The 225,480-nt window shown below is 70.7% G+C and carries 200 protein-coding genes, 1 tRNA gene, 1 pseudogene and 1 riboswitch (1 of these 203 only partly in view); of the genes and pseudogenes, 96 read left to right on the top strand and 106 right to left on the bottom strand.

The window, feature by feature from the left end:
- Window positions 1–533: 533 nt before the first annotated feature.
- On the bottom strand, window positions 534–1,946 hold the full coding sequence (locus RBJ65_RS06080; RefSeq protein ID WP_306321782.1) for a cation:dicarboxylate symporter family transporter: 1,413 nt from the start codon (window positions 1,944–1,946) through the stop codon (window positions 534–536).
- Between the two features lie 153 nt (window positions 1,947–2,099).
- On the opposite strand from RBJ65_RS06080, the gene RBJ65_RS06075 reads away from it, so the two are divergent.
- Complete coding sequence (locus tag RBJ65_RS06075) at window positions 2,100–3,869, top strand: ATP-binding protein (RefSeq protein WP_306321783.1); 1,770 nt, start codon at window positions 2,100–2,102, stop codon at window positions 3,867–3,869.
- Complete coding sequence (locus RBJ65_RS06070; protein ID WP_306321784.1) at window positions 3,866–4,549, top strand: response regulator; 684 nt, start codon at window positions 3,866–3,868, stop codon at window positions 4,547–4,549. Before RBJ65_RS06075 ends, RBJ65_RS06070 begins: the two co-directional genes overlap by 4 nt.
- Before the next feature lie 17 nt (window positions 4,550–4,566).
- Here the strand turns inward: RBJ65_RS06070 and RBJ65_RS06065 are convergent, their stop codons facing one another.
- The gene (locus RBJ65_RS06065; protein WP_306321785.1) at window positions 4,567–5,631 is read right to left on the bottom strand and encodes a YncE family protein; all 1,065 of its coding nucleotides are present in this window, start codon (window positions 5,629–5,631) and stop codon (window positions 4,567–4,569) included.
- A 172-nt stretch (window positions 5,632–5,803) separates the two neighbouring features.
- Here RBJ65_RS06065 and RBJ65_RS06060 point away from each other — a divergent pair, with 172 nt between their 5' ends.
- The 4 genes from RBJ65_RS06060 (at window position 5,804) to RBJ65_RS06045 (ending at window position 9,677) form a co-directional block, all read left to right on the top strand.
- Complete coding sequence (locus RBJ65_RS06060; protein ID WP_306321786.1) at window positions 5,804–7,195, top strand: extracellular solute-binding protein; 1,392 nt, start codon at window positions 5,804–5,806, stop codon at window positions 7,193–7,195.
- A gap of 98 nt (window positions 7,196–7,293) precedes the next feature.
- A complete protein-coding gene (locus RBJ65_RS06055) occupies window positions 7,294–8,103 on the top strand; it encodes a carbohydrate ABC transporter permease (protein WP_306321897.1) in 810 nt (269 codons plus the stop codon).
- Window positions 8,104–8,105: 2 nt separating this feature from the next.
- Window positions 8,106–8,930 (top strand): carbohydrate ABC transporter permease, encoded by an 825-nt coding sequence (locus RBJ65_RS06050; RefSeq protein WP_306321787.1) that lies wholly within the window; start codon window positions 8,106–8,108, stop codon window positions 8,928–8,930.
- A gap of 39 nt (window positions 8,931–8,969) precedes the next feature.
- Window positions 8,970–9,677, top strand: a complete 708-nt coding sequence (locus tag RBJ65_RS06045) for a helix-turn-helix domain-containing protein (protein WP_372341383.1) — start codon at window positions 8,970–8,972, stop codon at window positions 9,675–9,677.
- A 213-nt stretch (window positions 9,678–9,890) separates the two neighbouring features.
- On the opposite strand, the gene RBJ65_RS06040 is transcribed toward RBJ65_RS06045, so the two are convergent.
- Window positions 9,891–10,916, bottom strand: a complete 1,026-nt coding sequence (locus RBJ65_RS06040; RefSeq protein WP_306321789.1) for an ATP-dependent 6-phosphofructokinase — start codon at window positions 10,914–10,916, stop codon at window positions 9,891–9,893.
- Window positions 10,917–11,231: 315 nt separating this feature from the next.
- Between RBJ65_RS06040 and pta the strand changes: the two genes are divergently transcribed.
- From pta to pyk, 3 genes are all read left to right on the top strand, one after another.
- Window positions 11,232–13,307, top strand: coding sequence for a phosphate acetyltransferase (pta, locus tag RBJ65_RS06035; RefSeq protein WP_306321790.1), 2,076 nt, complete (start codon window positions 11,232–11,234; stop codon window positions 13,305–13,307).
- Window positions 13,308–13,353: 46 nt separating this feature from the next.
- Window positions 13,354–14,580 carry an acetate kinase gene (locus tag RBJ65_RS06030; RefSeq protein WP_306321791.1) on the top strand — a complete coding sequence of 409 codons (1,227 nt, stop codon included), beginning with the start codon at window positions 13,354–13,356 and terminating at the stop codon, window positions 14,578–14,580.
- 74 nt (window positions 14,581–14,654) lie between these two features.
- Complete coding sequence (gene pyk, locus RBJ65_RS06025; RefSeq protein ID WP_306321792.1) at window positions 14,655–16,085, top strand: pyruvate kinase; 1,431 nt, start codon at window positions 14,655–14,657, stop codon at window positions 16,083–16,085.
- 74 nt (window positions 16,086–16,159) lie between these two features.
- Here the strand turns inward: pyk and RBJ65_RS06020 are convergent, their stop codons facing one another.
- The 4 genes from RBJ65_RS06020 to RBJ65_RS06005 form a co-directional block, all read right to left on the bottom strand.
- Entirely contained in the window at window positions 16,160–17,335 is a 1,176-nt protein-coding gene (locus RBJ65_RS06020; protein ID WP_306321793.1) for a hypothetical protein, read from the bottom strand.
- A 106-nt stretch (window positions 17,336–17,441) separates the two neighbouring features.
- Window positions 17,442–18,008, bottom strand: coding sequence for a DUF6114 domain-containing protein (locus RBJ65_RS06015; protein ID WP_306321794.1), 567 nt, complete (start codon window positions 18,006–18,008; stop codon window positions 17,442–17,444).
- Window positions 18,009–18,162: 154 nt separating this feature from the next.
- Entirely contained in the window at window positions 18,163–18,780 is a 618-nt protein-coding gene (locus RBJ65_RS06010) for a DUF6230 family protein (RefSeq protein ID WP_306321795.1), read from the bottom strand.
- Window positions 18,781–19,425: 645 nt separating this feature from the next.
- Window positions 19,426–20,397 (bottom strand): tetratricopeptide repeat protein, encoded by a 972-nt coding sequence (locus tag RBJ65_RS06005; protein ID WP_306321796.1) that lies wholly within the window; start codon window positions 20,395–20,397, stop codon window positions 19,426–19,428.
- A gap of 311 nt (window positions 20,398–20,708) precedes the next feature.
- Here RBJ65_RS06005 and RBJ65_RS06000 point away from each other — a divergent pair, with 311 nt between their 5' ends.
- Together RBJ65_RS06000 and RBJ65_RS05995 are read left to right on the top strand one after the other, a co-directional pair.
- Window positions 20,709–21,344 carry a TetR/AcrR family transcriptional regulator gene (locus tag RBJ65_RS06000; RefSeq protein ID WP_306321797.1) on the top strand — a complete coding sequence of 212 codons (636 nt, stop codon included), beginning with the start codon at window positions 20,709–20,711 and terminating at the stop codon, window positions 21,342–21,344.
- Between the two features lie 235 nt (window positions 21,345–21,579).
- Entirely contained in the window at window positions 21,580–23,256 is a 1,677-nt protein-coding gene (locus RBJ65_RS05995; RefSeq protein ID WP_372341384.1) for a hypothetical protein, read from the top strand.
- Between the two features lie 6 nt (window positions 23,257–23,262).
- Here RBJ65_RS05995 and RBJ65_RS05990 read toward each other — a convergent pair whose 3' ends face one another.
- Window positions 23,263–24,357 (bottom strand): alpha/beta fold hydrolase, encoded by a 1,095-nt coding sequence (locus RBJ65_RS05990; protein WP_306321799.1) that lies wholly within the window; start codon window positions 24,355–24,357, stop codon window positions 23,263–23,265.
- A gap of 118 nt (window positions 24,358–24,475) precedes the next feature.
- The gene (locus RBJ65_RS05985; protein WP_306321898.1) at window positions 24,476–25,390 is read right to left on the bottom strand and encodes a GDP-mannose 4,6-dehydratase; all 915 of its coding nucleotides are present in this window, start codon (window positions 25,388–25,390) and stop codon (window positions 24,476–24,478) included.
- 184 nt (window positions 25,391–25,574) lie between these two features.
- Between RBJ65_RS05985 and RBJ65_RS05980 the strand changes: the two are divergent.
- Window positions 25,575–26,504 (top strand): annotated as a pseudogene (locus RBJ65_RS05980) (sensor histidine kinase); the annotation flags it as partial.
- 21 nt (window positions 26,505–26,525) lie between these two features.
- Here the strand turns inward: RBJ65_RS05980 and RBJ65_RS05975 are convergent.
- Window positions 26,526–28,235, bottom strand: coding sequence for a methylmalonyl-CoA mutase (locus RBJ65_RS05975; RefSeq protein WP_306321899.1), 1,710 nt, complete (start codon window positions 28,233–28,235; stop codon window positions 26,526–26,528).
- A 143-nt stretch (window positions 28,236–28,378) separates the two neighbouring features.
- Between RBJ65_RS05975 and RBJ65_RS05970 the strand changes: the two genes are divergently transcribed.
- Window positions 28,379–28,723 carry a DUF3817 domain-containing protein gene (locus tag RBJ65_RS05970; protein ID WP_306321800.1) on the top strand — a complete coding sequence of 115 codons (345 nt, stop codon included), beginning with the start codon at window positions 28,379–28,381 and terminating at the stop codon, window positions 28,721–28,723.
- A 44-nt stretch (window positions 28,724–28,767) separates the two neighbouring features.
- On the opposite strand, the gene RBJ65_RS05965 is transcribed toward RBJ65_RS05970, so the two are convergent.
- The 3 genes from RBJ65_RS05965 to RBJ65_RS05955 form a co-directional block, all read right to left on the bottom strand.
- The gene (locus RBJ65_RS05965; protein ID WP_306321801.1) at window positions 28,768–29,247 is read right to left on the bottom strand and encodes a hypothetical protein; all 480 of its coding nucleotides are present in this window, start codon (window positions 29,245–29,247) and stop codon (window positions 28,768–28,770) included.
- 163 nt (window positions 29,248–29,410) lie between these two features.
- A complete protein-coding gene (locus tag RBJ65_RS05960; RefSeq protein ID WP_306321802.1) occupies window positions 29,411–29,920 on the bottom strand; it encodes a MarR family winged helix-turn-helix transcriptional regulator in 510 nt (169 codons plus the stop codon).
- Between the two features lie 21 nt (window positions 29,921–29,941).
- On the bottom strand, window positions 29,942–31,369 hold the full coding sequence (locus RBJ65_RS05955) for an MFS transporter (RefSeq protein WP_306321803.1): 1,428 nt from the start codon (window positions 31,367–31,369) through the stop codon (window positions 29,942–29,944).
- Window positions 31,370–31,450: 81 nt separating this feature from the next.
- On the opposite strand from RBJ65_RS05955, the gene RBJ65_RS05950 reads away from it, so the two are divergent.
- Window positions 31,451–32,443 carry a DUF5937 family protein gene (locus RBJ65_RS05950; RefSeq protein WP_306321804.1) on the top strand — a complete coding sequence of 331 codons (993 nt, stop codon included), beginning with the start codon at window positions 31,451–31,453 and terminating at the stop codon, window positions 32,441–32,443.
- Window positions 32,444–32,570: 127 nt separating this feature from the next.
- Window positions 32,571–33,662 (top strand): glycoside hydrolase family 6 protein, encoded by a 1,092-nt coding sequence (locus RBJ65_RS05945; RefSeq protein ID WP_306321805.1) that lies wholly within the window; start codon window positions 32,571–32,573, stop codon window positions 33,660–33,662.
- Window positions 33,663–33,714: 52 nt separating this feature from the next.
- On the opposite strand, the gene RBJ65_RS05940 is transcribed toward RBJ65_RS05945, so the two are convergent.
- The 4 genes from RBJ65_RS05940 to RBJ65_RS05925 all read right to left on the bottom strand — a co-directional run bounded on the left by RBJ65_RS05940 (window position 33,715) and on the right by RBJ65_RS05925 (window position 38,184).
- Window positions 33,715–35,670, bottom strand: coding sequence for a kelch motif-containing protein (locus RBJ65_RS05940; RefSeq protein WP_306321900.1), 1,956 nt, complete (start codon window positions 35,668–35,670; stop codon window positions 33,715–33,717).
- Window positions 35,671–35,679: 9 nt separating this feature from the next.
- Window positions 35,680–37,446: a cellulose synthase catalytic subunit gene (locus RBJ65_RS05935; RefSeq protein WP_306321806.1), complete on the bottom strand. Its 1,767-nt coding sequence runs from the start codon at window positions 37,444–37,446 to the stop codon at window positions 35,680–35,682.
- A gap of 103 nt (window positions 37,447–37,549) precedes the next feature.
- The gene (locus RBJ65_RS05930; protein WP_306321807.1) at window positions 37,550–37,843 is read right to left on the bottom strand and encodes an MTH1187 family thiamine-binding protein; all 294 of its coding nucleotides are present in this window, start codon (window positions 37,841–37,843) and stop codon (window positions 37,550–37,552) included.
- A complete protein-coding gene (locus tag RBJ65_RS05925) occupies window positions 37,840–38,184 on the bottom strand; it encodes a DUF3817 domain-containing protein (RefSeq protein ID WP_306321808.1) in 345 nt (114 codons plus the stop codon). Before RBJ65_RS05925 ends, RBJ65_RS05930 begins: the two co-directional genes overlap by 4 nt.
- Before the next feature lie 129 nt (window positions 38,185–38,313).
- Here RBJ65_RS05925 and RBJ65_RS05920 point away from each other — a divergent pair, with 129 nt between their 5' ends.
- The 4 genes from RBJ65_RS05920 to RBJ65_RS05905 all read left to right on the top strand — a co-directional run bounded on the left by RBJ65_RS05920 (window position 38,314) and on the right by RBJ65_RS05905 (window position 40,986).
- The gene (locus RBJ65_RS05920) at window positions 38,314–38,952 is read left to right on the top strand and encodes an AIM24 family protein (RefSeq protein WP_372341380.1); all 639 of its coding nucleotides are present in this window, start codon (window positions 38,314–38,316) and stop codon (window positions 38,950–38,952) included.
- 8 nt (window positions 38,953–38,960) lie between these two features.
- Window positions 38,961–39,614 carry an AIM24 family protein gene (locus RBJ65_RS05915; protein ID WP_306321901.1) on the top strand — a complete coding sequence of 218 codons (654 nt, stop codon included), beginning with the start codon at window positions 38,961–38,963 and terminating at the stop codon, window positions 39,612–39,614.
- Between the two features lie 11 nt (window positions 39,615–39,625).
- Entirely contained in the window at window positions 39,626–40,387 is a 762-nt protein-coding gene (locus RBJ65_RS05910; RefSeq protein WP_306321902.1) for an AIM24 family protein, read from the top strand.
- A gap of 122 nt (window positions 40,388–40,509) precedes the next feature.
- Entirely contained in the window at window positions 40,510–40,986 is a 477-nt protein-coding gene (locus tag RBJ65_RS05905; protein WP_306321810.1) for a MarR family winged helix-turn-helix transcriptional regulator, read from the top strand.
- A gap of 1 nt (window position 40,987) precedes the next feature.
- Here the strand turns inward: RBJ65_RS05905 and RBJ65_RS05900 are convergent, their stop codons facing one another.
- Together RBJ65_RS05900 and RBJ65_RS05895 are read right to left on the bottom strand one after the other, a co-directional pair.
- Window positions 40,988–42,400 carry a cell wall metabolism sensor histidine kinase WalK gene (locus RBJ65_RS05900; protein ID WP_306321811.1) on the bottom strand — a complete coding sequence of 471 codons (1,413 nt, stop codon included), beginning with the start codon at window positions 42,398–42,400 and terminating at the stop codon, window positions 40,988–40,990.
- The gene (locus tag RBJ65_RS05895) at window positions 42,397–43,068 is read right to left on the bottom strand and encodes a response regulator transcription factor (RefSeq protein ID WP_306321812.1); all 672 of its coding nucleotides are present in this window, start codon (window positions 43,066–43,068) and stop codon (window positions 42,397–42,399) included. Before RBJ65_RS05895 ends, RBJ65_RS05900 begins: the two co-directional genes overlap by 4 nt.
- A 120-nt stretch (window positions 43,069–43,188) precedes the next feature.
- On the opposite strand from RBJ65_RS05895, the gene RBJ65_RS05890 reads away from it, so the two are divergent.
- Complete coding sequence (locus RBJ65_RS05890) at window positions 43,189–43,833, top strand: PepSY domain-containing protein (RefSeq protein WP_306321813.1); 645 nt, start codon at window positions 43,189–43,191, stop codon at window positions 43,831–43,833.
- 114 nt (window positions 43,834–43,947) lie between these two features.
- Here RBJ65_RS05890 and RBJ65_RS05885 read toward each other — a convergent pair whose 3' ends face one another.
- From RBJ65_RS05885 to RBJ65_RS05875, 3 genes are all read right to left on the bottom strand, one after another.
- Window positions 43,948–45,171: an MFS transporter gene (locus RBJ65_RS05885; RefSeq protein WP_306321814.1), complete on the bottom strand. Its 1,224-nt coding sequence runs from the start codon at window positions 45,169–45,171 to the stop codon at window positions 43,948–43,950.
- Between the two features lie 171 nt (window positions 45,172–45,342).
- The gene (gene meaB / locus RBJ65_RS05880) at window positions 45,343–46,299 is read right to left on the bottom strand and encodes a methylmalonyl Co-A mutase-associated GTPase MeaB (protein ID WP_306321815.1); all 957 of its coding nucleotides are present in this window, start codon (window positions 46,297–46,299) and stop codon (window positions 45,343–45,345) included.
- Window positions 46,300–46,362: 63 nt separating this feature from the next.
- Entirely contained in the window at window positions 46,363–47,574 is a 1,212-nt protein-coding gene (locus RBJ65_RS05875) for an acetyl-CoA C-acetyltransferase (RefSeq protein WP_306321816.1), read from the bottom strand.
- Window positions 47,575–47,713: 139 nt separating this feature from the next.
- On the opposite strand from RBJ65_RS05875, the gene mce reads away from it, so the two are divergent.
- The 8 genes from mce (at window position 47,714) to RBJ65_RS05835 (ending at window position 58,442) form a co-directional block, all read left to right on the top strand.
- Window positions 47,714–48,154, top strand: a complete 441-nt coding sequence (mce, locus tag RBJ65_RS05870; RefSeq protein ID WP_306321817.1) for a methylmalonyl-CoA epimerase — start codon at window positions 47,714–47,716, stop codon at window positions 48,152–48,154.
- A 242-nt stretch (window positions 48,155–48,396) separates the two neighbouring features.
- Window positions 48,397–52,473 carry a polarized growth protein Scy gene (scy, locus tag RBJ65_RS05865; RefSeq protein WP_306321818.1) on the top strand — a complete coding sequence of 1,359 codons (4,077 nt, stop codon included), beginning with the start codon at window positions 48,397–48,399 and terminating at the stop codon, window positions 52,471–52,473.
- Window positions 52,474–52,666: 193 nt separating this feature from the next.
- Window positions 52,667–53,602, top strand: coding sequence for a cellulose-binding protein (locus RBJ65_RS05860; RefSeq protein ID WP_306321819.1), 936 nt, complete (start codon window positions 52,667–52,669; stop codon window positions 53,600–53,602).
- Window positions 53,603–53,833: 231 nt separating this feature from the next.
- Complete coding sequence (locus tag RBJ65_RS05855) at window positions 53,834–54,835, top strand: ABC transporter ATP-binding protein (RefSeq protein ID WP_306321820.1); 1,002 nt, start codon at window positions 53,834–53,836, stop codon at window positions 54,833–54,835.
- A 1-nt stretch (window position 54,836) separates the two neighbouring features.
- Entirely contained in the window at window positions 54,837–55,607 is a 771-nt protein-coding gene (locus RBJ65_RS05850; RefSeq protein WP_306321821.1) for an ABC transporter permease subunit, read from the top strand.
- Window positions 55,608–55,618: 11 nt separating this feature from the next.
- Complete coding sequence (locus RBJ65_RS05845; RefSeq protein ID WP_306321822.1) at window positions 55,619–56,332, top strand: hypothetical protein; 714 nt, start codon at window positions 55,619–55,621, stop codon at window positions 56,330–56,332.
- A 113-nt stretch (window positions 56,333–56,445) separates the two neighbouring features.
- A complete protein-coding gene (locus RBJ65_RS05840; protein WP_306321823.1) occupies window positions 56,446–57,579 on the top strand; it encodes an ABC transporter ATP-binding protein in 1,134 nt (377 codons plus the stop codon).
- On the top strand, window positions 57,576–58,442 hold the full coding sequence (locus RBJ65_RS05835; protein WP_306321824.1) for an ABC transporter permease subunit: 867 nt from the start codon (window positions 57,576–57,578) through the stop codon (window positions 58,440–58,442). Before RBJ65_RS05840 ends, RBJ65_RS05835 begins: the two co-directional genes overlap by 4 nt.
- Window positions 58,443–58,498: 56 nt before the next feature.
- On the opposite strand, the gene RBJ65_RS05830 is transcribed toward RBJ65_RS05835, so the two are convergent.
- Window positions 58,499–58,840 (bottom strand): ATP/GTP-binding protein, encoded by a 342-nt coding sequence (locus RBJ65_RS05830; RefSeq protein ID WP_306321825.1) that lies wholly within the window; start codon window positions 58,838–58,840, stop codon window positions 58,499–58,501.
- A gap of 211 nt (window positions 58,841–59,051) precedes the next feature.
- On the opposite strand from RBJ65_RS05830, the gene RBJ65_RS05825 reads away from it, so the two are divergent.
- Complete coding sequence (locus RBJ65_RS05825) at window positions 59,052–60,086, top strand: LLM class flavin-dependent oxidoreductase (RefSeq protein ID WP_306321826.1); 1,035 nt, start codon at window positions 59,052–59,054, stop codon at window positions 60,084–60,086.
- A 101-nt stretch (window positions 60,087–60,187) separates the two neighbouring features.
- On the opposite strand, the gene RBJ65_RS05820 is transcribed toward RBJ65_RS05825, so the two are convergent.
- Entirely contained in the window at window positions 60,188–60,580 is a 393-nt protein-coding gene (locus RBJ65_RS05820) for an SCO5389 family protein (RefSeq protein ID WP_306321827.1), read from the bottom strand.
- 272 nt (window positions 60,581–60,852) lie between these two features.
- Between RBJ65_RS05820 and nucS the strand changes: the two genes are divergently transcribed.
- Window positions 60,853–61,524, top strand: a complete 672-nt coding sequence (nucS, locus tag RBJ65_RS05815) for an endonuclease NucS (protein WP_306321828.1) — start codon at window positions 60,853–60,855, stop codon at window positions 61,522–61,524.
- Window positions 61,525–61,681: 157 nt separating this feature from the next.
- Here nucS and RBJ65_RS05810 read toward each other — a convergent pair whose 3' ends face one another.
- The 4 genes from RBJ65_RS05810 to RBJ65_RS05795 all read right to left on the bottom strand — a co-directional run bounded on the left by RBJ65_RS05810 (window position 61,682) and on the right by RBJ65_RS05795 (window position 66,685).
- Window positions 61,682–64,216, bottom strand: coding sequence for an ATP-binding protein (locus tag RBJ65_RS05810; RefSeq protein WP_306321829.1), 2,535 nt, complete (start codon window positions 64,214–64,216; stop codon window positions 61,682–61,684).
- A 249-nt stretch (window positions 64,217–64,465) separates the two neighbouring features.
- On the bottom strand, window positions 64,466–64,789 hold the full coding sequence (locus RBJ65_RS05805) for an STAS domain-containing protein (protein ID WP_306321830.1): 324 nt from the start codon (window positions 64,787–64,789) through the stop codon (window positions 64,466–64,468).
- Window positions 64,790–65,009: 220 nt separating this feature from the next.
- The gene (locus RBJ65_RS05800) at window positions 65,010–65,861 is read right to left on the bottom strand and encodes a 3-hydroxyacyl-CoA dehydrogenase family protein (protein WP_306321831.1); all 852 of its coding nucleotides are present in this window, start codon (window positions 65,859–65,861) and stop codon (window positions 65,010–65,012) included.
- 185 nt (window positions 65,862–66,046) lie between these two features.
- Complete coding sequence (locus RBJ65_RS05795) at window positions 66,047–66,685, bottom strand: TetR/AcrR family transcriptional regulator (protein ID WP_306321832.1); 639 nt, start codon at window positions 66,683–66,685, stop codon at window positions 66,047–66,049.
- An 82-nt stretch (window positions 66,686–66,767) separates the two neighbouring features.
- Between RBJ65_RS05795 and RBJ65_RS05790 the strand changes: the two genes are divergently transcribed.
- The 3 genes from RBJ65_RS05790 to RBJ65_RS05780 are packed head-to-tail and all read left to right on the top strand — an operon-like array spanning window position 66,768 to window position 68,897.
- Window positions 66,768–67,550, top strand: a complete 783-nt coding sequence (locus RBJ65_RS05790; RefSeq protein ID WP_306321833.1) for an ABC transporter ATP-binding protein — start codon at window positions 66,768–66,770, stop codon at window positions 67,548–67,550.
- Between the two features lie 5 nt (window positions 67,551–67,555).
- On the top strand, window positions 67,556–68,311 hold the full coding sequence (locus tag RBJ65_RS05785) for an ABC transporter permease (protein WP_306321903.1): 756 nt from the start codon (window positions 67,556–67,558) through the stop codon (window positions 68,309–68,311).
- A gap of 13 nt (window positions 68,312–68,324) precedes the next feature.
- Window positions 68,325–68,897, top strand: a complete 573-nt coding sequence (locus RBJ65_RS05780; RefSeq protein ID WP_306321834.1) for a cob(I)yrinic acid a,c-diamide adenosyltransferase — start codon at window positions 68,325–68,327, stop codon at window positions 68,895–68,897.
- Window positions 68,898–68,918: 21 nt separating this feature from the next.
- Here the strand turns inward: RBJ65_RS05780 and RBJ65_RS05775 are convergent, their stop codons facing one another.
- Window positions 68,919–69,470 carry a hypothetical protein gene (locus RBJ65_RS05775; RefSeq protein ID WP_306321904.1) on the bottom strand — a complete coding sequence of 184 codons (552 nt, stop codon included), beginning with the start codon at window positions 69,468–69,470 and terminating at the stop codon, window positions 68,919–68,921.
- Window positions 69,471–69,609: 139 nt separating this feature from the next.
- On the opposite strand from RBJ65_RS05775, the gene RBJ65_RS05770 reads away from it, so the two are divergent.
- The 3 genes from RBJ65_RS05770 to RBJ65_RS05760 all read left to right on the top strand — a co-directional run bounded on the left by RBJ65_RS05770 (window position 69,610) and on the right by RBJ65_RS05760 (window position 73,439).
- Complete coding sequence (locus RBJ65_RS05770; RefSeq protein ID WP_306321835.1) at window positions 69,610–70,785, top strand: sensor histidine kinase; 1,176 nt, start codon at window positions 69,610–69,612, stop codon at window positions 70,783–70,785.
- On the top strand, window positions 70,782–71,429 hold the full coding sequence (locus tag RBJ65_RS05765; protein ID WP_306321905.1) for a response regulator transcription factor: 648 nt from the start codon (window positions 70,782–70,784) through the stop codon (window positions 71,427–71,429). The genes RBJ65_RS05770 and RBJ65_RS05765 overlap by 4 nt, the downstream gene beginning before the upstream one ends.
- 147 nt (window positions 71,430–71,576) lie before the next feature.
- The gene (locus RBJ65_RS05760) at window positions 71,577–73,439 is read left to right on the top strand and encodes a glycoside hydrolase family 18 chitinase (RefSeq protein WP_306321906.1); all 1,863 of its coding nucleotides are present in this window, start codon (window positions 71,577–71,579) and stop codon (window positions 73,437–73,439) included.
- A 75-nt stretch (window positions 73,440–73,514) separates the two neighbouring features.
- On the opposite strand, the gene RBJ65_RS05755 is transcribed toward RBJ65_RS05760, so the two are convergent.
- From RBJ65_RS05755 to RBJ65_RS05635, 25 genes are all read right to left on the bottom strand, one after another.
- Window positions 73,515–73,970 (bottom strand): DUF2550 domain-containing protein, encoded by a 456-nt coding sequence (locus RBJ65_RS05755; RefSeq protein ID WP_306321836.1) that lies wholly within the window; start codon window positions 73,968–73,970, stop codon window positions 73,515–73,517.
- Window positions 73,971–74,103: 133 nt separating this feature from the next.
- Window positions 74,104–74,478, bottom strand: coding sequence for a F0F1 ATP synthase subunit epsilon (locus tag RBJ65_RS05750; protein WP_306321837.1), 375 nt, complete (start codon window positions 74,476–74,478; stop codon window positions 74,104–74,106).
- 116 nt (window positions 74,479–74,594) lie between these two features.
- The gene (atpD, locus tag RBJ65_RS05745; protein ID WP_306321838.1) at window positions 74,595–76,031 is read right to left on the bottom strand and encodes a F0F1 ATP synthase subunit beta; all 1,437 of its coding nucleotides are present in this window, start codon (window positions 76,029–76,031) and stop codon (window positions 74,595–74,597) included.
- The gene (locus RBJ65_RS05740) at window positions 76,031–76,957 is read right to left on the bottom strand and encodes a F0F1 ATP synthase subunit gamma (RefSeq protein WP_306321839.1); all 927 of its coding nucleotides are present in this window, start codon (window positions 76,955–76,957) and stop codon (window positions 76,031–76,033) included. The genes atpD and RBJ65_RS05740 overlap by 1 nt, the downstream gene beginning before the upstream one ends.
- Window positions 76,958–76,978: 21 nt before the next feature.
- Window positions 76,979–78,568: a F0F1 ATP synthase subunit alpha gene (gene atpA, locus RBJ65_RS05735; RefSeq protein WP_306321840.1), complete on the bottom strand. Its 1,590-nt coding sequence runs from the start codon at window positions 78,566–78,568 to the stop codon at window positions 76,979–76,981.
- A 120-nt stretch (window positions 78,569–78,688) separates the two neighbouring features.
- Window positions 78,689–79,510, bottom strand: a complete 822-nt coding sequence (locus RBJ65_RS05730) for a F0F1 ATP synthase subunit delta (protein ID WP_306321841.1) — start codon at window positions 79,508–79,510, stop codon at window positions 78,689–78,691.
- Window positions 79,507–80,055 carry a F0F1 ATP synthase subunit B gene (locus tag RBJ65_RS05725; RefSeq protein ID WP_306321842.1) on the bottom strand — a complete coding sequence of 183 codons (549 nt, stop codon included), beginning with the start codon at window positions 80,053–80,055 and terminating at the stop codon, window positions 79,507–79,509. The genes RBJ65_RS05730 and RBJ65_RS05725 overlap by 4 nt, the downstream gene beginning before the upstream one ends.
- A 41-nt stretch (window positions 80,056–80,096) precedes the next feature.
- Entirely contained in the window at window positions 80,097–80,336 is a 240-nt protein-coding gene (atpE, locus tag RBJ65_RS05720; protein ID WP_306321843.1) for an ATP synthase F0 subunit C, read from the bottom strand.
- Between the two features lie 77 nt (window positions 80,337–80,413).
- Window positions 80,414–81,184: a F0F1 ATP synthase subunit A gene (gene atpB / locus RBJ65_RS05715; protein WP_306321907.1), complete on the bottom strand. Its 771-nt coding sequence runs from the start codon at window positions 81,182–81,184 to the stop codon at window positions 80,414–80,416.
- 273 nt (window positions 81,185–81,457) lie between these two features.
- Window positions 81,458–81,916 carry a hypothetical protein gene (locus RBJ65_RS05710; protein ID WP_306321844.1) on the bottom strand — a complete coding sequence of 153 codons (459 nt, stop codon included), beginning with the start codon at window positions 81,914–81,916 and terminating at the stop codon, window positions 81,458–81,460.
- A 271-nt stretch (window positions 81,917–82,187) separates the two neighbouring features.
- Window positions 82,188–83,522, bottom strand: a complete 1,335-nt coding sequence (locus RBJ65_RS05705) for an MraY family glycosyltransferase (protein WP_306321845.1) — start codon at window positions 83,520–83,522, stop codon at window positions 82,188–82,190.
- Between the two features lie 161 nt (window positions 83,523–83,683).
- Window positions 83,684–84,925 carry a serine hydroxymethyltransferase gene (glyA, locus tag RBJ65_RS05700; RefSeq protein ID WP_306321846.1) on the bottom strand — a complete coding sequence of 414 codons (1,242 nt, stop codon included), beginning with the start codon at window positions 84,923–84,925 and terminating at the stop codon, window positions 83,684–83,686.
- A gap of 157 nt (window positions 84,926–85,082) precedes the next feature.
- On the bottom strand, window positions 85,083–85,745 hold the full coding sequence (locus tag RBJ65_RS05695) for a protein-tyrosine-phosphatase (protein WP_306321847.1): 663 nt from the start codon (window positions 85,743–85,745) through the stop codon (window positions 85,083–85,085).
- Window positions 85,742–86,389 carry an L-threonylcarbamoyladenylate synthase gene (locus RBJ65_RS05690; protein ID WP_306321848.1) on the bottom strand — a complete coding sequence of 216 codons (648 nt, stop codon included), beginning with the start codon at window positions 86,387–86,389 and terminating at the stop codon, window positions 85,742–85,744. Before RBJ65_RS05690 ends, RBJ65_RS05695 begins: the two co-directional genes overlap by 4 nt.
- Window positions 86,390–86,505: 116 nt before the next feature.
- Window positions 86,506–87,351, bottom strand: a complete 846-nt coding sequence (prmC, locus tag RBJ65_RS05685; protein ID WP_306321849.1) for a peptide chain release factor N(5)-glutamine methyltransferase — start codon at window positions 87,349–87,351, stop codon at window positions 86,506–86,508.
- Between the two features lie 76 nt (window positions 87,352–87,427).
- Window positions 87,428–88,504, bottom strand: a complete 1,077-nt coding sequence (gene prfA / locus RBJ65_RS05680) for a peptide chain release factor 1 (protein ID WP_306321850.1) — start codon at window positions 88,502–88,504, stop codon at window positions 87,428–87,430.
- A gap of 105 nt (window positions 88,505–88,609) precedes the next feature.
- Window positions 88,610–88,834 (bottom strand): 50S ribosomal protein L31, encoded by a 225-nt coding sequence (gene rpmE / locus RBJ65_RS05675; protein WP_055696813.1) that lies wholly within the window; start codon window positions 88,832–88,834, stop codon window positions 88,610–88,612.
- A gap of 144 nt (window positions 88,835–88,978) precedes the next feature.
- A complete protein-coding gene (locus tag RBJ65_RS05670; protein ID WP_306321851.1) occupies window positions 88,979–90,082 on the bottom strand; it encodes an LCP family protein in 1,104 nt (367 codons plus the stop codon).
- 351 nt (window positions 90,083–90,433) lie between these two features.
- The gene (gene rho, locus RBJ65_RS05665) at window positions 90,434–92,518 is read right to left on the bottom strand and encodes a transcription termination factor Rho (RefSeq protein ID WP_306321852.1); all 2,085 of its coding nucleotides are present in this window, start codon (window positions 92,516–92,518) and stop codon (window positions 90,434–90,436) included.
- A gap of 378 nt (window positions 92,519–92,896) precedes the next feature.
- Window positions 92,897–93,823 carry a homoserine kinase gene (gene thrB, locus RBJ65_RS05660; protein WP_306321853.1) on the bottom strand — a complete coding sequence of 309 codons (927 nt, stop codon included), beginning with the start codon at window positions 93,821–93,823 and terminating at the stop codon, window positions 92,897–92,899.
- Window positions 93,824–94,148: 325 nt separating this feature from the next.
- Window positions 94,149–95,207 (bottom strand): threonine synthase, encoded by a 1,059-nt coding sequence (gene thrC, locus RBJ65_RS05655; protein WP_306321908.1) that lies wholly within the window; start codon window positions 95,205–95,207, stop codon window positions 94,149–94,151.
- 14 nt (window positions 95,208–95,221) lie between these two features.
- Entirely contained in the window at window positions 95,222–96,514 is a 1,293-nt protein-coding gene (locus RBJ65_RS05650) for a homoserine dehydrogenase (RefSeq protein WP_306321854.1), read from the bottom strand.
- 114 nt (window positions 96,515–96,628) lie between these two features.
- On the bottom strand, window positions 96,629–98,023 hold the full coding sequence (gene lysA, locus RBJ65_RS05645; protein ID WP_306321855.1) for a diaminopimelate decarboxylase: 1,395 nt from the start codon (window positions 98,021–98,023) through the stop codon (window positions 96,629–96,631).
- 27 nt (window positions 98,024–98,050) lie between these two features.
- Window positions 98,051–99,118: an ArgS-related anticodon-binding protein NrtL gene (gene nrtL / locus RBJ65_RS05640; protein WP_306321856.1), complete on the bottom strand. Its 1,068-nt coding sequence runs from the start codon at window positions 99,116–99,118 to the stop codon at window positions 98,051–98,053.
- 90 nt (window positions 99,119–99,208) lie between these two features.
- Window positions 99,209–99,733 (bottom strand): response regulator, encoded by a 525-nt coding sequence (locus tag RBJ65_RS05635; RefSeq protein ID WP_372341381.1) that lies wholly within the window; start codon window positions 99,731–99,733, stop codon window positions 99,209–99,211.
- Window positions 99,734–99,847: 114 nt separating this feature from the next.
- On the opposite strand from RBJ65_RS05635, the gene RBJ65_RS05630 reads away from it, so the two are divergent.
- Window positions 99,848–99,919: transfer RNA gene (locus RBJ65_RS05630), tRNA-Arg, on the top strand.
- 78 nt (window positions 99,920–99,997) lie between these two features.
- Here RBJ65_RS05630 and RBJ65_RS05625 read toward each other — a convergent pair.
- The 4 genes from RBJ65_RS05625 to RBJ65_RS05610 are packed head-to-tail and all read right to left on the bottom strand — an operon-like array spanning window position 99,998 to window position 103,803.
- Window positions 99,998–100,459, bottom strand: coding sequence for a MaoC family dehydratase (locus RBJ65_RS05625; protein WP_306321858.1), 462 nt, complete (start codon window positions 100,457–100,459; stop codon window positions 99,998–100,000).
- Window positions 100,460–100,471: 12 nt separating this feature from the next.
- The gene (gene menE, locus RBJ65_RS05620; protein WP_306321859.1) at window positions 100,472–101,986 is read right to left on the bottom strand and encodes an o-succinylbenzoate--CoA ligase; all 1,515 of its coding nucleotides are present in this window, start codon (window positions 101,984–101,986) and stop codon (window positions 100,472–100,474) included.
- A gap of 21 nt (window positions 101,987–102,007) precedes the next feature.
- Entirely contained in the window at window positions 102,008–102,883 is an 876-nt protein-coding gene (locus RBJ65_RS05615; protein WP_306321860.1) for an amidohydrolase family protein, read from the bottom strand.
- 5 nt (window positions 102,884–102,888) lie between these two features.
- The gene (locus tag RBJ65_RS05610; protein WP_306321861.1) at window positions 102,889–103,803 is read right to left on the bottom strand and encodes an SDR family NAD(P)-dependent oxidoreductase; all 915 of its coding nucleotides are present in this window, start codon (window positions 103,801–103,803) and stop codon (window positions 102,889–102,891) included.
- A gap of 172 nt (window positions 103,804–103,975) precedes the next feature.
- On the opposite strand from RBJ65_RS05610, the gene RBJ65_RS05605 reads away from it, so the two are divergent.
- Window positions 103,976–104,440 (top strand): MarR family winged helix-turn-helix transcriptional regulator, encoded by a 465-nt coding sequence (locus tag RBJ65_RS05605; protein ID WP_306321862.1) that lies wholly within the window; start codon window positions 103,976–103,978, stop codon window positions 104,438–104,440.
- A 246-nt stretch (window positions 104,441–104,686) separates the two neighbouring features.
- Window positions 104,687–105,844, top strand: a complete 1,158-nt coding sequence (locus RBJ65_RS05600; protein ID WP_306321863.1) for an acyltransferase family protein — start codon at window positions 104,687–104,689, stop codon at window positions 105,842–105,844.
- A 190-nt stretch (window positions 105,845–106,034) separates the two neighbouring features.
- On the opposite strand, the gene RBJ65_RS05595 is transcribed toward RBJ65_RS05600, so the two are convergent.
- Window positions 106,035–106,970 (bottom strand): Ku protein, encoded by a 936-nt coding sequence (locus RBJ65_RS05595; RefSeq protein WP_306321864.1) that lies wholly within the window; start codon window positions 106,968–106,970, stop codon window positions 106,035–106,037.
- A gap of 50 nt (window positions 106,971–107,020) precedes the next feature.
- Here RBJ65_RS05595 and ligD point away from each other — a divergent pair, with 50 nt between their 5' ends.
- On the top strand, window positions 107,021–107,902 hold the full coding sequence (gene ligD, locus RBJ65_RS05590; RefSeq protein ID WP_306321865.1) for a non-homologous end-joining DNA ligase: 882 nt from the start codon (window positions 107,021–107,023) through the stop codon (window positions 107,900–107,902).
- A 296-nt stretch (window positions 107,903–108,198) separates the two neighbouring features.
- Here ligD and RBJ65_RS05585 read toward each other — a convergent pair whose 3' ends face one another.
- Window positions 108,199–109,002, bottom strand: a complete 804-nt coding sequence (locus RBJ65_RS05585) for an NERD domain-containing protein (protein ID WP_306321866.1) — start codon at window positions 109,000–109,002, stop codon at window positions 108,199–108,201.
- 120 nt (window positions 109,003–109,122) lie between these two features.
- Between RBJ65_RS05585 and RBJ65_RS05580 the strand changes: the two genes are divergently transcribed.
- The 5 genes from RBJ65_RS05580 (at window position 109,123) to RBJ65_RS05560 (ending at window position 114,477) form a co-directional block, all read left to right on the top strand.
- Window positions 109,123–109,818, top strand: a complete 696-nt coding sequence (locus RBJ65_RS05580) for a hypothetical protein (protein ID WP_306321867.1) — start codon at window positions 109,123–109,125, stop codon at window positions 109,816–109,818.
- A gap of 71 nt (window positions 109,819–109,889) precedes the next feature.
- Complete coding sequence (locus RBJ65_RS05575) at window positions 109,890–111,125, top strand: ATP-binding protein (RefSeq protein WP_372341385.1); 1,236 nt, start codon at window positions 109,890–109,892, stop codon at window positions 111,123–111,125.
- 103 nt (window positions 111,126–111,228) lie between these two features.
- A complete protein-coding gene (locus RBJ65_RS05570) occupies window positions 111,229–111,576 on the top strand; it encodes an SH3 domain-containing protein (RefSeq protein WP_306321869.1) in 348 nt (115 codons plus the stop codon).
- Between the two features lie 40 nt (window positions 111,577–111,616).
- Window positions 111,617–113,008 carry an FtsW/RodA/SpoVE family cell cycle protein gene (locus RBJ65_RS05565; protein ID WP_306321870.1) on the top strand — a complete coding sequence of 464 codons (1,392 nt, stop codon included), beginning with the start codon at window positions 111,617–111,619 and terminating at the stop codon, window positions 113,006–113,008.
- Window positions 113,005–114,477: a penicillin-binding protein 2 gene (locus RBJ65_RS05560; protein ID WP_306321871.1), complete on the top strand. Its 1,473-nt coding sequence runs from the start codon at window positions 113,005–113,007 to the stop codon at window positions 114,475–114,477. The genes RBJ65_RS05565 and RBJ65_RS05560 overlap by 4 nt, the downstream gene beginning before the upstream one ends.
- 46 nt (window positions 114,478–114,523) lie before the next feature.
- Here RBJ65_RS05560 and RBJ65_RS05555 read toward each other — a convergent pair whose 3' ends face one another.
- On the bottom strand, window positions 114,524–115,642 hold the full coding sequence (locus RBJ65_RS05555) for a ferritin-like domain-containing protein (RefSeq protein ID WP_306321872.1): 1,119 nt from the start codon (window positions 115,640–115,642) through the stop codon (window positions 114,524–114,526).
- A 157-nt stretch (window positions 115,643–115,799) separates the two neighbouring features.
- Here RBJ65_RS05555 and RBJ65_RS05550 point away from each other — a divergent pair, with 157 nt between their 5' ends.
- The 4 genes from RBJ65_RS05550 to RBJ65_RS05535 all read left to right on the top strand — a co-directional run bounded on the left by RBJ65_RS05550 (window position 115,800) and on the right by RBJ65_RS05535 (window position 119,172).
- Entirely contained in the window at window positions 115,800–116,738 is a 939-nt protein-coding gene (locus RBJ65_RS05550) for a diiron oxygenase (protein WP_306321873.1), read from the top strand.
- Window positions 116,739–116,773: 35 nt separating this feature from the next.
- A complete protein-coding gene (locus RBJ65_RS05545; RefSeq protein WP_306321874.1) occupies window positions 116,774–117,505 on the top strand; it encodes a TetR/AcrR family transcriptional regulator in 732 nt (243 codons plus the stop codon).
- Window positions 117,506–117,566: 61 nt separating this feature from the next.
- Window positions 117,567–117,845, top strand: a complete 279-nt coding sequence (locus tag RBJ65_RS05540) for a hypothetical protein (RefSeq protein WP_306321875.1) — start codon at window positions 117,567–117,569, stop codon at window positions 117,843–117,845.
- A 160-nt stretch (window positions 117,846–118,005) separates the two neighbouring features.
- Entirely contained in the window at window positions 118,006–119,172 is a 1,167-nt protein-coding gene (locus RBJ65_RS05535) for a C40 family peptidase (RefSeq protein ID WP_306321876.1), read from the top strand.
- A gap of 132 nt (window positions 119,173–119,304) precedes the next feature.
- Here RBJ65_RS05535 and RBJ65_RS05530 read toward each other — a convergent pair whose 3' ends face one another.
- The 5 genes from RBJ65_RS05530 to RBJ65_RS05510 all read right to left on the bottom strand — a co-directional run bounded on the left by RBJ65_RS05530 (window position 119,305) and on the right by RBJ65_RS05510 (window position 124,960).
- Window positions 119,305–120,561, bottom strand: coding sequence for a styrene monooxygenase/indole monooxygenase family protein (locus tag RBJ65_RS05530; RefSeq protein ID WP_306321877.1), 1,257 nt, complete (start codon window positions 120,559–120,561; stop codon window positions 119,305–119,307).
- Between the two features lie 101 nt (window positions 120,562–120,662).
- Window positions 120,663–121,292, bottom strand: coding sequence for an ATP/GTP-binding protein (locus tag RBJ65_RS05525; protein ID WP_306321878.1), 630 nt, complete (start codon window positions 121,290–121,292; stop codon window positions 120,663–120,665).
- A complete protein-coding gene (locus RBJ65_RS05520; RefSeq protein WP_306321879.1) occupies window positions 121,273–121,716 on the bottom strand; it encodes a DUF742 domain-containing protein in 444 nt (147 codons plus the stop codon). The genes RBJ65_RS05525 and RBJ65_RS05520 overlap by 20 nt, the downstream gene beginning before the upstream one ends.
- 8 nt (window positions 121,717–121,724) lie before the next feature.
- A complete protein-coding gene (locus RBJ65_RS05515; protein ID WP_306321880.1) occupies window positions 121,725–122,204 on the bottom strand; it encodes a roadblock/LC7 domain-containing protein in 480 nt (159 codons plus the stop codon).
- Window positions 122,201–124,960: a nitrate- and nitrite sensing domain-containing protein gene (locus tag RBJ65_RS05510; RefSeq protein ID WP_306321881.1), complete on the bottom strand. Its 2,760-nt coding sequence runs from the start codon at window positions 124,958–124,960 to the stop codon at window positions 122,201–122,203. The genes RBJ65_RS05515 and RBJ65_RS05510 overlap by 4 nt, the downstream gene beginning before the upstream one ends.
- Before the next feature lie 366 nt (window positions 124,961–125,326).
- On the opposite strand from RBJ65_RS05510, the gene RBJ65_RS05505 reads away from it, so the two are divergent.
- Complete coding sequence (locus RBJ65_RS05505) at window positions 125,327–126,136, top strand: protein phosphatase 2C domain-containing protein (RefSeq protein WP_306321882.1); 810 nt, start codon at window positions 125,327–125,329, stop codon at window positions 126,134–126,136.
- Window positions 126,137–126,195: 59 nt separating this feature from the next.
- On the opposite strand, the gene RBJ65_RS05500 is transcribed toward RBJ65_RS05505, so the two are convergent.
- A complete protein-coding gene (locus RBJ65_RS05500) occupies window positions 126,196–126,654 on the bottom strand; it encodes a MarR family winged helix-turn-helix transcriptional regulator (RefSeq protein ID WP_306321883.1) in 459 nt (152 codons plus the stop codon).
- Between the two features lie 254 nt (window positions 126,655–126,908).
- Here RBJ65_RS05500 and RBJ65_RS05495 point away from each other — a divergent pair, with 254 nt between their 5' ends.
- The gene (locus RBJ65_RS05495; protein WP_306321884.1) at window positions 126,909–127,754 is read left to right on the top strand and encodes a lysozyme; all 846 of its coding nucleotides are present in this window, start codon (window positions 126,909–126,911) and stop codon (window positions 127,752–127,754) included.
- An 84-nt stretch (window positions 127,755–127,838) separates the two neighbouring features.
- On the opposite strand, the gene RBJ65_RS05490 is transcribed toward RBJ65_RS05495, so the two are convergent.
- Window positions 127,839–130,616 (bottom strand): M4 family metallopeptidase, encoded by a 2,778-nt coding sequence (locus RBJ65_RS05490; protein ID WP_306321885.1) that lies wholly within the window; start codon window positions 130,614–130,616, stop codon window positions 127,839–127,841.
- A 202-nt stretch (window positions 130,617–130,818) separates the two neighbouring features.
- Here RBJ65_RS05490 and RBJ65_RS05485 point away from each other — a divergent pair, with 202 nt between their 5' ends.
- Window positions 130,819–131,838 carry a LuxR family transcriptional regulator gene (locus tag RBJ65_RS05485; RefSeq protein WP_306321886.1) on the top strand — a complete coding sequence of 340 codons (1,020 nt, stop codon included), beginning with the start codon at window positions 130,819–130,821 and terminating at the stop codon, window positions 131,836–131,838.
- Window positions 131,839–131,959: 121 nt separating this feature from the next.
- On the opposite strand, the gene lon is transcribed toward RBJ65_RS05485, so the two are convergent.
- Entirely contained in the window at window positions 131,960–134,431 is a 2,472-nt protein-coding gene (gene lon / locus RBJ65_RS05480) for an endopeptidase La (protein ID WP_306321887.1), read from the bottom strand.
- A gap of 169 nt (window positions 134,432–134,600) precedes the next feature.
- Between lon and RBJ65_RS05475 the strand changes: the two genes are divergently transcribed.
- From RBJ65_RS05475 to RBJ65_RS05455, 5 genes are all read left to right on the top strand, one after another.
- Complete coding sequence (locus RBJ65_RS05475; protein WP_306321888.1) at window positions 134,601–135,272, top strand: GNAT family N-acetyltransferase; 672 nt, start codon at window positions 134,601–134,603, stop codon at window positions 135,270–135,272.
- Between the two features lie 125 nt (window positions 135,273–135,397).
- On the top strand, window positions 135,398–136,081 hold the full coding sequence (locus RBJ65_RS05470; RefSeq protein ID WP_306321889.1) for a spermidine synthase: 684 nt from the start codon (window positions 135,398–135,400) through the stop codon (window positions 136,079–136,081).
- A 93-nt stretch (window positions 136,082–136,174) separates the two neighbouring features.
- Window positions 136,175–136,912 carry a response regulator transcription factor gene (locus tag RBJ65_RS05465; protein WP_306321890.1) on the top strand — a complete coding sequence of 246 codons (738 nt, stop codon included), beginning with the start codon at window positions 136,175–136,177 and terminating at the stop codon, window positions 136,910–136,912.
- Complete coding sequence (locus tag RBJ65_RS05460) at window positions 136,909–138,042, top strand: ATP-binding protein (protein WP_372341382.1); 1,134 nt, start codon at window positions 136,909–136,911, stop codon at window positions 138,040–138,042. The genes RBJ65_RS05465 and RBJ65_RS05460 overlap by 4 nt, the downstream gene beginning before the upstream one ends.
- 239 nt (window positions 138,043–138,281) lie before the next feature.
- Entirely contained in the window at window positions 138,282–142,076 is a 3,795-nt protein-coding gene (locus RBJ65_RS05455) for a multifunctional oxoglutarate decarboxylase/oxoglutarate dehydrogenase thiamine pyrophosphate-binding subunit/dihydrolipoyllysine-residue succinyltransferase subunit (protein ID WP_306321891.1), read from the top strand.
- A gap of 84 nt (window positions 142,077–142,160) precedes the next feature.
- Here RBJ65_RS05455 and fxsT read toward each other — a convergent pair whose 3' ends face one another.
- The 8 genes from fxsT to RBJ65_RS05415 form a co-directional block, all read right to left on the bottom strand.
- The gene (gene fxsT / locus RBJ65_RS05450; protein WP_306321892.1) at window positions 142,161–145,172 is read right to left on the bottom strand and encodes an FxSxx-COOH system tetratricopeptide repeat protein; all 3,012 of its coding nucleotides are present in this window, start codon (window positions 145,170–145,172) and stop codon (window positions 142,161–142,163) included.
- A 129-nt stretch (window positions 145,173–145,301) separates the two neighbouring features.
- Window positions 145,302–146,729, bottom strand: coding sequence for an HEXXH motif-containing putative peptide modification protein (locus tag RBJ65_RS05445; protein ID WP_306321893.1), 1,428 nt, complete (start codon window positions 146,727–146,729; stop codon window positions 145,302–145,304).
- On the bottom strand, window positions 146,726–147,889 hold the full coding sequence (locus RBJ65_RS05440; RefSeq protein WP_306332109.1) for an FxsB family cyclophane-forming radical SAM/SPASM peptide maturase: 1,164 nt from the start codon (window positions 147,887–147,889) through the stop codon (window positions 146,726–146,728). The genes RBJ65_RS05445 and RBJ65_RS05440 overlap by 4 nt, the downstream gene beginning before the upstream one ends.
- A gap of 206 nt (window positions 147,890–148,095) precedes the next feature.
- Window positions 148,096–148,347, bottom strand: a complete 252-nt coding sequence (gene fxsA / locus RBJ65_RS05435) for an FxSxx-COOH cyclophane-containing RiPP peptide (protein ID WP_306321895.1) — start codon at window positions 148,345–148,347, stop codon at window positions 148,096–148,098.
- A 40-nt stretch (window positions 148,348–148,387) separates the two neighbouring features.
- A complete protein-coding gene (locus tag RBJ65_RS05430) occupies window positions 148,388–151,810 on the bottom strand; it encodes an SAV_2336 N-terminal domain-related protein (RefSeq protein WP_372342325.1) in 3,423 nt (1,140 codons plus the stop codon).
- 4 nt (window positions 151,811–151,814) lie between these two features.
- A complete protein-coding gene (locus tag RBJ65_RS05425; RefSeq protein WP_306323455.1) occupies window positions 151,815–152,843 on the bottom strand; it encodes a MoxR family ATPase in 1,029 nt (342 codons plus the stop codon).
- Between the two features lie 175 nt (window positions 152,844–153,018).
- A complete protein-coding gene (locus tag RBJ65_RS05420; protein ID WP_306323464.1) occupies window positions 153,019–155,043 on the bottom strand; it encodes a trypsin-like peptidase domain-containing protein in 2,025 nt (674 codons plus the stop codon).
- A gap of 68 nt (window positions 155,044–155,111) precedes the next feature.
- Window positions 155,112–155,558: a CU044_2847 family protein gene (locus RBJ65_RS05415; protein ID WP_306323454.1), complete on the bottom strand. Its 447-nt coding sequence runs from the start codon at window positions 155,556–155,558 to the stop codon at window positions 155,112–155,114.
- A 177-nt stretch (window positions 155,559–155,735) separates the two neighbouring features.
- Between RBJ65_RS05415 and RBJ65_RS05410 the strand changes: the two genes are divergently transcribed.
- Window positions 155,736–155,921, top strand: coding sequence for a DUF6104 family protein (locus tag RBJ65_RS05410; protein WP_010061466.1), 186 nt, complete (start codon window positions 155,736–155,738; stop codon window positions 155,919–155,921).
- Window positions 155,922–156,004: 83 nt separating this feature from the next.
- On the opposite strand, the gene RBJ65_RS05405 is transcribed toward RBJ65_RS05410, so the two are convergent.
- On the bottom strand, window positions 156,005–156,829 hold the full coding sequence (locus RBJ65_RS05405; RefSeq protein ID WP_306323453.1) for a hypothetical protein: 825 nt from the start codon (window positions 156,827–156,829) through the stop codon (window positions 156,005–156,007).
- Between the two features lie 181 nt (window positions 156,830–157,010).
- Between RBJ65_RS05405 and RBJ65_RS05400 the strand changes: the two genes are divergently transcribed.
- The 3 genes from RBJ65_RS05400 (at window position 157,011) to RBJ65_RS05390 (ending at window position 160,569) form a co-directional block, all read left to right on the top strand.
- Window positions 157,011–157,895, top strand: coding sequence for a DUF4097 family beta strand repeat-containing protein (locus RBJ65_RS05400; RefSeq protein ID WP_306323452.1), 885 nt, complete (start codon window positions 157,011–157,013; stop codon window positions 157,893–157,895).
- A 302-nt stretch (window positions 157,896–158,197) separates the two neighbouring features.
- Window positions 158,198–159,607, top strand: coding sequence for an RNA-guided endonuclease IscB (gene iscB / locus RBJ65_RS05395; protein ID WP_306332112.1), 1,410 nt, complete (start codon window positions 158,198–158,200; stop codon window positions 159,605–159,607).
- On the top strand, window positions 159,607–160,569 hold the full coding sequence (locus RBJ65_RS05390; RefSeq protein WP_306323450.1) for a PadR family transcriptional regulator: 963 nt from the start codon (window positions 159,607–159,609) through the stop codon (window positions 160,567–160,569). Before iscB ends, RBJ65_RS05390 begins: the two co-directional genes overlap by 1 nt.
- Before the next feature lie 290 nt (window positions 160,570–160,859).
- Here the strand turns inward: RBJ65_RS05390 and RBJ65_RS05385 are convergent, their stop codons facing one another.
- The 4 genes from RBJ65_RS05385 to RBJ65_RS05370 form a co-directional block, all read right to left on the bottom strand.
- Entirely contained in the window at window positions 160,860–161,411 is a 552-nt protein-coding gene (locus RBJ65_RS05385; RefSeq protein ID WP_306323463.1) for a Clp protease N-terminal domain-containing protein, read from the bottom strand.
- Window positions 161,412–161,413: 2 nt separating this feature from the next.
- The gene (locus RBJ65_RS05380) at window positions 161,414–161,623 is read right to left on the bottom strand and encodes a helix-turn-helix domain-containing protein (RefSeq protein WP_306323449.1); all 210 of its coding nucleotides are present in this window, start codon (window positions 161,621–161,623) and stop codon (window positions 161,414–161,416) included.
- Between the two features lie 103 nt (window positions 161,624–161,726).
- A complete protein-coding gene (locus tag RBJ65_RS05375; protein WP_306323448.1) occupies window positions 161,727–162,689 on the bottom strand; it encodes a zinc-binding dehydrogenase in 963 nt (320 codons plus the stop codon).
- A 222-nt stretch (window positions 162,690–162,911) separates the two neighbouring features.
- Window positions 162,912–164,126, bottom strand: a complete 1,215-nt coding sequence (locus tag RBJ65_RS05370) for an NADP-dependent malic enzyme (protein ID WP_306323447.1) — start codon at window positions 164,124–164,126, stop codon at window positions 162,912–162,914.
- 566 nt (window positions 164,127–164,692) lie between these two features.
- Here RBJ65_RS05370 and RBJ65_RS05365 point away from each other — a divergent pair.
- The 3 genes from RBJ65_RS05365 (at window position 164,693) to RBJ65_RS05355 (ending at window position 167,466) form a co-directional block, all read left to right on the top strand.
- Entirely contained in the window at window positions 164,693–165,649 is a 957-nt protein-coding gene (locus tag RBJ65_RS05365; protein ID WP_306323446.1) for an ABC transporter substrate-binding protein, read from the top strand.
- 105 nt (window positions 165,650–165,754) lie between these two features.
- The gene (locus tag RBJ65_RS05360; RefSeq protein ID WP_306323445.1) at window positions 165,755–166,702 is read left to right on the top strand and encodes an amino acid ABC transporter permease; all 948 of its coding nucleotides are present in this window, start codon (window positions 165,755–165,757) and stop codon (window positions 166,700–166,702) included.
- Between the two features lie 11 nt (window positions 166,703–166,713).
- Window positions 166,714–167,466, top strand: a complete 753-nt coding sequence (locus RBJ65_RS05355; protein WP_306323462.1) for an amino acid ABC transporter ATP-binding protein — start codon at window positions 166,714–166,716, stop codon at window positions 167,464–167,466.
- Window positions 167,467–167,662: 196 nt separating this feature from the next.
- On the opposite strand, the gene RBJ65_RS05350 is transcribed toward RBJ65_RS05355, so the two are convergent.
- Window positions 167,663–168,433, bottom strand: coding sequence for a trans-aconitate 2-methyltransferase (locus RBJ65_RS05350; protein ID WP_306323444.1), 771 nt, complete (start codon window positions 168,431–168,433; stop codon window positions 167,663–167,665).
- A gap of 84 nt (window positions 168,434–168,517) precedes the next feature.
- Here RBJ65_RS05350 and RBJ65_RS05345 point away from each other — a divergent pair, with 84 nt between their 5' ends.
- Entirely contained in the window at window positions 168,518–169,147 is a 630-nt protein-coding gene (locus RBJ65_RS05345) for a CGNR zinc finger domain-containing protein (RefSeq protein WP_306323443.1), read from the top strand.
- On the opposite strand, the gene sodX is transcribed toward RBJ65_RS05345, so the two are convergent.
- Window positions 169,051–169,494 carry a nickel-type superoxide dismutase maturation protease gene (gene sodX / locus RBJ65_RS05340; protein ID WP_306323442.1) on the bottom strand — a complete coding sequence of 148 codons (444 nt, stop codon included), beginning with the start codon at window positions 169,492–169,494 and terminating at the stop codon, window positions 169,051–169,053. The two genes, RBJ65_RS05345 and sodX, sit on opposite strands and share 97 nt — an antisense overlap.
- Before the next feature lie 201 nt (window positions 169,495–169,695).
- Here sodX and sodN point away from each other — a divergent pair, with 201 nt between their 5' ends.
- From sodN to RBJ65_RS05325, 3 genes are all read left to right on the top strand, one after another.
- Window positions 169,696–170,091 carry a superoxide dismutase, Ni gene (gene sodN, locus RBJ65_RS05335; protein WP_306323441.1) on the top strand — a complete coding sequence of 132 codons (396 nt, stop codon included), beginning with the start codon at window positions 169,696–169,698 and terminating at the stop codon, window positions 170,089–170,091.
- 149 nt (window positions 170,092–170,240) lie between these two features.
- Window positions 170,241–171,065: a hypothetical protein gene (locus RBJ65_RS05330; protein ID WP_306323440.1), complete on the top strand. Its 825-nt coding sequence runs from the start codon at window positions 170,241–170,243 to the stop codon at window positions 171,063–171,065.
- A gap of 60 nt (window positions 171,066–171,125) precedes the next feature.
- Window positions 171,126–172,040, top strand: coding sequence for an NAD(P)-dependent oxidoreductase (locus RBJ65_RS05325; protein WP_306323439.1), 915 nt, complete (start codon window positions 171,126–171,128; stop codon window positions 172,038–172,040).
- Between the two features lie 288 nt (window positions 172,041–172,328).
- Here the strand turns inward: RBJ65_RS05325 and RBJ65_RS05320 are convergent, their stop codons facing one another.
- From RBJ65_RS05320 to RBJ65_RS05310, 3 genes are all read right to left on the bottom strand, one after another.
- A complete protein-coding gene (locus RBJ65_RS05320) occupies window positions 172,329–172,928 on the bottom strand; it encodes a GNAT family N-acetyltransferase (RefSeq protein WP_306323438.1) in 600 nt (199 codons plus the stop codon).
- Window positions 172,929–173,190: 262 nt separating this feature from the next.
- Window positions 173,191–174,327, bottom strand: coding sequence for a family 2 encapsulin nanocompartment cargo protein polyprenyl transferase (locus RBJ65_RS05315; RefSeq protein WP_306323437.1), 1,137 nt, complete (start codon window positions 174,325–174,327; stop codon window positions 173,191–173,193).
- A 112-nt stretch (window positions 174,328–174,439) separates the two neighbouring features.
- Window positions 174,440–175,849, bottom strand: coding sequence for a family 2B encapsulin nanocompartment shell protein (locus RBJ65_RS05310; protein ID WP_306323436.1), 1,410 nt, complete (start codon window positions 175,847–175,849; stop codon window positions 174,440–174,442).
- A 220-nt stretch (window positions 175,850–176,069) separates the two neighbouring features.
- On the opposite strand from RBJ65_RS05310, the gene RBJ65_RS05305 reads away from it, so the two are divergent.
- The 3 genes from RBJ65_RS05305 (at window position 176,070) to RBJ65_RS05295 (ending at window position 178,036) form a co-directional block, all read left to right on the top strand.
- On the top strand, window positions 176,070–176,303 hold the full coding sequence (locus tag RBJ65_RS05305) for a hypothetical protein (protein ID WP_306323435.1): 234 nt from the start codon (window positions 176,070–176,072) through the stop codon (window positions 176,301–176,303).
- Between the two features lie 142 nt (window positions 176,304–176,445).
- Window positions 176,446–177,036 (top strand): N-acetylmuramoyl-L-alanine amidase, encoded by a 591-nt coding sequence (locus tag RBJ65_RS05300; RefSeq protein ID WP_306323434.1) that lies wholly within the window; start codon window positions 176,446–176,448, stop codon window positions 177,034–177,036.
- Window positions 177,037–177,163: 127 nt separating this feature from the next.
- Window positions 177,164–178,036: a 1-aminocyclopropane-1-carboxylate deaminase/D-cysteine desulfhydrase gene (locus tag RBJ65_RS05295; RefSeq protein WP_306323461.1), complete on the top strand. Its 873-nt coding sequence runs from the start codon at window positions 177,164–177,166 to the stop codon at window positions 178,034–178,036.
- Here the strand turns inward: RBJ65_RS05295 and RBJ65_RS05290 are convergent.
- Complete coding sequence (locus tag RBJ65_RS05290; RefSeq protein ID WP_306323433.1) at window positions 178,015–179,613, bottom strand: Na+/H+ antiporter; 1,599 nt, start codon at window positions 179,611–179,613, stop codon at window positions 178,015–178,017. The two genes, RBJ65_RS05295 and RBJ65_RS05290, sit on opposite strands and share 22 nt — an antisense overlap.
- A 51-nt stretch (window positions 179,614–179,664) precedes the next feature.
- Here RBJ65_RS05290 and RBJ65_RS05285 point away from each other — a divergent pair, with 51 nt between their 5' ends.
- The 3 genes from RBJ65_RS05285 to RBJ65_RS05275 all read left to right on the top strand — a co-directional run bounded on the left by RBJ65_RS05285 (window position 179,665) and on the right by RBJ65_RS05275 (window position 181,662).
- Complete coding sequence (locus RBJ65_RS05285) at window positions 179,665–179,925, top strand: UBP-type zinc finger domain-containing protein (protein ID WP_306323432.1); 261 nt, start codon at window positions 179,665–179,667, stop codon at window positions 179,923–179,925.
- A gap of 265 nt (window positions 179,926–180,190) precedes the next feature.
- Window positions 180,191–180,604 carry an anti-sigma regulatory factor gene (locus tag RBJ65_RS05280; RefSeq protein ID WP_306323431.1) on the top strand — a complete coding sequence of 138 codons (414 nt, stop codon included), beginning with the start codon at window positions 180,191–180,193 and terminating at the stop codon, window positions 180,602–180,604.
- Entirely contained in the window at window positions 180,601–181,662 is a 1,062-nt protein-coding gene (locus tag RBJ65_RS05275) for an RNA polymerase sigma factor SigF (RefSeq protein ID WP_306323430.1), read from the top strand. Before RBJ65_RS05280 ends, RBJ65_RS05275 begins: the two co-directional genes overlap by 4 nt.
- A 21-nt stretch (window positions 181,663–181,683) precedes the next feature.
- Here RBJ65_RS05275 and RBJ65_RS05270 read toward each other — a convergent pair whose 3' ends face one another.
- Window positions 181,684–182,133 (bottom strand): hypothetical protein, encoded by a 450-nt coding sequence (locus tag RBJ65_RS05270; RefSeq protein WP_306323460.1) that lies wholly within the window; start codon window positions 182,131–182,133, stop codon window positions 181,684–181,686.
- Between the two features lie 139 nt (window positions 182,134–182,272).
- Between RBJ65_RS05270 and RBJ65_RS05265 the strand changes: the two genes are divergently transcribed.
- Window positions 182,273–183,241: a diacylglycerol kinase family protein gene (locus RBJ65_RS05265; protein ID WP_306323429.1), complete on the top strand. Its 969-nt coding sequence runs from the start codon at window positions 182,273–182,275 to the stop codon at window positions 183,239–183,241.
- A 321-nt stretch (window positions 183,242–183,562) separates the two neighbouring features.
- Window positions 183,563–183,820: a WhiB family transcriptional regulator gene (locus RBJ65_RS05260; RefSeq protein ID WP_016639615.1), complete on the top strand. Its 258-nt coding sequence runs from the start codon at window positions 183,563–183,565 to the stop codon at window positions 183,818–183,820.
- 199 nt (window positions 183,821–184,019) lie between these two features.
- Here the strand turns inward: RBJ65_RS05260 and RBJ65_RS05255 are convergent, their stop codons facing one another.
- Both RBJ65_RS05255 and RBJ65_RS05250 read right to left on the bottom strand, forming a co-directional pair.
- Window positions 184,020–185,486, bottom strand: a complete 1,467-nt coding sequence (locus tag RBJ65_RS05255) for a PAS domain-containing sensor histidine kinase (protein ID WP_306323459.1) — start codon at window positions 185,484–185,486, stop codon at window positions 184,020–184,022.
- A 422-nt stretch (window positions 185,487–185,908) separates the two neighbouring features.
- Window positions 185,909–186,985: an SIS domain-containing protein gene (locus RBJ65_RS05250; protein ID WP_306323428.1), complete on the bottom strand. Its 1,077-nt coding sequence runs from the start codon at window positions 186,983–186,985 to the stop codon at window positions 185,909–185,911.
- A gap of 275 nt (window positions 186,986–187,260) precedes the next feature.
- Here RBJ65_RS05250 and nagB point away from each other — a divergent pair, with 275 nt between their 5' ends.
- Entirely contained in the window at window positions 187,261–188,046 is a 786-nt protein-coding gene (gene nagB / locus RBJ65_RS05245) for a glucosamine-6-phosphate deaminase (protein WP_306323427.1), read from the top strand.
- Window positions 188,047–188,310: 264 nt separating this feature from the next.
- On the opposite strand, the gene RBJ65_RS05240 is transcribed toward nagB, so the two are convergent.
- The 4 genes from RBJ65_RS05240 to RBJ65_RS05225 form a co-directional block, all read right to left on the bottom strand.
- Window positions 188,311–189,807 carry a glycoside hydrolase family 3 protein gene (locus RBJ65_RS05240; protein ID WP_306323426.1) on the bottom strand — a complete coding sequence of 499 codons (1,497 nt, stop codon included), beginning with the start codon at window positions 189,805–189,807 and terminating at the stop codon, window positions 188,311–188,313.
- Between the two features lie 9 nt (window positions 189,808–189,816).
- Complete coding sequence (locus tag RBJ65_RS05235; RefSeq protein WP_306323425.1) at window positions 189,817–190,707, bottom strand: carbohydrate ABC transporter permease; 891 nt, start codon at window positions 190,705–190,707, stop codon at window positions 189,817–189,819.
- Entirely contained in the window at window positions 190,704–191,702 is a 999-nt protein-coding gene (locus RBJ65_RS05230) for a carbohydrate ABC transporter permease (RefSeq protein WP_306323424.1), read from the bottom strand. Before RBJ65_RS05230 ends, RBJ65_RS05235 begins: the two co-directional genes overlap by 4 nt.
- A 123-nt stretch (window positions 191,703–191,825) precedes the next feature.
- Window positions 191,826–193,130 (bottom strand): extracellular solute-binding protein, encoded by a 1,305-nt coding sequence (locus RBJ65_RS05225; RefSeq protein ID WP_306323423.1) that lies wholly within the window; start codon window positions 193,128–193,130, stop codon window positions 191,826–191,828.
- 500 nt (window positions 193,131–193,630) lie between these two features.
- Between RBJ65_RS05225 and RBJ65_RS05220 the strand changes: the two genes are divergently transcribed.
- From RBJ65_RS05220 to RBJ65_RS05180, 9 genes are all read left to right on the top strand, one after another.
- Entirely contained in the window at window positions 193,631–195,019 is a 1,389-nt protein-coding gene (locus RBJ65_RS05220; RefSeq protein ID WP_306323422.1) for a nitroreductase family protein, read from the top strand.
- A 5-nt stretch (window positions 195,020–195,024) separates the two neighbouring features.
- The gene (locus tag RBJ65_RS05215; protein WP_306323421.1) at window positions 195,025–196,476 is read left to right on the top strand and encodes a class I adenylate-forming enzyme family protein; all 1,452 of its coding nucleotides are present in this window, start codon (window positions 195,025–195,027) and stop codon (window positions 196,474–196,476) included.
- Between the two features lie 68 nt (window positions 196,477–196,544).
- Window positions 196,545–196,808, top strand: a complete 264-nt coding sequence (locus RBJ65_RS05210) for a phosphopantetheine-binding protein (protein WP_306323420.1) — start codon at window positions 196,545–196,547, stop codon at window positions 196,806–196,808.
- Entirely contained in the window at window positions 196,801–197,580 is a 780-nt protein-coding gene (locus RBJ65_RS05205; protein WP_306323419.1) for a dihydrodipicolinate reductase C-terminal domain-containing protein, read from the top strand. The genes RBJ65_RS05210 and RBJ65_RS05205 overlap by 8 nt, the downstream gene beginning before the upstream one ends.
- Entirely contained in the window at window positions 197,577–198,329 is a 753-nt protein-coding gene (locus RBJ65_RS05200; protein WP_306323418.1) for a class II aldolase/adducin family protein, read from the top strand. Before RBJ65_RS05205 ends, RBJ65_RS05200 begins: the two co-directional genes overlap by 4 nt.
- Window positions 198,311–199,477 carry an acyl-CoA dehydrogenase family protein gene (locus RBJ65_RS05195; protein ID WP_306323417.1) on the top strand — a complete coding sequence of 389 codons (1,167 nt, stop codon included), beginning with the start codon at window positions 198,311–198,313 and terminating at the stop codon, window positions 199,475–199,477. The genes RBJ65_RS05200 and RBJ65_RS05195 overlap by 19 nt, the downstream gene beginning before the upstream one ends.
- Before the next feature lie 82 nt (window positions 199,478–199,559).
- Entirely contained in the window at window positions 199,560–200,954 is a 1,395-nt protein-coding gene (locus RBJ65_RS05190) for a condensation domain-containing protein (RefSeq protein ID WP_306323416.1), read from the top strand.
- Window positions 200,955–200,988: 34 nt separating this feature from the next.
- Complete coding sequence (locus RBJ65_RS05185; protein ID WP_306323415.1) at window positions 200,989–202,170, top strand: polysaccharide deacetylase family protein; 1,182 nt, start codon at window positions 200,989–200,991, stop codon at window positions 202,168–202,170.
- Window positions 202,167–203,459: an MFS transporter gene (locus RBJ65_RS05180; protein WP_306323414.1), complete on the top strand. Its 1,293-nt coding sequence runs from the start codon at window positions 202,167–202,169 to the stop codon at window positions 203,457–203,459. Before RBJ65_RS05185 ends, RBJ65_RS05180 begins: the two co-directional genes overlap by 4 nt.
- On the opposite strand, the gene RBJ65_RS05175 is transcribed toward RBJ65_RS05180, so the two are convergent.
- A complete protein-coding gene (locus RBJ65_RS05175) occupies window positions 203,404–204,144 on the bottom strand; it encodes a 4'-phosphopantetheinyl transferase (RefSeq protein ID WP_306323413.1) in 741 nt (246 codons plus the stop codon). The genes RBJ65_RS05180 and RBJ65_RS05175 overlap by 56 nt on opposite strands.
- A gap of 179 nt (window positions 204,145–204,323) precedes the next feature.
- Between RBJ65_RS05175 and RBJ65_RS05170 the strand changes: the two genes are divergently transcribed.
- The 9 genes from RBJ65_RS05170 to RBJ65_RS05130 all read left to right on the top strand — a co-directional run bounded on the left by RBJ65_RS05170 (window position 204,324) and on the right by RBJ65_RS05130 (window position 214,796).
- Complete coding sequence (locus RBJ65_RS05170) at window positions 204,324–205,088, top strand: GntR family transcriptional regulator (protein WP_306323412.1); 765 nt, start codon at window positions 204,324–204,326, stop codon at window positions 205,086–205,088.
- A gap of 137 nt (window positions 205,089–205,225) precedes the next feature.
- The gene (locus tag RBJ65_RS05165; protein ID WP_306323411.1) at window positions 205,226–207,379 is read left to right on the top strand and encodes a carbon starvation CstA family protein; all 2,154 of its coding nucleotides are present in this window, start codon (window positions 205,226–205,228) and stop codon (window positions 207,377–207,379) included.
- Window positions 207,354–207,551, top strand: a complete 198-nt coding sequence (locus RBJ65_RS05160; protein ID WP_306323458.1) for a YbdD/YjiX family protein — start codon at window positions 207,354–207,356, stop codon at window positions 207,549–207,551. The genes RBJ65_RS05165 and RBJ65_RS05160 overlap by 26 nt, the downstream gene beginning before the upstream one ends.
- A gap of 127 nt (window positions 207,552–207,678) precedes the next feature.
- Window positions 207,679–207,945 (top strand): DUF3311 domain-containing protein, encoded by a 267-nt coding sequence (locus RBJ65_RS05155; RefSeq protein WP_306323410.1) that lies wholly within the window; start codon window positions 207,679–207,681, stop codon window positions 207,943–207,945.
- Window positions 207,942–209,564 (top strand): monocarboxylate uptake permease MctP, encoded by a 1,623-nt coding sequence (gene mctP, locus RBJ65_RS05150; protein ID WP_306323409.1) that lies wholly within the window; start codon window positions 207,942–207,944, stop codon window positions 209,562–209,564. Before RBJ65_RS05155 ends, mctP begins: the two co-directional genes overlap by 4 nt.
- A 103-nt stretch (window positions 209,565–209,667) precedes the next feature.
- Window positions 209,668–210,159 carry a GNAT family N-acetyltransferase gene (locus RBJ65_RS05145; RefSeq protein WP_306323408.1) on the top strand — a complete coding sequence of 164 codons (492 nt, stop codon included), beginning with the start codon at window positions 209,668–209,670 and terminating at the stop codon, window positions 210,157–210,159.
- Between the two features lie 93 nt (window positions 210,160–210,252).
- A riboswitch (cobalamin riboswitch) is annotated at window positions 210,253–210,331 on the top strand.
- Window positions 210,332–210,479: 148 nt separating this feature from the next.
- Window positions 210,480–212,861 carry a ribonucleoside-diphosphate reductase subunit alpha gene (locus RBJ65_RS05140; protein WP_306323407.1) on the top strand — a complete coding sequence of 794 codons (2,382 nt, stop codon included), beginning with the start codon at window positions 210,480–210,482 and terminating at the stop codon, window positions 212,859–212,861.
- Window positions 212,861–213,871: a ribonucleotide-diphosphate reductase subunit beta gene (locus RBJ65_RS05135; RefSeq protein ID WP_306323406.1), complete on the top strand. Its 1,011-nt coding sequence runs from the start codon at window positions 212,861–212,863 to the stop codon at window positions 213,869–213,871. Before RBJ65_RS05140 ends, RBJ65_RS05135 begins: the two co-directional genes overlap by 1 nt.
- Window positions 213,872–213,956: 85 nt before the next feature.
- On the top strand, window positions 213,957–214,796 hold the full coding sequence (locus RBJ65_RS05130) for a bifunctional 2-polyprenyl-6-hydroxyphenol methylase/3-demethylubiquinol 3-O-methyltransferase UbiG (protein ID WP_306323405.1): 840 nt from the start codon (window positions 213,957–213,959) through the stop codon (window positions 214,794–214,796).
- Here the strand turns inward: RBJ65_RS05130 and RBJ65_RS05125 are convergent.
- The gene (locus RBJ65_RS05125) at window positions 214,778–214,942 is read right to left on the bottom strand and encodes a hypothetical protein (RefSeq protein ID WP_306323404.1); all 165 of its coding nucleotides are present in this window, start codon (window positions 214,940–214,942) and stop codon (window positions 214,778–214,780) included. The genes RBJ65_RS05130 and RBJ65_RS05125 overlap by 19 nt on opposite strands.
- A 94-nt stretch (window positions 214,943–215,036) precedes the next feature.
- Here RBJ65_RS05125 and RBJ65_RS05120 point away from each other — a divergent pair, with 94 nt between their 5' ends.
- On the top strand, window positions 215,037–215,999 hold the full coding sequence (locus tag RBJ65_RS05120) for a GlxA family transcriptional regulator (protein WP_306323402.1): 963 nt from the start codon (window positions 215,037–215,039) through the stop codon (window positions 215,997–215,999).
- A 4-nt stretch (window positions 216,000–216,003) separates the two neighbouring features.
- On the opposite strand, the gene RBJ65_RS05115 is transcribed toward RBJ65_RS05120, so the two are convergent.
- The 9 genes from RBJ65_RS05115 to RBJ65_RS05075 all read right to left on the bottom strand — a co-directional run.
- A complete protein-coding gene (locus RBJ65_RS05115; RefSeq protein ID WP_306323401.1) occupies window positions 216,004–217,383 on the bottom strand; it encodes a cytochrome P450 in 1,380 nt (459 codons plus the stop codon).
- Window positions 217,380–218,474 carry a multidrug MFS transporter gene (locus RBJ65_RS05110; RefSeq protein ID WP_306323400.1) on the bottom strand — a complete coding sequence of 365 codons (1,095 nt, stop codon included), beginning with the start codon at window positions 218,472–218,474 and terminating at the stop codon, window positions 217,380–217,382. Before RBJ65_RS05110 ends, RBJ65_RS05115 begins: the two co-directional genes overlap by 4 nt.
- Window positions 218,475–218,855: 381 nt before the next feature.
- A complete protein-coding gene (gene def, locus RBJ65_RS05105; RefSeq protein ID WP_306323399.1) occupies window positions 218,856–219,506 on the bottom strand; it encodes a peptide deformylase in 651 nt (216 codons plus the stop codon).
- 202 nt (window positions 219,507–219,708) lie between these two features.
- Window positions 219,709–220,689, bottom strand: a complete 981-nt coding sequence (locus RBJ65_RS05100) for a tetratricopeptide repeat protein (RefSeq protein WP_306323398.1) — start codon at window positions 220,687–220,689, stop codon at window positions 219,709–219,711.
- Window positions 220,690–220,828: 139 nt separating this feature from the next.
- Complete coding sequence (locus RBJ65_RS05095; RefSeq protein ID WP_372341448.1) at window positions 220,829–222,031, bottom strand: HD-GYP domain-containing protein; 1,203 nt, start codon at window positions 222,029–222,031, stop codon at window positions 220,829–220,831.
- A 421-nt stretch (window positions 222,032–222,452) separates the two neighbouring features.
- Entirely contained in the window at window positions 222,453–223,799 is a 1,347-nt protein-coding gene (locus tag RBJ65_RS05090; protein WP_306323397.1) for an HD-GYP domain-containing protein, read from the bottom strand.
- Between the two features lie 137 nt (window positions 223,800–223,936).
- Window positions 223,937–224,233 carry a mycothiol system anti-sigma-R factor gene (gene rsrA, locus RBJ65_RS05085; protein ID WP_306323396.1) on the bottom strand — a complete coding sequence of 99 codons (297 nt, stop codon included), beginning with the start codon at window positions 224,231–224,233 and terminating at the stop codon, window positions 223,937–223,939.
- Complete coding sequence (gene sigR, locus RBJ65_RS05080) at window positions 224,230–224,913, bottom strand: RNA polymerase sigma factor SigR (RefSeq protein WP_306323395.1); 684 nt, start codon at window positions 224,911–224,913, stop codon at window positions 224,230–224,232. Before sigR ends, rsrA begins: the two co-directional genes overlap by 4 nt.
- Before the next feature lie 244 nt (window positions 224,914–225,157).
- On the bottom strand, window positions 225,158–225,480 hold the 3' portion of the coding sequence (locus RBJ65_RS05075; protein ID WP_306323394.1) for an alpha/beta family hydrolase. Its footprint extends 313 nt past the window's final position; only the last 323 of its 636 coding nucleotides appear in the window; the start codon falls outside the window, past its right edge — the gene reads right to left on this strand; its stop codon occupies window positions 225,158–225,160.

The following is a 225,480-nucleotide window of genomic DNA, read 5'->3' as shown; positions in this document are numbered from 1 at the left end:
TTTTACAAAGGAACCTCGTCTCAGAGAGACGGGGTATCAACATATCTGGCGTTGATTTTTGGCACGCTGTTGAGTTCTCAAGGAACGGACGCTTCCTTTGTACTCACCCTCTCGGGCTTTCCTCCGGGCGCTTCCCTTCGGGATTTCGTGTTTCCGACTCTATCAGACCGTTTCACCGGCCGATTTCCTCGGGGTCTTGCTTCGCTTTCCGGCCTTTCGGCTTTCCGGCGAGTTCGACTCTATCAGATCCTTTCGAGCCTGATTCCCAGTCAGAGGGGTTTGTCTTCGCGGCTGTTGGGCCGTTCCGACGTTCCAAACTTTAGCGGATTCCCGTTCCCGAACCTAATCGGGGGTCAGAATTGAATTCGGGCATGCCGAAATCGATCCCGCTCGGGATGTCGTGCTGAAGGTTTGGTGGGGGTGCCGCCCTGTGGGCAACTCGAAGGACTGTACGCCACGCCCCTCCACGGCACAAAAGCGGGGCCCGGTGCGAGCACATCGCACCGGGCCCCGCCCCTGGGGAACCGCTGGGATCAGGCTCCGACCGGCGACTTCGTCCCGCCGTCGCGCGGCGCCGGAACGTCCGCGTCGGAGTCGGAGTCGGAGGCGGCGTCGGAGTCGCCCGTGTCGAGGAGCGTGCGCTCGTCGAAGGGCTGCTCGCCGGCGAGGACCCGCTTCACACGGTCCCGGTCGACCTCTCCGGTCCACGTACCGATGAGCAACGTAGCGACGGCGTTGCCCGCGAAGTTGGTGAGGGCGCGGGCCTCGCTCATGAAGCGGTCGATGCCGATGATCAGGCCGACGCCGTCGACCAGGCCCGGCTTGTGGGACTGGAGGCCGGAGGCGAGGACGGCGATGCCGGAGCCGGAGACGCCGGCGGCGCCCTTCGACGCGATCATCATGAAGAGGAGCAGGCCGATCTGCTGACCGACGGACATCGGCTGGTCCATGGCGTCGGAGATGAAGAGGGACGCCATGGTCAGGTAGATCATGGTGCCGTCGAGGTTGAAGGAGTAGCCGGTCGGGACGGTGATGCCGACGACCGGGCGGGAGACGCCGAGGTGCTCCATCTTTGCGATGAGGCGCGGGAGCGCCGACTCCGAGGACGACGTCGAGAGGATGAGCAGGAACTCGCGGCCCAGGTACTTGAGCAGCATGAAGACGTTGAAGCCCGTCGCCAGGCGCAGGATCGCCGCGAGGACGATGCCGACGAACAGGGCGCACGTGACGTAGAAGCCGACCATGATCGTGATCAGGGCCTTCAGGGCGTCGAGGCCGGTTTCGCCGATGACGGCCGCCATCGCGCCGAAGGCGCCGACGGGGGCGGCCCACATGATCATGCCGAGGACCCGGAAGACGAGCTTCTGGATGTGCTCGACGCCGCGCAGCACCGGCTCGCCGGAGCGGCCCATGGCCTGGAGCGCGAAGCCGACGAGGAGGGCGACGAGCAGCGTCTGGAGGACCGAGTCGCCGGTGAAGGCGGAGACCATGGTGGTCGGGATGATGCCGAGGATGAAGTCGACGGGGCCTTCGTTGGCCTCTTCGGCGGCCGTGTGGCCCGCGCCCTTCACGGCCTCGGTGAGGTGCATGCCGTCGCCGGGGTGCAGGAAGTTGCCGACGAGCAGGCCGATGGCGAGGGCCACGACCGACATCACGATGAAGTAGCCGAGGGCGAGGCCACCGACCTTGCCGATCTTGGCGGCCTTCCGGACGGAGCCGACGCCGAGGACGATCGTGCAGAAGATGATGGGCGAGATCATCATCTTGATCAGGTTCACGAAGCCCGTGCCGATGGGCTTGAGCTCCTTGGCGAAGTCGGGTGCGATGAAGCCGACGGCTATGCCGAGCAGCACGGCCACGATCACCGCGATGTAGAGATAGTGGGTGCGGTCCCGCTTGGCTGGTGCTGGTGCGGCGGCTGGTCCTGTGGTCTCTGTCCCGGCCACGGGTTCCTCCTGACGACGACGTCGGCGTACAGGTCGTGCGGCTCACGTCCTGCGGATCCCGGAGAATCCTGGCGACTATCTCTCCCCCCGGTGAGGACCGTCACCCTTCCGTTCATTTAGTTCGCGCTTATACGAAGAGGCAGACTGTTCCGCATGCGTCTCCCCCGTCCCCGCAGCCTGGCCGGCCAGCTCTTCGCGATGCAGGTCGTGCTGGTCGCTGTCGTGGTGGCCGGGTGTGCGCTCTTTACGTATGTGAGTGACCGGGGGCAGGCGGAGAGCAGCGCGCGGCGGCAGGCCACGGCGACGGCCACGGCGGTCGCGGACGCGGAGTCGGTGCGCGAGGCGGCCTCGGGGGCCGAGCATCCAACGGCGCGGCTGCAGCCGTACGCACGCGAGGTGCAGCGGCACACCGGCGTCGACTTCGTGACGATCATGGATCCGCACGGGATCCGCTGGACGCACCCCGACGAGCGCCGGATCGGCGAGCGCTACCTCGGGCACATCGGCCCCGCGTTGAAGGGACGTACGTTCTCGGAGACGTACACGGGGACGCTCGGGCCCTCGGTGCGGGTCGTCGCGCCCGTGTACGACGAGGGGCGGCATCGGGTCGTCGGGCTCGTCAGCGCCGGGATCACGATCGACGTGATCACCGAGCGGGCGCAGGAGCAGGTGCTCGCGGTGGCGGGGGTCGCGCTCGCGGCGCTCGTGCTCGGGGGTATTGGTACGTACGTCATCAACGCCCGGCTGCGCCGTCACACCCACGGGATGAACGCCACCGAACTGAGCCGGATGCACGCCTATCACCAGGCCGCGCTGCACGCGGTGCGCGAGGGGCTGCTGATGCTGGACGGGCAGCGGCGGGTCGCGCTCATCAATGACGGGGCGCGGGTACTGCTGGGCGTCGCCGATGGGGAGGATGTCGTGGGGCGGTCGGTCGCCGAGCTGGGGCTGCCCGCGCCGTTGACCGGGGCGTTGCTGGCGGCCGAGCCGAGGGTGGACGAGGTGCATCTGACGGTCGACCGGGTCGTGGTCGTGAATACGTCGCCGGTGGCGAGCGGGGACCGGCGGGGCACCGTCGTGACGCTCAGGGACCACACCGAACTGCAGGCCGTGATGGGCGAGTTGGACTCCGAGCGGGGGTTCACGCGGGCGCTCAGGTCGCAGGCGCACGAGGCGGCGAACCGTTTGCACACGGTCGTCTCGCTGATCGAGCTGGACCGGGCGGACGAGGCGGTGGAGTTCGCGACGGCCGAGTTGGAGCTGGCGCAGGCGCTGACCGATCAGGTCGTGGGCGCGGTGAGCGAGCCGGTGCTCGCGGCGCTGTTGCTGGGGAAGGCGGCGCAGGCCAATGAGCACGGTGTGGAGCTGGTGGTGTCGGCCGATACGCGGATCGACGACGGGCTGCTGCCGCAGGCGCTGGCCGCGCGGGACCTGGTCACGGTCCTTGGCAACCTTGTCGACAACGCGGTCGACGCGGCGCAGGGGGCGCCCGGGGCGAGGGTCACGGTGACCGCGCGGACGGATGCCGATGTCCTGTTGCTGCGGGTCGCGGACACCGGGCCCGGGGTCGACCCGGAACATGTCGACTCCGTCTTCGAACGGGGTTGGTCGACGAAGCCGGTGCCCTCCGGGGGGACGGGTGGGCGGGGGCTCGGCCTGGCGCTGGTGCGGCAGGCCGTGGCCAGGTGTGGTGGCAGCCTTGAGCTTGAGCGGTCGGCGGACGGCGGCGCGGAATTCACGGTTCGCGTGCCCATTGCCCATCGAGCCCCTGCGGCGATTGAGCAGCGGGAGCCGGGGCGGAGCCCCGAGTCCCCAGCCCCGGATGGGGTTACGGCCGCGGGGCTCTGCCCCGGACCCCGCGCCTCAAACGCCGGCGGGGCTGGAATCGCCTCAACCGGCACCGCAGGAAGAGGAACCCCATGACTGACGTCGACCGTCCCATTCGGGTCCTCGTCGTCGAAGACGATCCCGTCGCCGCGGACGCCCACGCGATGTACGTAGGGCGCGTGCCCGGTTTCACGGCCGTGGGGAAGGCGCACTCCGCGGCGGAGGCCAAACGTTTCCTGGACCGCACCCCCGTGGACCTGCTCCTCCTCGACCTGCACCTGCCGGACGGCCACGGTCTCGCGCTCGCCCGGAGCCTCCGCGCCGCCGGGCATCACGCGGACGTCGTCGCGGTGACGTCGGCGCGCGATCTGGCGGTGGTCCGCGAAGGGGTGTCGCTCGGGGTGGTGCAGTACGTGCTGAAACCGTTCACGTTCCCGACGCTGCGCGACCGCCTCGTGCGCTACGCCGAGTACCGCGCGACCACCGGCGAGGCGGCCGGGCAGGACGAGGTCGACCGGGCCCTCGCCACCCTCCGCTCGCCGGCTCCCGCGGCGCTGCCGAAGGGGCTGAGCGCGCCCACCCTGGAGCGGGTCACGAACACGTTGCGGGAGGCGGCGCCCGAGGGCACGACGGCGGCGGCCCTCGCGGAGACGGTCGGCATCTCGCGGATCACGGCCCGCCGGTATCTGGAGCACCTGGTCGACTCCGGGCGCGCGGTGCGCAGTCCGCAGTACGGTCAGGTGGGCCGACCGGAGCTGATCTACACCTGGAAGTAGCCACCCGTGTAAGGGAGTTACCGCACGCGGAACCGCGTCAGCGTGTCCTCGCCCGCCGCACCCGCACCCGACTTGTCGACGACGTACGCCGTGCCGCGCGCGATCTCGACGTGGTTGGGGTTGGCCCCCGTGCTCACCGTTTTGACGACGGCCCCCTTGCGCGGGTCGACGACGGTCGCGGTCGCGTCGGTGCGGTTCACCGAGACGACGCGGCCCGAGCGGTCGTCGGTGGCCACGGAGAGCGTGCCCGCGCCGGTCGGCACGGACTTGGTGACCAGGCCCTTGTCGAGGTCGATGACGGAGACGGTGCCGGCGGTGTTGTCGGCGGTGTACGCCGTGTGGCCGTTCTTGGAGAGGGCCACGGAGATCGGGCCGTCGCCGGTCGGGATGAGGCGCGGCTTCGTGGACTTCCGTGTGACCTCGATCAGTTGGTCGTTGGTGAGGTCGGCGGCGTAGACCGTGCCGGTGCGTTCGTTGACGGTGAGTCCTGTCGGGCCGGCGCCGTCGACGGTGACGCGCTTCTTCTCGGCGAACGTACGGCTGTCGAAGCCGACGACGCTGCCGTCGCCGAAGCCGCTCGCCCAGACCGTGTCGTGCCGCTCGTCCACCACGATCTCGCGGGCGTGGGCGACGTTCGGCAGCGTGGCGAGGTGGGCGCCGTCGCGTTGGCTGTAGACGGCGACCGTGTTGTTGCGGGTGTTGGTGACCCACACGGTGTTGTGCTCGTCGTCGACCGCGATGCCGTAGACCGCCTCGACGGCGCCGGTGGCGGCGTCGGTGACCGGCGGGGTGTACGTCGCCTCGACCTTCAGCGTCCTCGGGTCGAGCTTGGTGAGCGCGGACGTGGTCACCGGAGGGCGGCCCACGGCCGACGTCGTCCAAAGGGCGTGATTCCGCGCCGAGTACGCCGACTGGTAGAGGCCTTTGGTGACAGGCGCGGAGGCGGCGGTCGGGGCGGTGGCCGAGGCCGTGGTCGAGCCGGTGGCGGCGCCCGCGGTGCCGGTGTGCGCCGCTGTGGCGCCCGCGACGAGGGCGACGGTGACGGCGGCGGAACGGCGGAGCCTGGGAGTGATTCGAGGCATGCTGCGTCAATCTCCTTCACGGATGGGGGCGTTGTGGCGCCACCCGAAGATTAACTTAGCTTAGCCTTACCTAAGTAGCGCAACCCATTGACCCTGATCGACTCCGCGCTTACGTTCACGGGCAGCCCCGCGAGGCAACGAAGCCCGCGATGCGCCGTAGGAGGTCGTGCCCGTGCGCCCCACCGCCCCGCTCCTCACCGCCACCGCCACCGTGCTGCTGGCCGCCGCGACGCTCACCGCCTGCGGCGGCGGATCCGGAAGTGACTCGGACACCATCAAGGTCTCCTTCAAGCAGTCCACGGACAACAAGATCAAGGTCATGGACGACTACCTGGCCGCGATGAAGAAGAAGTTCGAGAAGGCGCATCCCGGCAAGAAGGTCGAGTTCGTTCCGATCAAGGCGCCGGACGCGGAGTACTACACCAAGCTCCAGCAGATGCTGCGCTCCCCCAGGACCGCCCCCGACCTGGTCTACGAGGACACGTTCCTCATCAACTCCGACATCGCCAGCGGGTACTTGAAGCCCCTCGACCCGTACCTGTCCAAGTGGCCGGACTGGGGCCAGTTCATCGACACGGCGAAGACCGCGGCGAAGGCCAGGGACGGGAAGACGTACGGCGTCCCGGACGGCACCGACACCCGCGGCCTCTGGTACGACAAGGCGATCCTGAAGAAGGCCGGGATCGCGCTGCCGTGGCAGCCGAAGAACTGGAACGAGGTCCTGGACGCCGCCCGCGCCATCAAGCGGAAGGTCCCCGGCGTCGCCCCGCTGAACGTCTACACCGGAAAACCGGCCGGCGAGGCCTCGACGATGCAGGGCTTCGAGATGCTCCTGTACGGGACCGGGGGCGGGGCCGGAACCGGTGCAGGCGGCGCCGATCCGCTCTACGACAAGGGCTCGGGCAAGTGGGTCACGGGCTCGAAGGCGTTCAAGGACAGCCTGCGGTTCGTGGAGACGGTCTACAAGGAGAAGCTCGGCCCCGGGGTCTCCGACGCCCTCGACCCGAACATCCAGACCGCCGTGCGCGGCGAGATGCTCCCCGAGGGCAGGCTCGGCATCGCCCTCGACGGCTCCTGGCTGCCGCAGGACTGGCTCAAGGGCAGCGGCCACGAGTGGCCCGAGTGGTCGCGGAAGCTGGGCCTCGCGCAGATGCCGACCCAGACCGGTCAGGCGCCCGGCAAGGTCTCCATGTCCGGCGGCTGGACGTGGTCGATCCCGGCCAAGTCCGCCAATCCCGATCTCGCCTTCGACTTCATCAAGACGCTGCAGACGACGGAGAACGCCAAGCGCTGGTACATGGCCAACTCCGGCATCGCGGTCCGCAAGGACGTCGCCGACGACCCGGAGTACCTGAAGGCGCAGCCCGGCACCAAGTTCTTCACGGACCTGGTGCCCAGCACCCACTACCGGCCGGCCTACCCCGCGTACCCGAAGGTCTCCACGGCGATCCAGGAGGCGATGGAGTCGGTGACGACCGGAGACGCCTCGGTCGACGAGGCGGCGGCGACGTACGACGAGCAGGTGAAGGCGGCGACGGACGGGAAGGTCGTCAAGAAGCCGTAGAGACACGGGAGTTGGCAGCCGAGGGAGAGAGAAGCGTCACTGTGAACCGTCGCAGAACCGTCCTCCGGCTCGTACCGATCGCCCCCGCGACCGTCCTCATGGGCCTCTTCCTCGCGGGGCCGATCGCGTACTGCGTCTATATCGCCTTCACCGACCTGCAGTTGACGGGTCAGGCGGAGTCGTCCTTCGTCGGCCTCGACAACTTCACGGCGGCGTTCAAGGACGACGCGTTCCTGAACGCCGTCTGGCTGACGCTCGTCTTCACGTTCCTGTCGTCGATCGTCGGGCAGAACACGCTCGGTCTCGCGCTCGCGGCGCTCATGCAGCGCGCCTCGAAGCCCGCGCGCACCGTCACCGGGGCCGTCGTCGTGGCGGCGTGGGTGCTGCCGGAGGTCGTGGCGGGGTTTCTGCTGTACGCCTTCTTCCGGCGGGAGGGGACGCTCAACGCCATCCTCGACTGGCTCCAACTGCCCTCCCAGAACTGGCTGTTCACGCTGCCCATCCTGGCCGTGTCGTTCGCGAACGTGTGGCGCGGCACCGCCTTCTCGATGCTCGTGTACTCGGCGGCCCTGCGCGAGATCCCGACGGAGGTCACCGAGTCCGCCGAGGTGGACGGCGCGAACGCCTGGCAGCGCCTTTGGCACATCACGCTGCCGATGATCCGCCGCTCCATCGGCACGAATCTGATGCTCAACACCCTGCAGACGCTGTCCGTCTTCGGGCTGATCTGGGTGATGACGCGCGGCGGGCCCGGCAATCACAGCCAGACCCTCCCCCTGTTCATGTACGAGCAGGCCTTCCAGAAGAGCATGATCGGCTACGGCACCGCGGTCGCGCTGCTGCTTCTCGTGGTCGGCTCCCTGTTCTCGCTGGTCTATATGCGGTTGCTGCGGACGGAGGAGGGCTGACGGTGCGCAACAGAACACGTAGGCGTGTCACGGCGGACGCGTCCCTGCTCGTCGTCGCGCTCGCCTTCGCGCTGCCGCTGGCCTGGGTCGTGCTGTCCTCGGTCGACGCGGACGCGAATCTGCGGGTGAAGTGGCCTTCGGCGTTCACGTTCGGGAACTTCGACGACGTGCTCAAGCCCGATGTCACCTTCACGCCGCTCCTCAACTCGCTGATCCTGTGCGGCAGCGCGACGGCCCTCACGGTCGGCTGCGCCGCGCTCGCCGCGTATCCGCTCTCCCGCTACCGCTCGCGCCTGAACAACCCGTTCCTCGCGACGACGCTGTTCGCGACCTGTCTGCCGATCACGGCGGTGATGGTCCCGGTGTACGCGCTGTTCGTGCAGGTCAACCTGATCGACACGATGTCGGGGACGATCTACTTCTTCGCCGCCTCCCAACTCCCGTTCGCCGTATGGCTGATGAAGAACTTCATGGACGGGGTGCCGAAGGAGCTTGAGGAGGCGGCGTGGACGGACGGCGCGAGCACCTTCCAGGGGCTCGTGCGGATCGTGCTGCCGCTGATGGGTCCTGGCGTCGCCGTCGTCACCGTGTATTCGTTCGCGATGATGTGGGGGAACTTCTTCGTCCCGTTCATGCTGCTGCTCTCCCCCGACCAGATGCCGGCCTCGGTGAGCATCAACGACTTCTTCGGCAACCGGGGCACCGTCGTGTACGGGCAGCTCGCCGCGTTCTCGATCATCTACTCGACGCCCGTGGTGCTGCTGTACGTCCTCGTGTCGCGGCGCTTCGGCGGCGGGTTCGCGCTCGGCGGCGCTGTGAAGGGTTGAGCGCGGACGGTAGCCAAACGCCCCGTGACCCCCTACTTTGTGCCCGTGCAGCACGAGGCCACGCCCAACCAGCCGTCACCACCGTTCAACGCCCCCGCCGCCCGGCGCCTGCGTCAAGCGCTCGGGATGGCGCCGGGGCATGTCGCGTACGGCATGCGCGCCTCGTACGGGCTCGCGCACATCACGCCGGACGTCATCGTCGCCTGGGAGAGCGGCGAGGCGGTGCCCGCCGCCGGTGAACTCACCGCGCTCGCCGGGGCGTTGTGGTGCTCCCCCAGCGAACTCATCGGCGCGCCGAGGACCTTGCGCGAGCACCGGCTCGCGCTGGGTCTTGCCCCGGAGGACGTGGCCCGCGCCGTGGGCATGGAGATCCACTCGTATCTGCGGATGGAGGAGACGGGCGACTGGCAGGGCAACGACCGCCAGTCGACCGCGCTCGCCGATACGCTGCGGCTCTCGCCGCGGGCGACGGTGACGGTGACCGGGCGGGATGCCCAGTTGGCGGAGTTGCTGCGGGATGCGGCGCGGACGCGGTGGCAGGGGTCCGTGCGGCCGATCGGGCGGCTTGTGCCGGTGCAGCGGCGGGAGTTGGAGGACGTGCTCCATGAAATGCACCTGGAGTACCAGGCGTTGATGGCGGCGACGTTGAGTTGGGGTGGGGGTGCGTCGCCGGGGGCGGGGGACGCGGGGCGTGAGTTCCTGGAGCGGATCCTGGACGAGTTCTGGTCCCGGATCCGCTCCCGGTAGGCGTCCTCCTGGGCCGCGGGGCTCTGCCCCGGACCCCGCGCCTCAAACGCCGGCGGGGCTGGAAGGATCGGGGCTCCGCCCCGGACCCCGCTGCTCAAACGCCGCAGGGGCTGGAGTTGCCGCCGCCTTGGGCAGTCTGCCGCCTTGGGCGGCAGGGTGGGCAAGGCGGCCCCCGGCGCAGGCCGCACCTGCGGGACGCCTCGACGGCATCCGCTAGAAGACGGACTCCGCCTCGTCCATGCGGTCCTTGGGGACCGTCTTGAGTTCCGTGACGGCCTCGGCGAGCGGCACCATCGTGATGTCCGTGCCGTACAGCGCCGTCATCTTGCCGAACTCGCCGCGGTGCACGGCCTCCACCGCGTGCCAGCCGAAGCGGGTGGCGAGGACGCGGTCGTACGCGGTGGGGGTGCCGCCGCGCTGGACGTGGCCGAGGATGACCGGCCGTGCCTCCTTGCCGAGGCGGCGCTCCAGCTCGTACGCGAGGGCGGTGCCGATGCCCTGGAAGCGCTCGTGGCCGAACTGGTCGATCTCGCCGGTGCCGTAGTCCATGGTGCCCTCGGTGGGGTGCGCGCCCTCGGCGACGCAGACGACGGCGAACTTCTTGCCGCGGGCGAACCGCTCCTCGACCATCTTGACGAGGTCGGCCGGGTCGAAGGGCCGCTCCGGCAGGCAGATGCCGTGGGCGCCGCCGGCCATGCCGGACTCCAGGGCGATCCAGCCCGCGTGCCGGCCCATGACCTCGACGACCATCACGCGCTGGTGGGACTCGGCGGTCGTCTTGAGGCGGTCGATGGCCTCGGTGGCGACGCCGACGGCGGTGTCGAAGCCGAAGGTGCGGTCGGTGGAGGAGATGTCGTTGTCGATCGTCTTCGGGACGCCGACGACCGGGAGGCCCGCGTCCGACAGCATCCGGGCCGCCGTCAGCGTGCCCTCGCCGCCGATCGGGATGAGGGCGTCGAAGCCGATCTCCTCGGCGAGCTGCTTCGCGTTCTCGCAGGCCGCGCGGAAGCGGTCGCGCTCCAGGCGGGAAGAGCCGAGAATGGTGCCGCCGCGGGCGAGGATGCCGCTGACCTCGTTCAGGTCCAGCGGGCGGAAACGTCCGTCGAGGAGCCCCGCATAGCCGTCCTCGAAACCGAGCACCTCGTCGCCGTAGTGCGTGACGGCGCGGTGCACGACCGACCGGATCACGGCGTTCAGGCCAGGACAGTCGCCGCCTGCGGTGAGAACTCCGATACGCATCGTGCTGTGTCTCCTGCTCGCTACTGGTACGTCGGTGAGCGATGTCGATTGTTCCACGCTCCGGAAGGGGCTGCGCTCGCTCGCGGCAGGGAAGGGAGCTTCGGAAGGGGTGTCCTGGGCACTTGGACCCAGGGGGAAAGGCCTTTTGTCCGGCGGGCGACCTAGCCACCGCCGGAGGTATTGTCAAGGGGGCACGGGTTCCATTACGGACCTTTTTTTGACCCGAAAGAGACCGGATCGGCCCGGAAAAGCCGGGTTCGACGGCGTAGGACGACGAAGATCCATGAAGAACCACGAGGGAAACGGAGAGCACGCGTGACGCGCAGCGTGTACGTGACCGGGATCGACCGCGGCGACGGCCGCCAGGTCGTGGAGCTGGGGGTCATGGAGCTCCTGACCCGTCAGGTCGACCGGGTGGGGGTCTTCCGACCGCTCGTCCACGACGGCCCCGACCGGCTCTTCGACCTGCTGCGGGCGCGCTACCGCCTGTCGCAGGACCCGGCGACGGTGTACGGCCTCGACTACCACGAGGCGTCCGCGATCCAGGCCGAGCAGGGCACCGACGAGCTGGTCTCCCGGCTCGTCGACCGCTTCCACGAGGTCGCCAGGGACTACGACGTGGTGCTCGTGCTCGGCACCGACTTCGCGGACACCCAGCTCCCGGACGAGCTGGCGCTCAACGCCCGCCTCGCCAACGAGTTCGGCGCCTCCGTGGTCCCGGTCGTCGGCGGCAAGAAGCAGACCGCCGAGTCGGTGCGCGCCGAGGCCCGCAACGCCTACCGCGCCTACGACGGCCTGGGCTGCGACGTCCTCGCGATGATCGTCAACCGCGTGGTGCCCGCCGACCGCGACGAGATCGCGGACCGGCTCGCCAACCGGCTGCCCGTGCCCTGCTACGTGCTGCCCGACGAGCCCGCGCTCGCGGCGCCGACCGTCGCCCAGATCACGTACGCGCTCGGCGGCAAGGTGCTGCTCGGCGACGACTCGGGGCTCGCGCGCGACGCCCTCGACTTCGTCTTCGGCGGCGCCATGCTGCCGAACTTCCTCAACGCCCTGACCCCGGGCTGCATGGTCGTCACCCCCGGGGACCGCGCGGACCTCGTCGTCGGCGCGCTCGCCGCGCACAACGCCGGCACCCCGCCGATCGCGGGCGTCATCCTCACCCTGAACGAGCGGCCCGGCGAGGCGATCCTCAAGCTCGCCGAGCGCCTCGCGCCCGGCACGCCGGTGATCGCGGTGGCCGGCGGATCCTTCCCCACGGCGGCCGAACTCTTCGCCCTGGAAGGCAAGTTGAACGCGGCGACGCCGCGCAAGGCGGAGACCGCGCTCGGCGTCTTCGAGAAGCACGTCGACACGGCGGGCCTGCTGAAGACGATCCAGGCGCCGTCCTCCGACCGCCTCACGCCGATGATGTTCGAGCACAAGCTCCTTGAGCAGGCCCGCTCGGACAAGCGCCGCGTCGTGCTTCCCGAGGGCACCGAGGAGCGGGTCCTGCGCGCCGCCGACGTGCTGCTTCGGCGCGGCGTCTGCGACCTGACGCTCCTCGGCCCGGTCGAGCAGATCCGCAAGAAGGCCGCGGACCTCGGCGTCGACCTCGCCGACAGCGACATCATCGACCCGCAGACCTCCCCGCTGCGCGAGCGCTTCGCCGACACGTACGCGGCGCTGCGCGCCCACAAGGGCGTCACGCCGGAGCTGGCGAACGACGTGGTCGCGGACGTGAACTACTTCGGCACGCTGATGGTGCAGGAGGGCCTGGCCGACGGCATGGTGTCCGGGTCCGTGCACTCCACGGCCGCGACCATCCGCCCGGCCTTCGAGATCATCAAGACGAAGCCGGACGCCGCGATCGTGTCGTCCGTCTTCTTCATGTGCCTGGCCGACAAGGTCCTCGTCTACGGCGACTGCGCCGTGAACCCGGACCCGAACGCCCAGCAGCTCGCCGACATCGCCACCCAGTCCGCCGGAACCGCCTCCCAGTTCGGTGTCGACCCGCGGATCGCGATGCTGTCGTACTCGACCGGCACCTCCGGCTCGGGCGCCGACGTCGACAAGGTCCGTGAGGCCACGGAGATCGTGAAGGCGGCGCGTCCCGACCTGAAGATCGAGGGGCCGATCCAGTACGACGCCGCGGTCGAGCCGTCCGTCGCGGCCACCAAGCTGCCGGAATCGGAGGTCGCGGGCCAGGCCAGCGTGCTGATCTTCCCGGACCTCAACACCGGGAACAACACGTACAAGGCCGTGCAGCGCTCGGCCGGCGCGATCGCCGTCGGCCCTGTCCTCCAGGGCCTGCGCAAGCCGGTCAACGACCTGTCGCGCGGCGCCCTCGTGCAGGACATCGTGAACACGGTCGTCATCACGGCGATCCAGGCCCAGACCCCGGCCAGCTGACCCCTTGACCCCTTGACCCTTTGAACCTCCACCGAAGGCAGTACCCGTGACCGCGACTCGCATCCTCGTCCTCAACTCCGGCTCCTCGTCGGTGAAGTACCAGCTCCTCGACATGGCGGATCACTCCCGCCTCGCCGTCGGCCTGGTCGAGCGCATCGGTGAGGAGACCTCCCGGCTCAAGCACACGCCGCTCGCCAAGGGCGGTGAGGCACGTGAGCAGAACCGGCCGATCGCCGACCACGAGGAGGCCCTGAAGGCGGTCGCCGAGGAGCTGACCGAGGACGGGCTCGGCCTCGACTCCCCCGAGCTGGCCGCGATCGGCCACCGCGTGGTGCACGGCGGCAAGCTGTTCACGCAGCCGACCGTGATCGACGACGCGGTGCTGAAGGAGGTCGAGCGGCTGATCCCCGTCGCGCCGCTGCACAACCCGGCGAACCTGACCGGCATCCGCACCGCGCAGGCGCTGCGCCCGGACCTGCCGCAGGTCGCCGTCTTCGACACGGCGTTCCACACGACGATGCCGGAGTCGGCGGCGCGGTACGCGATCGACGTGAAGACGGCGGACGAGCACCGCGTCCAGCGCTACGGCTTCCACGGCACCTCGCACGCGTACGTCTCCCGCAAGACGGCCGCGCTGCTGGGCAAGAAGCCGGAGGACGTCAACGTCATCGTGCTGCACCTGGGCAACGGCGCCTCCGCGTCGGCGGTCCGCGCGGGCCAGTGCGTGGAGACGTCGATGGGCCTGACGCCGCTGGAGGGGCTCGTGATGGGTACGCGTTCGGGAGATGTCGACCCGGCCGTCATCTTCCATCTGATGCGCGTTGCCAAGATGTCGGCGGACGAGATCGACGACCTGCTCAACAAGAAGTCCGGCCTCATCGGCCTGTGCGGCGACAACGACATGCGGGAGATCCGCCGCCGCATCGACGAGGGCGACGAGGAGGCGCGGCTCGCCTTCGACATCTACGTACACCGCCTGAAGAAGTACATCGGCTCCTACTACGCGGTGCTCGGCCGGGTGGACGCGATCGCGTTCACGGCCGGGGTAGGCGAGAACGCGGCGCCGGTGCGCGAGGCCGCGGTGGCGGGCCTGGAGGAGCTGGGTCTCGCGGTCGACGGGGAGCTCAATTCCGTACGTTCCGACGAACCGCGGCTCATCTCCCCCGAGTACGCCCGTGTGGCCGTCGCCGTGGTGCCGACCGACGAGGAGCTGGAGATCGCGCAGCAGACCTACGCCCTGGTTCAGAGCGGGGATCAGAACCGCAACGACTGAGCGCACACCCGCCCATTTGTAGATTCCACCAGACGGAATATTCCGTAGCGAAACAAACCGATAGGATCGCCCCCATGCGCCGTTCCAAAATCGTCTGCACGCTGGGCCCCGCCGTCGACTCCGAAGAGCAGCTCGTCTCGCTGATCGAGGCCGGCATGAACGTGGCCCGCTTCAACTTCAGCCACGGCACCCACGCCGAACACCAGGCTCGCTACGACCGTGTTCGCGCCGCCGCCAAGAAGACGGGCCGCGCCGTGGGTGTGCTCGCCGACCTCCAGGGCCCGAAGATCCGCCTGGAGACCTTCGCCGAGGGCCCCGTCGAGCTGGTGCGCGGTGACGAGTTCACCATCACCACCGAGGACGTGCCCGGCGACAAGTCGATCTGCGGCACCACCTACAAGGGGCTGCCCGGCGACGTCTCCAAGGGCGACCAGGTCCTGATCAACGACGGCAACGTCGAGCTGCGCGTCGTCGAGGTCGACGGGCCGCGCGTGAAGACGATCGTCGTCGAGGGCGGTGTCATCTCCGACCACAAGGGCATCAACCTGCCCGGCGCGGCGGTGAACGTCCCGGCCCTGTCCGAGAAGGACATCGAGGACCTGCGCTTCGCCCTGAAGATGGGCTGCGACATGGTCGCCCTGTCCTTCGTGCGCGACGCCAACGACGTCAAGGACGTCCACAAGGTCATGGACGAGGAGGGGCGTCGCGTCCCGGTCGGCGCCAAGGTCGAGAAGCCGCAGGCCGTCGCCAACATGGAGGGCGTCGTCGCGGCGTTCGACTGGATCATGGTGGCCCGTGGTGACCTCGCCGTCGAGTACCCGCTCGAGAAGGTCCCGATGGTGCAGAAGCGCCTCGTGGAGATGTGCCGCCGCAACGCCAAGCCGGTGATCGTCGCGACCCAGATGATGGAGTCGATGATCACCAACTCGCGCCCGACCCGCGCCGAGGCCTCCGACGTCGCGAACGCGATCCTGGACGGTGCCGACGCGGTCATGCTGTCCGCCGAGTCGAGCGTGGGCGCGTACCCGATCGAGACCGTCAAGACGATGTCGAAGATCGTGAAGGCGGCCGAGGAGGAGCTGCTCTCCAAGGGCCTTCAGCCGCTCGTGCCCGGCAAGAAGCCGCGTACGCAGGGTGGTTCGGTGGCCCGCGCCGCGTGCGAGATCGCGGACTTCCTGGGCGGCGAGGCGCTGGTCGCCTTCACCAAGTCCGGTGACACCGCCCGCCGACTGTCCCGCTACCGCGCCGCGCAGCCGATCCTGGCGTTCACCACGGACGAGGAGACCCGCAACCAGCTCTCGCTGAGCTGGGGCGTCGAGTCGCACGTCGTGCCGCACGTGGACAACACGGACGCGATGGTCGAGCTGGTCGACGCCGAGCTGGTGAAGCTGAACCGCTTCAACGACGGCGACACCGTGGTCATCACGGCCGGCTCGCCCCCCGGCGTCCCCGGCACCACCAACATGGTCCGGGTGCACCACCTGGGCGGCGGCGAGCGCGACTGACGCTCCGCGCCGGCCACCTGAGCGCACGACTAAGGGCGCCCCCCGTGGGGGGCGCCCTTAGTGGTTGCGTACGGTCAGCTGTCCTCGACCGTGGTGTGCAGACCGGGCACGTGCAGGTTCCCGCCGAACTGCGAGGCCTGCGTGACCTTGACGTTCGTGAAGAACAGGGTCGGCAGGTTCACCGGCGGCGGGTTCTTGGCGTTGAACGTCAGCGGAATGAGCCCGAGCAGATTGCCCGAGAGCTCCTCCGTGTACATCGTCGTCTTCCCGCCGCGGATGGTGGACGTGGAGCCCTTGTCCGAGCGGATGTGGAAGAACTTCCCGTCGGGGCCCGGGGCGATCTGGTGCAGATCGCCGATGTCCGTGCCCTTGGAGATGACGTACTTCATGACGCGCTTGGTCGACCCGTCGGCCATCCGCACATCCACCAGGCCCTTGTAGTCCGCCCCCTTGAGCAGGAGCGAACTGGCCTCCAGCTTCCAGGTCTTGTCCGGGAGCTGGGCCGGGGTGTCCTCGTCGGCGCCCGACGCGTCCGTGGCCGCGGGGCAGTTCTCCGGCACATCGCCGGAGCCCTGCGGGTCGCCCACGTTCTTGGTCGCGTCCTTGGCCGCGTCCCCCACCTTGTCGGTCGTGTCCTTGACCTTGTCGGTGGTGTCCTTGACCGAGTCCCCGACCTTGTCGGTCGTGTCCTTGACCGAGTCGGACGTGTCCTTGACGGTGTCGTCGACCTTGTCGGTGGTGCCGCTGAGCAGCCCACCCGAGGTCTCCGACTCCGACGGGGACGGAGTCGCGGTCTCCGACTCCTTGTCGTCCGGCGTGAACGCCTTCTTCAGGGCGTCGCCGACGCCCAGCGGGTCCAGCGGGTTCTTGGTCTCGGACTCCGAGGGCGACGGCGAAGCCGTGTCATCGGAGTCGTCACCGGACGCCTTGGACTCGGACTCGGACGGCGAAGGAGTCGGCGTGGCCGCCTTCTTCTTCGTCTCCGCGCTGTCCTTGGAAGCGTCCTCGGACTCCGAGGGGGACGGCTTCGGGGTCGGCTTGGCCGCCTCCTTGGCCTTGTCCTTGGCCTCGTCGGACCCGTCGGCCTTGTCCTCCCGGTTCGACTCCACGGCGTCGGCGCACGCCTTGTAGTCGTCCACGGAGAACTTCGTCGGGTTGTCCTTGGCCGACGCGAGCGTCGGCGTCAGGCCGAGCCCCATCAGCACTGCCGTGGGCATGGCCGCGAGAGCCACCGCCTTGCCCGCGGGCATGTGCATCTTGGTGAACAGATGCTTCTTCGGTGCCGCATGCCGCCGCGCCGCATGCCGCGGCCCGGTTCTCGCACGGGGCTCTGAAGAGCCCTCGTACTGCACCTCGTCAGCCGGCACGGTGCCTCCCGTTCGTCCCGTTGTTCGGGCTCGTCCCTGACACGTCGTCGTTTACGCCCGCGACCTGATAGGTGGCTCCCGCAATCGGTGGCACGACCGGCGCCGCGTCCGGGGACTTGGCGTGGTCACCGCCCTTCTTGGCCGAGTCCTCCTGCTGCTGCTCGCCCGGGGCCCAGGCGATGCCGAGACCACCACCGACGAGCGCGAGCAGGAAACCGATGACGAAGCCGCCGAAGTTCGACACCACGAGGGAGACAAGGGCGAGCAGAATCGCCGCGACGCCCGCGAACACACGGGAGTGCGGCTGGAACCACATCGTCAGGCCGAGCACGACCAGCAAGATGCCGATGATGAGCGAACCGGCACCGGCCGTGGTCGCCATCTTGATCGTCATGTTGCCGATCGCGAGGTTCGCGTACGGGAAGTACATGATCGGGAGGCCGCCGAGGATTGACAGCAGACCGCCCCAGAACGGGCGCTGACCGCGCCACCCTCGGAACGATTGGCGCATCTGACCAAGCTTGGGGCCCAGTCCTGCGTGCGCTTCGGCGCTCATGTCGTACAGCTCCTCGGGAAAGGCGTTGTTCTGTGGTGATGGTGGCTGTCCGGATACGGGCACGGGGACTGTCCCGTCACTGCGAGTGCCCCCGCGCCCGGCCGTTCAGCACATCAAGTGCCAAGCCCCCGGCCCGTACCCGGGCCTGCCGGGCCTAGTAGCACTCGTGCTTGCCCTTCTGGACCTTCATCTTGAGGCCGGAGAGCTTGAAGGTGCCGGCCGTGGTGGCCCACGCACGCTGCTGGACCTTCTCGAAGTGCACCGAGTCGGCCTGCTGCGCGAACGAGTTCGGGTCGGCCTTGTCGCCCTGGTGGATACCGGGGCCCTTCTTGGCGTCACCCGCCGCCACACCGATGTCGATGTTGTTGAAGGTCGCGTCGGCCTTCAGGTCATCGGCGTCGATGTACAGGCTCTTGGCCTCGACGGGCGCGCTCTTGTCCGCGCCTGCCGACAGCCTCATCGAGACGTCGCCGAAGACGGGGACGGGGACAACCACCGACTGGCAGAGGTTGTTGATCGTCGCCGACTTCATGCCGACGACGGCGACCGGGTGGTTACCCGTCTTGCCGGAGTCGACCGCGCCGTACTGGACAAAGCCATCGCCGTCGAGGGAGTCCGCCGTCACCTTGAACGACTGACCCGACACGCTGAACGATGCCGCGAGCGCGCCCTGGGACAGGGCGACACCTATCGCGGCGGTCGCCGCGACGCTCGGCACCATGACTACGGCGAACCGCTTCCATCTGGTTCCGCCACGAATCATGGAATTCATGACTGTTCCTCCTTCTCGGACGTACATCTCCGGCCCTGACTGCCCCGAAAGGCGGCTCAGCCGGGCAGGGATGGGAGAAGTGCTACGTCCTCGGGAAGGAGAGCGCCCGTATCGGAAGTGCTTGGTCTGTTCCGCACCCTGATCACCGGCGATCACCCCCGAGCGACAACCACTGGTCGCACCTGAGCCATCACGCGCAACCTGCCGGACAGGCCCAGCCGGACGGCTGAGACCCCCCTGTCCTTGACCGCCGGCGCTCCCGCTGGTTCGCCGTCGACCGCCCGGTGGGGACCCAAAAACCCCGCCGCGCGATTGGCTGTCGGACGGTGGGGAGAGGACCGAGCGTGCCCGATCGTGGTGCATTCGCGGCGCAGACACAAGGGGGTTCGTTACTCGCGGGTAACGGACGGATAACCGAACACGGACGGAGCGAGTCCGAACAACAACTCAGGGTGCCGTCAAGTGGTTTGCCATAAAGGTTGATTAGGGGACGGAACCGGACAGAAGATCGACTCTGACTTACTCCAAGTAACAGCGGCCGCGATTACCAAGTTTTGGTAAAGCGCGGCCGCTGTGATCCCCTGAAGACAGAACTTTCACTCCGGCATCACAAGCCGCAGTGTTTAACGACTGGTCACTGGCGACTCAGAAGAGAACTCGGGCCAGAGCCGTACGCGCGGTCGTCACGCGTGGATCGTCGCCGCCCACGACCTCGAACAGTTCGAGCAGCCGCAGCCGCGCCGCGTTCCTGTCATCGCCCGCCGTACGGCCCACCGTCTCGACGAGCCGGCCGAAGGCGTCCTCGACGTGCCCGCCGACCAGGTCCAGGTCGGCCGCCGCGATCTGCGCCGGTACGTCACCGGGCTTCTCGGCGGCGTCCCTGCGCACCTGCTGCGGGTCCAGGTTCTGGACGCGCTGGAGGAGCTGGGCCTGGCCGAGGCCGAGCTTGGCCTCGGTGTTGCCCGGGTCGTCGGACAGGACGTTCTTGTACGCCTGCACGGCGCCGTCCAGATCACCGGCGTCCAGCGCCTGTACGGCGGCCTCGAGGAGCGCGTCGTACGGTCCCGCCGGAGCCTCCTCCACGACCGGAGCCTCGCCCTCCGCCCCCGGGTCGACCTGGATGCCGGTGAGCCCGAAGCGCTCCTCGGCGACCTGGATCAACTGGTCGAGAGTGCCGCGAATCTGCTCCTGCGGGGCGGCGCCCTGGAAGAGCGGCAGCGCCTGACCGGCGACAACAGCAAAAACAGCCGGAATCCCCTGGACCCCGAACTGCTGCATCAACATCTGGTTGGCGTCGACGTCGATCTTGGCGAGGACAAAACGGCCGCTGTACTCGGCGGCGAGCCGCTCGAGCAGCGGGCTGAGCTGCTTGCAGGGCTCGCACCACTCGGCCCAGAAGTCGATGACGACGGGCACCTCGGTGGAGCGCTGCAGTACGGCGCTCTCGAAGTCCGCCTCATTGACGTCGATGACGAGGCTCGACGGCGGCACGGCGCCGCCGCCACCGGTACGGGCCTGCTCGGCGCGCGCCTGCTCCGCCTTCGCCTTGGCCTCCTGGGCCGCCTTCACCGCGGCGAGGTCGACGACTCCGCTCATGGACATGTTCCGTGGCTGCATGCGTACAGTCTCCCCCTTCCGCGGACGGTTGTGGGCCGGGTCCGTCTTCGCAGGCCTCCCGCCGGATTGCGAGGCGTACGAAGCGGACTCGGCCAATGACGCGGCGCCGGGTCCCCACCCGGCGCTCATGGTTGCCGCTCGCCCGAACCGCCCGGGGTGCAGAGCCGGACGCTCGTACGAGATCGAGTAGCTTTCGCTACGACTCGTAGCGTAACTGCCACGACCGGGACGCGGGAACCGGCCCCCGGTGATCCACTCGTGATCTGCCTCACGCGATCTTTGAGTGCTACCCGCCGGTATGGTCGATCACCATGCAGAGCCGCACGCCGCCTCCCACCTCCCCCAACGTCCGGACCGGCCGTCCGCGTTCCGCCGCGGCCGACGAGGCGATCCTGGAGGCGACGCGGGCGGGGCTCGTGGAGCTCGGCTGGTCGAAGCTGACGCTCGGCGACGTGGCGGCGCGGGCGGGGGTCGCCAAGACGACGCTGTACCGCCGCTGGCCCGGCAAGAGCGAGCTCGTCGTGGACGCGGTCGCGGTCCTCTTCGACGAGCTCGAACTTCCCGACCGGGGTTCGCTCGCGGCCGATGTGGAGGGCGTGGTCCGCCAGTTCGCCGCGATCCTCGACCGCCCCGAGACGAAGACGGCGCTGATGGCCGTGGTCGCCGAGGCCACGCGGGACGCTCCGCTGCGGGACCGCATCCGCACGTCCATCGTCGACCGCCAAAAACGCCTCGTCCTGGAGGGCCGCGCCCGCGCCGAACGCCGCGGCGAACTCCCCCCGGCCCCCGACCCGGCCGCGGCGGCGGCGACCGCGGACCTCATCTACGACGTGGCGGCGGGCGCGGTGGTGCACCGCACGCTGGTGAGCGCGGAGCCGGCGGACGCGGAGTGGGTGCGGCGGTTCACGGCGTTGTTGTTGGGCGGGTTGGCGGCGGCTTCGGGCTGAGGGCACGCCTGCCGCTGAGCCTCGCCGACCACTCCAAGGGCCCCTGGGGCCACGCCCACACGAGTGATTGGGGTGGGTGTGGCGCGCGCCTGCGGTGGGGGCCGGGCGGGGGCGTTGATACTACCGGCGGTGTCCGGGGTGGACCGCTCGCGAACACCGGCGGTCCGGTCGGCGGCCGTGCCGCGGTCAAGGGGACGGACGACCTGCGGATGTGATGATGAGTCAGCCATTGGCTGTGCGCCAGGGGGTGCGCGGGCTTCTGACGGTTCTGTGTGCGCTCGCCCTGCTCGCAGCGCCCTCTCCCGCGTTCGCCGAGGATCTGCTCGACGAGACCTTCGCCGACGCCTCGACGGCCTCACAGGACTGGCGGGTGTTCGGCAGCGCGGAGGCGGGTGACTGGGCGCCGTGTCTGACGGCCGGGACCGATCGGGCGGGGAAGCCGGTCGGTGGCTGCGCGCCAGGTCAGCAGGCCGTGCCCGAGGGCGGTGATCCGGCCGGGGCGGGCGCGCTGCGGCTGACCGACGCGGACGTGCGCGGGGAGTCGGGGCTCGTGCTCTACGACAAGCCGCTGCCGTTCACCGCCGGGATCGACGTCAGCTTCGACTTCCACAGCTACGCGGGGAATGTGTACAAGGGGCTGGGTGGTGACGGGATCAGCCTCGTGCTCGCCGACGGCGACACCGACGTGACCGGCCCCGGCGCGCAGGGCGGCGGCCTCGGGTACGCGCAGCTCGGCTCCGCGAACGGGCTTCCGGGCGGGTATCTGGGCGTCGGCTTCGACGAGTTCGGCTCGTACGGGAGTGACACCGGTGGCCAGGGGCGGGGGTGCGCCGAGCACCCCTCGGAGGCGCAGAAGCCCGGCGTGATCTCGGTGCGCGGACCCGGTTCCGGGCTCGACGGGTACTGCATGCTGGGTTCGTCGGCCCCGGTCGTCCCGCAGCTCGATGTGCCGTCGGCCGACGCCCGTACCGACCCAGGGGTCGTGCGCAGGGCCCGCGTCGTGGTCGATCCGGCGAACGCCGACGACCCTCACGTAACGGTGTACTACGGGACGCCCGACGCGATGACGCAGGTGCTGCGGGTGCCGTTGCCCGACAATCCGCCCGCCACCTTCAAGTTCGGCTTCGCCGGGTCCACGGCGGCCGCAAGCAACATCCACGAGATCCGGCAGGTGCGGGTCCGCAGCATCGATCCGCTGCCCCGGCTGCGGATCGCCAAGACGCACTCCGGGGGCTTCGAGGCGGGTGGTACGGGCGCCTTCCACCTGCGTACGGATGTGGCTGGGGACGGTGGCCCGGAGAACGCTCCGGTCACCGTCGCGGACCGGCTGCCCGACGGGCTGACGTTGGACGGCGAACCGTCGGGCGAGGGCTGGGACTGTTCCGGCGGCGATCCGGCGGGTGGGCGAGATGTTTCCTGTACGTATGCGGCGGACACCGGTCGTCCGGTCGCCGCCGGGACCGAACTGCCGGAGGTGACGGTTCCCGTGCGGGTGGCCGGGGACGCGGCGGGCGTCCGGACCAATACGGCCACCGTCGACTCCGTCGACAACGCGGGGGCGGAGGCGGACGGGCGGGCCGAGGACACGGTTGTCCTGCGGCCGCGCGGGGAGGGGACGGAGCCGGTGCCGCCGACTCCCACTCCCACTCCCACTCCTACGCCGACGCCGACTCCTACGCCGACTGCGCCAACCCCGGCTCCGTCAACGCCCACACCGGCTACGCCCACACCGTCCGCGCCGACACCGTCCGCGCCGACCGGTCCCGCATCGAAGCCGACCGGCTCGGCGCCGCCCGCCGACGGCTCACGGCTCGCCGACACCGGCACCCCGGCGGCGCTCGGATGGGCCGTCAGCGCCGCGCTGCTGCTGACCGGCACCGCGCTGTGGGTGGCCGCGCGACGCCGCCGGTGAGGCCCGTCAGTCGTTCCAGGCGCAACTGCCCAGCGTGGCACGCTTCTTGGTGACCAGGGCGTCCGCCTCGGTCGCCGGGAGCGCGCGCGTGCGCTTGTCGTGGCAGACGACCGTACGGTCCGAGCGGCCCGCCAGGTCGACCAGGATCTGGTCCCAGTGGCGGTACTGGACGTCGTGGCCGGTGTCGGCGTACGTGCGGGTCTTCACCGGCGCCGTGGCGGGCAGGTTGTCGCGCCACGACTTGAGCGTGCTCGCGGGAACGGTCGTGTCCTTGTCGCCGTGGTACAGGAAGACCGGGGCCTTGAGCTTCGACAGGTCCGGGCCGGGGCGCTCGCAGTACAGCCGCTGCTCGTGGACCTGCGGCGCCGGGTCGGCCTGCTGGCCGCGCTGGTTGTACGTCCGTGCCCCCTCCTCGTACGCCGTGTCCTGGAAGCCGGGGATGGACTTGACCGGGCTGTCGTCGGGGAAGGCCCACCACTTGCGCGGGTCCCTGATCTGGTCCTTGACGGCGGCGGCCATCTGGTCGTCCGTCAGGGCGCAGGACTCGGACTTCGGGCCGTACGGGGGCAGGGCCGCGGCGAGGTGCAGGGCGCTGATCCGCTCGGGGGCCTTGGCGGCGATCTCGGCGGCGTACGGGCCGCCGCCGGATATCGCGATCACCTTGAAGTCGCGTACACCCAGCTTGTCGAGGACTTCGAGGGCGTCCTTGGCGTAGTCGGCCTTGCCGAGCTTGGGGTCGTAATCGGTGTCGCCGAAGCCGTTGCGCTCGACCGTGATCATGCGCAGGCCCAGGTTCTGCCGGGTGGTCTGCATGAAGTCGGTCATGTGGACGGCGCGGGCGCTGGTGCCGGTGCCGCCGATGTAGAGCACGGGGGTGCCGGTGGCCGGTCCTGAGTCCGTGTAGTGCGCGGTGCGGCCGGAGGAGAGCTTCGCGGCGTGGACGTCCGCGCCGAGCGAGTCGAAGCTGTTCTGCACCTTCGGCTCGGCGGGCGGGCTCGCGCTCACCGCGCCGGCGCCGCCGATGGCGATGCCGCCGAGGAGGGCGAGGGCGGCGACGCCGACGGTGGTGGTCGTTCTGCGGGTGAGCGCGGGCAGTGACACGTGTGACTCCTGGGTTGTGCGTGGTACTTGAGGTACTTGACGTGCCCGCGCCTACCCTCCGGCCGGGGGCTGACACCGTGGCGCCCGCCTTGTCCGGGTTCGCCACCCGCTCCCCCTGTCAGACCTGGTAGCGCTCCGGAGCGAAGAGGTGCACGTTGTCGGCCACCCATTCCGACGTCCGCTTCAGGCCCTCCTCCAGTGACACCCGCGGCTCCCAGCCCGCCCAGTCGCGGGCCCGGGAGTTGTCCGAGAGCAGGCGGTGGACCTCGCTGCCGGACGGGCGCAGCCGGCCCGTGTCCGTGACGACCCGCGCGCCGCGGCCGGACGCGGCGATGAGCGCCCGCGCGAGGTCGCCGATGGAGATCTCCCGGGCCCCGGAGTGGAGTTGGGCCAGGATCGTGGGGATCACCGCGCGGGCCGACTGGCGGGGGCCGTAGGTGTTGAAGGGGCGGACGACCGTCACCGGGAGCTCGAAGGCGTGCCAGTGGGACAGGGCCATCATGTCCGCGCCGATCTTCGACGCGGAGTACGGGGACTGCGGCCGCAACGGGTGCGACTCGGAGATCGGGGCCGTGCGCGCCGTGCCGTGGACCTCGCTCGTGGAGGTGTGGACCAGGCGTCGGACGGCGTGCAGGCGGCAGGCCTCCGCGAGGTTCTCCGTGCCGACGACGTTCGTCTGGACGTACGCGCCCGGCGAGTCGTACGAGTACGGGATGCCGATCAGCGCGGCCAGGTGGAAGACCGTGTCGCAGCCCGCGACGGCGTCCGAGACGTGGCCCGGGTCGCGGACGTCGCCCGCCAGGAACTCGACCCGCGGGTCGGCGAGGAGGTGCGCCAGGTGGCCCTTCTCCGCGTACGGCTTGTAGTGGACGAACGCGCGCACCCGCGCACCCGCCGCCAGGAGGAGGTCGACGAGGGGCGATCCGATGAACCCCTCGGCGCCGGTGACCAGGCCGGTGCGGCCCGCCCAGACGAAGGCGGTGTTCACCGGGTTCTCGGTGTTCACGGGGTTCTCGGTGTTCACGGTGTTCATGGGCGCCACGTTCGTCGTGCCTGCCGTGCTGTTCATGCGTACTGCAACTCCCTTGTCTTTCCTGCCAGTTCGAGTACGCGGTCGGCCAGCAGGTCGGCCGCCTTCGCGTGCGGTCCGCCGGGGGCGGCCGCCGTCATCGCCGCGAGCCGTCCCTCTGCTGCCGGTGACGGACGCGACGCGGCAGGTCGCGGCGGCCGGCGGGTACTGGGTGTCGCGGCGCGGCCTCGCGCCGGTGGCACGGCTCACGGCGACGGCGGAGCGGATCGCGGCGACCCGGGACGCCCGGACCCGGATCGACGTGCCGCGCGGCCGGCAGGACGAGGTCACGCGGCTCGCGGCGTCCTTCAACACGATGCTGGGCGAACTGGAGGACTCGGTCGCGGCCCGGCGCCGCCTGGTGGCGGACGCGTCCCACGAACTCCGTACGCCGCTCACGGCGCTGCGCACCAACGCGGAGCTGCTCGCGCGGGCCGACCGGCTGGCCCCGGCCCAGCGGGACCGGGCCGCGGCGGCACTCGGCCGTCAGATCCGCGACGTCACGTCCCTGGTCAACGACCTGATCGAGCTGGCCCGTGACGAGGAGCCGCGGGCGCTGGTGGAGGAGGTCCACCTGGCGCTGGTCACGCGGGCGGTGGAGGCGGCGCGCGAGCACTGGCCGGAGGTCGGTTTTACGTTGACGGTGGCACCGGAGGCGGCGGCACTGACGCTGCCCGGGGTCCCCGCCCGCCTGTCGCGCCTGCTGGCCAACCTGCTGGGAAACGCGGCGAAGTTCACGCCGCCGGGCTCGGGGCCGGGCGCGGGACCAGGCGCAGGACCGGGCGCAGGGCCCGTCGAAGTGGCGCTGACGGAGCGGGGCCTGACGGTCAGGGACCACGGCCCCGGCATCGCCCCGCCGGACCTCCCCCACGTCTTCGACCGCTTCTACCGCGCGAAGGCGTCCCGGGCGCTGCCCGGCTCGGGGCTCGGCCTCGCCATGGCCCGTCAGATCGCCGAGGCGCACGGCGCCTCGCTGACCGCCGAACACGCGCCGGGCGGGGGCGCCCTGTTCCGCCTGACCTTCGCCGCGCAGACCACGCAGACCACGCAGACCACGCAGACGGAACAGGAGCGCTAGGCGCGCCCCCGAATCCCCCGGTCAGAACCCCGGCGGCTCCGTGTACACGCCCCACTCCTCGCGGAGCACCCCGCAGATCTCCCCCAGCGTCGCCTCCGCCCGCGCCGCGTCGAGCATCGGGGCGATCATGTTGGAGCCGTCGCGCGCGGCGACCAGCATCCGGTCGAGCGCGGCCCGCACACCCGCCTCGTCCCGCGCCGCCTTCCGGCCGCCGAGCACCCGTACCTGCTCCCGCTCGACCTCGTGGCTGACCCGCAGGATCTCCAGGTCACCGGTGACGGACCCGGTCGCCGCGTTCACGCCGACGACCCGCTTGTCGCCCTTCTCCAGGGCCTGTTGGTACCGGAACGCCGACTCGGCGATCTCCCCGGTGAACCACCCGTCCTCGATGCCGCGCAGGATGCCGGACGTGATCGGCCCGATCGGGTGCTGCCCGTCCGGGTGCGCCCGCAGGCCGCGCTCCTTGATCTGGTCGAAGATCTTCTCGGCGTCGGCCTCGATGCGGTCCGTGAGCTGCTCGATGTACCAGGAACCGCCCAGCGGGTCCGCGACGTTGCCGACGCCGGTCTCCTCCATCAGCACCTGCTGCGTGCGCAGCGCGATCTCCGCCGCCTGCTCGCTCGGCAGCGCGAGGGTCTCGTCGAGGGCGTTCGTATGCAGGGAGTTCGTCCCGCCCAGCACCGCCGCGAGCGCCTCGACCGCCGTCCGTACGACGTTGTTGTACGGCTGCTGAGCCGTCAGCGAGACCCCGGCGGTCTGGGTGTGGAAGCGCAACCACTGGGCCTTGTCGCTGGTCGCCCCGTACACATCGCGCATCCAGCGGGCCCAGATCCTGCGCGCCGCGCGGAACTTGGCGATCTCCTCGAAGAAGTCCACGTGCGCGTCGAAGAAGAAGGAGAGCCCCGGCGCGAAGACGTCGACGTCGAGCCCGCGGCTCAACCCCAGTTCCACGTACCCGAATCCGTCCGCCAGCGTGTACGCCAGCTCCTGCGCGGCCGTCGAGCCCGCCTCGCGGATGTGGTAGCCGGAGACCGAGAGCGGCTTGTACGCGGGGATGGCGGACGCGCAGTGCTCCATCAGGTCGCCGATCAGGCGCAGATGCGGCTCGGGCTGGAAGAGCCACTCCTTCTGCGCGATGTACTCCTTGAAGATGTCGGTCTGGAGGGTGCCGTTCAGGACCGACGGGTCGACTCCCTGGCGTTCCGCCGCCACCAAGTACATGCAGAACACCGGGACCGCCGGGCCGCTGATCGTCATCGACGTCGTGACGTCGCCCAGCGGGATGTCCTTGAACAGGACCTCCATGTCGGCCGCCGAGTCGATGGCCACGCCGCAGTGCCCGACCTCGCCGAGCGAGCGCGGGTCGTCGGAGTCCCGCCCCATCAACGTAGGCATGTCGAAGGCGACCGACAGACCCCCGCCGCCGTTGCGGAGGATCATCTTGTAGCGCTCGTTCGTCTGCTCGGCGTTGCCGAAGCCCGCGAACTGGCGGATGGTCCAGGTCCTGCCCCGGTACCCGGTCGGGTACAGGCCGCGCGTGAACGGGTACTCGCCCGGCCACCCGATCCGCTCGAAGCCCTCGTACGTGTCGCCGGGCCGCGGCCCGTACACCGGGTCGACCGGGTCCCCGGAGAGTGTCGTGAAGTCCGCGTCCCGCTTGCGGGCCTTGTCGTAGCGGGCCTGCCAGCGGCGGCGGCCCTCCTCGACGACATCGTCTCCGGCGGTGGACATGGCGTCAGCGTCCTTGCTTCCCATGCTCCAAATTTACTTGGACGTCCTAGTAAATGTCGAGAGCCCGAGCCCTCCCCGCCCGCGCGTCCCGGCCGGGGAGCCCCGCTCCGGGACAGAACAGACAACCCGTTACGCTCGATGCCATGAAGAAGAGCGTCCTCACCCGATACCGGGTCATGGCCTACGTCACCGCGGTCCTGCTGATCGTTCTGACGGTCGGCGTGATCGGCAAGCGGCTGCTGCACCTGGACGGGTTCGACGGCTTCGTCTCCGTCATCGGCATCGCCCATGGGTGGCTGTACGTCATCTACCTGGTGTTCGCCTTCGACGTGGGCACGAAGGCGAAGATGTCGCTCGGTCGGCTGGCCTGGGTGCTGCTCGCCGGGACGGTCCCGACCGCCGCCTTCTTCGTCGAGCGCAAGGTGACCCGAGAGGTCGAGCCCCTCATCGCGAAGGACAAGACCGGGACCAGCCCCGCCGCGGCCTGATCACCGCACCGGAGGCCACTTCGGAGGCCACTTCGGAGGCCACTTCACTTCACGATGGAGTGGCACTGCGTCGCGCGCAGCGCGCCATTGACGTAGAGCCGCGCACAGGCCTTGCCGTACTTCGGCAAGGTCTGTGGCGCCGTCTTCCGCAGCGGATCGCCCTTGCACTCCGTGTGCGTCCTGCCGCGCGAGGTCCGGTACGTCTTGTTGCTCGTGTCCGCGTAGGTGAAGTCGATCCGCCAGTTGCAGAACTTCGTGAACGTGACCGCCGGCCCGACGCAGTCCGCCCCCGCGAACTCATCCGTGATCTTCCTCCCCGAGCCCTTGATGGTGTGGGTCAGGAAACAGCCGACGGGAACCTTCACCGTGGCCCCCTGCAACCAGTAGGTGAAGCTGTCGATCGGGGTGGTCCCGGTGGCGCTGGCCTGCGCCGCGCCGGCCCCGCTCAGGGTCAAGGATGCGGCCAGCAGTGCCGTGCCCCCGGCGGACAGGACATCCCGGGCGGCGTTGCGGACTGTGAACAAGGCGAGTTCCCCTGCCGTCGAAGAAGGTGACTACTGATCACCGGTTCGGCGATCGTTCGGCAGCATTCCACGGCAAAATGCGCACATACGCCTCATAGGCGCACAACGCGAACGGGATCACCTTCAAGCAGTACAGCCCACCGCCCGGCGTCCGAGGCTCGCCTCACTCCTCGTCGAAATCACGGGCCGCCACCCGCAAGGGACGCAGCATCGCGAAGATCTCGCCGCACTCCTCGGCGTCGTACACCCCGAGCCCGAAGTCCATCGCCATGAGGTCGCGGGTGGCGGCGTCGACGGCCTCGCGGCCCTTCTCGGTGATGGTGGCGAGCGTGCCGCGCCCGTCGTTGGGGTTGGGGCGCTTGTCGACGAGGCCGGACTTCACGAGCCGGTCGACCGTGTTCGTCACGGACGTGGGGTGCACCATGAGCCGCTCGCCGATCTTCGACATGGGCAGCTCGCCCGCCTTGGAGAAGGTGAGCAGCACCAGCGCCTCGTAGCGCGCGAAGGTGAGCCCGTACGGCTTGACGACCGCGTCGACCTCGGCGAGCAGGATCTGGTGGGCGCGCATGATCGAGGTGATCGCGGCCATGGACGGCACGGACCCCCAGCGCTGCTTCCAGAGTTCGTCGGCGCGGGCGATCGGATCGAAGGCGAGAGAGAGGGGCTTCGGCACGCCCCCGACCTTACCGGGCGGTCATATGGCGGTCAGCCCCGTCTCGTCCTTTGGGCCGCCGCCCGCTTCCCGAACCCGTCCGCTCGCCCGCACTTCGAGGGCGAGCGCCGTGCAGCACACCCCGCCGACGAGCCCCGCGCCCGCCACCACGGTGGACACGTCGAACACTTCGGCGGCGGCTCCGGCGAGCGCCGTGCCGACGCCCTGGATCGTCATCAGCCCCGCGTTGTGCAGCGTCATGGCCCGGCCGCGCAACTCCTCGGGCAGCGCGTCCACGAACCAGCGGTCGAGCCCGAGCGTGTACGCGGAGCAGGCCCCGGCGAGCAGCAGGAGCGCGACCGCCCAGGGGACGCCGGGCACCGCCGCGTAGCCGATCAGGGGCAGCAGGGTCGCCGAGGCGAGGGGCAGCGCGATACGGGAGCGGGCGGCGGGCGAGAGCAGGGAGCCCGCGGCGAGTTCGCTCGCGACGGTGCCGACGGCCATCGAGCACATCAGAAGTCCGACGGCCGCCGAGCCCGCCCCGATCTCGTCCGCGTACGCCGCCGCGAGCGCCTCCGGCGCGATGACGAACATGGGCGGCACCCAGAGGAGGAGCAGCAGGGCGCGGATGCGGCGGTGCCGGAGGACGTCGCGGGCGCCTGCGAGCGAGTACCGCAGTAGCGTGCCCTCTCCTTCTCCGCCGGTGAGGCGTTCGCGCGCGGGGCGTGCCTTCGTGCCGAGGCGCAGCAGGGTCGCCGAGCAGAGGAAGGTGACGACGGTGATGGCGAGCGCGCCGCGCGGGGAGACGACCGTGAGCAGTACGCCGCCGAGGCCGAAGCCGACGAGGAGCGCGCTCTGCGACACGATGCGCAGCAGCGAGCGGCCGAGCACGAAGAGGTCGCCGTCGCCGAGCACGTCGGTGAGCGTGGCCATGCGGGTGCCGTTGAACACCGGGGAGACGAGCGCGATGACGCAGCGCAGCGCGAGCAGCGCGCCGACGGGGGTGGCCGGGAGCGCCATCAGCGCGGCACATCCGGCGCACACGAGGTCGCAGGCCACGAGGACGCGCCGGGGCGGGAACCGGTCGGCGATCCCGGACAGCAGCGTCCCGCCGACGAGGTACGGCAGGAAGCCGAGGGTGAAGGTGAGCGCGCTCAGCAGCGGCGACCCGGTCAGCCCGTACACGAGGACGGTGAGCGAGATCTCCGCGACGACGACGCCGAAGAGGGAGGCGGCGTGGGCGGTGAAGACGGCGCGGAACTCGGCGATCCGGAAGAGCCGGGTGTAGCCGGGCCGTTGGCCCCGGGCGGGGTCCTTCCGGGCGAGGACCTCTCCGGCGGGGTTCTCCCCGGCGGGCGCGGCGGCGGGAACCTCCCGGGCGGGCGAGGCCGCGGACGCGGGGGCGGGGGCGGGGGCCTCCCCGACGAGCTCCTCCCGGGCGGGTGCGGCGGCGGGTTTCTTGTTGGGCATGGGCGCAGGCTGCCGCCCGCCGCGCGGCGGTCGTAGTGTTTCGGCGTCCGGCGAATGTTGCGGCCCGGGAGGGGTGGCGGGATGCCGTTGCACCTGCGGTTCGGGCGGGAGGACCTGCTGCGCTGCCGGTTCGCGGTCTCGCCGCTGTGGGAGACGCAGGAGGCGATCCGTACGCTCAAGCGGCCGGACCGGCACGGGTATCACCTGCCGTGGCTGCGCCGGGTCCGCGCCGCCGCCGAGGGGCTCGACCTGGCGCCGGTGTGGCTGTTGATGCCGCGGCGCGGGCACAGCCCGGACTTCCTCGGGCCGCCGCCGATCGGGCCCGCGGCGACGTTCGACGAGGAGATCGCCGCGCTGCGGGCGACGGCGCCGGACGAGGCGCTGCGCGGCATCACCCAGTCGCTGGCCTGTACGCCGGGTGCCGCCGGCTCGCCGCTCGGGCGCGCCCTGCTCGCCGAACCGGCCCGCGCCGTAAGGGAGTTGGCGGACCTCGTGGAGCGCGCATGGCAGGTCCTGGTCGAGCCCGAGTGGCCGCGGCTGCGCGCGCTGCTCGAAGCGGACGTGGCGCACCACTCGCGGCGCCTCGCCGAGGTCGGCCTCGAAGGGCTGCTCAAGGAGTTGCATCCGCGGGTCGACTGGGAGCCCGGCACGCTCACCCTCACCGCCCGCGCGAGCGAGCACAGCCGGGACCTCGACGGCCGGGGCCTGGTCCTCCTCCCCAGCGTCTTCTGCTGGCCTGACGTGGTGAGCGGCTTCGAACCGCCGTGGCAGCCCACCGTCGCGTACCCGGCGCGGGGCGTCGGCGCGCTGTGGTCCGCGCCGCCCGCGAGGCCGCCCGACGCGCTGGCGAAGCTGCTCGGCCGGGGCCGCGCCGACGTGCTGTGCGCGCTCTCCGAACCGGCGTCGACCAGCGCGCTCGCGCACCGCCTCGGCCGCGCGCCGTCGTCCGTCTCTGCGCACCTGGCGGCGCTGCGCGCGGCGGGCCTGCTGACGTCGCGGCGCCACGGCCATCAGGTGCTGTACGCGCAGACGCCGCTGGGCAGCGCGCTCGTGACGGGTGATCAGGGAGCGTAAAGGGGCGGAGTGGGCCGGGACGGGATGGGCCGGGGGCTAATGCGCGGCGAAACGGCAACCCTGTGTAACGATTGCCCGGTATTGACCCGATTAACAAGGTTTCGCACGTTCCGAACCAGGGGGCAGGATGCCCGTCCCGTCCGTCCGCACACCCGCCCGCACCTCCACCCGCGCGCTCGCGGTGGCCGCCGCCGCGCTCCTCCTCTCCGCGTTCACCGTCGGCTGCTCCGACGGCGGCGCCGGCTCGGGCAGCACCGGCGGCGGCCGCGACTCCGCCGCCGAACCCGCACGGCAGAGCGCCCCGTCCGACAAGGCCAAGGCCGAGGCCAAGGACTCGTCCCCGTTCTGGGTCGACCCGGACTCGGACGCCGCCGACCAGGTCGCGAAGTGGAAGGGCGAGGGCCGCGGCTCCGACGCCGCCCTGATCGAGCGCATCGCGGCGCACCCGCAGGCGATGTGGGCGCCGGGCGACTACCCGAAGCCGCCCATCGCCGAGGCCGCGGCGCAGGCCAAGAAGGCGGACAGGACGCTGGTCCTCGTCGCGTACAACATCCCGCACCGCGACTGCGGCCAGCACTCGGCGGGCGGGGCGCACAGCGCGGACTTCTACCACCAGTGGATCGACGCGTTCGCCTCCGGCATCGGCGACGCGAAGGCCCTCGTCGTCCTCGAACCGGACGCGATCGCGCACATCGTCAGCGGCTGCTCCCCCACCCAGTACGAGGACGAGCGCTATACGTTGATGTCGTCGGCGGTCGACCGCCTGAAGCGGCAGCCGAACACAAAGGTGTACATCGACGCCGGGAACCCGGCCTGGATCCCCGACGCGAACAAGCTCGTGGAACCGCTGCGCCGGGCCGGCGTCGCCAAGGCCGACGGCTTCTCCCTGAACGTCGCCAACTTCCAGACGGACAAGGACAGTTCGGCGTACGGCCGCCGCCTGTCCGAACTCCTCGGCGGCGCCCACTTCGTCGTCGACACGAGCCGCAACGGCGCGGGCCCCTACGGCGACGGCCAGGGCGACGCCTGGTGCAACCCGCCCGGCCGCGCGCTGGGCTCCGCCCCGACCACGAGGACGGGTGACGCCCTCCTCGACGCGAAGCTGTGGGTGAAGCGGCCAGGGGAGTCTGACGGGGCGTGCCGAGGGGGGCCGTCAGCGGGGACGTGGTGGGCGGACTATGCGCTCGGGCTCGCCAAATCCAGCCCCTCCGGCGATTGAGGAGCGGGGTCCGGGGCAGCGCCCCGGGACCGCAACCACCACTCCCCAGGCGCTACTCGACATGCACCCACTCCGCCTCCGACGACACCCCATCCGCGTCCGACACGAACAGCATGTACCACCCCGGCGGCACCAAGGACTTGTCCTTCGGGACCGTCACCGACACCGCCCCCTTGGACTTCTTCACGTCCAGCGCGATCGACCGCTGCTCCACGTCCGTCGTGTGCGTCACGGCGGACGGCCGCATGAGCCGCGCCTTCACGATCCCGTCGGCGTCCTTCGTACGGAAGGTGGCCGCACCGCTCTCCGGCAGTTCCTTCGGCCCCGCGCCGAGCACGGGCCGCCGGTCGCCGCCCCGGTGCAGCGCGGGCGGCGTGTAGATCTCCATGCGCTGCTCGAAGTGGCCGAGCTTGGTGTTCTGCTGGTTGTCGTAGAGCGGGTCGGAGCCGAAGCTGACGACGCGGCCGTCGGGCAGCAGCAGCGCCTCGGAGTGGTAGTTGCGGCCGACCTTGGGGGCCGCCGCCTCCTGGAAGGCGTTCGCCTTCGGGTCGTAGAACTGCGCCTTGAGGATGTTGCTGGCGCTGCGGCCGCGGTAGTCGGACGAGCCGTTGGTCGTGAAGACGGAGTCGTCCGGCAGGATGACGGAGTTCAAGTAGCGGGTTCCCTGCGGGAGTTGGGGACCGTCCTCAAATGAAGGGCTCTTCTCCTTCAGGTCCACCACCGCCGTGCGCGCCGTCGACTTCTTCGACTCGCCGACGCCACCGCCTCCAAGGATCATGAACCGCTGGTCCTGCGCGGGCGGCAGCAGCAGCGAGGCGGACGTCTCCGTCTGGTCCGTGTCCGTCAGGCCGGGGACCTTCTCGAACTTGTTCGTCTTCAGGTCCCACAGCCCGGGGACACGCCCCTTGTCGGCGGGGCCGTAACCGGCGTTCGAGGCCGGGTAGAAGAGCTTGCCGCCCTTGGTGAGGAAGAGGGCCGGGTAGGTCGGGAAGTAGCGCTTCGGGCCCATCGACCACTTCTTGGTCTCCGGGTCGTAGATCTCGTTGTCGCCGGGGTCGATCATGCCGACGTCGTCGAGTCCGGAGACCGCGAGGACCTTGCCGTCCTCAAGGCCGACGAGCGTCGGGTACCAGCGGGCCTTCTCCATCGGGTCGACCGGCACGTACCGCTCGGCGACGGGGTCGAACTCGTACGCCTCCTTGATGCCCTGGAAGTCCTGCTTCTCCGTGGTGATCTTCTCGGAGAGGCCGTACGTGTTGTCGGCGTCCTTGCCGCGCAGGCCCTCGATCTCGTACTGGGCGTGCTCGTCGGTGACGTACCGCCTGCCCTGTCCCGCGGCCTCGACGAAGACGCGGGCCTCGCTCGCCTCGACCTTTGTCTTCCAGGGCCGCACGGCGCCGGCCGCGTTCCGCTTCTTGTCGAAGGTGCGCTCGGCCTTCGGCACGGTGACGTCGAACTTCGATACGTACTCGACGCCCGACGGGGAGCGGAACCTGGTGCCCTTCTTCAGGTGCACCGCCTTGTCGGGGCTCTCGTTCTTGACGCGCATGCCGCCGCCGGCCTTCTCGACCTCGCCGTCGAGCCGTTCGTAGCGGGCGGTGCCGCCCGCCACCAGGAGCCGCCCGCCGGGGAGTTGGGCGTGGCCGCCGCAGAAGAAGTCGGCGGGGGTGGGGATCTTCTCGAAGGTGTTGGCCTTCGGGTCCCACAGGACGGTGTCGAAGGAGCCGGCGTCGAATTTCTTCTGCTCGTTGCCGGAGCCCGCCACGATGAGGACCTTGCCGGTGTGCAGGAGCGCGGCGTGGATGGCGTTGGTGCGGTACTCCCGCGGGATGTCGACCTGCGACCAGGAGCCGTACTTGGCCTTGTAGCCGGGCTGGGCGATCTTCCAGTCCTCGTACCGCTCGGTGGCGAAGGTCCAGGCGGCCGGGGCGTTCAGGCCGACGAGAAGGGCGACGCCGCCCGCCCCGAGGACGGTCTTCTTCGTCCGGCGGGACGGTCTGTAGGCCAGGGCCATGGGTCAGTTCCCTCCTGAGGTCGTCGTACTGGAGACCGGCCGCGCAGTGATGCCCGGCTCGATCTGCGCCCGGGCCGCCGCCGTGGCCGCCGCGGCGGCGCGGCGCTGAGTGACGTACCAGACGACGGGCGGCGCGAGCGCGATCGCCAGGGCGAGCACCGCCCAGGTGCGCATGGCGACGTGGGTGTGGTCGAGGACGACGGACGCCACCAGCGACATGGCGAGCACGCCCGCCCAGAACAGATGGATACGGAAGGTCAGCGGCCGGTCGGCGCTGGCGTCGCCGCCCTTCGGGGTGACGACGAAGCGGCTGGGGCGGCCGAGGAGGGCCGCGCCGAGCGACTTCAGGTAGATGGGCGCGGAGATCGCCGACATCGCCATGCCGGCGAGGCCGCCGGAGCCCTCGGGTTCGTGCGGCGAGACGTTGTGCCGCCGGTTCCAGAGGTAGAGCCCGATCTGGAGGGCGGCGGCGTCGCTGTAGAGCATCAGCCACACGGACGCGGACACCTGCGTGCCACTGGCCCCGAACCACAGGAACAGTACGCAACTCAGCACGCCCAGCAGCCAGTTGACGGCCGTCATCGGGTAGTAGACGAGCATCATCGAGTACGAGAAGAGGCGGCCCGGCGGCATCGACGACGGCGCCTTCCAGAACTGCCGGAACAGCGTCTCGTACGTGCCGCGCGACCAGCGGGTCTGCTGGGTGAAGAAGTCCGTCCAGGAGGCGGGGCCCTCGCCGACCGCGAGCACATCGGGCGTGTAGACGGAGCGCCAGCGCTTGTGGGTGTCGGGGTTGCGGTGGCGGTGGATCTCGAACCCGGTCGCCATGTCCTCGGTGATGGAGTCGACGAGCCCGCCGATCTGCTTCAGGGCGGAGATCCGTACGACGTTGTTGGTGCCGACGAACATGGGGGCGCGGTAGCGGTTCCCGGCGCGCTGGATCAGCGCGTGGAAGAGGAACTGCTGGGATTCGGCGGCCTTGGTGACCGGGGAGTCGTAATTTCCGTAGACCTGCGGTCCGACGACGAACGCGACGTCCGGGTCGCGGAAGTAGCCGAGCATCCGCTCCAGGAACTCGGGGTGCGGCACATGGTCGGTGTCGACGGAGGCGAAGAACTCGTAATCGGCGCCGTGCGCGGCGAGCCAGGCGTTGTAATTGCCGTGCTTGGTACGGGACTTGTGGGGACCCTTCGCCTGGTTCCACTCCGGGATGTCCCTGCGGGTGAAGTGGCGGACGCCGAGCGCGGCGCACAGGGCCTTCGCGTCGGGGTCGTCGCCCTCGTCGAGGAGCCAGACGTCGAGCGGCCCGTCGTGGGTGACGCGCACGGCGCCTTCGAGGGTGGCGCGCACCATCGACAGGGGTTCCTTGCCGGGGACGTACGTCGTGAGGAACGCGACGCGGGTGCCGGGCTCTGGCCGGACGGGGACCGGGTCCCTGGCCACCATCGTGGCGTGGGCGATGGATATGACGTTGACGAGCATGAACAGCTCGATGAGCCCGATCGCGAGCAGCATCACGATGTCGAGCGAGACCATCCAGCGGTCCCCGCCCTCGCGTTCCACCCAGTGGGTGGGCCACACCAGGTACACGAGGAGCGCCCCGGTGAGCAGGGGCGCGAGCGTCATCAGAAGGACGGCACGTATTCGGTGCGGCTCGTTCGACAGAAGCGAGGTGTACCGCACCCGGTAAGCGCGGTCGCCGGGCGGCTCGGTGAGCGGCCCGGCGAGCCTGCTGTAGGTGTCGTAGTCGTAGCCCTCGTCAGGCCGCACAGCGCCCTCCAGGATCTGGTGATCGACCGTCTCGGTACCCCAACAAAAGGGGACTTTCCCGGGCGTGTCGACCAGAAGAGCGCGTACGAGTGAGGTACGGCGGCTACTCGGAGAGGTGGCGCTCCACCGTCTCGACCTTCGACGTCAGACCGTCCGTCACACCCGGCCGGATGTCGGCCTTCATCACGACGGAGACGCGCGGCGCGCGCTCCTCGACGACGGCGACGGCGCGCTTGACCACGGCCATCACCTCGTCCCACTCGCCTTCCACGGAGGTGAACATGGCGTCGGTGTGGTTCGGGAGGCCGGATTCGCGGACCACGCGGACGGCGTCGGCGACGTACTCCCCCACGTCCTCGCCGACCCCGAGCGGGGTCACGGAGAAGGCGACGATCATGCGCCGACCACGCCCTCCCGGCGGGCGCGGGTCGCGATCACGGCGGCCTCGCCCTCGCGCTTGAGCTTGCGCTCGGCGAAGAAGCCGCCGGTGGGCAGGACCGAGAGGACGAAGTAGAGGGCGGCGGTGCCGAAGCTCCACTTCGCCTTGTTCCAGGCGTCGAGCCAGAAGATCACGTACAGGACGAAGAGAACGCCGTGGATCATGCCCATCACGGGCACCGCGTTGAAGTCCGTCGTCCGCTTCAGGACGGAGCAGATCAGCAGCAGGAGGAAGGAGACGGCCTCCGGGGCGGAGACCAGGCGGAGGCGTCGGAGGGCGGAGGCGGTCTTGAGGTCCACGGTGCACCTTCGGCTCAGTGGGGCGAACGGACGTTGATCTTGTGAATGTGCGCACAAGCGTTTCCCCATTGTGGCATCGCGCCGATGGGGGCCTGTCGGCGGGCTCACCTCGCCCGCTACCTTCACCTCGTGGCTACGTTCCGACTGCAGGGCAGCAAAGTGCTGGCCGTCGACATGACCGGCGACAGCGTGAAGGCGAAGAACGGCTCGATGGTCGCCTACGACGGCCGGATGGCGTTCAAGAAGCTGAGCGGGGGCGGCGAGGGGATACGCGGGATGGTGACCCGCCGCATCACCGGCGAGCAGCTGACGGTGATGGAGGTGAAGGGCGAGGGCACCTGCTGGTTCGCGGACCGGGCGAGCGAGATCAACCTGGTCGGGCTCCAGGGCGACAAGCTGTACGTCGAGTCCAGCAACCTGCTGTGCACGGACTCAGGACTGCGCACCGGCACCTCCTTCACCGGCACCCGCGGCGCCTCCCAGGGCAACGGCCTGTTCACGACGACCGTCGAGGGGCACGGGCAGGCGGCGATCATGAGCGAGGGCCCGGCCGTGGTCCTCCGGGTCAGCCGCGACTACCCGCTGACCGTCGACCCCGGCGCGTACATCGCGCACCAGGGGAACCTGCGGCAGTCGTTCCAGTCCGGTGTGACCTTCCGTACGTTGTTCGGGGAGGGCGGCGGCGAGGCCTTCCAGATCCACTTCGAGGGCGACGGGCTCGTCTACGTACAGCCCAGTGAGCGCAACACGATCGCGGGGGACGTGTGATGACCGCCATGGCAGCGTTCCGCGAGATCAATTCGAAGATGGTCGAGGCGACCGTCGTGCCCGGGCAGCGGCTCTACAGCCAGCGCGGGGCGATGCTCGCCTACAAGGGAGACGTCTCCTTCACCCCCAATACGCAAGGCGGACAAGGGGGGTTGATGTCGATGATCGGGCGGCGGGTCGCGAACGAGGCGACGCCGCTGATGACCGTCGAGGGCAGCGGCACGGTCCTGTTCGGGCACGGCGGCCACCACGTGCAGGTGATCACACTGTCCGGCGACACCCTGTACGTGGAGGCGGACCGGCTGCTCGCCTTCGACGGGGCGCTTCAGCAGGGGACGATGTTCATGGGCTCGCAGGGCGGCGTGATGGGCATGGTGCGCGGCCAGGTGACCGGGCAAGGGCTGTTCACGACGACGCTCAAGGGGCACGGCGCGGTGGCCGTGATGGCGCACGGCGGCGTCATCGAGGTGCCGATCACTCCGGGCCGCGCGGTGCACGTCGACCCGCAGGCGTACGTCGCGCACCACGGCGACGTACGCAACAAGCTGTCCACGGCGCTCGGTTGGCGGGACATGGTGGGGCGCGGCAGCGGTGAGGCGTTCCAGCTGGAGCTGAGCGGGAGCGGTGCGGTGTACGTCCAGGCGTCGGAGGAGAAGCTGTGAGCGGCCCGGTGATGTACGACCCGGCGACCCTGCCGGTCGACGACAACGTGAACGCGTACACCTTCTGCGTGGAGCTGCGCGGCAGCCAGTGGTTCCTGCAGAAGGGGAAGATGATCGCCTACTACGGGCGGATGGACTTCAACGGCATCGGGCACGGCCGGCTCGACCGCCTCGTCCGTACGTCCTTCCACTCGCCGCTGCACGCGAGCGACTGGGTGGTCGCGGAGGGCACCGGCAAGATGCTCCTCGCGGACCGGGCCTTCGATGTGAACTCGTACGACCTCGATGACGGAAACCTGACGATCCGCGCGGGCAACCTGCTCGCTTTTCAGCCAACTCTCGCGCTGAAGCAATCCATCGTTCCCGGCTTCCTCACACTCATTGGCACCGGCAAATTCGTCGCGGCATCAAACGGTCCGGTTGTGTTCATGGAGCCGCCGATCCGGGTCGATCCGCAGGCGCTCGTCGGCTGGGCGGACTGCCCGTCGCCGTGCCACCACTACGACCACGGCTATCTGACGGGCGTGATCGGCGGTCTACGTGCGATGACGGGCATCGGCGGGGTCTCCGGCGAGGAGCACCAGTTCGAGTTCGTGGGTGCGGGTACGGTGCTTCTGCAATCCAGCGAGTCGTTGATGCCCGAGCAGGCGACGGGTGACGTGCCTCACCAGGCGGGGGTGCCGGGCGGCGGTCCCGGGGCGTCCACGGGTCAGCCACCGGCACCGCGCCTTCCCGGACAGCTCGGGGACCTCCAGCGTCGCTTCGGGCTGTGAGCGGTAGTCTGCGGAGTGTGACATCGAACGCGTGACCCTTTATCCCGCGCGGTGCCACCGGTGTCACCAGTGTCACCCCCCACTTTCGTTCGCCTTTCAACTTCTTAGGTAGAATCGATTTCATGGAGACCGAGACGGCCACGCCGTGGCTGACCGACGAGGAGCAGTGCGCCTGGCGCACCCACCTGGAGGTCAACAGACTGCTCAACTACCAGCTGGAGAAGGATCTCCAGCCCTTCGGCCTGACGATGAACGACTACGAGATTCTGGTGAACCTCTCCGAGGCCGAGGATCTACGGATGCGGATGAGCGACCTCGCGGCCGCGACGCTGCAGTCCAAGAGCCGGCTCTCGCACCAGATCACCCGCATGGAGAACGCCGGGCTCGTCCGCCGCGAGAACTGCGAGTCGGACCGCCGGGGCCTCTACACCGTGCTCACCGACCACGGCATGGAGACCATGCGGAAGGTCGCCCCGCACCACGTGGCGTCCGTCCGCAAGCACTTCGTGGACCTCATCTCCGCACAGGAGCTGGGAAGCATGCGCCAGGCCCTCTCACCCATCGCGGAACACCTGCGTTCGCAACGCGGCAAACCGTGATCTAGCCGGAGGCGGCGGGCAGCGCGAGTTCGAAGAGCGCGCCGCCCTCCGGCGCGGCGCGCACCGTCAGCGTGCCGCCGTGCCGGGCCGCCACGTCCCGCGCGATGGCGAGGCCGAGACCCGCGCCGCCGCCGTCGCGGGTACGGGCGTCGTCGAGCCGCACGAACCGCTCGAAGATCCGCTCCCGCTCCCCCTCCGGAACCCCGGCGCCGTCGTCGGCGACGCCGAGCAGCACACGGCCGTCCGCGGCGCGCACCGTGACGTGCACACCGGCGCGGGCGTGCCGCTGCGCGTTGTCCACGAGGTTGCCGAGAACCCGCGCCAACTGCCCGCGCGAACCCGCGACTTGCGGCACATCCTCGACCTCTACGGTGACGGGGAGCCGGTCGCGGGTGCGCTGCGACAGCTCCTCGCGCACCAGCGCGCCGAGGTCGACCTCCGCGCCGCCCGGCTTCTCGCCCGCGTCGAGCCGGGCGAGCAGGAGCAGGTCGGCGGCCAGCTCCTGCAAACGCACCGTGTCCTCCACGGCGCCGTCCACATCGAGCAACTCCGGGTGCGCGGCGCCGACTTCGAGCTGGGTGCGCAGCGAGGCGATCGGGCTGCGCAGCTCGTGCGAGGCGTCCGCGACGAAGCGGCGCTGGCGCTCGATGGAGTCCTGGAGCGCGGCGAGCGTCTCGTTCGTGGTGCCCGCGAGCCGGGCCACCTCGTCGTGGGTGTCCGGTTCCGGTACCCGCCGGCCGAGGTCCTGTGACGCCGTGATCGCGGCCATCTCGGCACGGATGCCCTCCACGGGCCGCAGCGCGCGCCGGGTCACCAGGTACGTCACCCCGCCCACGATGACGAGCAGCACCGGGAAGCCGATCAGCATCGAGGTCAACGCCGTGTTCACCGCGCCCTGTTCGGCTTCGAGGGAGCCGCCCGCGTACACGGTCAGATCCCCGTACGCGGTGTCCTCGACCTCGACCGCGGCGAACCGGTAGTCGGCGCCGTCGCCGTCGATGGTGGCGCTGCCGTCGGTGTAGTCGGTGTGGTCGGAGACGCTGCCGCTCTGCTGGTCGCCGTCGTTGTCGTCGTCCCCGTCGTCGTCGGGGCGCGCCTTGGTGGGCTGTACGTCGCTCGCGCCGGTGCCGGAGATCTTCTCCAGGTCCTCGGACGTGGCCACCACCTTGCCGTCGTCGTCGACGACCTGGACCGGGTCGTCGTCGTCGAGGTCGAGGGCGTCGGGGGCGGTGCCGGTGGCCAGTGACGTGGCGACGTGCCGGGCGGTGGAGTCGGCGGCGCCGTCCGCCTGACCCGTGAGGTTGCCGCGCAGCGAGAACAGCACGGTGGCGCCCGCCGCGACCAGGGCGACCGCTACGACGAGAGTGGCGGCGAGGGCGGCGCGGGCCCGTACCGAGCCGAAGGGCCGCCTCATCGGGGGGCCTCCAGGCGGTACCCGGCGCCACGCACGGTGCGGATGAGGGAGGAGCCGAGCTTGCGGCGCAGCGCGCTGATGTACACCTCGACGATGTTCGGGTCCCCCTCGTACGCGAAGTCCCAGACGTGGTCGAGGATCTCGCCCTTCGACACGACCTCGCCCGCGCGTGTGACGAGCTGCTCCAGGACCGCGAACTCCTTTGTGGTGAGCGGGACTTCGCCGTCCTCGGCGTGCGTGACGCGGCGCGCGGCGGTGTCGACGGCGTACGGGCCGACGGTGTGCACGGGGCTGGCGCCGCCGTTGCTCCCGCGGCGCCGCAGCAGCGCCTTCACGCGCGCGACGAGGACCACGTACGAGAACGGCTTGGTGAGGTAGTCGTCGGCGCCGGTGTCGAGCCCCTCCGCCTCGTCGTACTCGCCGTCCTTCGCGGTCAGCATCAGGATCGGCACGTCGTTGCCGGCGGCGCGCAGGGCGGCGCAGACCCGGTAGCCGTTCATGCCGGGCAGCATGATGTCGAGGACGAGCAGGTCGTACGGTGCCTCGCTCGCGCGGTGCAGCCCTTCGAGGCCGTCGTGGACGACGTCGACGGCGTAGCCCTCGGCGGTGAGTCCCTTGGCGAGGGAGAGGGCGAGGCGTTTCTCGTCTTCGACGATCAGCAGGCGCATACGGGCAAGGGTCGCAGGTCGAAGCTGAAGTGTTCTTCAGGTGGCTTCAGCAGGGCTTCAGGGTCGGTTGGGCAGTGTGTTTCTCGTCGGAACACCGCCACGGTCCACGGGAGGATCCCCATGAAGCGCCGCACCACTGTCATCTCCGCCATCGCCGCTGTCGCCCTGCTGGGCGGGGGCACGGCCACCGCGGTCGCGGTCTCCGGCGACGACGGCGGTTCCGGTTCGTCGAGCGCCACGCAGCAGTCGTCCGTGCGGGTCAAGGACGACGACGGCGTGAGCGACAACCAGGAAGAGATCAACGAGGCCAAGGGCGCGAAGGTGTCCGCCGAGGACGCGATCGCCGCCGCCCTGAAGCACACGCCGGGCACGGCCGTCGGCGCCGACCTCGACTCCGACAACGGGCGCCTGGTCTGGGAGGTCGACGTGATCGGCGCGGGCAACAAGTGGCAGCACGTCGATGTCGACCCCGGCAACGGCAAGGTGCTCGGCTCCCACACGGAGCGCGACGACGACGGTGACGACAGCGCGGCGCGGGTCGCGGCGACGCTGAAGGACGCGTCGACGTCGGCCGAGGACGCCGCGAAGGCCGCGGCCGCGAAGGGCACGGTGACGTCGGTGGACGCCGACGACGACGGGTCGGTGAAGGTGTGGGAGGTCGAGACGACGTCGGCGGACGGTACGCAGCACGACTGGCACGTGGACTTCCAGTCGGGCGCGGTGTCGGTCGACCACGCGTCGGACGACGACGGCGAGGACGACTGACCCCTCCGGGGGCTGCGGGTAGCCGGGGCCGGAGGGGCTGTATCCGCCGCACCGGCGTTACGGACTCGGGGCTCCGCCCCGGACCCCGCTCCTCAATCGCCGGAGGGGCTTGATTCACCCACGCGTGGCGGTCGGCGCCGTTACCGGTGCCGGGTGCTCGTTCGTCAGGGGCTCGGCGCGGTGCCGCGGGGTGAGGGAGACGAGGAGCGGGGCCAGGGCCGCCGCCGCGAAGCACATCGGCAGCGGGGCGTGGGCCAGCAGCAACCCCGCACCCGCCGATCCGGCCGAACACCCCGCGTTCAGGGACGTGTTGACCCACGCCCCGGCCTGCGTACGGAATCCGGCGTCCACCGACTCGTCCGCGATCAGGTACGCCGTGGTCAGGGCCGGCGCCACGAACAGCCCCGCGCCGGCCGCCGCCACCGCAAGCGCACCGAGCCCCGGCGCCAGCGCCGCACCGGCCAGCGCCACCGCGAGCCCGACCGCCAGGAACGCCAGCCGCGTGCGCGCGGGGCCACGCCAGTCCACGGCACCGTTCACGAGCCCGCCCACCGCGCTGCCCGCCGAAAGCGCCGCGAGGACCCACGCGGCCGCGCCACCGCTCCCCCGCTCCTCGGCGAACGCGAGCACGAGCAGATCGGCCGCCCCGAGCGCCGCTCCGACGCCGAGCGTCATGACCACGGGCTGCCGCAGCCGACGGGCGACGTGTCCCCGGGCCGCCGGCCGCCGCCCACCCGTCCGCGGCGCCCCGGCCACGTCCGCCACCACCGGCGACGCGACGAACACCAGCGTCCCGACGGCCACGAGACCGGCGCTCAGGGCGACCCCGAAGGCCGCCGGAGCCCACAGCACCAACACGCCCACCAGCAACGGACCGCACACGAGCAGCAGTTCCTCGGCGACCCCGTCGAGGCTGTACGCCCGCTGCAACAGCCTCCGGTCGGGCAGCATCCGCCCCCACACGGTGCGCATCGTGGGCCCGAGCGGCGGCGTGAGCGCCCCGGTCGGCAGGGCGAGGGCCACGAGCAGCGGCCCCGGCGCCCCCGGCCGCCAGGCCACCGCGGCGAAGACCGCGAGCAGCGCCGCGTAGGACAGCGCCATCGGGGGCAGCGCGCGGCGCGGCCCGTACCGGTCGATGAGCAGGGCGCGCAGCGGCGACAGCAGCACACTGGCGGCGCCGTACAGCGCCATGACCGCGCCCGCGACGGCGTACGAGCCGGTGGCGGCGGTCACGGCGAGCATCAGGGAGAGGGCGACGGTCCCGTACGAGAGACGCCCGAGCAGGGCGGCACCAAAGGTGCGCAGGGCGTACGGGGTCCGCAACACGGCGGCGTACATGACGGTTTTCCTCCGAGGCATGGCATGCGGCGAGAACTCAACGGGCCGTGAAAGCACCGGAGTTCTCTACGCACGGAGGAAAGACATGGCCGCACCGTAACAGCGGCCGCCCGCCAGGGACAGACCCTCGGACCCCGCCCAGGCCCCGGTCGGCGCCCGGCCAGGGCCCTGTCAGGCGCCGGTGAGGCCCGCCACCAGTTCGTCCGCCGCCCGGTACGGGTCGAGGTCGCCCGACACGATGCGCTCGGCGAGGGCGCCGAGGCGCCGGTCGCCGGACAGGTCACCGATACGTTCGCGCAGCGCGGTCACCGCGATCGTCTCGACCTCGCGGGCCGCCCGCGCCGCACGCCGCTCCGCGAGCACGCCCCGCTCCTCCATCCACGCGCGGTGCTTCTCCAGCGCCTCGACGACCTCGTCGACGCCTTCGCCGCGCGCCGCGACGGTCTTGACGATGGGCGGGCGCCAGTCGCCGGGGGCGCGGGACTCGCCGAGGCCCAGCATGTGGTTCAGCTCGCGGGCGGTCGCGTCCGCGCCGTCACGGTCCGCCTTGTTGACCACGTACACGTCGCCGATCTCCAGGATTCCGGCCTTGGCCGCCTGGATGCCGTCGCCCATCCCGGGCGCGAGCAGCACCATCGACGTATCCGCCTGCGAGGCGATCTCGACCTCGGACTGGCCGACGCCGACCGTCTCGACCAGGATCACGTCGCAGCCCGCCGCGTCCAGGACCCGGATCGCCTGCGGCGCCGCCCAGGCGAGGCCGCCGAGGTGCCCGCGCGTCGCCATCGAGCGGATGTAGACGCCGGGGTCGGACGCGTGCTCCGACATCCGGACCCGGTCACCGAGCAGCGCGCCCCCGCTGAACGGCGACGACGGGTCGACCGCGAGCACGCCGACCCGCTTCCCGGCCCGCCGGTACGCGCTCACCAGCGCCGATGTCGACGTCGACTTGCCGACACCGGGTGAGCCGGTCAGACCGACCACGTAGGCGTTGCCCGTCAGTGGTGCCAGCGCCGCCATGACCTCGCGCAGCTGCGGGGACGCCCCCTCCACCAGCGAGATCAGCCGGGCGACCGCCCGCGGCCTGCCCTCCCTCGCCTGCGCGACCAGCGTGGGGACGTCCTGCATCACAGCTCCGTTCACCAGTTCCCGTAGACGTACGAGGAAGACAACACGAACGCCGAAAGGCGCTTACGCCTTGGGTACCCGCACCACCAGCGCGTCACCCTGGCCACCGCCACCGCACAGCGCCGCCGCGCCGACACCGCCGCCGCGCCGCTTCAGCTCAAGGGCGAGGTGGAGCACGATACGCGCGCCGGACATCCCGATCGGGTGACCGAGGGCGATGGCCCCGCCGTTGACGTTCACCTTTTCCGAGGACACGCCGAGGTCCTTCATTGACTGCACGGCGACCGCCGCGAAGGCCTCGTTGATCTCGATGAGGTCGAGGTCCTCGACCTCCAGGCCCTCCTTCTTCAGGGCGTGCTGGATCGCGTTCGAAGGCTGCGACTGCAACGAGTTGTCCGGACCCGCGACGTTGCCGTGCGCGCCGATCTCGGCGATCCATTCAAGGCCCAGCTCCTGCGCCTTCGTCTTGCTCATGACGACGACCGCGGCGGCGCCGTCGGAGATCTGCGAGGAGGTGCCCGCGGTGATCGTGCCGTCCTTGGCGAAGGCCGGGCGCAGCTTGCCGAGGGACTCCGTCGTCGTCTCGCCGCGGATGCCCTCGTCCTTGCTGAAGACGACCGGCTCGCCCTTGCGCTGCGGGATCTCGACGGGCGTGATCTCGGCCTCGAAGGTGCCGTTCTTCTGCGCGGCGGCGGCCCGCTGGTGGGAGAGCGCTGCGACCTCGTCCTGCTCGGGGCGTGCGATGCCGAGGCGGGTGTTGTGCTTCTCCGTCGAGGCGCCCATGGGGATGTTCTCGAAGGAGTCGGTGAGCCCGTCGTGCGCCATCGCGTCGAGCATCTCGACGGCGCCGTACTTGTAGCCCTCACGGGACTTCGGGAGGAGGTGCGGGGCGTTCGTCATGGACTCCTGGCCGCCGGCCACGACCACGTCGAATTCGCCGGCGCGAACGAGTTGGTCGGCGAGCGCGATGGCGTCGAGCCCGGACAGGCACACCTTGTTGATGGTGAGCGCCGGGACGTTCATCGGGATGCCCGCCTTGACGGCGGCCTGGCGCGCCGGGATCTGCCCCGCCCCGGCCTGCAGCACCTGACCCATGATCACGTACTGCACCTGGTCGCCACCGATCCCCGCACGGTCGAGGGCGGCCTTGATCGCGAAGCCGCCGAGGTCGGCTCCGGAGAAGGACTTGAGCGAGCCGAGCAGTCGGCCCATGGGCGTGCGCGCGCCCGCGACGATCACTGACGTGCTGCCGGTCGTTCCGGTCGTTCCTGACATGAGGCACGGCCCCTTGGAGGTGAGGAGTGAACGAGGGTTTACCTAGAAAGGTACTGACCGGTATGGCGCACGTCATCGTCACAGGGGTGTGATCGCGCGCACGTTGCGTAACCGCCCCGAACCGCGCTGCACTTACAGCATGCTGACGCGAATCGACCACATCGGGATCGCCTGCTTCAACCTCGACGAGACAGTCGAGTTCTACCGGGCCACGTACGGCTTCGAGGTCTTCCACTCCGAGGTCAACGAGGAGCAGGGCGTACGCGAGGCCATGCTCAAGATCAACGAGACCTCCGACGGCGGCGCCTCCTACCTCCAGCTGCTCGAACCGACCCGCGAGGACTCGGCCGTCGGCAAGTGGCTGGCCAAGAACGGCGAGGGCGTGCACCACATCGCCTTCGGCACGGCCGACGTCGACGCGGACGCCGCCGACATCAAGGACAAGGGCGTACGAGTCCTGTACGACGAGCCGCGACGTGGCTCGATGGACTCGCGGATCACGTTCCTGCACCCCAAGGACTGCCACGGCGTACTGACCGAACTCGTCACCGCCGCACCGAAGGACTCGGTGGAGCACTGACCTCCACATAGTCCGCCCGGTAGGGTTGTGGGGCGGCTGCCGTCTCCAACGGCCGGTCGTGGGCCGGGGTCCGGGTATCGGGGGACGAGGGTCGGGGCACAGTCGGGCAGCACACGGCGCCAGCCGAACGGTCCGACCGCACCGTCGAATTCGATCTGACACCATTCCCCGGGGGCCTCGTTCGCGGGATGGACGGGGCTCGTAAGAAGAACTTGCGACCAGGGGACGGATGGGACCGCGCAGTGCGGGGCTACGAGAGCCAGGACGGCCGACGGCCGGCTGAGACCGACCATCTCTCGCGGTTCGAAGCCGAGATGGACCGGCTGAAGACCGATCGGGAGAAGGCCGTCCAGCACGCCGAGGACCTCGGCTACCAGGTGGAGGTGTTGCGCGCCAAGCTGCACGAGGCGCGCCGCAGCCTCGCGTCCCGGCCTGCCTACGACGGGTCGGACATCGGCTATCAGGCCGAGCAGCTCCTCCGTAACGCGCAGATCCAGGCCGATCAGCTGCGCGCCGACGCCGAGCGCGAGCTGCGCGAGGCCCGCGCGCAGACCCAGCGGATCCTCCAGGAACACGCCGAGCAGCAGTCCCGGCTCCAGTCCGAGCTGCACACGGAGGCGGTCAACCGCCGCCAGCAGCTCGACCAGGAGCTGTCCGAGCGCCGCCGCACGGTCGAGAACCACGTCAACGAGAACGTGCAGTGGGCCGAGCAACTGCGCGCGCGTACCGAGCAGCAGGCCCGCCGCCTCCTCGACGAGTCCCGCGCCGAGGCCGACCAGGCCCTCGCCGCCGCCCGCGCGGAGGCCGAGCGGGTCTCCGAGCAGGCCCGCCAGCGGCTCACGTCCGAGGCCGAGGACGCGCGCACCGAGGCGCAGCAGATCCTGGCCCGCGCCCGGCAGGACGCTGAGCGCCTGCTGAACGCGGCGTCGACGCAGGCGCAGGAGGCGACCGACCACGCCGAGCAGCTGCGTACGTCGACGAGCGAGGAGTCGGAGCAGGCCCGGCGCCGCTCCGGCGAGCTGAGCCGCGCCGCCGAGCAGAAGATCGCCGAGGCGGACAGCGCGCTGCGCGAGGCCCGCGCCGAGGCCGACAAGGTGCTCGCGGAGGCCAAGGACGCCGCGGCCAAGCAGCTCGCGAGCGCCGAGTCCACGAACGAGCAGCGCACCCGCACCGCGAAGGAGCAGGTGGCTCGCCTCGTGCAGGAGGCGACCAAGGAGGCCGAGGCCACCAAGTCGGAGGCCGAGCAGGTCGTCGCCGACGCGCGCGCCGAGGGCGAGAAGCTGATCGCCGAGGCCAAGGAGAAGGCCCGTACGGTCACCGCCGAGGAGACCGCGGGCGAGCTCGCGAAGGCCGCCCGCACCGCCGAGGACGTGCTCAACAAGGCGTCCGAGGAAGCGAAGACGACGACGAAGGCCGCCGCCGACGAGGCGGAGCGGATCCGCAGCGAGGCCGAGGCGGAGGCCGACCGGCTGCGCGCCGAGGCGCACGACGTGGCGACGGAACTCAAGGGCGCGGCCAAGGACGACACCAAGGAGTACCGCGCCAAGACCGTCGAGCTCCAGGAGGAGGCGCGGCGCCTTCGCGGCGAGGCCGAGCAGCTGCGGGCCGAGGCCGTCGAGGAGGGCGAGCGGATCCGGGCCGAGGCCCGCCGCGAGTCCGTCCAGCAGATCGAGGAGGCCGCCAGCACCGCCGAGCAGCTCCTCGCCAAGGCGAAGGCGGACGCCGACGAGCTGCGCGGCAACGCGACGGAGGAGAGCGAGCGGGTCCGCACGGAGGCCATCGAGCGCGCCACGTCGCTGCGCAAGCAGGCCGAGGAGACCCTGGAGCGCACGCGCGCGGAGGCCGAGCGCTACCGCACCGAGGCCGAGGAGCAGGCCGAGACCACCAGGTCCGAGGCGGAGAGCGCGGCGCAGGCGCTCAAGGACGAGGCCGAGGAGGCGATGCGGGCCAAGCAGGACGAGGCGGCCCGCGAGCTGACCCGCCTGCACACGGAGGCCGAGGAGCGCCTGACCGCGTCGGAGACGACGCTGAACGAGGCGCGGGAGCAGGGCGAGACGCTGCGCCGCGAGGCCGCCGACGAGGTCGAGCGGATGCGCGCGGACGCCGCGGAACGCGCGCGTACGGTGCAGCAGCAGGCCGAGGCGGAGGCCGAGCGCCTGCGTACGGAGGCCGCGTCCGACGCGTCGACGACCCGCTCCGAGGCCGAGAACGCCGCCGTACGACTGCGTACCGAGGCCGCCACCGAGGCCGAGCGGCTCAAGACGGAGGCGCAGGAGTCCGCCGACCGGATCCGCGCCGAGGCGCAGACCGCCGCCGAGCGGATCGCCGCCGAGGCCGCCGAGACGCTGTCCGCGGCCCAGGAGGAGGCGGCCAGGCGGCGCCGCGAGGCCGAGGAGACGCTCGGCTCCGCGCGCGAGGAGGCCGACCAGGAGCGCGAGCGGGCCCGCGAGCAGAGCGAGGAACTGCTCGCCGTGGCACGCGCGCGTGTCGAGGAGGCGCAGGCCGAGGCCGTACGTCTGGTCGAGGAGGCGGACCAGCGGGCGACCGAGATGGTCTCCACCGCCGAGCAGACGGCGCAGCAGGTGCGCGACTCCGTGGCCGGTCTGCACGAGCAGGCCCAGGAGGAGATCACCGGGCTGCGGTCCGCCGCCGAGCACGCGGCGGAGCGTACGAAGACGGAGGCGCAGGAGGAGGCCGACCGGGTCCGCGCGGACGCGTACGCGGAGCGCGAGCGCGCCACCGAGGACGCGAACCGGGTGCGCGCCGACGCCACCGCGGAGGCGGAGGCCGCCAAGGCCATGGCGGAGCGCACGGTCTCGGAGGCGTTCACCGAGGCGGAGCGGCTGCGCACGGACGCCACGGAGCACGCCCAGCAGGTCCGTACGGAGGCCTCGGACCTGCGCTCGGCCGCCGACCAGGACGCCTCGCGCACCCGCGCGGACGCCCGCGAGGACGCCAACCGGATCCGCTCCGACGCGGCGACGCAGGCCGACACGCTGATCACCGAGGCGACGGCGGAGGCCGAGCGCCTGACGACGGAGACCAACGCGGAGGCGGAGCGGGTCCGCACCGAGTCCACGGAGCGCGCCGAGCAGCTGGTCGGCGACGCCACGACGGAGGCCGAGCGGCTGACCGCCGAGTCCACCGCGCAGGCCGAGAAGCGCGTCGCCGACGCGACCACGGAGGCCGAGCGGCTGCGCGCCGAATCGACGGCCGCGGCCGAGCAGTTGACGACCGAGACGCAGACCGAGGCCGAGCGGGTCCGCGCCGAATCCGTCGCCAAGGCCGAGAAGTTGATCTCGGACGCGTCCGGCGACGCGGAGCGGCTGCGCGCCGAGGCCGCCGAGACGGTCGCCTCCGCCCAGCAGCACGCCGAGCGGATCCGCACCGAATCGGAGCGCGTGAAGGCGGACGCCGCGGCGGAGGCCGAGTCCATCACGACGGCCGCCCGCGAGGAGGCCGAGCGCACCCTGGACGAGGCCCGCAAGGACGCCAACAAGCGGCGTACGGAGGCCGCTGAGCAGGTCGACAAGCTCATCACGGAGTCCGCGACCGAGGCCGACAAGCTGACCCGGGACGCCCAGGAGACGGCGCAGAAGACCACCGCCGACGCGGAGTCGCAGGCCGACACGATGGTCGGCGCGGCCCGCACGGAGGCCGAGCGCCTGGTCTCCGAGGCGACCGTCGAGGGCAACTCGATCGTGGAGAAGTCCCGTACGGACGCGGACGAGTTGCTGGTCGGCGCGCGCCGGGACGCGACGCAGATCAGGGAGCGCGCCGAGGAGCTGCGCGACCGGATCACGGCCGAGATCGAGGAGCTGCACGAGCACGCGCGCCGCGAGTCCGCGGAAGCCATGAAGAGCGCGGGCGAGCGCTGTGACGCCCTGGTCAAGGCGGCCGAGGAGCAGCTCTCCGAGGCGCAGTCCAAGGCCAAGGAGATGCTCAGCGAAGCCAATTCGGAGGCCGGCAGGGTCCGTATCGCCGCCGTGAAGAAGGCCGAAGGGCTCCTCAAGGAAGCCGAGCAGAAGAAGGCCGAACTCTCCCGCGAGGCCGACAAGATCAAGTCGGATGCCGAGCAGGAGGCCACCGCCATGCTCGAAAAGGGCCAGCGGGAACTCGACGTGCTGGTCAGGCGCCGCGAGGACATCAATGCCGAGATCTCCCGTGTCCAGGACGTTCTGGAGGCGTTGGAGAGTTTTGAGGCTCCGTCCGGCGGGGGAGGCAAGACAGGGTCCAATAGCGGCTCCGCCGCGGGTGGCGTCAAGGCTGGGGCCTCGGCGGGTGCCACACGTTCGAGTGGCAAGGGGTCAGAGGGCTAGCCATCCGGCCAACGACCGTGCTCACCAAGGACCTTTGACCTTGTTCCTGGCAAGCACTCAGTCCCTACGCCACTCAAAAGGGGTGACATTTTAGAGCTGAAGCCTGATCAAACCGGCATCTGCCCGATGACACGCCGCTACGCCCCCTAGGATTCCCCCTATCACCTCACCGGTCTCATTCGACAGGAACCCCATGAGCGACACTTCCCCCTACGGCTTCGAGCTTGTGCGGCGTGGGTACGACCGCGCTCAGGTGGACGAACGGATCTCCAAGCTCGTCTCCGACCGTGACAGCGCTCTTGCCCGCATCACTGCTCTGGAAAAGCGCATCGAGGAACTGCACCTCGAGACGCAGAACGCTCAGGCGCAGGTGAACGACGCGGAGCCGTCGTACGCCGGCCTCGGCGCCCGCGTCGAGAAGATCCTCCGCCTCGCCGAGGAGGAGGCCAAGGACCTGCGCGAAGAGGCCCGCAGGGCGGCCGAGCAGCACCGGGAGCTCGCCGAGTCCGCGGCCCAGCAGGTGCGCAACGACGCGGAGTCGTTCGCCGCCGAGCGCAAGGCCAAGGCCGAGGACGAGGGCGTTCGGATCGTCGAGAAGGCCAAGGGCGAGGCCACCGCGCTGCGCACCGAGGCGCAGAAGGACGCGCAGTCCAAGCGCGAGGAGGCGGACGCCCTCTTCGAGGAGACCCGCGCCAAGGCCGCGCAGGCCGCCGCCGACTTCGAGACGAACCTGGCCAAGCGCCGCGAGCAGTCGGAGCGCGACCTCGCCTCGCGTCAGGCCAAGGCCGAGAAGCGCCTCGCCGAGATCGAGCACCGCGCGGAGCAGCTCCGCCTGGAGGCCGAGAAGCTCCGCACCGACGCCGAGCGCCGTGCGCGGCAGACGGTGGAGACGGCGCAGCGTCAGGCCGAGGACATCGTGGCGGACGCGAACGCGAAGGCGGACCGCATCCGGTCGGAGTCCGAGCGCGAGCTCGCGGCGCTCACGAATCGCCGCGACTCGATCAACGCGCAGCTCACGAACGTCCGCGAGATGCTGGCCACCCTCACGGGCGCGGCCGTCGCCGCCGCGGGCGCCCCGGCGGAGGACGAGCCCATCTCCCGCGGCGTCCCGGCCCAGCAGTCCCGGTAGGCCATTCAAGCCCCTGCGGCGATTGAGCAGCGGGGTCCGGGGCAGAGCCCCGGGAGCGCAACCCACGCCGGGGCTGAGGCCGCGGGGCTCCGCCCCGGACCCCGCGCCTCAATCGCCGGCGGGGCTTGATTTGCCCCGGTCACCAATCGCCGACGGGGCTTGATTGGCGCAACGACGGCCCCCGGTCCCACTTAAGTGGCCGGGGGCTTTGTCACGATTTAGCGTGGCGGCATGATCGAGCTCTCGGGGCTGACCAAGCGCTACGGCGAGAAAACCGCCGTCGACGACCTCACCTTCTCCGTCCGCCCAGGAATCGTCACCGGATTCCTTGGCCCCAACGGCGCCGGCAAATCCACCACCATGCGGATGATGCTCGGCCTCGACAACCCGACGGCCGGCGACGTCCACATCGACGGCAAGCACTACGCCCAGCTCAAGGACCCGCTGCGCTACATCGGCGCGCTCCTCGACGCGAAGGCGATGCACGGCGGCCGCAGCGCCTACAACCACCTCCTGTGCCTCGCGCAGTCGAACGGCATCCCCAAGAGCCGCGTACACGAGGTGCTCGACACCGTCGGCCTCACGGCGGTCGCCAAGAAGAAGGCGAAGGGTTTCTCGCTCGGCATGGGCCAGCGCCTCGGCATCGCGGGCGCACTCCTCGGCGACCCGCAGATCCTGATGTTCGACGAGCCGGTCAACGGCCTCGACCCCGAGGGCATCCACTGGATCCGCAACCTGATGAAGTCACTCGCGGCGGCGGGCCGTACGGTCTTCGTCTCCTCGCACCTGATGAGCGAGATGGCACTCACCGCCGACCACCTCGTCGTCATCGGGCAGGGGCGCCTCCTCGCCGACATGTCGATGCCGGAGTTCATCCGGCAGAACTCCCGCGCCTACGTACGCCTCCGCTCCCCGCAGCGCGAGCGCCTGCTCGACGTGCTGCACAGGTCCGGCATCACGGTCGTGGAGACCGGCAACGGCTCGCTCGAGGTCGACGGCCACTCCCCCGAGGAACTCGGCGAACTCGCCGCGAGCCACCAGCTCGTCCTGCACGAACTGAGCCCGCAACAGGCCTCCCTGGAGGAGGCGTTCATGCAGCTGACGGCGGAGTCGGTCGAGTACCACGCGCACACCGACCAGCCGGCACAGCAGGCGCAGCCTGCGCAGCCGGGCTGGGGCGAGGGCTGGCAGCAGCGCGACAACACCGAGAACAACGGCAAGAGGGAGGCCTGAGATGGCCGCGGCCCAGGTCCTCCGCTCCGAGTGGACCAAGATCAAATCGGTGAACTCGACGGCCTTCACCCTCGGCTTCGCCGTCATCGTCTCGGTCGGCCTCGGCATGCTGATCAGCGCGCTCACCAACAGCGACTTCGACAACATGTCCGCCAAGAACCAGCTGACCTTCGACCCGACCTTCATCTCCTTCTCCGGCCTCTCCCTCGGCCAGCTCGCGATGGTGGTCTTCGGCGTTCTCGTGGTGGCCGGCGAGTACAGCACGGGCATGATCCGCACCTCGCTCGCGGCGGTCCCGCAGCGCGGCACGTTCCTGTTCTCGAAGGTCGCCGTCGCCACGCTGCTCGCCCTCGTCATCGCGCTGATCACCAGCTTCGCGTCGTTCTACCTCGGCCAGCTGATGCTCGGCGACCACAGCACGGACCTCGGCGCCCCGAACGTGCTGCGCGCGGTGCTCGGCGCCGCCGTCTACATGACGCTCATGGCGATGTTCTCGATGGGCGTCGCGTCGATGCTCCGCTCCCCGATGCTCTCGCTCGGCATCCTGATGCCGTTCTTCTTCCTGGTCTCGCCGATCCTCGGCTCCGTCTCCGCGACGAAGAAGATCGCCCAGTACTTCCCCGACCAGGCCGGCCTCAAGGTCATGCAGGTGGTGACCCCGCCGGACGACGACGCGCCGTACGGTCCGATGGGCGGGCTCGCGATCCTGCTGGTGTGGGTGGCCGTGGCACTGATCATCGGCTACGTACTCCTGAAGAAGCGGGACGCGTAACGTACGGCGCCATGGCGCCAAGCGACCCCACCCGCACCCTCACCGCCCTCGGCTACGACACCGTCCCCGCCCTCACCCCGCTCAGCTACCCCGGCCGCCCGGTCACCGCTCCCGCCCTCCTCCTCGGCGACCGGCTCCTCGACCTGGACCCCGAACACGAGCTGCCCCGCTGGTCCGCGGACCGCACCCCCGTGCTGGCCGTCGGCTCCAACGCCTCCCCCGCCCAGGTCGCGTACAAGCTGCACCGGCTCGGGCTCGACGTCGCCGTGCCGATGGTGCCGGTGCGCACGCGCGGCATCGGCGTCGGCTGCTCCGCGCACATCGGGCGCAACGGGTACGTGGCCGCCGCCCCCTACCCGGACCCGGGCGCCGAGCGCCGCCTCGTCGTCTCCTGGCTCGACACCGCCCAGCTGAAGGCCGTCGACGCCACCGAGCTGCCGAACTACCGCAGGGTCACGGTCCCGGACTCCCCCGTCCCCGGACTCCAGATGTACGTGGGTGAGTACGGCGTCCTCGTCGACCCGGACACCGGTGCCCCGCGCCCCGGCGGCGGCGACCAGGCGGGGCTGCTGAGCGCGCTCATGGCGGCATCGGCCGAGCTCACCGCGCTGCTCGGGCCCACCCCCGACGACTGGGTGCGGCGCGCCGCCGCGTCCCCTTCCGTACGCGAGGAGGGCACCCGGATCCTGCGCACCGCCGGAACCGTCCCCTCCGGCCCCGTCTGACGCTTTGCTCACTCTTGGCCGGAACCGTCAGCGCGCGTATACCCTCCTAACCCTTACGGGGGCGTGTGCCCCGACGTCCTGAAGCTCTCAGAACCTTCCGATGGGTGCGGAGAATGATCGAGGCAGTCGGCCTGACGAAGCGCTACGGCGCGAAGACAGCCGTGTACAACCTTTCCTTCCAGGTACGGCCGGGAACCGTGACCGGCTTCCTCGGGCCCAACGGGTCGGGCAAGTCGACGACCATGCGCATGATCCTCGGCCTCGACCAGCCGACCTCGGGACATGTGACCATCGGCGGCTACCCGTACAACAAGATCCCGAACGCTCCGCGGCAGGTCGGCGCGCTGCTCGACGCGAAGGCCGTGCACGGCGGCAGGACCGCCCGCAGCCATCTGCTGAGCCTGGCCCAGCTCTCCGGCATCCCGGCCCGCCGGGTCGACGAGGTGCTCGGCGTCGTCGGGCTCCAGGAAGTGGCGAAGCGGCGTTCCAAGGGGTTCTCGCTCGGCATGGGGCAGCGGCTCGGCATCGCCGCCGCGCTCCTCGGCGACCCGCAGGTGCTGCTCTTCGACGAGCCGGTGAACGGGCTCGACCCCGAGGGCATCCTCTGGGTCAGGAACCTGATGAAGACGCTCGCCTCCGAGGGGCGCACGGTCTTCGTCTCCTCGCACCTGATGAGCGAGATGGCGCTGACCGCCGAGCACTTGATCGTGATCGGGCGCGGGCAGCTGCTCGCCGACATGAGCGTGCGGGACTTCATCGCGCACAACTCGGCGGGCTTCGCCCGGGTCCGTACGCCCGACAGCGAGCCGCAGCAGCGCGAGAAGCTGACGGCGGCGCTGACCGAGGCGGGCGGCCAGGTGCTGCCCGAGCAGGACGGCGGGCTCCGGGTCACGGGCCTGCCGCTGCCGCGCATCAGCGATCTGGCGCACGGCGCGGACGTCCGGCTGTGGGAGCTGTCGCCGCACCAGGCCTCGCTGGAAGAGGCGTACATGCGGATGACGCAGGGCGCCGTCGACTACCGCTCGACCACCGACCAGCGCGCGGGCCTTCACGAACCGCTGCCGCCCGGCATGATGCCGCCGCAGCAGATGCCGGTGCCGGGCCAGGGCCAGCCCGGCTGGTACGCCCCGCCGCCGCCCCAGGCCCAGCCGCAGCCGCCCATGGAGCAGAACCCGTACGCGGCCGCCCCGCAGCCGCCCGCGGCCCCGCCTGCCGCCGCCCCGACGATGGACAAGGACGCCCGATGAGCACGCCGCCTCCGCCCCACGCCGCCCCGCAGCAGCCCCTGGTGGCGCCCGTCCCCGGCGCCGGGCCCGGGTACGCCTCGCCCATCCCGATCCGCAGGGCGCACCTCGGGGACGCGCTCACCTCGGAGTGGACGAAGATCCGTTCCGTGCGCTCCACGATGTGGACGCTGGGCGTGATGATCGTGCTCATGGTCGGCATCGGCCTGGCGTCGGCCGCCGTGGTCGCCTCCGACAACGGGCCGACGCCGAGCGGCAACCAGGTCCTCGGCCTCGGCTTCTTCGGCACCCTGCTCGGCACCATCTGCGTGCTGACCCTCGGCGTCCTGACCATCGCCTCCGAGTACGGCACCGGCATGATCCGTACGACGATGACGGCCTGCTCGAGCCGGAGCCGGGTGCTCGCCGCCAAGGCGATCGTCTTCTTCGTCCTCGTCGCGGTGCTGACCACGGTGTTCGCGGCGCTCGTCGGCGCGCTCCAGGTGGGGATCGTGGGCGTGGACTCGCCGGACGGCGGCACGTGGGCGAAGGCGACGTTCGGCGTCGGCCTGTTCGTCGCGCTGCTCGGCCTGCTCGGTCTCGCCGTCGGCACGCTCGTACGGCACTCGGCGGGCGCGATCACCATCATGGTCGGCGTCGTACTGCTGCCGCTCGTCCTGGCGATGTTCATGTTCGCGGAGTCGCTCAAGGACCTGCAGCAGGCCCTGTTCGAGTACTCGATCCCCAGCCAGCTCGCCGTGCTCTACGACAACTCGGTGACCGGGGGCTCGGGGCCGACCGGCTGGGACCCGCTGTGGATCATGGCGGTGATCACGGCGGTGGTGCTCGGCGGGGCGTTCGTGTCCCTCAACAACCGCGACGTGTAGGCGTATTCGGGCGCCTTCGGGCGTAGTCAGGCGCACTCAGGCGTACTGGCGGAAGTTCAGTAGCGCGGCGCGTTCTTGGACCGCTGCACCTTCGTGGTGCGGCGGTCCTTCGCGTTCCAGCACGCCTTGTGCCAGTGCCGCCGGTCGTCCACTCCCCCGTACTCCGGCCAGGCCACCACATGTGCGACCCCGGAGGAGATCTGCTGGTCGCAGCCGGGGCAGCGGTACGTCTTGCCGACCGCGCTCGCGCCCGCCACATGGCGCACGCTCCACTGCTCGCCCTGCCAGCTCTCCGTGAACTGGAACCCGCCGTAGCGCCTTGCGCCGCCCTCGCTCCCGGTGGACTCGCTGCTGCTGGACGTTCCGCCTGCCTTGGGGCGGTTGCGGCGCGGAGACACGTCTCACCTCGGGATGTCTGAACGGAGCGGGAGATCGTGTCCAGCCTACGCCGAAGGGCCGGGGGCACCCGAAAGCCGTCCGGCCGGTCCGCCGTCAACGGCAGCCGGAAAATCCGCCAATCTTCTTGCGAGGCCGTGTCTTTGGCACTTGCCACACGTTATTGCCTTCAGGGGGAGTGCCCGCGCCGGCGCCAGGGAAGGCAGGAGTGCGATGCGCGTAGGAACGTTTGTTTTGGCCGCTCAGTTTCCGGGTCAGGGGCAGGGGGAGGCACTGCACCGCGCGGTGCGATCCGCCGAGGTCGCCGAAGAGGCGGGGCTCGACTCGGTGTGGCTCGCCGAACACCACTTCGTGCCGTACGGGACGTGCCCGTCGGCCGTCACGCTGGCCGCGCTGCTGCTCGGCCGCACGAACACGCTGCGGGTCGGCACGGCGGTGAGCGTGCTGCCGACCGCGCACCCCGTCGCCCTCGGCGAGCAGGCGGCGTTGCTGCACGTCACGTCCGGCGGCCGGTTCTCGCTGGGCGTCGGCCGCGGCGGGCCCTGGGTGGACCTGGAGGTCTTCGGGTCGGGCGTCGAGGCGTACGAGAAGGGGTTCCCGGAATCGCTGGACCTGCTCCTTCGGTGGCTGCGGGAGGAGCAGGTCGGGGGTGCGGGCGAGCGCTTCGCCTTCCGCGAGGTGCCGGTGGTGCCGCGCCCGGCCGAGGCGATCGGCGGGGCCGGCGGCGAAGGGCCGGAAGTCGTCGTCGCCTGTACGTCGCCGAAGACGGTGCGGCTCGCCGCCGAGCGGGGCCTTCCGATGCTGCTCGGCATGCACATCGGGGACGAGGAGAAGGCCGAGATGGTCGGCCTGTGGCGGCGCTGCGCGCGCGAGGCCGGGCGCTCCGGCGAGGAGATCCTCGCGGCCCCGCACGTGTCCGCCGGTGTCGCCCAGATCGGTGACAGCGAGTCGGAGGCCGGGGAGACACTCCTGAAGGCGATGCCGGGCTGGCTGAAGCAGGGGCTTGACGCCCATGTGACGGTCGACGGCAGGGCACGGGCGATGCGCGACCCGCACGCGTACACGGAGCTGCTGTGCTCCCTGCACCCGGTCGGCAGCCCGCAGCTGTGCGCGGACCGGCTCGCGGCCACCTCGGAGCGGACCGGGATCACGCGGTTCGCGCTGCTCGTCGAGGGCTCGGGGGATCTCACGGCGACGGAGGAGAACGTACGACGGCTCGGAGCCGAGGTCCTTCCCCAACTCGACTGACCCCTCGGGCACTTCACCTCGGCGCCTGCCGACCCGTATAGATGCACCTCCCGCATACGGGACGGCAGGCAGAAGGCTGTTACGCCCTCAGTCCTCAGCCATCAGCAGTCACGCAGTTCCGGTGACTGGTTGAGCAGCTGATTGCGGGCCGAGGTGAAGCGGGCGAGCGTCTCGTCCACCGACGGGTCCTGCGGGAACACCGCGACCCGGTGGCAGTTCTGGAACGCGAGGCGGACACCGAAGTGCCGCTGCAGCGCGCCCCGTATCGCGTCACTCGCGAGCGCACGCAGAAGCTGTCCGCGTGCCTGCTCGTCCGGGGGCGGCGTCTGGTTGTCGGCGAACTCTCCGCCGTCGACCTTCAGCTGGGCCACCAGGGAGCTGATCATCTCCCACGCGTAAGGCAGGGAGGTCCGGACGCAGTCGACGAAGTCCTTTTCGTCGACCTCGCCTCGCTCGGCCTGATCCAACAGTGCCGGTGAGACGTCGAGCGACATGAGTTCTCCTCTCGCACCCCCGGGGAGCGGGGGCTGACGGACAGGGCAGAAGTCCCCGGCACGCACGGCCGTTGGAACACGCAGCGTGCACGCGCCGCGACCTCCTGTCTTCTACGGTAGGGAACGTGTCCGGACGGCAACAGGGCGTAGGGGCATCGCTTCGTACACAACCGGCCAATGGCGAACGCGTGCTTAGCGTGCTTACGGATGCTTACGCGTGGTTATTAGGGCGAAGTGCGTCGACCAGTGTGCGTCGAGTAGCGTTGCCGACCATGCGTCTCGTCATCGCCCGTTGCTCCGTGGACTACGCGGGCCGGCTCACCGCCCATCTTCCGTCGGCACCCCGCCTCATCCTCGTGAAGGCGGACGGCAGCGTCTCGATCCACGCGGACGACCGTGCCTACAAGCCCCTCAACTGGATGTCGCCGCCGTGCACCTTGAAGGAGGGCAGCGGTGAGGACGAGGGCAAGTGGACCGTCATCAACAAGGCGGGCGAGAAGCTCATCATCACGATGGAGGAGATCCTCCACGACTCCTCGCACGAGCTCGGGGTGGACCCCGGGCTCATCAAGGACGGCGTCGAGGCGCACCTCCAGGAGCTGCTCGCGGATCGGATCGACACGCTCGGCGAGGGCTACACGCTGATTCGCCGCGAGTACATGACGGCGATCGGGCCGGTCGACATTCTGTGCCGGGACGCGGACGGGCAGACCGTGGCCGTCGAGATCAAGCGGCGGGGGGAGATCGACGGGGTCGAGCAACTCACGCGGTATCTGGAGCTGTTGAACCGGGATCCGCATCTTGCGCCGGTGAAGGGGATCTTCGCGGCGCAGGAGATCAAGCCGCAGGCGAGGGTGCTGGCGACGGACCGGGGGATCGGTTGCGCCGTGCTGGACTATGACGCGCTTCGTGGGATCGAGGACGACAAGCTGCGGCTGTTCTGAGCCGGGTTGTTGTTGCGCGGGGCCGTGGTTGACGTCGCGGGGCTCTGCCCCGGGCCCCGCGCCTCAAGCGCCGGCGGGGCTTGATCATGCCGAACCGGGGTTGACGTCACGGGGCTCCGCGCCTCAAGCGTCGGCGGGGCTTGAATGGTGTCGGTGGTCAGATGGTTGATGTCGTCGTCGGTGTCTGGGTGATCGGGCCGCTTGCCGTGTCCGAGGTGTTCGGGGTAGTCGGGGTCGTTGCCGTCTCCGTGGGCTTCGTCGGCGTCGGTGTTGGTGTTGGTGTCGGGGTGGTCGTTGTGGGGGGCGGCTTCGACGGGGTTGTGGGTGGGGGCTTCGACGGGGATTTCGACGGGGACTTGGTCGGGGGCTTCGACGGGTCGGCCGGGGTCTTGGAGCCGCTCGGGGAGTCGGAGGGCTCGTCGGTGGCGCCGGAGGACGGGGTCGGGTCGTCCGAGGTGTTCGGGATGCCGTCGGGGCCCGCCGGTGCCGAGGTCGAGGCGTCGCCTCCGCCTCCTCCGCCGACACCCTTGTTCGCCTCGTCCGCGCCGAGTTCCCCGCCGTTCTCCCCCGCCGTCGCCGACGGATTCGTGTCGACCTTGTTCGACGGCGGGTCGTCGTTGCCCGACGTGGCGCCGAGCGTGACGACCGTGCCGAGCACCGCCGCGAGCAGCGCGCCCGCGCCGGCCGCCACCATGTTGCGGCGGGCCCCGCTGACCACCGATTTGCGGGAGGGTGCCTTGGCGCCGCCGACGACGGTCGGGGCGGGTGGAGTGGGTGTTGGGGCGGCCTGGCGGGTCACCAGGGTCTCGGGGTCGTCCGCCTCTTGGGGCAGTTGGGCGTAGGACGGGACGCCGCCGGGGGGCGAGGCCGACTCCTCGTACATCGCCTCGGGGATCTCCTCCCCCGCCGCCGCGCCGCCCGAGCGGTCGGCGACCAGGGCGAGGGCCCGGCGCGCGGCGATCGTGCCGCGCTTGTCCGCGGCGGCGCCGCGCAGCGCGAGGGCGGACTCCAGCTCGACGCGGGCCCGGTCCAGCTGCCCGCCGAGGAGCGCGAGGACGCCCGACTCGTGGTGGAAGTACGCCTCTTCGGACACCTGCCCCGTGGTGCGCGCCGCTTCGACGCCGGCCCCGAGGGCGCGCTCCCACGCGCTCCAGGCGAGCCCGGCGGCGAAGGCCGGCGCGGCGGCGCGGGCCAGTTCCACGGAGCCGTCGGGGTCGGTGGTCGCCGAGAGCGCGGCGAGCAGGGCGTCGGATTCGGCGGCCGTCCGCTCGGGCCCGACGGACGGGTGCGCGGCCCACCAGGCGTAGTGCCGGGCGGCGGTGCGCCCGCGCGCGGCGCTGTCGGTGCCGTAGCCCGCGGTCTCCAACTGCTGGCGCACCCCGGCCGCGAGGCGGTAGCGGGCGCCGACGGGCGTGACGAGGCCGCAGGAGACGAGTTCGGCGAGGGCGGCGTCGGCGTGGGTGTCCCCGATGAGGGCCGGCAGATGCGCCTGGTGCGGGATCTCGCCGCCGAGCGCGACCGCGAACTCAAGGGTGGCGCGGGCCGAGCCGCTGAGCCGGGAGGCGAGCAGCGCGGCGGGCGCGGCGGCCTCGGCGAGCGCGGGCAGCGGCACGCTGTGCCCGTCTGCGGCGTCGAAAGGCGCGTCGAAGGCGGCGTCTGCGGGTGCGCCGAAAGCGGCGTCGGCGGGCGCGCCGAAAGGTGCGTCGAAGGGGGCGTCGACGGGGGCCGCGCCCGGACCCTCGTACGAGCCGAACGCGTCGAACTCCCCCGCGCCGGCGCTCAGTCGGTCGCGCTGCCGCAGCAGGGCGCCGGCCTGGACGAAGCGCAGCGGCAGGCCCTCGGACTCGAACCAGAGGTCGGCGGCCCACTGCGCCTCCTCGTCGGTGAGCACCCGGCCGACGGCACGCTCCAGGAGTTCCTGTCCGCCGACGCGGCCGAGTCCGGCGAGGAAGACCTCCTCGACGTGCGAGTCCGGGGACGGCGCCGGTACGTCGGGCGTGGCGGCCAGCAGGAAGGCGCACTCGGGCGTCGCTTCGAGGAGTTCGTCGAGCGCGGCGCCGCCGAATTCGAGGTCGTCGAGGACGACGACGGCGCCGATCTCGTGGACGAGTTCGAGCAGCAGCGCCCGGTCGGGGCGGTGCAGCGGCGCGCTGTGGACCGCGGCGAACAGGTCGTACAGCAGGTCTTCGACGGAGCGCCGGTGGCCGCAGAGCCGGACGACGCCGTCGGGCGCGATGTCGGCGCAGTCCTCGGTGACCTGGTCGAGCAGCGCCGTGCGCCCGGAGCCCGAGGGCCCGGTGAGCCGGACGGAGCGCCCGCGCGCGAGGAGGCGTACGAGCCGCTCGCGCTCCTCCTGCCGTTCCAGGAGCGGGAGTTGGGGCTGTGCGGGGCCCGGTGGCAGCGGCGGGCGTGCGGCGCGGGCGAGCGCCGCGCGTTCGGTGGCGTCGTACTTGGCGGGCCGCTCCGGGCGCTCGCCGGGCGGGCAGGGTTCGATCTCGCTGCCGTCGACGGGATTCACCGTCAGCAGGTAGTCGCCGGACACGAGTTGCACGGCGCGGGCGAGCGCGGGCGACGGCTGCCCGAAGTCGGGCGTCAGGGGATCGCGGGGCGGGCGCGGCCGACCCCCGCTGTCCGCCGTCTGGTCGTGCCGGTCGTGGCTGAATTCTTCCGGTCCCCGGTTCGTCGGGTCCATGGTCAAAGCCCCCCAAAAGCGTGGTGTGCCGCTTGCCCCTCCCGGCCTGTGCACACTGCGCTGTCGATTGGCTCAGTATCTACGAAGCCGGGAGGTACCGCGCCGCCCGAGACGTCACAGTCTCGTGAGGATTGTTGGCGATTCCCGCCGGAATGAGTGGTTCACCCCTTCCGGGGGCAATCCTTCCGGTCCACACACGCAACTTCGCGCCACTGTCGCAACTGCGCGCCACAGGCGCACCTTTCGGCCTCAGACGCGCGGCAGGGACTCGACGCCGATGCCGCCCTCGATGGCCAGGATCCGGTGCAGCCGGGTGGCGACGAGGAGGCGCTGCATCTGGGGCGGCACCCGGCGCAGCACGAGCCGGCGCCCGCAGCGGCCCGCGCGCCGGTGGGCGCCCATGATGACGCCGAGGCCCGTGGCGTCCCAGGAGTCGAGTTCGGACAGGTCGAGCACGAGGTCGCCGATTCCGTCGTCGACGGCGGTGTGCAAGGCCGTACGGGCGTCCGCCGCGCTGCGGACGTCGAGGCGGCCCCCGACGGCCAGCTCGACGTGGTCGCCCCTGATGTACATATGCGCTCCCCGTGGGAAATACAGAACTGCTCGGCGTGGTCGGGAGTACGCGGCGTGCTGGCACTGAGCCGGTACTCAGTTGTTCATGTGATCCGGGTGATCTGGGTATGTCACTGCAACTGACGGGCCAGAAGGGCCGAAAGTTGCCGTCTGTAAGCGAACCGATACCGAATTCACCCCGAGGGGTGACATGGCGTCAGCCATGCGGTCGGCCGCGCGGTCAGGTGTGCTTGTAGAAGCCCTGCCCGCTCTTGCGTCCGATGTCACCGGCGTCCACCATCCGGCGCATCAGCTCCGGCGGCGCGAACTTCTCGTCCTGCGACTCGGTGTAGATGTTCTCGGTGGCGTGCAGCAGGATGTCGACGCCCGTCAGGTCGGCGGTGGCGAGCGGCCCCATCGCGTGCCCGAAGCCCAGCTTGCAGGCGACGTCGATGTCCTCGGCGGTCGCCACCCCGGACTCGTACAGCTTCGCGGCCTCGACGACGAGGGCGGAGATGAGCCGGGTCGTCACGAAGCCGGCGACGTCCCGATTCACCACGACGCAGGTCTTGCCGACGGACTCGGCGAACTCCCGCGCGGTGGCGAGGGTTTCGTCGCTCGTCTTGTAGCCGCGCACCAGCTCGCACAGCGCCATCATCGGCACCGGCGAGAAGAAGTGCGCGCCGACGACCCGCTCGGGACGCTCCGTCACCGCCGCGATCTTCGTGATCGGGATGGCCGAGGTGTTCGAGGCGAGCACCGTGTCGTCCCGCACGATCTTGTCGAGCGCGCGGAAGATCTCGTGCTTGACCTCAAGCTTCTCGAAGACGGCCTCGACGACGACATCCGCGTCGGCGGCCGCGTCCAGGTCGGTGGTGGCGGTGATGCGGCCGAGCGCGGCCTCGGCGTCGGCGGCGTCGAGCTTGCCCTTGCCGACGAACTTCTCGTACGAGGCCTTGATGCCGTCGGTGCCGCGCGTGAGCGCTTCATCGGTGACGTCGCGCAGCACGACGTCCCAGCCCGCCTGGGCGGAGACCTGCGCGATGCCCGACCCCATGAGGCCGGCCCCGATGACGGCGAGCTTCCTTGCCACGTACGTCCCCTAACCGCGTGTCCCGCTAACCGCGTGTCCCGCGCGACCGCTTAACCACTTTTTACGTTGCTCTTCGCCGGACACTAGCGCCCGTGAGCGGCCGTGTGACCGCGAAGAGATGCGCGTCACGTCTCGAATGACGGACATCACACTGGTACGGCTCAGTGATCGATCATCCGTACCCATCAGGCGTCACGTACGGCGTAGTTGAGCACCTCTGCGCTCAGAAGTCGCTCGACTTCATCGAGGACCGAGAGCGTCTCCCGGGAGACCTTCTCGACCGCTCCTCCGGCACTGACGCGGCGTCGTACGAACTCGACCGCCGTCTCGTTGAGCCAGTTGATCTGATCGGCCATCAGGCGCGGCAGGAGGTCGTCATCGGCGGCGCCGGTCTCCTCGCGCAGCGTCGCCTCGAGGCGGTCGATGACCTCGTAGCGCATGCCGAGCAGCCGCAGGCGCAGCGAGGGCGCGGCGTCGACCACGGCCATGAACCGCTCGATGCCGGGCATCAGGCCCATGCGCGGCGAGACCGCCTCCAGCTCGGCGCGCAGTTCGCGGAGCACGGCGGCGGCGGCCGACTCCCCGACGTCCCGGCCGCGCACCCAGCGCGAGAGCCGTTCCCGCATGCCTTCGAGGCGGTCGAGGAACAGGTCCTCCTTCGCCGGGAAGTAGTTGTAGACGGTGTTCACGGAGACGTTCGCGGTGTCCGCGATCTCCGCGATGGTCACCGCGTCGAAGCCGCGCTCGATGAAGAGACCGGTGGCGATGTCCGAGATCTGCTGCCTGGTCTGCCGTTTCTTCCGCTCCCTGAGCCCTTCTGCCATGCGTCCAGTCTACGAGTCCGCTGGTCTCGCTGAAATTTTGGAGGCATTGCAATATTTCAGCGACTCTGTTTTTCTGGTTCGTATGGCAGTCATCAGCACGTCCGGGCTCGCCCGGACCTTTCAGACGAAGCACGGCCCCGTGGAAGCGGTTCGCGGCATCGACCTGCGCGTCGAGCCGGGCGAGATCCTCGGCTTCCTCGGCCCGAACGGGGCGGGCAAGACCACGACGCTGCGGATGCTCACGACGCTGCTCGCGCCCACCGGCGGCGCGGCCACCGTCGCGGGCCACGACCTCGCGAACGACCCGGCGGGCGTGCGGGGCGCGGTCGGCTACGTCGCCCAGTCCGGCGGCGTCGACCCGGGCGTCTCCGTACGCGAGGAACTCGTCACCCAGGGCCGCCTCTACCGCCTGACGAAGCATCAAGCGGCCGAGCGGGCGGAGGAGTTGGCGGTCGACCTCGGCCTCACGGACCTCATGGAGCGGAAGACCGGCGCGCTCTCCGGCGGGCAGCGGCGCCGCCTCGACATCGCGATGGGGCTCACGCACCGCCCGAAGGTGCTCTTCCTCGACGAGCCGACGACGGGGCTCGACCCCGGCAGCCGCGCCGACCTGTGGGACCTGGTGCGCAGGCTGCGCGCCGAGTACGGCACGACGGTCTTCCTGACCACGCACTACCTCGACGAGGCGGACGCGCTCGCGGACCGGATCGTCGTCGTGGACAAGGGAGTCGTGGCCGCCGACGGCACGCCCGGCGCGCTCAAGCTGGCGCACGGCGGCTCGGTCGACGCGAGCCTCCAGGACACGTTCCTGGCGATCACCGGGCGCGGCCCGGCGCCGGTGGACACGACTCCGGTGGCGGTGTGACCGCGATGAGAACCCTCGCCTCGGACACCGCGATCGTCTTCGGCCGGTACGCCCGCCAGACCCTCTCCTCCCGCTTCCAGATGCTCTTCGGCGTGCTGATGCCGCTGCTGTACCTGCTGCTCTTCGGGCCGCTGCTCACCCACCTCCCGCTCGGCTCCACCGGCAGCTCCTGGCAGGTCCTGGTCCCCGGGCTGCTGCTCCAACTCGGCCTGTTCGGGGCGGCGTTCTGCGGTTTCGGGATCCTGATGGAGAAGAACTACGGGGTCGTGGAGCGGATGCAGGTGACGCCGGTCAGCCGGCTCGCGCTGCTGCTCGGCCGGGTCCTGCGGGACACCGCGCTCTTCCTCTTCCAGGGGGTGCTGCTCGTGCTCGTCGCCCTCGCGATGGGTCTGCGGGCGCCGCTCGCGGGCATCCTGATCGCCTTCGCCTTCGTGGCGCTCCTGACGGTGTCGCTCGCCTCCCTCTCGTACGCGCTCGCCTTCCGGGCCCGTACGCCGCAGGAGTTCGGGCCCGTCATCAACGCGGTCACGATGCCGTCGATGCTGCTGTCGGGCCTGATGCTGCCGATGGCGCTCGCGCCGGGCTGGCTCGACGCGCTCTCGCACGTGATGCCGCTGCGCTATCTCGTGGACGCGATGCGGGACGCGTACGTCGGTCACTACGCGACGGCGAACATGCTGTACGGGGTGCTGGTCGCGCTCGCCTTCGCCGCGCTCGCCGTGACGGTCGGCACACGTGGCTTCCGGCGGTCCGCCGCGTAATTAGGCTGGGTGCATGGTCAATCTGACGCGCATCTACACCCGTACCGGAGACAAGGGCAGCACCGCCCTCGGCGACATGAGCCGCACCGCCAAGACCGATCTGCGGATCTCGGCGTACGCGGACGCCAACGAGGCCAACGCCGTGATCGGCACGGCGATCGCCCTCGGCGGACTCGACGAGGAGGTGGTGAAGGTGCTCGTGCGCGTGCAGAACGACCTGTTCGACGTCGGCGCCGACCTGTCCACGCCGGTCGTCGCCGAGCCCGAGTTCCCGCCGCTGCGCGTCGAGCAGTTCTACGTCGACAAGCTGGAGGCGGACTGCGACCACTTCAACGAGCAGTTGGAGAAGTTGCGGTCGTTCATCCTGCCGGGTGGCACGGCGGGCGCCGCCCTGCTGCATCAGGCTTGCACGGTCGTGCGGCGCGCGGAGCGCTCCACGTGGGCGGCGATGGAGGTGCACGGCGAGTCGATGAACCCGCTCACCGCGACGTATCTGAACCGCCTCTCCGACCTCCTGTTCATCCTCGCGCGGATCGCGAACAAGGAGGTCGGGGACGTGCTGTGGGTGCCGGGCGGCGAGCGTTAGGCCCCAGCCCCAGCCCTAGCCCTAGCCCTTGTTCGTCGTCAGCGTCGGGGCCTTCTTCGGGAACACCGTGTAGCTCAGCGCGATGAGCACGTTGAGCCCGATCAGGAAGAGCATCCGCTGCTGCCACTGCGTGAGGGATTCGGTGGCCCCGGCCCCGCCCACGTACCAGATCGCGGCCTGCAGCAGGCCCATCGCGATGAGCGCGGCGAGGATCCAGCGGGCGGCCAGCTTCCACTCGTGGATCGCGCGCGCCGCCCCGTACTTGGGGGTCGACGGCGGCGGGCCGCCCGCGAAGCGGTGGGCGACGCGGACGTCGACCCACTGGATCGTGTAGTGGCCGAGGGCGATCGAGTAGCCGATGTAGACGGCGGCGAGGCCGTGCTTCCAGTCGGGTGCGGCGCCGTTCTTGAGGTCGATGGCCGTGACGACGAGCAGGACGACCTCAAGGAGCGGCTCGCACAGCAGCACCGCGACGCTCGCGCGCGGCTTCTTCGCCCAGTAGCGCAGGGCCAGGCCCGCGGCGAGGAGTACCCAGAAGGCGACCTCGCAGATGACGATCAGCGTGACGATCACGGTGGGCTCCTCTCGTTCCCTGCCCTGCTTCCAGCGTCCCGGTGGCATGCCTCGTGATCGTCGTCGGCAGTGACGAAGTGCCACTGCATCCTTCGATGTAGTCCGCGGTGGACGGCGGCGATGGGTGTTGGATGGAGGCATGCACGCCGTCCTCCCCCGCCCGCACCGCGACGACCTCAAGATCGCCGTCGTCGGCCTTGCGGGCGGCCTGGCCCTGTGGGGCTTCGGCCTCGGGATGAGCTCCGGGCGGCTGTTCGACGGGAACTGGCTGCTGGTTCCGCTCGTCGCCATGGCGGGCCTGGAGCTGCTGCGCCGGACGCGTCCGTGGTTCGCGGTCGGCGCCGGCACGCTCGTGCTCGCCGCCGACCAGTGCACGCAGGGCAGCCTGGCGACGGTGCTGATGTACACGGACCTCGTGTACGCGGCGGTCCTGTACGGGTCGCCCGCCGCGGCCCGCCGCATCCCGGTCGGCAGCGGGCTGCTCACCGTCGCCGCGACGCTCGGCGCGGTCGCCGGGCTGCGGCGGCCTGAGGCGCTGCTTATCGGGGTCGCCGTCGGGCTCGTCACGTTCGCCCCCGCGGCGACGGGCGTCCTCGTGCGCAATCACCGCGACACGGCGGCGGCCGAGCGGCTGCGGGCCGAGCAGACCGCGCTGCTCGCCGAGATGGACCGTACGCAGGCGGTGACGGCGGAGCGCGCGCGGATGGCCCGCGAGCTGCACGACATGGTGGCGAACCATCTGTCGGCGATCGCGATCCACTCCACGGCCGCGCTCTCCCTCGACGACCAGGACACGACGCGTACGGCGCTGCGGACCATCCGCGAGAACAGCGTCGACGGGCTCGCCGAGATGCGCCGCCTCATCGGCATCCTGCGGGACGCGGGCGAGGACGCGGAGCCGGTCGCCGCGCCGACGCTCGCGGGCCTCGGCGCGCTGGTCGAGCAGTCCCGTACGAACGGCCTCGACGTCGGCCTGACCGTGTCCGGCGCCCTCACAGGACTGCCCGCGCCCATCGAGCTCGCCGCCTACCGCATCGTCCAGGAGTCCCTCACGAACGCGCTCAAGCACGCGGCGCCGGGCGGCCGGGTCGAGGTGATCGTCGCCCGCGACGACGAGCGGATCGAGGTGCGGGTCGACAGCCCGTACGCCGCCGTGGACGCGCCACGCGCCCCCGGCTCGGGCGCCGGGCTCGTGGGGATGCGGGAGCGGGCGGGGCTGCTGGGCGGGTCGTTCGACGCGGGCCCCGCGGGCACCGGGACGTGGCGGGTCCGAGCCACCCTCCCCCTGGAAGGAGCCACCGAGTGGACCGAGTGATCCGCGTACTCGTCGCCGAGGACCAGTCCGCCGTACGGGCCGGGCTCGTGCTCATCCTGAACAGCGCGCCCGACATCGAGGTCGTGGGCGAGGCGGCGGACGGCGAGGAAGCGGTGGAACGCGCCCGCGAGCTGCGGCCCGACCTGGTCCTGATGGACGTACAGATGCCGCGTCTCGACGGGGTTTCGGCCACTCGGGCGGTGGTCTCCGAAGAGCTCGCGGACGTGCTCGTGCTGACGACCTTCGACCTCGACGCGTACGTCTTCGGGGCGCTGCGCGCGGGCGCGGCCGGGTTCCTGCTCAAGAACACGGACGCGAAGGACCTGCTGGAGGGCGTACGGACGGTGGCGCGCGGCGAGGGCCTGATCGCGCCGGCGGTGACCCGCCGCCTGATCGCCGAGTTCGCGCGGCCCTCCGGCGGCGAACCGGCCGCCGCTCCCCCGGAGTTGGAGACGCTCACGCGCCGGGAGCGAGAGGTGCTCGACCGGCTGGGCGAGGGCCTGTCCAACGCGGAGATCGCGGACCGGCTCGACATGGCAGAGGCCACGGTGAAGACCCATGTGAGCCGCCTCCTCGCCAAGCTGAACCTGCGCAGCCGGGCACAAGCGGCCGTACTGGCGCGGGAAGTTGGCCGAAAGCCGTAATTGGTTTAGACCTTGACCGCTGGTCCAGACCTTTCTATTCTCGCCGCACTGCGGTGAGCACACCCCCCACTCCGGTGCTCATGGGCGTCGCAGGGTTCCACCCTCATGACGGACCCCGGACCTCCCGAGGAGCACCCGATGCAACCCATGCACCCGACCGACGCACCCAGAAAGAGACTTCGGCACAGAACGACCGCGGCGCTCACGACCCTCGTGCTGCCCGCCGCCGCCCTCGTCGGCCTCGCCACCCCCTCCCACGCCGCGGCCGAGGCGACCGCCGTCACCGCCTCGTACGTCAAGACCCAGGACTGGGGCAGCGGCTTCGAGGGCAAGTGGACGATCAAGAACTCCGGTACCACGACGGTGAATTCGTGGAACGTCGAGTGGGACTTCCCCTCCGGTACGAAGGTGACCTCGGCCTGGGACGCGACCGTCACCAACTCCGCCGACCACTGGACCGCCAAGAACCTCTCCTGGAACGGGTCGCTCGCCCCCGGCGCCTCGGTCTCCTTCGGGTTCAACGGCACCGGCTCCGGCGCCCCCTCGGGCTGCAAGCTCAACGGCGCGTCATGCGACGGCGGTGACCTGCCCGGCGACGCGGCGCCCTCCGCGCCCGGCACCCCGACCGCGTCCTCGATCACCGACACGTCCGCCAAGCTGTCCTGGTCGGCCGCCACCGACGACAAGGGCGTCAAGAACTACGACGTGCTGCGCGACGGCGCCAAGGTCGCGACGGTGACCGGCACTTCGTACACCGACACGGGCCTGAAGGCCGGCACGGACTACTCGTACACGGTGCAGGCCCGCGACACCGCCGACCAGACGGGCCCGGTCTCGGGTTCGGTCAAGGTCCACACCACTGGCGGCGGCACGGACCCGGGTGACCCGGGCACCGGCGGCAAGGTGAAGATGGGCTACTTCACCGACTGGGGCGTCTACGGCCGCCAGTACTACCCGAAGAACCTGGAGACCTCGGGCTCGGCGTCGAAGGTCACCCACATCAACTACGCCTTCGGCAACGTCCAGGGCGGCAAGTGCACGATGGGCGACGCCTACGCCGACACCGACATGGCGTACACGGCGGCCAACTCCGTCTCCGGCCAGGCCGACACCTGGGACCAGCCGCTGCGCGGTGCCTTCAACCAGCTGCGCCAGCTGAAGGCCAAGCACCCGAACCTCAAGATCCTCTGGTCGTTCGGTGGTTGGACCTGGTCCGGCGGCTTCGGTGAGGCGGCCAAGAACCCGGCCGCGTTCGCCGACTCCTGCTACAAGCTGGTCGAGGACCCGCGCTGGGCCGATGTCTTCGACGGCATCGACATCGACTGGGAGTACCCGAACGCCTGCGGCCTGACCTGTGACACGTCCGGCCAGGACGCGCTCAAGAAGCTCACGACGGCGCTGCGCTCGAAGTTCGGCTCCAGCAACCTGGTCACGGCCGCGATCACGGCCGACGCCTCCTCCGGCGGCAAGATCGAGAAGAACGACTACGCGGGCGCGGGCCAGTCCCTCGACTGGTACAACGTCATGACGTACGACTTCTTCGGCGCCTGGGACGCGAAGGGCCCGACGGCCCCGCACTCCCCGCTGAACTCGTACTCCGGCATCCCGCAGCAGGGCTTCAACTCGGCCGAGGCCATCGCCAAGCTGAAGGCGCAGGGCGTCCCGGCGTCCAAGCTGCTGCTGGGCATCGGCTTCTACGGCCGCGGCTGGACCGGCGTCACGCAGAAGGAGCCGGGCGGCACGGCGACAGGACCGGCGGCCGGCACGTACGAGCAGGGCATCGAGGACTACAAGGTCCTCAAGACCAAGTGCCCGTCGAACGGGACGGTGGCCGGGACCGCGTACGCGTACTGCGGCTCCGACTGGTGGTCGTACGACACGCCCGCGACGATCGGCTCGAAGATGTCCTGGGCCAAGTCCCAGAACCTCGGCGGCGCCTTCTTCTGGGAATTCTCCGGCGACACGTCCAACGGTGAACTGGTCACGGCCATCAACTCCGGCCTGAACTAACCCCTCGAACCGAAGCCGGGCCTACGGGAACGCCCCCCGTACGCCCGGCTTCTCCATGCTTGCGGGCCTTCGGCGCTACGCCACGTTGACCCGCTGCCCAGGAGGCGCCGCCTCCAGCCACGCCAGGAACCCGGTCAACGCGTCCTCGCTCATGGCGAGTTCGAGCCGCGTACCACGATGCGTACACGCGAGAATCATCGCGTCGGAAAGGAGCGCGAGCTCCTCCTCGCCCTCGGGCGACCGCCGCCCGGTCACCTCGATGGCCGCCCGCTCAAGAATCCGCTTCGGACGCGGCGCGTACGAGAACACCCGGAACCACTCGACCCGGTCCCCGTTGTAGCGCGCGATCCCGTAACCCCACCCTTTGCCGGACGTGTCAACGGCATCGGGCGCCGGCGCGTCCCACCGCAACGAACAGTCGAAGGTGCCGCCGGACCGCTGGATCAGCCGCCTCCGTACGCCGAACGCGACAAGCCCCACCACCACGAGTACGACGACCGCGACTACGCACAGCACGAGAACGAGGACCATCTTCACCGACCTCCTCGCTTCTCGACCGATAACGGAACAGCAAAACAGTTGTAGATCGCCTCAGCCGCGACCCGGTCCGGAGATTATCTCCGGCCTGGGCCGCGGCTGAGGTACGTCACGTGGCTCGCTGGGTTCAGCGCGCCGCCACCGCACGCAGTCGGACGTCGGCACGACGCTCGGCCGAGGCGTCCGCCTCGCCCTTCGCGCGCTCCAGCGCCCGCTCCGCCCGCTGGACGTCGATCTCGTCCGAAAGCTCGGCGATCTCGGCCAGCAGGGACAGCTTGTTGTCGGCGAACGAGATGAAACCGCCGTGGACAGCCGCCACGATCGTTTCCCCGTCCGTCGTACGGATCGTCACAGGGCCCGACTCCAGCACACCGAGCAGCGGCTGGTGACCGGGCATGACGCCGATGTCGCCGGACGTGGTACGCGCGACGACCAGGGTGGCCTCGCCGGACCAGACACTGCGGTCCGCGGCGACGAGCTCGACGTGCAGCTCAGCAGCCAAGGTGGGCTCCTCGGGTCACCACCCGGCGGCACTCGCTGCCGGGTGTCGGTTCAAAGTCTAGTGGGCGGAGCGGGAGGGCCGGGACATACCCCCGGCCCTCCCATGAGCTACGTAGCTCAGGAGACGCCGAGCTCCTTGGCGTTGGCCTTGAGGTCCTCAATGCCACCGCACAGGAAGAACGCCTGCTCCGGGAAGTGGTCGTAATCGCCGTCGATGATCGCGTTGAAGGCCGTGATCGTCTCGTCCAGCGGCACGTCCGACCCGTCGACGCCGGTGAACTGCTTGGCGACGTGGGTGTTCTGCGACAGGAAGCGCTCCACGCGACGGGCGCGGTGGACAGTGAGCTTGTCCTCCTCGCCGAGCTCGTCGATACCGAGGATCGCGATGATGTCCTGAAGGTCCTTGTACTTCTGGAGGACCGTCTTGACACGCATGGCCGTGTTGTAGTGGTCCGCCGCGATGTAGCGCGGGTCCAGGATGCGGGACGTGGAGTCCAGCGGGTCCACGGCCGGGTAGATGCCCTTCTCGGAGATCGGACGGGAGAGCACCGTCGTCGCGTCGAGGTGGGCGAACGTGGTCGCCGGGGCCGGGTCGGTCAGGTCGTCAGCGGGCACGTAAATGGCCTGCATGGACGTGATCGAGTGACCACGCGTCGAGGTGATGCGCTCCTGGAGGAGGCCCATCTCGTCGGCGAGGTTCGGCTGGTAACCCACGGCCGAGGGCATGCGACCCAGCAGGGTCGAGACCTCGGAACCGGCCTGCGTGAAGCGGAAGATGTTGTCGATGAAGAACAGCACGTCCTGCTTCTGGACGTCGCGGAAGTACTCCGCCATCGTCAGACCCGCGAGGGCCACGCGCAGACGGGTGCCCGGCGGCTCGTCCATCTGACCGAAGACCAGCGCGGTCTTGTCGATGACGCCGGACTCGGCCATCTCCTCGATGAGGTCGTTGCCCTCACGGGTGCGCTCGCCGACACCGGCGAACACGGAGACACCGTCGTGGTTGTTGGCGACGCGGTAGATCATCTCCTGGATGAGCACCGTCTTGCCGACGCCGGCACCGCCGAAGAGGCCAATCTTTCCACCCTTGACGTACGGGGTGAGAAGGTCGACGACCTTGATGCCGGTCTCGAACATCTCGGTCTTCGACTCGAGCTCGTCGAAGTTCGGGGCCTTGCGGTGGATGCCCCAGCGCTCGCCCGTGTACTCCTCGTCGACGTTCAGGACCTCGCCGAGGGTGTTGAACACCTTGCCCTTGGTGAAGTCGCCGACCGGAACCGTGATCGAGTTCTGCGTGTCCACGACCGGGGCCTGGCGGACCAGGCCGTCGGTGGGCTGCATGGAGATCGCGCGGACCAGGCCGTCACCGAGGTGCTGGGCGACCTCGAGCGTCAGGGTCTTCTTCGCGCCGTCCTGCGCCGGGTCGTTGACCTCGACGTGCAGGGCGTTGTAGATGTCCGGCATCGCGTCGACGGGGAACTCCACGTCGACGACCGGGCCGATGACCCGGGCGACGCGGCCCGTGGCCGTCGCGGTCTCAACAGTGGTCGTCATTACTTGTCACTCCCCGCGTTCGCGTCGGCCAGGGCGCTGGAGCCACCGACGATCTCGCTGATTTCCTGGGTGATTTCGGCCTGGCGGGCCGCGTTGGCAAGACGGGAGAGGTTGTTGATCAGCTCTCCCGCGTTGTCGGTCGCCGACTTCATCGCGCGGCGCGTGGCGGCGTGCTTGGAGGCAGCCGACTGGAGCATCGCGTTGTAGATCCGGCTCTCGACGTAGCGCGGCAGCAGGGCGTCGAGGACGTCCTCCGCCGACGGCTCGAAGTCGTACAGCGGAAGGATCTCGTCGCCCTTGCCGGACGCCTTCGACTCTTCCGCGACCTCTTCGAGGCTGAGCGGCAGCAGACGGCCGTCGACGGCCGTCTGCGTCATCATCGAGACGAACTCGGTGTAGACGATGTGGAGTTCGTCCACGCCGCCCTCCGCCGTCTCCTTCTCGATGGCCTCGATCAGCGGGGCCGCGACCTTCTTGGCGTCCGCGTACGTGGGCTCATCGGTGAAGCCCGCCCACGACTCCACGACCTTGCGCTCGCGGAAGTTGTAGTGGGCGAGACCGCGGCGGCCGACGATGTACGTGTCGACCTCCTTGCCCTCGGCCTGGAGGCGCTCGGTGAGCACCTCCGCGGCCTTGATGGCGTTCGAGTTGAAGGCGCCGGCCAGCCCGCGGTCGCTGGTGAGCAGCAGAACCGCGGAGCGGGTGGCCGTCTCCGACTCGGTCGTCAACGGGTGCTTGGTGTTCGACCCGGTCCCCACCGCCGTGACCGCACGCGTCAGCTCGGTCGCGTACGGCGTGGAGGCCGCCACCTTGCGCTGCGCCTTGACGACACGCGAGGCGGCGATCATCTCCATCGCCTTGGTGATCTTCTTGGTCGCGGTGACGGATCGGATGCGACGCTTGTAGACCCGGAGCTGGGCTCCCATGAGTCAGGTCCCTTCCTTACGTCACTTGGCGGCGGCCGGAGCGTCCTCGCCGAGAAGCTTCCCGTCCGAGGTCTCGAACTGCTTCTTGAAGTCGGCGACGGCGTCGTCGATGGCCTGGATGGTGTCGTTCGACATCTTGCCGCCCTCCTTGATGGAGGTCATGAGGCCCTGCTCCTTGCGGTGCAGGTGCTCAAGGAGCTCCTTCTCGAAGCGGCGGATGTCGGCGACCGGCACCTCGTCCATCTTGCCGTTGGTACCGGCCCACACGGAGACGACCTGGTCCTCGGTGGCCATCGGCTCGTACTGGGCCTGCTTCAGCAGCTCGACCAGGCGCATACCGCGCTCCAGCTGAGCCTTCGACGCGGCGTCCAGGTCGGAACCGAAGGCGGCGAACGCCTCCAGCTCGCGGTACTGGGCCAGGTCCAGACGGAGACGGCCGGAGACCTGCTTCATGGCCTTGTGCTGGGCGCTGCCACCCACGCGGGAGACCGAGATACCGACGTTCAGCGCGGGGCGCTGACCGGCGTTGAAGAGGTCGGACTCCAGGAAGCACTGACCGTCGGTGATGGAGATGACGTTGGTCGGAATGAACGCCGACACGTCGTTCGCCTTCGTCTCGACGATCGGCAGACCCGTCATCGAACCGGCACCCAGCTCGTCCGAGAGCTTCGCGCAGCGCTCGAGCAGACGCGAGTGCAGGTAGAAGACGTCACCCGGGTAGGCCTCGCGCCCCGGCGGGCGGCGCAGCAGCAGGGACACGGCGCGGTAGGCGTCGGCCTGCTTCGAGAGGTCGTCGAAGATGATGAGGACGTGCTTGCCGTCGTACATCCACTGCTGGCCGATGGCCGAACCGGTGTACGGCGCCAGGTACTTGAAGCCGGCCGGGTCGGACGCCGGGGCGGCGACGATGGTCGTGTACTCCAGCGCGCCGGCCTCTTCGAGGGCACCGCGCACGGAGGCGATGGTGGAGCCCTTCTGACCGACGGCGACGTAGACGCAGCGGACCTGCTTCTTCGGGTCGCCGCTGCGCCAGTTGTCGCGCTGGTTGATGATCGTGTCGACGGCCAGGGCGGTCTTGCCGGTCTGGCGGTCACCGATGACCAGCTGACGCTGGCCACGGCCGACGGGGGTCATCGCGTCGACGGCCTTGTAGCCGGTCTCCATCGGCTCGTGCACCGACTTACGGGCCATGACGCCCGGGGCCTGCAGCTCGAGGGCGCGGCGACCGGTGGTCTCGATCTCGCCGAGGCCGTCGATCGGGTTGCCGAGCGGGTCGACGACGCGACCCAGGTAGCCCTCGCCGACACCGACGGACAGGACCTCGCCCGTGCGCTGCACCGGCTGGCCCTCCTCGACGCCGCTGAACTCGCCCAGGACGATGGCGCCGATCTCGCGCTCTTCCAGGTTGAGCGCGAGGCCGAGGGTGCCGTCCTCGAACTTCAGCAGTTCGTTGGCCATGGCCGAGGGGAGGCCCTCGACCTTCGCGATGCCGTCGCCGGCAAGGGTGACCGTACCGACCTCCTCGCGCGAGGCCGCGTCCGGCTTGTACGCCTGGACAAAGTTCTCCAGCGCGTCCCGGATCTCCTCCGGCCGGATCGTGAGCTCCGCCATCTGGGTTCCCTGCTCTCCTTGTTGGGCCCGAAGTTTTCTTGGGGGGTCTGGGGTCAGCCCCCAGGAATCCTCTGCACGGCCCAACTAGGGCCGTAGTCGTACGTGTTGAGGTTGTCGCGGTCAGCTCGCCATGCGGCGGCTGGCCTCCTCGATGCGGTCCGCGATGGAGCCGTTGATGACCTCGTCGCCCACCTGCACCTTGATCCCGCCGAGGACCTCGGGGTCCACGTCCAGGTTCAGGTGCATCTGGCGGCCGTAGAGCTTCGCCAGGGACGCGCCCAGGCGCCGCTTCTGCGCGTCGCTCAGCGGGACCGCGGTGGTGACGACCGCCACCATGCGCTCGCGACGCTCGGCGGCGAGCTTGGAGAGGGACTCGAGTCCCGCTTCCAGGCTACGTCCACGCGGCGCGGTCACAAGGCGCCCGACGATCCGCTCGGTGGTGGGCTTGGCCCGGCCGTCGAGCAGCTGCTTCACGAGCTCGCCCTTGGCCTGGCTCGATGCCGACTTGTCGGTCAGCGCGGCGCGCAGCTGCGGGTTCGAGCCGACGATCCGGTCGAACCGGAACAGCTCGTCCTCGACGTCGTCGAGGTCACCGGACTTCTGCGCCGCGGTCAGGTCCGCGGTGTTGGCCAGCTCCTCCAGGGAGTCGACCAGGTCGCGCGATGCCGACCACCGGGAGCGGACCAGGCCGGACACCAGGTCGACGGTCTCGCCGCCGACCTGGCCGCCGAGCAGCCGGCTCGCGAGCTCGGCCTTGGCCTCGCCGGCCTGCGCCGGGTCGGTCAGGACCCGCCGCAGGCTGACCTCGCGGTGCAGCAGCGCGGTCACCGAGGCCAGGTCGCCGGCGAGCGCCTTGGCGTCGACCGACGTGTTGTCGGTCAGCGCGTCCAGACGCTCACGCGCGGCGACCAGCGCCTCGCGGCTCGCTCCGTGGGCGGTCATCGTGCAGCCTCTGCCTTCTCTTCGAGCTCGTCGAGGAAGCGGTCGATCGTGCGCGACTGCCGGGCGGCGTCCTCGAGGGACTCGCCGACGAGCTTGCCGGCCAGGTCGGTGGCGAGGGTGCCCACGTCCTGACGCAGCGCCTGCGCGGCGGCCTTGCGGTCGGCCTCGATCTGCGAGTGGCCGGCGGCGATGATCTCCTCACGCTGCCGCTGGCCTTCCGTGCGCATCTCGGCGATGAGCGCGGCACCCTGCTCCTGCGCCTCCTGGCGCAGCCGCGCGGCCTCGTGCCGGGCCTCGGCGAGCTGAGCCTTGTACTGCTCGAGCACGCTCTGGGCCTCGGTGCGGAGGGCTTCGGCCTCCTCGATACCGCCCTCGATCTTCGCGTGGCGCTCTTCCAGCGTCTGGTTGATACGCGGAAGGAGCTTCTTGGCGAAGACGAAGAAGACGATGGCGAAGGCAAGGGTGCCGATGAGCAGCTCGGGGCCGGGCGGGACAAGCGGGTTCTGCTTCTCCTCGGCCGCGAGTGCAACCAGGTTGGCGATCACATCAGTGCCTTTCGTCGAAAGTGTCAGTCAGTAAGCGGTGATTACTGACCGAACACGAACGGCATAACGATGCCGATCAGGGCGAGCGCCTCACAGAAGGCGAAGCCGAGGATCTGGTTGGCGCGGATCAGGCCGGCAGCCTCGGGCTGGCGGGCGAGGGCCTGGGTGCCGTTACCGAAGACGATGCCGACGCCGATGCCGGGGCCGATGGCGGCGAGACCGTAGCCGATGGAACCGAGGGAGCCGGAAACGCCAGCGGCGAGTTCGATGGTCGCGGACATGCCGTTACTTCCTTTTCTTTACGAACCGGTGGCGGTTGGTCACCGGACGACTTTGGGGTGGTTGGGCGGGGTGGGGCTCAGTGGTGCTCGGCGAGAGCGCCCTGAATGTACGTGCAGGCCAGGAGGACGAAGACGTACGCCTGGACGGCCTGAACGAAAAGCTCGAAGAGGATCATCGCGATCGTCATCACGAAGGAGACGCCCGCGGCCGGGATCATCCAGCTGTTCAGCAGGTACCAGGAGGCGACGGTGAACATCACCAGCATCAGGTGACCCGCGAACATGTTCGCGAAGAGTCGGACCGCGTGTGTGAACGGGCGGACCAGCAGGTTCGAGAAGAACTCGATGAACGAGACCAGCCACTTGATCGGCCCGAGCGACGGGTCGTAGCCGGTGATGTTCTTCCAACCACCCACGAAGCCATGGCGCTTGAAGGTCAGCGGCACCCAGATCAAGTAGACGATGGCGGCCAGGATCGCCGGGTACGCGATGACCGACGAGACCGGGAACTGGGCCAGCGGGATGACCGACCAGATGTTCATGATCCAGATGAAGAAGAACAGCGAGACCATGATCGGTACATACTTCTCGCCCTCCTTCTTGCCCAGCGTCTCGTAGACGACGTTGCGGCGAACGAAGTCGTAGCCGGCCTCGCCGATCATCTGGATCTTCCCGGGCACGACCTTCGAGCGGCCGAACGCGAAGTAGAAGAAGACGCAGACGACGAGCGTGGTGAGCAGGGCGAGCAGCATCACCTTGTTGAAGTAGAACCAGCCAAAGTCGGCGATCGGTTCGAACAGGAAGGAGTGCAGGCCCGGCGCCGGGAAGCCGCATCCGTTGTCGGACATGATCCGACAGCTCCAGTCAAAGGCGAGCTGGGTCGTGTCAGCACTCACCGCGGGCTCCTTCGGCGTGACGCATAAGTACGGCAACCTCGTTGTGTCGTTGCGGCGCGAGGCCGCGGATCGGCACCGGTCTGGTGATTCGGGTGTGGGGGCGGCGGGCAGGCAGTGAGCCTCGCGATCGTGCAGGCGTCAGCTCTCGTGCCCGCGCCAGCGATGCCGCAGTTGGCACCGGACGATAGCAGCCCGCCGAACGGACGCTTATCCCGGCCCTACCTCTCACGACGACGACCCGGTCTTCTCGGCCTTCTCACTGGTCCCGGTCCCCTTGGAACCGGGCGCCGCCTCGGGATCGATATAGAAAACCTTGGCCTTCATGTGCGCGCGGGCCTGAGCCGCCATCCACACGACGGTCGAGACGACCAGAGCGACGGCGAAGGTCTTGGGGTTGAAAAGAGTCGTGTCCTTGAAGATGGCCACGAAGATCATGAGCAGCAGCAGCTGGGCGACGTAGAGCATCAGCCCCATCGCCTGGAACAGCTGCGGAAGCGATTTTGCCGTGCGGATCAGCACGAGCTGCCCGAGGCCCATGAAGGCGATCACGACCAGAGCACCGACCAGCGCACCGATGGCCCCCTTGCCCCCCGCAACCACACCACTGATCACCGCGGCAATCACGCCCGCGGCGGCGGTGGGTACGACGGTTTGAAGAAGGGTCCGTGCGTCATTGGACGGCATGGCGGCAACTCCGCTTACTGGTGTGGGGCAGGTGTCGTCATGGACGAGCGTAGTCCGGGGACTCGGGGGAACGATTCGGGCCAAATGACCGTCGCACTAAGGCCTTTCGACCTCTTCCCCGGCTTCGTGAACGGTATCACAAACTATTTGATGCGGTCTTTACCTAGAAGGTGTGCCAACCGTCACACGTGAGAGGGATTCTGCGCGTCTGTGCGCCCGCCCGGTCAACATGTCTGGTATTGGGCCCATTTCGGGCACCGCGCTCGTCCCGTCAACGGGGCGTTCCCGCCTTACGCCGATCCGTGAAGCGCGAACGGGCGCCGATCGCCGTCGCTCCGTTGACTCCCGCGGGGATCCGGTCGCGGTCCGGTTCGCCGTCGTCGGAGCGCTCAGCGGACTCCTCCGCGGCCGCGGACTCGGCGCCCGCCGTGGCCGGGCGCCGGTAGCGCGGGGGCACCAAGTGCTGGGCCCAGCGCGGCGCGTGCGGAGTGAAGCGCGGCAGCAGGAGCAGCACGAGGCCGACGAAGCTCAGCGCCACGATCGTGAGCATCACCCACATCCCGGACGCGGAGTGCACCGAGTACGCGACCGCGCCGAAGGCGATGAGGCCCGACCAGAAGTACATGATCAGCACCGCGCGGGAGTGCGAGTGGCCGATCTCCAGGAGCCGGTGGTGCAGGTGCCCGCGGTCCGCGGCGAACGGCGACTGGCCGTTCCAGGTGCGGCGCACGATCGCGAGGACGAGGTCGGCGAACGGGATCGCGATGATCGTCAGCGGCATCAGCAGCGGAATGAAGACCGGGAGCATCGCGTGCGTGGTGTCACGGGTCGAGCCGCCGAGGTTCAGCCGCAGCGCGTCCGGGTCGACCTGACCGGTGATCGAGATCGCGCCGGCCGCGAGGACGAGGCCGATGAGCATGGAGCCCGAGTCGCCCATGAAGATCCTGGCCGGATGGATGTTGTGCGGCAGGAAGCCCAGACACATGCCCATCAGGATCGCCGCGAACAGCGTTGCGGGGGCCGCCGATTCGATGCCGTAGCCGTACCAGATCCGGTACGCGTACAGGAAGAACGCGCAGGCGGCGATGCACACCATGCCGGCCGCGAGGCCGTCGAGGCCGTCCACGAAGTTGACGGCGTTGATGGTGATGACGACGAGGGCGACGGTCAGCAGCGTGCCCTGCCACTGGGTCAGGGAGACCGTCCCGACGCCCGGGATCGGCAGCCACAGGATCGTCAGGCCCTGCATCACCATCACGCCCGCGGCGATCATCTGGCCGCCGAGCTTGATGAGGGCGTCGATCTCGAACTTGTCGTCCAGAACGCCGATCAGCCAGATGAGAGCGGCCCCGGAGAGCAGCGCCCTCGGCTCGTTCGACGACTCGAAGACCTTGTCCAGATTCGTCAGGTGATCGGCGACGAGCAGGCCCGCGCACAGGCCGAAGAACATCGCGATACCGCCGAGCCGCGGCGTGGGTTCACGGTGCACGTCACGTGCCCGGATTTCCGGCATGGCGCCGGCCACGATCGCGAACTTCCGCACCGGGCCTGTGAGCAGATAGGTCACCGCGGCCGTGATGCAGAGCGTCAGCAGGTATTCACGCACGGGCTTCCCCACAGGTATCGCTGGCCATCTCAGCCCCACACCCTAGCTTCGCGTGCTTAGGGCTGGGGACTTCCGGGTAGCGACGATGGTTGCACGGGTGACGGTTCCCGGGACGTACCTGGTGCGGCGCAAGTGGTGTCTTGTTGGCCACCTACCCCGTTCTACGCGGGGTACGGGGGGAATCTTCCAGCCAAATCGCGTACTTCCTCGCGGGCCTCACGGGCGTCGAGCACGCCTCGTACGACACCCGACAGGAGCACCGCGATGTGGGCCATCTCCACTTCACCCATGCCCTGAGTGGTGACGGCGGCGGTGCCGAGGCGCAGTCCGCGGCCGTCCTCGTACGGGAGCGCGCATGTGTCGAGGATCATTCCCGCGGAGGCGAGCCGGCCGCGGGCGACCGGGCCCTCGACGCCGAGGGGGGCCGGGTCGAGGTTGATGAGGTGGGTGTCGGTGCCGCCGGTGGTGACGCCGAAGCCCTCCGCGGCGAGCGCGGCCGCGAGCAGGCGCGCGTTGGCGACGACCTGGTGGGCGTACGCGGTGAAGGCGGGGCGCGCGGCCTCGCCGAACGCGGCGGCCTTCGCGGCGATCGTGTGCATCTGGGCGCCGCCCTGGGTGAAGGGGAAGACGGCGCGGTCGACGCGGTCGGACAGTTCGGCGGAGCACAGCAGCATGCCGCCGCGCGGGCCGCGCAGCACCTTGTGCGTGGTGGCGCAGACGATGTCGGCGTACGGGACCGGGTTCGGGGCCGCTCCCCCGGCGACCAGGCCGATGGGGTGGGCGGCGTCGGCGATGAGGTGGGCGCCGACGTCGTCGGCGATGTCGCGGAAGGCGGCGTAGTCGATGTGCCGGGGGTACGAGATCGAGCCGCACACGATGGCCTTCGGCCGGTGCGCGCGGGCGGTCTGCCGCACCTCCTCGTAGTCGATGAGCCCGGTCTCCGGGTCGACTCCGTACGGTACGAAGTCGAACCAGCGGCCCGAGAAGTTGGCGGGTGAGCCGTGGGTGAGGTGGCCGCCGGCCGGGAGGCCCATGGCGAGCACGGTGTCGCCGGGCTTGAGCAGTACCGCGTACGCTGCGAGGACGGCCGAAGAGCCGCTGTGCGCCTGTACGTTGGCGTGTTCGGCGCCGAAGAGGGCCTTCGCCCGGTCGACGGCGAGGCGTTCGGCGGCGTCGACGAGTTCGCAGCCGCCGTGGTGGCGGGCGCCGGGGTAGCCCTCCGCGTACTTGTTGGCGAGGGGGGAGCCGAGGGCGGTGAGGACCGCGGGGGACGTGAAGTTCTCCGCGGCGATGAGCTGGAGCGAGTCCGACTGGCGGGCGGTCTCGCCCAGGAGGATCTCGGCCAGTTCGGGGTCTTGCCGCTGTAGCTCCGCTATGGGGGCGGGTTCTGTGGTGACCGGCATTGTCGGCTCCGGGGCCTCGCGTGGGGTGAGGTGGGTGCCTTCCAATGTAGATCCGTGAAGTTGCGCCCGCCCGGGCTCACGCCCCGGGGCTCCGCCCCTGCCCCCGCGCCTCAATCGCCGGCGAGGCTTGATCTGCTCCCGGGCCCCGGGGCGGGGGTTACTTGTGGACGCCTGTGAGGGCTGTGACCACTGGGTCGAGCGCCTCGTTGATCTCGCCGCCGACCGACTGGAAGAACGGGAGGGGCGCGCCGTACGGGTCGTAGACCTCGTCCGCCTCGACGGAGGGGGCCAGGAGCCAGCCGCGGAGGGCGGCGGCCGCGCGGACCAGGGAGCGGGCGCGTTCGACCACGCCGGACTCCAGGGGGTCCGGGAGCGTGGCGGGGTCTATGGCCTGCACGAGCCGCGTGAACTCCTTCAGCGTGAAGGTGCGCAGGCCCGCGCTGTGGCCCATGGAGATGACCTGGGCGCGGTGGTCGCGGGTGGCGGTCAGGACCAGGTCGGCCCTTATGACGTGGTCGTCGAGGAGCTCGCGGCCCACGAAGCCGGAGGCATCCGCGCCGAAGTCGGCCAGGACCGTTTCCGCATTGGTCTCCATGGGCGCGCCCTCGTGGCCCCACGTACCGGCGCTCTCCACCACGAGCCCGCCCGCGAGCGGCGCCCCGAGCCGGTCCGCGAGGGCGTGCCGGGTCAGCCGCTCGGTGATCGGCGAGCGGCACACATTGCCGGTGCTGACGTGGAGGATGCGGAAGGTGTCGCCGGGGAGGGCCGGCGTGCGTACGTACCCGTTGCCTATGCCACGCCCCGTCTCAGGGGCTGTCAATTCGCCACCTCGAGGTCGGGTACGACCTTGCGCAGCTCGTCCGCGGTCAGCGCGCCCTCGCGCAGCAGGACCGGGACCTTGCCGGTGACGTCGACGATGGAGGACGGGATGTTGCCGGGCGTCGGGCCGCCGTCCAGGTAGACGGAGACGGAGTCGCCGAGCATGTCCTGCGCGTCGTCACAGGTCTCCGGCGACGGGTGCCCGGTGAGGTTCGCGGAGGACAGGGCCATCGGGCCGACCTCCGTGAGCAGCTCGATGGCGACGGGGTGCAACGGCATCCGCACCGCGACGGTGCCGCGGGTGTTGCCGAGGTCCCACTGCAGCGACGGCTGGTGCTTGGCGACGAGCGTCAGGCCGCCCGGCCAGAACGCGTCGACCAGCTCCCAGGCCATCTCGGAGAAGTCCGTGACGAGCCCGTGCAGCGTGTTCGGCGAGGGGATGACGACGGGCGTCGGCATGTTGCGGCCGCGGCCCTTGGCCTCCAGGAGGTCACCGACCGCCTCGGGCGTGAAGGCGTCGGCGCCGATGCCGTACACGGTGTCGGTGGGCAGCACGACGAGCTCGCCGCGGCGGACCGCGGAGGCGGCTTCACGCAGACCGGTAGCGCGGTCGACTGCGTCGTTGGTGTCGTAACGCCGTGCCATCTAGCGGGCCTCCTGCTCTGCGTACTGCTGGAATTCGTAAAACTCGTAAAACTCGAGAAACGCTGAACCCGCTGAAAACTCTGCGGACTCTGAAAACTCGAAGAACAACGTGTCGGTCACGGCAGCGCCTTACGGGCCGTCGCGAACCTCGGTCGGTTGTTCAGGTCGGGGTGGTCGGCGGCGTCCGCCCAGCCCCGCTCCTCGGTGAAGATCCACGGCACCTGGCCGCCCTGGGTGTCCGCGTGCTCGATGACGACGATGCCGCCGGGGCGCAGCAGGCGGTGGGCGGTGCGCTCGATGCCGCGGATGAGGTCGAGGCCGTCCTCGCCGGAGAACAGGGCGAGGTCGGGGTCGTAATCGCGGGCCTCGGGGGCGACGTACTCCCACTCGGTGAGCGGGATGTACGGCGGATTGGAGATGACGAGGTCGACCTGGCCGTCGAGGTCCGGGAAGGCCGTGAGGGCGTCGCCCTGGCGCAGGTCGACCCTGGACCCCTCGACGTTCTTGCGCGTCCACTGGAGGGCGTCCTCGGACAGCTCCACGGCGTGCACGCGCGAGCGCGGGACCTCCTGGGCGAGCGCGAGCGCGATGGCGCCGGAGCCGGAGCACAGGTCGACGATGAGCGGCTCGACGACGTCCATCGCGCGGACGGCGTCTATGGCCCAGCCGACGACCGACTCGGTCTCGGGGCGCGGCACGAACACTCCGGGGCCCACCTGGAGTTCGAGGTAGCGGAAGTAGGCGCGCCCGGTGATGTGCTGGAGCGGCTCGCGGGCCTCGCGGCGCGCGGTCGCCTCCCAGTACCGGGCGTCGAAGTCCGCGTCCTTGACCATGTGCAGCTCGCCCCGCTTGACGCCGTGCACGAAGGCGGCGAGCTCCTCCGCGTCGTTGCGCGGCGAGGGCACGCCGGCGTCGGCCAGCCGCTGGGTGGCCTGGGCCACTTCCGCGAGCAGCAGGTTCACGCTGGTCCTCCGGGCTGAGCTGTTGAACGTCAGGGTCGTACGGTTCGTACGGTTCGTACGCGTCGTGCAGAGGGGCTTACGCGGCGGCCAGCTTGGCGGCCGAGTCCGCGTCGACGCACGCCTGGATCACGGCGTCGAGCTCGCCGTCGAGCACCTGGTCCAGGTTGTAGGCCTTGAAGCCCACGCGGTGGTCCGAGATGCGGTTCTCCGGGAAGTTGTACGTACGGATCTTCTCGGAGCGGTCGACGGTGCGGACCTGGCTGCGGCGGGCGTCGGCGGCGTTCTTCTCCGCTTCCTCCTGAGCCGCTGCGAGGAGCCTGGAGCGCAGGATACGCATCGCCTGCTCCTTGTTCTGCAGCTGGCTCTTCTCGTTCTGGCAGGAAGCGACGACGCCGGTGGGGATGTGCGTAATGCGGACGGCTGAGTCGGTCGTGTTGACGGACTGCCCACCGGGTCCTGACGAGCGGTACACGTCGATGCGCAGATCGTTCGCGTGGATCTCGACGTCGACCTCCTCCGCCTCGGGCGTGACCAGCACGCCTGCGGCCGAGGTGTGGATGCGGCCCTGCGACTCGGTCGACGGCACGCGCTGCACGCGGTGCACGCCGCCCTCGTACTTGAGGCGGGCCCACACGCCGTTGCCGGGCTCGGTCGCGCCGTTCCCGCCCTTGGTCTTCACGGCGACCTGGACGTCCTTGTAGCCGCCCAGCTCGGACTCGGTGGAGTCGATGATCTCGGTCTTCCAGCCGATGCGCTCCGCGTAGCGCAGGTACATGCGCAGCAGGTCGCCCGCGAACAGCGCGGACTCGTCGCCGCCTGCGCCGGCCTTGATCTCGAGGATCACGTCCTTGTCGTCGGACGGGTCGCGGGGTACAAGGAGCAGCCGCAGCTTCTCGGTGATCTCCTCGCGCTGCGCTTCCAGGTCCTTGACCTCGGCCGCGAAGTCCGGGTCGTCGGCGGCGAGTTCCTTCGCCGCCTCGATGTCGTCCCCGGTCTGCTTCCAGGAGCGGTACGTGGCGACGATCGGGGTCAGCTCGGCGTAGCGCTTGTTGAGCTTGCGCGCGTTGGCCTGGTCGGCGTGGACCGAGGGGTCCGCGAGCTTCTGCTCCAGATCGGCGTGCTCACCGATCAGTTCCTCGACGGCCTCGAACATCTCCGGCTCCTGCAGTTACGGGTTCGAAAGGGGGCTGCACCGCAAAGCGCCGGTCCCCGTGCCCCTGCGAAAACAGGGGCACCGCGGACCGGCGCTGGAGCTTCGCTACTTCTTGGCGGAGCCGGCAGCCTTGCCGAAGCGGGCCTCGAAGCGGGCCACACGGCCACCGGTGTCGAGGATCTTCTGCTTGCCCGTGTAGAACGGGTGGCACTCGGAGCAGACCTCGGCACGGACGGTGCCGGACGAGATGGTGCTACGGGTGGTGAACGACGCGCCGCAGGTGCAAGAGACCTGCGTCTCGACGTACTCGGGGTGGATGTCGCGCTTCAAGGTGTCTCCTAGGTTCATGGAGGGCGCCGGGTCGCTGACGCGGGATGCGGGAGCGTGAACCGGGGCCGACGTACCAGTCTGCCAGGACAGGCCGTATCCCCCAAAACCGGGGAGGGTCCGGAACTATTCCCGGACCGGTCCCGGCTACTTCACGACGCTGCCGGCGCTGCCCTTCGCGGAGTCCGCGGTGGCCGACTTCGGGATGGTCCGGTCGTGCTTGAGGGCCTTCCAGACCTTGTCCGCGTTGGTCTCGTCCAGCAGGACGCGGTTGGCGTCGTTCGGGTCGTACTTCACCGGCAGCGTCGTCATGTTCATGTCGCCGGAGCCGATGCCCTTGAGCCCGTTCGCGAACGAGGTCAGGTCCTTCACCGAGGCCAGCTGCGAGTCCGTCGTCACCGTCTTCGTGGCGGTGTTCGCGAGCGCGTACAGCTTGCTCGGGTTGGTGAAGACGCCGACGTTCTTGATCTGGTCCATCAGGGCCTTCATGAACGCCTGCTGCAGCTGGATGCGGCCCAGGTCGCTGCCGTCGCCGACGCCGTGCCTGGTGCGCACGAGGCCGAGCGACTGCTCGCCGGTGAGGGTGTGCGTGCCGGCGGACAGGTTCAGGTGGCTGTCGGGGTCGTTGATCGCCTTCGTGGTGGTGACCTCGACGCCCCCGAGGTCGTCGATCAGCTGCTGGAACCCGGCGAAGTCGACCTCTACGTAGTGGTCCATGCGAATCCCGCTCATCGACTCGACGGTCTTCACGGCGCAGGCCGCGCCGCCCGTCGAGTACGCGGAGTTGAACATGGCGTCCTGCTGGGCCGGGTACTCGTTGCCGTCCTTGTCGGTGCACGAGGGCCGGTCGATCAGCGTGTCCCGGGGTATGGAGACGACGCTGGCCTTCTTGTGGCCCTTGTAGATGTGCACGACCATCGCGGTGTCCGAGCGCGCGGAGCCCTCGTCGGAGCCGCCGCCCACCTTCTCGTTCTTGCCCTCACGGGAGTCCGAGCCGAGGACGAGGATGTCCTGCGAGCCGTTGTCCACGTTCTGCGGCCGGTCGGTGCCCAGCTGCGAGTTGATATCGACGCTCTTGATGTTGCCGTTGAGCTGGAAGTAGACGTAGCCAAGGCCGGTGCCGCCAAGGACGACGACGCCCGCGGCACTCCACGCCGCGGCACGCAGCGCCTTGCTGCGCCCGCTGCGCGGCTTGCGGCGGCTGCCCTTGGCGCTGCGGTGGCGCCCGGGCTTGCTGTCACGGTCCGGCATAGCTCCTCGCAGGTTCGTCTGCCTCTTCGGCTGCTTCTACAGGTGTGGTCCGCCTGGATTCACTCGGTGTGACGGCGGACCGCCATGAAGGGTTGCACAGACGACTGTGCGCACTCCGGCCACACGACACGACGGAGCGTAGTGGGGCCAATGGCCTGTACCCCTCTCACCTGCGCTTTCGTATCCATGTGCCGCATGCTTCACAGAAGGCACAGATCCTTATACATGTGGTGAAGGTCTCCGAACGCCGAGTACCCGGAAACGGCCCGACCAGCGCGGATCGCGCAGGGAAAAGGGCTGGGCCCCGCCGCGTGGTGCGGCGGGGCCCAGCCCTTCGATCCCTACGGAACGTCAGTCGTTGCCGTTGCCCGGCGTCGGCGTCGTCTTCTGGATCTGCAGCAGGAACTCCGCGTTGGACTTCGTCTGCTTCATCTTGTCGAGCAGCAGCTCGATCGCCTGCTGCTGGTCGAGCGCGTGCAGCACGCGACGCAGCTTCCAGGTGATCGCCAGCTCGTCGCTGCCGAGCAGGATCTCTTCCTTACGGGTGCCGGACGCGTCCACGTCCACCGCCGGGAAGATGCGCTTGTCGGCGAGCTTGCGGTCGAGCTTGAGCTCGGCGTTGCCGGTGCCCTTGAACTCCTCGAAGATCACCTCGTCCATGCGGGACCCGGTGTCGACGAGCGCGGTGGCGAGGATGGTCAGCGAGCCGCCGTCCTCGATGTTGCGCGCGGCGCCGAAGAAGCGCTTCGGGGGGTACAGGGCGGTCGAGTCGACACCACCGGACAGGATGCGGCCTGAGGCCGGGGCGGCGAGGTTGTACGCGCGGCCCAGGCGGGTGATCGAGTCGAGCAGCACGACGACGTCGTGGCCCAGCTCCACGAGGCGCTTGGCGCGCTCGATGGCGAGCTCGGCGACCGTGGTGTGGTCCTCGGCGGGGCGGTCGAAGGTCGAGGAGATGACCTCGCCCTTCACCGACCGCTGCATGTCGGTGACCTCTTCCGGACGCTCGTCGACGAGGACGACCATCAGGTGGCACTCGGGGTTGTTGTGCGTGATCGCGTTGGCGATCGCCTGCATGATCATGGTCTTGCCGGTCTTCGGCGGGGCCACGATCAGACCGCGCTGGCCCTTACCGATGGGCGAGACGAGGTCGATGATGCGGGTCGTGAGCACACCCGGGTCGGTCTCCAGGCGGAGCCGGTCCTGCGGGTACAGCGGCGTCAGCTTGTTGAACTCCGGCCGCCCGCGCCCGGATTCGGGCGCCATGCCGTTGACGGAGTCGAGGCGGACGAGCGCGTTGAACTTCTCGCGGCGCTCCCCCTCCTTCGGCTGCCGCACGGCGCCGGTGACGTGGTCGCCCTTGCGCAGGCCGTTCTTGCGGACCTGGGCCAGCGAGACGTAGACGTCATTGGGACCCGGCAGGTAGCCCGACGTACGGATGAAGGCGTAGTTGTCGAGGATGTCGAGGATGCCCGCGACGGGGATCAGGACGTCGTCCTCGGAGATCTGCGGCTCATTGCCGAAGTCCTCGCGCCCGCGACGGCCACGGCGGTCGCGGTAACGGCCCCGGCGCCCGCGGCGGCCGCCGCCGTCGTCGTCGTAGCCGTCGTCCTGCTGGTTGTTCCGGCCGCCGCCCTGCTGGTTGTTCCGGCCGCCGCCCTGGTTGTTGCCGCCCTGGTCGTCGCCCTTGCCGCCGCGGCGGTCACGGTCGCGGCCACCACGGTTGCCCTGGCGGTCCCGGTCGCGGTCGCGGTCACGGTCACGACGGTCGCGACGGCCCTCGTGGTTGTTGCCGCCGTCCTGGCCGCCGTCGCCCTTGTTGCCGTCACCGCCGTCCTGCTGCTTGTCCTGCTGGCGGTCCTGCTTGTCCTGGCGGTCCTGCCGGGTGTCGGACTTGGCCTCGGCGGTGGCCGACTCGGGGCTGCCCGCGTCGGCGGTCGCCCGGCGGCGGCGACGCTCGCCGGCCGGCTGCTCGTCGCCCGCGCCCTGGCCGGGGATCTCGATCTGCTGCTGGGCGGTGGCCTTCTTCGCCTTGGCGTCGGCCGTCTCGGCCTGCTGCGCCTTCTCGGCCTTGGCCCCCGACTTGGCGGGCGCGGCGTCGGCCGTGGACTCCTCGCCGGTACGGGCCTTCGAGGTGGCCCGCCGCTTCGGCTTCGTCTCGGCGGCGTCGGCGCTCTTCGCCGGGGCGGCCTGGGAGTTGCCACCCCCGGACTGCGCCTCCTTGATGACCTCGATCAACTGGCTCTTGCGCATCCGCGCGGTGCCCTTGATTCCGAGGCCCGATGCGACCTGCTGCAGCTCGGCCAGCACCATGCCATCAAGGCCGGTACCGCGGCGCCGCCGGGCAGGCGTAGCAGAGGCTTCCCCTGCAGACGCGGCGGGCGCGGCAGCAGAGCTGTCGGCAGTCACGCCCATCAGATCGGTGGTGTCGCTCACGAAGGGTCCTTCCCTGGAGCGGACGTCGGCCTGTCTGGCTCGGCGACCGGTTGTGCTGTCCGGCGGTGGTCCTGCCTGTACGGACCGTGCCGGGGCGGTTGTCCGCCGCTGAGGCGGAAGAATTCGGTGGTGAAGGCGCTGCCCGATGGTTCACGCCTGTTCCGGAGCGTGCTCGCCACTCTTCAGTGCTGTGTCCCGACTGTCATGACAGATGAGAACGACGCACAGAATCGCTGGGGAGGCTCCCGGAAGAATGGTTGTCCCTGACGGGGACACACAGCACCTCGCCATGGTAGGGCCGGGTGCAGACTTGAGGTTAACACTACCGGATCCAACAAACATTCCCCCTCTCGTAATCCGGCAACCGGACGCATTTGATCAGACGCTGTGGGAGCCGAGCGGCAGCACGCTCGCTCCGTCGGCGTCGAGGGCGAGGCGGTTGGCCGCCCAGCCCTCTCCGGCAAGCCGGGCGACCTTGTCGGCCGTTTCTTCCTCCACCAGGGCGAGGACCGTCGGCCCCGCCCCGGAGATCATCGCGGGCACCCCGTCGGCCCGCAGCCGCTCCACCAGTGCGGCGCTCTCCGGCATCGCGGGCGCCCGGTACTCCTGGTGAATGCGGTCCTCGGTGGCCGGGAGCAGCAGCTCGGGGCGCCTGGTCAGGGCCTCGACGAGCAGGGCCGCCCGGCCCGCGTTGGCCGCGGCGTCCACGTGCGGGACGGTGCGCGGCAGCAGTCCTCGCGCCATTTCGGTGAGGACGGGCTTTCCGGGGACGAAAACCACCGGAACGATGGAACCGGCCGCGTCGAGACGGACCGCACGCCCCGCGCCGGTCTCCGTCCACGCGATGGTGAAGCCGCCGAGCAGGCAGGGGGCCACGTTGTCCGGGTGGCCCTCGATCTCGGTGGCGAGTTCGAGCAGCGCGGCGTCGTCGAGCCGGGCCTCGCCGCCTATCGTCACGGCGCGCGCGGCGACGACGGCCGACACGATCGCGGCGGACGAGGAGCCGAGGCCGCGGCCGTGCGGGATGCGGTTGGCGCAGACGATCTCCAGGCCGCGCGGCTGTCCGCCGAGGGCGTCGAAGGCCGTGCGCAGGGACCGTACGAGCAGGTGCGACTCGTCGCGCGGGAGGGTCTCGGAGCCCTCGCCCGCGATGTCGATGTGCAGCCCGGAGTCGGCGACCCTGACGACCACGTCGTCGTAGAGCCCCAGCGACAGGCCGAGCGAGTCGAAACCCGGGCCGAGATTGGCGCTGGTGGCGGGGACGCGCACCCTTACGGCGGCGGCGCGGAAAGCAGGACCGGCCATCGCTGGATGACTCTCCTTGAGCTGCGGGATGTTTCGAGAACGTCCGATGTCTTGTGATGCGTCGATGTTCTTGTGATGCGTGTGTCGACACCCGGGCCGCGAGAGACAAAACGGCGGCGGACCACGGCATATGCGGTGGGCGGGTTCGATACAGCCTATCGAAGGAAGGTTCAGTGGCGACATAGGGCGCACAGGAGGCGCACGATGCGTGTCGTAAGCCCCCCTGTGCACCCCCTGTCCACAAAAGCCCAGTTGACGAGGTGTCAGTGTCGCCTAAGTGTCCTGCGGTGTCGCGTGTTTCGGGCGAACCCCTCAGGCGAACCCCTCAGGCGAGCCCGAGACGCTCGGCGGCCGCGGCGGAGTCGACCGGGACGGTGACGGGCTGCGGGGCGCCTGCGACGGCCCAGTCCGGGTCCTTGAGGCCGTTGCCGGTGACGGTGCAGACGATCTTCTGCCCCTTGTCGACCTTGCCCTCCTCGGCGGCCTTCAGCAGACCGGCGACGGACGCGGCGGACGCGGGCTCCACGAAGACACCCTCCTGGGACGCCAACAGCTTGTAGGCGCGCAGGATCTCACGGTCCGTCACCTCGTCGATGGCGCCGCCCGAGTCGTCGCGCGCGGCGAGCGCGTGCTGCCACGAGGCGGGGTTGCCAATGCGAATCGCGGTGGCGATCGTCGACGGGTCCTTGACGACCTCGCCGCGCACGATCGGCGCGCTGCCGGAGGCCTGGAAGCCCCACATGCGCGGCGTACGGGACGACACCGAGTCGGCGGCGTACTCCTGATAGCCCTTCCAGTACGCCGTGATGTTGCCGGCGTTGCCGACGGGCAGCACATGGATGTCGGGGGCGTCGCCGAGGGCGTCCACGATCTCGAACGAGGCCGTCTTCTGGCCCTCGATGCGGTACGGGTTCACCGAGTTGACCAGCGCCACCGGGTAGTTCTCGGAGAGGGCGCGGGCGAGGTTGAGGCAGTCGTCGAAGTTGCCGTCGACCTGGAGGATCTTCGAGCCGTAGACGAGCGCCTGGCCCATCTTGCCCATGGCGATCTTGCCCTGCGGCACGAGCACGGCGCAGACCATGCCGGCGCGCACGGCGTACGCGGCGGCGGACGCCGAGGTGTTGCCGGTGGAGGCGCAGATGACGGCCTTCGCGCCCTCCTCCTTGGCCTTCGTGATGGCCATGGTCATGCCGCGGTCCTTGAACGAACCCGTCGGGTTCGCGCCCTCCACCTTCAGGTGGACCTCACAGCCCGTGCGCTCGGAGAGCACCTGCGCGGGTACGAGCGGCGTGCCGCCCTCGCGCAGTGTCACGACCGGCGTGGTGTCGGTCACCGGGAGCCGGTCCCGGTACTCCTCGATGATGCCGCGCCACTGGTGGGTCATTCCGGTCATCCCTGCTACTCCCCTTCAACACGCATGATGCTGGCGACACCGCGCACGGTGTCGAGCTGACGCAGCGCCTCCACGGTCCCGTTGAGGGCCGCGTCGGACGCGCGATGGGTGACGACGACGAGGGAGGCCTCGCCGTCCTTCCCCGACTGGCGCACGGTGTCGATGGAGACACCGTGCTCGGCGAAGACCGTCGCCACCTGCGCGAGAACGCCGGGCTTGTCGGCCACGTCGAGGCTGATGTGGTACCGCGTCACCACGTCGCCCATGGGCGATACGGGCAACTGCGTGTACGCGGATTCGCCGGGTCCCGTCGCGCCGCCCAGGCGGTTGCGGCAGACGGCGACGAGGTCGCCCAGTACGGCGGACGCGGTCGGCGAGCCGCCGGCGCCCGGACCGTAGAACATGAGCTGCCCCGCGGCCTCGGCCTCGACGAACACGGCGTTGTACGCGCCGCGCACGGAGGCCAGCGGGTGCGAGAGCGGAATCATCGCGGGGTGCACGCGCGCGGTGACGGACTGGCCGTCGGCGGCGCGCTCGCAGATGGCGAGCAGCTTGATGGTGCAGCCCATCTGCTTCGCGGAAGCGAAGTCGGCGGCGGTGACCTCGGTCATGCCCTCGCGGTACACGTCGTCGAGGCGTACGCGGGTGTGGAAGGCGATCCCGGCGAGGATGGCGGCCTTGGCGGCGGCGTCGAAGCCCTCGACGTCGGCGGTCGGGTCGGCCTCGGCGTATCCGAGGGCGGTGGCCTCGTCGAGCGCTTCCTGGTAGCCGGCACCGGTCGTGTCCATGGCGTCGAGGATGAAGTTCGTCGTGCCGTTGACGATGCCGAGGACGCGGTTGACCTTGTCCCCGGCCAGCGACTCGCGCAGCGGCCTGACCAGCGGAATCGCCCCGGCGACGGCGGCCTCGTAGTACAGGTCCTCGCCATTGTCGAGCGCCGCGGCGTGCAGCGCCTCGCCGTCCTGGGCGACGAGCGCCTTGTTGGCGGAGACGACGGAGGCGCCGTGCTCGAAGGCGGTGGTGATGAGGGTGCGAGCGGGCTCGATGCCACCAATCACCTCCACCACGACATCAATGTCCCCGCGTTTCACGAGCGCGGTGGCATCGGTGGTGACCAGCGCCGGGTCGATCCCCTCGCGCACCCGGGACGGCCGCCGCACGGCGACACCCGCGAGCTCGACGGGGGCACCGATCCGGTTGGCGAGGTCATCGGCGTGCGTCGTCATGATGCGCGCCACCTCTGAGCCGACAACCCCACAGCCCAGCAGCGCCACCTTCAGCGGACGCGTACGCATCATGCGACCTCGTTTCTCTACTACTACGTGTTTCTGCGTGTTTCTGCGGTGGGACCAGTCTCACCCACCGGACCGGGGATTCAGCCCACGGTCCGGATCGTGAGACGTAGATTTCATTTATCCGACGTCGAGACGCAGGAGATCTTCCTCCGTCTCGCGCCGGACGATCACCCGGGCCTCGCCGTCCCGGACGGCGACGACGGGCGGGCGAAGCGCGTGGTTGTAGTTGCTGGCCATGGACCGGCAGTACGCACCGGTGGCCGGCACGGCGATCAGATCCCCGGCGGCGACATCGGACGGCAGGAACGCGTCCTTGACCACGATGTCGCCACTCTCACAGTGCTTGCCGACGACACGGACGAGCATCGGCTCGGCGTCGGAGCGGCGGGAGACGAGGGCGACCGTGTACTCGGCGTCGTACAGCGCCGTACGGATGTTGTCGGACATGCCGCCGTCCACGGAGACGTAGGTCCGCAGTCCTTCGAGGGGCTTGACGGTGCCGACGGTGTACAGCGTGAACGCGGTCGGGCCGACGATGGCGCGCCCCGGCTCGACGGAGATACGCGGGGTCCGCAGGGAGGCCGCCTCGCACTCACGCGTCACGATCTCGTTCAGCGCCTTCGCGATCTCGTGCGGCTCGCGCGGGTCGTCGTCGCTCGTGTACGCGATGCCGAGGCCGCCACCGAGGTCGATCTCGGGAAGCTCGACGCCGTGCTCGTCGCGCACCTCGGCGAGCAGCCCGACGACGCGGCGCGCGGCGACCTCGAAGCCGGCCATGTCGAAGATCTGCGAGCCGATGTGCGAGTGGATCCCGATCAGCTCGATGCCGTCGAGCTTGAGGGCGCGCCGCACGGCTTCGGCGGCCTGCCCGTCGGCGAGCGCGATGCCGAACTTCTGGTCTTCGTGCGCGGTGGCGATGAACTCGTGGGTGTGCGCCTCGACGCCCACGGTGACGCGGATCTGTACGCGCTGCCGCTTGCCGAGGCCGTCGGCGATGTGGGCGACGCGCACGATCTCCTGGAAGGAGTCGAGAACGATGCGGCCGACGCCGACCTCGACGGCGCGGTGGATCTCTTCCTCGGTCTTGTTGTTGCCGTGGAAGGCGATGCGCTCGGCGGGCATCCCGGCGGAGAGCGCGGTGGCCAGCTCGCCCCCCGAGCACACATCGAGATTGAGCCCTTCCTCGTGCAGCCACCGCACGACGGCGCGGGACAGGAACGCCTTGCCGGCGTAGAAGACATCGGCGTCGGGCCCGAAGGCGTCGCGCCAGGCGGCGCACCTGGCCCTGAAGTCCGCCTCGTCGAGGAAGTACGCCGGGGTACCGAACTCCTCGGCGAGCCGGGCGACTTCGACGCCTCCGACGGAGACGGCGCCGTCGCCGGTACGGGCGACGGTCTGCGCCCACACCTTCGGGTCGAGGGTGTTGAGGTCGGCCGGCGGGGCGCTGGAGTAGTGGCCCTCGGGGAGCACATCGGCGTGACGGGGGCCTGCGGGGTGCGCGGAACGGCTCATGGCTGCGGGTCGCTCACTTCTTGTTCTTTAGACATGGGCGGGGGCGTCGATGCCGAGCAGGGTCAGGCCGCCTGCGAGCACCGTCCCGACGGCTTCGGCGAGCGCGAGCCGGGCGCGGTGGGCGGCCGAGGGTTTCTCTTCGCCTTGGGGCAGTACGTACGGGTGCAGGTCGGCGAGGAACGCGTCGGCGACGCCGACGAGGTGCCGGGCGAGCCGGTCGGGGGCGTGGTGCTCCGCGGCGGAGCGGAGGATGCGGGGGTGGTCCTCGAGGGCCGCGAGGAGGTCCCGGTACTCCTCTACGTCGCCGGGGGCGGCGTCGAATCCCAGCCGGGCGGCGTTGCGGGTCAGGGCGCGGGTGCGGGCGTGGGCGTACTGGACGCGGAAGAGCGGGTTGGACTCGCGCTGGGCGAGGTGCCGCTCGTCGACCCGGGGGTGGTCGTGTCCGGCGGGGTGGAGCAGGGCCCAGCGGGCGGCGTCCCGGCCGAGCGGGAGGGGGTCGGCGGGGGCGGGGACGGGGCGGAGGGTGACGTGCTCGGCGTCGGGGGCGTCACTTGTGTCCCTCCGGAGATCCGCCGTGACACCGAGGACATCGACCCACTCGGGGCGGGGCCGCTCCGCGCAACTGGTCCGCACGAGGGCGCCCTGGGACCGGAGGAGGTCGGCGACGACCTCCATGACCACGACGGCACGGACCTCGTGGGGGGCGTGCAGCCGGACGAGCCGCCCGGTATCGCCATCGGCATACCCGTACTGGTGCCCGGCGCGCAGGATCTCGGCGACGAGGGCGGCGGGCGCGGCCCCGGGTCCGGTCAAGCTGAAGTTGAGGAACCCGGGTCCGGTGACGGCGACGTCGGTGATGCCGGGGCTGTCGCCGAGCCGGCGCGACAGGATCTCGGCGACCTGCCGCGGGGGCCGGCCGGCGGGCCGGGCGAGCTGCAGCGCGACGTTCGTGGCGTAGTCGCCGCGCCCGCCGGGCCGCGACCGCTCGACGACGACCCGCTGCTCGGCCCCGCACACGGCCACGTCGAGCTCGCCGTCGTCGACCGCGCGGCGGACAGCGCGCAGGACGGTGCGGGAGAGCTCGGCGGGGGTCACGGGACAAGCGTATGGGAGGAGGGGGGTGGGTAGGCGAGCCGGTTTCCCCGAAGATCCGGGATACGGACGGGTGGGCGCCCGCCGGGACGGTCAGGCGTCGGCGGTCCTGGCGGCCGGCCCGGAGTCGTCCACGGCGCCCACGGTGTGCGCGACATTCGCCCTGGAGCCCCCGCCCGCACCGCCCGCCGAACGCCCCCGCTCGCTCAACTGCCGTACGACACGCACCAGTTCACCGGGTTCGAAGGGCTTGGCCAGGAACGCGTCGACCCCGACGTCGAGCCCGCTCTCGACCTCGTACTGGGTGCAGGCGCTGACGACGACGATGGGCAGCGACCTCGTACGGGCGTCGGCGCGGAGCCGGGCGGCGGTGCGGAGTCCGTCGAGGCGGGGCATGACGACGTCCAGCGTCACGACGTCGGGTCGCACCTGATCGATCACGTCCAAACATTCGGCACCATCGGCCGCGGTCACGACCTCGAAGCCCTCCAGCTCGAGGTTGACCCTGATCAGCTGCCGAATGACCTTGTTGTCGTCCACGACAAGGACTCGGCCGGACGCGCCTGGCACAACTCGAGAGTAGGTCGGCACCCACCACCGCGTCCGGGTTTTCCCCACTTCCGCCCCGTACAGGCGACCCGAACCCCACCGTTCCCCGCGCCATAACCCGTTCCTGGGAACCCCAAAGGAGCTGGTAGTGTTCTACCCGTCGCCACGCACCGCGCGGCGCACGCCCCCGTAGCTCAGGGGATAGAGCAACGGCCTCCGGAGCCGTGTGCGCAGGTTCGAATCCTGCCGGGGGCACCCTTTATGGAGTGCCTGAAGACCCCGTCGTAGCGGAGACGCTGCAGCGGGGTCTTTTTACGTGTCGCGGGGTGCCCCTCAGGCGTAGAAGCGGGAGACGCTTTGGAGGACGGCGGCGGGCTTCGGGGAGTTTTCGATTTCTATCGTGCCGTTCACCGTGATTTGGGCTCCTCCCCCGGCGACCTCCTCCACCGATTCCAGCGAAGCGTTGAGGCGGATGCGTGCGCCTGCCTTCACCGGGGCCGGGAAGCGGACCTTGTTCAGGCCGTAGTTGACCTTTGTGGTGACGCCCTGGACGTCGAGGAGGGCGGTGAAGAGGGGGATGAAGAGGGAGAGGGTCAGGTAGCCGTGGGCGATGGGGGCGCCGAAGGGGCCGGCGGCGGCGCGGGCCGGGTCCACGTGGATCCATTGGTGGTCGCCGGTGGCGTCGGCGAAGGTGTTGATGCGGTCCTGGGTGATCTCCAGCCAGTCGCTGGTGCCGAGGTCGGTGCCGGGGCTCAGCTTCTTGAGGTCGTCCAGGCCGTTCACGGTGAGGGGCATGGTTCGCTGTTCTCAACTTTCTTGTTGTGTCCGCGGGTTCGGGGTGCCGTAGCGGGTGCGGACCTGGGGTTTGAGGAGTTTGCCGGAGGCCGTGCGTGGGAGTTCGTCCGTCAGGAGCAGGGATTTGGGGATCTTGTAGCGGGCCAGGGTGCCGGTGAGGGAGGCGAGGAGTGCCTGGGGGTCGGGGGTCGTGCCCTCGCGTGGCACCACGACCGCCCGGGGGACCTCGCCCCATTTCTCGTCGGGGATCCCGATCACCGCGCACTCCGCCACATCGGGGTGGGCGAGGAGGGCGGACTCGAGCTCGGCGGGGTAGATGTTCTCGCCGCCCGAGATGATCATGTCCTTGAAGCGGTCGACGATGGTGACGTAGCCGTCGGCGTCCACGCGGGCCGCGTCGCCGGTGCGGAACCAGCCGTCCGTGAAGGCCTGTTGGGTCGCGTCCGGGAGGCCCCAGTAGCCGGGCATCACGTGTGGGCCGCGGACGAGGACTTCGCCGGTCTCGTCGACGTTCACCGGTGTCAGGTCCGGGCTCACCACCTGTACGTCGCTGAAGAAGTGCGGGACGCCCGCCGAGCCCGCCTTCGTCGTCGCGTGCTCCGCGTCCAGGAAGAGGGTGCCGGGGGACGCCTCCGTCATGCCGTAGCCCTGGAGGAAGGTGAGGCCGCGTTGCTGGTACGTCGCGATCAGCGGGGCGGGCACCGGGGCGCCGCCGCAGGTCAGGAGGCGGAGAGAGGAGAGGTCGGCGGTGGGCCAGGCGGGCTGGCGGGTGAGCAGGTCGAACATCGTCGGGACGCCGAACATGAAGGTGATCCGATGGCGGCGCACCAGGTCGAACGTCGCCGCCGGGTCGAAGGCCCCCACCAGCACGCACGCGCCGCCCTTCAGCAGCACGGGCAGCGTGAGCATGTTCAGGCCCGCCGTGTGGAAGAGGGGCGCCGAGACCAGGGCCACGTCGTCGGCGATCAGGTCGTGGTCGACGAGGACGTTGATCGCGTTCCAGGTCAGGTTGGCGTGGGTGAGCATGGCGCCCTTGGGGCGGCCCGTCGTGCCCGAGGTGTACATGATGAGGCAGATGTCGTCGGCCGACACCGACTCGTCCACCGGGTCGGCGGGGGACGTCGCGAGTAGGTCCTCGTACCCGTCTCCCTCCGCCTCGATCGTCACGGGGACGGAGAGGGCCGTCGCGGTTTCCGCGTTGCCCGTGTGCAGGAGGGTCTGTGCTCCCGAGTCCCGTATCTGGTAGGCGAGTTCGGACGTCGACAGGCGCGTGTTGAGCGGGACGAAGACCGCGCCCAGGGTGCCCGCCGCGAACAGCGTCTCCAGGTACGAGGGGTGGTTCGGGCCGAGGTACGCGATCCGGTCGCCGCGGCGCACGCCCCGTGCGCGCAGGGCGTGGGCGAGGCGGGTCGTGCGGGCGTGCAGATCGGCGTACGAGCAGGTCGTGCCGTTGTGGATCAGGGCGGTGCGGTGCGGGGTCTTGCGGGCTCGGCGGGCGGGCCAGGACCCCAGTCCCTCGTTGCGCATCCGGAACCTCCTGAGGGGTTGTCACGGCTTGGTCAGGCCGAGCAGGCGGGCCGCGTTCTCCTTGAGGATCTTCGGGCGGACTTCATCCTTGATCTGCAGCTTCGCGAAGTCCGAGAGCCAGCGGTCCGGCGTGAGGACCGGGTAGTCGGAGCCGAAGAGGACCTTGTCCTTGAGGAGCGTGTTCGCGTACTGGATCAGCTGGGGCGGGAAGTACTTCGGGGACCAGCCGGAGAGGTCGATGTGGACGCCGGGTTTGTGGGTGGCCACCGCCAGTGCCTCGTCCTGCCAGGGGAAGGACGGGTGCGCCAGGATGATCTTGAGGTGCGGGAAGTCGGCCGCCACGTCGTCCACATACAGGGGATTCGAGTACTTCAGGCGGATGCCGCCGCCACCGGGGACGCCCGCGCCGATGCCGGTCTGGCCGGTGTGGAAGAGGGCGATGGTGCCGGTTTCCTCGATCAGTTCGTAGAGGTCGTAGGCGAGCGCGCGGTCGTTGGGGAAGAAGGCCTGGATGGAGGGGTGGAATTTGAAGCCCTTCACTCCGTACTCCTCCACCAGGCGGCGGGCCTGCTTCACCCCGGCCCGGCCCCGGAACGGGTCGATGGAGGCGAAGGGGATGAGGGTGTCGGGGTGGGCTGCCGCCGCCTCCGCCACCTCCTCGTTCGGGACCGGCTCCGTGCCCGTCGCGGACTCGGCGTCGACCGTGAAGATCACGGCGGCCATGTTCCGCTCGCGGTAGTAGGCGGCCGTCTCCTCGAGCGTCGGCTTCCGATTGCCCTCGATCTTGAAGTACGTGGACGAGGCCGCGTGGAGGTCTTCGTCGAGGGAGGACTTTCCCTTGGACGAGACCTCCGCGTGGGTGTGGACGTCGATCGCCGTGAGGTCGTCGATGTTCATGTACGTCACTCCCCCGGGAGCTTCGGGGCCGGGATGCCGACCGTCTGGAGTTCGGCGCCGACCGACGTCGGCCACGCCTCCGCCACCGCGTCCGGGGTCCAACCCCCGTCCGCGTAGGCCGACTTGATCTCCTGCGGGTGCGACCAGAGGGTGAGGCGGTCGCCGCCGATGCCGATGGCCTGGCCGGTGATCCCCCGCGCGGCCGAGGACGCGAGGAAGGGGACGAGGGCCGCGCAGTCCTCCGGGGTGCCGAAGCCCTCGCCCTTGCGGAGGAAGGACGGCAGCGGGTCGCCGCCGCGCATCGCCTCCACGTACGGGGCGAAGGCCGGGATCGTCTCCGTCATGGCCGTCGCGGCGACCGGGACGATCGCATTGACCGTGATGTTCGCGCGGGCCAGCTCCATCGACCAGGTGCGGGCCATGGCGACGATGCCGGCCTTCGCGGCGGCGTAGTTCGTCTGGCCGAAATTGCCCCGCTGCCCGGCGGGCGAGCCGACGAGGACGAGCGTGCCGCCCTCGCCCTGCTCGCGCATCCGGACGGCGGCGGCGCGGGCGCAGGTGAAGGTGCCCTTGAGGTGGGTCGTGACGACGGCGTCGAAGTCGTCGTCGGTCATCTTCCACAGCACCTTGTCGCGCAGGATGCCGGCGTTGGTGACGAGGACGTCGAGCCGGCCGAACTCGCTCACCGCCCGCGCCACCAGCCGGTCCGCCGCCTCGGCGGTGCCGACCGGAACCACCTCGGCGACGGCCGTGCCGCCCGCCTCACGGATGGACTTCACGGCGGCGTCCGCCACCGCCTCGTCGACGTCGTTGACGACGACCGAGGCGCCGTGGGCGGCCAGGGCATGGGCGTAGGCGAGTCCGAGGCCGCGGCCGCCGCCGGTGACGACGGCGGCCTTGCCGGTGAGATCGATGGACACGTGCGGGTCCTTCCTGCCAGCGATGCGTGGGGCGAGAAAGAAGCTAAGAGCAATGATTGGTGACGTCAATAGTTGTTGCCGACCCGGGTATGCGGGACACTGGCCCGGCACGAGGCGAGACCACGCCCAGGACCACACCAAGGCCACGCCCAGGACCACGTAGGGAGACCCCATGAACCCCGCCCCGATCGACGCGCACGAGCCATGGATGCGCGGGCTGCACGCCGACACGGGCTATCTGCTGTACCGCCTCGGCCTGCGTTCGGGGCAGTTGTTCAACGCCTCGCTCCAGGAGTCCGGCCTGCGGCTTCGGCACTACGCGGTGCTGCGCTTTCTGGCCACGGGTGAGGGCGCGCCACAGAGAGAGTTGAGCGCGCGGCTCGGTTACGACCCCAGCGCGATCGTGGGGCTGGTCGACGACCTGGAGAAGGCCGGTTTCGTCGAGCGGCGGCCTTCGCCCGAAGACCGCCGCAGGCGGATCGTCGTCCTCACGGATGACGGGCGGGGCTTCCTGCGTGACACGGACGAGGCGGGGCTGCGGGTGACGAGCGAGCTGCTCGAACCGCTGGACGCGGACGAGTGCGAGGCGCTGCACGGGCTGTTGTTGCGGGTGGCGGAGGCGGGGCTCGGCGGGTGATGCGGCGGATGCGGGTGGCGGATACTTTCGGCCGTTGTCGACTTCTCGTTACGGAGACCCGTGCGGAATCCCCCTGAGCGATTGTCATTCCTGCTCAGGACTGTGAGAGCCGCCACGCGAAGCCGATCCAGGTTTACTCGCGCCCCACCACGTGACTACGGTGCGGTCGATGTCTCGCAGCCACTTGAACCTCACAAATCCAGGAAGATGCGTATCCGGTAGCCGGGGTTCCCAACGGGAGGGATCGTGAGCGAACCGGTACAGCTCGCGGCTCATCGCGCCCCGCTGCCCGCGCAGCAGGACGCCGTCGCACCCGCGAGTTCACCTTCCGGGGCTTCCGGGAGACAGGCGGCCGCTCCGGCCGCCGCCGCGACACAGAAGGGCGGCAAGGCGCGGGACGCGTTCTACGACAACGCCAAGTACCTGGCGATCGTCCTCGTCGCGATGGGCCACTCCTGGGAGCCGCTGCGCGACGGGAGTCGGGCGGCCTCCGCCCTCTACATCATCGTTTACACGTTCCACATGCCGGCGTTCATCGTCATCTCCGGCTACTTCTCGCGGTCGTTCGACGCGAGCCCCGGTCGGCTGAAGCGGCTGATCACGGGTGTGGCCGTGCCGTACGTGGTGTTCGAGGTCGTCTACACACTGTTCAAGCGGTACGCGGGTGACGACCCCGGCTACGACTTCAGCCTGCTCGACCCCTGGTACCTGACCTGGTTCCTGGTCTCGCTGTTCGTGTGGCGGCTGAGCACGCCGATCTGGAAGACGATCCGCTGGCCGCTGCCGGTGGCGCTCGCCATCGCCGCGCTCGCCTCCGTCTCCCCCAGCATCGGCGACGACCTGGACATGCAGCGGCTGCTGCAGTTCCTTCCGTTCTTCGTCCTCGGCCTGTGCCTGAAGCCGGAGCACTTCCAGCTGGTGCGCCGCAAGGAGGCGCGGATCATCGCGGTTCCGGTGTTCGCGGGTGCGCTGCTGTTCGCGTACTGGGCGGCGCCGCGGATGACCGCCGCGTGGACGTACCACCGGGACAGCGCGCAGGAATTGGGCGCGCCCGGCTGGACCGGCATCGTCATGACGCTGGCCATGTTCGGCTGCTCGGTCATCCTCACCGCGTGCTTCTTCGCGTGGGTGCCGGGGCGCAAGCTGTGGTTCACGGCGCTCGGTGCGGGCACGCTGTACGGCTACCTGTTGCACGGCTTCGTCGCCAAGGGGTCCCGGTTCTGGGACTGGTACGAGGTGGACTGGGTGCACACGCCGTGGGGTGAGGTCGTGGTGACGTTGCTCGCGGCGAGCCTGATCACTGTGCTGTGTACGCCACCGGTGCAGAGGATGTTCCGGTTCGTGATGGAGCCCAAGATGGAGTGGGCGTTCAAGCGGGATGCGGCGAAGGTGGCCAAGGGGTAGTTGCCGGTCGCTTCTTGGCCGGTGGGGTTGTTGCGGTCTCGGGGCTCTGCCCCGGGCCCCGCGCCTCAATCGCCGGCGGGGCTTGAAATGCCGAACCGGGCCCCGCTGCTCAAGCGCCGCAGGGGCTTGAAGTGCCGAACCGGGCCCCGCTGCTCAAGCGCCGCAGGGGCTTGAATCGGGCTTGAATGGGTTAGGCCGACGTCTTTTTGCGAGGCGTCGGCTTTTTCTTTGTCGTCTTCTTCGCCGTCGTGGTCTTCTTCGCCGTCGTGGTCTTCTTCTTGGCGGTCTTCTTCAGGGGTCTCACCTCGGCCTCTGCCTCGGCCTCTGCCTCGCCCTCGCCCTCGTTCCGGGCCTTCTTGGCCGCTCGTACGCTGCTTTCCAGGGCCGACATGAGGTCGATGACCTTGCCGTCCGCGGGGCCCTTCTTCTTGCTGGGCCCGGTCGGCTTCGTGTCGGAGGACTTGGCCGCGATCATCTCCTCCACGGCGTCCCGGTAGTCGTCGTGCAGGGAGTCCAGGTCGACCTCGCCGAGCGTGTCCATCAGGGCGTCCGCGAGGTCGAGTTCGGCGTCGCGGACCTTGACGTGGGAGTCGGGGGCGGCGTCCTGGGGTGAGCGGATCTCGTCGGGCCAGAGCAGGCCGTGCATCGCGATGACGTCGTCGACGACGCGCAGCATCCCGAGGCGTTCCCTGCCGCGCAGGGCGAACTTGGCGATCGCCACCTTGTTGCTGCGCTTCAGCGCCTCGCGCAGCAGCGTGTACGGCTTGGCGGCCTGGGCGCCGTTGACCTGGAGGTAGTACGCCGTGCCCATCTGGAGCGGGTCGATCCGGTCGGCCGGTACGAAGGCGACGATCTCGATGGTCTTGGCCGTGGGGATCGGGAGCTGGGCGAGGTCGTCCTCCGTGATCGGGACGATCGAGCCGTCCGCCTCCTCGTAGCCCTTGCCGATCTCGTCGTTCGGGATCTCCTTGTCCTCCAGCTCGCACACCTTGTGGTAGCGGATGCGGCCGCCGTCCTCCAGGTGGATCTGGCGGAAGGAGATCGAGTGGTTCTCGGTGGCGTTGACCAGCTTGATGGGGATGCTGACCAGGCCGAAGGAGATGGCGCCGTTCCATATGGAGCGCACGGGGTACCTCCCGTTTCGGCGTTATGCGCGGTTTGTCAGAGTATTAGCGTATGACGCCCATCACAGAAGTGGAGGGGCGGCGGCTCGCGCTCAGCAATCTGGAGAAGGTGCTGTATCCGGCCTCCGGGTTCACCAAGGGTGAGCTGCTGCACTACTACGCGACCGTCGCGGAGCCGCTGCTCGCGCACCTCTCCGGCCGTCCGGTGTCCTTCCTGCGCTTTCCGGACGGGCCCGAGGGGCAGCGGTTCTTCGCCAAGAACGTGCCGCCGGGGACGCCCTCCTGGGTGCGGACGGCGGAGGTGCCGCGGTCGGGGGGCGGCGTTGCGCGGCAGGTTCTCGTGGAGGATCTGGCGACGTTGATGTGGGCGGCGAACCTGGTCACCGAGTTTCACGCTCCGCAGTGGCGGGTGGAGGCGCCGGGGGTCGCGGACCGGATCGTGTTCGACCTGGATCCGGGGGCGCCGGCCGATGTGGTGCAGTGCTGCGAGGTGGCGGTGTGGCTGCGGGAGCGGTTGGCGCGGGACGGGTTGCGGGCGTATCCGAAGACGTCCGGGTCCAAGGGCTTGCATCTGCTGGTGCCGGTGGTGCCGACGGCGTCGGAGCGGGTCAGTGCGTATGCGAAGGGGGTGGCGAGGGAGGCGGAGGCGGGGTTGCCGGGGCTTGTGGTGCATCGGATGGCGCGGAGTCTGCGGGGCGGGAAGGTGTTCGTCGACCACAGTCAGAATTCGGCGGCGAAGACGACGGCGGTGGCTTATACGGTGCGGGCGCGGGGGGAGCCGACTGTGTCGGCGCCGGTGGCGTGGGGGGAGGTGGAGGGGTGTTCGGTGGCGGGTGAGTTGCGGTTCTTGGTGGGGGATGTGGTGGGGCGGGTTGAGCGGGACGGGGATTTGTTGGGGTCGATGTTCGAGGGGGGCGTGGCTGGGGAGTTGTGAGTGTGGCGCGGATGGGGTTGCGGTTGCGGGGCTCCGCCCCGGGCCCCGCGCCTCAAGCGCCGGCGGGGCTGGAAATACCGAACCGGCGGGGCTGGAGATGCCGGAACGGCGTTACGGACGCGGGGCTCCGCCCCGGACCCCGCGCCTCAAGCGCCGGCGGGGCTGGATTTACCGAACCGGCGGGGCTGGAAATGCCGGAACGGCGGGGCTGGAGATTCCGGAACGGCGGGGCTGGAGATGCCGGAACGGTGTTGCGCCTCAAGTGCCGGTGCGCAGGGGCTTGGGATGGTCGGTGGTTATACGCGGGTCCATGTCGATCGGTCGCGGGCCATGGAGTGGAGGGCTTCTACGTCGGCCGGTTTGAGGAGGCCGCCGGTGCGGGCGAGGGGGGCGAGTTCGGTGGCGGTGAAGAGGCGGACGTCGCGGGGGGCCGTTGTCGTCTCTACGTGGGAGGGGTCCAGCAGGACCAGGGTGGCGCGGACCTCCGCGGTCAGGGCGAAGGAGGCGCGGGAGGCGTCGGCGCGCAGGCGGCGGAGGAGGGGCTGGGGGTCGGCGCGGCCCACGGTCACCCACGGGTCGCCGATCCGTACCCGGCGGCCCTTGACCGGCAGCGTGTGCAGGGCGAAGAGGCCGCCGGGGCCGATCAGGAGGTGGTGGATGTGGTCGCCGCCGGGCAGCGGGACCGAGTGCAGGGCGCGCCAGCCGACCGCTTCGAGGCCGTCGAGGATCTCGCCGACCCGCTGTTGCGCGGCGAGCTCCTTGCGGCGCGGGTCGGCGCGCAGCCGGCGCTGGGGCGTCGGGTCGCGGTCGAGGGCGATGACGAGGGCCTCGCCGGGCCGGTTCGGCGCGAGGTCGTCGTCGGGGTGGAGGGTGAGCCCGGCGAGTTCGGCGGGGGTCGGCACCGGCGGTGGGCCGATGGCGACCTGGCCGACGATGAAGGGGCGGAGGGCGTCGAGGACGTCCGCCCGGTGTGTCTCGCTGAGCAGGTTGACCCGGGCCGCGTCCCGGTCGTACCAGGCGAGGTTCTTGCCGTCGTCCCCGCATACGTAGAGCCACTCCTGGCCGTGCCGCCAGGTCGGTATGACGCGCAGTCCGCTCATGCCCCATCACCCCACGACCATGGGAGCAGCAAGCCCGCCGCAGGGCAATAAGCCGACAGGCCCGGCCGGGCCCGTGACGTTAACGTGTCGAAACAGGCAGGCAGGAGTAGAGGCGGGAGCGTGGTGGTGTTCAGGCGGCTCGGGCTCGTGGGCGTCGGCGCGGCCGCCGTCGGACTGCTCTGTGCGGGCTGCGGGGACTCCGGTGGTCTGGAGAGCGCGGGGCCGACGCCGACCGCCGTCGGGCCGGAGCGGCTGTGGCCCACGCTGCCGCCCGCGACCCGCGCCGCCGACGACTACGGCGCCGGGGAGACGGCCGTGGTCAAGGGGGTCGAGGTGCCCGGCGGGAGGCTGCGGGAGGTCGATCCCGTCACGATCGTGCGGGCGCGGGTCGCCGCCGCGCCGGACGACTACGAGGACATCGCGGGGGCCGTGGCGAAGTGTTCGGGCGGCGCGTCCGGCTGTCCCGTTCTCGAGGCGTACTACCGGGATCTCACCGGTGACGGGCACGACGACCTGCTCGTCGCCGTGCGTGCCCCGAACCGGCAGGCGTATCTGCAGACGTACACGTACAGCGGCGGGAAGCTGACGCAGATCATGGATGACAAGGACGCCGTCATCAACGTGCATCTGGCGGGCCGGAACATCGTCGTGCGGGCCGCCGCCGACCTGGCCGGATACGAGTACCGCACGTCCTGGTCGTACGACCGTCATCAGAAGGCGATGCTGCCGACCCGGGACGAGATCCTGCGCACCGGGTCGCCCAGCGCCTCCTCTCCGCCGCCCAGCACCCCCACTCCGTCGCCGAGTCGCTCGTGAAGGGGCGGCTGCCGCGGTTGCCCGCCTGGACCGCTTCCCTGACCTGGAAGGCGACCGTGTTTCTGACGGTCATGTGCTGTGCGCTCGCCGCGTTGCTCGGCGTCCTCGTGCATGTGTCGGTCACCGATCAGACGATGGGGCAGGCCCGTGAGCGCGCGCTGACCCTCCTGGAGTCCGCCACCCACCGGTACGAGGCCGGGGGCAGGCTCGCGCCGGGCGCGGGCCTCGATCCGCCGGGCCTGCCGGGCGAGCTGCGCGCCCTCGCCGCGCGCGGGCAGCGCGGCACCATGGTCGCCGAGCACCAGCGGCGCCCCACCATGTGGGCGGCGGGGCCCGCGGCCACCGGCGGCGAAGGGAAGGGCCGGGCGCTCGCGGTGCGGGTCGACTTCGGGCAGGGGCAGCGCACCATCGACGGGCTCGACCGGGCGATCCTCACCTCGTCGGTGCTCGCGATCGGGGCGACGCTGCTGGTCGGCGCGTTCGCGGTGACCCGTGTGACGCGGCGGCTGCACGCCACGGCGCGGGTCGCGCGCAGGATCAGCGCGGGCGACATGGACGCGCGGGTCGACGACTCGCGTACGAAGGATCCGGGGCGGCGTCAGGACGAGGTGGCGGCGGTCGCGGGGGCGCTCGACAGCATGGCGGGTTCCCTGCAGGGGCGGATCCTGACCGAGCAGCGGTTCACCGCCGACGTGGCCCATGAGCTGCGTACGCCGTTGACCGGGCTGCACGCCGCCGCCGAGCTGCTGCCGCCGGGGCGGCCCACGGAGCTGGTCAGGGACCGGGTCGCCGCGCTGCGCACGCTCACCGAGGACCTGCTGGAGATCTCCCGGCTCGACGCGCGCAGCGAGCGCCTCGATCTGGGCGAGGTGTGGCTGGGCGCGGTGGCGGAGCGGGTGGTGCGGGCGGCGTCGGCTGCCGAGGGGGCGGCCACCGAGGTCGAGCTCGTGCGGGACGTCCGCGTGGTCACGGACCGGCGCCGCCTGGAGCGGGTGCTCGGCAACCTCGTGGCGAACGCGCACCGGCACGGCGCCCCGCCGGTCGTGCTGAGCGTGGACGGGCCGGTGATCACGGTGCGCGACCACGGCGCCGGCTACCCCGGCTATCTCGTGGAGCACGGCCCGCAGCGGTTCCGCACCGACGGCGGTGCGCGCGGGCACGGGCTCGGCCTGACGATCGCGCTCGGGCAGTCCGAAGTCCTGGGCGCGCGCCTTGAGTTCGGGAACGCGCCGGACGGCGGAGCGGTGGCGCGGCTGACGCTGCCGTACGAGGAGGAGGCCGGGCCCGAGGGGCGTAGCCGAGAGTGACCTTTTGCGCGCCCTCTGTGCCGCTTTTAGTGTGAAACCGGGAATTTTCCCCCCTCTCCCGTCACTCCCTCCCCTCCCCCCCCCATCCGCCAGGAGGACCCCCATGACCCTCACCACCCGGCTCGGCATAGGCCTCGCCTCCGTCGCCGCCCTCGTCACCACCGCCGCCGTCCCCGCCGCCGGCACCGGCACCCCCGGGGCCGACGAGCCGCCGCCGACCTACAAGGGCCGCGTCGTCGCGAAGTCCGGGCTGCTGCTGCGCGACGACCCGACCCGCGGCGCCAAGGTCGTCCGCTCCGAGCCGTACGGCGCGACCGTCACGATCTTCTGCAAGACCAAGGGCGACGAGGTCGGCGGGAACTCGAACTGGTACCTGCTGACCGACGGCACATGGGCCTGGGGTTCCGCGAAGTACATCGAGAACGTCGGTGCCGCGCCCCGCTGGTGCTGACATAACAGGACATCAGGTAATTGCTTGCTACGTTCCCGGTATGACCGGATCCGGATCGGGAACGAACACCACCTCCGCGGTGCCCGCTGTGCGCGTCCCCAAGCGCCGGGGCACCGAACTGGCCCTGCTCGTCGTGGCCGTGCTGCTCAGCGTCTACGGCTACATCGACGTAGGGCTCGCGAAGGACAGCAGGGTCCCGGGCGGCGCGGCGAGTTACGGCGCCGGGCTCGGGGCCCTCGCCCTCGTCGCACACCTCGTCGTCCGTTTCCGCGCCCCGTACGCCGATCCGCTGGTGCTGCCGATCGCGGTGCTGCTCAACGGCCTCGGCCTGGTGCTGATCTGGCGGCTCGACCTGGAGACGCCGAGCGATCAGGCGGCGCCCACGCAGCTGATCTGGTCGACGCTCGGCGTGGCCCTGTTCATCCTGACCGTGCTCTTCCTGCGCGACCACCGGGTGCTGCAGAGATACGCGTACATCTGCGTCGTCACGGCGCTGATCCTGATGATCCTGCCGATCTTCTTCCCGCCGATCAACGGCGCCCGGATCTGGATCCAGATCGGCAGCTTCTCCATCCAGCCGGGCGAGTTCGCCAAGATCCTGCTCGCGATCTTCTTCGCCAGCTATCTCGCGGCCAACCGCAACGCCCTCGCGTACACCGGCAAGCGGGTCTGGAAGTTCCAGCTGCCGACGATGCGGGTGTTCGCGCCGATCCTGGTGATCTGGCTGATGACGGTCGGCGTGCTCGTCCTGGAGACCGACCTCGGCACCTCGCTGCTCTTCTTCGGACTCTTCGTGATCATGCTGTACGTGGCCTCGGGGCGCGGCAGTTGGATCGCGATCGGCCTCGTGCTCGCGGCGGTCGGCGCGGTCATCGTCGCCTCCTTCGAGCCGCATGTGCACAGCCGTGTCGAGGACTGGCTGCACCCCTTCGCCTCCATCGACGCGGGCCAGGGCGCCAGCCAGCTCGCGCAGTCGCTGTTCGCGTTCGCGGCGGGCGGGATGCTCGGCACGGGCCTCGGGCTCGGGCACTCCATCCTCATCGGCTTCGCCGCCAAGTCGGACTTCATCCTGGCCACCGCGGGCGAGGAGTTGGGGCTCGCCGGGCTCACCGCGATCTTCATGCTGTACGCGCTGCTCGTGGAGCGCGGCTACCGGGCGGGGCTGGCGCTGCGCGATCCGTTCGGCCGGCTGCTCTCCATCGGGCTCGCCTCGATCGTCGCGCTCCAGGTGTTCGTCATCGCCGGCGGCGTGATGGGCCTGATCCCGCTCACCGGCATGGCGATGCCGTTCCTCGCGCAGGGCGGTTCGTCCCTCGTCACCAACTGGATCATCGTCGCGATCATCATCCGGGTCAGCGACCGGGCGCGAAGCCAGCTGCTGCCGCCCGAGTCCCGCGAGAACGCCCCGGAGTCCGTGGAGGGCACCAAGTGACCAAGTACATCCGCCGGGCCTCCGTCTTCTGCCTGATCCTGCTGGTGGCGCTGCTCGTGAACGCGGCCCGCATCCAGTTCTTCCAGGCCGACAAGCTGGACGACAACTCGGCCAACCGCCGCTCCACGATCGAGCGTTACGGGCAGCCGCGCGGCAACATCCTCGTACAGGGAAATTCGATCACCGGCTCCAAGGACACCGGGGAGTCGCTGCGCTACGAGCGGACGTACAAGAACGGCCCGCTGTACGCGCCCGTCACCGGCTACGCCTCGCAGACGTACGGCACGACGTTCGTGGAGAGCGCCGAGGACGGCATTCTCTCCGGCACCGATCCGATGCTGTCCAAGGTGCCGTTCTGGAACGAGATCTCCCGCGTCCAGAACCCCGGCGGCGACGTCAAGACCACCATCAACGCCCGCGCGCAGCAGGCCGCGTACAACGGGCTCGGCGGCAAGAAGGGCGCGGTCGCGGCGATCGAGCCGTCGACCGGGAAGATCCTGGCGCTGGTCTCCACCCCCTCGTACGACCCCGGGAAGATCGCCGGGACCGACTCCGCTTCGACCGACGCGTGGTCCGCGCTGAACAAGGACGACGACCAGCCGATGCTCAACCGGGCGCTGCGCCAGACGTATCCGCCGGGCTCCACGTTCAAGGTGGTCACCGCCGCCGCGATCCTGGAGAACAACATCGTCAACGGCATCAATACGTCGACCGACACCCCGTCCCCGTACACCCTGCCCGGCACGACGACGCAGCTGACGAACGAGTCCGCCTCCGATGCCTGCACGAACGCGACGCTCGAATACGCGCTGCGGGTCTCCTGCAACACCGTGTTCGCCAACCTCGGCGTGCAGACCGGGCTCTCCGACATGGTCAAGATGTCGGAGAACTTCGGCTTCAACGACAGCGGCATCAAGGTCCCGATGGCGGCGGCGAAGTCGAACTTCGACACCGACATGAACGACTCGCAGCTCGCCCTCTCCTCCATCGGCCAGTACGACACCGCCGCCACGCCGCTGCAGATGGCGATGGTGTCGTCGGCCGTCGCCAACGGCGGCGCGCTGATGCAGCCGCACCTGGTCGACAAGACCACGACGTCCGACGGCGACACCGTCTCCGAGACCGGCGACGACACGTACAAGCAGGCCATGTCCCCTTACACCGCCACGCAGTTGCAGACGATGATGGAGGACGTCGTCTCCGAGGGCACGGGCACCGGGGCGCGGATCCCCGGCGCCACGGTCGGGGGCAAGACCGGTACGGCGCAGCACGGCGAGAACAACGAGGGCACGCCGTATGCCTGGTTCATCTCCTACGCCAAGGAGAAGGACGCGGATACGCCGAAGGTGGCGGTGGCGGTGGTGGTTGAGGACGCGTCGGCGAATCGGGCGGATATCAGTGGTGGGGGGAGCGCGGCGCCGGTCGCCAAGTCGGTGATGGAGGCGGTGCTGGGGTCGTCGTCCGACTGAGGGAGTGGGGGGTGCGGTCGCGGGGCTCTGCCCCGGACCCCGCGCCTCAATCGCCGGCGGGGCTTGAAATACCTGCTTCGATCGCCTCGTCCACCTCCTCCACCCGATCCCGCTCCTCCTTCGCGAAGCGTTCCGCGTCGAGGGTTTCGGCGATTTCCTCGTCCTGGGCCATGAGCTGGTCGAGGTTGGCGTTGCCCATGTCGAAGACGCCCATGTCGACGTAGGCCTGTTGCAGGCGCTTGCCCCACAGGCCGATGTCCTTGACGCACGGGACGATCCGCGAGAACAGCAACTGGCGGAACATGGCCAGGAATTCGGACTGTTCCGTGTACTTCTCGGCGTCGGCCTTGGGGACGCCGAAGTTCTCCAGGACCTCGAGGCCGCGCAGCCGGTCGCGCATCAGGTAGCAGCCCTCGATGACGAACTCCTCGCGCTCGCGCAGTTCGGCGTCGGAGAGCTGCTTGTAGTAGTCGCGCAGCGCCATCCGCCCGAAGGCCACGTGCCGGGCCTCGTCCTGCATCACGTACGCGAGGATCTGCTTGGGCAGCGGCTTGTCGGTGGTGTCGCGCAGCAGGCCGAAGGCGGCGAGGGCGAGGCCCTCGATGAGGACCTGCATGCCGAGGTACGGCATGTCCCAGCGGGAGTCGCGGAGCGTGTCGCCGAGGAGGGACTGGAGGTTGTCGTTGATCGGGTAGAGCATGCCGAGCTTCTCGTGCAGGAAGCGGCCGTAGATCTCCGCGTGCCGCGCCTCGTCCATGGTCTGCGTCGCCGAGTAGAACTTGGCGTCGAGGTCGGGCACGGACTCCACGATCCGGGCGGCGCACACCATCGCGCCCTGTTCACCGTGCAGGAACTGGCTGAACTGCCAGGAGGCGGAGTGCTTGCGCAGTTCGGCCTTGTCCTTGTCGTTCATCTTCGCCCAGTACGGGGTGTTGTAGAGGGCGAGGACGTCGTCGGGGGTGCCGAGGGGGTCGTACGGATCGACTTCGAGGTCCCAGTCGATGCGCTTCGCGCCGTCCCACTGCTTGTCCTTGCCCTTTTGGTAGAGGGACAGGAGGCGGTCGCGCCCATCGTCGTATTCCCAGCTGAGACGAGCCGAACTGGCCGACGGTACCTGCCAGTTGGGCCCCTCCGGGGCCTTGGTGTACAGCTCATGCGTCGCCATGCTGGCAGGCTCACACGGTGGTAGACGCGGGGTCAACAAGTCGGGCGCAGTCGTGTGCGAGGGATTGACGGGCTTGCTGACGCGCAGTCTCATAAGAGTGAGCACAGGCGTGACCGCCGGTAACCCTGGAATCCCGTACGACGAGGTGGGGACAGCCATGACGACCATGACGGAAGCCGACGCGCTGGCCGGGATGCGGGACGCGCTCGGCCTGCTCAAGGACCGGGAGCAGGTGGCCGAGCGGCTGCTCGACTCTTCCGCCAAGCACTCCTTCGACCCGGACAAGGAGCTGGACTGGCACGCGCCCTTCGAGGAGGGCAAGTGGTTCTGGCCACCGGAACTGGTGTCCCTGTACGGCACCCCGCTGTGGCGGCGGATGAGCGAGGAGCAGCGCATCCAGCTGTCCCAGCACGAGGCGGCGGCGCTTGCCTCGCTCGGCATCTGGTTCGAGCTGATCCTGATGCAGCTGCTGGTGCGGCACGTGTACGACAAGGCGGCGACGAGCGCGCACGTCCGGTACGCCCTCACGGAGATCGAGGACGAGTGCCGGCACTCGAAGATGTTCGCGCGGCTGATATCGCGCGGCGACACCCCCTGGTACCCGGTGGCGCCCGTCCACCACAACCTGGGCCGGCTGTTCAAGACGGTCTCCACGACCCCGGGTTCGTTCACGGCGACGCTGCTCGGCGAGGAGGTCCTCGACTGGATGCAGCGGCTGACGTTCCCCGACGAGCGCGTACAGCCGCTGATCCGCGGCGTGACGCGCATCCACGTCGTGGAGGAGGCGCGCCATGTCCGGTACGCGCGCGAGGAGTTGCGGCGCCAGATGGTGACGGCGCCGCGCTGGTCGCAGGAGTTCACGCGGCTGACGTCGGGCGAGTTCGCGCGCGTCTTCTCCGTGGCGTTCATCAACCCGCAGGTCTACGAGAACGTGGGCCTGAACAAGAAGGAGGCCATGGCCCAGGTCAAGGCCAGCGGCCACCGCCGCGAGGTCATGCAGTCCGGGGCCAAGAAACTGACCGACTTCCTCGACGACATCGGTGTGCTGCGCGGCGTCGGCCGCCAGATGTGGCGGTCTTCGGGACTTCTGGCCTAGACGGTGTGCGCAGGGAGCCGGTTACGCTTCGGGACATGACCTCGGCCACCGGTACCGGCACGCCCGCCTACAAACGGCTCCGTGTGGAGGAGCGGCGCGCGCAGCTGCTGGAATCGGCGCTGTCCCTGTTCGCGCACCGGGCGCCGGAGGAGGTCTCGCTCGACGACGTGGCGGAGGTCGCGGGGGTCTCGCGGCCCCTCGTCTACCGCTACTTCCCCGGCGGGAAACAGCAGTTGTACGAGGCCGCGCTGCGCTCCGCGGCCGAGGAACTGGAACAGTGCTTCGCGGAACCGCCCGAAGGGCCGCTCACGACGCGCCTCACGCGCGCTCTCGACCGCTACCTCGCCTTCGTCGACGAGCACGACATGGGGTTCGCGGCGCTGCTCCAGGGCGGCAGCGTGGTGGAGACCTCCCGTACGACGGCGATCGTGGACGGGGTGCGGCGGGCCGCGGCCGAGCACATCCTCAGCCACCTCGGGCAGGCGGTGCCGGGCCCGCGGCTGCGGATGACCGTACGCATGTGGATCACGGCGGTGGAGGCCGCCTCCCTGATCTGGCTCGACGAGGACAAGCAGCCCCCGCTGGACGAGCTGCGCGACGGCCTCGTCGACCAGTTCATGGCGGTCCTGACGGCGACGGCGGGCCGGGACCCGCAGACCGCGGAGGTGGTGCGGTACGCGCTGGCGCTGGAGTCGCCGGAGGGTCCGGTGGGGGAACTGGCGCGGCGGGTGCTGCCGGTGGTGAGCGGGGCCGGGCACCTGCTGTGATCTGTGGCGCGAGCGGGCATGTGCGTGGGCGTGGGCGTATGCGTGTGCGTTACTTGTAGGCGTGAAGAGCGAAGACATCCCGTTCGTCGGCGGCCCCCTCGACGGGCGGACGCTGCCCGTCCTCACCACCGCGACCGGGAATCCGCCCAAGGTGTACAAGGTGCCGGTGCCGGACCCGGACAAAGGCCCCGACACCGTTCTCGTGTACGTACGTGAGCCCGTGCCCGACGGGAAGGCCGTGCGGCTCGTTCAGAGGTGGCGGTACGCGTACCGGCCCGACGGGAAGGTCGAGCGGACCGTGAAGTGGCCGTGGTCGAAGACCGGGTCGCCCGAGGCGTAGACCCGAGGCGTAAAGGGGGCTCGCCGGGCGGGCAGCGGACGGGCACCGGACGGGTTGCGGGGTTGGGCCGAAGCGAGCAGCCCGAGGGGTGCGCGGGGCGCCTTTCTGTTCATGTTCACGGTGCGGGGCACAGGGGTTGGCCCGCACCGGAGGTGATCAGGTGTCAGGCAGGTGTGTGAGGTGGGCGTGCACGGTGGCCGTGACGGGGGTGCTCACGGGGGTGCTCACGGGGCCGCCGCCCGCGAGCGCGGCCCCGGGGCCGGCGCCCGGGCCCGGCAGTGAGCGGTCCGTCTCCGAACTCCTCGCGGATCTCCAGCGGTTGTACCAGCAGACCGAGGAGGCCACCGAGACGTACAACGCGACGGCCGAGACGCTGAAGGAACGCCGCGAGAAAGCGGACGCGCTGACGAAGAAGCTGACCGCCGCGCGGTCCTCGCTCTCGTCGAGCCGCCTCGACGCGGGACGGCTGGCCCGCCAGCAGTACCAGGGCCGGAGCGAGATCTCCCCCTACGTACGACTCCTGCTCGCGCGCGATCCGCAGCAGGCGCTCGACCAGGGGCGGGTGATGCGGCGCGCCGCACGCGAGCAGCAGGCGACCGTGGAACGGCTCACGGGCCGGGAGAAGAAGGCCGACGCGCTGGCGACGAAGGCGCGGGGCGCGCTGGACGCGCAACTGCGGGTCGCGAAGCGGCAGAAGAAGGACCGGGACGCGGTACGGGACCGTCTGAAGGAGGTCGAGGCGCTGCTCGCGTCGTTGAGCGCCGGGCAACTCGCCGATGTGGCGCGCCTGGAGGAGCAGGGGACGGCCCGTGCGCAGCGGGCGTTCATGGAGTCCGGCGCGCTCGGTTCCTCGGCCGGGAAGGCGCCCTCGGAGGCGGGCGACGAGGCGCTCTCGTACGCGGTCCAACAGATCGGCAAGCCGTATGTGTGGGGCGCCGAGGGCCCCGACTCCTTCGACTGCTCCGGCCTCACGTCGCGGGCGTGGGCGCGGGCGGGGCGGGAGATTCCGCGGACGTCGCAGGAGCAGTGGGCTTCGCTGCCGCGGGTGCCGGTGTCGGAGCTGCGCCCCGGCGACCTGGTCGTCTACTTCCCCAAGGCCACGCACGTGGCGATGTACCTCGGCGACGGCATGGTGATCCAGGCCCCCCGCCCCGGCACCCGCGTCAAGGTCTCCCCCATCGCGGCGAACCCCCTCCTCGGCGCGGTCCGCCCGGACCCGGGGGCGTCGCCGATGTCGGGCTACCGGGCGCCGGTCCTGCCGGACGGGGCGATGGACGGGGGTGACGGGGGCTACGGGGCGGCGGGGGCGCCGTCGGGGGGCCGGTAGGTTGCCCAAGGCGGTGGCGAGTGGGCGTAAATCAAGCCCCTGCGGCGATTGAGCAGCGGGGTCCGGGGCAGAGCCCCGAGGCGTCGACCCCGGGTAGGCGGGACAGGAAGCGCCCGCCCACCCGCGGAGCGGTTACGCCCCGGTCAGCGACCCCAGGTACGCCCCCGTCTTCTCCGGCTCGTAGAAGAAGTTCTCGAAGTCGGACGGGTCGTTGAAGCCGTTGGCGAAGCGGTCGGCGACCGGCTGGAGTTGCATGCCGGCGCCGATCAGGTTCAGGACGTGCTCCGGCGGAGCCTGCAGCATCGTGTTCGTCCACTTCGTGACGTGCCGCGCCGTGTCCCAGTACCGGTCGAACGCCGACTGCATCCACTCCTCGTCGAACGGCTTGTCACCGTGCTCGACGATCGAGGACAGGTACGACGCCGCGCACTTGGAGGCGGAGTTGGAGCCCTGCCCGGTGATCGGGTCGTTCGCGACGACCACGTCCGCGACGCCGAGCACCGCCCCGCCACCCGGCAGGCGGCCAATGGGATTGCGCACGGTCGGGGCGTAACGACCGGCCAACGTACCGTTCGCATCGGTCAGTTCGACCTTCGTGGCGCGCGCGTACTCCCACGGCGTGAACTTCTCCATCAGCTCCAGCGTGAGCGCAAGGTGCTCCGAGGGGTCCTTCACCCCCTTGAACGCGTCGACCGGGCCGCCCGGGACGCCCTCCCAGAAGAGGATGTCCCCGCGGCCGGAGGTCGTGAGCGTCGGCATGACGAAGAGCTCGCCGACGCCGGGGACCAGGTTGCAGCGCACCGCTTCCATGTCCGGGTGCTCCGGCCGGGGCCCGAGCCCGTGCACGTACGCGACGGCGAGCGCGCGCTGCGGCTCGGCGTACGGGGACTTCTCGGCGTCGCGGCCGAACATCGAGACCAGCTCGCCCTTGCCCGCCGAGACCAGCACCAGGTCGTACGTACGGGAGAAGTAGTCGAGGTCGGAGACGGCCGCGCCGTGGATGACGAGCTGCCCGCCGCGCTGCGCGAACGTCTCCATCCAGCCGGCCATCTTCACGCGCTGGTCGACGGACTGCGCGAAGCCGTCGAGCCGGCCGACCCAGTCGATGGCGCGCTGGGTGGGACCCGGGTCGTGCGAGCCGGGCGCCGCCACCGAGACGCCGAGGCCCTCGATCCTCGGGGCCTGCGACTCCCAGAAGTTGAGCTGGAGGTCACGCTCGTGCTGCAACGCCGTGTGGAACATGCACTGCGTCGACATGACCCGCCCGGAACGGATCTCGTCGGCGGTGCGGTTCGACATCAGGGTGACCTCGTACCCCTGGGTCTGCAGGCCGAGGGCGAGTTGGAGACCGGACTGGCCGGCTCCCACGACGAGTATCTTCCGCGACATATGAGACTGCCTTAACTGCCGTAACTAGTGTGTGGGGGGGCGGGCTTACCTGCTCTGAAGAGCCTGAAGAAGGCCGACGAGGCCGAAGAGGCCGAAGAGGACTACTCCGGTGTCGCGTCCAGCGCGTGTCCGACCAGCGCCAAGAGCGTCTCGATCGCCGCGATCCGACGCCGCGCGTCCATGATCAGCACCGGTACGTGCGGCGGCACGGTGAGGGCCTCGCGCACGTCGTCGGCCGCGAACTTCTCCGTGTTGTCGAAGTGGTTGACGGCCACGACGTACGGCAGTCCGCAGCTCTCGAAGTAGTCGAGCGCGGGGAAGCAGTCCTTCAGGCGGCGGGTGTCCGCGAGCACGACCGCGCCGATCGCGCCGCGCACGAGGTCGTCCCACATGAACCAGAACCGCTGCTGACCCGGCGTACCGAACAGGTACAGGACCAGGTCGTCGTCGAGCGTGATGCGGCCGAAGTCCATGGCGACCGTGGTCGTCGTCTTGCCCGGCGTCGCGGTGAGGTCGTCGGTGTCCTCGCTTGCCTGGGTCATCAGCGCCTCGGTTTCGAGGGGCTGGATCTCGGACACGGCGGACACCAGGGTCGTCTTGCCGACGCCGAAGCCGCCCGCCACGATGATCTTCGTGGCGATCGGGGCCCGGGTCCTGTCGGTCTGCCAGGCCTGCAACTGCTCGTCTTCTATCGGCAGTTCGCCGAGCAGGTCAGAGGCGGCGGAGTCCACTCAACACCCTTTCGAGGAGCGCGCGGTCCGGCTGGCCTGGGCCGTGTCCGGTTCCGTACACACGGATCTTTCCCTGGTCGGCGAGGTCGCTGAGCAGCACGCGCACCACGCCGAGCGGCATCTTCAACAGCGCGGCGATCTCCGCGACCGTACGCATCCGGCGGCACAGCGCGACGATGGCCCGCATCTCCGGCATGACGCCGGCGAGCCCGCCCTTGCCGAGCTCCGGGCGCTCCTCGGGCGCCTCGATCGCCGCGGTGCTGGCGATGAACGTCTCCACGAGCAGCACATGGCCGAAGCGGGTGCGGCCACCGGTCAGGGAGTAGGGGCGTACGCGGGCGGGCCTGCGGTCGCCGCCGCGGGTGGGGAGCCTGCTCGGACCGTTCGCACCGTTCGTACTGTGACCGGGGGTACTGCTCGACATGCCGGGGGTCATCGGGTGGCCTCCATGGACTGGCGCAGTTCGCTGCGGAGTTCGGGCGTCAGGACGTGCCCGGCGCGGCCGACGAAGAGCGCCATGTGGTACGCGACGACGCCCATGTCGCAGTCCGCCGCGGCGTGCACGCCGAGCAGCGAACCGTCGCTGATCGACATGACGAAGAGGCTGCCCTCCTCCATCGCGACCATCGTCTGCTTGATGCCTCCGCCGTCCATCAGCTTCGCGGCGCCGATGGTCAGCGAACCGAGCCCGGCGACGATGGCCGCCAGGTCGGCGCTCGACCCTTTGGGGCCGCGGCTCGGGTCGACCGCGGGGGCCGCGTCGTGCCGACCGGGGTCGGAGGAGAGCAGCAGCAGTCCGTCGGACGAGACGACCGCGACGGACTGCAGCCCAGGCACCTCCTCGACCAGATCGGTCAGCAGCCAGTGCAGGTTGCGTGCCTCGCTACTGAGGGCAGGGGTGAGCGCAGTCAACTGCTTGCCTCCTCGGCTGTGTCCCCCTCGACTTCTCCCTGATTACGTTGCTTCAGCTCGGCCGCCACGTCCCGATGGCCCTGGGTGGCGCCGCGGTGGAACCCGCCGAGCCGCTTGCGCAGCGCGTCCGCGTCGACGGAGCCGCTGCGCGGCTTCGGAGCGGAGGCGGGGGCGGCCACCTTCGGGGTGCGCTTGGGCAGACCCTTGGCGGTGACGCGCTCGGGCGCGGGCTCGGGCGCGGGCGCCTGCTCGGGCTCGGGGGCGGGGGCGGGTTCGGGCGCCGGTTCCGGGTGTCCGGCGGGCTCGTCGCCCTCGTCGTGCGGCGCACGCGGGTGCGGCACTTCGGCTACGGGGGCGGGGGCCGGCTCGGGCTCCGAAGGCACCGGTGCGCCCAGGGCCATGGTCGACTCCATAGGAGTCTCCGCAGGAGTCCCCGCCTCACGCACCGCGTGCTCCGCCGCCTCGATCAGCGGGTCGCCCGTCGGCGGCGTCGGCTCCGGCACCGTACGGCCGTACAGCTCATTGGAGTTGGCCTCCGCCTCGGACCCCGCGAGCCGCACCGCCGGTGCCTCGCCGGGGACCAGGACGGCGGGCGGCACCGAGGCCGCGGGCGCGGCGGCGAAGAGCGAGGCGGGCAGCACGGCGACAGCCGCGACGCCGCCCTGCTTCTGCTCGCGCAGCCGGACCCGTACGCCGTGCCGCACCGCGAGGCGGGCGACGACGTACAGGCCGAGCCCGAACCCGTCGACGTCCTCCGGGTCGTGCGCCTCCTCGGCGGTGAAGGAGGAGAGCCGCGTGTTCAGCTCGCGCATCCGCTCGTCGGTCATCCCTATGCCCTCGTCCTGGACGGAGAGCATCACGGAGCCGCTCTCCAGGAGCCAGCCGGAGACCTCGACGGAGGCATCCGGCGGCGAGAACGACGTGGCGTTCTCCAGGAGTTCGGCGACGAGGTGGCTGAGGTCGTCGGCGGCGAAACCGGCGATGTGGGCGTGCGGCGGCAGCGCGGCGATGCGCACCCGCTCGTACCGCTCGATCTCGGAGACGGCGGCGCGCACCATGTCGACGAGCGCCACGGAGCCGCCGTGCTGTGCCCCGCGCTCGGTGCCGGCGAGGACGAGGAGGTTCTCGCTGTGGCGGCGCATGACGGTGGCGGAGTGGTCGAGCTTGTAGAGCGTGGCGAGCCGGTCCGGGTCCTGCTCGCGCTCCTCCAGGCCCTCGATGACGCCGAGTTGGCGTTCGATGAGGCCGAGGGTGCGCAGCGCGAGGTTGACGAAGGTGCCGTGTATCGAGTGCTTGGCCTTGTCCAGCTTGCGGGCGGCATCGGCGAGTTCGGCGCGCAGCCGGTCCCGCTCGTCGGCCATCCGCTGGCGCTCGCCGACGAGGTGCTTGCGGTCGGTCTCCAGGGTGCCGACACGGGAGCCGAGGGCGACGGCGTGCGCGTGCAGGGCGTTGATGGAGTCGACGACCTGGGCGAACTCGTCGTTGCGGCCCTTGTACTTGACCGGTTCCTCGGCGGCCGGGTCGCCCGCGACACGCGCGGAGCCGATCCGCAGCGCGGCGAGCGGCTGGGTCAGCGAGCGCGCGGTCGCCATGGCGACGCCGACGGCGGCGAGGAGGCAGAGGCCGACCAGGGCGATGCGGAGCTCAAGCGCGGTGACGTCGTCGTCGCGCAGCTGCTCCAGTTTCTTGACGCGCTGGTCGCCGAGGGCGGCCTCGGCGCCGCGCATGAGGTCGATGCGGGCGGTGAGGGCGTCCTCGACGCTCTTCGGGTCGTAGCGGAGCTCGCTCGCGCTGAGCGTGGGGGCGTCGGCGAGGTGCTTCAGATACGTCTCGGCGCGGCTGGCGTCGGGTCCCGTGACGGTGGAGTCGTACGCGTTGACGGCCGCGGTCGTCCCCGAGTCGTGGAAGTCGTCGAGCGCGGCCAGCTCGCGCACCCGGGCCCGCTGGCCCTCGGCGCTGAGCGCGTCGCGCTGCCCGCGCGCGGCGGAGGACTGGCCGACGGCGGGCTCGCGCAGTCCGGTGGCCGGGTCGACGCGGCTGCTCGTGGTGCGCGGCACGGCGAGCGCGGCGAGCAGCAGCCCGCGCGCGGCGGAGGCCTGTTCGACGGCGCGGTCCAGGTCGGCGAGTGCGTACGCACCGGAGCCCGCCCGTACGGGTATGCGCTCGGCCAGGTCCTCGGCGAGCGCGTGCAGTTCGCCGATGGCGCGGGAGTACGCGGTGTGGGCCTCCAGGGCGGAGCCCTTGCCGGTGAGGGCGGAGCGGCGTACGGCGGCGACCTGGTCGAGGTCCTCGCGGAGTGCGGCGGGGGCGTCGACGCGCAGCTCGTCGACCTGCCGGTCGACGCGGGCGCCGCGCTCCTCGCTCAGCCCCTGTCCCTTGGGGCGGCCGCCCGCGATGAATCGGGTGACCTCGTCCCGCTCGTCGGCGAGCGCGTGCGAAAGGGCGAGCGCCTTCTGGGTCTGCTGGGCGTCGTCGACGAGCGTCTGCGACTCCCCGACCCGGTCACTGGCCCCAACGATGACGGGAGCCCCGGCCCCGAGTACGGCTGCCGCCACTACGGCCACAGCCACGACCAACCGGCTACGAACGCGGGCACGCTTGCCCCTGTTGGGCAATTCGAGCCCCGCCGGCGATTGAGGCGCGGGGTCCGGGGCAGAGCCCCGAGTCGTCAACCCCGGTGCGGCGGCCACAGCACCCGACACACCATGCCCACTGGCCCCGTTCCCGCCGGAGGTGTTCCCCACTGATGCTCGCATTCCTGACTCGTCCTACCCATGGTCCGGGTGACGCTCCGTCAACACGCGCGCCCCCGATGACCTGGCTGCTCTGGCTCCGAACCCTTCCAGTGCCGGTGAGCAGGGGGCGCCCATCACCTCGCCCGCCACCCGAAGGAGTGAACATCGAGCGGGAGTTGGGGAGCAAGTTCCCTTGCATTGATCACCCTCTGTGAACCGCGCGCGGGTTGGACGTCTTCGGCGGGCTTTGGCAAGATGCCCCGCCACACCTCAGACGGAAGTGATCATTCCGCGCAAACCCGGCGCTCAGGGCCCCTCTTCGACTTGCCGCCCGCCAATTCGCGGCGCCTCGCGCCCTGCTGAGAACCCCTCATGCAGACTGACCGCATGCGCATCGAACTGACCACCGAGCCGGGCTCCCCCGACCGACCGAACGAGGACTTCGTCTCCGTAGTCGCACCGGCCGCAGGGCACGGCGGATCGCTCGTCGTCCTCGACGGGGTCACTCCCCCGGCGGCCGACGTCGGCTGCCGGCACTCCGTCCCGTGGTTCACCGCCCACCTCGGCGGCGCGCTGGCCGAACTGTCCGTTTCACGCCGGGATCTGAGCCTGCTCGACACCCTCGCCGAGGCGATCGCCCGGACCGCCGACGCCCATCGCGACACGTGTGACCTTTCTCACCCGCGTACTCCGCAGGCGACCGTCGTCGTGGCGCGCTGGGACGCGGAGCAGGTGGAACATCTGGTGCTGTCCGACTCGGCGCTGCTGGTCGAGGCCCCCGACGGCACGGTCACACCGCTGCTCGACGCCCGCCTCGACCGGGTCCCGCGCGCCAACCTGGTCTCGAACGAGGTGGCCGACGCCACCGTGCGCAACAAGGAGGGCGGCTTCTTCACGGCCGCCGCGGACCCCTCGGTCGCCCGGCGCGCGGTGACCGGCACGCTGCCCCGCTCCGAGGTGCGGGCGCTGGCCGCGATGACGGACGGGGTGACGCGGTGGGTGGAGAAGTTCCACGAGGGCGACTGGGCGGACCTGTTCACCCTCGTACGCAAGGAGGGGGCGGAGGCGGTGGTGTCACGCGTGCGCGCGCTGGAGGACGCGGACGAACAGACCCGTAAGTACCTGCGCCGCGGCAAGACCCACGACGACGCGACCTTGGCGTACGTGGAGCTCCCCACAAGCCCCGCCGGCGATTGAGGCGCGGGGTCCGGGGCAGAGCCCCGAGTCCGCAACGCCGGTGCGGCGAAACAAGTCGACTACTCGGCCCCCGCGTTCAACTGGTGCAACAACCTCGCCAGCTCCGCCACCTCACGCCGGTCCCACCCGTCCAACTGCCGCACGTACCGCATCCGCCGCGCGTCCCGCACCCGCCGGAAGTGCTCACGCCCGTACTCCGTGAGGGACACCAGCCAGGCCCGCCCGTCGGCCGGATCGGGCTCGCGGCCGACGAAGCCGAGGTCCTCCAGGGCCCGCAGCTGGCGGCTCATGGTCGCCTTGCCGACGCCGATGTACGCGGCCAGCTCGGTGGCCCGCTGCGCCCCGCACTCCTCCAGGCGCACCAGGAGTCCGTACGCCGCCGGCTCCAGGTCGGGGTGGACCTCGCGGGCCATCTCGCCGGAATTGGCCCGGGCCCGGCGCAGAAAGACGGTCAACTCCCGCTCCAGCGCCAGGAACTCACCATCCACGTTTCCGTCTTCGCGCACGTCAGCACCCATGAATAGATTTTCTCCGGATTCTCTCCGGGTTTCCTGATTCTGAAAGTTTTCGCCCATCACGGTCATCGCCGCAGTTCCACCAGTATTTCGCAGGCGTAGACCAACGGCACACACCGGCCCCTCTTCCCACCACGGGTCTACGTGCGTAGCGTTTTACCGCTGCCACCCATGGCATGCACACACCACCATCAAGCGCACCACTGAGCGCACTGGCGCCACCGCACGTCACCCCACGTCGTCCCCGGAGGCCGCTCATGCCCGTGCACAGACCTGCCACGACCCGTCGCAGACGCAGCAGAACCCGCCTCGGAATCACCGGAACCCTGCTCGCGGCGCTCTCCCTCCTCTTCACCCTGCCGAGCGCGGCCCACGCGGCCGACGCCACCGACACCCCCGCCCGCGGCGAGGCCTACATGGGCATCGGCGTCGCGGAGCACGACGGCGACACCGGCACTCCGCCGGCCGGCCGCGCCGTCCAGACCGAAGGCGTCGACGTCTCCAGCCACCAGGGCAACGTGGCCTGGTCGACGCTCTGGAACAGCGGCGTGCGCTGGGCCTACACCAAGGCATCGGAAGGCACGTACTACACGAACCCCTACTTCGCGCAGCAGTACAACGGCTCGTACAACGTGGGCATGGTCCGCGGCGCGTACCACTTCGCGACCCCCGACACCACGAGCGGCGCCACGCAGGCCAACTACTTCGTGGACCACGGGGGCGGCTGGTCCAAGGACGGCAAGACGCTGCCGGGCGCGCTCGACATCGAGTGGAACCCGTACGGCGCGGCCTGCTACGGCAAGTCGCAGAGCGCCATGGTCACCTGGATCCGGGACTTCCTGAACCAGTACAAGGCCCGCACGGGACGCCACGCCGTCATCTACACGGCGACCAGCTGGTGGACCCAGTGCACGGGCAACTACGGCGGCTTCGCCGTCAACAACCCGCTGTGGATCGCCCGTTACGCCTCCACCGTCGGCACGCTCCCGGCCGGCTGGGGCTTCTACACGATGTGGCAGTACACGTCGTCGGGCCCGACGGTCGGTGACCACAACAAGTTCAACGGCGCCCTCGACCGCGTCGTGGCGCTCGCCAACGGCTGAGCCGACCGCATCCGACGTACGTACGACGGCGGCCGGGCTCCCCCCTCCGGGAGTCCGGCCGCTGCCGCGTTCAGTGGCGCCGGGTCAGCACGTGCCGGCCGGGCGGTCCCGCTTCACGAGGTTCGTGTAGCCGGTGGTGCCGTCCAGCCACAGGACCCGCTTGCCGGTGTCGGCGGCCGGGTAGACCTGGTCGCCGCGGTTGCAGGAGACGCGCTGCGGGGTGCCCTTGCCGTCGGGGGTCACCTGGTACAGCTTCGGCAGCGTGTCGTTGGCCCAGGAGGTGGCCGGGGGCAGCGTCAGGACGTCGACCGCGTCGTCGGTGGCCGTCAGCTGGTAGGCGTACAGGGAATCGGCACCGGATTCCGGGGCGACCGTGGTGCGGTCCATGCCGTCGGTGGCGGCGCGCAGCACGGCCGCCCGGCCACCGTCCGTACCGTCGCCGTCCTCGATCCAGAAGACGCCGTCGTCGGTGATCTCGGTCTGGCCGATGCCGGCGACCGCGGTCTTGTCGATCGGCATCAACCGGGTCTTGCCCGTCGCGGTGTCGTAGACCTCGACGCCCAGCTTGTAGCCGTCGGACTCGCCCCACAGCTTCGCGTAGGCGATCTTTCCGTCGCGTACGGAGGTCAGCGCGGTGGCGGAGACGGGGTTGGGCGCGAGGTCCTTGGTGGCACCCGTCCTGATGTCGACGTAGCGGGCCTGCTCGTAGCCGGTCCTCGGATTCACGTAGGTGTAGACGAGGACGTCGCCGTCGAGCTTCACGGAGGTGACGCTCGCGCCGATGCCGTCGACGACCTTGTCGAGACCGGTGCCGATCGCACGCACGTGGATCTTCACCGCGTCGGACGCGAACTCGGCCCAGGCCACGTTCTTGCCGTCGGTGGCGGCGTAGACGTTGTAGTTGCCGTTGTTGGGGCTCTTCTGCTGCGGCGTGCCCCTGCCGCTGGTGTTGCCGACCCACACCGAGTACGGCTCGCTGCCGTCCTCGTTGGAGCGGGACATCGCGTACGTGCCGTTGGCGGCGTCGACACCGGTGCCGGACACGTTGACCTTCGACAGGATCGTGTCGGTGTCCACGCCGAGCGCCGTCTCCCAGCCCGGCGTGATGCCGTGGGCGTCGAAGGCACGCTTGACGACCCTCAGTTGGGCCTTGGTCGCGCCGAGTTCCTGGGCGGCGGCGAGCACCGCCGCGCGGCCCTCGGTGAAGCCGTCCAGCGGCGTCATGTACGCGGTGAGAGCGCGGTAGACGATCTGGTCGGCGAAGTCGGCGCCGAGGTCCTCGCGCATGTCCCACAGGGCGCCGGAGAAGATCGTCGAGTTCAGGTGCACGCCGCCGTTGTCGCCGCGGTAGCTGACGCCGATGAAGTCCTTGGCCGTGGTGTGCCCGTCGTTCAGGTCGCGCAGGGCGCACTCGCGCGGGCCGAGCGTGGTGCACAGGTCCTCGCCGAGCAGGCCCGCGTCCGGGTCGTCCATCGACTGGCCGTTGGCCTCCAGGTCGATGGCGTTGCCGAAGTAGTCGGAGATCGCCTCGTTCATCGCGCCGGACTGGCCCGCGTAGACGAGGTTCGCGGAGTGCTGGGTGACGGCGTGCGTCATCTCGTGGCCGACGACGTCGGTGTCCGCGGAGAAGGTGCGGTAGTCGCCGCCGCCCTTGCCGTAGACCATCTTGGCGCCGTCCCAGAAGGCGTTGTCGTACGGCTTGCCGTTCGCGGTGACGCCGACGATCGAGTACATGTACCCGTCGTTGCCGTCGAGGCCCTTGCGGCCGAAGCGGTCCTTGTAGAACGCGTACACCTTGTTGGCGGCCCAGTGGGCGTCCACCACACCAGAGTTGGTGTACTCGGCGCCGAGGTCCGGGGTGGCCGACTTGACGATCTTGGCGGCGGACGGCCAGACGCCGGAGGCGGTGGAGACGTCGGCGCCGTTGGCGTCCCAGGTCTGGAGCAGGGGGCCGACGTACGGGTTGGCGGCGTCGCGGAACCCGTAGTCGTACATCTGGTAGGTGCCGTCGGTGCCCTTGTACAGGTTGAGGTCGACCTTCTGGCCGTTGTACCGGGTGCCGGAGCCCTTCACGACGAACGGCGGGACGTCCGTCGGGGCGGCTTCGCCCGGGGTCGCCGTGGTCCCGCCCGTCGCCCCGGCGGCGGCGCCGGTCGCACCGAACGACTGGATCCCGCTGTACTGCATGACCGGGAAGCCGGAGTGGGCGTCGATGTACACCTCCTGCTTGACGGCCGTGCCGTCCGCCGGATCGGTGCCCGTGACGGTGATGTGCCGGGTGAGCACGCCGGTGCCCCGCGGCAGGATCGTGACGCCGGTGGCCTTTCCGGCCAGCTCGGGCACGGCGGCCTTCCCGCCCTTGGCGGGGGCGCGCAGCGGCGCTCCGCCGAGCCGCGTCGAGACGGCGGCGACGGCACGCTGGATGGCGGTCTTCTCCGAGACCTTCGGCGTGACCGTGCCGAGCTTCAGCTCGGTGAAGTACTTGCCGGAGGTACCGGTGACGGTCCGCTTGCCGTCCTTCTTCTCCATGCGTACGACGTACTGTCCGCCGAGGACGTCGACGCCGCGGTACTTCTGCTGGAGCCGGACCGTTTCCTCGCCGTGCGCGCCTGGCAGGGTGCCGACCGCCTTGAGGTCGCCCTTCGGATCGGCGATGTGGTAGCGCCCCTTCTCCCCCGCGAGGTGCGCGCGGGCCGCGTCGGCGGCGCTCACGTCCGGGGCGGCGCTCTCGTGCAGCCCGGTGACGAGCGAGGGGGTGTCCGTGCCGGTACCGGGCACGACGGGCTCGGCGGCGTCGGCCGCGTGGGCGGCGGGCAACCCGCCGCCCACCATCAGCCCGGCGGCGACCAGCAGCACACCCACCCCTCTGCCTACGCCGCTGTCTCTACCTCTACGTCTGTGTGCCGAAGTCCGCACGATTCCCCTCCGGTGCCACTGATCCATGAACAGATGTCGGATGCGGCCATGCAAATACCGGAGCCCCCACCTCAACAATGCGTTCCCCGTGCTGACTTGTGGACGTGCACACTTGTGTGGCCTACATGGATGAGCCGAAAATCCCCTGGTGGCATCGGGTGGGCACGACGACGCGCAATGGCAGGCCCTCGGACTCGAAGAGAACGATCTGCGGGTCTACGAAGCGCTGCTCGGCGCCACCGAATTCGGCTCGCGGGCGGCGCTCGCCCGCGCGACCGGGCTGCCCGCGCGCCGGGTCGCCGACGCCCTCGGCCACCTCGCGGAGCGCGGCTGCACGCTGCCGTCACCGCACGGCTCCGCCCTCCCGCGCGCCGTGCCGCCCGCCACGGCGCTGCGCAATCTGATCCACCGGCACCAGGCGCAACTGCTGCGCCGTTCGGCCGAGTTGGAGGACCTGACGGGAGCGGTGGACCGGCTCGCGGCCGGGCTGCTGACCGCGACGCCCGCGGATGTGCGGGCGATGGGCATCGAGACGGTGCGCGGCGGCCGGGCCATCGCGGAGCGCGTCGCGGCGATGCTGGCCTCCGCCACCACGGAAGTGGCGCTGCTCGACCGCCCGCCGTACGCCTCCAGCCGGCCGGACGGCATGCCGGCCCCGCTCGACGTGGCGGCCCCGGTGCGGCGCGGGGCGCGGGTGCGGGTGGTGGTGGACCGCGAGGGCCTCACCTTCGCGGGCCGGGCGCGGGGCCTCAACGACCTCGCCGCGCAGGGCGTTCAGATCCGGGTCGGCAAGGACCTGCCGACCAAGCTCTTCACGGTGGACCGCCGGGTGACCCTGCTGCCACCCACGGACGCCGCCGACCCCACGGCCTCGGCCCTGGTGGTCGGCGACTCCCTGCTCAGCCACGCCCTGGTCCCGCTCTTCGACGCGGTGTGGGAGAAGGCGGTACCGATCGGCGCGGACTCCACGGACGACGCGATCACGGACGAGGACCGCGAACTCCTGACCCTCCTGTCCTCGGGCCTGAAGGACGAGGCCATCGCCCGCCGCCTGGACGTCCACGTCCACACGGTCCGCCGCCGCATCACCCGCCTGATGACGATGCTGAACGCCCAGACCCGCTTCCAGGCGGGAGTCCGGGCAACACTGCGGGGCTGGCTGACCTAGGCCACTCCAGCCCCGCAATTCAAGCCCCTCCGACGACTGAGGCCAGGCCACTCAAGCCCCTCCGGCGATTGAGGAGCGGGGTCCGGGGCAGAGCCCCGGAACCGCAACCCCGTCGCAGGCCTCACGCAGCAACCGGCACCACCACATCCGCCGACGCAGACGCAGACGCGGACGCCAACGCCAACTCCAACACCTGCCGCACATCCGTCACCGGATGCACATCCAGCTTCTCCAACACCTCGGCCGGCACATCATCCAGATCCGCCTCATTCCGCTTAGGAATGATCACCGTCGAGATCCCCGCCCGATGCGCCGCAAGCAACTTCTGCTTGACCCCACCGATCGGCAGCACCCGCCCGGTCAGCGAAACCTCCCCGGTCATCGCCACATCCGTCCGCACGAGCCGCCCGCTCAGCAACGACGCCAACGCCGTCGTCATCGTGACACCGGCACTCGGCCCGTCCTTCGGCACGGCCCCCGCGGGGAAGTGGATGTGCACGCCGCGCTCCTTCAAATCGGCGACGGGCAATTCCAGTTCCGCCCCGTGGGACCGCAGGAAGGACAGGGCGATCTGCGCCGACTCCTTCATGACGTCACCGAGCTGCCCGGTGAGCGTCAGCCCCGCCGCCCCCGTCTCCGGATCGGCGAGGGACGCCTCCACGAACAGCACGTCGCCCCCGGCCCCGGTCACCGCGAGCCCCGTCGCGACCCCCGGCACGGACGTGCGCCGCTCGGCCGGGTCCTGCGCCGACTCGGGCACGTGGTGCGGGCGCCCGATGAGCCCGCGCAGATCACCCTCGCCGACCGTGAACGGAAGCTCCCGGTCCCCGAGTTCGTGCTGCGCGGCCACCTTCCGGAGCACCCGCGTGACGGACCGCTCCAGGTTGCGTACGCCCGCCTCGCGCGTGTACTCGCCGGCGAGCTTGCGCAGCGCGTCGTCGCCGATGACGACCTCGTCGCCGCTCAGCCCCGCGCGCTCCAACTGGCGCGGCACGAGGTGGTCGCGGGCGATGACGACCTTCTCGTCCTCGGTGTACCCGTCGAGCCGGACCAGCTCCATACGGTCGAGGAGCGCCTCCGGAATCGCCTCGAGCACATTCGCCGTGGCGAGGAAGACCACATCGCTCAGGTCGAGTTCGACCTCCAGGTAGTGGTCCCGGAAGGTGTGGTTCTGCGCCGGGTCGAGGACCTCCAGGAGCGCCGCCGCCGGATCGCCCCGGAAGTCGGACCCCACCTTGTCGATCTCGTCGAGCAGCACCACCGGGTTCATCGACCCGGCCTCCTTGATGGCGCGCACGATGCGTCCCGGCAGGGCACCCACGTACGTACGCCGGTGTCCTCGGATCTCCGCCTCGTCCCGCACACCGCCGAGCGCGACGCGGACGAACTTGCGGCCCATCGCGTGCGCCACGGACTCGCCGAGCGAGGTCTTGCCGACGCCGGGCGGGCCGACGAGCGCGAGCACCGCGCCGCCGCGCCGACCGCCGACCACGCCGAGACCGCGGTCCGAGCGGCGCTTGCGCACGGCCAGGTACTCGGTGATGCGCTCCTTCACGTCGTCGAGGCCCGCGTGCTCGGCGTCGAGGACGGCCTTGGCGCCCTGGATGTCGTACGCGGCGCCGTCATCGGTCCGCTCGTTCCACGGCAGTTCGAGGACCGTGTCGAGCCAGGTCCTGATCCAGCTGCCCTCGGGCGACTGGTCGCTGGCCCGCTCCAGCTTGTCGACCTCCTTGAGCGCGGCCTCGTAGACCTTCTCGGGAAGGTCGGCGGCCTCCACGCGCGCGCGGTAGTCGTCGGACTCCTCGGCGGCGTCCTTGGCGTCGCCGTTGAGGTCGCGCAGCTCCTTGCGCACGGCGTCGAGCTGGCGCCGCAGCAGGAACTCGCGCTGCTGCTTGTCGACGCCCTCCTGGACGTCCTTGGCGATGGACTCGGCGACATCCTGCTCGGCGAGGTGGTCGCGCAGGTGCTGGGTGGCGAGCTTGAGCCGCTCGACCGGGTCGGCGGCCTCCAGCAGCTCGACCTTCTGGGCGGTGGTGAGGAACGGCGAGTAGCCGGAGTTGTCGGCGAGCGCGGAGACGTCGTCGATGGCCTGGACGCGGTCCACGACCTGCCAGGCGCCGCGCTTCTTCAGCCAGTTCGTGGCGAGCGCCTTGTACTCCTTGACGAGTTCGGTGACCGCGCCCGGAGTGGGGCCTCCCCTGCTCGAGTCGGTTCGAGAGCTTGGGGAAGGGTCCGGCACCTCTTCCTCGACGGTCAGGCCCTCCACCCACAGGGCGGCGCCGGGGCCTGTCGTGCCCGCGCCGATGCGGACGCGGCCGACGCCGCGGATGAGCGCGCCGGGGTCGCCGTCGGCGAGGCGGCCGACCTGCTCGACGGTGCCGAGCACGCCGGTGTTCGCGTACGTGCCGTCGATCCGCGGAACAAGCAGCACCTTCGGCTTGCTGGGTCCGGTACGGGCGGCGGCCTGTGCGGCCTCCACCGCGGCTCGTACGTCGGCGTCGTTCAGGTCCAGGGGCACCACCATTCCCGGCAGTACGACCTCGTCGTCGAGGGGCAGCACGGGCAGGGTGAGCGGGTTGGACGTCAAAGCCATGATCTCCCCTTCGGCAGTCAAGTTGAGCTATGTGGACTCAATGCTCGCGAGCCTCCAGATGTTCCGGAACGGCCGTTCGCTGTGAGCGATCACGTCTACCGGCGGCACGGAACGAGCGCTGTAATAACCCCTATCGCAGACAGCCCCTTACAACACAGGGAGTGCGCGCATGACGGGCGAGGAACTCGTACGGAACTGGGTAGACGGCTGGGTCCTCTCGCGCGGAGCCGCTCCGCCGCTCGTCGAGCCCTGGGGTTACACGATTCATGTGGGCCTGCCGCACCACGTGAGCCGGCACGTCATCGGCGCCACCAACGACGCGGTGACCGAGGAGGCCGTGCGCAAGGCGGCCGAGGCGACGCACGGGCGCGACGTCCACCTGAAGGTCTTCGCCGACCCCGCGCGCGTACTGCCGTGGCTCGGCCCGGAGTGGGAGGCGTACGGGGCGGACGACTTCCTGATGTCGACGGACCTGACGCCGGCCGCCGCGCCTCCGGTCCCCGGGGGCTACATCCGCCACCTCTGGACCCGCGCGGGCGTGACGCGCGTCCTGCTCACGGACACGGACGGGGCGTTCGCCGCGCGTGGCCAGGTCGCCCCGACCGGGGCGAGTGCCGTCGTCGATCAGATCGAGACGTCCGAGGGGCATCGCCGCAAGGGGCTCGGCCGTGTGGTCATGGGGACGTTGCAGGCCGAGGCCCGCGCGCTGGGTGCGACCCGCGCGGTCCTCGCGTGTACGCCCGAGGGGCGGTTCCTGTACGAGTCGGTGGGCTGGCGGATCGACGCTCCGCTGGCGAACGCGAAGTACGTCGGCCCCAAATCAAGCCCCCGCGGCGATTGAGCGGCGGGGTCCGGGGCAGAGCCCCGTGGCGTGGGGACGGTCGACCGCGAAACTGCGACGTGAGACGTTGAACACAACACGGAACGGCCCGCGGAGCGCACGCGGCGTCCGCCACAATGGCCGCCATGACGACTCCGTACCACCCCGATCCACCCGTCGTCCTCGACCGCCGCGAAGGCCCCTTCGGAGAGGTGGTCCTGCGCCGTCACGGTGGGCTGTTGCAGATCATCGCGAACGGCACGTTCCTCATGGACACCTCCGACGGCCGCTCGGAGCGGCGGCTCGTCGACTCGGCGCTCGCCGCCCTCGACGACCGCGAGAAGCCGCGCGTCCTCATCGGCGGCCTCGGCGTCGGCTTCTCCCTCGCACACGCGGCCGCGAACCCGCGCTGGGGCCGCGTCACGGTCGTCGAGCGGGAACCGGCGATCATCGACTGGCACCGCCGCGGCCCGCTGCGCGAGCTGTCCGCCGAGGCCCTCGCCGACCCTCGTACGGAGATCGTCGAGGCCGACCTCGTACGGCATCTGCACACGTCGACGGAGACGTACGACGCGCTCTGCCTCGACATCGACAACGGTCCCGACTGGACCGTCACCGAGGACAACGACAGCCTCTACGCGCCCGCCGGCCTCGCCGCCTGCCGAGACCGACTCGACCCGGGCGGGGTTCTCGCCGTATGGTCCGCTCAGCCGTCAGCAAATTTCGAAGAAACCTTGCGGAATGCCGGATTCCAGGCGGTGCGCACCGAAGAGATCCCGGTTGTCCGGGGCGTCCCTGACGTGGTGCACCTCGCACTGAGGCCCACGTAGCCGACCGGCGGTAACTCCCCGTACGCTGACGTCCGAAACCCGATCATTCAAGCGTCAAGCGCGTCACGACGGCGCGCATTCAGGGGCGGGGCGATGGAGCAGACACACACCTCCCACAACACCACCACGACGACCCAGGGAGCCCAACGGCGGATCCTTGTCGTCGAGGACGATCCGACGATCGTCGACGCCATCGCCGCCCGGCTGCGCGCCGAGGGATTCCTCGTGCAAACCGCGCAGGACGGTCCGGCGGCGGTGGACACGGCCGAGGCCTGGCAGCCCGACCTGCTGATCCTCGACATCATGCTGCCCGGATTCGACGGGCTCGAAGTCTGCCGTCGCGTGCAGGCGCAGCGGCCGGTGCCGGTCATGATGCTCACCGCGCGCGACGACGAGACGGACATGCTGGTCGGCCTCGGCGTCGGCGCCGACGACTACATGACCAAGCCGTTCTCCATGCGGGAGCTGGCGGCGCGCGTGCACGTGCTGCTGCGCCGCGTCGAGCGGGCGGCCCTCGCGGCGACGACGCCGCGCAGCGGCATACTGCGCCTCGGCGAGCTGGAGATCGACCACGCGCAGCGCCGCGTGCGCGTGCGCAGCGACGACGTGCACCTCACCCCGACCGAGTTCGACCTGCTCGTGTGCCTGGCGAACACGCCGCGCGCCGTCCTCTCCCGCGAGCAGCTGCTCGCCGAGGTGTGGGACTGGGCGGACGCCTCGGGCACCCGCACCGTCGACAGCCACATCAAGGCGCTGCGCCGGAAGATCGGCGCGGAGCGCATCCGCACCGTGCACGGCGTGGGCTACGCGCTGGAGACGCCGAACCCGTGAGCGGAGGGGATCGGGACCGGACGGCTGCGGGCGGACGGCCGCAGCGGCCGTCCTTCAACACCCTGTGGGCCTCCGGCGGTCTGCGCCCCTTCTCCGTGAAGGCGAAGCTGGGCACGCTCGTCGTCGTCTCGGTCTTCATCACCACGGGCCTGGTCATGGTGGCCGTGCACACCGCGACGGAGCTGCGCTTCATCACGGTGTTCTCGATCATCGCCACGCTGCTGATCACGCAGTTCGTGGCGCACTCGCTGACCGCCCCGCTCGACGAGATGAACACGGTGGCCCGGTTCATCTCCAACGGCGACTACTCGCGCCGGGTGCGCGGAGCGGACCGGCGCGACGAGATCGGTGACCTCGCGGTCACCATCAACCGCATGGCCGACGAGCTCGCGGCCCAGGACCAGCAGCGCAAGGAGCTCGTCGCCAACGTCTCGCACGAGCTGCGCACCCCCATCGCGGGCCTGCGCGCGGTCCTGGAGAACGTCGTCGACGGCGTGATGTCCGCCGACCCCGAGACGATGCGCACGGCGCTGAAACAGACGGAGCGGCTCGGCCGCCTCGTCGACACGCTGCTCGACCTGTCCCGCCTGGACAACGGCGTCGTACCGCTGAAGGCGCGCCGCTTCGAGGTCTGGCCGTATCTGTCGGGCGTCCTGAAGGAGGCCAACATGGCGGTCTCCCAGCGCGCCGGACTCGCCTCGGGCTCCGGCACCCACACGCGTACGGACGTCCATCTGCACCTCGACGTCTCGCCGCCCGAGCTGACGGCGCTCGCCGACCCGGAGCGCATCCACCAGGTCGTCGCGAACCTCATCGACAACGCGGTGAAGCACTCGCCGCAGCACGGCCGCGTCACCGTGCTCGCCCGGCGCGGGCCCTACGACGACTCGCTCGTCCTCGAAGTCCTCGACGAGGGCCCCGGCATCCCGCAGTCCGAGTGGCACAAGGTCTTCGAGCGCTTCAACCAGGGCGACGCCACCGGCGACAAGGGCGACGGCGGCACCGGACTCGGCCTCGCCATCGCCCGCTGGGCCGTGGAACTGCACGGCGGGCAGATCAGGGTGGCCGAATCCGAGCGCGGCTGCCGGATCAAGGTCACTCTTCCGGGAGAGCCCGGAACGCAAAGTTGACGTAGGGTTTCGGTCAGGCAAGGGTCAAGAGCGCGCCCGGCGTACGTGAGCACGCCCGGCGCGCATCCGAACGTACCGAAACCCCGGTTGTTTCCCGCCATTTCACGGCCCGAAACGCGACTTCCGGTGTGACTTACGTGACGGATCACGGCCCGGTCTGCACGTCTCGTGAATGGAGGCGTAGCCTTTATTCCCGCTGTCCATCACCTTGTGAGAAGCGGAAGAGGGCGGTTACCGCCGTGTCGCCACAGTCCCCCAGTAACTCGAGCATCTCCCCCGAGACCGACCAAGCCGGGCAGGGCAAGAACCCTGCCGCAGCGTTCGGTCCCAACGAGTGGCTCGTCGACGAGATCTATCAGCAGTACCTCCAGGACCCGAATTCGGTTGACCGAGCCTGGTGGGACTTCTTCGCCGACTACAAGCCAGGTGCCGCGGCCGCGGGGGCCGCGTCGACCCCGAAGCCGGCCGAGAAGCCCGCGGCCCCCGCCGCGCCCGCGCAGCCCGCAGCCGCAGCTCCCGCACAGGCTGCCGCTCCGGCCCCCGCGAAGCCCGCCGCTCCGGCCGCGCCCACCGCGCCGAAGCCGGCCGCCGCGGCGCCCGCTCCGGCCGCCAAGCCCGCCACCCCCGCACCGAAGAAGGCTGAAGAAGTGACGACCGAGGCCCCTGCCGGCCCCGAGCTCGTGACGCTGCGCGGTCCCGCCGCCGCCGTCGCGAAGAACATGAACAAGTCCATCGAGGTCCCCACGGCGACGTCCGTGCGCGCGGTCCCGGTGAAGCTGCTGTTCGACAACCGCATCGTCATCAACAACCACCTCAAGCGCGCCCGCGGCGGGAAGATCTCCTTCACGCACCTCATCGGGTACGCGATGGTGCAGGCCATCAAGGCCATGCCGTCGATGAACTACTCCTTCGCGGAGAAGGACGGCAAGCCGACGCTGGTGAAGCCGGACCACGTGAACTTCGGTCTGGCCATCGACCTCGTGAAGCCGAACGGCGACCGTCAGCTCGTCGTCGCCGGCATCAAGAAGGCCGAGACGCTGAACTTCTTCGAGTTCTGGCAGGCCTACGAGGACATCGTCCGGCGCGCCCGTGACGGCAAGCTCGGCATGGACGACTTCACCGGTGTCACGGTCTCCCTGACCAACCCCGGCGGCCTCGGCACCGTCCACTCGGTCCCGCGCCTGATGCCCGGACAGTCGGTCATCATGGGCGTCGGCTCCATGGACTACCCGGCGGAGTTCCAGGGCACCTCCCAGGACACGCTGAACAAGCTCGGCATCTCGAAGGTCATGACGCTCACGTCGACCTACGACCACCGGGTCATCCAGGGCGCCGCCTCCGGCGAGTTCCTGCGCATCGTCGCGAACCTCCTCCTCGGTGAGAACGAGTTCTACGACGAGATCTTCAAGGCCCTGCGGATCCCCTACGAGCCGGTCCGCTGGCTCAAGGACATCGACGCCTCGCACGACGACGACGTCACCAAGGCCGCCCGCGTCTTCGAGCTGATCCACTCCTACCGGGTCCGCGGCCACGTCATGGCCGACACCGACCCGCTGGAGTACCAGCAGCGCAAGCACCCCGACCTGGACATCACCGAGCACGGGCTCACGCTGTGGGACCTGGAGCGCGAGTTCGCCGTCGGCGGCTTCGCCGGCAAGTCGATGATGAAGCTGCGCGACGTCCTCGGCGTGCTGCGCGACTCGTACTGCCGCACCACCGGCGTCGAGTTCATGCACATCCAGGACCCGAAGCAGCGCCGCTGGCTGCAGGACCGCATCGAGCGCCCGCACGCCAAGCCGGAGCGCGAGGAGCAGCTGCGCATCCTGCGCCGGCTGAACTCGGCCGAGGCCTTCGAGACCTTCCTCCAGACCAAGTACGTCGGTCAGAAGCGGTTCTCCCTTGAGGGCGGCGAGTCCGTCATCCCGCTGCTCGACTCGGTCATCGACGCCGCCGCCGAGAACCGCCTCGACGAGGTCGTCATCGGCATGGCCCACCGCGGCCGCCTGAACGTGCTGGCGAACATCGTCGGCAAGTCGTACGCGCAGATCTTCCGGGAGTTCGAGGGCAACCTCGACCCGAAGTCGATGCACGGCTCCGGCGACGTGAAGTACCACCTGGGCGCCGAGGGCACCTTCACCGGCCTGGACGGCGAGCAGATCAACGTCTCGCTGGCCGCCAACCCGTCCCACCTGGAGACGGTCGACCCGGTCATCGAGGGCATCACCCGCGCCAAGCAGGACATCATCAACAAGGGCGGCACGGACTTCACGGTCCTGCCGATCGCCCTGCACGGTGACGCGGCCTTCGCGGGCCAGGGTGTGGTCGCCGAGACGCTCAACATGTCGCAGCTGCGCGGCTACCGCACGGGCGGCACGGTCCACATCGTCATCAACAACCAGGTCGGCTTCACGGCGGCTCCCGAGTCGTCGCGCTCCTCCATGTACGCCACGGACGTGGCCCGCATGATCGAGGCGCCGATCTTCCACGTGAACGGCGACGACCCCGAGGCCGTCGTCCGCGTTGCCCGCCTGGCCTTCGAGTTCCGCCAGGCGTTCAACAAGGACGTCGTCATCGACCTCATCTGCTACCGCCGCCGCGGTCACAACGAGTCGGACAACCCGGCGTTCACGCAGCCGCTGATGTACGACCTGATCGACAAGAAGCGCTCGGTGCGCAAGCTCTACACCGAGTCGCTCATCGGTCGCGGCGACATCACCCTGGAAGAGGCCGAGCAGGCGCTCCAAGACTTCCAGGGCCAGCTGGAGAAGGTCTTCACGGAGGTCCGCGAGGCCGTCTCGCACCCGGCCGCCGCCGAGGTCCCCGACCCGCAGGCCGAGTTCCCCGTGGCCGTGCAGACGGCGATCTCCCAGGAGGTCGTCAAGCGCATCGCCGAGTCCCAGGTCAACATCCCGGACCACGTCACGGTGCACCCGCGGCTGCTGCCGCAGCTGCAGCGCCGCGCCTCGATGATCGAGGACGGGACGATCGACTGGGGCATGGGCGAGACCCTCGCCCTCGGCTCGCTGCTCCTCGAAGGCACCCCGGTGCGCCTGTCCGGCCAGGACTCGCGCCGCGGCACCTTCGGTCAGCGGCACGCGGTCCTCATCGACAACAAGACGGGCGAGGACTTCACCCCGCTCCTCTACCTGTCGCCGGACCAGGCCCGCTACAACGTCTACGACTCGCTGCTCTCCGAGTACGCGGTCATGGGCTTCGAGTACGGCTACTCGCTGGCGCGCCCCGAGTCCCTCGTGATGTGGGAGGCGCAGTTCGGTGACTTCGTCAACGGCGCGCAGACCGTCGTCGACGAGTACATCTCGGCCGCCGAGCAGAAGTGGGGCCAGACCTCCGGCGTCACGCTGCTGCTGCCGCACGGCTACGAGGGCCAGGGCCCGGACCACTCCTCGGCCCGCGTCGAGCGCTTCCTCCAGCTTTGCGCGCAGAACAACATGACGGTCGCCATGCCGACGCTGCCGTCGAACTACTTCCACCTCCTGCGGTGGCAGGTGCACAACCCGCACCACAAGCCGCTGGTGGTCTTCACGCCGAAGTCGATGCTGCGCCTCAAGGCCGCCGCGTCGAAGGTGGACGAGTTCACGACGGGCGGCTTCCGCCCGGTCATCGGCGACGAGTCGGTGGACCCGAACGCGGTCAAGAAGGTCGTCTTCGTCGCGGGCAAGCTGTACTACGACCTGGAGGCCGAGCGGCAGAAGCGCGGCGACTCGGAGACCGCGATCATCCGCGTCGAGCGTCTGTACCCGCTGCCGGGTGCCGAGCTCCAGGCGGAGATCGCCAAGTTCCCGAACGCCGAGAAGTACATCTGGGCGCAGGAGGAGCCGGCGAACCAGGGTGCGTGGCCGTTCATCGCGCTGAACCTGATCGACCACCTGGATCTGGCCGTCGGCGCCGACGTCCCGCACGGTGAGCGCCTGCGCCGCGTCTCGCGGCCGCACGGCTCGTCCCCGGCGGTCGGCTCGGCCAAGCGCCACCAGGCCGAGCAGGAGCAGCTGGTGCGCGAGGTCTTCGAGGCGTAACGCCCCGAAGCACCGCGAGCGAGCAAGGTCGAAGGCCCGGTCCCCTTTCGAGGGGGCCGGGCCTTCGGGCGTACGGGGACGGGCTCAGGTCGTCTGGGGTTCGAAGTCCCAGTGCGGGCGGTTGCGGGCGCGCGCCGAGATGGTGTGCACGTGCTGCCTGCCGAGCGTCGCCTCCAGGTCCGAGAGGGTCTCCTGCTCGATCTTCTCCGCCTTGCGGCGCTCCCGCAGGCCCCGCAGGTCGGCCGCGAGCGCGGTGCGCGCGGAGAGCGTCAGGGGGTGCGTGCGGCCCAGTGCCTCGATGGCGCGGGTGACCGTGTCGTTGCTGAGCTGGGCGGCGGACTCGGTGTCCCCGACGAGGTTGCGCAGGGCCGAGGCGTTGATGGCGCAGCCGAGCGTCCAGGGGTGGTTCTCGCCCGCCACCGCGGTCATGTCGGCGAGGGACCGCTCGATGAGGTCGTGCGCGTGCTCCCGCTCCCCCACGTTGCGCAGGATCAGCGCCTGGTTGGCGCGGGCGCCCGCGACGAAGGGGTGGCTCTCGGCGAGCGTGAGCTCGTAGCGGGCGACGATGGCCTCGCTGAGCTCCCGCGCCTCGTCGATGTCGCCGTCCTCCCGGGCGAAGCAGCTCTGGGCGGAGGCGAAGACGAGGGTCCACGGGTGGGTCTCGCCCAGCACGCGCTCGCCGCGCTCAAGGACGCTGGCGAACAGCTTGCCCGCCTTCACGCGCTCGCCCCTGCGGTAGTGGCAGAGCGCGAGGTTGTACTCGGCCTTGAGGGTCTGGGGGTTGCTCTCGCCCATCACGAGCCGGTTCTCGCGCAGGCTCTGGGCCTGGTTCGACTCCGCCTCGTCGTAGCGGCCGGTCAGCCGCAGGTCGATGGCGTACGAGATCTGGGAGTCGAGCGTCCAGGGGTGCCGGCCCTTCAGCAGGGTCCGGCGCGATTCGAGGACCTGGCGGTCGAGGTCGAGGGCGTCGGCGTACTGGCCGAGCAGCCGGAGCGTGACGGCCACGTTGTTCTGTGCGTTCAGGGTGCGCGAGTCCTGGTCGCCGAGCAGTCCCTGATAGGCCGTCAGGGCCCAGCGGCACAGTTCGAGCGCCTCCTCGTAGCGGCCGAGGCCGCGCAGGTCGGCGGCGAGGCCGCTGGCGGCCCGCAAGTGCTCCAGGTCGTCCGGCCCCCGGGTCTCCCGCAGGTGCTCGACGGCGGCGCGGTCGAGGACCTCGGTGCGCTCGTAGTCACCGGCGGAGCGCAGCACGTTGACGTAGTGGAAGGTCAGCTCCCAGATCCGCGGATGGTTCTCGCCGAGCAGCTCCCGCCAGGCCTTCAGGGCGCGCTCGCCCAGCTTGATGCCGGCCGTGTACTCGCCGGAGAAGTACATGTAGCGCAGGGAGTTGAGCACCAGTGTCTGGACGCCGGGGTCCTTGCTCTGGAGCACGTCCGCGTACTTCAGGTGCGGCACGATCTCGGCGTAGCCGGGCCACAGCCGGGTGTCGCTCGGCCTGCGCGGGTCGGCGGCGGCGAGGGCCCGCCGCACGACGTCGACGAACTCGCGGCGGTCCTCCTCCGGCATGTCGGCGCGCACGATCTGGTGGACCATGCGGTGCAGGTACAGGGACTCCCCGGAGGAGGCCGTCGATTCCGCGCCCAACTCGTGGGATTCGAGGCGGACCACCGAGTACTGGCGCAGCTGGTTGATCGCCTTGTTCCACAGCAGCGGATCGTTCAGCAGCCCGGCGACCTGTTCCGGCAGGTCGTCGCTCGGCATTTCCCGCAGGAGTCGTACGGGGATGAATCCTGGCGCGAAGAACGTGCACAGGCGCAGCAGGTCGACGGCCTCGGGGACGGTGTCGCGGAGCTTGTTCAGCAGTATCGACCAGGCGGTCTGGAAGGCGACGGGGAAGTCCGCCGACACCCTGACGACGTCCTGGTCGATGCCGCCGTCGAGGAGGCCGATGTACTCCTCGACCGAGAGGTTCGAGTCGTTGAGCCAGCCGGCCGTCTGGTCGAGGAGCAGCGGCAGGTCCTCCAGGGCGTCGGCGAGCCGGTCCGCCTCTTCCTCGGAGAGCCGGGGCGCCCGCCGCCTGATGAACGCCACGGACTCCTCGCGCCGGTAGACCGGCACGTCGAGCAGCATGCTGTTGTGCTCGCTCCACTCCGGGTTGCGGGAGGTGACGATCACCTGGCCGGGGCCCGTCGGCACCAGGTCCCAGATCTGCTCGGGGTCGTCCGCGCCGTCGAGGACCAGCAGCCAGCGCGCGTAGGGTTCGCCGCGCCGCAGCGAGTCGCGGACCGCGCGGAGCCGCTCGCCGTACTCCTGGCCGGTCTGGAGGCCGAGCTTGGGGGCGAGTTCGGCGAGGCCGCGCCGGTAGGTGACGCGCTTCTCCGCGTTGACCCACCACACGACGTCGTACTCGGAGCCGAAGCGGTACACGTACTCGGCCGCGAGCTGTGTCTTGCCGACGCCCGACATGCCGTGCAGCGTGAGCACGCCCGCGCCCGACTCGGCCGAGGTCAGCCGGTGGTACGCCTCGTTGAGGAGCTGCTCGCGGCCGGTGAAGCGGGTGTTGCGGCGGGGGACGCCGCCCCACACCTCGGGCATCGTGGCGGGGAAGCGGGGGCCGCGGCGCGCTCCGTCGGAGGGCTCGGTCAGCGGGTCCGTCGGCAGGTCGAGGCGTTCGAGGAGGCGCCGCTCGGCCTCCTCGGCGCCCAGGTTGATGAGGCCGACCGCGCCGAGCACGGCGGCGGCGGACGGTACGGGGGCGGTGGTCAGGGAGACGGCCGCGAAGCGGGAGGGGTCGGGCGCGACGACCTCGCGCAGCGCCTCGTTCCACTCCTCGTGCGTGCGCGGGCCGAGCTGGAAGTACCACTCGCTGACGATGATGAGGATCCGGCCCTCGGCAAGGCTCAGGTCCCGCAGCAGGTCGACGAGGGGTGTCTCGGCCGGGGACTCCCAGCGCTGGTAGACCACGCGCAGGCCGCGTCGTTCGAGTCGGTCGCCGATCCAGGCCGCCCAGGCACGGTTGAACCCGGCGAAGCTGATCGTGACCGTCCGCGGCCCGGCTTCTCCCACGGTCGACCCGACCGGCTTACGAGTTCCAGACATGCGGCGGCCTCCTGCGCGTAGTGGCAAAAAAATCGTAGAACCTCGGCGCGATGCTGGTAAGTGGCACACCGTCAACTACGCCTCTGCACCAGGATCTTCGCGCAGTGGAACGCCGGTCGGCTGCCAACTTCACTCATTTGGCCGGGTGGCCGAAGACTGACGCTGACGCCACAGGGCGCGCGCGGCGTCCACATAGGCCTCGGCGCGCGCCGTATGCCCACGTGGCGCGGGGTGCGCGGCCATCCGTTCGTACGCGACGACCATCTGGTCGACGAACCGGCGCCCGCGCACGGTGAGGTGCGGGGATCCGACGAGCACCGGCAGCACGGCCCCCACTTGGGCGCGGTAGCGGCTGTGCTGGGTCCAGGCGGGTTCGCCCCGGGAGGCCGGGGTGAGCGCGCGGCGCTGGAAGAAGTCGGCCAGTGCGAGATGTGCGTAGGCGCCTTGCAGGAGTCCGTCGTACGGCCGTGGGTCGGGGCGCCAGGGGGCGAAGTAGCGGGCTTCGGGGTCGCTTTGGTGGAGCACCAGGGCGTCGCTGAGGGCGGCGAGCTTCGCGTGCTGGAGTTCGTGGACGAGGGTGGCCGCGAAGGCGGCGGGCGAGGGCGGGGTGCTGCTCAGCAGGGCGCCGAACGCCTCACGGCGCGTGGCGCTGCACCCGCCGTGCCCGCGTGCGCCCGGGGGCATTTCGAGGGGGACCAGGCACCTCAGGAGCGCGAGCGCCTCCGTCAGCCGGTGCTCGCCGCCCGTGCGCAGCGCCGCCGCGGTGCCCGACCAGGCCGTCAGCCAGCGCTTGCGTTCGGCGTCGTCCAGCGTCGTCGGGCCGCTCTGGGCGGGGCGGTGGGGCGCGGGGTCCGCGCGGTACGGGTCGAGGTCGTCCAGGGGCATGGGCGCGGCCCCGGGGGTCAGTCCGGGCAGCGCGTGCGCGGGTGTCCAGGCGCGCGCCCCCGACCAGGCCCCGAAGCCGCGCTCCAGGAAGACGACGACGTCGGCCTCCTCTTCCTGATGGAACGTCAACCGACCGGCAGTGGCGGTGACTTCGACCGGTACGTCGCCGGTCGGGGCGGCGCGCAGGCTGCCGAGGGACGGGAGGTTCAGCGTCCCGTCGTGGGCGGTCAGGCGTGTCGTGAAGGACAGTCCGGCGCGTGCGGCGGACACCGTGGCGAGGGCGCCGAAGTGACCGAGGGCAAGGGCCAGTTGACGCGCCTCGGCCGGGTCGGCGGGCCCCGGAGCCCGGTCGAGGCCGCGCAGGCAGCTCAGGGCCCACGGTCCGGTGAGCGGGTAGTGGACCCGGTCCCTGGCGGGGGACGCGGCCGGGTGCCCGGGCGGGCGCGGCGCGTCCTCCGACGCGGCCAGCAGCGCCCAGTCGTCCTTCAGGCGCGCCCGCTGGTCCGGGGAGCACACGGCTGGGTCCGCCGCGTCCGCCGCGTCGAGGAGGGCGCGGAGCAGCAGCAGCCGGCGGGTGTCCTGGTCGCGGACGAGGAACGCGAGCGTGTCCGGGCCGCCTTCGGTCCGGCCGAGTTCGTCGAGGGCCCGGTCCGGGACCTCCGAGAGCGTCACGGCGTGCTCCTTTCGCCAGGGGCCGGGGCGGCGGCAGCGGCCTGCCCCGCGATCCGCGCGGCCACATGACGGATGAACCGCTGAAGGTCGGCGCAGTACACGGAGGGGTTTTCGAAGCCGCTGTCCGCCCGGTAGCGATGGGCGTACTGGCCGCCCCCGCAGACCGTCAGCAGGGGGCAGACCCCGCACTGCCCGGACAGCGCCTTGACGGCCGTCTGCCGGGCGATCACCCCCGGGTGTCCGAGGGCTTCGTCGAAGGTGTGGCGGAAGACGTCGAGGCCGGTCGCGGCCGCGCCCTCGTAGGCCGACTTCAGGGAGTCCGCCTGCTCGATCGAGCCGTCCGTCTCGACGACCACGGCGTCGAAGGGCGCGAGGCCCAGCGACTCCGTGGCCGCGGGAAGGCCCGCGAGCAGCGCGATGCACTCCTCGAAGAGACGGACCCGGGTGGCCCGGCGCCCGGCCTCCCACCAGCGGTCGAAGACGTCGCACAGCCACTGCCCGTACACCGTGCCCGTCGGGTCCCAATGGGGCGGCGGGTTCGACCAGTTGCCGTGCGGGAGGAGCAGGTCGAGGGCGGGCGAGCCGAGGGCCAGCAGGGAGTCGTACGTCTCCACCGGGTCCTGTTCGGGGTCGACGACCGTGAGGACGCCCGCGTACGAGTCCGGGAAGCGCTCGGCGGTCAGTCGGGCGCCGCGCGCGGCGGCGGGCCAGGACGGGCGGCCCGCGTGGTCGACGCGGCGCGCGTTTCCGGCCGGGGTGCCGCCGTCGAGGCTGATACCGACGCTCACGTCGTGCCGGGCGAGGGTCGCGAGGCGGTCCTCGGTCAGCAGGGTGGCGTTGGTCTGGACGGTGGCGCGGACCGTGCATCCGGCGGGCACGCGCTCGCGCACCAGGTCGGCGAAGGCGCCGAGCGCGGCGGCCCCGGCCAGCAGCGGCTCCCCGCCGTGCAGCACCAGCGAGAGCGCGCTCAGCCCGTGGGCGCGGGCGTGCTCGGCGATGCGGGTCGCGGTGCGGTCGAGGACCTCGGCGGACGCGGCGGCGGGCCGGGTCCGCCAGGTGTGGTCCGGGCCCTCGTAGAGGTAGCAGTAGGTGCAGGCGAGGTTGCAGCGGCCGTGCACCTTGACGATGAACTGCCGGAAGGGGAACGGCGGTTCGGGCACTGGGTGGGGAGCGGCCTCTTCCGACACACCTGCACCCCCATGTCGTACGCACGTGTCACGACCGCGTTCGCAGAGGACCGCTTACCGTCGTGGTGGCGGCCGCAAACACGGTGCGTTCGAACTGTCCGATTCGGTTGAGCACGCGACCGAAACCGCGCAGCCCGGCTCCCGGCCTGCGCGGCGCGTTCGGCCGGTTTCGTGGTGGGTCAGCCGAAGGAGCTGTTGAATCCCCAGAGCGTCTCGCCGGGCCGCTCGACCCGCTCCCGCAGCTCGCCCAACACCTCGCGCAGTACGGGGTGTTCGACAGCCGTCAGGTCCTTCAGGGCCAGCGTCGTCAGGTCGGGCAGCGGCCCTCCTGGAGCCCCGTCTGAAGCCCCTTCTGGAGCCCCTTCCGGAGGCCCTTCCGGAGGCCCTGCCGGCTCCCCTGTGGCGTCTCGCGGTTCGTCGTGTGCGTTCACCGTGTCCCCCTCGCGTCCCTTCGCCGACCGCTCACTCCAGTCACTCCAGCGCGGCCAGACGCTCTGCCGTGTCCCGAGCCGTCGGCGTTCCTGTACTCAGGCTGCCCTCCGGCAGCATCGACCATCCCGCGCGTGCCGCACGGTATGCCTCGCGGGCGGCCCTCGGGCGGGCCGCGGCCTCGTAGGACATGCCCCGCCAGTGCTGTGCCCGCGCGCCGAGTTCCACCGCTTCCTGGCGCCGCCCGCCGGTCTCCGCCTCCTCCGCGGCCTCGCGTGCGCAGTCGGCCGCCGCCCGGAACGTCTCCACGGCCTCGTCGAGGCGGGCGGGGCGGCCGAGGCTCCGGTACGCCTCGTACTGCACCTCGCCGAGATCCAGCCAGCACCGCGCCGCGAGCAGCGGGTCGTCGGCCTCGGCCGCGGCGAGCCCGAGGATGTGCTCGGCCTCCCGCAGGTCGACGCGGTCGGCACGCGCGCGGTAGCGGAGCATCAGCGCGCGGCCCAGGAGCAGCAGCCGGCCGGCCAGCCCGGGGCTGCCCGCGGGGGTCTCGGCGCGGCAGTCGCGGAGGATCCGGATGGCGCGGGAGACGTACTGCTGGGCCCGGTTTCCCGGCTCCAGTTCGGCGCGGCGCAGCAGGGCAGCGCCCCATTCGGCGAGTACGTCGACGTGGGCCGGGGTCTCCCGTGGCAGGCGGTCGGCGGCGTTGCCGAAGTTCCTTGCCGCTTCCTGGAGTTCGCCCGGATCGCCGGTCTCCTCGAAGCGCGCCACGTGGATGCGCCCGGTGCGCACCAGCAGGGCGGCCCGGGTGGCCTGTTCCGTGGCGAGCGGCAGCGTCGCCTCGACGCGCGCCTGCGCCTCGTCCAGGGCGCCGCCCGCCGCGAGGAGGGCGTCCACCAGGTCGAGGGCGATCCGGTCCCTCGGCAGGGCGGCGATGGCCTCCGGGTCGCCGTCGAGGCCCTCGCGCAGGGACTGCGCGCTCTGCTCCGCGTACCGGCGGGCCTGTTCGCGGTCGGAGGTCACGCCGGACAGCCGCAGCAGTATCCGGCCGTGGGCGAGCGGCAGTTCGGGCGGATGGCGGTGTCCCGGCCAGGCGTCGACGAACGCCTCCAGCATGCCGACGGCTCCCTGGAGCAGCGCGCTGTCGCCGCCGAGCCGCCACTGCGCCTCCAGGGCGCCGACCCGCTCCAGCGTGAGGCGCAGCGCCTCCTGTTCCTCCAGGTCGGGCGCGGAGCACGCCACCGCGTACTCCCGGTCGGCCCGTTGCAGCAGTTCGAGGGCGCCGCGCCGGTCGCCGCGCCGCCTGCGGTCGGTGGCGGCGGTGCTCAGCACGCGCGCGAGGACGGCCCGTTCGCGCAGCGCGTGCGGGTGCGCGGAGGCGCGCTCCGCCGCCCGCTCCGCCTCGCGCAAGAGCTCGGCGCCGCCCTGCACCTCCCACAGGCGCAGCACGCAGTGCGCGTACTCGGCCCACAGCTCGAAGTTCCGGTCCGCCTGCGGCTCGTGTTCGGTGGCGCCGCGCAGCAGCTGCACGGCGTCGATGAGGTCCTGCACCATGCCCGCCCCGTCGAAGCGCGCGGCGAGCTCGCGGGCGCGGGTGACGGCGGAGTGCGCGGGCGGCGCCTCCTGCGGTCCGTCGTGGCCCCCGGCCCCGTACTGGGCGAACTGTTCCGGCAGCGGCATGAAGCGCTCCAGGACCCTGGCGGCGACCTCGGCGAAGGGCTGCGGCACGAGGTCCTCGGCGCTGTGCTCCCCGTTCTCGCCGCCGACGCCGTGCGCGGACCGGTATCCGGAGCCGGACGGGCGCCCCGGGCCGCCGGCCCCTCCCGCGCCTCCTCCGCCGCTTCCCGCGCCGCCTTCACCGCCGCTGTCGCCGTCGCCGAGCTGGGCGAGCGCGAGGGCCGGGAAGTTGGGGCCGCCCTTGCCGAAGCGGGCCTCGATGTACTCCGAGCAGTGCTTGAGTACGAGCACGGCCTCGTCCCTGCCGAGCGGCCCGAGCAGCGCTTCTTGCACGCCCGGCGCGAACTCGTACCACTGGACGCCGTCGCCGCCGCCGTCCCCGTGGTCCTCCTTGGCGCGCGTGAGCAGCCCGCTGAGCAGCACCTCGGCCAGTTCGGACGGGCCTGAGCCGGGCAGCATGGTCCGCTGCACCAGCTGCATCACCGGCAGGCACAGCGGGGCGGCCGCCAGGAATCCGGCGAGCCGTCCCGCGTCCGGAGAGGCCGTGGAGCGGAACCGGGAGACGAGTTCGAGCACGGAGGGCCGCTGCGCCTGCCGCCCCACGGGCGCCTGCCGCTGGTCCGCCCTGACCCAGCCGACGGCCCCCGAGACGGGCCCCGCCCCGGCCCCCGAGAGCAGCCGCGCCCACGCGCCGAGCGCCACCGGCTCCGGCGGCAGGACGGGCACCGGGAGGGCGCCCGCGCGGGCCTGCGCCGGGGGCCCGGACGCCGTGCGCACGCGCAGCGCGGCGGCCCCGCCCACGGCGTCGCCGCGGCTCAACTCCCCGTACGAGACCGGGAGCCGGGTCCGGTTCCACATGCGCTGCGGCAGTGGCTGGAGCACGGCGGCGGGGGCCTGCCTGGCCAGTTGGTGCAGCAGGCGGTGGGCCCGGCCGCTGCGCCACAGCGGGCCCGCGCAGTCGCTGACGAGGACGGCGACCTGGCGGCCCGAGGGGTCGCTGAGCCGGTCGGTCGAGTGCAGGGGCGCCGCGTACAGCTCGGGGCTGCGGCTGACGGCGGCCTCGGCGTCCGGGCCCTCGTGCAGATAGCTGACCTGGATGTCCCAGAAGGCGCCCAACTGGCCGAAGACCTGCTCCAGTTCCGCGAACATCCGGTCCCACACGCGCATCGACGAGGAGGCGTCCATGACGAGGTGCAGCCGGGCGTCGGCGCGGGTCACCGCGCGGAACACGGGCAGCACGAGGCCGCCCGCGCGGGCGGTGCGCTCCGCGGTCGCCGTCTCGTCGAGCACCTTGCGCAGCGGCGGGGCGGCGCTGCGGTAGCCCTGCAACGGCCGCAGCGCGCGCTGGAGTTCGAGCGGGGCGGGGAACGCGGGCGCGGCGGGGACGCCGATGGGGAGCGGGGCGGCGCGGCCACCGGCGCGCGGTCGGTCCTGGCCGGAGCGCGGCACCGGGTACAGGGCGACCCGACGGTCGGCGCCCTCGCCGCGCGGTCGCGGCGTCGGCGGCTCGGTCGCGGGCTCCGGCGGCTCGGTGTGCGGGGTGACCGGCGACGGCGTCGGCCGCGCCCCTTCGCGGGTGGGCCGCTCGCCGGGCGCGGGCTCCTCCTCGTCCGCGGCGCGCGCCGCGCGGGCGTACCGCGCCAGCCACAGGGCGTCGCACAGGCCTTCGGCGTCGGGGTCGAGCCCGATCTGCCGCAGCCTGGTGATGAGTTCGGCGACAGGGTCGCCGCCCTGGCGTCCGGGTTCCGAGGGCGAACCGGGACCCTGACGCGCCGTAGCGTCGGGGGTCACCGCTTCACCTCGGGCGGTCGAGTCGCTGGATCAGGAGGTCGGCGAGCCGGTCGCGGCTGGTGGGGGTGGCCGCGTCGGTGAGGTACAGCGCGTTCAACAGCTGGTCGGCGGCGAGGAGTTCGCTGCGGGAGCGCTCCAGGAAGCGGCTGATCAGGTCGTCGCCCGAGCGCGCCGCCTCGTCGCCGAGGTGGGCGCGTACGAAGGTGGCGAGCCGGTTGTGGTCGGGCCTGCCGAGTTCCAGGTGGATGCAGCGGCGCATCAGCGGGGCGGGGAAGTCGCGCTCCCCGTTGCTGGTGAGGACCACGAACGGGAAGGCGTTGCAGCGCACCCGGCCGTCGCGGACGCGCACCTTGACGCCGTCGGCGGTGAGCACTTCGGCCTCCCCTTCGGGGAGGCGGTCGGCGACCCGCTCCAGCTCGGGGATCGCGAACTCGCCCTCCTCCAGCACGTTCAGCAGGTCGTTCGGGAGGTCGATGTCGCTCTTGTCGAGCTCGTCGATCAGCAGCACGCGCGGCGTCGGCGACGGCAGCAGCGCCGTCCCGAGCGGCCCGAGCCGGATATAGCTCCCGATCCCCTCGACGGCCCCCGGCGACCCGGCCGCGGCCCCGAACCCGCCCTGCGCCGCGATCTGCACGTCCTGGAGGCGGGCGATCGCGTCGTAGTGGTAGAGCCCGTCCTGGAGCGTGGAGCGGCTGACGATGGACCAGCGCAGTACGTTGCCAAGACCCAGCTCGTACGCCACCGAGTGCGCGAGGGTGCTCTTTCCTGCGCCGGGGCTGCCCGTGACGAGCAGCGGGCGGCGCAGATACAGCGCCGCGTTGATCATTTCGAGCTCTTCGGCGCCGGGCCTGTGCAGCTCCGCCAAGTGCCGGTTCGCGCCGAGCCTGCGGTCCTCGGAGCCGTCGCCCGCGCCCGATTCCCGCCCCTGTCGCCCCGAGAAGTCGCGCCAGGGCGGCGGCGGGGGCAGGCGGTCGAGGCCCTCGTGGGGTTCGCCGGCGCCACGGTAGATGAGCCACTCACTGGATTCGGTCATGATCCGGTCCTCGTCGTCACTCGTCGTCCAGTCGTCACTCGTCGTCCAGCAGGGCAGGCGATGGGACGTGCCTCACGGTATCGATGCTTCGTGGCGCTGGTAAGGGCCCCGTGGAGAGGTGACCGGAAGGACTCCGCGGCGGCCGTGGGGGCCACGGCGGGCATACCCGACGGCATCACGGCGCCTCCAGGAGTTCTCCGGTGCCCGGCAGGGGCTGGTTCGGGTCGTCGTAGAACAGGGCGATGCCGTCGGCCCAGTACGCCTCCGTGCGGCTCGCCACGAGTTTGCGGCGCAACTCGTGGACACGCTCGGGGAGTTGCCGCGCCCCGCGCGCGTCCGCGACCGTGACGGCGGCGCCCCGGTGGAACTCGCCGCAGACCGCGGCCGAGCGGGCCGGGCCGCGGCGCCACAGGGCCACACCGAAGCCGCCCAGCAGTATCCGGGCCAGGGCCTCGGTGTCGTCCTCGTAGCGGTGCTCTCCGTAGCGACACATCACTGGTACGGATCCGGGCGACAGATTTCGCAACTCCCCGCTCTCCGGTACGGGCCTCGGCACGCCGTCGTCGCAGTCGAGGATCTCCGCGCGGGCGCTGTGCGCGTGCAGCCAGCGCCAGCGGTCGGCGCGGTCCGCGTCCCACTCGGGCGAGCCCGGGTCGAACTCGACGAACCCGCGCTCCCCCGGCAGCCGGTCCCGGTCCCCGCAGCGCAGCACGACGGGGCCACGCACGCCGAGCGGCGGTTCGTCGGGCCGCAGCCGCCAGCCGTCCACCGGCAGGTCGAGGCGGTTGTGCGGCAGCACCACCTGGAGCACGGCGGGCCAGTCCGGCTCGTCGCACTGCCGGAAGGCCTCCGCCAGGGGCGCGGCGAGCCGCTCGGCGAGCGCTTCGGTCGGGGTGCGCTCCTCCTGGCGCACGCAGTCGCGGGCGCCGTCGGGCCTGGTGACGTACAGCTGCCAGTCCCAGTGCTCGCGCTCCCAGCCGCGCTCGACGAGTTCGAGGAGGGCGGAGGGGCGGGGCGCGCGGTCCGCGGTCCGCTCCGGGCGCGCGCCGGGCGGCCTGCGGTCCTTGAGGCGCGTGATGCGCTGCTTCTCGATGCGCCGTCGGCGTGCCGTGTCGAGCCACCCCTCGGCGGTCTGCCGCACCCAGTCCCACAGGGCCTCCTCGGCGGCCGCCGTGCCCGGCGTGACGAACGGCCGCTCGGCCGACAGGGCCCGCATCGCGTAGTCGAGCACGAGCCCGCGCACGCCGTCGTCGCTCGCGCCCTCGTACAGCGCCCCGAGCCCGTCCCGCCAGCCGCGCGGGGACGGCAACGGGGTGCTGCCCTCGAACTCCGGGAGCGAGTCCAGGATGTCGAGCAGATTGCGGGTGCTGACCGGCGGCGGCAGGTCGGCGAGGCGGCCGAGCAACTGGACGCGCTCGCCCGCGGTGAGCGTCCGGCCCGGCCGCGCGCCGAGCCGGCTCTGCACATCGGCCCACGTGTCGCGGTCGGGGTGGGACTGCCGCTGGCGGTCCCGGTGGTAGCGGTCGTGGGCGTGGCAGACGGCCTGGTAGAGGTCGTCGTGCTCGGCCCGCACGGCCTGCCCCGGCACCGGGTCCGGCAGCGTGCGCAGATGCTCGATCCCGATGGACGTGCCGCCCCGCCCGTGATCCGCGCGCGACTTCAGTACGCCGATGACCTCGCCGCGCACCGGGTCGACGACGGGGCCTCCGGAGATCCCGTACGGGAGGTCGTTCTCGCCGAGGCGCAGCTGCACCCCGGGCGACCAGTCACCGATGGTGCCCTTGACGGCGATCGGTCCGTCGAGCCTGCACAACCGTCCGTCGACGACGGTCCATCCGGCGTAGAAGACCTCCCCCTCGCTGTAGTACGCGGCGGGCCGCTCGGCTACGTAGACGCATTCGTGGTCGACGGGTTCGCGCAGCCGCACGAGGGCGAGGTCGGGTGCGGGCCAGCTGCCGGGGATCGCCTGTTCGATGTGCTCGGGGAGGGTGGCGACGACCTCCGCCGGCACGAGGGAGGTGCCGTGTCCCGGTCCGGTCTCGTAGGCCACCGCCAGCTCGCCCCCTCCTCCGCCGCGCGCCACGTGTGCGCAGGTCAGCACCCAGTTCGGGGCGACGAAAAAGCCGCTCCCGACGAAGCTTTCGGGTCCGTCCGCTGCATACCCGGCCCTCGTGCGATGAATGCGCACGGTCGACGCCATGACGAGGCCACGCAGCGCATGGAGGGCGGCATCCCGCGTCCCCGACGCGCCCCCGTCGCGCCCTGGTGTCATGCTCCGGCCCCGGTGCCGGTCGGATCGACTCCCCCGTGCGCCGGGGCGCCGGGGGGTGCGCCGGGGGCGGGCTCTTCCGGGTCCTCCAGGTCGGGGGGTCCATCGTTCCAGGTCAGCGTGACCTTGATGCCCGCCTTGGCCTCACCGTCCGCGAGCAGCCCCACGACCTTGCCCGCCTTGGCCGTGAGCTCGACGCCGAACTCGACGCTCACCTCGTCGGGGCGCACGGCGCGCAGCGGCCGCGCGAGGGAGCGCGCGACTCCCGTCACGAGTGCGTTCAGACTCTCGACGCTGGCCTCCACACGGTCCGTGAACGCGGTGTCGGTGTACGACAACTCCCCTTCACGCACGGCCAGTTCATCGATCTCGCCGGAGATCCGGGCCCACACCGGAGTCCCGTCCGGCAGCGCGATCCGCGCGACCTTGGTCGCTTCCTGCCCCATACCGATCCCCCGTTTCCCGTTCCCCCGTGGCTCCCTTGCGGGACAAGGGTCCTTCCCTGCCGGGGCGGGGGCTACCCCTCGGGCGGGCTCCAAGGTCGGCGCTCCCCATACGCTTGGTGGGCAGTCACACCCCGCCCGCGCACCCGCGTGGGCCCCGCACGCAGGAGAAACAGCCCCATGTACTTCACGGACCGCGGCATCGAAGAGCTGGAGAAGCGGCGCGGCGAGGAGGAGGTCACCTTCGAGTGGCTCGCCGAGCAGCTGCGGACCTTCGTCGACCTCAACCCGGACTTCGAGGTCCCGGTGGAGCGCCTCGCCACGTGGCTGGCGCGGCTCGACGACGAGGACGACGAGGACGAGTAGGCGGCCTCTTTACGCGCGCGTGGGCGTCGGCCAGTACGCGCGCGTGGGCGTCGGTCAGTCGCGTTACGCACGCGGGGTGGCGGTCAGTCGCGGGCCGCGCGCACCCTCTCGTACGCGAATCCGAGCGCCCCGTGCAGCAGGAGCAGCGCCCCCGCGGTGGTCCAGCCGCCGCTGCGGCGGCGCAGTCCGTGCACGGTGAGCGGCAGCCCCGCCGCGAGCTGCGCCGCGGCGAGCAGCCGGGCCCTGGGGCCGCGCAACCAGGCGCCGAGGCTCGTGGCCTCCATGACGTCGAGCTCGGCGTGCACGGCGTCGCGCCAGCCCGACCAGGTGATCTGCCGCGCGTCCGGCTGGATCCGGGCGACCTCGCGCAGCCGGTCGGCCGGTTCGCCGGGGGTGAGGCCGGTGGGGAGGGTGAGGCCGGTGCGGGTGAGGACCGCGAGGAGGCCGAGCATGCGGGCGCGCGCGTCGGCGTCGCTGTCCGGTTTCGCGAGCGCTTCGAGGGCCTGCAGATCGAGTACGGGGTCCAGGCCGAGCCGCGCGGCGAACGTGCGCAGCGCCTCCCCCTCGCCGACCGGGGTGCCGTTCGCGAGCCACTCGTAGCCGACGGGGCGCCGGAAGCCGGAGGCCAGGGTGAATCCGCTGCGGTCGGCGTCCCACCACAGCGCGAGCACCGGCCAGTTCGAACCGACGGCGAGCGCCCCGGCCCAGCCGCCGAGCACCCGGTCGACGGGTTCGCCGCCGCCGTCCTCCATGGACAGCCACGGCTTCGACTCGGGCACGAGGACGCTCCACTCTGGCCCGGACCTGGTGAGCAGCATCCGCTCGCGCAGCAGTTGGGCGGCGGGTCCTACGACGGACGGTTCGGCGCGGCAGAGCAGCAGCGCACCGGCGGGTTCGAGGGACGACATGGCCCCACGCTAGGACAAGTTCGGGCATTTACGCAGCAATTGCTCACCCGTGCACGGCGGGGGGGGCGCCGCCCCGCTCCGAACTTTCGCGACACTCTTGACTTCCCGGATCCGCGATATATCGTGTTTGACAGGGGACGCGATATGGCGCGTTCACTCCGAGCGTCGAGGAGGTCGCACCATGCCCGAGTGGTCCGTCACGGAGCCGCGGAAACTCGTCTTCGACGAGCCGGTGTCGGCCCTGCAGGTACGCGTCGTGAACGGCGCGGTGAACGTGGTGGGGACGACCGAGACCACGGCCCGCCTGGAGATCTCGGAGCTCGAGGGCCCGCCCCTGCGGGTGACGCAGCAGGACGGCACGCTCTTCGTCGGGTACGACGACCTACCCTGGAAGGGCTTCCTCAAGTGGCTCGACCGCAAGGGCTGGCACCGCAGCGCGGTCGTCTCGCTCGCGGTCCCGGCGGACACGCGGGTCGAGGTCGGCGTGGTCGGCGCGGGGGCGGTCATCTCGGGCACCGAGGGGCCGACGGAGGTGAAGGGCGTCACCGGCGACACGACACTCGTCGGCGTCACCGGCTCAGTGCGCACCAGCACGGTCTCCGGCGCGGTCGAGGCCCAGGCGGTCACGGGCGACCTGCGCTTCAACTCGGTCTCCGGGGACCTGACCGTGGTCGAGGGCTCCGGCTCCTTCGTGAAGGCGGACACGGTGAGCGGCTCGATGATCGTGGACCTGGACCCGGCGGGGCCCACGGACGTGAGCCTGACCAGCGTCTCCGGCGAGATCGCCATCCGCATCCCGCACCCGGCGGACACGGAGGTCGAGGCGAACACGGCGAGCGGAGCGGTGTCGAACGCCTTCGAGGACCTGCGGGTGGCGGGCGCCTGGGGCGCCCACAAGATCACGGGCCGGCTCGGCGCAGGCACCGGAAAGCTGAAGGCGACGACGGTCTCCGGCTCGATCGCCCTCCTCCGCAGGCCGCCTTCGGAGGGGGTGCCGGGCGCTGCCGGGGGCGAGGACGCCCCGACCCCGCACGATGCCGACCCCTCCGACAAGAAGGTGCTCTGACGTCACCGTTCCCCGGCCTGAAGGCCGGGGCCTGCACCTCAGCTGAGGTGCGGGCCGTGTGACCAGCACCAGCCATCACGAACAAGGAGGTGAACTTGATGGCTACGTTTCACGCAGGAGAGAAGACTCATCGCTCTGTGCCTCCTCAGCAGAGCGCTCTGAAATCCGTGCCAGTAGACAACCCTAGGAACAGGGACGAAACGGGGTACGGACGCCGCACCAGTGCGGCATCCGGCGTGGACCATGTGCGAGAGGAGATCGCCGTTGCTTCACCTGGCGACGGCGGCGTCACCCCCGTACCTCTGGTTCGGGAGGAGGACCGTGAGGTCCACCCAACCAGCATCCACCCATACGTTTTCGTACTCGACAAACACCACAAGCCGCTCCAGCCCTGCCACCCCGCACGGGCCCGCAAGCTCCTGGCGAAGGGCCGGGCCGTCGTGCACCGGCACACCCCGTTCGTCATCCGCCTCAAGGACCGCGCGGTCGAACAGAGCGAGATCGACGGAGTCGAGATCGGCATCGACCCCGGCTCCAAGCACACCGGCCTGGCCGTGTTCACCGCGCAGGTGGGCGAGCGCCGGGGCCGGTACAGCCTCCAGTTGGATCACCGGGGGGCCGCCATCCGCAAGAAGCTGGAGCAGCGGGCCGCCTACCGGCGTCGCCGCCGCAGCGCGAACCTGCGCTACCGGGCCGCGCGTTTCGACAACCGTACGAAGCCGAAAGGCTGGCTCGCCCCGTCCCTCAATCACAGGGTAGTCACCACCATCTCGTGGGTCGACCGCATCTCCCGCTGGGCGCCCGTCCGTGCCCTGCATATGGAGCGCGTCGCGTTCGACACCCACTCCATCAGCGCGGGCCGCCCGCTGGAGGGCGCCGAGTACCAGCACGGCACCCTGCACGGGTACGAGGTCCGCGAGTACCTCCTTGCCAAGTTCGGCCGAGCGTGCAGTTACTGCGGCACGACCGGAGTGCCGCTCAACATCGATCACGTACAGCCACGCAGTCGCGGCGGCTCTGACCGGATCTCCAACCTGGTCCTGGCCTGCATTTCGTGCAACCAGAAAAAGGGCAACCGGCCCGTCGAGGAGTTCGCCCCGAAGCGGGCTGCCGAAGTGCTGCGCCGAGCGAAGGCCCCTCTGCGTGATGCGGCGGCCGTGCAGTCCACCCGCTGGGCGTTGTGGCGAGCCCTCGACACCCGCCGGCCAACCCACGTCGCCTCAGGCGGGCGCACCAAGTACAACCGCACCCGCAACAACCTCCCGAAGACTCACACCCTGGACGCTATGTCCGTGGGCAAGCTCGACACCATCACCATCATCGTCAACCGGGTCCTGGTCGCCGGGTGTTCGGGACGTGGCACACACTGCCGGACGCGAACCGACAAGTACGGCTTCCCCAGACTGCGCATGCCAAGGAAGAAGCAGCACTTCGGATACGCCACCGGCGATCTCGTCCGCGCGGTGGTGCCCTCCGGCAAGAAGGCCGGAACCCACACCGGCCGGGTCGCCGTACGCAGCAGTGGAAGTTTCGACATCACCACCGGCCATGGCCGGGTCACCAAGGTCCACCACCGGCACGTCCAGCTCCTCCAGCGAGCCGACGGATACGCCTACACCAGCCAGCCCGAGCATTCCGACCTGTCGCTCTGGCGCTCCGCGCCGGAAGACCAAGGATGCGTTTCCACGGGGTCGCCACGCAAGGAGAACTGATGCCTCCCGTCTTCGCTCACGGCCGACTGCGCCTCTACCTCCTCAAGCTGCTCGACGAGGCACCGCGCCACGGATACGAGGTGATCCGCCTCCTGGAGGAACGCTTCCAGGGCCTGTACGCCCCCTCGGCCGGCACGGTCTACCCGCGCCTGGCCAAGCTGGAGTCCGAGGGCCTGGTCACGCACACCACGGAGGGCGGCAGGAAGGTCTACGCGATCACCGACGCGGGCCGCGCCGAACTGGCCGACCGCAGCGGCGAGTTGGCGGACCTAGAGCTGGAGATCCGCGAATCCGTGGCCGAGCTCGCGGCGGAGATCAGGGACGACGTGCGGGGCGCGGCGGGCGAGCTGCGCCGCGAGGTGCGCGCCGCCGCCTCCCAGACCCGCACGGGCCCGGCCGACTTCACGGACAAGGAGGCGTGGCGCGCCACCAAGGAGGAGGTGCGGCGCGCCAAGCACGAGTGGAAGGAGCAGGCGCGGCGCGCGAAGGACGAGAGCCGCCGGGCCCGCGAGGAGGCGCAGCGGGCGCGCCGCCAGGCCAAGGAGACGCAGGAGCAGGTGCGGGCGCAGGCGGCGGAGGACTTCCAGCGCATGGCCAAGCGCGTCCAGGAGCAGGTGCAGGACCACTTCACGCGCGGCGACTGGCCGACGGGTGTGCGTGAGGGCCTGACCGAACTGGCCAAGGAGTTCGGCGAGTTCGGCAAGTCCTGGGCCAAGCCCGAGCCGCAGTACCGTCCGCCGTCCGACGAGGTCCCCGCCGAGTACGTCCCGTCCTGGGCCTCGGAGGACCCCACGGACGACCCGGCCCGTGACCTGGACCGCCTCCTGGACCGTTTCCGCGACGACATCCGCGATGCGGCGCGCGACCACGGGGTGAGCGCCGATCAACTCCGTGAGACCCGCCGCCACTTGTCGGAGGCGGCGGCCCACATCGGGGTGGTGCTGCGCTCCCCGAGGGCGTAGCGACGCCCCCGGCCTCGGGGCTCCGCAACCGCAACACCGATTCGGCACGATCAAGCCCCGCCGGCGATTGAGGCGCGGGGCCCGGGGCAGAGCCCCGCAACCGCAACACCGATTCGGCACGATCAAGCCCCGCCGGCGATTGAGGCGCGGGGCCCGGGGCAGAGCCCCGCAACCGCAACACCGTCACGGCACGATCAAGCCCCGCCGGCGATTGAGGCGCGGGGCCCGGGGCAGAGCCCCGCGACCGCAACACCGTCACGGCACAACACGACGCCCCGCCCCCAAAAGGCTCACCCCGCCGACGCCTCCCCGTACAGCACCCGCTCCACCCCACCCGCACTCACCCCGTGCTCCGCCAGCACCTCGGACGCGATACCCGGGCGGGAGGTCAGGGCGAGGAGGAGGTGTTCGTCGCCGATCGCACGCTCCCGGCGGGCCACCGCGATCCGCAACGACGACTCCAGCACCCCCTTGGCCTCACGGGTGAGCGGCCGCCGCCCGCCGAGCCGCCGCCCACCGGCCAACACCCCCTCCCCGTGGTCCCGTTCGACCCGCGCCACGATCTCCTCCACGTCGATGCCGAACTCCGCCAACGCCTCGGCATCGGCCCGCGAAAGCCCCGCCCGCCGCCGCGCGACCGCGAGCGCCTGCCCCATCGACGTACGACGCTCCTCCGTATCCGCGCCGAGCGCCCCGAGCACGAACGTCCCACGCGTCCCGCTCCCGTCGAGGAGCGCGAGCAGCATGTGCCCCTCGTCGACCCGCTCCGCCCGCTCCCGCTCGGCCCGCGCGACGGCCCCCTTCACCACATCCCGCGCACCCTGGGTGAACCGCTCGAACACCGTCATCGCCTCCCGTACTTCTTGTGCACGGCCTGCCGACTGATCCCGAGTTCGGCCGCGATCTCCTGCCACGACCAACCCTGATTGCGCGCGCTGCGCACCTGTACCGCTTCCAACTGCTCAAGGAGCCGCCGCAACGCGGCGACCGCCCGCAGCCCGACCCGCGGATCGCGGGCCCCCGCCTGCTCGGCGAGATCCGTAGCCTCGGTCATACCGTCAATGTAAGTTGACAGGACGCGTGACGTCAACCCTGGTTGACACTCCGGGTACGAAAAAGGGCGCCCGGCCGAACCACCGGACGCCCTCCCCGCGCCGTCAGACGCTCAGCACGACCTTCCCGAACAGCTCGCCGCCGGCCATCTTCTGGAACCCCTCCCGCGCCCGGTCCAAGGGCAGCACCTCGTCGATGACCGGCCGCACCCCCGTGGCGGCACAGAAGGACAGCAGGTCCTCCAGCTCGTCCTTGGACCCCATGGTGGAGCCGACGACCTTGAGCTCGAGGAAGAAGATCCGGTTCAGCTCCGCAGCAGGCGGGTTCGGCCCACTCGTCGCGCCCGAGATCACCAGCGTCCCGCCCGGCTTCAGCGACTTCACGGAGTGCGACCACGTCGCGGCGCCCACCGTCTCGATCACCGCGTCCACCCGCTGCGAGAGCCGCGCCCCCGTCTCCACGGCCTCCACGGCGCCGAGTTCGAGCGCCCGCTTCCGCTTCGCCTCGTCCCGGCTGGTCGCGAAGACCCGCAGCCCCGCCGCCTTGCCGAGCACGATCGCGGCCGTCGCGACCCCGCCGCCCGCGCCCTGCACGAGAACCGAGTCACCGGGACGTACGCCCGCGTTGGTGAAGAGCATCCGGTACGCGGTGAGCCACGCGGTCGGCAGGCACGCGGCCTCCTCGAAGGACAGCTCCTTCGGCTTGCGCAGCACGTTCCACTCGGGCACGGTGACCTGCTCGGCGAAGGTGCCCTGGTACTTCTCGGTGAGGATGGAACGCTTCTCGCGCGGCCCGACCCCGTAGCCGGTCTGGCCGATGACGGAGTGCAGGACGACCTCGTTGCCCTCGCTGTCGACCCCGGCGGCGTCGCAGCCGAGGATCATCGGCAGGGACTCCTCCCCGAGGCCGACCCCGCGCAGCGACCACAGGTCGTGGTGGTTGAGGGAGGCGGCCCTGACGTTCACGGTGGTCCAGCCGGGCCGGTTCTCGGGGGCGGGCCGCTCCCCCAACTCCAGGCCGTTCAGCGGCTGATCACGGTCGATGCGGGCTGCGTAGGCGGCGAACATGACCTTGACGATAGGCGCCGCGATCAAGCCGGGGAACCGCGCAACACTGTGACCCCAGTTACGACGAGACCCGCCCACGCACGACGAGACCCGCCCACGCACGACGGGGCCCGCTCGCGCACGACGGGACCCGCCCACGCACGACGAGCCCCCGCCCACGACGAAGGCCCCGCCGAAGCGGGGCCTCCACCGAACGAACCTGACCGACCTACGGCCTACGGCCTACCGGCGCGCGACACCCTCGGCCCGAGCGGCAGCGGCCACCGCCGCCGTGACGGCCGTAGCCACCCGCTCGTCGAACGGCGACGGGATCACGTACCCGGCGGCCAGCTCGTCGCCGACCACATCGGCGATCGCGTCCGCCGCGGCGATCTTCATGCCCTCGGTGATCCGGGAGGCCCGCACCTGGAGCGCGCCCGCGAAGATGCCTGGGAACGCCAGCACGTTGTTGATCTGGTTCGGGTAGTCCGAACGCCCGGTCGCGACCACGGCCGCGTACTTGTGGGCGATGTCGGGGTGCACCTCGGGGTTCGGGTTGGCCATCGCGAAGACGAAGGCACCCGGCGCCATGGAGGCGACCGCGGGCTCGGGGACCGTACCGCCCGAGACGCCGATGTAGAGGTCGGCGCCCGCGAGCGCGTCCTCAAGCGAGCCGCTCAGCCCCGCCTTGTTGGTGAGCTCGGCGAGCTCGCGCTTGACCGGCGTGAGGTCCTCGCGGTCCCGGCTGACGATGCCCTTGCGGTCGGTGACCGCGACGTCGCCGAGGCCCGCCTCGAGGAGGAACTTCGCGATCGCGACGCCCGCCGCACCGGCGCCGGAGATGACGCCGCGCAGCTCGCCGAGCTCGCGCCCGCTGAGCTTCGCCGCGTTCTTCAGGGCGGCCAGCGTCACGACGGCGGTGCCGTGCTGGTCGTCGTGGAAGACCGGGATGTCGAGGCGCTCCTGGAGCTTCTTCTCGATCTCGAAGCAGCGCGGCGCCGAGATGTCCTCCAGGTTCACGCCGCCGAAGGACGGCGCGAGGCGCACGACGGAGTCGACGATCTCGTCGACGTCGTTCGTCGCGAGCGCGAGCGGCACCGCGTCCACGCCGCCGAACTGCTTGAAGAGAATGGCCTTGCCCTCCATCACCGGGAGGGATGCCTCGGGACCGATGTCGCCGAGTCCGAGGACGGCCGAGCCGTCCGTCACGACAGCCACGACGCTCGACTTCCACGTGTAGTCGTGGACGAGCTCCGGCTGCTCGGCGATCGCGCTGCACACCTTCGCGACGCCGGGCGTGTACGCCAGGGACAGGTCGTCCTTGTCGCGGACCGGCACGGTGGCCTGCACGGCCATCTTGCCGCCACGGTGCAGCGCGAAGGCCGGATCGAAGGGCTCGTCGGAGCCCTCGTTGCCGGTACTCGCGTCGCTGCGAGGGTTGACGATCTCCGCTGCCACTTTTCTGACCCCTTAAGTCATGTTGCACAGGTTGAGGGTGGTTCCGTCCCTGATTGAGGAACGGGCGGGCACCGTGCGCGTACCGGACGGTCCCGTTGTGGGGCCGCCCACCGGCACGAACACGACGGGCGCGCCGCACGCGCGCCCTGAGCCCCGGATGAGGGGTGTAAGGATCCTTCTTACCTGACGGACGGTGCCGGGCACGAGCCCACCCGTGATCGATCACGCCCCGGTGACATGACTCATAGCCGAATATCTGGACAAGTCCTCAAGTCGGCCTCCCAAAGCAACGGAACTCCGCCCGAATCGTGAGACGGCGGACAGTCGGCCGGAGAATCTTCGGCCGTCGGCGACCGGACCCGCAGAAGATGTGGCCCCCATGCACCGTGATGTGCCCGGCCGTTGGCGTTCTTGGTTCACCCGTTATCCGATTTTGACATGGCTGACCTCCTGAACGGGCGAGTCCGAATGGCAAGATGCCGTCATCACACGAGGTCGCGACACCCGAAGGTGTGTGCCCATGCGACCAGCACGGCAACTCCCACACCCGGCCGGAGGAACCAACCATGACCGCAAGCACCACCCAGCGCACGACCGCGAAGTCCGCGAAGTCCCGGATAGCCGCGGTCGGCGCGATCGCGGTCGCCGGCACCCTGCTGCTGACCGGCTGCGGTGACCAGACCAAGGACGACTCCGGCAAGGCCGGCGGCTCGAAGTCCGCGCCGCTCGCGGACAAGCTCCCCAAGGAGATCCGCGACAAGGGCGTCATCCGCGTCGGTTCGGACATCGCGTACGCGCCCGTCGAGTTCAAGGACAAGTCCGGCAACGCGATCGGCATCGACCCCGACCTCGCGAAGGCCATGGGCAAGCAGCTCGGCGTGAAGTTCGAGTTCCAGAACGGCACGTTCGACACCCTGGTCACGGGCCTCAAGTCGAACCGCTACGACCTGGCCATGTCGGCCATGACCGACACCAAGGACCGCCAGAACGGCGTCGACTCCGACACCGGCAAGAAGGTCGGCGAGGGCGTCGACTTCATCGACTACTTCAACGCGGGCGTCTCGATCTACACCCCGAAGGGCAAGACCCAGGGCATCAAGACCTGGGACGACCTGTGCGGCAAGAAGATCGTCGTGCAGCGCGGCACGGTCTCCCACGACCTCGCCAAGTCGCAGGCCAAGAAGTGCAAGGGCGGCAAGCTCGGCATCCAGGCCTTCGACGACGACCAGCAGGCCCAGACCCGGCTGCGCTCCGGCGGCGCGGACGCCGGCTCCTCCGACTTCCCGGTCGCCGCGTACGCGGTGAAGACCGCGGGCGGCGGCAAGGCCTTCCAGATGGTCGGCGACCAGGTCGAGGCCGCCCCGTACGGCATCGCGGTCTCCAAGGACCAGAAGCAGCTGCGCGAGGCCGTCAAGGCCGCGATGGACGCGATCATCAAGAACGGCGAGTACGACAAGGTCATCTCGAAGTGGGGCGTCGAGGACGGCGCCGTGAAGTCGGCCGTCATCAACGGCGGCAAGTAACCACGCGCACCCGGTCGTTGACCGCACGCTCCACGTCATTGACCGCGCGGCACCCGGCCGTGGCGCCCGCCACGGCCGGCCGCGACGTCGTGAAAGGCAACATCCGTGTCTCCTGACATAGCCAAGACGGGCGGCGGCCCCCAGGACACGCCGCCGCCCGCGACCGCGCCGACCGCCATCAAGGCGATCCCGGTGCGGCACTACGGGCGGTACCTCGCGGCCTTCGTCGCCGTCGCCCTGCTCGCCCTGCTCGTGTACGCGTTCGCCCAGGGCGACATCAGCTGGGGCACCATCCCGGACTTCTTCTTCGACGACCGGGTCGTCACCGGCGCCCTGAAGACGCTGCTCCTCACCGTCCTCGCGATGGTGATCGGCATCGCCGGCGGCATCCTGCTCGCCGTCATGCGCCTCTCGAAGAACCCGGTGACCAGCTCCATCGCCTGGTTCTACATCTGGTTCTTCCGCGGCACCCCGGTCCTGGTCCAGCTGTTCATCTGGTTCAACCTGGGCCTGGTCTTCGAGTACATCAACCTCGGGCCGATCTACAAGGACTACTGGTCGTCCTTCATGACGCCGTTCCTGACGGCGCTGCTCGGCTTCGGCCTCAACGAGGCCGCGTACATGGCGGAGATCTGCCGCGCCGGTCTGCTCTCGGTCGACGAGGGCCAGTCGGAGGCCTCGCACGCGCTCGGCATGAGCCACGGCAAGACGCTGCGCCGCGTGATCATCCCGCAGGCGATGCGCGTCATCGTGCCGCCCACGGGCAACGAGGTCATCAACATGCTGAAGACGACCTCGCTCGTCTCCATGGTGCAGTTCAACGAGTTGTTCCGGGTCGCGCAGGACATCGGCCAGCAGTCCGGTTCCCCGGTGGAGCTCTACTTCCTCGCGGCCGCCTGGTACCTGATCATGACCTCGGTCCTCAGCGTCGGCCAGTACTACATCGAGCGGTACTACGCCCGCGGCTCCAGCCGCCAACTGCCGCTCACGCCCTGGCAGAAGCTGCGCTCCAGCGTCTTCTCCGTGCGCCGCCCGAAGGGAGCCCTGGGATGACCGAGTCCGCCATGGTCAAGGCCGAACAGGTCCACAAGTCCTTCGGTCACGTGCAGGTCCTCAAGGGCATCGACCTGGAGGTCAAGCAGGGCGAGGTGTTCTGCCTCATCGGCCCCTCCGGCTCCGGCAAGTCGACCTTCCTGCGCTGCATCAACCACCTGGAGAAGATCAACGCCGGGCGGCTCTACGTCGACGGGAACCTGGTCGGCTACCGGCAGCAGGGCGACAAGCTGTACGAACTGCGGGACCGGGAGGTCTCGATGCAGCGCCGCGACATCGGCATGGTGTTCCAGCGCTTCAACCTCTTCCCGCACATGACGGCCCTCGAGAACGTCATGGAGGCCCCGGTCCAGGTCAAGAAGCGGTCGAAGTCCGAGGCCCGCACTCAGGCCCAGGAACTCCTCGACCGCGTCGGCCTCGCCGACAAGGCGAACAACTACCCCTCGCAGCTCTCCGGCGGCCAGCAGCAGCGCGTCGCGATCGCCCGCGCGCTCGCGATGGAACCGAAGCTGATGCTCTTCGACGAGCCGACGTCCGCGCTCGACCCGGAGTTGGTCGGCGAGGTCCTCGACGTCATGCGCGACCTCGCCCAGTCCGGCATGACGATGGTCGTCGTCACCCACGAGATGGGCTTCGCCCGCGAGGTCGGCGACAGCCTGGTCTTCATGGACGACGGCGTGGTCGTCGAATCCGGCGACCCAAGAGAAGTCCTCACCAACCCCCAACAGGAACGCACCCAGTCCTTCCTGTCGAAGGTCCTGTAACCGGAACCTTCACGCCCAACTGCGCACATTCAAGCCCCTGCGGCGCTTGAGCAGTTCTTTTCAAGCCCCTGCGGCGATTGAGCAGTTCTTTTCAAGCCCCTGCGGCGATTGAGCAGTTCTTTTCAAGCCCCTGCGGCGCTTGAGCAGCGGGGTCCGGGGCAGCGCCCCGAGACCGCAACGCCGTCGCCGCGGGGGCTCACTTCACGGCAAGCACCATCGCATCGGACGGCGAACACCACACGGCTCGCGCCTCCCCGAACCCGGCTCCCCGCAACGCGGACCCGTGCCACGCCACCGACGGCGCATCCCCATCCGCATGCTCCCCAAAGATCTCGAACCGCCGCGCCGTAGGCCCCGCCAGCACCGGATCCTCCCCGGCCACCCGCCACCACTCCGCCCAATCCACCGCACCGGCCCCCTTGGCGGCGCCCATCCGCTCATGCCGCAGCGCCCGCTCCGCCGCATTGATCCGCGGCGTCGTCTGGTCGATCATGTGGTCCGCGTTCATGAAGACGCCGCCGTCCCGGACGAGCCCGGCGACCTGACCGTAGAGCGTCGCGAGGGGTTCGGAGTGCAACCAGTGCAGGGCGGTGGCGGTGAGCACGGCATCGTACGAGTCGTACGGCAGCGCCTCGGTCCACCGCGCATCCATGAGATCAGCGGCGACGAACTCGACCCGCCCATCCCCCTCGAACGTCCCCCGCGCGATGGCCAGCAACGCCGGATCGAGATCGACCCCCACACTGGTGGCACCGGGGAACCGCTTCAGCAGCCGGTCCGTGATACTCCCCGTGCCACACGCCAGATCGAGCACCCGCGGCGCCGGCCCGACAAAGGCCTCCACCATGTCGAGCATCACCCGGAACCGCTCCTCGCGGTCCGGCATGTACCACTCCTGCTGCCGGTCCCAGCTCTCCTGCCAGGCCCGCCAGTCGGTGGTACGAGTGTTGGCGACGGTCTCGGACATGCATCCTCCCGTAATACCCTGAACCCATAAGCGAGTATTACCCTCGCTCGCCACGACGATAGAGCGCCCCGGTAAGGACTACAAGTGGAACTGGCCTATTACTCGGACTACGCCGTGCGCCTCGTCAACACCGAGGAGCCGGTCCGCGGCAAGGACTCCCTGACCTCGGTGGAGGCGGTGCGCGAGCTCTTCGGCGCCAACCAGGAGGCGGCCCGCCGCGCCACGGAGGCCGACCTGACCCGCTTCAGGGGCGTACGAGGGCGGCTGCGCGCGGTGTTCGAGGCCGCCGACGGGGGCGACGAGGAACTCTCGGTGAACCTCCTGAACTCACTCCTCCTCGAATTCCCCGTGAGCCCGCAGATCTCCGGCCACAACCATCGCGACGACGACGGCCGCCCACTGTGGCACCTGCACCTCGCCGACCACCCGTCGAACGCGACGGCGGGATACGCCGCCATCGCCGCGATGGGCCTCGCCTTCCACCTCACCGAGTACGGCGTCGACCGCCTCGGCCTGTGCGAGGCGACGCCCTGCCGCAACGCCTACCTGGACACGTCCACGAACCGCTCACGGCGCTACTGCTCGGACCGCTGCGCGACCCGCGCCAACGTCGCCGCCTACCGCGCCCGCAAGCGCCTGGAGGCCGACCGGTCCGAGAGCACGGGACGTACCGCAGAGAAGACCCAGGACAGCACGGCCCCCACCGAACGCTGACCCTCCCCCTCCGCCCACGGCCTACGACGCCGCAGCCGGCCGCGCACCTTGGCGAGCACCAGCTCGTCCGGCACCACCCCGTACACCGTGCTGTCGCCCCCGGCGCCCGGGTTGTCGCCGAGCACCCACCAGCCGCCCTCGCGCCGCTCGGCGATCCGCTTCACCACCAGCAGGTCCTGCTGGAAGGGATGGCGCAGGACGACGACATCGCCCGCCCGTACCCGCGCGCCGTGCTGCACCAGCATCCAGTCACCGGGGTAGAGCGTCGGGACCATCGACGGCCCCTCCACCTCAATGATCTGAAACGGCACCTTCGCCTCGCGCATCTCCTCGATCGCCTCGGGCATCAGAAAACCTCCCCGGTTCCCACCGCTGCTCCCGCCGGCCCGCAGGCCCGGTGCCCCTTACGGTCCCATCCTCCACCAGACGTACGGGTCTGGGTCTCACCCCGGACTTTTGTCCTAAGCCGCCGGGGGCACCCGAGAAAACCCGTCCCGCACGGAGTAATGTCGCACCCGAGAAGACGATCACGAGGAAGGAACAGCTAGATGCTTTCCCGCCTGTTCGCCCCCAAGGTGAAGGCCAGCGCTCACTGCGACCTCCCCTGCGGCGTGTACGACCCGGCCCAGGCCCGTATCGAGGCCGAGTCGGTCAAGGCCGTCCAGGAGAAGATGGCCGGCAACGACGACCCGCAGTTCCAGACGCGTGCCATCGGCATCAAGGAGCAGCGCGCCGAGCTCGCCAAGCACCACGTCTCGGTGCTGTGGAGCGACTACTTCAAGCCCCCGCACTTCGAGAAGTACCCGGAGCTGCACCAGCTGGTCAACGACACCCTGAAGGCCCTCTCGGCCGCCAAGGGCTCGTCGGACCCGGCCACGGGCCAGAAGGCGCTCGACTACATCGCCCAGATCGACAAGATCTTCTGGGAGACCAAGAAGGCCTGACCCAGGCCCTGTTCACACCTGCGACCGGCGGACGGTGCACCTCCGCGGGTCCGTGAACTCCCCGAGGGGCCCGGCCGAGCGCACACCGCGCCCGGCCGGGCCCCTTCGGCGCTCGTACCCGCATCGCCCAGGACTCCAGGAGCACGTCCATGTCCCGCCGCCCCCGCGTCCTCTACGTCTCCGATCTCGCGTACGAGGCCCGTGGCCGCCGCTACTGCGACGAGGACATCCACCTCACGTCCCGGCTGCGCTCCGCCTTCGACCTCGCCCTGTGCCACCCCCTCGACGCCGCCGCGCTCATGGACGGCTTCGACGCCGTCGTGGTCCGCAACAGCGGACCGGTGCTCGGCTACCAGGAGGCGTACGACGCGTTCCGTACGCAGGCCCTGGCGCGCGGCACGAACGTCTACAACCCGCTGACCGGCCGCGCCGACATGGCGGGCAAGCAGTACCTCCTGGACCTGACCGCGGCCGGCCACCCGGTCATCCCGACGGTCGACCGGGCCGCTGACCTGGACCGGCTGCCGAAGGCCGACACGTACGTGGCGAAGCCGAAGCTGGGCGCGGACTCGGTGGGCCTGCGCTTCGTACCGGCCGCCGACCTCGCCGCACTCCCCTACGGAGACGGCGATCTGCTGGTCCAGCCGCGCGTCGACTTCCAGTACGAGGTCTCGTTCTATTTCGTCGACGACCAGCTGATGTACGCCTTGTACGCGCCCGATCCCGCGCGCCGCTGGGAGCTGCGCCCCTACGAACCCACCGCCGCGGACCGCGACTTCGCCCGCACCTTCGTCGAGTGGAACACCCTCCCGCACGGCATCCAGCGCGTCGACGCCTGCCGCGCCCCCGACGGCGAACTGCTCCTCGTAGAGCTGGAGGACCTCAACCCGTACCTCTCGCTCGACCTGGTCGACGAGGCGGTACGGGAGGCGTTCGTGGCGGCGATGGCGGCGTCGGTCCGAGCTAGCGTCTGAGGAGCGTCTGAGGAAGAGACCGCCCCCTCGGACGACCCACCCCACGCAGGGAGTTCGCACATGACCAGCACCACCGGCCTCACCGACCCCGCCGACCCGTCCGCCGCCCGCCCCGTCGTCGCCGTGCTCGGCACCGGGACCATGGGCGCGCCGATGGCCCGCAATCTGGCCCGCGCGGGCTTTCCCGTACGGGCCTGGAACCGGACCCGTACGAAGGCCGAACCGCTGGCCGCGGACGGCGTGACGGTCGCGGACAGCGCGTCCGACGCGGTCCGGGACGCCGATGTCGTCGTGACCGTGCTGCCCGACGGGCCGCGCACGCTGGACGTCGTCCGGGAGGCGACCCCGAAGCCCGGCACCGTGTGGGTGCAGTCCGGAACCGTGGGCGAGGGCATCGACGAGCTCGCCGAGCACGCGGCCCGCGCCGGGCTGCTCCTCGTCGACGCGCCTGTGCTCGGCACGCGGCAGCCCGCCGAGCAGGGCACGTTGACCGTGCTCGCGGCCGGTGCCGACACCACGCGCGCGATCGCCCAACCGCTGTTCGACGCCATCGGCTCCCGCACCCAGTGGGTCGGCGACGGCAGGCCGGGCCCGGCGAGCCGCCTCAAGCTCGCCCTCAACTCCTGGGTGATCGCCCTGACCACGGGCGTCGGCGAGGCCCTCGCGCTGGCCCACGGCCTCGGCGTCGACGCGGACGACCTGGTGGCCGCCGTCACCGGCGGCCCGCTGGACAGCGGTTACTTCCAGACCAAGTCCGCCGCCATCCGCGGCGGCGACTACACGCCGAGCTTCTCCGTGGACAACGCGGCGAAGGACGCGGGCCTGGTCCTCGAAGCGGCCGAACGCGCGGGCGTCCGCGTCGACGCCGTGTCGGCCGCCCGCGACCGCTTCCACCGCGCGTCCGAACAGGGCCGCGGAGCACAGGACATGGCGGCCACATACTTCGCGAGCTTCCCGGACGACACGAACGACTAGGGCCCTTCTGACGGATCAGGCTGGACGCGGGAGGCCGCGTCGTTCGGTTCCGCGAGCGTGCAGATGCAAGGCGGAGTAGGGCGTCAACGCGAGGGGGCACCTCCCGCCCGAGCCGTCGCGAAGCGCGGTTCGAGGGTGGGGGAGTTGGCAACCGACGACAACGCCGAGGGGGGTACCCCCTGCTCCTTAAGAGCTTGGGGGAGTGCGTGCCAGACCCCGCGACTCCGGCAAGATCCGTCAGAAGGGCCCTCAGGCCCGCCATGTGGATCGGGCCGGGCGGCGACGGCGCTACCGGCCCGCCGGCTCCCGCCACATGGGCCACATCGTCGGCCCGCCCGGCAGCTCGATCGGCGTCCCGGTGACGACGAACCCGAGCCGCTCGTACAGGCGCCGACTCCGCGGGCTACTGGCCTCCAGGTAGGCGGGCAGCCCCTCGCGGTCGCAGCGCTCGAACACCGGCGCCATCAACGCGGTCCCAAGCCCCTGCCCCTGCCGCGCGGGCGTGACGCCGATCATCCACAGGTAGACGTGCGCCCGCCCCACCGGGTGGGCCCGCGTGGTCCACCGGGCGATCTGCTCCACGCGTTCGTTGTCGGGATCGACGGCCGCCCGCACCTGCGCGGGCAGATCCTCGCCGCCCTCGTCCTCCGGCACGCCCGACATGTCCATCCACAGCGCGACGGCAGAACCGTCCTCGGCGAGATCGACGTACCCCTCCGCGAGCGTCGCGTCCGCGAACACCCCCATGAGCAGGGAGTGCCGCTCCCGCCGCCGCTCCTCACTGGGAAACACCCAGCCACTGACCGGATCGTCCATGAACGCCTCGTCCAGCAACCGCACCACCCGCTCCCGGTCCCCCACCCCGGCCCGCCGAATCCCCACACCCATCACGCCCACCCCTCACCAACACGCTTACGCTGCACGACGGTTGGCACTCTAAACGCCCACCCCCACCACCCCAACTCCCCACCCCCGACTCCCCACCCCTGGCGGCAGGCCGCACCCGCCTTGGGCAATCTGCCGCCTAGGGCGGCAGGGTGGGCAAGGCGGCCCCCGGTGCCGCGAACGCATCACGACGACGTAAACCCCGCCCCCGCCCCGCCCCTCCGGCGGAGTACCGCAACCGATCACGGCACCCCGCCGGCAGGCATCAGTAGCCGCGCCGCGTAACGAACTCCGCCAACGACAACAACCCACCCGCCGCCTCCGGCACCGGCACCGCCTGCGACAGCCGGTCCACCGCACGCGACATGTGGTCCGCGGCCTGCGCCTGCGCCCAGTCCCGGCCACCGGCCCGCTCCACGGCCAGCGCGATCTCCTCCAGTTCCGCCACTCCCTCCTTCCCCTTCCCCGGGTCCGGCGGCCCGTACAACGCCGCCAACTCCTCCGCCGCCACCCCGCCGGAGGCAAGCGCCGCGACCACGGGCAGGGACTTCTTCCGTACGGCGAGGTCCGCGCAGGCCGGCTTACCGGTGCGGACCGGGTCCCCCCAGATCCCGATCACGTCGTCGATCAGCTGGAACGCGAGCCCCGCACAGCGCCCGAACGCGTCGAGCGCCTCGACCTCCTCCGCACCGGCCCCCGCGTACAACCCGCCCACCGCGCAAGCGCAACCGAGCAACGCCCCGGTCTTCGCCTCCGCCATGGCCAGCGTCTCCGGCAGACTCACATCCGCCGGATCCCGCCCCTCCAAAGCAACGTCCACGGCCTGCCCCTCGCACAACTCCACGACACACGCCGCGAGCCGGGACGCCGCGGCCGAGGCCGCCGGGTGCGGGTCGTCGGCGAACAGCCGCTGCGCCTGGGCCTGCATCGCGTCACCCGTGAGGATCGCGTCGGCGTCCCCGAACACCGTCCACGCGGTGGGCCGGTGCCTGCGGGTGGCGTCCCGGTCCATCACGTCGTCGTGCAGCAACGTGAAGTTGTGGGTCAGCTCCACCGCGGCAGCCGCCCTCACCGCCCGCTCGGGCCGCCCGCCGAGGGCCCGCGCCGCCGCGAGCACGAGGGCGGGCCGCACGGCCTTGCCCGCGTTCCCCGCGGCCGGTGTGCCGTCGGCGTGCTCCCAGCCGAAGTGGTAGAGGGCGACGCGGCGTATGGATCCGGGCAGGGCCTCGACGGCCCGCCGCAGTTCGGGGTCGACCGCGGCCCTGGCCTGCGCCAGGATCGCCGAGGCCTCCTGCGCTTCCTGCGCCTCGGGCCCCTCCGCCGTGTCCCGTATCTCCCCGCCCCGCGCCGCGGCCGCCTCGGCCGGCTCTGCTGCCACTCGCTGCTCCGTCGTCTGCGTCATGGACTCACCCCGGAGAGGGTGCGGACGGTGGCGGTTCCGCTGCTGGTGGGCGCGTACCTCCTCGGTCTACCCGCCCTGCCGGGCGGGGACACGGCGGGCCGGGCGCGGCTCGTCACCGCCACCGCCCGATCTCGACGTTCTCCAGGACCCCCAGCGCGTCGGGCACCAGGACCGCCGCCGAGTAGTACGTCGACACCAGGTACGAGATGATCGCCTGCTCGCTGATGCCCATGAACCGCACGGACAGGCTCGGCTCGATCTCGTCCGGGATTCCGGACTGCCGGAGGCCGATGACGCCTTGTTCCTCCTCTCCCGTACGCATGCAGATGATGGATGTGGTGCGCTTGTCGGAGACCGGGATCTTGTTGCACGGGTAGATCGGCACCCCGCGCCAGGTCGGGATGCGGTTCCCTGCCACGTCGATGGACTCGGGGACCAGGCCGCGCTTGTTGAGCTCGCGGCCGAACGCGGCGATCGCCTTCGGGTGCGCGAGGAACAGCTTGGAGCCGCGCCGCCTGCTGAGCAGCTCGTCCATGTCGTCGGGGCTCGGCGCGCCGTCGTGCGGCTGCAGGCGCTGCTCGTACTCGCAGTTGCTGAGCAGGCCGAACTCCCGGTTGTTGATGAGTTCGTGCTCCTGGCGCTCCTTCAACGCCTCTACGGTGAGCCGGAGTTGGTGCTCCGTCTGGTTCATGGGCTGGTTGTAGAGGTCGGCCACGCGCGTGTGGATGCGCAGCACGGTCTGGGCGACGCTCAGTTCGTACTCGCGCGGCGCGGACTCGTAGTCGACGAACGTGCCGGGCAGGACCGCTTCCCCGACGTGACCGGCCGAGAGGTCGATCTCCTTCTCGCCGTACTTGTTGGACCGCTGCGCGGGAATCGAGCGCAGCCGCTGGAGGTGGTCGCGCAGCGACTGGGCACGCTCGGCGACCTGCTCGAAGTCGCTGCGCGGCAGCGTGAGCACGGTGCACGCGGTGGCCGCTCGCGCCGTGTACTCCCAGACGGTCTCCGGGTCGATCAGCGCCTGTTCCCCGAAGTGCGCCCCGTCAGCGAGGACTCCGAGCACGGCGTCGTCCCCGTACGGGCCCGCGCCGACCTTCTCCACGCGGCCGTGCGCGATCAGGAAGACCTCGTCGGCCGGACCGCCGGACGAGGCGAGCAGTTCGCCGGCCGCGAACTCCCGCTGGGTGCAGCGCTGGGCCAGCTCGGCGAGGACCTGCTCGTCCCCGAAGTCCCGCAGTACGGGCAGCTCCCCCAGCTCGGCCGGGATGACCCGGACATCGTCGCCCGTCTTCACGAACGTGATGCGCCCGTCGCCGACCGAGTAGCTCAGCCGCCGGTTGACCCGGTACGTGCCGCCCTGCACATCCACCCAGGGCAGCGTCCGCAGCAGCCAGCGGGAGCTGATCTCCTGCATTTGCGGTGCGGACTTGGTGGTCGTGGCCAGGTTCCGCGCCGCGGACGTTCCCAGACTCTTCTGCGGTCCGGGGGCCGTCTGCTCGCGGACCTCTTCGCCTACCGACATGTGCTGTGACCTCCCGATCATGAACTGACCTGCGCGGACAAGCCTTCAGCACGCAGCGCGATCGCACCATTACACAAATGGGCGGGAATGGACGGCGGTTGTACGGGGCATGGGTGGGCACTCTTCGCGCCCGCCCGGCCCCCGTTTCGCCGACGGCCGGAACTCGAAGATCCCGGTGCGCGTTGGTCAGGAAACGGTAAAGACGAGAAGGGTGATCACCATGGCGGGCTTCCTCGACCGGGCCAAGGAGCAGGCGCAGCGCGGCCTGACGCAGGGCAAGCAGAAGATGGACGAGATGCAGGCGCAGCGGGCGGGCGGCGATCTGCTCAAGCAACTGGGCGCCGCCTACTACGCGGAGCGCAGGGGCAGCGGCAGCCCGGAGGCCACGCAGCAGGCGCTGCAGGCCCTCGAATCGCACATCGCGGTGAACGGGGACGGCTTCCTGCGCGGTTGAGCGGTCCGGCCGCCGACGCCGCCGACGCGAACCTTGTGCACGTTATGCGAACGGCCGGTCGCTGAACGGCAGTTCCGGGTAAAAGCGAAGCCTACGAGACGGTGCGCAGTCGGCGACCGTCGCTCCCTCGAAGGAGGCGGCCGTGGCCCCACCCATGTCCGCAAGCAGCTTCATCGACGCTCTCAAGGACGAGGGTCTGACAGTGGTGGAAGTCGGCGACTGGCGGCATCACAACCGCAACCACATCGGCGACTGGGGCCCGGTGAACGGCGTGATGATCCACCACACGGCGACATCGGGCAGCGCGAGCACGGTCCGGATCTGCCGCGAGGGTCACGCGAACCTGCCGGGCCCGCTGTGTCACGGCGTCATCACCAAGGACGGCCATGTCCACCTGGTCGGCTACGGCCGGGCGAACCACGCTGGCCTCGGCGACGACGACGTGCTGCGCGCGGTGATCGCCGAGAAGCGGCTGCCGCACGACAACGAGGCGAACACCGACGGCAACAGCCGCTTCTACGGCTTCGAGTGCGAGAACCTCGGCGACGGGGACGACCCGTGGCCCGCCGCCCAGTTGGAGGCCATCGAGAAGGCTGCCGCGGCGATCTGCCGCCACCACGGCTGGACGGAGCGCTCGGTCATCGGCCACCTGGAGTGGCAGCCGGGGAAGGTCGACCCCAAGGGGTTCACGATGGGGTCGATGCGCAAGCGCATCGGGGACCGGCTCAAGTAGTCGGCCCTCTTGTGTCGGCCTTGCGCCGGCCGCTTCGCGAGGGCGAGCACCCGGCCAGGTGTCCGACAATGGCCGGGTGCACCGCTCCACCAGCGCCGATCTGCGCCCCCGTCTCCCGTCGCCCCTCATGGAGGCCGACGACGAGCGCTTCGCGCGCCACGGCGTGCGCCTGCTGCTCAAGCGGGACGACCTGATCCACCCGGATCTGATCGGCAACAAGTGGCGCAAGCTCGCCCCCAACCTGAAAGCGGCAGGGGGCCGCGCGATCGTCACCTTCGGGGGCGCCTACTCGAACCATCTGCGGGCCACGGCCGCGGCGGGCCGCCTCCTGGGCGTCCCCACCATCGGCGTCGTCCGCGGCGACGAACTCGCCGACCGGCCGCTGAACCCGTCCCTGGCGCGCTGCGCGGCCGACGGGATGCGCCTGCGCTTCGTCGACCGGTCGACGTACCGGCGCAAGACCGATCCGGACGTGCTGGCCGCCCTCCTCGACACGGCCGACGCCACCGACGCGTACGTGGTCCCCGAGGGCGGCAGCAACTCCCTTGCCGTCCAGGGCTGTACGGACCTGGGCCGGGAGCTGCGCGGTCACGCGGACGTCGTCGCGCTGGCCTGCGGCACGGGCGGCACGCTCGCGGGCCTCGCCGCGGGCCTGGCGCCCGAGCAGCGCGCCCTGGGGATCGCGGTCCTCAAGGGCGGGTTCCTCCCGGCCGACATCCGCGCCCTCCAGGAGGAAGCGTTCGGCGGACCGCGCGGCGCCTGGCACGTGGCGGACGGTTTCCACTTCGGCGGCTACGCGCGCGTGCCTGCCGAACTCGCCGCGTTCGCCGAGGACTTCGAGGCCCGCCACGGCGTGCCGGTCGAGCGTCTCTACGTAGCGAAGGCGCTGTACGCGCTCGTCGCTCTCACCCAGGAGGGCGCCTTCCCGCGCGGCACCACCCTCGCGGCCGTCGTCACGGGCGCGCCCTTCGACGACGCTCAGCCGTCGGCCTCCCGGTAGGCGGCGGCCTCCTCCAGGTCCAGCTTGCGCAGCAGCGTCCGCATCATCTCGTCGTCGATCCGCCGCTCGTCCCGCATCCGTACGAAGACCTCGCGCTCGGCCGCGATCGCCTCCCGCGCGAGCCGCCGGTACGTGTCGTCGGCGGACTCCCCGGTCACCGGGTTGGCCTGACCGAGGCGCTCCCACACGGAGTTGCGGCGGCGTTCCAGAACGGTGCGCAGACGGTCCTGGAGCGGCGTCGGCAGGCAGTTGCGCTCGTCCCGCATCAACTCCTCCACCCGCTCCTCCGCGGCCACGGAGGCGGCGTTCTGCGCCTGCGCCTCGGCGAGCGTCTCGGCCTGCGCGTCCCGGCCCGGCAGCTTCAGCCACTTGATCAGCGGCGGCAGCGTGAGTCCCTGGACGACGAGCGTCCCGATGACTGTCGTGAAGGTCAGGAAGAGCACCAGGTTGCGCGAGGGGAACGGCTCCCCGCTCTCCGTGTGCAGCGGGATGGAGAACGCGATGGCCAGCGACACCACGCCCCGCATGCCGGCCCAGCTGACGATCAGCGGCCGCTTCCAGTCGGTGTCGCTCTCGCGCGCGCGGATGCGCGGCGACATGCACCACGGCAGGTAGGTGGCGGGGTACGACCACACGAAGCGGATCACGACCACGAAGACGAACACTCCGACCGCGTACCAGACGGCCTGCGCCACGCTGTACTCGCCGAGGCCTTCGAGGACGAAGCGCAGTTGGAGGCCGATGAGCGCGAAGACCGCGGACTCCAGGATGAACGCCACGACCTTCCACACCGCGGCCTCCTGGAGCCGCGTATCGAAGTCGACCTGCCAGGAACGGTGCCCCAGGTAGAGCGCCACCGTCACGACGGCGAGCACTCCGGAGGCGCCCACCTGCTCCGCGACCGCGTAGGCGACGAAGGGGATGAGCAGGGAGAGCGTGTTCTGCAGCAGCGCTTCCTTGAGGTGCGTGCGCAACCAGTGCAGCGGCACCATCAGGAGCAGCCCCACGCCGACCCCGCCGACGGCCGCCACCAGGAACTCCTTGATCCCGCCCGCCCAGCTGGCGCCCTCGCCCACGGCGGCGGCGAGCGCCACCTTGTAGGCGGTGATCGCGGTGGCGTCGTTCACGAGGGACTCGCCCTGGAGGATCGTGGTGATCCGCGAGGGCAGCCCCACCCGCCGGGCGATCGCGGTGGCGGCCACCGCGTCGGGCGGCGCGATCACCGCGCCCAGGACGAGCGCCGCGGTCAGCGGCAGGTCCGGGATCAGCTCGTACGCGAGCCAGCCCACGGCGAGCGTCGCGAACAGGACGTACCCCACGGAGAGCAGCGCGACGGGCCTGATGTTCGCCCGCAGGTCGAGGTAGGAGCTCTCCAGGGCGGCGGTGTGCAGCAGTGGCGGCAGGATCAGCGGCAGCACGATGTGCGGGTCGAGCATGTACTGCGGAACCCACGGCACGTAGGACGCCACGAGTCCGATCGCGACCAGCAGGAGCGGGGCCGGCACGGGCGTCCTGCGCGCCGCTCCCGCCACGGCCGCGCTCACGGCGATCAGACCCACCAAGGGCAATACGTCCATGACCCGCCTTTCGTCACCCTGCTCCGCGCCACCCGTCGTAACCTGGCCATCATGAACGAGTGCTCGCACGTCGCCGCGCTGCCGCACCCCGAGCCCGCACCTCTGAGCGAGACCTGCCTGGAGTGTCTGGCCGTCGGCAGTCACCCTGTGCAACTACGGCTGTGTCTGGACTGCGGCCACGTCGGATGCTGCGACTCGTCGCCGTACCGGCACGCGACGGCGCACCACGCCGAGACCGGCCATCCGGTCATGCGCACCTTCGAGCCTGGTGAGAGCTGGCGTTGGTGCTTTGTCGACGCGATTCTCGTCTGACGCGGCCGATCCCGGACCCCGCTTGGGTTCGATCCACTTGTGCCTGGGTACGTCAACCCGGCGCCCGCTCTTTCCAATTGGGCCCGCACACCCTCTAGCCACTGTCCGTACCCGTAGGCTTACTATGAGTGACAGCAATGGGCCGGGGGTCCCCGGGACAGGAAAGTCGGGCGCGCGGTAGCGTCACCGCAGATATAAGTGGCGCATCACCCGGGGGACGACGCCTCCGGAGCCCGAAAGTGCTTGTACCACCTTGGAGGTGAGGGTGTCCCAGATCGCAGGCGACCCCGGAAATCAGGACTTCGTGGAAGTCCGACTCCCGGCTGCGGGTGCCTACCTGTCGGTGCTGCGTACGGCGACGGCCGGCCTCGCGGCGCGTTTGGACTTCACCCTCGACGAGATCGAGGACCTTCGCATCGCTGTCGACGAGGCGTGCGCGATCCTGCTCCAGCAGGCCGTCGCGGGCTCCGTGCTCAGCTGCGTGTTCCGTCTTGTCGACGACTCCTTGGAGGTGACGGTCTCCGCGCCCACGACCGACGGCAGGGCGCCGGAGCGCGACACCTTCGCGTGGACGGTGCTCTCGGCCCTCGCGGGCCAGGTCGACTCCGCGGTGGCCGAGGACAAGACCGTCTCCATCAGCCTCTACAAGAAGCGCGGCGCGGGCCCCGGCCCGACGTGAGGAACGGGGACGGTCCGGTGCGGGACGACAAGCGCGGCACCCGGGATCTCCCGGCCGAGGGCACTGGCGGGATGCGACGGCCGACCACCGGCATCCCCGAGCAGCAGGCCCGGCAGCACCCGGAGTCCGTCGAGGACACTGCGGATGCTGCGGACACGGCGGCCCCGGCGGCCGACGCGGCACAGCAGGCAGCGCCGACCTCGGGGGCCGTACTTCGCGGGGGCTCAGGGGGATCGGACGCGCGACGGGCGGGATTGATGAGCGACCACGAGCGACACGGTGAGCAGCACGGCCGGCACGATCCGACGGACCGCAGCGGCGCGCGGGCGATGTTCATCGAGCTGCGCACGCTGAAGGACGGCAGCCCGGAGTACGCGGACCTGCGCAATCAGCTCGTCCGCATGCACCTGCCGCTCGTCGAGCATCTGGCCCGCCGCTTCCGCAACCGCGGCGAGCCCCTCGACGACCTGACGCAGGTCGCGACGATCGGCCTGATCAAGTCGGTCGACCGCTTCGACCCGGAGCGCGGCGTGGAGTTCTCCACGTACGCGACGCCGACGGTCGTCGGTGAGATCAAGCGGCACTTCCGCGACAAGGGCTGGGCCGTGCGCGTGCCGCGCCGCCTCCAGGAGCTGCGTCTGGCCCTGACCTCGGCGACGGCGGAGCTGTCCCAGCTGCACGGCCGCTCCCCCACGGTGCACGAGCTGGCCGAGAAGCTGGCCATCTCCGAGGAGGAGGTCCTGGAGGGCCTGGAGTCGGCCAACGCGTACTCCACGCTGTCCCTGGACGTCCCGGACACGGACGACGAGTCCCCGGCGGTCGCGGACACGCTGGGCGCGGAGGACGAGGCGCTCGAGGGCGTCGAGTACCGCGAGTCCCTCAAGCCGCTCCTGGAGGACCTGCCGCCGCGCGAGAAGCGCATTCTGCTGCTGCGGTTCTTCGGGAACATGACGCAGTCGCAGATCGCGCAGGAGGTCGGCATCTCCCAGATGCACGTCTCCCGCCTGCTGGCCCGCACCCTGGCCCAGCTCCGGGACAAGCTGCTCGTCGAGGAGTGACCCCGGCTTCGAGGAGCGGGACTACTGGGAGGACGACCCCGGCGTACGGATGCCCAGCGCGCGCGTGGTCTCCCGGTTGACGAGCAGCACCAGTGAGGCGATCGACACGGCGGCGAGCGCGATGCCGGCGCCGATCGCCATGCTGTCGGCCTGCAGCAGCGTGTAGGCCACCGGCAGCGCCATGATCTGCGTGATGATCGCGGGGCCGCGGCTCCAGCTCTTGCGGGCGAGCAGTCCGCGCGCGGCGAACAGCGGCAGCAGCGCGAGCACGATGAGCGTGACGCCGCCGGTGACGGCCTGCTCCGGATTGTCGGGGTGCCCGGCGAGACCGGCGACCAGCATGTAGGCGCCGCCCACGACGAGCGCGAGTCCTTCGAGTCCGGCCAGCGCGGCCGCGGCGGTCAGCCGGCCGGGGCGGGGGCCGTCTTCGGCGTCGGAGGGCTCGGGGGCGGGGTTCTGCTCTGAGGTCACCTTTGCAGAGTAGCCGCCGTCCGCCGCCGCCCCGAAGGCCGGACCCCGCGCGGGATCCGTGCGCAGGATCTGTGTGGACTCCCGTCCGACGCCCACCTCGGCCTGGGCCGGATCAAGGCCGCTGGGTACGCTGCCTTGCATGCGTGCACTTCTCGTGGTCAATCCGGCGGCAACCACCACCAGCGCGCGCACGCGCGATGTCCTGATCCACGCGCTGGCGAGCGAGATGAAGCTCGAGGCCGTGACCACCGAGTATCGAGGCCACGCGCGCGACCTGGGCCGGCAGGCCGCCGAGAGCAAGGACATCGAGCTGGTCGTCGCCCTCGGCGGCGACGGCACGGTCAACGAGGTCGTGAACGGCCTGCTGCACCAGGGCCCCGACCTCGACCGCCTCCCCGGCCTCGCCGTCGTCCCCGGCGGTTCCACGAACGTCTTCGCGCGCGCCCTGGGCCTGCCGAACCACCCCGTGGAGGCCACTGGGCAGCTCCTGGACGCGCTGCGCGAGGGCCGTCGGCGCACGGTGGGCCTCGGCCTCGCCTCGGGCACCCCCGGCACGGAGGACGAGGGCGTGCCGTCGCGCTGGTTCACCTTCGCCTCGGGCCTCGGCTTCGACGCGGGCGTGGTCGGCCGGGTGGAGCAGCAGCGGGAGCGCGGCAAGCGTTCGACCCATGCCCTGTACGTGCGACAAGTGGTGCGCCAGTTCCTCGGCGAGGCCGACCGCCGGCACGGCACGATCACGCTCGAACGGCCGGGCGAGGATCCGGTCACGGATCTCGTCGTCTCCATAGTCAGCAACACGTCTCCGTGGTCCTTCCTGGGCAACCGGCCGCTGTATCCGACGCCCCAGGCGTCCTTCGACACCGGCCTTGACGTGCTGGGACTCAAGAAACTCTCGACTCCCGCGGTGGCCCGCTACGGCACCCAGCTGCTGGCCTCGACCCCCGAACGCGGCCCGCACGGAAAGAACGCGGTCACGCTCCACGACCTGACCGACTTCACCTTGCATTCGAAGGCGCCTCTGCCCCTTCAGATGGACGGTGACCACCTGGGGCTGCGGACCAGCGTGACGTTCACAGGCGTACGCCGTGCACTGCGTGTGATTGTGTGAGTGGAAGGGACTAAAGTCCTTCATCTCGAACGTTTGGGCTGGCATCCACCCCATGGAAGTACGGCTGTGACCTAGCCGACACCGAGGAATCAAAAAAAACTTTCCAGAAGGGGTTGTATCCGCCGCCGAGGTTTGCGAATCTCTACTTGGCGCTCAGGACGGCCCGCAACACCGGCCCCACAGAGAGCCCGAATCCCCTCCTCAAAGCAACGGACACCCGTCGCAGATGTGACGTTCGTCCGGTTCATTTGTTGAGGCTTTCGTGAAAGCGTTCACATTCACAAGCAACCTGCACAGTCATACCAAGGAGAGGTAGCAGCCATGGACTGGCGTCACAACGCCGTTTGCCGCGAGGAAGACCCCGAGCTGTTCTTCCCCATCGGCAACACCGGTCCCGCGCTGCTGCAGATCGAGGAAGCCAAGGCCGTCTGCCGCCGCTGCCCCGTCATGGAGCAGTGCCTGCAGTGGGCGCTCGAGTCCGGCCAGGACTCCGGCGTCTGGGGTGGCCTCAGCGAGGACGAGCGCCGCGCGATGAAGCGCCGCGCCGCTCGCAACCGGGCCCGTCAGGCCTCCGCCTGATCCCGCACCCCGTACGAGCCTGAGCACGGCGGCGCGTACATCGAGTACGCATCTCCCGCCCCCGAGCCGCAGCGCGCAGTACCCCCCGATGCTCTCCCAGGCTCAGCCCGGGATTTGACCCGAGCAACGCGAGCAGTGAGCCCCGGACCGTTCCGACGGTCCGGGGCTCACTGCTGTGCGCAGGCGGGGCGGGCAGCGGCTATTTGCTGTTGCGTACGGGGATGTCGAGGATGACCTGGGTGCCGCGCTCCGGTGCGGGGACCATGTCGAACGTTCCGCTCAACTCGCCCTCCACCAAGGTGCGTACGATCTGCAGGCCCAGGTTCCCGGCGCTCTTCGGGTCGAAGTTCTCGGGCAGGCCGACGCCGTCGTCCTGAATGGTGATCAGGAGGCGGGCCTCCTTGCTGGTGCCGCCGCGCACGGCCGAGACCTCGACGGTGCCGGTGTCGCCCTGGCGGTAGCCGTGCTCAAGTGCGTTCTGCAGCACCTCGGTGAGCACCATGGAGAGCGGGGTGGCCACCTCGGCGTCCAGGATGCCGAAGCGGCCGGTGCGCCGGCCCACCACCTGGCCCGGTGAGATCTCCGCCACCATGGCGAGGACGCGGTCGGCGATCTCGTCGAACTCCACGCGCTCGTCCAGGTTCTGGGAGAGCGTCTCGTGCACGATCGCGATGGAGCCCACGCGGCGGACCGCCTCCTCCAGGGCCTCGCGGCCGCCGTCGGAGCCGATACGGCGGGCCTGGAGGCGGAGCAGGGCGGCGACCGTCTGGAGGTTGTTCTTCACCCGGTGGTGGATCTCCCGGATGGTCGCGTCCTTTGTGATCAACTCGCGTTCGCGGCGGCGCAGTTCGGTGACGTCGCGCAGCAGGACGAGCGAGCCGATGCGGGCACCCTTGGGCTTGAGCGGGATCGCGCGGAGCTGAATCGATCCCTCCTCGCCCTCGATCTCGAACTCGCGCGGCGCCCAGCCGCTGGCCACCTTGGCGAGCGCCTCGTCCACCGGGCCGCGGGACGGGGCGAGTTCGGCCGTCGTCGTGCCGAGGTGGTGGCCGACCAGGTCGGCCTGGAAGCCCAACCGGTGGTAAGCGGACAGGGCGTTGGGCGAGGCGTACTGGACGACGCCGTCCGCGTCGAGCCTGATCAGGCCGTCGCCCGCGCGCGGGGAGGCGTCCATGTCGACCTGCTGGTCGGGGAACGGGAACGTACCGGCCGCGATCATCTGCGCGAGGTCGGAGGCCGACTGGAGGTAGGTCAGCTCAAGGCGGGAGGGCGTGCGGACGGTCAGCAGGTTCGTGTTCCGCGCGATGACGCCGAGGACCCGGCCCTCCCTGCGTACGGGGATGGACTCCACCCGCACCGGGACCTCCTCGCGCCATTCGGGGTCGCCCTCGCGCACGATGCGGCCCTCGTCGAGCGCGACGTCCAGCATGGGGCGGCGGCCGCGCGGGACGAGGTGGCCGACCATGTCGTCCTGGTAGGACGTGGGTCCTGTGTTGGGCCGCATCTGGGCCACGGAGACGTATCGCGTGCCGTCGTGGGTGGGGACCCACAGGACGAGGTCGGCGAAGGAGAGGTCGGAGAGCAACTGCCACTCCGAGACCAGCAGATGGAGCCACTCGAGGTCGGAGTCACCGAGGGCGGTGTGCTGGCGGACGAGATCGTTCATGGAGGGCACGAGGCCGAGCTTAACCGGCGGGGCGCAGGGGTTCGAAAAGGTCCGGGCCCGAGGATCTCCGGGGGCGAGGGGCGCCGGGCCCGGAAAGACCGACGGGCCGCGGCGCCGGGGGTCGGGACCCTCAACCCTTCCCCAAGCACCGCAGCCCTTCAGGTGCACCGGCTTCCAGGTGTGCGGTCCCGGCTGCCGATCGAGGATCCGACGCGGTCAGGGCAGAGAGCGTCGGTTCCTCTGTCCGTCCTCCTGTGCGGGGAGGGCGGAAGCCTCAGTTACGCATTGTGGACTAGACCATTCTGGTATGTCCATGCGTGTGCGGAGGTTTGTTGTTGTGGGTTTCTCCCAGTCGTGGGGTTCTCCCATTTCAACGTACGCACCCCTGCACGAGTGCCGGGTCCGGTCGGTTCATTTGCGGGTCAGCGGGTTTCCGTGACCTTGGCGAGGGCGCGGGGGGCGTCGGGGTCCTGGCCGCGGGCGATCGTCACCTCGTACGCGAGGAGCTGGAGCGGGAGGATTTCGAGGACCGGCTGGACCTCCTCGGCAACCCCCTCGGTGGGGAGCACGAAGCCGGCGGAGGCGCGGGCCACCTGGGCCTCCGGGCCGATCACCATCAGGTCGGCGCCCCGGCCGCGGAGCCGGTCGAGGACGGGTTGCAGGGCGTCGCCGCCGCGGCCGTCGGTGACCACGGCGATCACCGGGGAGATGTTGTCGACCATGGCGAGCGGGCCGTGCAGCAGGTCGGCGCCGGAGTAGGAGAGGGCGGGGATGTAGCTGGTCTCCATCAGCTTGAGGGCGGCTTCCTTGGCGGTCGGGTAGCCGTAGCCGCGCGAGGTGATCACCATGCGCTCGGCGAAGCGGTAGCGGGCGGCCAGGGCGCGGACCTCGTCCTGGCGGGCGAGGATCTCGGTGGCGTGCTCCGGCAGTGGGGCCGCGGCTGATCCGTCGCCGCCGCGCAGGCCTTCCACGAAGAGGTACAGGGCGAGCAGGGAGGCGGTGTACGTCTTCGTCGCGGGCAGCGCCTTTTCCGGACCGGCCATGATGTCGATGTGGTGCTCGGAGACGGCGGCCAGCGGGGAGTCCGGGTTGTTGGTCACGGCGAGGGTGATCGCGCCGGCCTCGCGGGCGGCCTTCGTGGAGGCGACGAGGTCGGGCGAGCCGCCGGACTGGCTGACCGTGATCACGAGGACGTCGCGCAGGTCGGGGCGGGCGCCGTAGGCCGTGGTGGTGGACATCGAGGCGAGGCCGCAGGGCAGGCCCAGCTGGATCTCCAGGAGGTACTTGGCGTAGAGCGCGGCGTTGTCGGAGGTGCCGCGGGCGGTGAGCAGGACGAAGCGGGGGGCGCGGGCGGCGACCTGGCGGGCGACGTCCTGGATGCGCGGGGCGCCGGTGGCGAGGAGGCGGCGCAGCACGTCGGGCTGCTCGCGCATCTCCCGCGTCATGATCCGGCCGGGGCGCTCCGGGGCGGGCTCGGGGGTGGGAGCGGGGGCGGTCATGCGGGCACCTCCGGTGGGTCGGCGGGGGGCGGGTGGGCGTCGGGTTCCGGCGGGCTGCGGTCACCTTCCACTGTGGCCGTACGGGGCCGGTGGCGCCCGCCGGGTCGACCGCCGGGCCCTTCTGACGTGCCGAGAACCGGTGCAGCGATGAGCATGTACAGGAGCGGTCCCGAAGGGCCTGCCCGATGGGGTCCCGCTTTGCTAGATTGGTCTAAACCACACGCCAGTCCCCATGTCTCTCCTGACACCCCTCTGACCAGAACGGCAGGCCCAGCGTGGAAGTTGTGATCGTTCCGGACGCCAAGGCAGGCGGCGAGCTGATCGCCGAGGCGATGGCCCAACTGCTGCGGCGCAAGCCCGACGCGCTGCTCGGCGTCGCCACCGGCTCGACTCCGCTGCCCATCTACGAGGCGTTGGCGGCCCAGGTGGGCGCCGGTGCGGTCGACGCGTCGAAGGCGCGGATCGCCCAGCTCGACGAGTACGTGGGGCTGCCGACCGGGCACCCGGAGTCGTACCGGGCGACGGTGTTGCGGCAGGTCGTGGAGCCGCTCGGGCTGAGCGAGGCGTCGTTCATGGGCCCGGACGGCAGCGCGGCGGACGTGCAGGCGGCGTGCGAGGCGTACGACAAGGCGCTGGCGGACGCCGGGGGCGTGGATCTGCAGCTGCTGGGGATCGGGACGGACGGGCACATCGGGTTCAACGAGCCGTGTTCGTCGATCGCGTCCAGGACCCGGATCAAGACGCTGACCGAGCAGACGATCACGGACAACGCGAGGTTCTTCGACGGGGACCTGAGCCAGGTGCCGCGGCACGTCATCACGCAGGGCATCGGGACGATCCTGGAGGCGCGGCACCTGGTGCTGCTTGCCACGGGTGAGGGCAAGGCGGATGCGGTGGCGGCGACCGTCGAGGGGCCTGTGGCCTCTGTGGTGCCGGCGTCGGCGTTGCAGTTGCATCCGCACGCGACCGTGGTGGTGGACGAGGCGGCGGCGTCGAAGCTGAAGCTCGCGGACTACTTCCGTCACACGTACGTGAACAAGCCGAAGTGGCAGGGCCTGTAGGCCAGTTCCGCTCACCCGTGGTCGCGGTCCCGGGGCTCTGCCCCGGACCCCGCGCCTCAATCGCCGGCGAGGCTAGAAAAGATCGGGGCTCTGCCCCGGACCCCGCGCCTCAAACGCCGGCGAGGCTGGAAAAGCCGGGGCTCAATCGCCGCAGGGGCTTGATTTACCGGCCTCTATCGGCGGCGAGGGCCGGTAAATCCAGCCCCGCCGGCGTTTGAGGCGCGGGGTCCGGGGCGGAGCCCCGAGGGCGTAACCCCGGGGGCCTCAGGAGTCGGCGATGACCTCCGCGGCAGCGACTCCGCAGACGCGGGCCGCACCGTGGGTGGCGATGTGGAGGGCGCCGCGGGGGGCGGCCTGGGGGATGCCCATTTCGACGACGACCGTGTCCGGGCGGGTGGCCAGGAGGTCGTCCAGGGCGCGGGCCATCCACGGGTGACGGTGTTCGTCGCGGACGACGGCGACCACCCTCCGCTCCCCCGCCGCGGCCAGCGCATCGCGGCCGGCATCGGCGCCGGTGTAGGAACCGGTCGTCGTACCCGGCAGGAGTCGTTCGAGTTCGGCGGCGACGCCCCACGGGGTCTCGTCGCCGACCGCGATGTTGGCGACCGGCGTGAACGCCGCGACGTGCAGCGGCCCCGGGGCCAGCGGCGCGCCCCCGCCGTGCGTCACCGTGACCGCGCGGCGGGCCGCGACGAGCCCCACCTCGGGGTCCCCCGCCGAGGCGGCCACGGTCCGGCGCGACGCCGTCGCCCACTTGGCCAGCCCCCGCACCCGCTCCGCCGCGTCCGCGAGCCGCTCTTCCGCCAGTTCGCCGGAGCGCACCGCGGACACCAGCGCGTCGCGCAGCCGCAGCACCGTGTCGTCGTCGGCGAGGCCGCCGCCCACGCAGATGGCGTCGGCGCCCGCGGCAATGGCGAGGACGCTGCCGCGCTCGATGCCGTACGTACCGGAGATCGCCTTCATCTCCATGCCGTCCGTGACGATCAGGCCGTCGTAGCCGAACTCCTCGCGCAGCAGCCCGGTGAGAATGCGCCGGGACAACGTTGCCGGAAGCTTCGCGTCCAGCGCCGGGACCAGGAGGTGCGCGCTCATCACGGCCCGCGAGCCTGCCGCGATCGCCGCCCGGAACGGCGCGAGGTCGCGCGCCGCCAGGGTCTCCAGGTCCACGTCGATGCGCGGCACGTCGTGGTGCGAGTCGACCGCCGTGTCGCCGTGGCCCGGGAAGTGCTTCGTACAGGCGGCGACGCCCGCGGACTGCATGCCCTCGACGTACGCGGCGGTGTGCCGGGCCACGAGGCCGGTGTCCGCGCCGAAGGAACGCACGCCGATCACCGGGTTGTCCGGGTTGGCGTTGACGTCCGCGGACGGCGCCCAGTTGAGGTTGACGCCGCACTCGGCGAGCCGGCGGCCGAGCTCGGCGGCGACGGCCCGGGTCAGCTCGACGTCGTCGACCGCGCCGAGCGCGTGGTTGCCGGGGAAGGAGGAGCCTGTGCGCACCTCAAGGCGTGTGACGTCGCCGCCCTCCTCGTCGATGGCGACCAGGACGTCCTCGCGTTCGGAGCGCAACTGGGCGGTCAGGGCCGCCAGTTGGGCCGGGGTGGCGATATTGCGGCCGAACAGGCCGACCGAGGCCAGGCCCTCGCCGAGCCGGCGCAGCAGCCAGTCCGGCGCCGAGGTGCCGGTGAAGCCGGGCTGAAGGACGGTGAGGGCGTCGCGGGTGAGCGTGTCGGTTCCGCGTGTCAGTGTCGACCGGTTTGTCATCGGAGTGCGTTATCCCTTCACGGCGCCGGAGGTGAGTCCCGTGGCCATCTTCTTCTGGATGAACATGAAGAAGACCACCACCGGCAGAGCGATCATCGTGGACGCGGCCATCAACGCGCCGTAGTCGGTGCCTCGTTCGGTCGTGAACGTCATCAGCCACACATTGAGCGTGTACTTCGAGTCGTCGTTCATCAGGATGTACGCGAACAGGTACTCGTTCCACGCGTTGACGAGGGCGAAGATCGAGGAGGCGGCGAGGCCCGGGGCGAGCAGCGGGAAGACGACGCGGCGGAACGCGCCCATCCGCGTACAGCCGTCGACCATCGCCGACTCCTCAAGCTCCACGGGGATGTTGACCACGAAGCCGCGGATCATCACCGTGGCGAAGGGCAGCGTGGAGACGAGGTAGACGACGATGACGCCCCAGTACTCGTTGAGTCCGCCCATCGCGTTGAGCTGGGTGTAGATGGGGATGAGCATCGCGGTCGGCGGCAGCATCTGGACCAGGATCAGCGCCATGAGCAGGGCGCGCCTGCCGGTGAAGCGGAAGCGTCCGATGGCGAGGGCCGCGAGGGTCGCGATGACCATGCCGCCGACGACGGCGGTGATCGAGATGATGAGGCTGGACTGGATCGCGGTCCCGAAGTTCGGCTGCTTCACGGCGCGCGCGAAGTTGTCGAAGGTGAACGACGACGGCCACAGAGTCTGGTCGTAGGAGCGGATCTCGTGGTTGGGGCGCAGCGCCGAGACGATGAGCCAGTAGACCGGGAAGGCCATCACGGCGGCGATGACGAGCCCGAGGATGTTGTGGCCGAGCTTGGCCTTCTTGCGGTCGGGGCGCAGTTCCCCCTCGACCGGGGCGGCGGCCGAGGCGTCGACCGGGGCGGTGGAGGCGCTCATTCGACCTCTCCTGTCTTCATGAGCTGGCGCAGGTAGTACACGGCCACCCCGGAGAGCAGCACCACGGTGACCAGGGCGATCGCGGTGCCCTGGCTGAAGGACGTAGAGGTGAACGCCTTGGAGAAGGAGTAGAGCCCGAGGGTCTCGTAGTCCGGTTCGGGCTTGTTGCCGCGCAGCAGCCAGATCTGCCCGAAGACGTTGAAGTCCCAGATCACCGAGAGCGTGGTGACCATGATGAAGACGGGCTTGATGACCGGCCAGGTGACGAACCGGAAGACGCCGAAGGAGGTGGCGCCGTCGAGCTGGGCGGCCTCCGTCAGCTCCCCGGGGACCTGGGTGAGGGCCGCGTACAGGGTGATCACGACGAACGGGACGGCGCCCCAGATGACGAGCGCGGCGATGATCCCGAAGCCCTGCAGCGGGTCCAGGAACCAGTTGTGGCCGAGCCAGTCGTCGCCTGCGACCTTGGCGATGAGCGTGTTGATCAGGCCGTAGTCGGAGTCGGCGAGCCAGCGGAAGATCGACGAGGCGACGAGCAGCGGCATCGACCAGGCGGCGATGAGGGCCGTGGTGAGCGTGAGCCGTACCCAGGTCGAAAGGCGCGTCATCAGGAGCGAGATCAGCAGGCCGATGACCATGGTGAGCACGACGCAGACCACCATGAAGACCACCGTGCGGACGGTGACCTTCCAGAATTCGGCGTCGCCGAGGATGTTGGTGAACTGGTCGAGGCCGACCCACGGCGGGCTGTCTCCCGTCCACAGCTCGCGGCGGCCCATGTCCTGGAAGGACATGATCACGGTCTTGACCAGGGGGTACGCATAGACGGCGGCGAGCGCGACGATCGCCGGCAGGATCAGGAGGTAAGGGAGCGGCGCCCCCTTCTTCCGCGGGGGGCGGCCGGTGCCGCGGGGGCCCTTGGCGAGGACGTCCCCTTCCGGCGGGTCCTGCGGGAGGACCGGTGGCCCGGCGGCCTTGGTGTCGGCGGCAGTCACGTGGCTGACCTTTCTCGTTCTCGGCGAAGGTTCTCCGCGAAGTTCTCCGCGCAAGGCAGACAAGGGTGAAGCGGCGGGGCCGGTCGGCATCGGCCCCGCCGTTCACTCCGGAGTCCCTAGGGCTCAGGACTCCTTGTTGATCAGCTCGTCGATCTTCGCGTCGGCGGCCTTGGTGGCCGTGGCGACGGACTTGCCCTTGAGGATGTCGAGAAGCATGTTCTTCAGGACCTCCTCCTTCTCGATCGCGGTCCAGCCCGGGGCGATCGGCGTGAACCAGGCGCTCTCCACCGCGTTGGCGGCGGCCTCGGTCTCCGGCTTCTCCTTCAGCGGCTGCAGCTGCTTGGTGTTGCTGGGCAGCACGTTCTTGGAGGTGAGGACCTCCTGGGACTTCTCGCTCGTGAACATGGAGATCCAGTCCTGGGCGAGGTCCGCGTTCTTCGACTTCTGCGTGACGGCGAGGTCGGAGCCGCCGACGAAGGACGGCAGGGTCTTGCCGTTCGGGCCCGGCATGGCGGCGACGGCGATCTTGTCCTTGAGCTTCGGGTTGCCGTTGGCCTTGCCGTCGACGACGGATCCGGCCTCCCAGCCGTTGCCGTACAGGACGCCGGCCTTCTCGTTGGCCATCACGTTGGCGTGGTCCTGCTCGTCCTTGGTGATGTCGCCCTTGTTGTACTTCTTCACCAGGTCGATGAAGTGCTGGATGCCCTTCTGCGACTTGGCGTCGGAGAGGCTGGCCTGCCACTTCTTGGTGCCCTCGTCGTACTTGGCGATGTCGCCGCCGTACGCGTGGACGTACGACATGGCGGCGTACCAGTAGCGGCCCGGCAGGTACAGCGAGGAGAAGCGCTTGTCCTTGGCGCCCTGCTTCGCCGTCTCCTTGTCCATCGCCTTGAGGAACCCGGCCTCGTCGGTGGGCAGCTTGTCGGAGCCGGTGGCCGACTTCAGCATGTCCTTGTTGTAGATGGCGACGCGCGCGCTGGAGTAGTACGGGACGCAGTAGAGCTTGCCCTCGAAGGAGCAGGTGTCCTTGAGGCCCTTGATCCAAGTGTCGCTGTTGTCGTACTTCTTGGGGTCGATCTCGGCGAGCGCGCCGTTGAGGATGTACTGCATGGTCTCGGTGTTGCCGAGCTCGACGACGTCCGGGAACTTGTCGCCGCCCAGGGCGGTGTCGAGCTTCTTGGCCTTGTCCGCCCACTGCTGGTACGAGACGTTGACCTTGACCTTCGGGTACTTCTTCTTGAACTGCGCGTTGACGTCCTTGACCAGCTCGGGCCAGGTGCTCTGCGCGTCGACCATCAGCCAGACCGTGACGGCGCCCGAGCGGTCCTTCGGGTCCTTGCCGGCGTTGCTGTCGCTGTCGCTCCCACAGGCCGCGACCGCGGACATCATGGCCGCGACTCCGATGGCCGCAATGAGCTTGCGCTTCATGTCACCCTCCTCAGGGATGCCTGAACCCCCCACCCACAGCGATGACATACGGCGAGCACGCGTCTGCGTACGCGGATACGGCTGATGGGACTGGGACCTGGTCACTAATGGTGTAGACCAGTACCCGGAGCTTGGCCCAGACCAATAGAGGTGTCAAGGGTGGCCGAGAAAGGTCCGCGTGTCCGTTATCGGAACGACACCCGCCGTGCGCCGCAAGGGAGTTGGGGCCGGTCGGCCGGTGTCCGTTTTGATTCGGTTGGGCCGGTTGTATTCCCAGCCTTGTTGCGAATTCATTGGTCTTGACCAGTGCCCGAAGCGCTTGGCATCCTTACGGCCGCCGCAATTCATCACGCCATGTCGCGGCCCGCCAGGGATTTTTGCAACCGTAATTGATATTCCGTGAACTACCCACGAACAGGAAGTTTGCGTCAGACGTGCAAGGAAACCTGATCACATCCGAACGTGAATTACCGGGCCCCACCGCCGATTTGTGGGCCCGCGTGGCACTCCCTTCCGCGCCGCCCGCACCGGCCTCCGCGCCCGTCGCCGCACCGGGCCTGCGCCGCGCCCTCTGCCTGCTGGAGGAGGCCGTCCTGACCAGCGGGGCCCAGCGCGCCCACGGCTCGCAGCCGGCGCGCGCGGTGCCCTCGGCCGGGGCCGTCCACCCGTACGAGTTCGCCGTCGTCGCCATGGAGAACGGCGAGCCGGCCGCCTTCCGCGTCGAGGCCGATCGCCGCACCTGCGCCCGGCTCTCCACGGGGGACCGGGTCGCGGCGGCGCTGCGCGATTGCGCACTTCCCCTTCCGGAAGCCGAGGGGGCGCTCCTGGTCACTCTCACGCGCCCGTGGCTTTCTATGCGCAAATACGGTGACCGTGGATACCTCTACACACAACTCGACGCCGGACACGCCTCCGCCAATCTCTTACTCGCCACCGAAGGGCGCGGTGGTACGGCGGAGTTGAGGCTGCGCTTTCCCCGGGAATCCCTCGCGGAATTACTGGGGGCGGCGGACAACTTCCGGGAGATTCACTCCGCGATTCCCCTGCCGCCGGGCCCCGTGGACCCGGCATGGACCCGCTGGAGCGTGCACGACGCCACCGGCCGCGAACCGCACGGGCCCGCCTGGCGGCCCTGGCTGGAAAGCGCCTGCTGGGACTCGCTCACCGGCTGGACCGGCCACCACGGCGCCCCGGGCCTCCCCACCGACCCGCTCCTCCCCGCCGCAGCCGCGCCACTCGCCCGCGTCCGCACGGACGGCCAACTCCCCGGCGCACGCGCGGGCCTTGGCCATCCGTCGGGCTGGCCCGAGCTGATCGGCAACCGGACCTCCAGCAAGGCCTTCACCGGCGAGGCGGTCTCCGCCACCGCCGTCTGGCAGTCCGTCTCCGCCCTGTCGACGCCGCTGCGCACCGACCTCCCCGACGCCTCGCCGCTGTCCGCGACCCTCGTCCTGCGCTCGGCGACCGAATCCGAACGCAACGCGGTCTACCGGCTGCGCACCGGGGAGCGGCGGCCGGACCGGCTGCCGTCCACCGACGAGGTGGCCCGCGCCTGCATGCAGCAGCGCGCCCTGGCCGGGGCCGCCGCCGTCCTCCTCCTTCACGTGCCGCGCACCTCGCTCGCCGGCCTCGCACCGGCCGCGACCGGCGAGACGCTGCGCGAACTCGCCTTCCGCTGCGGCGCGTTGGGACAGCTGCTCTATCTGGGCGCGCACCGCGCGGGGGTCGGGGTGACCGCCATCGGCGGCTTCGACACCCGGATGTGGCGGGCACTGGCGGGGCTGCCGCAGGGCGACGAGATCCTCTACGCCCTGCTGCTCGGCGACCCGGACGACACGGGCGTCAAATTCGACCGGCTTGCCACCGCGCACGCCCAGAACGAACGGTGACCCCGGTGCCCGCCACTGTCCTTCCCGACACCTTCCGCGAGGTGCTCGCCCGGCACGACGACCGGGTCGCCGTCACCGACGCCACCGGATCGCTCCGCTACGCCGAACTCGCCGACCGGGCCCGCGCGGCGGCCGAGCGGCTCAAAGCCGAGGCCGAGGCCGTATCGGGCGAGCGGCTGCACGTAGGGGTGTATGCCACCAACTCCCTTGATTACGTGGCCGGTTACCTCGGGACGTTGTTCGCGGGAGCGGTGCCCTTCCTCATCGACTCGGCCTTCGGTCCTTTCGACCTGTCCCGGATCGCCGAGGACTGCGGGCTCGACCTGCTGCTGCACGCCCCGGGCGCCGACGTGCACACCGTCGTGACCGAACTCCTCCCGGACGACGGCGCGTTCGGCACCCTCGCGCTCGGCCGGGTGGCCCCCGGCGACGCGCCCCGGCCGCGGCTCCTCGACGACACCGAGGTGTGCCGCTTCACGTCCGGCTCCACCGGGCGGCCCAACTGCATCGAGTTCTCCGGCACCGCCGTCCGCTCCGCCGCGGCCAACTGGGCTGCGGGCACCGGGCTTTCGGGCGAGGACCACATCGCCTGCTTCGCCGCGCTCTCCAACGGCCTCGCCTTCAACACCTCGCTGCTCGCGGCCTTCCTGCCGGGCGCCACGCTGCACCTGTCCCACGGACTGCCCACCGCGTCCCGCGTCGTACGGCTCCTGGAACGCACCGCCGCCACCCGCCTCGTCGCGTTCCCCGCGCTGTACGAGTCGATCGTGCGGCGCGGCGCCGGCACGGGCTTCGCCACCGTACGGGCCGCGATCTCGTCCGGCGCCCCGCTGCGCGAGAGCGTGCGCGAGGAGTTCACCCGGCTCACCGGCGTACCCGTGCACAACTACTACGGGGTCGCCGAGACCGGCCCGCTGACCTACGCCCCCGACGGGTCGGACGACGGCGGGCTCGGGGCCCCGCTGCCCGGGGTGCGACTCCTTGCGCCCGAAGGCGGCATCCGGGTCAGGAGCGAGTCGATGGGCTCGCGGTACCTCAACGCCCCCGGGGTCTTCGAGGAGCGCCTCGACGACGCGGGCTACTACCGCACCGGCGACCAGGGCCGGCTGACCGGCGGCGTACTGCATCTGACCGGCCGTACGAGCCGCCTCGTGAACGTCGGCGGGCGCAAGATCGACCCGATCGAGATCGCGGCGGTGCTGCGCGCGGCGCCCGGCGCGCTGGACGCGGTCGCCTTCGAGGCCGAGAACCGGCACGGCGAGCCGACCCTGGCCGCCGTCGTCGCCGTCGAGGACGGGGTGAGCGCGCGGGCCCTGCGTACGCACTGCGCGGCGACGCTCCCCGCGTTCAAGGTGCCCGGGATCCTGCGCCTCGTGGACCGCATTCCGGCGAACTCGATCGGCAAGCCGTCGGTCGAGCGCTTGCGTCGACTGGTCGCCGAGACACCCGGGGACTGAACTCCCCAACTCCCCCGCCCCATCACGTACTCAGAGCCTTCCCGTACTTCGAGACACAGGAATCCGCCATGGACAGCAGCGCCCTGCGCACCAAGATCCTCGACCTCGCCCTCGCGGCCGGTGACGGCAGCGTCAGCGCCGCCGAACTCGCCGAAGCCGGTTATTCGTTGCGCGACGTCGGCTACTCCTCCCTCTCCTACATGCGCCTGATCGACAGCATCGAGAACGAACTCGGCGTCTATCTCGATCCGGAGGCCGACATCGAGCACTACGAGACCATCGACTCGGTCGCGGCTCTCGTCGCCGCGGGCGGTGTCGGCGCCGATGCCTGAGGCGCCCGCGACGCCCGAGGCGCCCGCGATCGGGATCGTGGGGCTCGGGCGGCTCGGTTCGGCGGTGCGGTCGGTGTGCCGGGCCGAGGGGCGCGACGTCGCGCTCACCGCGTCCCGGCGGTCCGGCTGGTCGTACGCGCGGGTGCCCGACGTGCTCGTCGACGCCAGCGCCCCCGAGGCGCACGCCGACGTCCTCGACCACTGCGCCACGCACCGCACCCCGCTCGTCGTCTGCGTCTCCAACCTGACGGATGGCCAGTGGAAGGCGCTGGCGGAGCTGGCCGAAGTGGTGCCGGTGGTCCGGGCCACGAACCTCTCCTTCGGCCACTACCTCCAGGTACGGATCGCGGAGTGCACGGCCGCCGTCACCGGGGGCCGGTTCGCGGCGGCCACCACCGTCCGGGAGCGGCACCCGCTCGGCAAGGCCCACCGGCCGTCGGCGACCGCGCTCGCGCTCGCCGACGGGTGGGCGGCGGCGAGCGGCAGGGCCGTCGCGGACATCGCCGACGAGCGGTCCGGACTGCCGGTCAGCGAACACGAGTTGAGCCACATCTGGCCCGGCGAGTCGCTGCACGTACGCCATCACGTCGCCGACTGGGACGTGCCGGCCAGGGGCGCGCTCGCCGCAGCCGACTGGGCCCACGGCGCGGCCCCAGGACTGGTCACCATGCGCGACGTCTACGACGACCTGGTCCATGACGGCTTGGTCCACGACGGCTTGGTCCACGACGGCTTGGTCCACGACGACCTGACAGCGAGGAGCACACCATGAGCACCGCCGATCCGCAGCCGCTGAACCCGGCCGAGCGGCGGCTCGTCGCCCAGGTCGCGCTCGGCGCCCGGATGCTCTCCCTCGACGGGCACGACGACTTCAACCAGGGCCAGATATCGGCCCGGTTGCCCGGCGGGGACGAGTTCTTCATCAAGGGGGCGCTGGTCGGCTTCGACGAGGCCGCGCCTGACGACGTGGTGCGCTGCCCGGTCGACCACACGCTGCCCGCGCCCGCCCTCGCGCCGCCCGAACTCCCGCTGCACCAGGCCATCTACCGGGCCCGCCCGGACGTGAGCGGCATCGTGCACAGCCACGCCCCGTACACCCTGCTGTTCGGCGCCACCGATCTGGCGATGCGGCCCGTCTCGCACGACGGCGCCTACTTCCGCGACCGGCTCGGCCTGTTCACCGAGACCAGCAACACCGTCCTGGACATCGAGACCGGGGACCGCATCGCCAAGGCCCTCGACACGCACCCGGCCGTGCTGCTGCGCAACCACGGCGGCGTGATCGTCGGCAAGAGCGTGCGGCACGCCGCCGTGTTCGCGCAGGTCCTGGAGCGGGCCTGCCGACTGCAACTGACCGCCGAGAGCACCGGGGTCGCCTACACCTGGTCCACCGAGCGGGACGTGGCGGCCAAACAGGACTTCATCTACGCCGACCTCTCCGTGCGCTCCTACTGGGACTACGCGGCCCGCAAGGTCGTACGGCACTGGCCGCAGGCCGGCACATGGGAGGCGGCACGGTGAAGGTCCAGCGCATCCTGCCCAGCGAGGAGGCCGCCGAGCTGCTGGACCTGGTCCGGGAGATCGCCGCCGGTGAACTCGCCCCGAACGTCGCCGAGTTCGAGGAGAACCACACCTTCCCGCGCGACATCGTGCGCACCCTCGGCAAGGCCGGGCTCCTGAGCCTCCCGTATCCGGAGGAGTACGGGGGCGGTGGCCAGCCGTACGAGGTGTACCTCCAGGTCCTGGAGGAGCTCGCCCGCAACTGGTTCGGGGTGGCCGAGGCCGTCAACGTACACACCCTCGCCTGCTTCGGCACCGCCGCGTACGGCACTGCGGCCCAGCGCGAGGAGCTGCTGCCCGCCATGCTCGGCGGCGAACTCCTGGGCGCGTACTGCCTGTCGGAGGCGGCGGCCGGATCGGACGCGGCGTCGCTCACCACCCGAGCCGTGCGCGAGGCGGGGACCGGGGCCGACGGCTATCGGCTCACCGGCACCAAGGCGTGGGTCACGCACGCGGGGCACGCCGACTTCTACACCGTGTTCGCGCGCACCGGCGGGCCCGGCGCCCGTGGCCTGTCCTGCCTGGTGGTCCCCGCGGACACGCCGGGGATGGCCGTGCACCCGCCGGAACGGAAGCTGGGCGTGTGGTCCAACCCCACCGCCCAGGTCGGCTTCGAGGACGTACGCGTTCCGGCCGGGCGGCTGATCGGGCGGGAGGGCAAGGGCTTCCTGATCGCGATGGGCGCCCTGGACTGCGGCCGGCTCGGCATCGCGGCGTGCGCGGTCGGCATCGCCCAGGCCGCCGCCGACTACGCGGTGCGGTACGCCAAGGAGCGGCGGCAGTTCGGGCAGCGGATCGCCGACTTCCAGGGGGTCGGCTTCCTGCTGGCCGACATGGCCACGCAGATCGCCGCGGCGCGGGCGCTCACCCTCGCGGCGGCCCGCCTGAAGGACGCGGGCCTGCCGTATTCGCTGGAGGCGGCCAAGGCGAAACTGTTCGCCACCGACATGGCGATGAGGGTGACCACCGACGCGGTGCAGGTGCTCGGCGGCGCCGGGTACGTCCGCGACCACCCCGTGGAGCGGTGGATGCGGGAGGCGAAGCTGCTGCAGATCGTCGAGGGCACGAACCAGATTCAACGCATGGTCATCTCGCAGGGCCTCGACTAGTACCTCGACTAGTGCCTCGGCCAGGGCCCTGCCCTGGGTGGGTTGCGGGTCTGTCGTCAAACGAAGGGACGTTTGGAACACCATGACCACGCTCGACGGGCGGATACTCCGCCTCGACTCCGCGCGGGCCGGGGCCGCCCCGGCCACCTGGGGGCAGCGGGCGATCTGGGGTGTCGTCACCCGGCTCGGCGCCGACGCCCCCCGCTACAACCTGCGCCTCGACCTCCCGCTCGAACCGGCCCGCCCCGCCGAGCGCGTACTGGCGGACCTGGCGGAGCTGCTGCGGATGCACGACAGCCTGCGCACCCGGCTGCTGCCGGCGGGCGCGGACGGCCTGAAGCAGGTCGTGGACGGGTCCGGGGAACTGCCGGTGACGGTCCGCGGCTGCTCCGCCGACGAGGCCCCTGAAGTCGGCGCGGCCCTGATGGAGGAGCTGGCGGGGCGGGCCTTCGACCATGCGCGGGAGTGGCCGTTCCGCGTCGGCCTAGTGGAGTGCGAGGGCCTCGTCCACCGGCTGGTGCTCGCGGCTTCGCACACCGCGATGGACCTGTGGGGCGAGGGCCGGATGCTGCGCGACCTGCGGCTGATCGAAGCGGGCGCGTCCGCCGAGACGCTGCTCCGGGAGCGTCCCGCCCTCCAGCCCCTGGAGGCCGCCGCGCTCCAGGCGTTGCCGTCCGGCCGCCGCCGCGACGAGGCGGCCCGCCGCTACTGGTGCGAGCGGCTCGCCGCGGGCCCCCGGCGGATCTTCGCCGAGCGCGCCCCGGCCGACCCGGCCGACCCCGCCGACCCGGACCGGCTCTTCCCCAACGCGCTGCTGCGCTCCCCCGCGCTCGCGGTCGCCGTGGAACGGGTCGCGGCGCACCTGGGCGTGAGCGACCCGGCGGTGCTGCTCGGCGCCGCGGCGCACCGGCTCGCGGTGCTGTCCGGGAGCCGTGACGTGCTGTTCCAGGTGGTGGTGAGCAACCGGTTCACGTCGGAGGCCGCCGAATCCGTCAGCACGATGGCGCAGGAGGCGGTGTTCCTGCTGACCGACGCCGACAAGGGCTTCGAGGACGCGGTGCGGCGCACCCGGTCCGTCGTCTTCGGCGCGTTCCGGCACGCCGGATACGACAAGTGGGCGCTGGACCGGGAGGTGGCACGGCTCGTCGAGCGCGGCGAGGCGGCCGACCACTCGTGCTGGTGGAACGACACCAGGGACCCGGGCGTCGGCCCCTTCGACACCGCGCCGCGACCGCGCGCCGCGCTGCGCGAGCTGGTGGAGCGCACCGAGTTGAGCTGGCCGACGGAGTTCCTGCCCCGGGCGAACGTCTCGGTCGCCGTCGACGTGCTGACCGCGCCGGGCGCCGTGGAGCTGTGCATGACGGCCGACCCCGCGGTGCTCACGCGGGCGGGCATGGAGGAGTTCCTGCGCGGGGTCGAGCGCTCGGTCGTCGACGCGGCGATCGCCCTGGGGGATCCGGAAGGCGGGGACGTATGAGCGGGTGGTACGCGGCGATGGCCATGGAGGACGTATGAGTACGCGATACGCGGGCATCGCCTGGACCGGCGCCGGCTACCGGGTCGAGGTCCTCGACGGCGCGGGCGACGGCTCGGACCACGGCGCGGCGGCCCGAGTGGCTGAGCCGAGCGAGTGGGGCGCCGCGCAAGTGGCCGAACTCATTGAGTGGTTGCGGGAGTTGGGGCGCGGACAGCCCCTCGCCGCCGTGTTCGACAGCACCAACGGCCTGCTCGACGGCCCCCTGACGGCAGCCGGCCTCGACGTGTACCGGGCCGACCCCTGGCAGCTGCCGCCCCGGCCCCGCTTCGGTTCCGTCCCGGCGTACCGGCTCGCGGAGCTGGCGTGCGGCGACCCCGGCGCGCTCACCCGGGTCACCGCCGAGGGCGGCACCCTGACGGGCCGCGCCGACGAGTACTTCGACGGGGTGCGGCGCGGCGAACCCGCGCGGGAAGCGCTGACGGCGGCCGGGCGCTGCGTCGAGCACGGCAGCAGGGACACGCCCCGGATCGCGCTCACCTTCGACGACGGCCCCGACCCTGTGCACACCCGCCGGGTCCTGGAGATCCTGGAGCGCTACGGCGTCCGGGCCACCTTCTTCTGCGTGGGGCACCACGTCGCGGCGCTGCCCGACGAGGTGCGCCGGATCGTCGCGGCGGGCCACGAGGTGGGCAACCACTCCTGGTCGCACCCCTACCTCCCCGACCTGACGCCGGATCAACTGCGGGAGCAGATCGACCGGACGACGGAGGCGGTGGCCCGGGTGACCGGCGAGCCGCCGACCCGGTTCCGGCCGCCGTACGGCGCGCTGAACCCGGAGGTCCTGGGCACGCTGGCGGAGCATCCGAGCACGCTGACGCTGTGGGACGTGGACTCGCGCGACTGGTCGCGCCCCGGCCCCGGGCGGATCGCGGAGACCGTCCTCGACGCGACCGGACCGGGTTCGGTGGTGCTGATGCACGAGGGCGCGGGCGACCGCGCCCAGACGGTGCTCGCACTCCCGTCGATCATCGAGGGCCTGCTCGAACGCGGCCTGGAACCGGTCACCTTGGCCGAGCTGCCCATGCACGGCCGGAGCATCGGGGAGCACAGCGGAGAGCACAGCGGAGAGCACAGCGGAGAGCACAGCGGAGAGCACATCGGGGAGCACAGCGGGGAGCACAGCGGGGAGCACAGCGGGGAGTACGAGGGGTCATGACGGACAGCTCTACGGACCGCACCGCGCCGGTGCCGCCTTCACCACCTGTGCCGGAGGACGCCTCCGGCCACGGACCGGCGGACCCGGCCATCTGGACCCGCAACTTCCGCTACTACTTCACCGCCCGCAGCTCGGGCCTGCTCAGCTGGGCCATGCTGCCGGTCGCGGTCTCGGCCGGGCTGCTCAGCGCCGGGTACGGCGTGAGTACGGCGGGGTACGCGATGGCGTTCCTGGTGGGTCCTTTCGCCGGGCTCGTGCTGTTCGGCGGGGTGCTCGCCGACCGGTTCACGGCCCGCCGGATGATGATCGCCGCCGATCTGGCCAACCTCGCCACGCACGTACTTCTCGCCGTCCTCTTCATCCGCGGCATCGACCATCTCTGGCATCTGTACGGCCTGTTGATGGTGGCGGGCGTCGCCAACGCGATGTTCCAGCCGGGCGCCTCGTCGACGGTCCCGCTGGTCTCCCGCGACGTACAGGGCGCCAACGGAGTGCTGCGCATCTCCGAGGCGTTCACCGCGCTCGGCGGCCCGGCCCTCGCGGGTGTGCTGGTCGGCACTGCGGCCACCGGGTGGGTGATGGTGATCTCCGCCGTCGCGTACGGGACCAGCGCGGTCTGCCTGTTCGCGCTCCGGCTCGGGGTGGTGCCCGCGCCGCCCGCCGGGGAGAGCCTGTGGCGCAATCTGGTGGTCGGCTGGCAGGAGTTCAGGTCGCGCGACTGGCTGTGGGGGGTGATCGCGATCTGGATGTTCTTCGCGGTGCTCTGCTGGGGGCCGCAGCTCTCGGTCGCCGCCGGGGTGATCGTGCCCGAGCACGGCGCCACCGCGTTCGGCCTGCTCAACTGCGCGTTCGGGGCGGGCACCGTGGCGGGCGGGCTGCTCGCCATCCGCTTCAAGCCGGGGCGTCCGCTCGCCGCCGGGGCCGTGGCGATGCTGGCCTACCCCCTCTACCCGCTCGGCATCGTCCTCGACTGGCCGGTGTGGCTGCTCGCCGTCGCCCAGGTCGCGGTCGGCATCGGCATCACGTTCTGGGGGGTCATGTGGGCGACCAGCGTGCAGACCCAGGTGCCGGGCGAGGTGCTCAACCGTGTGCACGCCTACGAAGTGGCCGGATCCGTCGGCATGTTCCCGGTCGGCAGCGCGCTTGCGGGGCCGGCCGTCGGCGCGTTCGGCACCGACAAGGTGCTGCTGGTCGGCGCCCTCGTCGCGCTGCTCACCGCCGCCGCGCTGCTGCTCACCCGGCCGATCCGGACCCTTGGCCGGGCGCCGGAGCGGGCGCTCGTGGGGTGACGGTGACGGCCACGAAGACCAGCCCCCGGTCCACGTACCAGCGTCCGCTCATCGCGAGCGGCGGGCGCCGGGCGACGGCCGCCCCACCCCCGCGTACGGCATTCACCTCGACGCCGAACGCGCCACCCTCCGCACCGAACGCGCCGAACGCCTCGCCCTCCGCACCGAACCCGACGTCCGCCTCGCGCGCCGCGAGTCCGCTCCCGGTCAGCGCGAACCACGCCTTGTACACGGCCTCCTTGGCGCTGAAGAGCACGCAGTCCCAGTGCACGTCGGGCCGCCGCTCCGCGAGCCGGGCCAGGCGCGGCGGCTCGGCGCGGGAGGCGATGCGCGCCAGTACGCCGGGCGGCAGCGGCCGGTGCGGCTCCGCGTCGACGCCGATCGCGGCGTGCCGGTCGGCGCGGCCGAGCGCGGCCGCCCGGTACCCGGCGCAGTGCGTCATGCTGCCCACGATCCCGGCGGGCCACAGCGGCTCGCGCCGGGCGCCGGGCGGCACGGCTGCGGGCGGCACGGCCAGCTCCCGCATGGCGATCCTGGCCAGGTGCCGGACGGTGGTGTACTCGCGGCGGCGGCCGTCAAGGGCGCCGCGCACCCCGGCCTCCTCGGCCGGAAACAGCCGGGCATCGGGGAGATCGCCGAAGGACTCCGCGACCGCGATTCCGGGCGGCACGATCCTGGCGAGCATGGGCCCAGCCTATGAGAGGCCCGCCGCCTCCCACGTGGACTAGACCAAATGGACAGCGACGGGTATAAGAAGGGATCACGGAGCGTGCGGGAAGTCCCTCCGAGCGAGCCGTGCCACGATGTGAGCCGTGGCCGACGGGAACGTCGGCCACATCGGCACCGGAGCCGGGAAGGCGGAGCATGAGCACCGACGTCAGCAGTGCGGAGAACGAGAGCGGGGCGCCCGTCCGCACCGCACGCGTGCCCAAGTACTACCGCCTGAAGAAGCACCTGCTCGACATGACGGAGACGCTGCCGCCCGGCACCCCGGTGCCGCCCGAGCGCACGCTCGCCGCCGAGTTCGACACCTCCCGCACCACGGTCCGCCAGGCGCTCCAGGAGCTCGTCGTCGAGGGCCGCCTGGAGCGCATCCAGGGCAAGGGCACCTTCGTCGCGAAGCCCAAGGTGTCGCAGGCGCTCCAACTCACCTCGTACACCGAGGACATGCGGGCCCAGGGCCTGGAGCCGACCTCGCAGCTGCTCGACATCGGCTACGTCACCGCCGACGACACGCTCGCGCACCTCCTCGACATCACCGCGGGCGGCCGCGTCCTGCGCATCGAACGCCTCCGGCTGGCGAGCGGCGAGCCGATGGCGATCGAGACGACGCACCTGTCGGCGAAGCGTTTCCCCGCCCTGCGCCGCAGCCTCGCCAAGTACAACTCCCTGTACACGGCGCTCGCCGAGGTCTACGGCGTGCACCTCGCCGAGGCCGAGGAGACCATCGAGACCTCGCTGGCCACACCGCGCGAGGCGGGCCTGCTCGGCACGGACGTGGGCCTTCCGATGCTGATGCTCTCCCGGCACTCGATCGACGGCTCGGGGCACCCGGTGGAGTGGGTGCGCTCGGTGTACCGCGGGGACCGGTACAAGTTCGTGGCGCGGCTCAAGAGGCCGGCCGACTAGGGCCTGAGCGGGCGTCAACTCCCCTTCACCACAATGGAGATAACGGAGTAGACGCTTTCCCGCACGCGGTGTAGCGCGGCTCACACCCGCTGGCTTACGGTCCTCCCGACATCGCATGGACGGGGAGGACCAGACCGGTGCGTACCGCTTCTCCTAGAACCATCATTCTGTGGACCGTCGTCGCCCTCGTGGGCGCGGCCGGCTGGTCCGTACTCGCGCTCTCCCGCGGTGAGGAGGTCTCCGCCGCGTGGATGGTGGCCGCCGCCCTCGGGTCGTACGCCATCGCCTACCGCTTCTACGCGAAGTTCATCGCGAACAAGGTCCTGAAGGTCGACGCGAAGCGGGCCACGCCCGCCGAGCGGCTCAACAACGGCATCGACTTCCACCCCACCGACCGGCGCGTGCTGCTCGGCCACCACTTCGCCGCCATCGCGGGCGCGGGGCCGCTGGTCGGGCCGGTGCTCGCGGCGCAGATGGGGTATCTGCCGGGCACCATCTGGATCATCGTCGGCGTGATCTTCGCGGGCGCGGTGCAGGACATGGTCGTGCTGTTCTTCTCGACGCGGCGCGACGGGCGTTCGCTCGGACAGATGGCGCGCGAGGAGATCGGCCCGTTCGGCGGCGCCGCCGCCCTGGTCGCCGCCTTCGCCATCATGATCATCCTGCTCGGCGTGCTCGCCCTGGTCGTCGTCAACGCGCTGGCCGAGTCGCCCTGGGGCACCTTCTCCATCGCGATGACCATCCCGATCGCCCTGCTCATGGGCTTCTATCTGCGCGTCCTGCGCCCCGGCAAGGTGTCCGAGGTCTCGCTCATCGGCGTCGCGCTGCTGCTGATCGCGCTGATCGCGGGCCGCTGGGTCGCCGAGTCCTCCTGGGCGGACACCTTCACGCTGGCACCGTCGACGCTCGTGATCTGGATGGTGATCTACGGCTTCGTCGCCTCGGTCCTCCCGGTGTGGATGCTGCTCGCGCCGCGCGACTACCTTTCGACGTATCTGAAGCTCGGCACGATCGGGCTGCTCGCCATCGGCGTCGTGGTCGCGCTGCCGACGCTGAAGATGGACGCGGTCACCGACTTCGCCTCGCGCGGCGACGGCCCGGTCTTCGCGGGCTCCCTGTTCCCCTTCGTCTTCATCACCATCGCGTGCGGCGCGCTCTCCGGCTTCCACGCGCTGATCTCCTCCGGCACGACGCCGAAGATGATCCAGAAGGAGACGCAGGTCCGGATGATCGGCTACGGCTCCATGCTCATGGAGTCGTCCGTCGCCGTGATGGCGCTCGTCGCCGCCTCGATCATCGACCCCGGCCTCTACTTCGCGATGAACGCGCCCGCCGGAGTCATCGGCGACAGCGTGCAGTCCGCCTCCCAGGCCGTCGCGAGCTTCGGCTACTCGATCTCCCCTGCGGACCTCGCGCTGGCCGCGAAGAACGTCGAGGAAGCGAGCCTGCTGTCGCGTACGGGCGGTGCCCCGACGCTCGCCGTCGGCGTGTCGGAGATCTTCTCGCAGGTGACCGGGGGCGGTCTGCGCTCCTTCTGGTACCACTTCGCGATCATGTTTGAGGCGCTGTTCATCCTGACCGCGCTCGACGCGGGCACGCGCGTGGGCCGCTTCATGCTCCAGGACATGCTGGGCAACGTCTACAAGCCGTTCAAGAACGTGAGTTGGAAGCCGGGCCTGCTGCTCACCAGCGCCGTCGTCGTCGGCCTGTGGGGCTACTTCCTGTGGGTCGGCGTGCACGAGCCGCTCGGCGGGATCAACCAGCTCTTCCCGATCTTCGGCATCTCCAACCAGCTGCTCGCCGCCGTCGCCCTCGCCGTCTGCACGACGCTGCTCGTGAAGTCGGGGCGCCTCAAGTGGGCCTGGATCACCGGCATCCCGCTGGTCTGGGACACCGTCGTGACGCTCACCGCGAGCTGGCAGAAGGTGTTCTCCTCCGACCCGCGCGTCGGCTTCTTCCAGCAGCGCTCCAACTACCAGGACGCCATCGACGCCGGAAAGGTGCTCCCGCCCGCGAAGACCATGGACGACATGCACACCGTGGTCACCAACTCCACGGTGGACGGCGTCCTTTCGGCGGCCCTCGCGCTCCTCATCGTCGTGGTCGTCCTCGACGCGCTGCGGGTATGCGTGAAGCACGTACGGAACCCGCAGGCGTCCAAGCTGAGCGAGGCGCCGTACGTCGAGTCCACGCTGGTGGCCCCGGCCGGGCTCGTCCCCACGCAGGCGGAGAAGGCGGAGTTGGAGGAGGCGCGCGACCATGCTGATGCCGGTGCTGCTTCGGGTCGCTAGGCAAGTCCGTTGGTACGTACGTGAGTTGACGGACGAGTCGGCGTACGAACGGTATGTGGCGCACGCCAGGGCGGAGCATCCGGGCGCCTCGGTGCCCTCGCTCCGCGAGTTCGAGCGCATGCGGACGGACCGGCAGGAAGCGGACCCCCGGCAGGGGTTCCGCTGCTGCTGAGCGGGCCTGCCGGTACGTCCGTTATCCGGACAGGGGTTCCATAGATCAAGACTCTCGCTTAGATTTCCCGAGCGTTAAACCTGAGATAAGTGGGATCTCTGAGCAGCGAGGGGAACGGAACCGCGAAATGTCCGATGCGCCTGAAGTGAAACAACCGGTGGTCACGCCGGTCCGCGTGGTCATTGCCCTCTGTCTGGTCGCACCGTTCGTCGCGATGCTCTGGGTCAGCTCCTACGCCAAGGTCGAACCGACGCTCATCGGCGTGCCGTTCTTCTACTGGTACCAGATGCTGTGGGTGCTGATCTCGACCGCGCTCACGATGCTCGCGTACAAGCTGTGGCAGCGCGATCAGCGCGCCCGTAAGTCTGCTCAGTCGGCTGGAGGCCAGGCGTGAACGGCGGCGTCAACGGTGTCGCGCTCACCGTCTTCATCATCTTCTTCGTGGCCGTCACGGTCATGGGCTTCCTCGCCGCGCGCTGGCGACGTGCGGAGAACGAGGCTTCGCTCGACGAATGGGGCCTCGGCGGCCGCTCGTTCGGCACCTGGATCACCTGGTTCCTGCTCGGCGGCGACCTCTACACCGCGTACACCTTCGTCGCCGTCCCGGCGGCCATCTACGCGGCCGGCGCCTCCGGCTTCTTCGCGGTGCCGTACACGATCCTGGTGTACCCGCTGATCTTCACCTTCCTGCCGCGCCTGTGGTCGGTCTCGCACAAGCACGGGTACGTGACGACCTCGGACTTCGTCCGTGGCCGCTTCGGCTCAAAGGGCCTGTCCCTCGCGATCGCGATCACCGGCATCCTCGCGACGATGCCGTACATCGCGCTCCAACTGGTCGGCATCCAGGCCGTCCTGGACGTGATGGGTGTCGGCGGCGGCGAGAACACCAACTGGTTCATCAAGGACCTGCCGCTGCTGATCGCCTTCGGCGTGCTGGCCGCGTACACGTACTCGTCCGGGCTCCGCGCCCCCGCGCTGATCGCGTTCGTCAAGGACACCCTGATCTACATCGTGATCGCGGTGGCCATCATCTACATCCCGATCAAGCTCGGCGGCTTCGAGCACATCTTCTCGGCGGCGAGCGACAAGTTCGACGCCGCGAACGAGGCGGCGGGCAAGCCGGTCGCCGGGCTCGCTCCGGGCTCCTCGGGTACGTGGACGTACGCGACGCTCGCGCTCGGCTCCGCCCTGGCGCTGTTCATGTACCCGCACTCGATCACCGCGACGCTCTCCTCCAAGAGCCGCGAGGTGATCCGCCGCAACACCACGATCCTGCCGCTGTACTCCCTGATGCTGGGCTTCCTCGCGCTGCTCGGGTTCATGGCGATCGCGGCCGGGATCAAGGTGCAGAACGGGCAGTTGGCGATTCCGCAGCTGTTCGAGGACATGTTCCCCGACTGGTTCACGGGCGTCGCGTTCGCCGCCATCGGCATCGGCGCGCTGGTCCCCGCGGCCATCATGTCCATCGCCGCGGCGAACCTGTTCACGCGCAACATCTACAAGGACTTCATCAAGCCGAACGCGACGGCCGAGCAGGAGACCAAGGTCTCCAAGCTGGTGTCGCTGCTGGTGAAGGTCGGCGCGCTCGCCTTCGTCCTGACGATGGACAAGACCGTCGCGATCAACTTCCAGCTCCTGGGCGGCATCTGGATCCTCCAGACCTTCCCGGCCCTGGTCGGCGGCCTGTTCACGCGCTGGTTCCACCGCTGGGCGCTGCTCGCCGGGTGGGCGGTCGGCATGGTGTACGGGACGGTTGCCGCGTACAACGTGTCGACGCCGACGCAGGCGCACTTCGCTGGCTCCTCCGCCGACATCCCCGGCATCGGCCAGATCGGCTACATCGGCACGACCGCGATCGTCCTCAACGTCCTCGTCACCGTCGTCCTCACCTTCGTCCTGCGGGCGCTCAAGGCCCCTGACGGGATCGACGAGACGTCCCCCGAGGACTACACCGCCGACGCCGGCGACAAGGGCGTACAGGCCGACCTGCCGAAGGTCGGCGCGGAGCACTAGGACCCGCCTGTGAACGCCGTCGGGCCCCTCCGGGACGGAGGGGCCCGACACGTTTTCGGGAAAGCATTGCGAGCGCGGCGGCACGTCACGTAACCATGACGACGTGATCAGAACTGTGCGCCCCGAAGAGTACGCCGAACTCGGCGAGTTGATCGCCCGCGCCTATCTCGGCAGCGGCCTCCTCGCGAAGGGGGAGGACGACTGGTACGCCGCCGAACTGCGCGACGTCGAGAAGCGTGCGCGACAGGCCGAGGTGCTCGTCGCGGAGGACCCCGAGGGACGCGTCGTCGGCTGCGTCACGTACGTCCCCTCGCACGAGCACCCGTACGCGGAGGTGTCCCGCTCCGGCGAGGTCGAGTTCCGGATGCTCGCGGTGGCGGTCGAGGCGCGCGGGAAGGGCGTCGGGGAGGCGCTCGTGCGGGCCGTGGTGGAGCGGGCGCGGGCGGCTGGCAAGAAGGCCGTGGTGCTGTGCACCCAGCCCGTGGCGACGGCCTCGCACCGCCTCTACGAACGCCTCGGCTTCACCCGGATCCCGGAGCGCGACTGGGACCCGATCCCGGAAGTGACGCTGCGGGCGTACGAGTTGAGCCTGTAGGCACGGACACCCTCCGGGGCGCACCGACACAACATATGGGGCTGCCGCGAAAACCCGGCACAACATGTATGCTCGCTCTCGCTGTCGCCGCAGGGGAATCCGGTGCGAATCCGGAACTGTCCCGCAACGGTGTGCGTAGGCGTACACATCCGCCCACGCGAGTCCGACGACCTGTCGACGGTACGCCCGAGCCACCCGGCCCGGGCGTCGACGACGTCCGGGCCTCGCGGAAAGGGCCGGTGGACGAGGGCCCGCCCGCCGCGGCCCGCGCCGCCACCTCCTCCCCGCAGGCCCCGAGCCGAGCGAGGGAGAGCCTCCACGTGACCATCGCGCCGCCCGCCGAACCGGTCTCAGCCACACCCGAGGACGGCCCGGGTGCAGCACTGCTGCGCACCCTGACGGACCTCACCGTCGACCTCCCCGACGCCGACCCCGGCAGAATCGCGGCCGCCGCGCTGCGCGGGCGAAGCGCGCACGCCGACGAGGCCGAGCTGCGCGATCTCGCCACCGAGGCCGCGGCCGGACTGATCTCGGAGGACCCGGACTACTCCCGGCTCGCCGCCCGCCTGCTCACCCGCTCCATCGCCTCCGAGGCCGCCTCGCAGGGCGTCACGAGCTTCACCGAGTCGGTCGCGGTCGGCCACCGCGAGGGCCTGATCGCGGACCGTACGGCCGGATTCGTCCGCGTACACGCCACCCGCCTCGACGCCCTCGTCGACACCACCGCCGACGACCGCTTCGGCTACTTCGGCCTGCGCACCCTGCACAGCCGCTACCTGCTGCGCCACCCGATCACCCGGCACGTCATCGAGACCCCGCAGCACTTCATGCTGCGCGTGGCGGCGGGCCTGGCCGAGGACGACAGCGTCCGCGCTCTCGACGAAGTGGCCGCGCTGTACGGCCTGATGAGCCGCCTCGACTACCTCCCCTCCTCCCCCACCCTCTTCAACTCCGGCACCCGCCACCCCCAGATGTCGAGCTGCTACCTCCTCGACTCCCCACTCGACGAGCTCGACTCGATCTACGACCGCTACCACCAGGTGGCCCGCCTCTCGAAGCACGCGGGCGGCATCGGCCTCTCGTACTCCCGTATCCGCTCGCGCGGTTCGCTGATCCGCGGCACGAACGGCCACTCCAACGGCATCGTCCCGTTCCTGAAGACGCTGGACGCCTCGGTGGCGGCGGTGAACCAGGGCGGCCGCCGCAAGGGCGCGGCCGCGGTCTACCTGGAGACCTGGCACTCCGACATCGAGGAGTTCCTGGAGCTGCGCGACAACACCGGCGAGGACGCGCGCCGCACCCACAACCTGAACCTCGCGCACTGGATCCCGGACGAGTTCATGCGCCGCGTGAACGCGGACGAGCCGTGGTCCCTGTTCTCCCCGTCCGACGTGCCCGAGCTTGTCGACCTGTGGGGCGCGGAGTTCGACGCCGCGTACCGCAAGGCCGAGGCCGACGGCAAGGCGCAGAAGACGATCCCGGCCCGCGATCTGTACGGCCGCATGATGCGCACCCTCGCGCAGACCGGCAACGGCTGGCTCACCTTCAAGGACGCCGCCAACCGCACCGCCAACCAGACGGCCGAGCCCGGCCACACCGTCCACTCCTCCAACCTGTGCACGGAGATCCTGGAGGTGACGGACGACGGGGAGACGGCCGTCTGCAACCTGGGCTCGGTGAACCTCGGCGCCTTCGTCGACGTAGAGACGCACGACATCGACTGGAAGCGCCTCGACGACACCGTCCGCACGGCCGTCACGTTCCTCGACCGCGTCGTCGACATCAACTTCTACCCGACCGACCAGGCGGGCCGCTCCAACGCGCGCTGGCGCCCGGTGGGCCTGGGCGCGATGGGCCTCCAGGACGTCTTCTTCAAACTGAAGCTCCCCTTCGACTCACCCGAGGCCCGCGCCCTGTCCACCCGTATCGCGGAGCGCGTCATGCTCGCCGCGTACGAGGCGTCGACGGACCTCGCCGAGCGCAACGGCCCGTTGCCCGCCTGGGAGAAGACGCGTACGGCACGCGGCGTCCTGCACCCGGACCACTACGACGTCCAGCTCACCTGGCCGGAGCGCTGGGCGGCACTGCGCGCACGCATCGCCTCGGTCGGCATGCGCAACTCGCTGCTGCTGGCGATCGCGCCGACGGCGACCATCGCCTCCATCGCCGGCGTCTACGAGTGCATCGAGCCACAGGTCTCCAACCTCTTCAAGCGCGAGACGCTGTCGGGCGAATTCCTCCAGGTGAACGCGTACCTGATCGACGAGTTGAAGCGGCTCGGCGTCTGGGACGCACAGACCCGCGAGGCACTGCGCGAGTCCAACGGCTCGGTGCAGGGCTTCACTTGGATCCCGGACGAGGTCCGCGCCCTCTACCGCACGGCCTGGGAGATCCCGCAACGCGGCCTCATCGACATGGCGGCGGCCCGCACCCCGTTCCTCGACCAGGCCCAGTCCCTCAACCTCTTCATGGAGACGCCGACCATCGGCAAGCTCTCCTCGATGTACGCGTACGCCTGGAAGTCGGGCCTGAAGACGACGTACTACCTGCGCTCGCGCCCCGCGACGCGCATCGCGCGGGCGGCCGGCAACAGCTCCACCGCCCCCGTCCCCGCACAGACCGCGACACCCGACCCCGACCCCGACCCCGACGCGGTCGCCTGCTCCCTGGAAAACCCCGAGTCCTGCGAGGCCTGCCAGTAATGAGTGACACCAAGAACCTGCTCGACCCGGGCTTCGAACTCACCCTGCGCCCCATGCGCTACCCGGACTTCTACGAGCGCTACCGGGACGCCATCAAGAACACGTGGACGGTCGAGGAGGTCGACCTCCACTCGGACGTCGCCGACCTCGCGAAGCTCAGCCCCGGCGAGCAGCACATGATCGGCCGCCTGGTCGCGTTCTTCGCGACGGGCGACTCGATCGTGGCGAACAACCTCGTCCTCACCCTCTACAAGCACATCAACTCCCCCGAAGCGCGGCTCTACTTGTCCCGCCAGCTCTTCGAGGAGGCCGTGCACGTCCAGTTCTACTTGACGCTGCTCGACACCTACCTCCCCGACCCGGAGGACCGCGCGGCCGCCTTCGCCGCCGTGGAGAACATCCCGTCCATCCGCGAGAAGGCCGAGTTCTGCTTCAAGTGGATGGACTCGGTCGAGGAGATGGACCGCCTGGAGTCCAAGGCGGACCGCCGCCGCTTCCTCCTCAACCTGATCTGCTTCGCGGCGTGCATCGAGGGCCTGTTCTTCTACGGGGCGTTCGCGTACGTCTACTGGTTCCGCAGCCGGGGCCTCCTCCACGGCCTCGCCACCGGCACCAACTGGGTGTTCCGCGACGAGACGATGCACATGTCCTTCGCCTTCGACGTCGTCGACACGGTCCGCAAGGAGGAGCCCGAGCTCTTCGACGACGCGCTGCGCACGCAGGTCACGGACATGCTGAAGGAGGCGGTCGACGCCGAGCTGCAGTTCGCCCGAGACCTGTGCGGCGAGGGCCTGCCGGGCATGAACACCGACTCGATGCGCCAGTACCTGGAGTGCGTCGCGGACCAACGCCTCCAGCGCCTCGGCTTCGCCCCGGTCTACGGCTCGGAGAACCCCTTCTCCTTCATGGAGCTCCAGGGCGTCCAGGAACTGACCAACTTCTTCGAACGCCGCGTCTCGGCCTACCAGGTCGCGGTCGAGGGCTCGGTCGGCTTCGACGAGGACTTCTGAGCGGTAGAGGCGCTACGGAGCGGTGGGCGCCGCACCCCGATATTGAGGTGCGGCGCCCACCGCCCCTTCGTCACACTTGCGGGGCATGACGGCACCCCAGGCACCCCAGGTCGCGGCCGAAGTCCTCACCTACTACTCCACCCGCTTCGACGAGCACACCCGGCTGCGCACATCCGCCGCCGGCGTGCTCGAACTCGTGCGTACGCAGGAGCTGTTGAGGCGGCACCTGCCCGCCGCGCCCGCCTCCGTGCTTGACGTGGGCGGCGGTCCCGGGACGCACGCGCGGTGGCTCGTCGAGGACGGGTACCGCGTGCGTCTCGTCGACCCCGTGGAACGGCACGTACGGGAGGCGGCGGACGCCGGGTGCGCGGTCGAGCTGGGCGATGCCCGTGCGCTGAGCGCGTCCGATTCCTCGTACGACGTGGTGCTGTTGCTCGGACCGCTGTACCACCTGCCCGAACGGGCCGACAGGGAGCGGGTGTTGGCGGAGGCGATGCGGGTGGTGCGTCCCGGTGGCCTTGTCGTGGCCGCCGGGATTCAGCGGTTCGCGGCGCTGTTCGACCACGCCTCGGTCGGGCGGGTGCACCTCGACGGGCGCGCGGAGCGCACGGGGCGGGTGCTGGCGACCGGGAGGAACGAGGGGCGGGAGTTCACCTTCGCGTACTTCCATCGGGCCGACGACCTGGCGGCGGAGGTACGGGACGCCGGGTTCGACGACACCCGGCTGTACGGGGTGGAGGGGCCCGCCGACTCGATGCTGAAGGCCGCCGAGACCGCCACCGGGCGGCAAGTGGCCCGGGAATCCGACCTGTTCGTGTCGGCTCTGGCCGCTGCCCGGCTGGCGGAGGCGCATCCTGAGTTGCTGGTCGCGAGTTCGCACTTGCTGGTCTTCGGGCGGCGGCCCGGTCAGGCCGCCTTCTCGTAGCGGGGGGCCCGGCTGTCCGCGCGCCGGGCGGCGGCCGCCTTGAGCTGGCGGTCGATGCGACGGTCGTGGGCCATCCCGTACAGGGAGGGGGCCGCCAGGAGGAGGAAGACGAAGAGGACGGTCAGGTAGTTCATCGCTGTGTTCATGGCCCCTACTCTCCGCCCGGCGGCAGCCGCGCGGCAGTGGCAGGACCGTCACCGACCCTCGAATTACTGCCACGCCTGCGGCACACTGGCGGACATGCTGAAGAACGTGGCCGCCGTGCTGCTCGACAGAGTTCACCCCTTCGAACTCGGCGTCGTCTGCGAGGTGTTCGGCCTCGACCGGAGCGAGGCCGGGCTTCCCGTGTACGACTTCGCGGCCGTCTCCGCCGCGGGTCCCACGCTCGGTACGCACGTGCCGGGCATGACGGTCTCCACCCCGTACGGCCTCGAACGACTCGACGAGGCCGACCTCATCGCGGTGCCGGCCTCGGGTGAGCCGCACGACGGGTACCCGCCGGAGCTGCTCGACGCGCTGCGGCGCGCCGTCGACCGGGGCGCGCGCGTCCTCAGCGTCTGCTCGGGGGTGTTCGCGCTCGGCGCGGCCGGGCTGCTCGACGGGCGGCGCTGCGCGGTGCACTGGCGCTACGAACGCGAGCTCGCCGTCCGCTTCCCGCGCACCCGCGTCGACCCCGACGTGCTGTACGTCGACGACGGCCCGGTCGTCACCTCCGCCGGGACGGCCGCGGGCATCGACGCCTGCCTGCACATCGTGCGGACCGAACACGGCGCCGAGGTGGCGAACGCGATCGCCCGCCGCATGGTCGTGCCCCCGCACCGCGACGGCGGGCAGGCGCAGTACGTGGAGCGCCCGCTGCCGATGACCCGGTGCGACACCGTGGGGGAGGTGCTGGCGTGGATGGACCGGCACCTGGACGAGCCGGTCACCGTGGAGGAGCTCGCGGCGCGTGCGCACATGTCGCCGCGCACCTTCGCGCGGCGCTTCCAGCAGGAGACCGGGACGACGCCGTACCGCTGGCTGCTGCGTCAACGGGTGCTGTTCGCCCAGGAGTTGCTGGAGCGCACCGACGAGACGGTGGACGCGATCGCCGCGCGCACCGGGTTCGGCAACGCGGCGGCGATGCGCCATCAGTTCATGAAGGCGCTGGGCACGACGCCCAACGCCTTCAGAAGGACCTTCCGCGTGAAGCTCGCGGGCTAGTCGGCTAGCCGCGCGCTTCGACCTTCAGCAGTGCCGCCTTCGGTTGCAGGGTGATCCCTATCCGGGCGGTGGTGTCCGTTCCGCTCGTCGGGCCCACCCGCCACCTCCGCACAACCGCCCCCAGCACCAGCGCCAGTTCGGCCATGCTGAAGTGGTCGCCGGGGCACTTGCGGTTGCCGACGCTGAACGGCGCGTGCGCCGCGGGCGTCACATCCGCGGCGCGTTCGGGCAGCCAGCGGTCGGGGTCGAACGCCAGATGGTCACGGAACGCGCGCGGGTCGCGCTGCATCGCGAGCGGGCTGTAGACGATGTCCGCCCCGGCCGGAATGCGATACCCGCCGAGCGTCGTGTCGACGGCCGCGAGCCGCGTCAGTATCCATACGGCGGGCCGTATTCGCATCGATTCGGTGAGCAGATTCCGCATATATGCGAGTTCCTTGATGTCACCGAAAGCGACCGGCCGACCACGCGTGACGGATTTCAGTTCCTCGCTCAACCGCCTTTCGTGGTCCGGGTGTTCGGCGAGGAGCTGGAAGACCCATGTCAGCGTCTTCGCCACATTCTCGGCCCCGGCCACGACGAGCGACACGACTTGGTCGTGCACCTCCTGCTCGCCGACCGGTTCACCATTCCCGTCGCGGTCGTCGAGCAATGCCGCGAGCAGGTCGTCCGGATTGTGGCCGGAAGCCGTCTGTTCCCGGCGTTCGGCGATGATCTCGTCGACCAGGCGGTGCAAATCGGCCAGCGCGTATCCGAACCGTCGATTGGCCGGAAGCGGCAGCCGGTAGAGCGGCCCGAAGGACAGGATCATCCGCCGGTACAGGCCCTCGAAGACGGTGTGCAGCGCGGCGCTGAGCCGGTCCGCCCGCTCGTCGATCGAGTCGACCCGGAGCACGGAGCGCGCCACGATCCGGGTCGCCGTACGGAACACCTCGGCGCCGATGTCGACGGTCTGCCCGTCCTCCCACCGGTCGGCCATGGCGTGCGCCTCCTGCTCCATCACGGCCGCGTACTCATGGATCCTGTCCATCCTGAACGCGGGCTGGATGGCGCGGCGTTGGCGCCGGTGCAGCGGCCCGTTGCTGGTCGCGACGCCCTTGCCGAGTAGCACGCCCATGGTGTCCCAGAGCGGCCCGCCGACCAGGAAGTCGGGGCTCTTGAGGAGCGTGGCGACCAGCTCCGGGTCGTTCACCGCGTACGCCGTCTTCGGACCGAGCTTCAGCCGGACGACCTCACCGCCGTCGCGCAAGGAGGCCAGGAAGGCCAGCGGGTCGCGCAGCAGGTTCCAGGCGTGGCCGATGAGCGGCACGCCACCGGGGGCGGGCGGCGGCTGCTCTTCGGCGGTGCTCGGCGCGGGTGCCGGCAGCGTGGAGTCGACGGTCATGTGCGCTCACCCACCTGCTGCGTCATTTCCGGTTCGGCGATTCCCGCTTCGGCGATTCCCGCTCCGGTGATTCCCGCTCCGGTGATTCCCGGTTCGGCGTCGGTGACATAGGGCGGCGTGGCCCTGTCGTCCCAACTGTCGACCCGATAACGCCCCGATTCGTGATGGAACCAGTAGACGGAGCTGAACCAGTTCCGCATGTTCCCCACGCACCGCCGAATGGCCTCCGCGAGCTCCTTTCCGTGCGGCCCCACGTTTTCCGTGACGACCGCGAGATGTTCCACCTGCCGCTCCGCGTCGAGGAATTCGTCGACGGTTCCCTGAACCCTTCGGCGTACTTCTTCGATCGCTTCGGGGAGCGAATACTCCTCGTGCCGTATGAGGCTTATCCCGAGATTGTGCAATTCATTGCCCGCGAGTTCCTTGGGCAGCGAGCACAGGTCGTTGTACCAGGCCGCGAAATCCTGGCAGGCGAGTGCCGCGCGCGCGAACGCCTCGTTTTTCCGTACCCAGGTGGGGAGTTCGTACATTGCGCTCGGCTCCAGCAGGTCGAGCCAGATCCAGTGCGCGAAGGTGTTCCTGCGCAGCGCGATGTACTCGTCGACCGACGGGACCGTGCCCGAGGTCCGGTTGCGGAACTCCTGGTCGTACGCGTCGATCACCGCGTGGAAGTGCCGGGCGAAGCGCGCGTTCCAGGTCCGGCCGAGCGTGCCGTAGAGCCTCAGCACACTGTCCGCGAAGCCCGCGACCAGCGGGTCCCTGTGGTCCAGGTGGAGCTCGGGTGCCTCGGTCGCCGCGTGCAGCTGGACGGCGAGCCGCCGCCAGCTCGCCGTCCTTCCGTGGATCACGTCGCGGTCGTGCCGGTCGTCCCAGACGAAGAACCACGCGCTGTAGTCGCAGATCGCGGCCAGCACGTCGTCGGGGGCCTCCAGGTAGTAGCCCGCCATCAGGTCCGTGTAGCGCAGCCCATCGGCGTACTTCTCGACCTTGTCCGGCGGCATCAGCCGCTTTTCGAGCAGCCAGGAGCGCGTTGTCTCCTGGAGCTTCGGCCAATACGGGTGCAGATTGCGAGGAAACGCGTCCTCGACCATCGGTAGCGCCAGCGCAGCTGGTACCGCTGTCTGTGGATAACGCACGTACAAACCCCTCTCTGCCGCGTGTGGGCGTACGCCCCTCCCGCACTGCCGGGCGCGCGCCGTTGCGTATCCCCGCGCTTTCTATTCAGCACCACAACTGACCGATGTGGGAACGGATTTGCTCCCCTCACTACCCCCGGTTACGCGATTCGTCCCCTTACATGACTGAATATGGATCACGCGCGGCTGATCCTGTTCGCACAGGCGGGCGTACGACAGCGCGTACGCGGGCACAGAAAAGCGGCGCCCGACCGGGGGGATTCCCGGACCGGACGCCGCTCGACGTCCCACTCACGTACGGCCAAGGCTCAACTTGCGTACGAATGGTGAAAGTTCTCAGTCGTTGGCGACCACGGGGTAGCGGGGCGTGCCCTCGTCCATCTGCTTCAGCGCGGCCTTGCGCTCCCGCTTCGACAGCCGGTCGATGTACAGGTACCCGTACAGGTGGTCCGTCTCGTGCTGCAGGCAGCGCGCGAAGTAGCCGGTGCCGCGCACGGTGATCGCGTTGCCCTTCTCGTCCTGCCCGGTGACCACCGCGTAGTCGGGGCGGGCGAGTTCGGCGTACGCGGTCGGTACGGACAGGCAGCCCTCGTTGGAGTCGTCGAGCCGCCGCTGCTCGGCCGGCAGCTCGCGCAGCACCGGGTTGCAGACGACCCCGGTGTGCCGCACGCCGTCGTCGTCCGGGCAGTCGTACACGAAGACCTTCAGGTCCACGCCGATCTGGTTGGCGGCGAGGCCCACGCCCTCGGCGGTGCGCTGGCTGGCGAACATGTCGTCGACGAGCTTCGCGAGCTCGTCGTCGAACTCGGTGACGTCCTTGCACTCCTTGTGCAGCACCGGGTTCCCGACGACGGTGATCGGCCGCGACGTACCACGCTCCCGGTACGCCGCCTCCCGCGCCTCGCAGTCCTCGCTGTCGACGACAAACCCCTCGTCATCCACGGGAAGCACGCCGGCGTGCTGCTGATCGGTGTCCTGCTGAGCCATGGGGGACGATTGCCTTCCTGGGAATACGAGGGTCGAACCTCTACAGGGTACGGGGGCACTCAGGGGCGCGGGGCTGTGTCCATTTGCAGCTCCGCTGCGGGGCGCAATCTTTTAAGGGGGTCCGGGGGCGCAGCCCCCGGGGACGGGACGGGAAGGGGCGGCGGGGGCGGCCTCCAGGAACCAGCCCCGCACCCACCCGCAGCTAACAGACCTCTTCGAGATCCCGCCAGTCCCGCGAATCCGGCGAGTCGGCGACCCACCCGTCGAGCAACCCCCGCACCAACGACGCCGGCGCAGCCACCCCACACTCCCGCTCCGGCACCCACAACTGCCCATCGGTCCGATGCCCGAGCGGCCCCGGATGCCCCGGCTCACTGTGATCGTGCGGATCGAGATGCGTCCCGTCCCCCTCGTCGGACGGCATCCGCGACTCGGAACACGTCCGGCACAGCAACCGCACGGACGACGACCAGTCCTCCGCGGCGAACCCCGCATCGGCGGCCAACCGCTCCAACGCGTCCCGGTCCGCCTCGGTGGCCGCCTCCAGCAGCACCACCCACGTCGGCACCGGCGAAGGCGCCCACAGCTCGATCTCGTCGAACACCGGATACGAGTGCCCGGTCGCCGTGGTCCGCTCCCCGTGCGGCACCCCGTCGTGCAGCACGACCTCGCCCCAGCGCCGCCCGGACGACGGCAGCGGAATGGAGAGCACCTCGATCCGCGCGGGGTCGAGCCTGCGCCCCCACACCACCTCGGCCTCGCCCTCCGGCGACAGCCGCACGGCGGCGCTCCCGAGGTCCATCCCGGTCGGCTCCCCGGCGGCCGCGGCGCCACCGGGCACCTTCAGCCCGTACGCCTGCCAGGCCCTGCGCGCGAGCGGCCAGTCCTGGAGCGCGGTGGCGGCGATGCCGACGTTCCACCAGTCCGGCGCCCCGTTCTCCTTCTCCAGGAGCGCGACGGCCCGCAGACCCGTGGTGCGGGCCTGCTCCCAGTCGTGCCGGAACTTGTGCAGCAGCGCGAGGTTGAACCAGGACTCCGACAGCCACGGCTCCAGGTCGGCGGCGCGCGTGAGCAGCGCTCCCGCGTCCTCGTACCGGCCGTCGCCGATCAGCGTGAACGCGCGATCCGTGGCCTGCCGCCAGGAGGCGGAGGGCCGGTGCCGTCCCTTGCCGAAGATCCTCACGATTCCCGCCTGCCGATACTCGAGGCCTGTGCCCCCGGACGCCGAGCCTTCCGCGTGCCTTGCGTGCTGTGCCTTGCGTGTCCGTGCCTTGCTTCGCATCCAACCACGTACGGTCGGACGACCGCTCATTACCCATGGGTTACCCCACCGACCCTAGGCTCAGACCGGCCTTGGAAACCACTCTGGCCAGCGCTTCCACGACCTCCGGCTGGTGGTCGCGGCCCGTGGCCAGACGCAGGCTTTCCAGCGCCCTGAGCGGCCCCTGAGGTCCCTGTTCCCTGGCCATCTCGTCGTACGCGTTCGCTGTCCGCACAATCCGGGCGGTGAGCGGCTGCTCACGGTACGGGTCGGCCTGCCGCTCGACCACCACGGCGACGTGCGGGTCCACGCCGGTCTGCCGGACGACGGCGCCGCCGAGGAGCGCGATCCGGCGCTGCTGGGCTGGCGGCAGCGCGGCGGTGGCCCCTTCGGCGACGGGGTCGACGAGCGAGAGCTGCCCGATGTCGTGCATCAGCGCGGCGTACTCGAGGACCGTGAGATCCGCCCCGGAAACCCCCAGGTCACGCCCCATGGCCCGGCTGAGCGCGGCGACGCGGCGGGCGTGGCCGTGCGGGGTGTAGCCGGCGATCTCGGTGGCGCGGGCCAGTGAGGTGATGGTCTGCCGGTACGTGGCCTTGACCACGGAGTACCTGCGGAACGCCAACTGGGTGAGCAGCAGCGGCAGGCTGATCAGGGGCAGCGCCCACAGCCCGAGGACGGCGACGGCGAGCGCCATGACGGCGCCCGTCGCGCACACGGCGGAGCCGATCCCGAGCATCGCCCGCAACTCGTCGCGCAGCAGCGGCCCGAACGGCCACCGGGTCCTGGCGTGCGCCATGGCGGCGGCGAGCACGGCGTCGCACAACGCGGTAAGGGTCAGCAGCCCCACCATCAACAGCGCGTAGTACGCCCCGTCGCCGACCCACTCCTCCAACACGCCTTCGTTGTAGAGCGGTTGGAAGCAGACGGCGGCGAACCCGACGGTGAGCACGCGGCGCGCGACGTGGTCGAGCGGGGAGCCCTTGCCGCGGGCCACGTGCGGTACGCAGCCGACGAGCGCGCCGGCGACGACGACCGCGACGACCTGGAGTACGCCGTGGTGCGTGGGCCGTCCGGCCACCTCGCCGAGCAGTGCGTACGCGAGTGCGCCCGCGGCTCCGAGCGGTGCGGCCTCGCGCTCCTCGCCGCCGCCCCATCGGGCCAGTTCCCCCACGGCGACGAACGCCCCGAACGCCAGGGCGTTCCCCGGTTCGACGACGCCGTGCGCCACGGTGTCGCCGAGGGCGACCAACGCGACCGCCACGGCGACCCCGTACACGACCCCGATCCCCCACCTACCCGTCCCTCTCACGCCCCACCACCCCAACGCCCCGGGGCTCCGCCCCGAACCCCGCTGCTCAATCGCCGCAGGGGCTCGAAAGACACAACCAACGCCACCCCCACCTCAAGCAATCCGCCACCACCGGCTCCCCACCCGTAGCGGTCGGCGCCCCACGCCTTGGGCAATCTGCCGCCAAGGGCGGCAGGGTGGGCAAGGCGGCCCCCGGTGCGGGCAGCACCCTCGGTGGGCGCCGACCCCGTCGCAGGCAGCCGCCCGGTGCCGCGGAGCGAACCCGTCGCAGGCAGCCGCCCGATGCCGCGGAGCGAACCCGTCGCAGGCAGCCGCCCGGTGCCGCGGAGCGAACCCGTCGCAGGCAGCCGCCCGGTGCCGCGGAGCGGAGGCGTCACCTCGGTGCCGCCGGCGGCGGCACCGCGACACCACTTTCCCGCCGCGCCGCAGGCACCACCTCGTCCGCCGTCACCACGGGAGACCACCCCTCCCGCCGAAGCACCCGCACAAACGCCCCCACCATCACCGGATCGAACTGCGACCCCGCACACCGCTCCAGTTCCGCCAACGCCACCGCCACCGGCCTCGCCCGCGAGTACGTCCGCGTAGAAGTCATCGCGTCGAACGCGTCCGCCACCGCCACCACCCGCGCGAACTCCGGAATCTGCGAACCCACAAGCCCGTACGGATACCCGCTCCCGTCGAGCCGCTCGTGGTGATGGAGAATCGCCGACCGCGCCTCCCCGAGGAACGCGATCCCGCGCACCATCTCGTGCCCGTACTCCGGGTGCAGCTGAATGACCTCCCGCTCCTGAGGCGTGAGCGGCCCGTCCTTGCGCAACAACCGCGTGGGCACCCCGAGTTTCCCCACGTCGTGCAGGATCCCGGCGAACCGCAGCGCCTCGACCCGCTCCCCCTCCATCCCGAGCTCGCGCGCGATCATCATGGACGCCTGCCCGACCCGCTCACTGTGCCCGCGCGTGTACCCGTCCTTGATGTCGACGGCCTGCACGAGCGCCCGGATCGTGGCCTGGTGGGCCGCCCGCTCCCGCTGGTACTGGGCGAACACCCAGCAGGAGATGTACATCGGCAGCAGCACGAGCAGCGCGGCGACGGGCCCGTACGAACTCGTCCACATCATCGCCATCACAAGCCCGGCGAGCCCGTGCGCGGCCACCGGCGCGAGCATCCGCAGGAACAGGCCCCGCCAGGCGCCGCGCACCGGCACCCGCTCGGCGGTGGCCAGCACGCCCCCGTCGAGCACCGTGAGCACGGCGCAGAACACGAGGACGGCGGCGCCGCCGGGCACGAGCACGTACGGGAGTCGCGGCCCCGGGTCGGCGGCGACCGCCTCGGGCCCGCCGAGCGCGCCGAAGATCCGCGCCGAGGCCCAGGCGGCGAGGGCGAGTTGGGCCGCGCGCCACACCTTGCGCAGCCATACGGGCCGCTGCTCGACCCGCGCGAGCAGGGCGCCCGGCACGGCGACGAGCGCGGCGGCCGCGGGCGGCAACAGGAAGGCCCCGGCGAGCAGTACGGGAAAGAACGTCCCCATGCCCCGGGGCGCGCGCCGCCCGAGGAATCGGAAGCGGCCGACCTGCTCGCACCCCGCGTAGAGGCAGGCGAGCAGCCCGACGCGGAGCCACGAGGAGTCGGTGGAGAACAGGGCCGGCGCGGCGCAGACGGCGGCGAGACCGGCGGTCAGGAGCACATACGCGCGGGCCACAGGCGGAACCGACCGCATGACCCAACTCCCTCCCCAAGGCGTCCAGTTCACGGAGAATAGGACGCCCGGGAAGGCGCTCGCGGCGCATCAGGGGGATTGCCGGGGCCACGGGCCCCGGATTCGCACGATCGGGTGAACAAAGCCCCGATCACCGTTCAGGCGAGGGGCTTGCCCAGGCCGTCCTCGGGCGTGGCCTCTCCCGAGCGGATCAGATCGATCCGGCCCATGACCTTGGCCCGCAGATCGGTCGGCACGTCGTCATGCCCGCAGCACCGCTTCACCAGCTTCTTCACGGCCTGCTCCAGGCCGTACTTCTCCAGGCACGGGGAGCACTCCTCGAAGTGCACCTCGAACTTGGTGCAGTCACTGTCCGGCATCTCGTGGTCGAGGAACTCGTAGAGATGGTCCAGGACTTCCGCGCAGTCCGTCTCGTGCGGCTCTCCGCAGCTCATGAGCCCGAGCCTTTCGCTTCGTTCGCCTGACCGGCACCGGCCGGGACGAGCCCGCGGTCACGGGCGTAGTCCTCGAGCATGCCGCGCAACTGGCGACGGCCACGGTGCAGCCGGGACATCACCGTACCGATAGGTGTACCCATGATGTCCGCGATCTCCTTGTACGCAAAGCCCTCTACGTCGGCGAGATAGACCGCGATGCGGAATTCCTCGGGGATCGCCTGCAGCGCCCTCTTCACGTCCGAGTCGGGCAGGTGGTCGAGCGCCTGCGACTCGGCGGAGCGCAGACCGGTCGACATGTGCGACTCGGCCCGGGCCAGCTGCCAGTCCTCGATCTCCTCGGCGGCACTGCGCTGGGGCTCGCGCTGCTTCTTGCGGTACGAGTTGATGAAGGTGTTCGTCAGGATCCGGTACAGCCACGCCTTGAGGTTCGTGCCCTCGCGGAACTGGTGGAACGAGGCGTACGCCTTCGCGTACGTCTCCTGTACCAGGTCCTCGGCGTCGGCCGGATTGCGCGTCATGCGCAGGGCGGCCGAATACATCTGGTCGAGGAATTCCAGCGCGTCCCGCTCGAAGCGCGCGTTGCGCTCGGCGGCGCTCTCCCCGTTCCCGGGGCCCTCGGGGCGCTCCTCCGCCTGGCCGTGCTCGGTCCCTGCGTCGGTCCCTGTGACCGGACCCACCTCCTCAAGCGACGTCGCGGGGACGAACGAGACCCCGCTCGAATCGGAGGATAGACGACGATCCGGTCCGCCCGCCGCCCGAACAGGAGCGGTCTTGGCCGCGCTCAGCACGCTCCACTCCAGGTCAGGAGCGGTGGCACGGCTGGGGCAAGCGACTGAACCCATGCGGCGGACTTCCTCTCGTACGAACTGTGTGCACCGACAGTCCGCACAACAGTCGTCCCGCTCTCAACATTCCCGGCCGCTAGACGAGTGACCGGGTCCACTTCGTGACGGCGTCGGTGATGACGGCCAGTGCCTCGTCCTGGGTGAGGTCCGCCCGCTTCGGAACGGCGAAGCCGTGGTCCCCGTAGGGGACTTCGGTGAGTTCGTACGCGCTGCCCTCCGGGAACTCGGCGGGCTTGCCGAACGGGTCGTTGCCGCCCTGCACGACGAGTGTCGGCACCCCCGCCCCGAGCAACTCATCGGCCCGCGACTTCTCCGGCTTGCCCGGCGGGTGCAGCGGGAAACTGAGCGCGAGCACGGCGGCGGCGCCGAGTTCACCGGCGGTACGGCAGGCGACGCGCG

The organism is Streptomyces sp. KL109B, from assembly GCF_030766935.1.
In the GTDB taxonomy this organism is placed as follows: domain Bacteria; phylum Actinomycetota; class Actinomycetes; order Streptomycetales; family Streptomycetaceae; genus Streptomyces.
The sequence above is the reverse complement of the archived record's forward strand: the minus strand, read 5'-3'. Positions and strand labels throughout refer to the sequence as shown.

Coding starts and splice junctions, on each gene's coding strand:
- RBJ65_RS06075 (WP_306321783.1), top strand. CDS start 2,100: ATGCGTCTCCCCCGTCCCCGCAGCCTGGCCGGCCAGCTCTTCGCGATG.
- RBJ65_RS06070 (WP_306321784.1), top strand. CDS start 3,866: ATGACTGACGTCGACCGTCCCATTCGGGTCCTCGTCGTCGAAGACGAT.
- RBJ65_RS06065 (WP_306321785.1), bottom strand. CDS start 5,631: ATGCCTCGAATCACTCCCAGGCTCCGCCGTTCCGCCGCCGTCACCGTC.
- RBJ65_RS06055 (WP_306321897.1), top strand. CDS start 7,294: ATGGGCCTCTTCCTCGCGGGGCCGATCGCGTACTGCGTCTATATCGCC.
- RBJ65_RS06040 (WP_306321789.1), bottom strand. CDS start 10,916: ATGCGTATCGGAGTTCTCACCGCAGGCGGCGACTGTCCTGGCCTGAAC.
- pyk (WP_306321792.1), top strand. CDS start 14,655: ATGCGCCGTTCCAAAATCGTCTGCACGCTGGGCCCCGCCGTCGACTCC.
- RBJ65_RS06020 (WP_306321793.1), bottom strand. CDS start 17,335: ATGCCCGCGGGCAAGGCGGTGGCTCTCGCGGCCATGCCCACGGCAGTG.
- RBJ65_RS06015 (WP_306321794.1), bottom strand. CDS start 18,008: ATGAGCGCCGAAGCGCACGCAGGACTGGGCCCCAAGCTTGGTCAGATG.
- RBJ65_RS06010 (WP_306321795.1), bottom strand. CDS start 18,780: ATGAATTCCATGATTCGTGGCGGAACCAGATGGAAGCGGTTCGCCGTA.
- RBJ65_RS06005 (WP_306321796.1), bottom strand. CDS start 20,397: ATGCAGCCACGGAACATGTCCATGAGCGGAGTCGTCGACCTCGCCGCG.
- RBJ65_RS06000 (WP_306321797.1), top strand. CDS start 20,709: ATGCAGAGCCGCACGCCGCCTCCCACCTCCCCCAACGTCCGGACCGGC.
- RBJ65_RS05985 (WP_306321898.1), bottom strand. CDS start 25,390: ATGAACACCGTGAACACCGAGAACCCCGTGAACACCGAGAACCCGGTG.
- RBJ65_RS05975 (WP_306321899.1), bottom strand. CDS start 28,235: ATGTCCACCGCCGGAGACGATGTCGTCGAGGAGGGCCGCCGCCGCTGG.
- RBJ65_RS05970 (WP_306321800.1), top strand. CDS start 28,379: ATGAAGAAGAGCGTCCTCACCCGATACCGGGTCATGGCCTACGTCACC.
- RBJ65_RS05955 (WP_306321803.1), bottom strand. CDS start 31,369: ATGCCCAACAAGAAACCCGCCGCCGCACCCGCCCGGGAGGAGCTCGTC.
- RBJ65_RS05950 (WP_306321804.1), top strand. CDS start 31,451: ATGCCGTTGCACCTGCGGTTCGGGCGGGAGGACCTGCTGCGCTGCCGG.
- RBJ65_RS05945 (WP_306321805.1), top strand. CDS start 32,571: ATGCCCGTCCCGTCCGTCCGCACACCCGCCCGCACCTCCACCCGCGCG.
- RBJ65_RS05930 (WP_306321807.1), bottom strand. CDS start 37,843: ATGATCGTCGCCTTCTCCGTGACCCCGCTCGGGGTCGGCGAGGACGTG.
- RBJ65_RS05915 (WP_306321901.1), top strand. CDS start 38,961: ATGGCAGCGTTCCGCGAGATCAATTCGAAGATGGTCGAGGCGACCGTC.
- RBJ65_RS05910 (WP_306321902.1), top strand. CDS start 39,626: ATGTACGACCCGGCGACCCTGCCGGTCGACGACAACGTGAACGCGTAC.
- RBJ65_RS05905 (WP_306321810.1), top strand. CDS start 40,510: ATGGAGACCGAGACGGCCACGCCGTGGCTGACCGACGAGGAGCAGTGC.
- RBJ65_RS05900 (WP_306321811.1), bottom strand. CDS start 42,400: ATGAGGCGGCCCTTCGGCTCGGTACGGGCCCGCGCCGCCCTCGCCGCC.
- RBJ65_RS05895 (WP_306321812.1), bottom strand. CDS start 43,068: ATGCGCCTGCTGATCGTCGAAGACGAGAAACGCCTCGCCCTCTCCCTC.
- RBJ65_RS05890 (WP_306321813.1), top strand. CDS start 43,189: ATGAAGCGCCGCACCACTGTCATCTCCGCCATCGCCGCTGTCGCCCTG.
- RBJ65_RS05885 (WP_306321814.1), bottom strand. CDS start 45,171: ATGTACGCCGCCGTGTTGCGGACCCCGTACGCCCTGCGCACCTTTGGT.
- meaB (WP_306321815.1), bottom strand. CDS start 46,299: ATGCAGGACGTCCCCACGCTGGTCGCGCAGGCGAGGGAGGGCAGGCCG.
- RBJ65_RS05875 (WP_306321816.1), bottom strand. CDS start 47,574: ATGTCAGGAACGACCGGAACGACCGGCAGCACGTCAGTGATCGTCGCG.
- mce (WP_306321817.1), top strand. CDS start 47,714: ATGCTGACGCGAATCGACCACATCGGGATCGCCTGCTTCAACCTCGAC.
- RBJ65_RS05860 (WP_306321819.1), top strand. CDS start 52,667: ATGAGCGACACTTCCCCCTACGGCTTCGAGCTTGTGCGGCGTGGGTAC.
- RBJ65_RS05855 (WP_306321820.1), top strand. CDS start 53,834: ATGATCGAGCTCTCGGGGCTGACCAAGCGCTACGGCGAGAAAACCGCC.
- RBJ65_RS05850 (WP_306321821.1), top strand. CDS start 54,837: ATGGCCGCGGCCCAGGTCCTCCGCTCCGAGTGGACCAAGATCAAATCG.
- RBJ65_RS05845 (WP_306321822.1), top strand. CDS start 55,619: ATGGCGCCAAGCGACCCCACCCGCACCCTCACCGCCCTCGGCTACGAC.
- RBJ65_RS05840 (WP_306321823.1), top strand. CDS start 56,446: ATGATCGAGGCAGTCGGCCTGACGAAGCGCTACGGCGCGAAGACAGCC.
- RBJ65_RS05835 (WP_306321824.1), top strand. CDS start 57,576: ATGAGCACGCCGCCTCCGCCCCACGCCGCCCCGCAGCAGCCCCTGGTG.
- RBJ65_RS05825 (WP_306321826.1), top strand. CDS start 59,052: ATGCGCGTAGGAACGTTTGTTTTGGCCGCTCAGTTTCCGGGTCAGGGG.
- RBJ65_RS05820 (WP_306321827.1), bottom strand. CDS start 60,580: ATGTCGCTCGACGTCTCACCGGCACTGTTGGATCAGGCCGAGCGAGGC.
- nucS (WP_306321828.1), top strand. CDS start 60,853: ATGCGTCTCGTCATCGCCCGTTGCTCCGTGGACTACGCGGGCCGGCTC.
- RBJ65_RS05810 (WP_306321829.1), bottom strand. CDS start 64,216: ATGGACCCGACGAACCGGGGACCGGAAGAATTCAGCCACGACCGGCAC.
- RBJ65_RS05805 (WP_306321830.1), bottom strand. CDS start 64,789: ATGTACATCAGGGGCGACCACGTCGAGCTGGCCGTCGGGGGCCGCCTC.
- RBJ65_RS05795 (WP_306321832.1), bottom strand. CDS start 66,685: ATGGCAGAAGGGCTCAGGGAGCGGAAGAAACGGCAGACCAGGCAGCAG.
- RBJ65_RS05790 (WP_306321833.1), top strand. CDS start 66,768: ATGGCAGTCATCAGCACGTCCGGGCTCGCCCGGACCTTTCAGACGAAG.
- RBJ65_RS05785 (WP_306321903.1), top strand. CDS start 67,556: ATGAGAACCCTCGCCTCGGACACCGCGATCGTCTTCGGCCGGTACGCC.
- RBJ65_RS05780 (WP_306321834.1), top strand. CDS start 68,325: ATGGTCAATCTGACGCGCATCTACACCCGTACCGGAGACAAGGGCAGC.
- RBJ65_RS05770 (WP_306321835.1), top strand. CDS start 69,610: ATGCACGCCGTCCTCCCCCGCCCGCACCGCGACGACCTCAAGATCGCC.
- RBJ65_RS05760 (WP_306321906.1), top strand. CDS start 71,577: ATGCACCCGACCGACGCACCCAGAAAGAGACTTCGGCACAGAACGACC.
- RBJ65_RS05755 (WP_306321836.1), bottom strand. CDS start 73,970: ATGGTCCTCGTTCTCGTGCTGTGCGTAGTCGCGGTCGTCGTACTCGTG.
- atpD (WP_306321838.1), bottom strand. CDS start 76,031: ATGACGACCACTGTTGAGACCGCGACGGCCACGGGCCGCGTCGCCCGG.
- RBJ65_RS05740 (WP_306321839.1), bottom strand. CDS start 76,957: ATGGGAGCCCAGCTCCGGGTCTACAAGCGTCGCATCCGATCCGTCACC.
- atpA (WP_306321840.1), bottom strand. CDS start 78,568: ATGGCGGAGCTCACGATCCGGCCGGAGGAGATCCGGGACGCGCTGGAG.
- RBJ65_RS05730 (WP_306321841.1), bottom strand. CDS start 79,510: ATGACCGCCCACGGAGCGAGCCGCGAGGCGCTGGTCGCCGCGCGTGAG.
- atpE (WP_306321843.1), bottom strand. CDS start 80,336: ATGTCCGCGACCATCGAACTCGCCGCTGGCGTTTCCGGCTCCCTCGGT.
- atpB (WP_306321907.1), bottom strand. CDS start 81,184: ATGTCCGACAACGGATGCGGCTTCCCGGCGCCGGGCCTGCACTCCTTC.
- RBJ65_RS05710 (WP_306321844.1), bottom strand. CDS start 81,916: ATGCCGTCCAATGACGCACGGACCCTTCTTCAAACCGTCGTACCCACC.
- glyA (WP_306321846.1), bottom strand. CDS start 84,925: ATGCCGGTCACCACAGAACCCGCCCCCATAGCGGAGCTACAGCGGCAA.
- RBJ65_RS05690 (WP_306321848.1), bottom strand. CDS start 86,389: ATGGCACGGCGTTACGACACCAACGACGCAGTCGACCGCGCTACCGGT.
- prfA (WP_306321850.1), bottom strand. CDS start 88,504: ATGTTCGAGGCCGTCGAGGAACTGATCGGTGAGCACGCCGATCTGGAG.
- RBJ65_RS05670 (WP_306321851.1), bottom strand. CDS start 90,082: ATGCCGGACCGTGACAGCAAGCCCGGGCGCCACCGCAGCGCCAAGGGC.
- thrB (WP_306321853.1), bottom strand. CDS start 93,823: ATGGCCGGTCCTGCTTTCCGCGCCGCCGCCGTAAGGGTGCGCGTCCCC.
- thrC (WP_306321908.1), bottom strand. CDS start 95,207: ATGACCCACCAGTGGCGCGGCATCATCGAGGAGTACCGGGACCGGCTC.
- RBJ65_RS05650 (WP_306321854.1), bottom strand. CDS start 96,514: ATGATGCGTACGCGTCCGCTGAAGGTGGCGCTGCTGGGCTGTGGGGTT.
- lysA (WP_306321855.1), bottom strand. CDS start 98,023: ATGAGCCGTTCCGCGCACCCCGCAGGCCCCCGTCACGCCGATGTGCTC.
- RBJ65_RS05625 (WP_306321858.1), bottom strand. CDS start 100,459: ATGCCCCTCACCGTGAACGGCCTGGACGACCTCAAGAAGCTGAGCCCC.
- menE (WP_306321859.1), bottom strand. CDS start 101,986: ATGCGCAACGAGGGACTGGGGTCCTGGCCCGCCCGCCGAGCCCGCAAG.
- RBJ65_RS05615 (WP_306321860.1), bottom strand. CDS start 102,883: ATGAACATCGACGACCTCACGGCGATCGACGTCCACACCCACGCGGAG.
- RBJ65_RS05605 (WP_306321862.1), top strand. CDS start 103,976: ATGAACCCCGCCCCGATCGACGCGCACGAGCCATGGATGCGCGGGCTG.
- ligD (WP_306321865.1), top strand. CDS start 107,021: ATGACGCCCATCACAGAAGTGGAGGGGCGGCGGCTCGCGCTCAGCAAT.
- RBJ65_RS05585 (WP_306321866.1), bottom strand. CDS start 109,002: ATGAGCGGACTGCGCGTCATACCGACCTGGCGGCACGGCCAGGAGTGG.
- RBJ65_RS05575 (WP_372341385.1), top strand. CDS start 109,890: ATGTGCTGTGCGCTCGCCGCGTTGCTCGGCGTCCTCGTGCATGTGTCG.
- RBJ65_RS05570 (WP_306321869.1), top strand. CDS start 111,229: ATGACCCTCACCACCCGGCTCGGCATAGGCCTCGCCTCCGTCGCCGCC.
- RBJ65_RS05565 (WP_306321870.1), top strand. CDS start 111,617: ATGACCGGATCCGGATCGGGAACGAACACCACCTCCGCGGTGCCCGCT.
- RBJ65_RS05555 (WP_306321872.1), bottom strand. CDS start 115,642: ATGGCGACGCATGAGCTGTACACCAAGGCCCCGGAGGGGCCCAACTGG.
- RBJ65_RS05550 (WP_306321873.1), top strand. CDS start 115,800: ATGACGACCATGACGGAAGCCGACGCGCTGGCCGGGATGCGGGACGCG.
- RBJ65_RS05545 (WP_306321874.1), top strand. CDS start 116,774: ATGACCTCGGCCACCGGTACCGGCACGCCCGCCTACAAACGGCTCCGT.
- RBJ65_RS05530 (WP_306321877.1), bottom strand. CDS start 120,561: ATGTCGCGGAAGATACTCGTCGTGGGAGCCGGCCAGTCCGGTCTCCAA.
- RBJ65_RS05520 (WP_306321879.1), bottom strand. CDS start 121,716: ATGTCGAGCAGTACCCCCGGTCACAGTACGAACGGTGCGAACGGTCCG.
- RBJ65_RS05510 (WP_306321881.1), bottom strand. CDS start 124,960: ATGCGAGCATCAGTGGGGAACACCTCCGGCGGGAACGGGGCCAGTGGG.
- RBJ65_RS05505 (WP_306321882.1), top strand. CDS start 125,327: ATGCGCATCGAACTGACCACCGAGCCGGGCTCCCCCGACCGACCGAAC.
- RBJ65_RS05500 (WP_306321883.1), bottom strand. CDS start 126,654: ATGGGTGCTGACGTGCGCGAAGACGGAAACGTGGATGGTGAGTTCCTG.
- RBJ65_RS05495 (WP_306321884.1), top strand. CDS start 126,909: ATGCCCGTGCACAGACCTGCCACGACCCGTCGCAGACGCAGCAGAACC.
- lon (WP_306321887.1), bottom strand. CDS start 134,431: ATGGCTTTGACGTCCAACCCGCTCACCCTGCCCGTGCTGCCCCTCGAC.
- RBJ65_RS05475 (WP_306321888.1), top strand. CDS start 134,601: ATGACGGGCGAGGAACTCGTACGGAACTGGGTAGACGGCTGGGTCCTC.
- RBJ65_RS05470 (WP_306321889.1), top strand. CDS start 135,398: ATGACGACTCCGTACCACCCCGATCCACCCGTCGTCCTCGACCGCCGC.
- RBJ65_RS05465 (WP_306321890.1), top strand. CDS start 136,175: ATGGAGCAGACACACACCTCCCACAACACCACCACGACGACCCAGGGA.
- fxsT (WP_306321892.1), bottom strand. CDS start 145,172: ATGTCTGGAACTCGTAAGCCGGTCGGGTCGACCGTGGGAGAAGCCGGG.
- RBJ65_RS05425 (WP_306323455.1), bottom strand. CDS start 152,843: ATGACCGAATCCAGTGAGTGGCTCATCTACCGTGGCGCCGGCGAACCC.
- RBJ65_RS05420 (WP_306323464.1), bottom strand. CDS start 155,043: ATGGCGTCGACCGTGCGCATTCATCGCACGAGGGCCGGGTATGCAGCG.
- RBJ65_RS05415 (WP_306323454.1), bottom strand. CDS start 155,558: ATGGGGCAGGAAGCGACCAAGGTCGCGCGGATCGCGCTGCCGGACGGG.
- RBJ65_RS05410 (WP_010061466.1), top strand. CDS start 155,736: ATGTACTTCACGGACCGCGGCATCGAAGAGCTGGAGAAGCGGCGCGGC.
- RBJ65_RS05405 (WP_306323453.1), bottom strand. CDS start 156,829: ATGTCGTCCCTCGAACCCGCCGGTGCGCTGCTGCTCTGCCGCGCCGAA.
- RBJ65_RS05400 (WP_306323452.1), top strand. CDS start 157,011: ATGCCCGAGTGGTCCGTCACGGAGCCGCGGAAACTCGTCTTCGACGAG.
- RBJ65_RS05390 (WP_306323450.1), top strand. CDS start 159,607: ATGCCTCCCGTCTTCGCTCACGGCCGACTGCGCCTCTACCTCCTCAAG.
- RBJ65_RS05380 (WP_306323449.1), bottom strand. CDS start 161,623: ATGACCGAGGCTACGGATCTCGCCGAGCAGGCGGGGGCCCGCGATCCG.
- RBJ65_RS05375 (WP_306323448.1), bottom strand. CDS start 162,689: ATGTTCGCCGCCTACGCAGCCCGCATCGACCGTGATCAGCCGCTGAAC.
- RBJ65_RS05365 (WP_306323446.1), top strand. CDS start 164,693: ATGACCGCAAGCACCACCCAGCGCACGACCGCGAAGTCCGCGAAGTCC.
- RBJ65_RS05355 (WP_306323462.1), top strand. CDS start 166,714: ATGGTCAAGGCCGAACAGGTCCACAAGTCCTTCGGTCACGTGCAGGTC.
- RBJ65_RS05350 (WP_306323444.1), bottom strand. CDS start 168,433: ATGTCCGAGACCGTCGCCAACACTCGTACCACCGACTGGCGGGCCTGG.
- sodX (WP_306323442.1), bottom strand. CDS start 169,494: ATGCCCGAGGCGATCGAGGAGATGCGCGAGGCGAAGGTGCCGTTTCAG.
- sodN (WP_306323441.1), top strand. CDS start 169,696: ATGCTTTCCCGCCTGTTCGCCCCCAAGGTGAAGGCCAGCGCTCACTGC.
- RBJ65_RS05330 (WP_306323440.1), top strand. CDS start 170,241: ATGTCCCGCCGCCCCCGCGTCCTCTACGTCTCCGATCTCGCGTACGAG.
- RBJ65_RS05325 (WP_306323439.1), top strand. CDS start 171,126: ATGACCAGCACCACCGGCCTCACCGACCCCGCCGACCCGTCCGCCGCC.
- RBJ65_RS05320 (WP_306323438.1), bottom strand. CDS start 172,928: ATGGGTGTGGGGATTCGGCGGGCCGGGGTGGGGGACCGGGAGCGGGTG.
- RBJ65_RS05315 (WP_306323437.1), bottom strand. CDS start 174,327: ATGACGCAGACGACGGAGCAGCGAGTGGCAGCAGAGCCGGCCGAGGCG.
- RBJ65_RS05310 (WP_306323436.1), bottom strand. CDS start 175,849: ATGTCGGTAGGCGAAGAGGTCCGCGAGCAGACGGCCCCCGGACCGCAG.
- RBJ65_RS05305 (WP_306323435.1), top strand. CDS start 176,070: ATGGCGGGCTTCCTCGACCGGGCCAAGGAGCAGGCGCAGCGCGGCCTG.
- RBJ65_RS05295 (WP_306323461.1), top strand. CDS start 177,164: ATGGAGGCCGACGACGAGCGCTTCGCGCGCCACGGCGTGCGCCTGCTG.
- RBJ65_RS05290 (WP_306323433.1), bottom strand. CDS start 179,613: ATGGACGTATTGCCCTTGGTGGGTCTGATCGCCGTGAGCGCGGCCGTG.
- RBJ65_RS05285 (WP_306323432.1), top strand. CDS start 179,665: ATGAACGAGTGCTCGCACGTCGCCGCGCTGCCGCACCCCGAGCCCGCA.
- RBJ65_RS05265 (WP_306323429.1), top strand. CDS start 182,273: ATGCGTGCACTTCTCGTGGTCAATCCGGCGGCAACCACCACCAGCGCG.
- RBJ65_RS05260 (WP_016639615.1), top strand. CDS start 183,563: ATGGACTGGCGTCACAACGCCGTTTGCCGCGAGGAAGACCCCGAGCTG.
- RBJ65_RS05255 (WP_306323459.1), bottom strand. CDS start 185,486: ATGAACGATCTCGTCCGCCAGCACACCGCCCTCGGTGACTCCGACCTC.
- RBJ65_RS05250 (WP_306323428.1), bottom strand. CDS start 186,985: ATGACCGCCCCCGCTCCCACCCCCGAGCCCGCCCCGGAGCGCCCCGGC.
- RBJ65_RS05240 (WP_306323426.1), bottom strand. CDS start 189,807: ATGACAAACCGGTCGACACTGACACGCGGAACCGACACGCTCACCCGC.
- RBJ65_RS05235 (WP_306323425.1), bottom strand. CDS start 190,707: ATGAGCGCCTCCACCGCCCCGGTCGACGCCTCGGCCGCCGCCCCGGTC.
- RBJ65_RS05225 (WP_306323423.1), bottom strand. CDS start 193,130: ATGAAGCGCAAGCTCATTGCGGCCATCGGAGTCGCGGCCATGATGTCC.
- RBJ65_RS05210 (WP_306323420.1), top strand. CDS start 196,545: ATGGACAGCAGCGCCCTGCGCACCAAGATCCTCGACCTCGCCCTCGCG.
- RBJ65_RS05205 (WP_306323419.1), top strand. CDS start 196,801: ATGCCTGAGGCGCCCGCGACGCCCGAGGCGCCCGCGATCGGGATCGTG.
- RBJ65_RS05200 (WP_306323418.1), top strand. CDS start 197,577: ATGAGCACCGCCGATCCGCAGCCGCTGAACCCGGCCGAGCGGCGGCTC.
- RBJ65_RS05195 (WP_306323417.1), top strand. CDS start 198,311: ATGGGAGGCGGCACGGTGAAGGTCCAGCGCATCCTGCCCAGCGAGGAG.
- RBJ65_RS05190 (WP_306323416.1), top strand. CDS start 199,560: ATGACCACGCTCGACGGGCGGATACTCCGCCTCGACTCCGCGCGGGCC.
- RBJ65_RS05185 (WP_306323415.1), top strand. CDS start 200,989: ATGAGTACGCGATACGCGGGCATCGCCTGGACCGGCGCCGGCTACCGG.
- RBJ65_RS05180 (WP_306323414.1), top strand. CDS start 202,167: ATGACGGACAGCTCTACGGACCGCACCGCGCCGGTGCCGCCTTCACCA.
- RBJ65_RS05175 (WP_306323413.1), bottom strand. CDS start 204,144: ATGCTCGCCAGGATCGTGCCGCCCGGAATCGCGGTCGCGGAGTCCTTC.
- RBJ65_RS05170 (WP_306323412.1), top strand. CDS start 204,324: ATGAGCACCGACGTCAGCAGTGCGGAGAACGAGAGCGGGGCGCCCGTC.
- RBJ65_RS05160 (WP_306323458.1), top strand. CDS start 207,354: ATGCCGGTGCTGCTTCGGGTCGCTAGGCAAGTCCGTTGGTACGTACGT.
- RBJ65_RS05155 (WP_306323410.1), top strand. CDS start 207,679: ATGTCCGATGCGCCTGAAGTGAAACAACCGGTGGTCACGCCGGTCCGC.
- RBJ65_RS05135 (WP_306323406.1), top strand. CDS start 212,861: ATGAGTGACACCAAGAACCTGCTCGACCCGGGCTTCGAACTCACCCTG.
- RBJ65_RS05130 (WP_306323405.1), top strand. CDS start 213,957: ATGACGGCACCCCAGGCACCCCAGGTCGCGGCCGAAGTCCTCACCTAC.
- RBJ65_RS05125 (WP_306323404.1), bottom strand. CDS start 214,942: ATGAACACAGCGATGAACTACCTGACCGTCCTCTTCGTCTTCCTCCTC.
- RBJ65_RS05120 (WP_306323402.1), top strand. CDS start 215,037: ATGCTGAAGAACGTGGCCGCCGTGCTGCTCGACAGAGTTCACCCCTTC.
- RBJ65_RS05115 (WP_306323401.1), bottom strand. CDS start 217,383: ATGACCGTCGACTCCACGCTGCCGGCACCCGCGCCGAGCACCGCCGAA.
- RBJ65_RS05110 (WP_306323400.1), bottom strand. CDS start 218,474: ATGGTCGAGGACGCGTTTCCTCGCAATCTGCACCCGTATTGGCCGAAG.
- def (WP_306323399.1), bottom strand. CDS start 219,506: ATGGCTCAGCAGGACACCGATCAGCAGCACGCCGGCGTGCTTCCCGTG.
- RBJ65_RS05090 (WP_306323397.1), bottom strand. CDS start 223,799: ATGCGGTCGGTTCCGCCTGTGGCCCGCGCGTATGTGCTCCTGACCGCC.
- rsrA (WP_306323396.1), bottom strand. CDS start 224,233: ATGAGCTGCGGAGAGCCGCACGAGACGGACTGCGCGGAAGTCCTGGAC.